The 230,686-nt window shown below is 30.0% G+C and carries 211 protein-coding genes, 2 tRNA genes, 2 rRNA genes, 1 other RNA gene, 1 pseudogene, 1 riboswitch and 1 other annotated feature (1 of these 219 cut by a window edge); of the genes and pseudogenes, 178 read left to right on the forward strand and 39 right to left on the reverse strand.

Features of this window, described 5'->3' with window-relative positions; translation table 11 throughout:
* From KQI18_RS07180 to pepT, 12 genes are all read left to right on the forward strand, one after another.
* A 23S ribosomal RNA gene (locus KQI18_RS07180) occupies positions 1-117 on the forward strand; the annotation flags it as partial.
* A 65-nt stretch (positions 118-182) separates the two neighbouring features.
* Positions 183-299: ribosomal RNA gene (gene rrf / locus KQI18_RS07185) — 5S ribosomal RNA — on the forward strand.
* 931 nt (positions 300-1,230) lie between these two features.
* The gene (locus tag KQI18_RS07190) at positions 1,231-3,201 is read left to right on the forward strand and encodes a hypothetical protein (RefSeq protein WP_216467113.1); all 1,971 of its coding nucleotides are present in this window, start codon (positions 1,231-1,233) and stop codon (positions 3,199-3,201) included.
* Entirely contained in the window at positions 3,194-5,434 is a 2,241-nt protein-coding gene (locus KQI18_RS07195) for an ATP-dependent helicase (protein ID WP_216467114.1), read from the forward strand. Before KQI18_RS07190 ends, KQI18_RS07195 begins: the two co-directional genes overlap by 8 nt.
* Positions 5,435-5,499: 65 nt before the next feature.
* Positions 5,500-6,447, forward strand: a complete 948-nt coding sequence (locus tag KQI18_RS07200; RefSeq protein ID WP_216467115.1) for a PD-(D/E)XK nuclease family protein — start codon at positions 5,500-5,502, stop codon at positions 6,445-6,447.
* Positions 6,437-9,907 (forward strand): helicase-exonuclease AddAB subunit AddB, encoded by a 3,471-nt coding sequence (gene addB / locus KQI18_RS07205; RefSeq protein WP_216467116.1) that lies wholly within the window; start codon positions 6,437-6,439, stop codon positions 9,905-9,907. The genes KQI18_RS07200 and addB overlap by 11 nt, the downstream gene beginning before the upstream one ends.
* Positions 9,904-13,764, forward strand: a complete 3,861-nt coding sequence (gene addA / locus KQI18_RS07210; RefSeq protein WP_216467117.1) for a helicase-exonuclease AddAB subunit AddA — start codon at positions 9,904-9,906, stop codon at positions 13,762-13,764. The genes addB and addA overlap by 4 nt, the downstream gene beginning before the upstream one ends.
* A 21-nt stretch (positions 13,765-13,785) precedes the next feature.
* The gene (locus KQI18_RS07215; RefSeq protein WP_216467118.1) at positions 13,786-14,985 is read left to right on the forward strand and encodes a metallophosphoesterase family protein; all 1,200 of its coding nucleotides are present in this window, start codon (positions 13,786-13,788) and stop codon (positions 14,983-14,985) included.
* Position 14,986: 1 nt separating this feature from the next.
* Positions 14,987-18,514 carry an SbcC/MukB-like Walker B domain-containing protein gene (locus KQI18_RS07220; protein WP_216467119.1) on the forward strand — a complete coding sequence of 1,176 codons (3,528 nt, stop codon included), beginning with the start codon at positions 14,987-14,989 and terminating at the stop codon, positions 18,512-18,514.
* Positions 18,515-18,668: 154 nt separating this feature from the next.
* Positions 18,669-19,919, forward strand: coding sequence for an HlyC/CorC family transporter (locus KQI18_RS07225; protein ID WP_216467120.1), 1,251 nt, complete (start codon positions 18,669-18,671; stop codon positions 19,917-19,919).
* 103 nt (positions 19,920-20,022) lie between these two features.
* Positions 20,023-21,072: a sporulation integral membrane protein YtvI gene (gene ytvI / locus KQI18_RS07230; RefSeq protein ID WP_216467121.1), complete on the forward strand. Its 1,050-nt coding sequence runs from the start codon at positions 20,023-20,025 to the stop codon at positions 21,070-21,072.
* A gap of 107 nt (positions 21,073-21,179) precedes the next feature.
* On the forward strand, positions 21,180-22,403 hold the full coding sequence (pepT, locus tag KQI18_RS07235) for a peptidase T (protein ID WP_216467122.1): 1,224 nt from the start codon (positions 21,180-21,182) through the stop codon (positions 22,401-22,403).
* A gap of 152 nt (positions 22,404-22,555) precedes the next feature.
* Here the strand turns inward: pepT and yfcE are convergent, their stop codons facing one another.
* Together yfcE and KQI18_RS07245 are read right to left on the reverse strand one after the other, a co-directional pair.
* Entirely contained in the window at positions 22,556-23,125 is a 570-nt protein-coding gene (gene yfcE / locus KQI18_RS07240) for a phosphodiesterase (protein ID WP_216467123.1), read from the reverse strand.
* A gap of 28 nt (positions 23,126-23,153) precedes the next feature.
* A complete protein-coding gene (locus KQI18_RS07245; protein ID WP_216467124.1) occupies positions 23,154-23,954 on the reverse strand; it encodes an NAD(+)/NADH kinase in 801 nt (266 codons plus the stop codon).
* Positions 23,955-24,085: 131 nt separating this feature from the next.
* Here KQI18_RS07245 and KQI18_RS07250 point away from each other — a divergent pair, with 131 nt between their 5' ends.
* Together KQI18_RS07250 and KQI18_RS07255 are read left to right on the forward strand one after the other, a co-directional pair.
* Positions 24,086-24,988: an RluA family pseudouridine synthase gene (locus KQI18_RS07250; protein WP_216467322.1), complete on the forward strand. Its 903-nt coding sequence runs from the start codon at positions 24,086-24,088 to the stop codon at positions 24,986-24,988.
* 34 nt (positions 24,989-25,022) lie between these two features.
* The gene (locus KQI18_RS07255) at positions 25,023-26,027 is read left to right on the forward strand and encodes a nucleoid-associated protein (protein ID WP_216467125.1); all 1,005 of its coding nucleotides are present in this window, start codon (positions 25,023-25,025) and stop codon (positions 26,025-26,027) included.
* Positions 26,028-26,106: 79 nt separating this feature from the next.
* On the opposite strand, the gene acpP is transcribed toward KQI18_RS07255, so the two are convergent.
* On the reverse strand, positions 26,107-26,334 hold the full coding sequence (gene acpP / locus KQI18_RS07260; protein ID WP_216467126.1) for an acyl carrier protein: 228 nt from the start codon (positions 26,332-26,334) through the stop codon (positions 26,107-26,109).
* 165 nt (positions 26,335-26,499) lie between these two features.
* On the opposite strand from acpP, the gene KQI18_RS07265 reads away from it, so the two are divergent.
* The 5 genes from KQI18_RS07265 (at position 26,500) to KQI18_RS07285 (ending at position 28,927) form a co-directional block, all read left to right on the forward strand.
* Positions 26,500-26,928 (forward strand): hypothetical protein, encoded by a 429-nt coding sequence (locus tag KQI18_RS07265; RefSeq protein ID WP_216467127.1) that lies wholly within the window; start codon positions 26,500-26,502, stop codon positions 26,926-26,928.
* Positions 26,929-26,971: 43 nt separating this feature from the next.
* Complete coding sequence (locus KQI18_RS07270) at positions 26,972-27,193, forward strand: hypothetical protein (protein WP_216467128.1); 222 nt, start codon at positions 26,972-26,974, stop codon at positions 27,191-27,193.
* Between the two features lie 93 nt (positions 27,194-27,286).
* Positions 27,287-27,460: a hypothetical protein gene (locus KQI18_RS07275; protein ID WP_216467129.1), complete on the forward strand. Its 174-nt coding sequence runs from the start codon at positions 27,287-27,289 to the stop codon at positions 27,458-27,460.
* Positions 27,461-27,505: 45 nt separating this feature from the next.
* Entirely contained in the window at positions 27,506-27,709 is a 204-nt protein-coding gene (locus KQI18_RS07280; protein ID WP_216467130.1) for a hypothetical protein, read from the forward strand.
* Positions 27,710-27,913: 204 nt separating this feature from the next.
* Positions 27,914-28,927 carry a LacI family DNA-binding transcriptional regulator gene (locus KQI18_RS07285; protein ID WP_216467131.1) on the forward strand — a complete coding sequence of 338 codons (1,014 nt, stop codon included), beginning with the start codon at positions 27,914-27,916 and terminating at the stop codon, positions 28,925-28,927.
* A 199-nt stretch (positions 28,928-29,126) separates the two neighbouring features.
* Here the strand turns inward: KQI18_RS07285 and KQI18_RS07290 are convergent, their stop codons facing one another.
* Positions 29,127-29,543, reverse strand: a complete 417-nt coding sequence (locus tag KQI18_RS07290) for a hypothetical protein (RefSeq protein WP_216467132.1) — start codon at positions 29,541-29,543, stop codon at positions 29,127-29,129.
* A gap of 203 nt (positions 29,544-29,746) precedes the next feature.
* Between KQI18_RS07290 and KQI18_RS07295 the strand changes: the two genes are divergently transcribed.
* The 6 genes from KQI18_RS07295 to KQI18_RS07320 all read left to right on the forward strand — a co-directional run bounded on the left by KQI18_RS07295 (position 29,747) and on the right by KQI18_RS07320 (position 34,911).
* Positions 29,747-30,613 carry a hypothetical protein gene (locus KQI18_RS07295; protein WP_216467133.1) on the forward strand — a complete coding sequence of 289 codons (867 nt, stop codon included), beginning with the start codon at positions 29,747-29,749 and terminating at the stop codon, positions 30,611-30,613.
* Between the two features lie 380 nt (positions 30,614-30,993).
* A complete protein-coding gene (locus tag KQI18_RS07300; protein WP_216467134.1) occupies positions 30,994-31,221 on the forward strand; it encodes a heavy-metal-associated domain-containing protein in 228 nt (75 codons plus the stop codon).
* Positions 31,222-31,264: 43 nt separating this feature from the next.
* Positions 31,265-32,230 carry an ABC transporter ATP-binding protein gene (locus tag KQI18_RS07305; protein WP_216467135.1) on the forward strand — a complete coding sequence of 322 codons (966 nt, stop codon included), beginning with the start codon at positions 31,265-31,267 and terminating at the stop codon, positions 32,228-32,230.
* Between the two features lies 1 nt (position 32,231).
* On the forward strand, positions 32,232-33,032 hold the full coding sequence (locus KQI18_RS07310; protein WP_216467136.1) for an ABC transporter permease: 801 nt from the start codon (positions 32,232-32,234) through the stop codon (positions 33,030-33,032).
* A 317-nt stretch (positions 33,033-33,349) separates the two neighbouring features.
* Positions 33,350-33,534, forward strand: a non-coding RNA gene (ssrS, locus tag KQI18_RS07315) — 6S RNA.
* A 183-nt stretch (positions 33,535-33,717) separates the two neighbouring features.
* Positions 33,718-34,911 (forward strand): hypothetical protein, encoded by a 1,194-nt coding sequence (locus KQI18_RS07320; RefSeq protein ID WP_216467137.1) that lies wholly within the window; start codon positions 33,718-33,720, stop codon positions 34,909-34,911.
* Between the two features lie 85 nt (positions 34,912-34,996).
* On the opposite strand, the gene KQI18_RS07325 is transcribed toward KQI18_RS07320, so the two are convergent.
* Both KQI18_RS07325 and KQI18_RS07330 read right to left on the reverse strand, forming a co-directional pair.
* Positions 34,997-36,325, reverse strand: a complete 1,329-nt coding sequence (locus tag KQI18_RS07325; protein WP_216467138.1) for a polysaccharide biosynthesis protein — start codon at positions 36,323-36,325, stop codon at positions 34,997-34,999.
* Between the two features lie 55 nt (positions 36,326-36,380).
* Positions 36,381-37,175 (reverse strand): histidinol-phosphatase HisJ family protein, encoded by a 795-nt coding sequence (locus tag KQI18_RS07330; RefSeq protein ID WP_216467139.1) that lies wholly within the window; start codon positions 37,173-37,175, stop codon positions 36,381-36,383.
* A 342-nt stretch (positions 37,176-37,517) separates the two neighbouring features.
* Here KQI18_RS07330 and KQI18_RS07335 point away from each other — a divergent pair, with 342 nt between their 5' ends.
* From KQI18_RS07335 to KQI18_RS07345, 3 genes are read left to right on the forward strand one after another with little or no spacing between them, the layout of a single operon-like run.
* Entirely contained in the window at positions 37,518-38,912 is a 1,395-nt protein-coding gene (locus KQI18_RS07335; RefSeq protein WP_216467140.1) for a PLP-dependent aminotransferase family protein, read from the forward strand.
* A gap of 17 nt (positions 38,913-38,929) precedes the next feature.
* Complete coding sequence (locus tag KQI18_RS07340; RefSeq protein ID WP_216467141.1) at positions 38,930-39,139, forward strand: DUF896 domain-containing protein; 210 nt, start codon at positions 38,930-38,932, stop codon at positions 39,137-39,139.
* A 53-nt stretch (positions 39,140-39,192) separates the two neighbouring features.
* The gene (locus tag KQI18_RS07345) at positions 39,193-40,590 is read left to right on the forward strand and encodes an aminopeptidase (RefSeq protein WP_216467142.1); all 1,398 of its coding nucleotides are present in this window, start codon (positions 39,193-39,195) and stop codon (positions 40,588-40,590) included.
* A gap of 123 nt (positions 40,591-40,713) precedes the next feature.
* Here KQI18_RS07345 and KQI18_RS07350 read toward each other — a convergent pair whose 3' ends face one another.
* A complete protein-coding gene (locus KQI18_RS07350) occupies positions 40,714-41,619 on the reverse strand; it encodes a selenium metabolism-associated LysR family transcriptional regulator (RefSeq protein ID WP_216467143.1) in 906 nt (301 codons plus the stop codon).
* A gap of 345 nt (positions 41,620-41,964) precedes the next feature.
* Here KQI18_RS07350 and KQI18_RS07355 point away from each other — a divergent pair, with 345 nt between their 5' ends.
* From KQI18_RS07355 to KQI18_RS07370, 4 genes are all read left to right on the forward strand, one after another.
* A complete protein-coding gene (locus tag KQI18_RS07355; RefSeq protein WP_216467144.1) occupies positions 41,965-42,702 on the forward strand; it encodes a hypothetical protein in 738 nt (245 codons plus the stop codon).
* 698 nt (positions 42,703-43,400) lie between these two features.
* A complete protein-coding gene (locus tag KQI18_RS07360; protein ID WP_216467145.1) occupies positions 43,401-45,101 on the forward strand; it encodes an ABC transporter ATP-binding protein in 1,701 nt (566 codons plus the stop codon).
* A gap of 162 nt (positions 45,102-45,263) precedes the next feature.
* The gene (locus KQI18_RS07365; RefSeq protein WP_216467146.1) at positions 45,264-46,250 is read left to right on the forward strand and encodes a hypothetical protein; all 987 of its coding nucleotides are present in this window, start codon (positions 45,264-45,266) and stop codon (positions 46,248-46,250) included.
* A gap of 750 nt (positions 46,251-47,000) precedes the next feature.
* Positions 47,001-47,312, forward strand: a complete 312-nt coding sequence (locus tag KQI18_RS07370) for a hypothetical protein (RefSeq protein ID WP_216467147.1) — start codon at positions 47,001-47,003, stop codon at positions 47,310-47,312.
* Positions 47,313-47,485: 173 nt separating this feature from the next.
* On the opposite strand, the gene KQI18_RS07375 is transcribed toward KQI18_RS07370, so the two are convergent.
* Positions 47,486-47,572, reverse strand: a tRNA-Leu gene (locus tag KQI18_RS07375).
* A 313-nt stretch (positions 47,573-47,885) separates the two neighbouring features.
* Between KQI18_RS07375 and polA the strand changes: the two genes are divergently transcribed.
* From polA to KQI18_RS07520, 28 genes and pseudogenes are all read left to right on the forward strand, one after another.
* A complete protein-coding gene (gene polA, locus KQI18_RS07380; protein WP_216467148.1) occupies positions 47,886-50,525 on the forward strand; it encodes a DNA polymerase I in 2,640 nt (879 codons plus the stop codon).
* 9 nt (positions 50,526-50,534) lie between these two features.
* Complete coding sequence (gene coaE, locus KQI18_RS07385) at positions 50,535-51,137, forward strand: dephospho-CoA kinase (protein ID WP_216467149.1); 603 nt, start codon at positions 50,535-50,537, stop codon at positions 51,135-51,137.
* A complete protein-coding gene (locus KQI18_RS07390; protein ID WP_216467150.1) occupies positions 51,130-51,684 on the forward strand; it encodes a lytic transglycosylase domain-containing protein in 555 nt (184 codons plus the stop codon). Before coaE ends, KQI18_RS07390 begins: the two co-directional genes overlap by 8 nt.
* 15 nt (positions 51,685-51,699) lie before the next feature.
* Positions 51,700-53,478: an ABC transporter substrate-binding protein gene (locus KQI18_RS07395; RefSeq protein WP_216467151.1), complete on the forward strand. Its 1,779-nt coding sequence runs from the start codon at positions 51,700-51,702 to the stop codon at positions 53,476-53,478.
* A gap of 18 nt (positions 53,479-53,496) precedes the next feature.
* A complete protein-coding gene (locus tag KQI18_RS07400; protein ID WP_216467152.1) occupies positions 53,497-53,709 on the forward strand; it encodes a heavy-metal-associated domain-containing protein in 213 nt (70 codons plus the stop codon).
* A gap of 449 nt (positions 53,710-54,158) precedes the next feature.
* A complete protein-coding gene (locus tag KQI18_RS07405; protein WP_216467153.1) occupies positions 54,159-54,761 on the forward strand; it encodes a hypothetical protein in 603 nt (200 codons plus the stop codon).
* Between the two features lie 232 nt (positions 54,762-54,993).
* Positions 54,994-55,362: a VOC family protein gene (locus KQI18_RS07410; protein WP_216467154.1), complete on the forward strand. Its 369-nt coding sequence runs from the start codon at positions 54,994-54,996 to the stop codon at positions 55,360-55,362.
* Between the two features lie 126 nt (positions 55,363-55,488).
* Positions 55,489-56,754, forward strand: a complete 1,266-nt coding sequence (locus KQI18_RS07415) for an SH3 domain-containing protein (RefSeq protein ID WP_216467155.1) — start codon at positions 55,489-55,491, stop codon at positions 56,752-56,754.
* A 152-nt stretch (positions 56,755-56,906) separates the two neighbouring features.
* On the forward strand, positions 56,907-57,851 hold the full coding sequence (locus KQI18_RS07420) for a hypothetical protein (protein ID WP_216467156.1): 945 nt from the start codon (positions 56,907-56,909) through the stop codon (positions 57,849-57,851).
* A 180-nt stretch (positions 57,852-58,031) separates the two neighbouring features.
* Complete coding sequence (gene rsxC, locus KQI18_RS07425; protein ID WP_216467157.1) at positions 58,032-59,366, forward strand: electron transport complex subunit RsxC; 1,335 nt, start codon at positions 58,032-58,034, stop codon at positions 59,364-59,366.
* A gap of 21 nt (positions 59,367-59,387) precedes the next feature.
* Positions 59,388-60,368, forward strand: a complete 981-nt coding sequence (locus tag KQI18_RS07430) for an RnfABCDGE type electron transport complex subunit D (RefSeq protein ID WP_216467158.1) — start codon at positions 59,388-59,390, stop codon at positions 60,366-60,368.
* Complete coding sequence (locus KQI18_RS07435; protein ID WP_216467159.1) at positions 60,368-60,940, forward strand: RnfABCDGE type electron transport complex subunit G; 573 nt, start codon at positions 60,368-60,370, stop codon at positions 60,938-60,940. The genes KQI18_RS07430 and KQI18_RS07435 overlap by 1 nt, the downstream gene beginning before the upstream one ends.
* 14 nt (positions 60,941-60,954) lie before the next feature.
* The gene (locus KQI18_RS07440; protein ID WP_216467160.1) at positions 60,955-61,548 is read left to right on the forward strand and encodes an RnfABCDGE type electron transport complex subunit E; all 594 of its coding nucleotides are present in this window, start codon (positions 60,955-60,957) and stop codon (positions 61,546-61,548) included.
* 14 nt (positions 61,549-61,562) lie between these two features.
* On the forward strand, positions 61,563-62,138 hold the full coding sequence (gene rsxA, locus KQI18_RS07445) for an electron transport complex subunit RsxA (RefSeq protein WP_216467161.1): 576 nt from the start codon (positions 61,563-61,565) through the stop codon (positions 62,136-62,138).
* Between the two features lie 18 nt (positions 62,139-62,156).
* Positions 62,157-63,133, forward strand: a pseudogene (locus tag KQI18_RS07450) (RnfABCDGE type electron transport complex subunit B).
* Positions 63,134-63,309: 176 nt separating this feature from the next.
* On the forward strand, positions 63,310-63,894 hold the full coding sequence (locus tag KQI18_RS07460; RefSeq protein ID WP_216467163.1) for a Maf family protein: 585 nt from the start codon (positions 63,310-63,312) through the stop codon (positions 63,892-63,894).
* 44 nt (positions 63,895-63,938) lie between these two features.
* Positions 63,939-64,598 carry a RadC family protein gene (gene radC / locus KQI18_RS07465; protein WP_216467324.1) on the forward strand — a complete coding sequence of 220 codons (660 nt, stop codon included), beginning with the start codon at positions 63,939-63,941 and terminating at the stop codon, positions 64,596-64,598.
* A gap of 27 nt (positions 64,599-64,625) precedes the next feature.
* Entirely contained in the window at positions 64,626-65,696 is a 1,071-nt protein-coding gene (locus tag KQI18_RS07470; RefSeq protein ID WP_216467164.1) for a rod shape-determining protein, read from the forward strand.
* Positions 65,697-65,702: 6 nt separating this feature from the next.
* Positions 65,703-66,611, forward strand: a complete 909-nt coding sequence (gene mreC, locus KQI18_RS07475; RefSeq protein WP_334299402.1) for a rod shape-determining protein MreC — start codon at positions 65,703-65,705, stop codon at positions 66,609-66,611.
* A gap of 3 nt (positions 66,612-66,614) precedes the next feature.
* On the forward strand, positions 66,615-67,103 hold the full coding sequence (mreD, locus tag KQI18_RS07480; protein ID WP_216467166.1) for a rod shape-determining protein MreD: 489 nt from the start codon (positions 66,615-66,617) through the stop codon (positions 67,101-67,103).
* A gap of 11 nt (positions 67,104-67,114) precedes the next feature.
* Positions 67,115-70,096: a penicillin-binding transpeptidase domain-containing protein gene (locus KQI18_RS07485; RefSeq protein ID WP_216467167.1), complete on the forward strand. Its 2,982-nt coding sequence runs from the start codon at positions 67,115-67,117 to the stop codon at positions 70,094-70,096.
* A gap of 97 nt (positions 70,097-70,193) precedes the next feature.
* On the forward strand, positions 70,194-70,874 hold the full coding sequence (gene minC / locus KQI18_RS07490) for a septum site-determining protein MinC (protein ID WP_216467168.1): 681 nt from the start codon (positions 70,194-70,196) through the stop codon (positions 70,872-70,874).
* Positions 70,875-70,896: 22 nt separating this feature from the next.
* Complete coding sequence (gene minD / locus KQI18_RS07495; protein ID WP_216467169.1) at positions 70,897-71,691, forward strand: septum site-determining protein MinD; 795 nt, start codon at positions 70,897-70,899, stop codon at positions 71,689-71,691.
* Between the two features lie 12 nt (positions 71,692-71,703).
* Entirely contained in the window at positions 71,704-71,994 is a 291-nt protein-coding gene (minE, locus tag KQI18_RS07500; RefSeq protein WP_216467170.1) for a cell division topological specificity factor MinE, read from the forward strand.
* A gap of 71 nt (positions 71,995-72,065) precedes the next feature.
* Positions 72,066-73,190 carry an FtsW/RodA/SpoVE family cell cycle protein gene (locus tag KQI18_RS07505; protein ID WP_216467171.1) on the forward strand — a complete coding sequence of 375 codons (1,125 nt, stop codon included), beginning with the start codon at positions 72,066-72,068 and terminating at the stop codon, positions 73,188-73,190.
* Positions 73,191-73,368: 178 nt separating this feature from the next.
* Positions 73,369-74,493, forward strand: a complete 1,125-nt coding sequence (locus KQI18_RS07510) for an FtsW/RodA/SpoVE family cell cycle protein (RefSeq protein ID WP_216467172.1) — start codon at positions 73,369-73,371, stop codon at positions 74,491-74,493.
* A gap of 20 nt (positions 74,494-74,513) precedes the next feature.
* Entirely contained in the window at positions 74,514-74,912 is a 399-nt protein-coding gene (gene mgsA, locus KQI18_RS07515; protein ID WP_216467173.1) for a methylglyoxal synthase, read from the forward strand.
* Positions 74,913-75,084: 172 nt separating this feature from the next.
* Positions 75,085-75,345: a TfoX/Sxy family protein gene (locus KQI18_RS07520; protein WP_216467174.1), complete on the forward strand. Its 261-nt coding sequence runs from the start codon at positions 75,085-75,087 to the stop codon at positions 75,343-75,345.
* Between the two features lie 145 nt (positions 75,346-75,490).
* Here KQI18_RS07520 and ytaF read toward each other — a convergent pair whose 3' ends face one another.
* Entirely contained in the window at positions 75,491-76,135 is a 645-nt protein-coding gene (gene ytaF / locus KQI18_RS07525; protein ID WP_216467175.1) for a sporulation membrane protein YtaF, read from the reverse strand.
* Positions 76,136-76,267: 132 nt separating this feature from the next.
* On the opposite strand from ytaF, the gene KQI18_RS07530 reads away from it, so the two are divergent.
* Complete coding sequence (locus KQI18_RS07530) at positions 76,268-76,654, forward strand: putative ABC transporter permease (protein WP_216467176.1); 387 nt, start codon at positions 76,268-76,270, stop codon at positions 76,652-76,654.
* 201 nt (positions 76,655-76,855) lie between these two features.
* Positions 76,856-77,020 carry a hypothetical protein gene (locus KQI18_RS07535; RefSeq protein WP_216467177.1) on the forward strand — a complete coding sequence of 55 codons (165 nt, stop codon included), beginning with the start codon at positions 76,856-76,858 and terminating at the stop codon, positions 77,018-77,020.
* Positions 77,021-77,251: 231 nt separating this feature from the next.
* Here the strand turns inward: KQI18_RS07535 and KQI18_RS07540 are convergent, their stop codons facing one another.
* The gene (locus KQI18_RS07540; protein ID WP_216467178.1) at positions 77,252-78,445 is read right to left on the reverse strand and encodes an FprA family A-type flavoprotein; all 1,194 of its coding nucleotides are present in this window, start codon (positions 78,443-78,445) and stop codon (positions 77,252-77,254) included.
* 312 nt (positions 78,446-78,757) lie between these two features.
* On the opposite strand from KQI18_RS07540, the gene KQI18_RS07545 reads away from it, so the two are divergent.
* The 8 genes from KQI18_RS07545 to KQI18_RS07580 all read left to right on the forward strand — a co-directional run bounded on the left by KQI18_RS07545 (position 78,758) and on the right by KQI18_RS07580 (position 85,663).
* The gene (locus KQI18_RS07545; protein ID WP_216467179.1) at positions 78,758-80,602 is read left to right on the forward strand and encodes a TIGR03960 family B12-binding radical SAM protein; all 1,845 of its coding nucleotides are present in this window, start codon (positions 78,758-78,760) and stop codon (positions 80,600-80,602) included.
* Entirely contained in the window at positions 80,603-81,301 is a 699-nt protein-coding gene (locus KQI18_RS07550) for a TIGR03936 family radical SAM-associated protein (RefSeq protein ID WP_216467180.1), read from the forward strand.
* A 36-nt stretch (positions 81,302-81,337) separates the two neighbouring features.
* Complete coding sequence (locus tag KQI18_RS07555; RefSeq protein WP_334299403.1) at positions 81,338-82,756, forward strand: Rne/Rng family ribonuclease; 1,419 nt, start codon at positions 81,338-81,340, stop codon at positions 82,754-82,756.
* Positions 82,757-82,868: 112 nt separating this feature from the next.
* Positions 82,869-83,180 carry a 50S ribosomal protein L21 gene (gene rplU / locus KQI18_RS07560; RefSeq protein ID WP_216467182.1) on the forward strand — a complete coding sequence of 104 codons (312 nt, stop codon included), beginning with the start codon at positions 82,869-82,871 and terminating at the stop codon, positions 83,178-83,180.
* 12 nt (positions 83,181-83,192) lie between these two features.
* Complete coding sequence (locus tag KQI18_RS07565; RefSeq protein WP_216467183.1) at positions 83,193-83,510, forward strand: ribosomal-processing cysteine protease Prp; 318 nt, start codon at positions 83,193-83,195, stop codon at positions 83,508-83,510.
* A 13-nt stretch (positions 83,511-83,523) separates the two neighbouring features.
* On the forward strand, positions 83,524-83,814 hold the full coding sequence (gene rpmA, locus KQI18_RS07570; RefSeq protein WP_216467184.1) for a 50S ribosomal protein L27: 291 nt from the start codon (positions 83,524-83,526) through the stop codon (positions 83,812-83,814).
* Between the two features lie 124 nt (positions 83,815-83,938).
* Positions 83,939-85,219, forward strand: coding sequence for a GTPase ObgE (obgE, locus tag KQI18_RS07575; protein ID WP_216467185.1), 1,281 nt, complete (start codon positions 83,939-83,941; stop codon positions 85,217-85,219).
* A gap of 75 nt (positions 85,220-85,294) precedes the next feature.
* Positions 85,295-85,663 carry a YhbY family RNA-binding protein gene (locus tag KQI18_RS07580; protein WP_216467186.1) on the forward strand — a complete coding sequence of 123 codons (369 nt, stop codon included), beginning with the start codon at positions 85,295-85,297 and terminating at the stop codon, positions 85,661-85,663.
* A 110-nt stretch (positions 85,664-85,773) separates the two neighbouring features.
* On the opposite strand, the gene KQI18_RS07585 is transcribed toward KQI18_RS07580, so the two are convergent.
* Positions 85,774-86,688 (reverse strand): ribonuclease Z, encoded by a 915-nt coding sequence (locus tag KQI18_RS07585; protein WP_216467187.1) that lies wholly within the window; start codon positions 86,686-86,688, stop codon positions 85,774-85,776.
* 234 nt (positions 86,689-86,922) lie between these two features.
* On the opposite strand from KQI18_RS07585, the gene KQI18_RS07590 reads away from it, so the two are divergent.
* Both KQI18_RS07590 and KQI18_RS07595 read left to right on the forward strand, forming a co-directional pair.
* The gene (locus KQI18_RS07590) at positions 86,923-88,443 is read left to right on the forward strand and encodes a type I restriction-modification system subunit M (RefSeq protein ID WP_216467188.1); all 1,521 of its coding nucleotides are present in this window, start codon (positions 86,923-86,925) and stop codon (positions 88,441-88,443) included.
* Positions 88,433-89,563, forward strand: a complete 1,131-nt coding sequence (locus KQI18_RS07595) for a restriction endonuclease subunit S (RefSeq protein ID WP_216467189.1) — start codon at positions 88,433-88,435, stop codon at positions 89,561-89,563. Before KQI18_RS07590 ends, KQI18_RS07595 begins: the two co-directional genes overlap by 11 nt.
* Positions 89,564-89,805: 242 nt before the next feature.
* On the opposite strand, the gene recX is transcribed toward KQI18_RS07595, so the two are convergent.
* On the reverse strand, positions 89,806-90,444 hold the full coding sequence (gene recX, locus KQI18_RS07600) for a recombination regulator RecX (RefSeq protein ID WP_216467190.1): 639 nt from the start codon (positions 90,442-90,444) through the stop codon (positions 89,806-89,808).
* A 265-nt stretch (positions 90,445-90,709) separates the two neighbouring features.
* Here recX and nadD point away from each other — a divergent pair, with 265 nt between their 5' ends.
* The 4 genes from nadD to leuS all read left to right on the forward strand — a co-directional run bounded on the left by nadD (position 90,710) and on the right by leuS (position 95,310).
* Positions 90,710-91,402: a nicotinate-nucleotide adenylyltransferase gene (nadD, locus tag KQI18_RS07605; RefSeq protein WP_216467191.1), complete on the forward strand. Its 693-nt coding sequence runs from the start codon at positions 90,710-90,712 to the stop codon at positions 91,400-91,402.
* Positions 91,399-91,971, forward strand: a complete 573-nt coding sequence (gene yqeK / locus KQI18_RS07610) for a bis(5'-nucleosyl)-tetraphosphatase (symmetrical) YqeK (protein WP_216467192.1) — start codon at positions 91,399-91,401, stop codon at positions 91,969-91,971. Before nadD ends, yqeK begins: the two co-directional genes overlap by 4 nt.
* 109 nt (positions 91,972-92,080) lie before the next feature.
* Positions 92,081-92,428 (forward strand): ribosome silencing factor, encoded by a 348-nt coding sequence (gene rsfS, locus KQI18_RS07615; protein WP_216467325.1) that lies wholly within the window; start codon positions 92,081-92,083, stop codon positions 92,426-92,428.
* Positions 92,429-92,537: 109 nt separating this feature from the next.
* Positions 92,538-92,733 (forward strand) — a binding site (T-box leader).
* A 156-nt stretch (positions 92,734-92,889) separates the two neighbouring features.
* The gene (gene leuS / locus KQI18_RS07620; protein ID WP_216467193.1) at positions 92,890-95,310 is read left to right on the forward strand and encodes a leucine--tRNA ligase; all 2,421 of its coding nucleotides are present in this window, start codon (positions 92,890-92,892) and stop codon (positions 95,308-95,310) included.
* Positions 95,311-95,416: 106 nt separating this feature from the next.
* Here leuS and murJ read toward each other — a convergent pair whose 3' ends face one another.
* The 3 genes from murJ to aspD all read right to left on the reverse strand — a co-directional run bounded on the left by murJ (position 95,417) and on the right by aspD (position 99,932).
* Entirely contained in the window at positions 95,417-96,949 is a 1,533-nt protein-coding gene (gene murJ / locus KQI18_RS07625) for a murein biosynthesis integral membrane protein MurJ (protein WP_216467194.1), read from the reverse strand.
* A 221-nt stretch (positions 96,950-97,170) separates the two neighbouring features.
* On the reverse strand, positions 97,171-98,166 hold the full coding sequence (locus KQI18_RS07630) for an asparaginase (protein WP_216467195.1): 996 nt from the start codon (positions 98,164-98,166) through the stop codon (positions 97,171-97,173).
* A 134-nt stretch (positions 98,167-98,300) separates the two neighbouring features.
* The gene (aspD, locus tag KQI18_RS07635) at positions 98,301-99,932 is read right to left on the reverse strand and encodes an aspartate 4-decarboxylase (RefSeq protein WP_216467196.1); all 1,632 of its coding nucleotides are present in this window, start codon (positions 99,930-99,932) and stop codon (positions 98,301-98,303) included.
* A 311-nt stretch (positions 99,933-100,243) separates the two neighbouring features.
* Between aspD and ilvA the strand changes: the two genes are divergently transcribed.
* The 3 genes from ilvA to KQI18_RS07650 all read left to right on the forward strand — a co-directional run bounded on the left by ilvA (position 100,244) and on the right by KQI18_RS07650 (position 104,970).
* Positions 100,244-101,455 carry a threonine ammonia-lyase gene (ilvA, locus tag KQI18_RS07640; RefSeq protein ID WP_216467197.1) on the forward strand — a complete coding sequence of 404 codons (1,212 nt, stop codon included), beginning with the start codon at positions 100,244-100,246 and terminating at the stop codon, positions 101,453-101,455.
* Positions 101,456-101,618: 163 nt separating this feature from the next.
* Complete coding sequence (locus KQI18_RS07645) at positions 101,619-101,999, forward strand: RidA family protein (RefSeq protein WP_216467198.1); 381 nt, start codon at positions 101,619-101,621, stop codon at positions 101,997-101,999.
* A gap of 307 nt (positions 102,000-102,306) precedes the next feature.
* A complete protein-coding gene (locus KQI18_RS07650; protein ID WP_216467199.1) occupies positions 102,307-104,970 on the forward strand; it encodes a cation-translocating P-type ATPase in 2,664 nt (887 codons plus the stop codon).
* A gap of 130 nt (positions 104,971-105,100) precedes the next feature.
* Here KQI18_RS07650 and KQI18_RS07655 read toward each other — a convergent pair whose 3' ends face one another.
* From KQI18_RS07655 to KQI18_RS07665, 3 genes are all read right to left on the reverse strand, one after another.
* A complete protein-coding gene (locus KQI18_RS07655; RefSeq protein ID WP_216467200.1) occupies positions 105,101-105,343 on the reverse strand; it encodes a hypothetical protein in 243 nt (80 codons plus the stop codon).
* 28 nt (positions 105,344-105,371) lie between these two features.
* The gene (locus KQI18_RS07660; protein WP_216467201.1) at positions 105,372-105,614 is read right to left on the reverse strand and encodes a hypothetical protein; all 243 of its coding nucleotides are present in this window, start codon (positions 105,612-105,614) and stop codon (positions 105,372-105,374) included.
* Positions 105,615-105,695: 81 nt separating this feature from the next.
* Positions 105,696-106,289, reverse strand: coding sequence for a TetR/AcrR family transcriptional regulator (locus KQI18_RS07665; protein ID WP_216467202.1), 594 nt, complete (start codon positions 106,287-106,289; stop codon positions 105,696-105,698).
* A gap of 227 nt (positions 106,290-106,516) precedes the next feature.
* Here KQI18_RS07665 and KQI18_RS07670 point away from each other — a divergent pair, with 227 nt between their 5' ends.
* The 3 genes from KQI18_RS07670 to KQI18_RS07680 all read left to right on the forward strand — a co-directional run bounded on the left by KQI18_RS07670 (position 106,517) and on the right by KQI18_RS07680 (position 109,229).
* A complete protein-coding gene (locus KQI18_RS07670) occupies positions 106,517-107,362 on the forward strand; it encodes a Cof-type HAD-IIB family hydrolase (RefSeq protein ID WP_216467203.1) in 846 nt (281 codons plus the stop codon).
* Positions 107,363-107,384: 22 nt separating this feature from the next.
* Entirely contained in the window at positions 107,385-108,701 is a 1,317-nt protein-coding gene (argH, locus tag KQI18_RS07675; RefSeq protein WP_216467204.1) for an argininosuccinate lyase, read from the forward strand.
* 201 nt (positions 108,702-108,902) lie between these two features.
* The gene (locus KQI18_RS07680) at positions 108,903-109,229 is read left to right on the forward strand and encodes a DUF2325 domain-containing protein (RefSeq protein WP_216467205.1); all 327 of its coding nucleotides are present in this window, start codon (positions 108,903-108,905) and stop codon (positions 109,227-109,229) included.
* A 132-nt stretch (positions 109,230-109,361) separates the two neighbouring features.
* On the opposite strand, the gene KQI18_RS07685 is transcribed toward KQI18_RS07680, so the two are convergent.
* Positions 109,362-110,720, reverse strand: coding sequence for a D-alanyl-D-alanine carboxypeptidase family protein (locus KQI18_RS07685; protein WP_236887688.1), 1,359 nt, complete (start codon positions 110,718-110,720; stop codon positions 109,362-109,364).
* Positions 110,721-110,830: 110 nt separating this feature from the next.
* Here KQI18_RS07685 and KQI18_RS07690 point away from each other — a divergent pair, with 110 nt between their 5' ends.
* The 5 genes from KQI18_RS07690 to KQI18_RS07710 all read left to right on the forward strand — a co-directional run bounded on the left by KQI18_RS07690 (position 110,831) and on the right by KQI18_RS07710 (position 118,984).
* Positions 110,831-111,499: a helix-hairpin-helix domain-containing protein gene (locus KQI18_RS07690; protein ID WP_216467206.1), complete on the forward strand. Its 669-nt coding sequence runs from the start codon at positions 110,831-110,833 to the stop codon at positions 111,497-111,499.
* Between the two features lie 98 nt (positions 111,500-111,597).
* Positions 111,598-112,650 carry a selenide, water dikinase SelD gene (gene selD / locus KQI18_RS07695; protein WP_216467207.1) on the forward strand — a complete coding sequence of 351 codons (1,053 nt, stop codon included), beginning with the start codon at positions 111,598-111,600 and terminating at the stop codon, positions 112,648-112,650.
* Between the two features lie 46 nt (positions 112,651-112,696).
* Positions 112,697-114,076, forward strand: a complete 1,380-nt coding sequence (gene selA, locus KQI18_RS07700; RefSeq protein WP_216467327.1) for an L-seryl-tRNA(Sec) selenium transferase — start codon at positions 112,697-112,699, stop codon at positions 114,074-114,076.
* Positions 114,077-114,085: 9 nt separating this feature from the next.
* Complete coding sequence (selB, locus tag KQI18_RS07705) at positions 114,086-115,969, forward strand: selenocysteine-specific translation elongation factor (protein WP_216467208.1); 1,884 nt, start codon at positions 114,086-114,088, stop codon at positions 115,967-115,969.
* Positions 115,970-116,233: 264 nt separating this feature from the next.
* The gene (locus KQI18_RS07710) at positions 116,234-118,984 is read left to right on the forward strand and encodes an ATP-binding protein (protein ID WP_216467209.1); all 2,751 of its coding nucleotides are present in this window, start codon (positions 116,234-116,236) and stop codon (positions 118,982-118,984) included.
* 64 nt (positions 118,985-119,048) lie between these two features.
* Here KQI18_RS07710 and KQI18_RS07715 read toward each other — a convergent pair whose 3' ends face one another.
* Positions 119,049-120,095 (reverse strand): FAD:protein FMN transferase, encoded by a 1,047-nt coding sequence (locus KQI18_RS07715; protein WP_216467210.1) that lies wholly within the window; start codon positions 120,093-120,095, stop codon positions 119,049-119,051.
* Positions 120,096-120,405: 310 nt separating this feature from the next.
* On the opposite strand from KQI18_RS07715, the gene KQI18_RS07720 reads away from it, so the two are divergent.
* The 5 genes from KQI18_RS07720 to KQI18_RS07740 all read left to right on the forward strand — a co-directional run bounded on the left by KQI18_RS07720 (position 120,406) and on the right by KQI18_RS07740 (position 124,236).
* On the forward strand, positions 120,406-121,080 hold the full coding sequence (locus KQI18_RS07720) for a uracil-DNA glycosylase (RefSeq protein ID WP_216467211.1): 675 nt from the start codon (positions 120,406-120,408) through the stop codon (positions 121,078-121,080).
* Positions 121,081-121,294: 214 nt separating this feature from the next.
* Positions 121,295-122,137: a 3D domain-containing protein gene (locus KQI18_RS07725; protein ID WP_216467212.1), complete on the forward strand. Its 843-nt coding sequence runs from the start codon at positions 121,295-121,297 to the stop codon at positions 122,135-122,137.
* 234 nt (positions 122,138-122,371) lie between these two features.
* Positions 122,372-122,468: transfer RNA gene (locus KQI18_RS07730), tRNA-Sec, on the forward strand.
* A 108-nt stretch (positions 122,469-122,576) separates the two neighbouring features.
* Positions 122,577-122,681, forward strand: a complete 105-nt coding sequence (locus KQI18_RS14550; protein ID WP_216467328.1) for an XkdX family protein — start codon at positions 122,577-122,579, stop codon at positions 122,679-122,681.
* Positions 122,682-123,525: 844 nt separating this feature from the next.
* Entirely contained in the window at positions 123,526-124,236 is a 711-nt protein-coding gene (locus KQI18_RS07740) for a tRNA threonylcarbamoyladenosine dehydratase (RefSeq protein WP_216467213.1), read from the forward strand.
* A 74-nt stretch (positions 124,237-124,310) separates the two neighbouring features.
* On the opposite strand, the gene KQI18_RS07745 is transcribed toward KQI18_RS07740, so the two are convergent.
* Positions 124,311-125,144, reverse strand: coding sequence for a ComEC/Rec2 family competence protein (locus KQI18_RS07745; RefSeq protein ID WP_236887689.1), 834 nt, complete (start codon positions 125,142-125,144; stop codon positions 124,311-124,313).
* 198 nt (positions 125,145-125,342) lie between these two features.
* Between KQI18_RS07745 and KQI18_RS07750 the strand changes: the two genes are divergently transcribed.
* From KQI18_RS07750 to holA, 5 genes are all read left to right on the forward strand, one after another.
* Complete coding sequence (locus KQI18_RS07750; protein WP_216467214.1) at positions 125,343-126,248, forward strand: DUF2156 domain-containing protein; 906 nt, start codon at positions 125,343-125,345, stop codon at positions 126,246-126,248.
* 6 nt (positions 126,249-126,254) lie between these two features.
* A complete protein-coding gene (locus KQI18_RS07755) occupies positions 126,255-127,424 on the forward strand; it encodes a GNAT family N-acetyltransferase (RefSeq protein ID WP_216467215.1) in 1,170 nt (389 codons plus the stop codon).
* Between the two features lie 142 nt (positions 127,425-127,566).
* Positions 127,567-128,082, forward strand: coding sequence for an ECF transporter S component (locus KQI18_RS07760; RefSeq protein WP_216467216.1), 516 nt, complete (start codon positions 127,567-127,569; stop codon positions 128,080-128,082).
* A gap of 165 nt (positions 128,083-128,247) precedes the next feature.
* Positions 128,248-129,510: a ComEC/Rec2 family competence protein gene (locus KQI18_RS07765; RefSeq protein ID WP_236887690.1), complete on the forward strand. Its 1,263-nt coding sequence runs from the start codon at positions 128,248-128,250 to the stop codon at positions 129,508-129,510.
* Complete coding sequence (gene holA / locus KQI18_RS07770; RefSeq protein WP_216467217.1) at positions 129,479-130,507, forward strand: DNA polymerase III subunit delta; 1,029 nt, start codon at positions 129,479-129,481, stop codon at positions 130,505-130,507. Before KQI18_RS07765 ends, holA begins: the two co-directional genes overlap by 32 nt.
* Positions 130,508-130,710: 203 nt before the next feature.
* Here holA and rpsT read toward each other — a convergent pair whose 3' ends face one another.
* Positions 130,711-130,977 (reverse strand): 30S ribosomal protein S20, encoded by a 267-nt coding sequence (gene rpsT / locus KQI18_RS07775; protein ID WP_216467218.1) that lies wholly within the window; start codon positions 130,975-130,977, stop codon positions 130,711-130,713.
* Between the two features lie 615 nt (positions 130,978-131,592).
* Here rpsT and gpr point away from each other — a divergent pair.
* From gpr to lepA, 4 genes are all read left to right on the forward strand, one after another.
* A complete protein-coding gene (gpr, locus tag KQI18_RS07780) occupies positions 131,593-132,549 on the forward strand; it encodes a GPR endopeptidase (protein ID WP_216467219.1) in 957 nt (318 codons plus the stop codon).
* 12 nt (positions 132,550-132,561) lie between these two features.
* Positions 132,562-133,575: a stage II sporulation protein P gene (spoIIP, locus tag KQI18_RS07785; protein WP_216467220.1), complete on the forward strand. Its 1,014-nt coding sequence runs from the start codon at positions 132,562-132,564 to the stop codon at positions 133,573-133,575.
* A 21-nt stretch (positions 133,576-133,596) separates the two neighbouring features.
* The gene (locus KQI18_RS07790; RefSeq protein WP_216467221.1) at positions 133,597-133,809 is read left to right on the forward strand and encodes a hypothetical protein; all 213 of its coding nucleotides are present in this window, start codon (positions 133,597-133,599) and stop codon (positions 133,807-133,809) included.
* A gap of 152 nt (positions 133,810-133,961) precedes the next feature.
* Positions 133,962-135,767, forward strand: coding sequence for a translation elongation factor 4 (gene lepA / locus KQI18_RS07795; protein ID WP_216467222.1), 1,806 nt, complete (start codon positions 133,962-133,964; stop codon positions 135,765-135,767).
* Positions 135,768-135,870: 103 nt separating this feature from the next.
* Here the strand turns inward: lepA and KQI18_RS07800 are convergent, their stop codons facing one another.
* Complete coding sequence (locus tag KQI18_RS07800) at positions 135,871-137,289, reverse strand: PLP-dependent aminotransferase family protein (protein ID WP_216467223.1); 1,419 nt, start codon at positions 137,287-137,289, stop codon at positions 135,871-135,873.
* Between the two features lie 190 nt (positions 137,290-137,479).
* Here KQI18_RS07800 and KQI18_RS07805 point away from each other — a divergent pair, with 190 nt between their 5' ends.
* The 36 genes from KQI18_RS07805 (at position 137,480) to KQI18_RS07980 (ending at position 172,947) form a co-directional block, all read left to right on the forward strand.
* Positions 137,480-137,950 (forward strand): pyridoxamine 5'-phosphate oxidase family protein, encoded by a 471-nt coding sequence (locus KQI18_RS07805; protein ID WP_216467224.1) that lies wholly within the window; start codon positions 137,480-137,482, stop codon positions 137,948-137,950.
* A gap of 616 nt (positions 137,951-138,566) precedes the next feature.
* Positions 138,567-139,886, forward strand: coding sequence for a CCA tRNA nucleotidyltransferase (locus KQI18_RS07810; RefSeq protein ID WP_216467225.1), 1,320 nt, complete (start codon positions 138,567-138,569; stop codon positions 139,884-139,886).
* A gap of 55 nt (positions 139,887-139,941) precedes the next feature.
* A complete protein-coding gene (locus tag KQI18_RS07815; RefSeq protein ID WP_216467226.1) occupies positions 139,942-141,273 on the forward strand; it encodes an ATP-binding protein in 1,332 nt (443 codons plus the stop codon).
* Positions 141,274-141,649: 376 nt separating this feature from the next.
* Positions 141,650-141,799 carry a cyclic lactone autoinducer peptide gene (locus KQI18_RS07820; RefSeq protein WP_216467227.1) on the forward strand — a complete coding sequence of 50 codons (150 nt, stop codon included), beginning with the start codon at positions 141,650-141,652 and terminating at the stop codon, positions 141,797-141,799.
* Between the two features lie 293 nt (positions 141,800-142,092).
* Positions 142,093-143,214, forward strand: coding sequence for a radical SAM family heme chaperone HemW (gene hemW, locus KQI18_RS07825; RefSeq protein ID WP_216467228.1), 1,122 nt, complete (start codon positions 142,093-142,095; stop codon positions 143,212-143,214).
* Between the two features lie 101 nt (positions 143,215-143,315).
* On the forward strand, positions 143,316-144,335 hold the full coding sequence (gene hrcA, locus KQI18_RS07830; protein WP_216467229.1) for a heat-inducible transcriptional repressor HrcA: 1,020 nt from the start codon (positions 143,316-143,318) through the stop codon (positions 144,333-144,335).
* 27 nt (positions 144,336-144,362) lie between these two features.
* A complete protein-coding gene (gene grpE / locus KQI18_RS07835; protein WP_216467230.1) occupies positions 144,363-144,953 on the forward strand; it encodes a nucleotide exchange factor GrpE in 591 nt (196 codons plus the stop codon).
* A 132-nt stretch (positions 144,954-145,085) separates the two neighbouring features.
* A complete protein-coding gene (dnaK, locus tag KQI18_RS07840) occupies positions 145,086-146,939 on the forward strand; it encodes a molecular chaperone DnaK (protein ID WP_216467231.1) in 1,854 nt (617 codons plus the stop codon).
* A 163-nt stretch (positions 146,940-147,102) separates the two neighbouring features.
* Complete coding sequence (gene dnaJ, locus KQI18_RS07845; RefSeq protein WP_216467232.1) at positions 147,103-148,260, forward strand: molecular chaperone DnaJ; 1,158 nt, start codon at positions 147,103-147,105, stop codon at positions 148,258-148,260.
* Between the two features lie 365 nt (positions 148,261-148,625).
* Positions 148,626-149,561, forward strand: coding sequence for an ROK family protein (locus KQI18_RS07850; protein ID WP_216467233.1), 936 nt, complete (start codon positions 148,626-148,628; stop codon positions 149,559-149,561).
* Positions 149,562-149,679: 118 nt separating this feature from the next.
* Positions 149,680-150,627, forward strand: coding sequence for a 50S ribosomal protein L11 methyltransferase (prmA, locus tag KQI18_RS07855; RefSeq protein WP_216467234.1), 948 nt, complete (start codon positions 149,680-149,682; stop codon positions 150,625-150,627).
* A 30-nt stretch (positions 150,628-150,657) separates the two neighbouring features.
* On the forward strand, positions 150,658-151,410 hold the full coding sequence (locus KQI18_RS07860; RefSeq protein ID WP_216467235.1) for a 16S rRNA (uracil(1498)-N(3))-methyltransferase: 753 nt from the start codon (positions 150,658-150,660) through the stop codon (positions 151,408-151,410).
* 1 nt (position 151,411) lies between these two features.
* Entirely contained in the window at positions 151,412-152,710 is a 1,299-nt protein-coding gene (mtaB, locus tag KQI18_RS07865) for a tRNA (N(6)-L-threonylcarbamoyladenosine(37)-C(2))-methylthiotransferase MtaB (protein ID WP_216467236.1), read from the forward strand.
* Between the two features lie 38 nt (positions 152,711-152,748).
* Complete coding sequence (locus KQI18_RS07870) at positions 152,749-153,099, forward strand: histidine triad nucleotide-binding protein (RefSeq protein WP_216467237.1); 351 nt, start codon at positions 152,749-152,751, stop codon at positions 153,097-153,099.
* Between the two features lie 184 nt (positions 153,100-153,283).
* Positions 153,284-153,463 (forward strand): 30S ribosomal protein S21, encoded by a 180-nt coding sequence (rpsU, locus tag KQI18_RS07875; RefSeq protein ID WP_024620438.1) that lies wholly within the window; start codon positions 153,284-153,286, stop codon positions 153,461-153,463.
* A 26-nt stretch (positions 153,464-153,489) separates the two neighbouring features.
* A complete protein-coding gene (locus tag KQI18_RS07880; RefSeq protein WP_216467238.1) occupies positions 153,490-153,933 on the forward strand; it encodes a GatB/YqeY domain-containing protein in 444 nt (147 codons plus the stop codon).
* 109 nt (positions 153,934-154,042) lie between these two features.
* On the forward strand, positions 154,043-154,540 hold the full coding sequence (locus KQI18_RS07885; protein ID WP_216467239.1) for a TspO/MBR family protein: 498 nt from the start codon (positions 154,043-154,045) through the stop codon (positions 154,538-154,540).
* Positions 154,541-154,721: 181 nt separating this feature from the next.
* On the forward strand, positions 154,722-155,282 hold the full coding sequence (gene hpf, locus KQI18_RS07890) for a ribosome hibernation-promoting factor, HPF/YfiA family (protein WP_216467240.1): 561 nt from the start codon (positions 154,722-154,724) through the stop codon (positions 155,280-155,282).
* A 239-nt stretch (positions 155,283-155,521) separates the two neighbouring features.
* Complete coding sequence (locus KQI18_RS07895; RefSeq protein ID WP_216467241.1) at positions 155,522-155,761, forward strand: YabP/YqfC family sporulation protein; 240 nt, start codon at positions 155,522-155,524, stop codon at positions 155,759-155,761.
* An 11-nt stretch (positions 155,762-155,772) separates the two neighbouring features.
* Positions 155,773-157,074 (forward strand): sporulation protein YqfD, encoded by a 1,302-nt coding sequence (yqfD, locus tag KQI18_RS07900; RefSeq protein WP_216467242.1) that lies wholly within the window; start codon positions 155,773-155,775, stop codon positions 157,072-157,074.
* A gap of 108 nt (positions 157,075-157,182) precedes the next feature.
* Positions 157,183-158,196, forward strand: a complete 1,014-nt coding sequence (locus KQI18_RS07905; RefSeq protein ID WP_420330398.1) for a PhoH family protein — start codon at positions 157,183-157,185, stop codon at positions 158,194-158,196.
* Between the two features lie 88 nt (positions 158,197-158,284).
* Positions 158,285-158,743 (forward strand): rRNA maturation RNase YbeY, encoded by a 459-nt coding sequence (ybeY, locus tag KQI18_RS07910; RefSeq protein WP_216467243.1) that lies wholly within the window; start codon positions 158,285-158,287, stop codon positions 158,741-158,743.
* A gap of 6 nt (positions 158,744-158,749) precedes the next feature.
* A complete protein-coding gene (locus KQI18_RS07915) occupies positions 158,750-159,469 on the forward strand; it encodes a diacylglycerol kinase (protein WP_216467244.1) in 720 nt (239 codons plus the stop codon).
* Positions 159,470-159,583: 114 nt separating this feature from the next.
* Entirely contained in the window at positions 159,584-159,982 is a 399-nt protein-coding gene (locus tag KQI18_RS07920) for a cytidine deaminase (protein WP_216467245.1), read from the forward strand.
* Between the two features lie 35 nt (positions 159,983-160,017).
* A complete protein-coding gene (era, locus tag KQI18_RS07925; RefSeq protein ID WP_216467246.1) occupies positions 160,018-160,911 on the forward strand; it encodes a GTPase Era in 894 nt (297 codons plus the stop codon).
* A gap of 11 nt (positions 160,912-160,922) precedes the next feature.
* Positions 160,923-162,308, forward strand: a complete 1,386-nt coding sequence (gene mgtE, locus KQI18_RS07930) for a magnesium transporter (RefSeq protein ID WP_216467247.1) — start codon at positions 160,923-160,925, stop codon at positions 162,306-162,308.
* Positions 162,309-162,376: 68 nt separating this feature from the next.
* Positions 162,377-162,532 carry a YqzL family protein gene (locus tag KQI18_RS07935; protein WP_216467248.1) on the forward strand — a complete coding sequence of 52 codons (156 nt, stop codon included), beginning with the start codon at positions 162,377-162,379 and terminating at the stop codon, positions 162,530-162,532.
* Entirely contained in the window at positions 162,498-163,271 is a 774-nt protein-coding gene (recO, locus tag KQI18_RS07940) for a DNA repair protein RecO (protein ID WP_216467249.1), read from the forward strand. Before KQI18_RS07935 ends, recO begins: the two co-directional genes overlap by 35 nt.
* Positions 163,264-163,857 (forward strand): DUF4342 domain-containing protein, encoded by a 594-nt coding sequence (locus tag KQI18_RS07945; protein WP_236887691.1) that lies wholly within the window; start codon positions 163,264-163,266, stop codon positions 163,855-163,857. The genes recO and KQI18_RS07945 overlap by 8 nt, the downstream gene beginning before the upstream one ends.
* A gap of 151 nt (positions 163,858-164,008) precedes the next feature.
* Positions 164,009-164,887: a glycine--tRNA ligase subunit alpha gene (gene glyQ / locus KQI18_RS07950; RefSeq protein WP_216467250.1), complete on the forward strand. Its 879-nt coding sequence runs from the start codon at positions 164,009-164,011 to the stop codon at positions 164,885-164,887.
* Positions 164,887-166,953 carry a glycine--tRNA ligase subunit beta gene (gene glyS / locus KQI18_RS07955; protein WP_216467251.1) on the forward strand — a complete coding sequence of 689 codons (2,067 nt, stop codon included), beginning with the start codon at positions 164,887-164,889 and terminating at the stop codon, positions 166,951-166,953. The genes glyQ and glyS overlap by 1 nt, the downstream gene beginning before the upstream one ends.
* A gap of 385 nt (positions 166,954-167,338) precedes the next feature.
* Entirely contained in the window at positions 167,339-167,710 is a 372-nt protein-coding gene (locus KQI18_RS07960; protein WP_216467252.1) for a hypothetical protein, read from the forward strand.
* A 553-nt stretch (positions 167,711-168,263) separates the two neighbouring features.
* Positions 168,264-168,902, forward strand: coding sequence for a helix-turn-helix transcriptional regulator (locus tag KQI18_RS07965; protein WP_216467253.1), 639 nt, complete (start codon positions 168,264-168,266; stop codon positions 168,900-168,902).
* Positions 168,903-168,908: 6 nt separating this feature from the next.
* Positions 168,909-169,751 (forward strand): pyruvate, water dikinase regulatory protein, encoded by an 843-nt coding sequence (locus KQI18_RS07970; RefSeq protein WP_216467254.1) that lies wholly within the window; start codon positions 168,909-168,911, stop codon positions 169,749-169,751.
* Between the two features lie 69 nt (positions 169,752-169,820).
* Positions 169,821-172,448, forward strand: a complete 2,628-nt coding sequence (ppdK, locus tag KQI18_RS07975) for a pyruvate, phosphate dikinase (protein WP_216467255.1) — start codon at positions 169,821-169,823, stop codon at positions 172,446-172,448.
* A gap of 253 nt (positions 172,449-172,701) precedes the next feature.
* Positions 172,702-172,947: a zinc ribbon domain-containing protein gene (locus tag KQI18_RS07980; protein ID WP_216467256.1), complete on the forward strand. Its 246-nt coding sequence runs from the start codon at positions 172,702-172,704 to the stop codon at positions 172,945-172,947.
* A gap of 77 nt (positions 172,948-173,024) precedes the next feature.
* Here the strand turns inward: KQI18_RS07980 and KQI18_RS07985 are convergent, their stop codons facing one another.
* Complete coding sequence (locus KQI18_RS07985; RefSeq protein WP_216467257.1) at positions 173,025-175,247, reverse strand: DNA topoisomerase; 2,223 nt, start codon at positions 175,245-175,247, stop codon at positions 173,025-173,027.
* 278 nt (positions 175,248-175,525) lie between these two features.
* On the opposite strand from KQI18_RS07985, the gene dut reads away from it, so the two are divergent.
* On the forward strand, positions 175,526-175,957 hold the full coding sequence (dut, locus tag KQI18_RS07990; RefSeq protein WP_216467258.1) for a dUTP diphosphatase: 432 nt from the start codon (positions 175,526-175,528) through the stop codon (positions 175,955-175,957).
* Positions 175,958-176,051: 94 nt separating this feature from the next.
* Here the strand turns inward: dut and KQI18_RS07995 are convergent, their stop codons facing one another.
* Genes KQI18_RS07995 through KQI18_RS08005 form a run of 3 tightly spaced genes read right to left on the reverse strand, consistent with a single transcriptional unit; the run spans position 176,052 to position 178,348 of the window.
* The gene (locus KQI18_RS07995; protein ID WP_216467259.1) at positions 176,052-176,624 is read right to left on the reverse strand and encodes a manganese catalase family protein; all 573 of its coding nucleotides are present in this window, start codon (positions 176,622-176,624) and stop codon (positions 176,052-176,054) included.
* Between the two features lie 25 nt (positions 176,625-176,649).
* Positions 176,650-176,802: a spore coat protein CotJB gene (locus KQI18_RS14495; RefSeq protein WP_216467260.1), complete on the reverse strand. Its 153-nt coding sequence runs from the start codon at positions 176,800-176,802 to the stop codon at positions 176,650-176,652.
* Positions 176,803-176,818: 16 nt separating this feature from the next.
* A complete protein-coding gene (locus KQI18_RS08005; RefSeq protein WP_216467261.1) occupies positions 176,819-178,348 on the reverse strand; it encodes a recombinase family protein in 1,530 nt (509 codons plus the stop codon).
* Between the two features lie 201 nt (positions 178,349-178,549).
* Between KQI18_RS08005 and KQI18_RS08010 the strand changes: the two genes are divergently transcribed.
* On the forward strand, positions 178,550-178,744 hold the full coding sequence (locus KQI18_RS08010) for a hypothetical protein (protein ID WP_216467262.1): 195 nt from the start codon (positions 178,550-178,552) through the stop codon (positions 178,742-178,744).
* Positions 178,745-179,275: 531 nt separating this feature from the next.
* Here KQI18_RS08010 and KQI18_RS08015 read toward each other — a convergent pair.
* The 5 genes from KQI18_RS08015 to KQI18_RS08035 form a co-directional block, all read right to left on the reverse strand.
* Positions 179,276-179,422 (reverse strand): cyclic lactone autoinducer peptide, encoded by a 147-nt coding sequence (locus tag KQI18_RS08015; protein ID WP_216467263.1) that lies wholly within the window; start codon positions 179,420-179,422, stop codon positions 179,276-179,278.
* Positions 179,419-180,006, reverse strand: coding sequence for an accessory gene regulator ArgB-like protein (locus tag KQI18_RS08020; RefSeq protein WP_216467264.1), 588 nt, complete (start codon positions 180,004-180,006; stop codon positions 179,419-179,421). Before KQI18_RS08020 ends, KQI18_RS08015 begins: the two co-directional genes overlap by 4 nt.
* Positions 180,007-180,044: 38 nt before the next feature.
* Positions 180,045-181,274, reverse strand: a complete 1,230-nt coding sequence (locus tag KQI18_RS08025) for a GHKL domain-containing protein (RefSeq protein WP_216467265.1) — start codon at positions 181,272-181,274, stop codon at positions 180,045-180,047.
* Between the two features lie 226 nt (positions 181,275-181,500).
* The gene (locus tag KQI18_RS08030; RefSeq protein ID WP_216467266.1) at positions 181,501-181,695 is read right to left on the reverse strand and encodes a spore coat protein CotJB; all 195 of its coding nucleotides are present in this window, start codon (positions 181,693-181,695) and stop codon (positions 181,501-181,503) included.
* The gene (locus KQI18_RS08035) at positions 181,692-181,895 is read right to left on the reverse strand and encodes a spore coat associated protein CotJA (RefSeq protein WP_216467333.1); all 204 of its coding nucleotides are present in this window, start codon (positions 181,893-181,895) and stop codon (positions 181,692-181,694) included. The genes KQI18_RS08030 and KQI18_RS08035 overlap by 4 nt, the downstream gene beginning before the upstream one ends.
* Positions 181,896-182,066: 171 nt before the next feature.
* Here KQI18_RS08035 and KQI18_RS08040 point away from each other — a divergent pair, with 171 nt between their 5' ends.
* The 8 genes from KQI18_RS08040 (at position 182,067) to KQI18_RS08075 (ending at position 188,517) form a co-directional block, all read left to right on the forward strand.
* Positions 182,067-182,927 carry a tRNA 2-thiocytidine biosynthesis TtcA family protein gene (locus KQI18_RS08040; protein ID WP_216467267.1) on the forward strand — a complete coding sequence of 287 codons (861 nt, stop codon included), beginning with the start codon at positions 182,067-182,069 and terminating at the stop codon, positions 182,925-182,927.
* A 226-nt stretch (positions 182,928-183,153) separates the two neighbouring features.
* Positions 183,154-183,972 (forward strand): MORN repeat-containing protein, encoded by an 819-nt coding sequence (locus tag KQI18_RS08045; protein ID WP_216467268.1) that lies wholly within the window; start codon positions 183,154-183,156, stop codon positions 183,970-183,972.
* An 86-nt stretch (positions 183,973-184,058) separates the two neighbouring features.
* Complete coding sequence (locus KQI18_RS08050) at positions 184,059-184,568, forward strand: PolC-type DNA polymerase III (protein ID WP_216467269.1); 510 nt, start codon at positions 184,059-184,061, stop codon at positions 184,566-184,568.
* Positions 184,569-184,745: 177 nt separating this feature from the next.
* Complete coding sequence (locus tag KQI18_RS08055; RefSeq protein ID WP_216467270.1) at positions 184,746-185,708, forward strand: biosynthetic peptidoglycan transglycosylase; 963 nt, start codon at positions 184,746-184,748, stop codon at positions 185,706-185,708.
* Positions 185,709-185,964: 256 nt separating this feature from the next.
* The gene (locus KQI18_RS08060; RefSeq protein WP_216467271.1) at positions 185,965-186,162 is read left to right on the forward strand and encodes a hypothetical protein; all 198 of its coding nucleotides are present in this window, start codon (positions 185,965-185,967) and stop codon (positions 186,160-186,162) included.
* Positions 186,163-186,258: 96 nt separating this feature from the next.
* Entirely contained in the window at positions 186,259-186,681 is a 423-nt protein-coding gene (locus tag KQI18_RS08065) for a DUF3785 family protein (RefSeq protein WP_216467272.1), read from the forward strand.
* Positions 186,682-187,080: 399 nt separating this feature from the next.
* Positions 187,081-187,740, forward strand: a complete 660-nt coding sequence (locus tag KQI18_RS08070; protein WP_216467334.1) for a hypothetical protein — start codon at positions 187,081-187,083, stop codon at positions 187,738-187,740.
* Between the two features lie 72 nt (positions 187,741-187,812).
* Positions 187,813-188,517, forward strand: coding sequence for a hypothetical protein (locus tag KQI18_RS08075; RefSeq protein WP_334299407.1), 705 nt, complete (start codon positions 187,813-187,815; stop codon positions 188,515-188,517).
* Between the two features lie 116 nt (positions 188,518-188,633).
* Here KQI18_RS08075 and KQI18_RS08080 read toward each other — a convergent pair whose 3' ends face one another.
* On the reverse strand, positions 188,634-188,939 hold the full coding sequence (locus tag KQI18_RS08080) for a DUF1540 domain-containing protein (protein ID WP_236887692.1): 306 nt from the start codon (positions 188,937-188,939) through the stop codon (positions 188,634-188,636).
* Positions 188,940-189,094: 155 nt separating this feature from the next.
* Here KQI18_RS08080 and KQI18_RS08085 point away from each other — a divergent pair, with 155 nt between their 5' ends.
* The gene (locus KQI18_RS08085; RefSeq protein ID WP_216467273.1) at positions 189,095-190,114 is read left to right on the forward strand and encodes a LacI family DNA-binding transcriptional regulator; all 1,020 of its coding nucleotides are present in this window, start codon (positions 189,095-189,097) and stop codon (positions 190,112-190,114) included.
* A gap of 73 nt (positions 190,115-190,187) precedes the next feature.
* On the opposite strand, the gene KQI18_RS08090 is transcribed toward KQI18_RS08085, so the two are convergent.
* On the reverse strand, positions 190,188-191,642 hold the full coding sequence (locus tag KQI18_RS08090; RefSeq protein ID WP_216467274.1) for a carbon starvation protein A: 1,455 nt from the start codon (positions 191,640-191,642) through the stop codon (positions 190,188-190,190).
* A gap of 282 nt (positions 191,643-191,924) precedes the next feature.
* Here KQI18_RS08090 and saoD point away from each other — a divergent pair, with 282 nt between their 5' ends.
* The 18 genes from saoD (at position 191,925) to grdD (ending at position 208,837) form a co-directional block, all read left to right on the forward strand.
* Positions 191,925-192,257, forward strand: a complete 333-nt coding sequence (gene saoD / locus KQI18_RS08095) for a DsrE-related protein SaoD (protein WP_216467275.1) — start codon at positions 191,925-191,927, stop codon at positions 192,255-192,257.
* Positions 192,258-192,404: 147 nt separating this feature from the next.
* Positions 192,405-192,656, forward strand: coding sequence for a thioredoxin-like (seleno)protein SaoT (gene saoT / locus KQI18_RS14310; RefSeq protein ID WP_257431839.1), 252 nt, complete (start codon positions 192,405-192,407; stop codon positions 192,654-192,656).
* A 104-nt stretch (positions 192,657-192,760) separates the two neighbouring features.
* Positions 192,761-193,843, forward strand: coding sequence for an efflux transporter SaoE (gene saoE, locus KQI18_RS08100; RefSeq protein WP_330654382.1), 1,083 nt, complete (start codon positions 192,761-192,763; stop codon positions 193,841-193,843).
* Positions 193,836-194,297, forward strand: coding sequence for a Cys-Cys-COOH (seleno)protein SaoC (gene saoC / locus KQI18_RS08105; protein ID WP_216467277.1), 462 nt, complete (start codon positions 193,836-193,838; stop codon positions 194,295-194,297). The genes saoE and saoC overlap by 8 nt, the downstream gene beginning before the upstream one ends.
* A gap of 25 nt (positions 194,298-194,322) precedes the next feature.
* Complete coding sequence (gene saoX / locus KQI18_RS08110; protein WP_216467278.1) at positions 194,323-195,420, forward strand: ABC transporter substrate-binding subunit SaoX; 1,098 nt, start codon at positions 194,323-194,325, stop codon at positions 195,418-195,420.
* 7 nt (positions 195,421-195,427) lie between these two features.
* A complete protein-coding gene (saoB, locus tag KQI18_RS08115) occupies positions 195,428-196,234 on the forward strand; it encodes an ABC transporter substrate-binding (seleno)protein SaoB (protein ID WP_420372067.1) in 807 nt (268 codons plus the stop codon).
* Positions 196,201-197,010, forward strand: coding sequence for an ABC transporter permease subunit SaoP (gene saoP / locus KQI18_RS08120; protein ID WP_272876218.1), 810 nt, complete (start codon positions 196,201-196,203; stop codon positions 197,008-197,010). The genes saoB and saoP overlap by 34 nt, the downstream gene beginning before the upstream one ends.
* On the forward strand, positions 197,010-197,762 hold the full coding sequence (gene saoA, locus KQI18_RS08125) for an ABC transporter ATP-binding protein SaoA (RefSeq protein ID WP_216467281.1): 753 nt from the start codon (positions 197,010-197,012) through the stop codon (positions 197,760-197,762). Before saoP ends, saoA begins: the two co-directional genes overlap by 1 nt.
* A gap of 8 nt (positions 197,763-197,770) precedes the next feature.
* Entirely contained in the window at positions 197,771-198,394 is a 624-nt protein-coding gene (saoL, locus tag KQI18_RS08130; protein ID WP_257431846.1) for a MerB-like organometallic lyase SaoL, read from the forward strand.
* 144 nt (positions 198,395-198,538) lie between these two features.
* Positions 198,539-200,233 (forward strand): M3 family oligoendopeptidase, encoded by a 1,695-nt coding sequence (locus tag KQI18_RS08135; RefSeq protein WP_216467283.1) that lies wholly within the window; start codon positions 198,539-198,541, stop codon positions 200,231-200,233.
* Between the two features lie 279 nt (positions 200,234-200,512).
* Positions 200,513-200,628: riboswitch (glycine riboswitch) on the forward strand.
* Between the two features lie 100 nt (positions 200,629-200,728).
* On the forward strand, positions 200,729-201,103 hold the full coding sequence (locus KQI18_RS08140) for a GrdX family protein (protein ID WP_216467284.1): 375 nt from the start codon (positions 200,729-200,731) through the stop codon (positions 201,101-201,103).
* Positions 201,104-201,365: 262 nt separating this feature from the next.
* Positions 201,366-202,313 (forward strand): thioredoxin-disulfide reductase, encoded by a 948-nt coding sequence (gene trxB, locus KQI18_RS08145; protein WP_216467285.1) that lies wholly within the window; start codon positions 201,366-201,368, stop codon positions 202,311-202,313.
* 72 nt (positions 202,314-202,385) lie between these two features.
* Positions 202,386-202,703 (forward strand): thioredoxin TrxA, encoded by a 318-nt coding sequence (gene trxA, locus KQI18_RS08150; RefSeq protein ID WP_216467286.1) that lies wholly within the window; start codon positions 202,386-202,388, stop codon positions 202,701-202,703.
* Positions 202,704-202,810: 107 nt separating this feature from the next.
* A complete protein-coding gene (locus KQI18_RS08155; RefSeq protein ID WP_216467287.1) occupies positions 202,811-204,097 on the forward strand; it encodes a glycine/sarcosine/betaine reductase component B subunit in 1,287 nt (428 codons plus the stop codon).
* Positions 204,098-204,171: 74 nt separating this feature from the next.
* Entirely contained in the window at positions 204,172-204,651 is a 480-nt protein-coding gene (gene grdA, locus KQI18_RS08160) for a glycine/sarcosine/betaine reductase complex selenoprotein A (protein ID WP_216467288.1), read from the forward strand.
* Positions 204,652-204,677: 26 nt separating this feature from the next.
* A complete protein-coding gene (grdB, locus tag KQI18_RS08165) occupies positions 204,678-205,988 on the forward strand; it encodes a glycine reductase complex selenoprotein B (RefSeq protein WP_216467289.1) in 1,311 nt (436 codons plus the stop codon).
* Positions 205,989-206,145: 157 nt separating this feature from the next.
* Positions 206,146-207,681 carry a glycine/sarcosine/betaine reductase complex component C subunit beta gene (grdC, locus tag KQI18_RS08170; RefSeq protein WP_216467290.1) on the forward strand — a complete coding sequence of 512 codons (1,536 nt, stop codon included), beginning with the start codon at positions 206,146-206,148 and terminating at the stop codon, positions 207,679-207,681.
* A 10-nt stretch (positions 207,682-207,691) separates the two neighbouring features.
* Entirely contained in the window at positions 207,692-208,837 is a 1,146-nt protein-coding gene (gene grdD, locus KQI18_RS08175; protein ID WP_216467291.1) for a glycine/sarcosine/betaine reductase complex component C subunit alpha, read from the forward strand.
* Positions 208,838-208,952: 115 nt separating this feature from the next.
* Here grdD and KQI18_RS08180 read toward each other — a convergent pair whose 3' ends face one another.
* Complete coding sequence (locus tag KQI18_RS08180; RefSeq protein ID WP_216467292.1) at positions 208,953-210,110, reverse strand: PucR family transcriptional regulator; 1,158 nt, start codon at positions 210,108-210,110, stop codon at positions 208,953-208,955.
* Positions 210,111-210,318: 208 nt separating this feature from the next.
* Between KQI18_RS08180 and KQI18_RS08185 the strand changes: the two genes are divergently transcribed.
* The 3 genes from KQI18_RS08185 (at position 210,319) to KQI18_RS08195 (ending at position 214,665) form a co-directional block, all read left to right on the forward strand.
* Complete coding sequence (locus KQI18_RS08185) at positions 210,319-211,644, forward strand: glycine/sarcosine/betaine reductase component B subunit (RefSeq protein ID WP_216467293.1); 1,326 nt, start codon at positions 210,319-210,321, stop codon at positions 211,642-211,644.
* A gap of 21 nt (positions 211,645-211,665) precedes the next feature.
* A complete protein-coding gene (grdH, locus tag KQI18_RS08190) occupies positions 211,666-212,976 on the forward strand; it encodes a betaine reductase selenoprotein B (protein WP_216467294.1) in 1,311 nt (436 codons plus the stop codon).
* Between the two features lie 132 nt (positions 212,977-213,108).
* Entirely contained in the window at positions 213,109-214,665 is a 1,557-nt protein-coding gene (locus tag KQI18_RS08195; RefSeq protein WP_216467295.1) for a BCCT family transporter, read from the forward strand.
* A 209-nt stretch (positions 214,666-214,874) separates the two neighbouring features.
* Here the strand turns inward: KQI18_RS08195 and KQI18_RS08200 are convergent, their stop codons facing one another.
* Complete coding sequence (locus KQI18_RS08200) at positions 214,875-216,374, reverse strand: IMP dehydrogenase (protein ID WP_216467296.1); 1,500 nt, start codon at positions 216,372-216,374, stop codon at positions 214,875-214,877.
* 519 nt (positions 216,375-216,893) lie between these two features.
* Here KQI18_RS08200 and KQI18_RS08205 point away from each other — a divergent pair.
* The 4 genes from KQI18_RS08205 to KQI18_RS08220 all read left to right on the forward strand — a co-directional run bounded on the left by KQI18_RS08205 (position 216,894) and on the right by KQI18_RS08220 (position 220,701).
* A complete protein-coding gene (locus tag KQI18_RS08205) occupies positions 216,894-217,466 on the forward strand; it encodes a xanthine phosphoribosyltransferase (protein WP_216467297.1) in 573 nt (190 codons plus the stop codon).
* A 67-nt stretch (positions 217,467-217,533) separates the two neighbouring features.
* Positions 217,534-218,184 carry a fructose-6-phosphate aldolase gene (fsa, locus tag KQI18_RS08210; RefSeq protein ID WP_216467298.1) on the forward strand — a complete coding sequence of 217 codons (651 nt, stop codon included), beginning with the start codon at positions 217,534-217,536 and terminating at the stop codon, positions 218,182-218,184.
* Positions 218,185-218,291: 107 nt separating this feature from the next.
* Positions 218,292-219,794 (forward strand): phosphomannomutase/phosphoglucomutase, encoded by a 1,503-nt coding sequence (locus KQI18_RS08215; RefSeq protein WP_216467299.1) that lies wholly within the window; start codon positions 218,292-218,294, stop codon positions 219,792-219,794.
* 190 nt (positions 219,795-219,984) lie between these two features.
* The gene (locus KQI18_RS08220) at positions 219,985-220,701 is read left to right on the forward strand and encodes a hypothetical protein (protein ID WP_216467300.1); all 717 of its coding nucleotides are present in this window, start codon (positions 219,985-219,987) and stop codon (positions 220,699-220,701) included.
* A 58-nt stretch (positions 220,702-220,759) separates the two neighbouring features.
* On the opposite strand, the gene KQI18_RS08225 is transcribed toward KQI18_RS08220, so the two are convergent.
* Positions 220,760-221,557, reverse strand: coding sequence for a PIG-L family deacetylase (locus KQI18_RS08225; RefSeq protein WP_216467301.1), 798 nt, complete (start codon positions 221,555-221,557; stop codon positions 220,760-220,762).
* A gap of 253 nt (positions 221,558-221,810) precedes the next feature.
* Here KQI18_RS08225 and KQI18_RS08230 point away from each other — a divergent pair, with 253 nt between their 5' ends.
* Complete coding sequence (locus KQI18_RS08230) at positions 221,811-223,925, forward strand: DNA topoisomerase III (protein WP_216467302.1); 2,115 nt, start codon at positions 221,811-221,813, stop codon at positions 223,923-223,925.
* A 74-nt stretch (positions 223,926-223,999) separates the two neighbouring features.
* Here KQI18_RS08230 and ytvI (KQI18_RS08235) read toward each other — a convergent pair whose 3' ends face one another.
* Together ytvI (KQI18_RS08235) and KQI18_RS08240 are read right to left on the reverse strand one after the other, a co-directional pair.
* Positions 224,000-225,055 carry a sporulation integral membrane protein YtvI gene (gene ytvI / locus KQI18_RS08235; RefSeq protein WP_236887694.1) on the reverse strand — a complete coding sequence of 352 codons (1,056 nt, stop codon included), beginning with the start codon at positions 225,053-225,055 and terminating at the stop codon, positions 224,000-224,002.
* 530 nt (positions 225,056-225,585) lie between these two features.
* On the reverse strand, positions 225,586-225,747 hold the full coding sequence (locus KQI18_RS08240) for a hypothetical protein (RefSeq protein WP_216467303.1): 162 nt from the start codon (positions 225,745-225,747) through the stop codon (positions 225,586-225,588).
* A gap of 312 nt (positions 225,748-226,059) precedes the next feature.
* On the opposite strand from KQI18_RS08240, the gene KQI18_RS08245 reads away from it, so the two are divergent.
* The 4 genes from KQI18_RS08245 to KQI18_RS08260 form a co-directional block, all read left to right on the forward strand.
* Positions 226,060-226,800 (forward strand): tyrosine-protein phosphatase, encoded by a 741-nt coding sequence (locus KQI18_RS08245; protein ID WP_216467304.1) that lies wholly within the window; start codon positions 226,060-226,062, stop codon positions 226,798-226,800.
* A gap of 68 nt (positions 226,801-226,868) precedes the next feature.
* Positions 226,869-227,798: an NUMOD1 domain-containing DNA-binding protein gene (locus KQI18_RS14455; RefSeq protein ID WP_216467305.1), complete on the forward strand. Its 930-nt coding sequence runs from the start codon at positions 226,869-226,871 to the stop codon at positions 227,796-227,798.
* Positions 227,799-227,913: 115 nt separating this feature from the next.
* Complete coding sequence (locus KQI18_RS08255; protein WP_216467306.1) at positions 227,914-228,954, forward strand: peptidylprolyl isomerase; 1,041 nt, start codon at positions 227,914-227,916, stop codon at positions 228,952-228,954.
* A gap of 384 nt (positions 228,955-229,338) precedes the next feature.
* A protein-coding gene (locus tag KQI18_RS08260) for an aminopeptidase P family protein (RefSeq protein ID WP_216467307.1) crosses the window boundary here: on the forward strand, positions 229,339-230,686 show its 5' portion. 446 nt of this gene lie beyond the right edge of the window; the window shows 1,348 of its 1,794 coding nt (coding positions 1-1,348); the start codon lies at positions 229,339-229,341; its stop codon lies off the right edge, out of view.

Consider the following 230,686-nt stretch of genomic DNA (forward strand, 5'->3'; position numbering starts at 1 on the left):
TAAGATTTCCCACCGCAAGGTTAAGATCCCAGGAAGACTACCTGGTTGATAGGTCAAAGGTGGAAGTGCAGCAATGTATGGAGCTTATTGATACTAATAGATCGAGGACTTGACCTGATTTTTAGATGACTTACTAAAATATATGTGTAGTTTTTAGAGTACTAACTCTAAATTTAAGATTATGTGGTTACAATAGCAGAGAGGATACACCTGTTCCCATTCCGAACACAGAAGTTAAGCTCTCTTGCGCTGATGGTACTTGGTGGGAAACTGCCTGGGAGAGTAGGACGTAGCCGCGTAATCTTTTTTAGTTTTTGTTTTTATGTGTGGAGGGGTTAATGATTGAATTTAGAACGTATATGATGACGAAATTAGTTCTTGTAGGCTGGCTAAGAAACCGCGCCAGACAACTACAATCACTAACATCGCCCTCATATCCATTCTAAATGCAATCATTAACCCTTCATTAGATTAAGAACTAAAACCTAAAGACTTCTTACGCTAAAGCAATATATAGGAAAGATCAAAACCTTAATTAATATAAAGAGATTAGTTCTTGTAGGTTGGCTAAGAAACCGCGCCAGACAACTACAATCACAAACATCGTCATCATATCCATTCAAAATGCAATCATTAACCCTTCATTAGATTAAGAACTAAAACCTAAAGACTTCTTACACTAAAGCTGTGTTTTGGGGAAAGTGAAAGTCATCAAACGTATATGATGACGAAATTAGTTCATGTAGGCTGGCTAAGAAACCGCGCCAGACAGCTACAATCACTAACATCACCCTCATATCCATTCGAAATGCAAACATTAACCCTTCATTAGATTAAGAACTAAAACCTAAAGACTCTTACACTAAAGCTGTGTTTTGTGGAAAGTGAAAGTCATCAAACGTATATGATGACGAAATTAGTTCATGTAGGTTGGCTATGGAACCGCGCCAGACAGCTAAAATCACTAACATCGCCCTCATATCCTAATGAAGTAATTAGTTCATGTAGGTTGGCTATCGAACCACGCCAGACATCTACAATCACTAACATTGTCCTTATATCCATTCGAAATGCATTCATTAACCCTTTATTTTAATCAAGAACTAAATTCTAAGAATTTCCTAAGCTAAAGTTAATCATTTTCTAATTTTGAATCTTCATTTACTTTGACCTATTTAGACTAGCAACCTCATGTTATAATTAGTAGTATAATAATTAGTGAGGTGAAAAATGAACTACTTACATAATAAAGAAATTAATGGTGAGCAATTACAAAAATATATTGATTTAGTAACTAGGGAGAACTTAAGATCAAGTAAAGTTATGTTTTTAGTTCCTAGATCAGATCTTGTATATAATTATAAAAATCAATTAAATTTTGATTACAGTGAAGAATTAAATATTACTACATATTTAGGATTTATTAAAAAAGAAATTGTTAAATATTGGCCTTTAATACTTGAAAAATGCTCATATATAAAAAAGAAGTGCGTATCTCCCACTTTTATTTCAAATAACCTTAGCGAGTATTTATTGGTATCTAAAGTTGATGAAAAGAGAAATCTAGAAGGTTATTTTTCAGATATCACGGCTACTAGTAGATCGATTGCTAGGAGCATTAAGCTAAACATAGAAAAGGCATCTTATAATCTTATAGATTTAAAGAGTATTGGTGAGAAAGTTTATTCTTCTAAAAAAAATAAAGGTTCCATGGAGAGATTTTCTTTTAGTCAGATGGATGAGATTATAGATTATTATATAACTGTTTTATTATCTAATTCTATACTGGATAATGCTTTGAGTGTATATTTATATAACAATTATCTTTTAAATGACTCTACTTATTTAATTAAATTAAAAGAGATTGCTGATTATTTAGTAGTAGATAGTTTGGAAACGTGTACTAATGCAGAAGTTGATTTTATTGAATTGATTTCAATATATACTAAGGAAATACATATATTTTTTAATAAAAAGAAGGATTATTCAGTTTTTAATAATGTTGATTTAAAATATATTACTGACAAATTGAGATCTAGTAAATTGAATAACGTAAATTCAAACAACATAAATTCAGCGAAATTCGTCAAAAGGATTAGCTTAGATGACATATGTTCCTTAGATCTAGATATGTATATAGATGATACAAGTCAACTTTATAATCAGATGATAGATACTATTGCCAAAAAGATAGAAGTACTTATCAATGAAGGTTATAATACAAAAGATATAGTATTAATTTCACCTATTAACAATACAGTTCTCGATATGAGATTAACTTCAATACTTAATAAAATATCATTAAAAGTTGAAAATACTAAATTAGATAGAAAGATAACTGATTACCCATATGCAAATGCTTTACTCGTAGCTGCTTGTTTACTATATAATAAATACGATTATATAAATGATGAGGAGTATATTAACTTTATTGAGGTTGTTCTAAATGTAAATCCAATCGTTGCTAGAGATATTTTTAATAACCGCTATATGATAGAAAATAGTGATAGACTATATGATAGTGACAGTTTTGATGAAGACAAAGAATACAAAAATTTTAGAGATTATGAAAAAGTTTTTAAATATATAGTAGAAAAAAGAAACGATGATATTGAAATTTATGAGTTTTTAATTAAATTTTATATAGATAATATGTTGCAGCTTAAGTACGGCAAAGAAAATGTAAAAGTGTGTAAGCAGATTGTTCATGAGAGTAAAATATTTACAGATAATATTGATATGTTAGGAATAACAGGTGATAAGAGTAAGGAAGAGATATTTATTGAGGCATTTAAGTTGACAACTTACGATTATTACTCAATAATGGATTTAAATGATATAAAAGATGGAGAAAATATACTTTTGACTACTCCGTATACGTATATTTCTGCTAATATTAATAGACCAGTACAATTATGGATAGATATCGGTAGTAATCTATGGAGTATGAAGATTGAAAAAGAAATAAGTAATTTGGTTGTACTTCGTAAGTCATTTTCAGACAATCAAGTATACACAAAAGAAATGGAAGAAGACTACAAAAAATACTATTTGTACAACACTATTTACAACATACTTAGTTCGGCAAAGAGTGTGTATGCATTTAAAAGTGAGTATTCTGTTAATGGATTTGTACAAGAGAGTAATTTGTATGGCATTTTTATGAAGATACAAAGTGGAAAGGAGGCTAATCTTGAATAATATAAATTATAGAGAAGATCAACTTCCAATAATAAATTATGAGTCTGGTACTATGGCGGTGCCAGCGGTTCCCGGAGCAGGCAAAACTTTTATTGTTACAAATTTGGTGGCTAAACTACTATTAGAAGGTAAGAATGAAGGTAAAAAAATACTTGTACTAACTTATATGAATAGTGCGGTAAATAACTTTAAAGGCCGAATTAAAAAATTACTTGAAGAAGAAAATATAAATGAAATGAATTCTTATGAAGTTATGACTATACATAGTCTTGCAATAAAAATAATCAGAGAAAATCCTGAAGCTATTATGCTGAATGACGATTTTAATATTGCTGACGACTTACAAAAAAATATAATTCTAACGGAGTGTATAAGTAATTTTAGAGCAAATGGTGGAGAAAGTAATTTCAGCTGGTTCATTAAAGACCAAAAAGATCTTGAATGGAGACAAAGAACATTAGATTCCTGGCAGGAAGGTTTTTTTGATATTGTAGTAAATGCAATAAGTCAGTTAAAGTACAGAGAAATAACACCTGAAGTACTTGGTAATTTGGTTTATAGTAGAGAAGTAGAATTTCTAAAGGTTATATATCCAATATACAGGCAATACGATAAAAAACTAAAGCAAAGCGGTTTACTAGACTATGATGATATTCTTATACTTGCAAATAAGGCACTTCTAAATGATGAAGGCTTGAGAGCAAAGTTTGAAAACAGATATAAATATATATTTGAAGATGAATGTCAGGATTCGAACGAAATACAGGGTAAAATAATAAGACAGATATCAGAGAGAAACAATAATTTGGTTAGAGTTGGGGATGTAAATCAGAGTATAACAGGAACATTTTCTTCTTCAGATCCGAAGTTTTTTAAACAATTTATGAAAGAAGCGGATATGTGCTATAAAATGAACATGTCAGGTAGAAGTTCAAAAGATGTTCTTGATTTGGCAAATAGATTAACAGAGTATGTTATAAGTGAGTTTAAACAAGAAGAATGTAGGGACGCACTTGAATATATGGATATAAAAACAGTACCTGAAGGAAAGGGGTATAAATCAAACCCTTCACCAGATAATTACAATATCAACGTTAAGTTTTACAAAACTTGGAAGGAAGAAATTGAAAATACGGTAAGATACGTGAAGGGTATTAACAAGAAATATCCCACTAAAAGTATCGGAGTTTTAGTTCCTTTTAATAGTCAAGTAACACAAATCGGAGAAGTTATGTCCGAAAATAAAATTGAGTTTGAAGAGCTTGGGCCTAATTCTGCTAAGAAGAGAAAAGTGATCAATAAAGTAGCTGCGGTAATTAGTTTTTTACTAAGCAGTAACGATTTAGATAAACTCTTAGATGCAATACAAAAAATTTATCTAGATGCTTACTCTGATGAAACTAAAGAAATGTTAATAAATTACATTAAAAACAAGAATTTCAGTGTAGAAGAACTCCTTTATATCAATGTTTTCGATAAATTATCTACTTTAGATTTAGATGAAAATCTAATGAACTTGCCTGAAGGTAGCAGTATTTTTGATAAATTTAAAGATGGCTTATTAAAATTAAGAAGTATGTTAGAGTACCCTAGAACCAGGCTAGATCTTCTAATAATTTTTATAGGTGATAAGATGGATTTGAGTCTAGAGGATGCTGCTATAGTTGATTACATCTCTTTTTATGCTAAATATTTATCAACTGAAGATATACATTTTGATTTAAATAATTTATACAGTATCTTAGTAGACCCTAAAAACAGAGTTTTTTCGCACATAATAGATGTAGTTTATGAAATCAACGGTTATGAGCCTGAGCCAGGAAGTATAACTATTTGTAATTATCATAAATCGAAAGGTCTAGAGTGGGATTGTGTGTTTTTATTAGGACTTACCGAATTCAATTTTCCAGACAATATAAATCAAAAATTTCAGGGCGAAAAGTGGTATTTAAAAGAAAAATATAAAAATCCTGTAGCAGTTATAAAGTCTGAAGTCGATGAAATATGTGGTAAAAAATATTATGGCGATTATATATATGAAGAAAAAATAAACTTAATAGAAGAGAAAATTAGACTTCTGTACGTTGGAATTACTAGAGCAAAAGAGATGTTAGTTTTGTCTAGTAGCGTTTATAGAAATGAAAGTGATATAGGTAGAAAAAATAGAGAGCAAGCCCCTTGCGATTACTTAAAAGAATTAGGGAAGTATATAATTTCCAAAAGAAAAGAGTAAAAAAAAGTATGTGAATTTTTAGTAGAGATGAATAATATAATATCTAAATTTTAAGGGATGATATAATGAATAAAAGATTAGAAAATTTTAATTACAGTCAAAACTCAATAAATACTTATAAATCATGTCCTGTAAAGTTTAAGTATAAGTATATTGATAAAATAAATTGGATGAAAGATGATATTGAAAGTAGAGGCTATTACGATAGTTTAAAAAAAGGCCTTGACTTTCATTTATTATGTGAGAGGTATTTCAACTCTATACCAGTAGGAATTGATCAAATTAATAATGATGATAAAAATAAATTTACAAAATGGTTAGATAAAATTAAACACGATATTCCTATAGTAGAAAATAAAAAATATTTAACGGAGTATGAGATTAGCCTTAATTTGAACGGAAACCATATAAAGGCAAAATACGATCTTATTGTACTTGGAAATAACTCTATTGAAATTTGGGACTGGAAAACAGAAGCAAGAAAAATTAACTTTAAAAACGTTGAAAGTAGGGTACAAACAATAGTATATTTGTTTTTAGCAAAAGAGGTTATACCAAGGCTTTTCAATATAGAAGTTGATTATGAAAATATTAAAATGATTTATTATCAACCTGAATTTGAAAATACAAAAATAAGTATATCATACAGTGAAGAGAAACATAAATTGTTTAGAACTTTTATTGAACACTATGTAGATATAATTAAAAGAACAGATTTCGACGATGGTAAATTTATAGAAAGTGAAGTATACAAAAATAATTCAATAGATCAAAGTTTAAAGATAAATGCGGAAGTAGTGGAAGATGATAATATACAAAAAACAGAAGAAATAGTGTATAATAATATAGAACATATGTGCTGCAATGATTTATCAATTAATAATGAAGAAATGTTAGACAATATAAAATTAACAAAGAATAAAAAACATTGTAATTACTGTGAATTCAATAAATTGTGCAATAATTTAGATGTGGATTTTGATATTTTGGAGAGTGAGGTTTATGGCACTTAGATTTATTTTAGGACGTGGTGGGGCAGGTAAATCTTCATATATACTTGAGAACATAAAAAATCAAGTAAAGTCTAATGAAAAGACCCCAATTTTAATTATTGTTCCTGAGCAATATACATTTGAAATAGAAAAAAGAGTAAGTGAAATGTATTTAGGAGTGGAAAAGGATAAATATCTTAGAACTAGAGTACTTAGCTTTAATACATTGAGTAAAATTATTTTTTCTCAGGTTGGTGGGCTTGCTGATGTAAATATAAATTCTAGCGGAAAAGCCATGATCACTTACAAGGCAGTTGAAAGTGTATCAGAAGAGTTAAAAGTTTTTTCTAAATCATTTACTCAACCTGGATTTATAACATCTATAACAGACACTATATCTGAACTAAAACAGTATAATTTGTCATATGATAAATTAAATGAGATATCTGATAGATTAGACAATGAGATGTTAAGTATGAAACTTAAGGATATAAGCATGATATACGAATCATTTGATAAAAGCTTACACGAAAAATATGTTGATTCACAAGATATATTAGATTCTTTAACAAAAAAAATTTCTTTATCAAACTATTTAGATGGTGCTGTTGTTTACATAGATGAATTTACTGGGTTTACACCAAAACAATACAATATTATTAAGGAAATTACAAATAAAGCAAGAGAAGTAAATTTGTCTCTTACCATCGATAGTGTAGACGATATTAATTTTAGAAAAATGGATGTATTTTCTAGAACAAAATATACATACAATAAAATAATGAAGATGTGTAAAGATGAAGGTATTAAAGTTCTTAATCCTGTAAATCTAAATGAAGAACAAATCAGGAGATTTAATGGAAATAAAGAATTGATCCATTTAGAGAAAAACTACAGCTTTTATCCATATAAAGTATACAATGACAAAACAAATAATATAGAAATAAGAGAATTTAACAATCTATATCAAGAAATAGAAGAAATTGCTAAAGACATAACCCTGTTAGCTAGAGATAAAGGTGTGAGGTATAAAAATATTACTGTAGCAACAAGAGACTTAAATCGATATAATTTTTTAGTACAATCTATTTTTAGTGAGTATGAGATACCATATTTTATAGATGAAAAAAGAGAAGCTAAGAGCAACCCAATTATTGTACTTATTATCTCAATTTTAGAGATGAAGAGTAAAGGGTATAGATATGATACTATGTTTAGATATTTAAAGAGTGGTCTTTTAGGATTTTGCGATGATGATATAAGTTTAATCGAAAATTACGTACTTGCCAATGGTATTAAAGGTAAAAAGTGGTTTGAAGAAAAGTGGAATTATCGTATTAGTCAGAACTATTCGAATGCTGAGAGCGAGTATGAAATTAATCTAAAATTAAGAATTAATGAAATAAAAGATAGAATCATAAAGCCGATTTCAAAATTTAATAATAAATTAAAAAGGAGAAACAAAGTATCAGAAATATGTAAATATATATATGAGTTTTTATTAGATATAGAACTTCCGGAAACTCTTGAAAACTTAATAACAGAATTTAAGTTATACGGTGATTTAGATAGAGCTAATCAGTATTCTCAGATTTGGGATATCGTAATAGATATGTTAGACCAAATGGTAGAACTTCTTGGAAATGAATATATATCCTTAGATAGATTTACTAAGCTTTTAAATTTGGGTTTTGAAGAAAATGAGCTCGGTCTTGTTCCTCCAAGTATTGATCAGGTACTGGTTAGTAGCGTTGACAGAATGAAAAATCCGGATACAAGATATTTGTATTTAGTTGGTACTACTGATGGAGTATTTCCAATGATAGCTAAAGACGATGGATTGCTAAATGATAAAGATAGATATTTACTTGAAGAAAAGGGAATTGAAGTGGATATAGACAGTAAAACTAAAACTTATGAAGAGCAGTTTTTGATATATAAAGCTATTACATCAAGTAAAGAAAATTTAATAGTAACTTATCCAATATCAGATCATGAGGGTAAGACATTAAGACCATCATCAATAATCTCAAGATTAAAGAAAATATTTCCTAATATAAAATATACAAGCAATTTGGTAAATATACCTGATAACACGGATGAAAGTATTTTGCACAAAATTACAGCTAAAAAACCGACATATAATGATATGATAAATGCCTTTAAATATTACGATGTAAATGATTATAACAAAGAAGAATTAAATAGTATTTGGTTAGATGTATATAGTTATTTTTTAAAAGACAATCAGTATGAAACAATAACTAATAACCTAATAAAAGGTCTTAGGTATACAAATCGTCTAAATAGAATTGAAGAAAAGAAGATAAAAAAGCTTTATCAAAGCAATTTGCTAAGTGTATCTAGGTTGGAAAAGTATTCTGAATGCCCATTTTCGTATTTTATTCAATACGGTCTAAAGGCTAATGAAAGAAGAGAGTACGATTTCACCCCTCCTGATCTTGGAATATTTGTCCACAATATTCTTGAAATATTTTCAAAAGAATTATCCAAAGATAGATTAAGTTGGAGGGAAATTGATGATCGCTATATTCATGAAAAAGTGTCAATTATTGTAGATGAGATGGTGAAAGTAATACCCGGATATATATTAAACAGTTCAGCTAGATATAAATACTTAGCTTTTAGGCTAAAGAAGATGGTAACAAATGCAATAAATATTATAAGTCATCACATTAAAAATGGTTCATTTGAACCATCTGACTACGAAGTACAATTTGGTTTGGATAGCAAATATCCACCTATAAAAATAGTCTTAGAAAATGGTGAAGAAATTAACCTAATAGGTCAAATAGATAGAATAGATGAATTAGAAAAAGGGGATGAAAAGTATATTAGGATAATAGATTATAAGTCTGGGACAAAGTCTATGAGTTTAACAGATGTTTACTACGGGCTTCAGCTCCAACTTATGGTGTATTTAGATGCAATATTAGAGAGCAAAAATTCGAATGATTGTAATTTGAAACCTGCAGCAATAATGTACTTTAAGATAGACGATCCAATAGCTAGTTTTAATGAAAATAAGGATGATGCAGAGATTAAAGATGCTATTCTAAAAGAACTTCGAATGAAGGGCCTTCTTATAAAAGACAGTGATGTAATAAAAGAAATGGATAAAAATTTACAGGGAGAAGGTAGAAAAACATCCCTCATCGTGCCAGTTTCAGTTAATAAGGATGGTAATTTGAGCAAGGGAACTTCATTAATAGGTTATGAAGAATTCGATGTAATTAGGGCATATGTAAAAAACACTATAGTAGAAATTTGTGAAAATCTGATGGGTGGAAATATAGATATATCGCCTTACAAACATAACAATTCTACGTCTTGTGATTTTTGTAAGTTTTCTGCAATCTGTCAATTTGATACTACTCTAAAAGACAATAAATATAAAATAATAAATAAAAAATCTAATGAAGAGATTATTCAAATGATGAAAGGAGATATTGAAAGATGAGTTCTCCTAAATGGACAAATGAGCAACAAGAAGTGATTAATAGTAGAAATTCTGATCTATTGGTTTCAGCTGCAGCTGGATCGGGAAAGACAGCTGTTTTAGTTGAGAGAATAATTCAAATGATAACATCTCAAGCAGATCCTATTGACATTGATAAGTTATTGGTGGTTACATTTACGAATGCAGCGGCTTCAGAGATGAGAGAGAGAATTGGAGATGCAATAACTAAAGAGCTTGATAAAGATCCAGAAAATAAATCTTTACAAAATCAAATACTATTATTAAACAAAGCTAGTATAACTACGATACACTCTTTTTGCTTAGATGTAATAAAATCTAATTTTCATACAATAGAGCTTGATCCAAACTTTAGAATTGGAGATCAGACTGAATGTGCACTTCTTAAGAAAGAAGCAATAGAAGAGGTTTTTGATGAGTTGTATGAAGAAAATAACCAAGGGTTTTTAAATTTGGTGGAGAGTTATGCAGAAAGAGGCGGTGATAAATCTATACAAGATACGCTGCTACAAATACATTCATTTGCAATGACTACACCAGATCCAATAAGGTGGCTTAATGATTCAGCAGAAAGGTTTAATGTAAATGAAAACTTTGATTTTTCTGATTCTATATGGGCTAAATATCTCCTAGAATTTGTTGAGTTAGAGCTTGGAGGAATTGTTGAAGAATTAAGTGAAGCCATCATTAACGTTGAGGGTATAGAAGAATTAGAAACTTTTACAGAAAAATTGAAGATTGAATATAAAAAAATTCAAAAGGTACTAAATAGTTGTAAAGTATCATGGAGTGAAGTTTATAAAGAGCTGTCTTCATTTGAATTTGAAAATTACGTAAAAGGTGTAAAGAAAATACCAAAAGATACTCCAGAGTATATCAAAATATACAAGGATAGATCGAAATCTACAAGAGATAAAGCAAAGAAATCTATAGAAGAAATAGTTAAGTCTTCTTTTAATAAAGATAGCGAATCAATATATTATGAGTTAAATATACTTTATAAACTTATGAAACCAATTTCAGACATGGTACTTATGTTTGATACAAAATATTCTGAGAAAAAGAGAGAGAAGTCTATAATAGATTTTAACGATATTGAACATTTCGCTCTTAAAATTTTAACAGACAGGGATGAAAATGGGAATATAATCCCATCTGATATAGCATTGAAATATCAAGAAACATTTTATGAAATATTTATAGATGAGTATCAAGATAGTAATTTGGTACAAGAAGTTCTACTTAAGTCTGTATCTAAAACTGATTGTCCCAACAGATTTATGGTAGGGGATGTTAAGCAAAGTATTTACAGGTTTAGACAAGCTAGACCGGAATTATTTTTAAATAAATACAATAACTACAGCATTGAAAAGGGAAGTTCTCATAGAAAAATAATGCTTTATAAAAACTTCAGAAGTAGAGAAGAAGTTATAAATTCAATTAACTATATATTTGAAAATATAATGAGCAAAAATATAGGAGAAATAGCTTATACAGAAGAAGAAAGGCTAAATTTAGGGGCCAATTTTAAATTAAATGTCGATGACAAAACTGCTGTAGGTGGTTCGACAGAAGTTCATTTAATAGAAAAAAATAATAATTTAAAAGTAAGTTCTAATAATTATTATAATTCTGATGATGACTATTCTAGTGAGAGTGATGATGATGAATATGAAGAACTAGACAATATTCAAATTGAAGCGAGAATGGTAGGTAAAATTATAAAGAATATAATAAAGCCAAATATTGATTCTAAAGTTCAAAAGGTTTATGACAAAAACTTGGATGATTACAGGCCAGTTGAGTATAAGGATATAGTAATATTATTGCGTGCTACCTCTTCATGGGCTCCAGTATTTGCAGAAGAGCTTATGAATATGGATATACCGACCTTTGCAGATATAGGTGTTGGTTATTTTGACACTATTGAGATAAAAACCGTAATATCTTTACTAAAAGTAATTGATAATCCAATTCAAGATATACCTTTAATTGCAGTGTTAAAATCTCCTATCTTTGGCTTTACACCAGAGGATTTAGTTAATGTAAGAGTTGTTAATAGACAAGGAAGTTTTTATGAAGCACTTAAGAGTGTATCCAAATTTGATATTGAATTTGAGAAAGGATTTCAAAATCATAAGGTAGATATACCATTCGATTTTGAAAAAGAGGAATTTTTAGAGACCGTATATAAGTGTGTAAATTTTTTAAGTAAACTTGAGGAGTACAAAGTAAAATCGACATATATGAGTACATATGAGTTTTTATGGTATGTATATAACGATTCTGGATACTATGCTTATATTGGCGCTATGCCGGGGGGAACTCAAAGACAGGCAAATCTAAGAACTCTGTTTGAAAGAGCAAAACAATTTGAGGAAACAAGTTACAAGGGGATATTCAACTTTATAAATTTTGTAGACAAACTTAAAAAGTCAAGTGGAGATATGGGAAGTGCAAAGACGTTAGGTGAAAATGCAAATGTTGTTAGAATTATGAGTATACATAAAAGTAAAGGTCTTGAGTTTCCTGTTGTCATATGTTCGGCTCTTGGCAAGAATTTCAATATGATGGATTTTAGAAAAAATATACTTTATCATCAAGAATTGGGATATGGGCCTCAATTTGTGGATTTTGATAGAAGAATATCATTCCCTAGTATCGCTAAAGAAACCTTAAAGAAGAAGATGCTAATAGAAAATTTGTCAGAAGAGATGAGGGTACTATATGTTGCACTAACAAGAGCAAAGGAAAAATTGATTCTTACTGGTTCAATAAAGAGTTTAGATAAGAATTTAGATAAATGGGCATCAAATATAAATAGATATGGAAAAGTTTCAGAGTATGAGATATTTAAAGGAAAAAACTATCTAGATTGGATAATGCCTGTTGTAATCAAACATAAGGACTCGTCAGATCTAAGAGAAAATTTAGATATAGATATTTATGTTGACAATGACGAATCAAGCTGGACTACAAGATTATGGAATAGAGAAGATATAAGCATTAATTCTGTAGAGAAAGAAGATAAAAATAGCTTAGAAGAAATATTAGAGAGTATAAATTTAGAAGGATACAATAGTGAGTACGGAAAATGTATTGAAGAATCGTTAAATTGCCGTTATTCTTATATATTATCAACTATTAAACCATCGAGTATTTCTGTTACTGATATAAAAAAAATTCAGGAGAGCTATGATGAGGATTTGTCGGATAATTTATTCAGTCAGAAAAAACATGAAGTCAGTCTAAAAAAACCTCTATTTATACAAAATAATGAGGTAAATAAAAGTATAAGTCCTTCAGAAAGAGGAACTATAGTTCATATGTTTATGCAAGTTGTAGATCTTAATAAAATTGAAACAATAGATAGTATAAAAGTTCAAATAGATAATCTTATAAATAAAAATATCATAACAGAAAATCAGGCATCAGTTATAAATCCATTTAGGGTTTACAAGTTTTTCAAAAGTGATATAGGATCTAGAATGCTTAAATCAGAACTTATAAATAGAGAAAAGGTAATATACTCTAGAGTTAGTATGAAAGATGTATATTTTAAGGATGATGAAATAATAAATGACAATTTGAATATATACGACAATGAGACTCTTATGTTGAGAGGTGTTGTTGATGTTTATTTTGAAGAAGATGGTGAAATTGTTCTAATAGATTATAAAACTGACTTTGTAAATGAAGAAAATGTGGATGAAGTTATTAATAAATACAGAAAACAATTAGAACTTTATGCTATAGCATTAAGTGAACTAACTGGAAAGAAAGTGAAAGAGAAGTGGATATACTTGTTTGGTTTAGAGAAAGGTATTTTATACAAATAGTATTCCTAGGAGGAGTAATAAATGAGATTTATACACACATCAGATTGGCATTTGGGTAAAACTTTAGAAGGCCACTCTCGTATAGAAGAGCAAGAGAAATTTTGTGAGGATTTTATAAAGTTAGTAGAGGAAAAAAACATAGATTTAGTGATAATAGCGGGAGATATTTATGATACTTACAATCCACCAGCTCAAGCGGAAAGACTGTTTTATAAAACAGTATCTAAACTTGCTGACAATGGACGAAGATGTGTATTTATTATATCTGGAAATCACGATAATCCAGAGAGACTATCTGCTGCAATTCCATTAGCGCATGATCAAGGAATAATAATATTAGGAAAGCCGAACAGCTCAACCAATAAAAGAAAATACGAGAAGTTCGAAATAACTGAAGCTAAAGAAGGATGTACAAAATTAAATATATCTGGAGAACAGGTAGTAATAGTATCTCTTCCCTATCCAAGTGAAAAGAGATTAAACGAGGTCATAAAAGATAATGAGAGTGAAGAAAAGAGACAAATTTCCTATTCAAAGAAAGTTGGAGAAATTTTTACAGAGTTAGAACAAAACTTTGGAGATGATACAGTGAATATTGCCGTATCACATATTTTTGTAGTTGGTGGAGAAAGTTCTGACTCTGAAAGGCCAATACAACTTGGGGGTAGTTTACTTGTTGATAAAAGAGATTTGCCTGAGAAGGCAGATTATATAGCACTTGGTCATCTACATAAACCACAAAAAGCTTCTGAGTACTATAATGCATATTACTCAGGTTCACCATTACAATACAGTAAGGATGAGAGAGCATATGCTAAAGGTGCTAATATTGTCGATGTAAAGGCTGGAAAAGAACCAGTTATAGAAAAAGTATATTTTAATAATTATAAACCTATAGAAGTTTTTAAATGCAATGGAATAGATGAAGCAATTAGAATATGTGAAGATAATAGAGATAGAGATATGTGGTCTTTTTTTGAGATAACAACTGATGAAGTTATTGCGCAGTCAGATCTTAAAACAATGAAAGAGTTCTTAAAAGATATAATAGAGATAAAACCAATTATAAATACAATAGTAACCAATGAAGAGATAGACTTAAAAGAAAAATCCATGGGCGAACTTTTTAAAGAATTTTATGTGTTTAGCAAGGGAGTAGAGCCAAAGGGAGAGTTGATGGATTTATTCTTAGACATAATTAATGAAGAAGGTGAAATCTAAGATGAGACCGATTAAACTAGAATTATCAGGTTTAAATAGCTATATGAATAAGCAAGTTGTAGACTTTGAAAAACTAACGGAAAGAGGACTATTTGGGATATTTGGACCTACAGGAAGTGGGAAATCAACAATACTAGACGCTATTACGCTTGCTATGTATGGCAATATTTCTAGGAACACTAAAGAGTTCATAAATAGTTCGTGCAAAGAGACCGTCTTATCTTATGAGTTTGAGATAGGAACAAAAAATAACAAGAGAAGATACCTTGTAGATAGAAACATGATTAGAAGTAAAACTGGGACTAAGACATCTTATGCTCGTTTGGTTGAAATTTTAAATGACGGAAATAAAAATGTAATAGCCGACAAAGTAGGAGAGGTCAATGAGAAAATTACGGATGTAATAGGTCTAACAGCAAATGATTTTACAAGATCTGTAGTATTACCTCAAGGTAGATTTAGTGAATTTCTTCAGCTTACAGGATCGGAGAGAAGGGATATGCTAGAGAGGATTTTTAATCTTGAAAAGTATGGAAGAGGTTTATCTGAAAAAGTAAAAAAGAGAAAAAATTTTAATTTAAGAAACCTTTATGATATTAAATCAAAGCTTACACAGTATGATGAAGTGTCTCAAGATATTTATGAAAGTGTTTTAGAAGAGCTAGATGCGTTAAAACTACTTGAGAAAAATCATAACGAAGAAATAAATCGACTGCAGATAACTTATGATGAAGATAAAATTATTTACGAACAACAAAATAAATTAGGTATTTATAAAATAAGATTAAAAGAATTAGAGTCTGAAAAAGAAGAAATAGATGATAAAAGAGAGACTATAGAAAAGTCTAAAAAAGCTATGATGATCGAGCCTCACATAACATATTATGAAAATTTAGGAAATAGGATTGTTGAAGATTCTAAGAAACTAGATACATATAAGAATGAGAGTATATTTCTTGAAAGAGAACTTGAAGGTATAAAATCTAAATATGATGAAATTTTAAAATCGAAGTTTAATGATATACCAAAAATGAGTCAAGAAAAAATTAAACTAGAATATGCTTTAAAGTTAGAGGATGATTTAAATATTATTGTGGAAGAAATTGACAAGCTAATCACTAGCAGAGATGAACTCAGTGCATTAAAAGAAACTTTATCTAAAAAGAAATCTGATTTAGATGTAGATTTAAATGTTCAACTTAGAAATATAGAAAAAATTGATGCTCAACTTAATAAAATTTCTATTAGTGTAGAGCTAAAACAAAAAATATTTACAGCTAACGACCTAGAAAAAGAGTTTAATAAAGTACAAGAAGATAAAAAGTTAAAGACAATAAAGTTAGAAAATTTGTTTAGAGAGTTAGATGATTTAAAGTCAAAATATAAATTTATACAAAGGGATAAAAAAGATATAATATATAATCTAGAGAGAGAATCAAATAATCTTGAATTTATAGAAAGCAAATGTCCTGGAAGTAGTGATGATATACTTTATAGATCTCAAAAAATATCAGAACTTAAAAATAATGCATCAAATCTCGAAAAAAGCGAAAAAAGAAGAGCTGTATTACAAGACAAAGTAAATGAAATTTTAGAAGAAGCTTATAATTTGGGAAAAGAGATATCGGAGCTTAGTTCTCAACAAGAAAAATTAGATGAAAAGAGATCAGAATTAATAGAAGAAATAGAAAAATACAAAATCTTAAATCAAGCAAATAAGTTTAGAGAAAATTTAAAGGACGGAATTCCTTGTCCAGTATGTGGATCATTAGATCACTATAAAATGGAACAGGTAAATTACGATCCTAAAATAGTTTTTTTTGAAAATAAACTGGATAAAATGAATATACAACATAAAGAAGTAAAAGATAAAATTAATGATCTATCTCTTAGACAGAACTCACTTGAATATGCTCATAAAATAAAATCAGAAGAACTGGATGAAGTCAAATTAAGTATAGGTGAAAAAGTATCTAATAAAGTTTTTCAACATATAGAACAAGAGAAAAAAAGTTTGGATATGTTTAAAGTAAGTTACGAGAATTGGCAAAATGAAAAAGATAAATCAGAAAAAAGAATATTGGACTTAAAAGATAAGAAAAATAGCGTAGATATTGAAGAATCTAAACTTAATGAAGGTATTAATAGTAAAAGTAAAGTTATTGAGGAATTAAAAGAAGAAGTCGAAATAATTGAGGAAAAGTACAGTAATTTAAAAACTAAGTATCTATGTTTAAAGACTTCATTAAGAATAGATAACTTAAGTGCAAAAGTTGTCGAGATAAGAGAAAATGAAAAAGAAATAGAAAAATTAAATATTAGCGTTACTTTATTAAAAAATGACAAAGAGAGAATTGAAAAGAATTTAAACGTAAATGAGAACAGGCTTTATGAAGCTAGTATTGAGCTAAATAAAATAGAAGATATGCTGTTAGAAAAAAAGAGTTATCAATTAATGAAAATCAGGGAACTTAGTGAAATAACTAAGGGTAGAAAAGCTAGTTTGATGATAGAAGAGATTGAAAATTCTATAGAAAAAATTTATGAAAGTGAAGTCAACATAACGAAACAATTAGATAGAAAAAAAGATGAATATGAAAGAATTATATCTAATACAAATATATTAAAGATAAATCTAGAAGAAGCTAAGAAAGAATATATAATAAAAGAAGCAGAATTAAAAGAACTTATAATATCAAATGGATTTAATGATATATATAAAGTGAAAGGCGCTTTAATAGAGCCAGTTGAGTTTTCAAATTTAGAAGTTGAAATAAAAGATTATACAGAAGAAGTAAAGGTTATAAACTTGAGGATCAATGAATTTGATGAAAAGGTTCTTGATAAAAAAGTTCAAGAAGATGACTTAGTAATTATAAAAAATAAAATAGATAACTTGAAAAAGAGCGTATCTTTAGTTTCAAAAAAAATAGGTGCTTTCGAAAACAGAGAAATTAGTTTGAAGGAGTCTCTAGAAAAAGTAAAGATATTAAATAATGAACTTAAGGTAACCCAGCATCAAGTAGATTTATTAGATGATTTAGATAGGACTATACAAGGAAATAAGTTTGTTGAGTACGTATCAACAAACCAGCTGAAGTATATATCTTTAGAGGCATCAGAGAGATTAGATTCAATAACAAGAGGCAGATATGCACTTGAGATTGATGAGAGACTTAATTTCGTGATGAGGGATAATTTTAATGGAGGAGAGAGAAGAAGTGTGGACACATTATCTGGTGGTGAAACATTTTTAACTTCTCTAGCATTAGCCCTAGCACTTTCTTCACAAATTCAACTTAAAGGAAAAGCTCCACTTCAGTTCTTCTTCTTAGATGAAGGGTTTGGATCTCTAGATACTGAGCTTTTAGAAATAGTAATGGAATCTTTAGAAAGATTACATTCAAATGAGTTAAGTGTCGGAATTATAAGTCATGTTGAGGAGTTGAAAAATAGAGTTCCAATAAAACTTGTAGTTAATTCAAGTAAAAGTGATGTTGGATCTAAGACCAAAATTGAATACAGTTAAGGATTAGAAATAGAGTTTAAAAGATCCTTTATATAACTACAAAATGGTTAGTTTATAAATTTCCATAAATTATATAATTATGATATAATAATAGAAATATCGGGTTAAGAGACTGAAATATTATAAAACAAAGTAATTAGGAGTGTGGTAAAGATTGGAATCGCCCAATGATATAGTCCAGATAGTAATACTAGCATTACTGCTTATTACATCTGCGTTTTTCTCAGCATCAGAGACTTCACTGATGTCTTTGAGCAAAATAAGAATTAGATATATGAAAGATGAAGGAATTAAAGGAGCAAAATTAGTAAGCTCTTTAACAGAGGATTCAGGGAAATTGTTAAGTGCAATATTAGTTGGTAACAACCTTGCAAATATAGCTGCAACTTCAATATCTACATCTCTATTAGTAAGTATATTTGGATCACGAGGGGTAGTAATGGCTACAGCTATAATGACAGTTTTAATATTGATATTTGGTGAGATAACACCGAAGACAATAGCAGCAAATGATACTGAACGAGTTGCATTATTTGTATCTAAACCTATAAAACTTGTTATAACAATGCTTACTCCAATAGTTTGGGTTCTTGATAAAATAACAAACATTATATTTAAAATATTTAGAATCCCAAATAAAGGTAATACAAGTTATGTAACTGAAGAAGATCTTAAAACTATGGTAAATGTTAGCCATGAGGAAGGTGTTCTTGAGGTTGAGGAAAGAGAGATAATAAATAATGTCTTTGAATTTGGAGATATGCAGGCAAAAAGTGCAATGGTACAAAGAATAGACATTATAGCTATAGATATAGAAGATAAGTATGAAGAAATTATAACGTTATTTAAAGAAGAAAAATTAAGCAGAATGCCTGTGTATGAGGAGACTGTAGACGATATAATAGGTATTCTTAACTTTAAAGATATTATATTCTTAACTGATGAAGAAGTAGAAGAATTTGATATAAGAGATTATATGAGAACGCCATTTTTCACTTATGAATTCAAAAAGGTTGCAAGACTTTTAGGTGAGATGAAATTAGCAAAAGCACAAATGGCAATTGTTATTGACGAATATGGTGGTACTTCAGGATTACTAACGATTGAGGATTTAATAGAAGAGATCGTTGGTGAGATAGAAGATGAATATGATGAAGATGAAGATGAAATTCAAGTAGTAAAAGAAGATGAATTTATCGTTGATGGTAGTACTAAGATAGGCGATGTAAATGAACTTATAGGCATAAAATTAGAATCTGAAGAGTTTGATTCTATTGGAGGATTTATCATAGGTCACCTTGGTAAATTTCCAGAGGAAGATCAAGTCATTGAGTGTGATGGAATTAGATTCTGTATTGAAAGCATTGACAAGAATAGAATCAAAAAGATTAGAATATTTACGTAGATTAGTGGTTGTCTCGAAATAGAAAGCAATTTCTAGAGTAAAGACAACCTTTTTAATAAGTATATATAAACAAAATAAAATAACTATTAGAAAGGAGTAAGAAATGCAAATTTTAGAGAAAAATTTTATATACAAACTTAAAGGAAATACAATATTTTTAGTTGCTTATTCTTTTATATTCCTGTTTATATACAAAGCTTTTCCGTTTATTGCACCATTTTTTCTCGGGACTTTAATCGCTTTTATGATAAAGCCAATTTCTCAAAAATTGTACAATAAATTCAAAATTAACAAAGGTATATCTACTTTGTTACTTAGCTTTATAGCAGTTGCTTTGGTTATTACACTTACATCTATGGGAGTAGTGAATCTGACTAAACAACTTATGATGTTTATGAACAATGCTTCAAATGGTTCGTATTTATCGGACTTAGCCGCTGATGTTATAAATAAAGCAAACTTACTTATAAGTCAAGCTAACAGCATGGCAAACATTGACCTTCAGGAACTTACAACGAAATTTAGTGGAAATTTAATGAATATTTCTAAGAATATTTTAGCAAGTACAATAAATTTAGCTACATCTATACCATACATACTGATGTTTACTGTTACACTATTTGTTTCTACTTATTTTATAGCGAAAGACTTAGATAAAATGGAAGCAAGCTTTTACAACATGTTTACAATGGAAATTAGAAAAAAGGTACTTAATGTTAGACATGAGATGGGTGCATCTATATTTGGCTACTTAAAAGCTTACGCAATACTCATGAGTATAACTGCCACATCTATTTTTATAAGTTTTCTTATATTTGGACTTCCTTATGGATTTATCGTCGGGATAGTTGGTGCGTTAATGGATTTAATACCGTTTTTGGGTATTATATCTATATATCTCCCAATAATTGTTTATCATTTTATGATAAATAACTATTTTGTTGCAATAGGTATGACTATAGTATTTGTAATTATATCGGTAGTACGTCAGGTACTAGAGCCAAAATTAATTTCGGCGAATATTGGTCTTAGCCCACTTGCAACATTAGCAGCTATATTTATTGGAATACAATTAAAAGGTGTAATAGGGATTTTATTTTGTTTCGGATTTGTGTGTATGCATAATATCCTTAAAAAAGTTGGTATATTGTAAGATTGACACAATTTTGAATAGTAGTATGTTATAATTGTTGTGTGATAAATAACAAATAAATTTATCACGCAACATTTTTTATTATATATAAGAAAGAAGGGTTATTAATGGAGCAAAAAGTAGTAGAAAGATTATTAAAGTATGTATCATTTCATACAACATCAGACTCGAAGAATGAAAATTGCCCATCATCAGAAGGACAGAGAGTTTTTGCTGAGTATTTAGTTGATGAGCTAAAATCTTTAGGGCTAGAAGATGCTTCTTTAGATAAAAATTGCTATGTAATGGCTACATTAAAAGGAAATATTGACGGTGTGGAAACTATAGGATTTATATCACATTTAGATACCAATGAAGATGTAAGTGGAAAAGATATAAAACCAAGACTTATTAAAAATTATGACGGCAAAGATATCGTTTTAAACGAAGAATTAAATATTATTACATATGTGTCTGACTATCCAGAACTCAAAGGCTTAAAAGGGGACGATATAATCGTTACAGATGGCACAACTTTATTAGGGGCAGATGACAAGGCTGGTATAGCAGAAATAATAACTGCAATAGAGTACTTAATTGAGCATCCAGAAATAAAACATGGGGATATAAAAGTAGGATTTACTCCTGATGAAGAGATTGGAAGAGGAGCAGATTTATTTGATGTAGAAAAATTTGGTGCTAAATATGCATATACTTTGGATGGAGCAATTTGCGGAGAACTTCAATATGAAAATTTTAATGCAGCAAACGCTACCATAACAATACATGGTAGAAATGTTCATCCAGGAACTGCCAAAGATAAAATGGTTAATGCACTTCATATTGCTGCAGAAATATCAGAACAATTCCCTGCGTCTGAAAGGCCAGAAACAACCGATGGTTATGAAGGATTTTATCATTTAAACGGATTAAATGGCAATGTAGAAAAGGCTACGATGGAATATATTATAAGAGATCATTCTAGAGATAGATATGAAGATAGAAAAAAATTCTTTAAAAATAGTGTTGATGAGATTAGTAAAAAATATAATGGAAGAGTCGAATATCAACTAGATGACGTGTACTTCAACATGAGAGAAAAAGTTGAACCAATTAAGTTTATAGTAGATATAGCTGAAGAGGCCATGAAAGAATCTAATGTTAAGCCTCTATTAGTTCCAATAAGAGGTGGAACTGATGGAGCAAGACTTTCATTTATGGGATTACCTTGTCCAAATATATTTACTGGTGGTCTAAACTTCCATAGTAAAAACGAATGTGTTTCTGTAAATGCTATGGCTAAAGCTTCTCAAGTTATAGTTAAAATAGCTGAAAAGTTTGCACAAATTTAGATATTGTAATGATATTAAAAATATTTGATGATAGAGAAAATAAATATATATAAAATTTAGTAATAAATAAACGGCAAGACCTATAAATTTTAGGTCTTGCCGCTATGATTTAAATTTATTTTAGTTAATTATTTTCGATTAATAAAAACGACTTATTCATCTAATTTAACTTCATCCATTGTATTTAGATCAATAAATTTAATATTAAGGTTATTTTTATTTTCGCAGTCACCATTTATTATTTCTATTGTAGCCACTGAATTGATCCCGTCTTTCGGAATTGAAGTGCTTCCAGGATTTAGGACCACTATATCTTCATAAAAAGTCAATTCTTTTACATGAGTGTGACCTAGTATTAATACGTCTGCACCCATTTTTTTTGATTTTTCTATTATTTCTTCCTTAGTTTCTGTATATCCATGGTTTAAAATAAATCTTGTTTTATCTATTTGACAAACTGCGTATGGGCTTTGGATTGCATGTTTAAGTACCATTTGATCTACATCCGCTTCACAGTTTCCCTTTACGATTACTATATCTTTAAGGTTGTTTAATTTATCTATCATAGGCTTTGGGTCGTAACCTTCAGGCAGATCATTCCTAGGCCCATGGTATAAAATATCTCCTCCATGAAAGAGTATATCGCAGTCAGAGAGCGCTTCTATTGCTCTATCAAAGTAAGTAAGACTTCCATGTGTGTCGCTCATTACCCCTATTTTCATATCTTGCCTCCATGTTTAACTTAATATATTACAAGAATTTTTCAGAGACTCTTTTCCAAAACTCATAATTAGGCAATCTAAGCAATTTAACTTTCTTTTTTGCTAAGTTAAGTTTGATGGAATCTACCTTGCTAAACCTATGTTCAACGCCGTCAATAACTATAAGCGTAGAGTCTTCAAATGTATTTTCAGGTGAAATTTTAATGACAGATTCACTAGATGAAATTATACTAGATGTAAAACATCTATACGCATTAGTATTGATTGGGTGCAGTGGAGTGACTTGTATAACTTCAAGGCTCGTATCTACAATACTTCCTCTAGCAGAGTAATTGTAAGCAGTCGAACCTGTGGATGTAGACACTATCATTCCATCTCCACTAAAATTTTGAATCATCCTGTCATCAAAACTCAAGTTAAGGTGAATAACTCGTGATTTATCACCTCTCACTACTACTTCATTAACAGCTAATTTTGTAAAACATGAATTTTTTGTTCTAACATCCGCTTCGAGAAGTGAAATACTTTGTATAATAAATTCGTTTTTCAAATAAGTCTCTATAAAGTCATCTATTTTTTCAGGAGATATCTCAGCAAAAAATCCTAAGTGTCCAGTATTAATACCTATTATAGGTACATCAGGAAAATTAAAATCATGAACAGTTTTTAGAAATGATCCATCTCCACCAATTGAAATAATAAGTTCAGTGTTGGGATCCATCTCTGAGTAAACTTCAAAGCCTTTAGAAGCTAACTTTTCTTCAAGGATTATTTTGGTTTCCTGAGATTTTGCCAATTCGTTTGATTTTACAGTAATTATTTTTTTCATATACTCACCTCTCTATGTTCTATCTAGTATTATAACACAACTTGTATAAAATATTATTATCTATTCACTCTATTTTAGTGTAAAATAGATAATGTTATGATGAAATAAATTAAATGAAAGTAGGGGTTATGTTGTTCGAGAAAGAAACGCAGAAGTACAATCTTATGTCTTATACCTGTGAAGAAGAAGGCATATTGAAGAATGTTCTATTAGATAAATTGAATTTTTCTGTGAGGTCACTTTCTAAAATGAAAAGGGAAAGAAGTATTTTAGTAAACGGTGAGTTTAATAAGCTAAATACTAAGATAAAAAAGGGTGACTTAATAGAAGTCAAAATAGATGAAGAGAAGGCAAATTTCGAGCCTCAAGACTTAAATTTAAACATACTATATGATGATTTTGATATTATAATGGTAGATAAGCCTCCATTTATGGTTGTTCATCCGACTAAGAGCCATAATGATATTACTATTGCAAATGGTATAACGCATTTTATAAATGAAAAACACGAAAGTGTAAAGATAAGATTCGTAAATAGGTTAGATATGAATACTTCAGGGCTTGTTATAGTAGCAAAAAATGCATATGCGCATCATGTTCTATCAGATGATATGAAGTATGATAAGGTTGAAAAGAAGTATATAACTGTAGTAAGAGGTATCGTTAAAGATGATGAAGGAGTGATAGATGTCCCTATTTATAGATCAACTGACGATTCAATAAAAAGAGTAGTCGATGAAAGAGGACAACACGCTATTACTCATTATAAAGTATTAGAAAGATTAAAAGATGCAACTGTGTTAGAGGTTGAGTTATTTACTGGTAGAACTCATCAGATTAGAGTTCATATGGACTATATTGGCCATGGAATAATTGGAGATGAGCTATATGGTTACGTGGATGAAACTTTAATAAGTAGACAAGCTCTACATGCTTATAAGCTTAAATTTGATCAGCCTAGGACTAAAGAAGTGTTAAAATTCGAAACAGAGCTTCCGATTGACATGGTGAAGCTAATAGAAAAACTGAAATAAAAGTAATTAAATTATTGAAATTTGGGGTGGTAAAATGATTATTCATAAGTTTATAGTACATGTATTAGATAAAAATAGTGATGTACCTATTTTAAATGATTTTGAAGGTAAAATAAATCAAGAAGTTGATGGATTTTTTCAAAAAGTAATTAAAAGAGTAAGTAAAGATGATGATGTAAGAAAGGCCGTATTTAAAAATTATAATGATAACGTTATAAAAAATTGCTGTGAGCAAATGATATATAATGAAGATACGTTTTTAGATAATTCAAAAGAAATAGCTTCCTATCTATTTGAGATAATGAAAATAAATTCTGAGCTTGAGTCTTGTGATTTAGCAATATGTCTTTATACTATAAAAGACGAAAAAAATATAGCAGTTCTAAAACTAGACTACAAAAAACTATACACTCACTCAATAGAGTTTGTAGATGATAAGTTTAACATCCAAATGGTAGCAAATGAAATTGGAATTACAGAGACTCAAAAACCTAAACAATGTGCATTTATAGGTGTTAGTGGCATAAATGACGAGTATCATCTTAGACTATTAGATAAGGACTCTGAGAAAGAGGGTATAGACACTAAGTTTATATCAGAATTTTTAAATGCTGAGAGAGTTGATGATGATAAATATAAGACTAAAGTATTTAAAAAATCAACAGAAAACTGGATAACAAATGCACTTGGTGAGAACATAAAAGAAGCTGAGGATGTTAGAAGTATTTTAAATTATACGTTAAAAGAAAAACAGAATATAGACCTTGAAGAATTTGTAGAGAATTCAATAAAGGATGACGATAAAAAAGAAAGCTTTAGAGAGCTTATGGAAGAAAAGGGAATAGTAGAAAGCTTTAATATTGATAAAGAGTGGGTCGAGAAAAAACTCAAAAAGAGAAGTATCAAAACTGACAATGGATTTGATATAAAAGGAAACTTAACTGACTTTGAAGATCCTATGAAATACAGTATGAGAAAAAATGAGAATGGAACATTTGATATAGTTATAAAAAATGTAACGTTCTATGAAGAAAAATAAGTTAAAAGAGGTTTGTACGTTAATTTTTGAATATACGTACAAACCTCTTTTTGAATACAATAGTTTTATGATTAAAAATCTAATTGTTATCTTCGATATATTTACAGATATCTCCAATGTTTTTAAAGTTTTCAGCTTCTTCATCAGGAATTTCTATATCATACTCATCTTCTAGTGCCATTATTATTTCAACAGCATCTAATGAATCTGCTTCTAAATCATCAACTAAAGATGTAGTCATAGTTATCTTATCAATATCATCTAGCCCTAATTGGTCTGCAATTATTTCTTTAATTCTTTCAAACATGTTAAGCCTCCTAAAGCAGTTTAATTAATTTTAATAGTAGTTTAATATAATATAGGAAAATTTTCAATATTAAATGATAAAAAGTATAAAGATTTATTTAAAATGTATTAATCTCAAGACTTTTGAATATAGTTTATTGATAATATTTTTGATAAGGAGGAACTTATGAAGAAAAATATTTTGATTTTGGGATCATCGATTTGCGTATTTATAATTATGATGATAAATCTCTATTACAATACAATAAATCTGGACATGCATGTTATGTCTGAGCAAATGGTAGAAACAAATAATATACTAGAGGATTTGATTACTAAGAAAGAAGAGGTTTTAGATAAAAAAGATAGCTATATATCGAGATTATTAGATATAAAAGATGATTTTGAGAATCAGAGAGTATCATTTTTTATGAGTAATTATAAAAACTATAAATTAAAATCAATAGAAAGTTTAATAAATGCAATTTCAAGCGAAAATAGTGAATACATTGATGAAGTATATAAATACAATCGACTTGGTGATAAAGAAATTGACAAGCTTATTAAAAATAATTTAGCCAAAGTAACTTATCTGTCCACAAAATCATATATTTAAACCAAAGGGATTATTAATCTCTTAATATTCAAGGAGGATTATTATGACAAAATTAGAAGAGAATATGTCACGTTTTTTTGGATCTAAATGCGGTTGTGATGACGGCGGATTTTTAGATGGCAAAATGCTAATTATAATAGCTTTGATATTTCTAGTTTTATGCACAGATATTTTAGAAGACATATTGTGCGATGACAGCATTTGGATATGGGTTATCTTAATAGTTTTACTACTGTTTAATTTTGATGATGGATGTTGCTGTTAAAAATTTTAAAAATTTATTATCACAATTTATAGGAGCTGCATAGTATATAGCAGGAGCAAAAAGCTCAACAAAATATCAACAGGAGGTAACTATATGTTAGATAGATTCTTTGGAGAAGATGGCTTTGGCGGAGGTTCTTGGTGGATAATTGTATTATTCTTCTTGTTCCTTGCGTTTGGAGAAGGATGGGGAGACATCGAAATGATGGATTGGATACCTTTCCTAATAATATTATTAATTTTATGTTCTTGTGGGGACTGCTTCTAACTCAAATTTGAAATTTTTACAAATATTATATAGGAGGACTTAATTATGCTTGATAGATTCTTTGGCGGTGGTGATGGTTGTTTCGGTGCAGATTCATGGTGGATAATAATATTGTTTTTCTTATTCCTAGCTTTTCAAGATTGCTGGAGTGATATTGAAATCTGTGATTGGATTCCATTCTTGATATTATTGTTAATAGTTTGTTCATGCTCAGGATTCTTTAATAAAGATGATGGATGTGGCTGCTAAAAAATAGCATTTATCTAAATAAAGGGTTGCCTAAATTGATTTATTTCTTTTTAGGCGACTTTTTTAATGGATAGAATTGTGAAGCAATGGTATAATATTGACATCAAGTGATTTTTATTATCATATTATGGACTTTTTATATTATTCAATAGATTAGTAGATTAATTCTAAATAGATAACCTACAAACAAAGGAGGAAGATTTTATGAAAAAAACAGTTACAATTAAAGATGTAGCAAAACAAGCTGGAGTATCTATTTCGACAGTTTCGAGAGTAATTAATGATTCTAAGCCAGTTACTGATGAGATAAAGCAGAGAGTAGTAGATGTTATTAAGGAGACTGGATATATACCAAATCCATTAGCTAGAAGTCTTGTTACAAAAAAAAGTCAGCTTATTGGAGTAATAGTTCCAGAGGTATCAGATACCTTTGTAAACGAAATACTTAACGGAATAGAAGAGATTGCTAAAATGTATGACTACGACATACTTTTATCCAATACATATTCGGATAAAGAGCAAGAGTTAAAAAGTATAAACTTACTTAAGGCAAAGCAAGTAGAGGGAATAGTTCTAATTTCTTGGGTAATCGGTGAAGATCACGTCAATTTCATACAAAATAGCGGCATACCTGCAACATACATCAGTAAAACAGCAAGAGACTACGATATATACACAGTAAGTACAAGTAATAAAAAAGCTACGTTTGATATGACGGAGCATCTTATAAATAAAGGACATAACAAAATAGCATTTATAATGACTAGTAAAGAAGATACTATACTAGAGATGGAGAGATTATCAGGATATGAGGCTGCATTAGAAAAACACAACATTAAACTGGACAAGTCTCTAATTAAATACGGTGAAACAGATTATGAAAGTGGTTACAATAGTATGAAAGAATTACTTGATGATGGTATAATTCCTCATGCTGCATTTGTAACAGGCGACGAGGCAGCTATAGGAGCTTTAAATGCTATATGTGATGCAGGATATAGAGTTCCAGAAGATATATCGGTAGCAGGATTTAATGATGTGAAGATTGCAAAGATTTATAGACCAAAGTTAACAACGGTTTCTCAACCTCTATATGATATGGGAGCAGTAGCAATGAGAATGGTAATAAAGCTTATAAATAAAGAAGAAATTGAAAATAAAAAAGTGGAATTACCGTATAAAATTGTTGATAGAGAAAGTGTTATAACAAGAAAGTAGTAAAATAATAGCTTAAGAAAGTAATATTTATTATAAACATAACACAATGAAAATTCTAGATAAAATAAAAAGGAGTTATACAAAACACATAAATGTTTGGTATAACTCCTTTTTATATTTAAATATGTTCTTGTTACAATAATGTATTTTATTAAGACATATAAATGAATTAATTAATACAGTTTTTTAATTTATAATACTATTTAGGTGAGTTTTTTTTCATTTTTCCCAATAATCCTTTAGGTCTACTTGTGCTTGATTTTGCAGTAGTGTTTTTTGCAGTAGTGGTAGGTTTTTGTGAAGATGTTTTTTTAGTGCTACTGCTAGTTTTTTTTCTCTCTGGTTTAGATTTTTTAGATTTTGGTTCAGCTTCGGCTTGAGAAATTTTTTGCATTATAGAATCTAATTTATTTTGCTGATCCTCATCTAAAAATGCTTTAAATTTAGAAACAACCTCTTCTTTGCCTTCAAGGCCTTTCCCTACTTTAACCAGTTCACTCATTAATTCATCCTCAGATTTATCCTTATAATTGTTGGCCATTTTTTCTATTTTACCCTTATCAATATTCTTTTCCTTAGCCATTTTTTCTAGAGCGCTTTTATCTAATTTTTTCATAAAAAAACCCCTTTCTATAAATATATGTTGAATTTTTCTCATATTATTTATATATAGAAATAATATTTAGTGATAGACAGTTGATGCTTTTATATAAATAAAATTACCTATAAATAATATATATGCAAGAGTAGAGAAAAAAGGAACATTAAACCGTAAAAATCATAAATTAAAATAAGGGTTATACATAGGGGGGCATTGGTTTGAATAATTTACTGTTTTTGATAGGGATTATTTTTTTGAGTAACGGAAATATATCTCTGCTTGATTATATAGATAAATTCAAAAAAAATATAGGCCTAAAGGCAAATAAAGTAAGTAAAGAGAGGGTCAAGAGAATGCCTAATGATGGAAAGATTAAATTCAAATTTAATGCAAATGATATCAGTAAAGGTTTAAAACTTATGGAATTAAGTGACGAAGATCTAGACATGGGAATGGAGCTTATTACTAGAACAAAAAAATACATGTCACGAGAAGAAAGAAAAATTTTAATTCAAATTGAGAGTATATTAGATCTTGTAAGTGGTATCAAAAAACTAAACAGTATTGAGACTATTGATATGGATACAGAAACAGACTTTTTTAGAAATATGGATGATGAAGATAAGAAAAATATGATGATTAAAGAAATTTTGGAAGTTTTTCCTCAAAAGAAAAAAGGTTCTGTTAAGAAAGCTTTAGATATGAAAAAGAAAATAGATGTATTTGCAGAATTATTTTTGCCTGATGATTTTGGTGAAGGTGGATTCAGCTTAAGCTCACTTGCAGATATAGGAAATTTGGGAAGTATGAATAATCTAATGATGTTGGGCAACTTACTAAGATCTGAGCCGAGCAATAAGAAAGAAAACACAAAAGAAAAAAAATACCATAGAAGTAGCGTAGTTGAAAATGAAGATTTTGATATTTCTGATTATGAAAACGAAAATTATTATTTTGAAGATGATAATTATGATAACAACGTTGAACATGAAAGCGAGATTGATGATGACTTCGAAGATGATGATTTTGATTTTGAAGATGATGATTTCGATTATGAAAGTGATGAATACGATTATGATAGTTAGTTATAGCTTAAATACATACCTTTACTTTCTACTCTTACATAGTAGTAAGTCAAGGTATGTATTATTGTTTAACAAAGCAGTTACTAAAACTAGTAGCTGCTTTATATGTTTTATAGCTAAGCTAGTATGTAATACCCAGAGTTAAAATAGTAAATACAATTTAATGTGTACATATGAAATGAAACCTAAAGGATTGTTATGTATAGATTCCATTAGGCTTGTACAAGATAAAAAGAAATATATACATAATCTTCTAAAATCATTAAAAACTTTAGGGTTAAATTTTTTCTAAAAATAATTTATATTACCATTGATTTTTTATACCCCTAGGGGGTATAATAATGTTAGAAATATAAAAAAATTTTGGGAGGTTTGAATTTATGAGTTTAAGCATAGTTAAGAAAACATATAAGATAACAGGAATGTCATGTACTTTATGTGCAAAGTTAGTTGAAAGTAGTGTCAGTAAGCTTGATGGTATTTTAAATCATAATGTAAATATAGAAACAGAAAAAATAAATATAGAATATGATATGTCAAAAGTAAAGTTTAATAATATAAAACGAGTAATTGAAGAAGCTGGATACGGTATACTTGAAGAAAATTAACTTGAAATATTCGATTACAAAGTAAAAGAAAAGAGGAGAAAAAATGAAAAAAATATTAGAGGTAAAAGATTTAAAGAAGGTTTTCAATAAAAAAGATGGTAGTGAACATATTGCAGTTAATGGAATTAGCTTTCATTTAGTAAAAGGAGAGATTTTTAGTTTTCTTGGTCCCAACGGCGCAGGGAAAAGTACTACTATTAATATGTTAACAACGCAAATGGAACCAACAGGAGGTACCATTACTTTACACAAACAACCAATCAAAGAAGACCCAACATTCGCGAGAGGAAGGATTGGAATTGTAGCACAGCATAACAATTTGGATAGAGGATTAACTGCAAAGGAAAACTTAATCTATCATGGTAAGTATTTTGGAATGACCAATACTCAAGCCGAACAGAAAGCTTCTGAGTTATTAAAAAGTTTTGGGTTAAGTAATTGGCAAAACGAATTTGTAAAAAGCTTTTCTGGTGGAATGGCGCAACGTTTAAAAATTGCACGAGCTATCATGCATGAACCAGAAATTTTATTTTTAGATGAACCGACTACGGGTTTGGATCCTGCTTATCGTGAGATTTTATGGGAACATGTTTTACGTTTGAATAAGGAAAAAGGGACAACAGTCTTTTTAACAACTCACTATATGGAAGAACCTGAGCGTTTTTCTGATCGCGTTGCTGTATACAATCAAGGTGAGATTAAAGCGATGGGTACAGTGGATGAATTACGAAAACTTATGCCATCGAGTGATGTTATTACCATTACTATAGATTCATTAGCTTCTATTAATATTAAAAGTGTAATGGAGATGAAGGGAGTGAAAGATGTTACTTTGAAAGATGAAAAGTCCTTTATTGTCTATACAGAAAACAGTAAAGAAGTCCTGAACAAAATATTGGGTTGGTTAGATGAACAAAATGCCAGAATTGAAAATATCAATTTAAGCTTGGCTACTCTTGAAGATATTTTCATTCATTTAACAAATCAGAAAACTAAGGGAGGAAATTAATATGATGACTGCAAAACAACGAAAAATAAAGAAACAAGTTTTTTGGACAATGGTAAAGCGAGATTTGTTGATACAAGGCAGAAACTGGATGGAGTTTGTTTTCCGAGTAGGGATGTTACCATTCATTTTAATTTTAACATATGGATATGTATTACCAAAAATAGGTATTCTTTCACCTGATTTTCCAAATCAATTATTTCCAGGAATGGTGGGTATGAGTTTATTGGTGACAGGTATACATGGCACAGCTGTTCCTATGGCAATGGATTTCAATAATTCAAGGGAAATTGAAGATCGTCTACAGGCTCCTGTTAACACATTAATGACCGCTTGGGCCAAAATGTTTGTGGGTGTTGTGGAGTCATGGATTGGAGCATTGATTGTACTGCCAATTTCTTTGGTATTTATGGGTGCAAATATTAATATCCATTTAAATATTGAATCAAGTATTCTTCTGATTTTTATTCTTATACTAAGTTCTATTACATCTGCAACATTAGGTCTACTAGTTGGAACGATTGTTAAACCGATGCAAATCGCTGCGATGTTCCCGGGGTTCTTGATGCCATTAATCTTCACTGGGGCAATTTTCTTTAGTTGGTCTGCATTATCGACACTACCAATTTTTAAATGGTTGGTATTAGTCAATCCATTGGTTTATATCAATGAAGCATTGAGATATGCAATGGGTACGTCTATGGAAACAATGCCACTATTGGTTAGTTTAGCAGGTATAGTATTCTTTACTATTTTGATGGGTGTTGTTGGGATAAAACGATTTAAAAAAATGGCTATACATTAATATTTGAAGTTCTAAATTTAGATGAATAAATATAGAAGTAAAGAAAATAATAAAAAGAGAACCAGTTAATACAGATATATTTTACATTTACATCTGATTATAAATGCTAATACTCATTTTAAATTTATGTGAAGTTGCAAAATATTAAAGTTAGTTAACGAAATACTGTTCTGTTATAGTATTATTAATGAAATAAAGTATATATAGATTTAAATTTTTAACTATTCAGATTTTAAATATACAATTTAATTATATCTTAACGGTAGATATGATAAAAGACTTTTATTAAAATTTGTTTTATTATATAATGTTATTAAGATATCCTGAGGCATTCGACAAGGCTCTTTTAAATTCAACCTACAATTTTTATTCGGGAGACAGCGTTTGATAACTTATATAACATGCCTAGTATTACTTGGACGTTAAAACTTTATCAGTATGTCACCCACCTAGATGACTCTAGGGCGTGAATTTAACGGGTCACCGGTGTTTCGGGGAAAAAGATTGTCGCTATATATATTATAGCGACAATCTTTTATTTTATATTAAGTTAATTTTTCAATAATATCTATATAAAAACAAATTTTCAGTGCCTCTGTAACAAATGTTGTTTTAAGTGCATATTATTTATTAGGCTTAAAAAAGCCAAGTCACTTTTTAGAATTCACTTAAGGAGGCACAACAAATGCAAGATACAAAAAAAAATAGAAGAAGGATGGGTAATAATAGTCAAGTAGTTAATGATACAAATATAGAAGAAACTTTTGAAGATTCATTATTTGAAGATGATAATATGGAAAGAGGATTTAAAAATAAGAAACATGACAAATGTGAGCCATGCCATGATCACCACGATAATTGCGACTGTGATAAATGCCATGATCGCGATGATAAATGCCATGATCGCGATGATAAATGCCGTGATCACTGCCACTGCGATTGCCATGATCACTGCCACTGTGATTGCGAGCCATGTGAATTGAAGTCTGATGAATGTTTTAAAAATAATTGTGGGCCAGAGTGCTGTCGTCCAATAAGACCAAAAAACCTTTCACCTCAAAATAGTGTTCCTATAGCTATTGAGACTAATAGAGTTTTTGATACTATGCGCTTTCAAGTTTTTACAGACGCTACAGGACCAAACGGAGAACCTTTAGTTTTTAAAACAGAAGTAGTTGAAGTAAATGGGCGTATACCTCACGGCGGACCAGTTAGTGTAACTATAGAAAAAATATGTGTAAACTTTGATGAAATAATTATAAATCCAGGTATGACGACACTAGAAGATTTTGAGTTAACACCGCTTGACCCAGAACCTGGAAGAAATTGTGAGACTATATTTGAATCTGCTGTTTGTTCAGATCATATCAATCGTGAGTGCTGTGACAGAGGTTTAGGAACTACAGTTGCATTTAAAGAAAGAGGATTAAATGTAGAAGTTCATGATTTGGTATTAGAATTAAGAGGAAAATGTGGATGCACTACATTTACAGCTCTTGCTTTCCCAGCAGTTTGTGAATCTAGATGCTTGAGAAAAGTACCATTTGTTCAGTTTAATTTTAATACATTATCTGCACCAATTTGTTTACCATCAGATGGCACACCTACTCTTTTAAGACAACAATTTAATACTCATTTAACAGTTGATTGTATAGGAAAATCTATATTAAAATTCGAAGAGAAAGACGATTGTGATTGCTTCTTCGATTTAATTATTCCAAATGATATAGATTTAATACTTTGTTTAGAAGAAACTGTAAGCACACTTATTAGTGAACAAATAATAGTTTTAGGATCAAGAAATCCATTAGAGCCTAGACTAGTAGACACATTCGCAAAAGTATGTGACTTCGATCAATGTGGGCCTAGTAATAGATAAATTTATTTAACTTTTAGATAATCAAAGTTGTAAAAAGCCATTGAGTTTAAAGATCTCGATGGCTTTTTGTTTTTCAAATTTAGAGTTACAGAGAGCGTAGCGACTTTATCGATCTCAATAAAACTAAAGAGTGGAGAATGCAAGTCAACATTGACACTGAAGTCATAACATATATTAAAGCGTATATATTTAAACTTGGTATAGGAAGCAATGTGTACAGAGCTATAATCTGTATTACCATTCCCACAATAGTGTTTATACTAGAGGCTAGCTCTTTTCTAATAGCGTTTAAAATACCAGATAATGTTTGATTTAATGACATAAATAAAGGCACTAGAAACATGGATTTTAAATATTTACCAGCGAGTTCGTTTTTAAATACGAATACACAGACCCTCTCACCAAAAAAGTAAAAAAATATAGACGAAAGTATGCCAACTGCTAAAGTTAGAAGAATTGAGTACTTTATCTTTTTAATTACACTGTCTTTTTTATTTAGAGCCATTCCCTGAGATATGCTTGGAATTAAATTTACGATTAGAGCTGATCCTAGTGTAAAAGGTATAAATACAAATGGCATAACCATACCACTTATAACTCCGTACATGCTGAGGGATTTTGTATATGTCATTCCAGAAAGAGCCAATCTAGAAGGAACCATCATAGAACTTATAGACTGTAAAAATATACTGGACATCCTGTTGCATGTGATTGGTATAGACATCTTAATAGTTTCTAATGAAGAATTATAAAAATCTTTAGCACTAACTACATATTTCTTGAATAAAGTAGAATCTCTCCATAGATATACAGTCATAAAAATTATATTGCTTAGCTCACCAATTGAAACTCCTAAAAGAGCTATATAGCAGTTGAAGTTTTTATTACCCATGTACATCACTAGTAAAACAACAAATAAAATTTTGGTAATTTGCTCTATTATTTGCCCAACAGCAGGTATTTTCACCTTTTTTACTCCATAGTAGTATCCCCTAAGTACATTTGAAATTGTAATTGTAACTATAGCAGGTGCTATTGCAAGTATAAATAAGTTTAAGTGTGGATTGTTTAGAAATTTTGCTGAAAAGAACTTACTGTTAAAAGAAACTATAAGGGATATAATCAACGAAACAAAAAATGCTATGTATAGTGTAGATATAAAAAGTACATTTGAAGAATGTTTATCTTTTATAGCCTTTTTATTGGCAATTAAACAACTTAGTGCTGTAGGAATTCCTGTAGTAGTTACGGATAGACATATCATCAAGAAGTTAAATATCATATGGTATATGCCTAGTCCTGTTTCACCCAAAGCTCTAGATAAAAATACTTTATATATAAAGCCGAAGATTCTAACAATAAAATTGGATACAAACAAGATTGCTGTAGACATAACTAGATATGGAATTTTCAAAAAAAACACCTCCTTACGTTAAATATATTCGTAAGGAGGTCAAAAAATTTATAATTTATATCTTTATAAATTCTGGATTCATTTTATCAAATCGAGTTACATACTTAAATCCAAGATCTTTCAGTACTGAGTAAATATAGTTGAATTTATAAGCAACTTGGTCAGGATTATGTGAATCAGATCCAGTTGTTATAATTTCACCGCCTAATTCCTTGTACAACTTTAATATGTATGTAGAAGGCGTTAAATCTGGTAAATTGTATCTATAGCATGATGTATTAAGTTCGATTCCTTTTCCATCTTGAATAGCTTGTTTAAGTGTAGCTTCTATTATATCGAGGAATAATTTGTCATCTAAATATGAATTAAAGGGCGCATATCTTTTGATTAGATCTAGATGACCTAAGACAGAATAGTTTTTATAGTTTTTAACTACATTATAAAGTTCCATATAATAATTTTCATAAATTTCATTTTGTGATCTACCTTCAAAATAAGAACTTAAATATAGATCCATTCTATCTATTGCGTGGATCGAACAAATTATAAAGTCAAAATCGTGTTCGTCGAATCTTTTATTGTAGTAATCACTCAAATCTTTTTGTAAACCAAATTCGATTCCTTTTTTTATAGATATTTTATTTCTATATTTATTTTGAACATAAATTAGTTTTTCAAAATAATCGTCTAAATTAACCATAAATGAATCATCAGTAAAAATACCATAATCAACGTGGTCTGTAAAGCAGATTTCTTTTAAACCTAAGTCTATAGATCTTTCTATCATATCTTCCATACTTGTGTGGCTATCCGTAGAAAAACTCGAATGCATATGATAATCATAAAACATAAATAACTTCACCTCATTTAGCAATTGTTTTCATGTAACTTGTCAATAATATTTAAATACTAAAAATGTAAATGTAACATTTTTTAATATCCTATATGATATTATAACAATATGTAGCTCTTAATAACAGAGTAGTTTATGAGCAAATTTTATCTCGATGTAGTATCAATAATTAAAAATTAATAAAATAAATATAAAAATTAATTATATAAGAAAATCCATGAGAAATATTTATTCATTTGTGCTAGAATTATAGTAAATAAAGGTTTATTTAAGTGAAATACCAGCTTAGTATTAATAATTTATTAATCGCTGAATACATACAGTTAAGTGGTGATAGTTATGGAAAAATTTTTAATTGATATGAATATGTGTAATACAACAAAATATTTGTATGTATATAATCATATTAAAAAAATGATTATTGAAGAAAATTTAAACGTGCATGATAAGTTGCCGCCAATAAGAAAGTTTTCAAAGTTGTTGGGGGTTAACAATGCTACAATAATTAAAGCATATGAACTTTTAGAAATTGAAGGCTATATTTATAAAATTGTAGGTAATGGGACATTTGTATCGAATCTAAAAGGAGAGAATACTAAGCCTAAGGAGAAAAGAGATGGAATAATACATTTTGATAGTGGTAATCCATCTAATGACATGTTTCCAATAGATTCATTTAAATACGCTGTAAATATGGCTCTAGAGAAAGATGGAAACTCTATATTTGATTATGAAGAAGGACTTGGATCGGAGGATCTTAGAAAAAATCTTGTTGAATATCTAAATACTATAAAAATTGATACCAATGTTGATAACATACAGATAATTTCAGGTGCACAGCAAGGGATAGATATAGTTTGCAAGGGAATAATAAATCATTCCGATGTAGTATTTGTTGAAGAGCCAAGCTATGCAGGAGCAATAGATGTATTTAAAAGCAGAGGAGCTAAAATAGTATCAATACCAATGTTAGATGATGGAATAGATATAGGGATTCTAAAAATGAAACTTGAGAAATTTAAACCTAAATTTATTTATACTATGCCAAATTTCCAAAATCCAACTGGGATATCTTATTCAACTTATAAAAAGAAAAAATTAATTGAACTTGCAAAAGAGCACGATTTTACGATATTAGAAGATGATTTCATTAGTGATTTTAAATTTTATTCGGATGACAATAGGCCTCTTAGAAGTTACGACGACGCTGGTAGAGTAATATACATCAAGAGTTTTTCTAAGATACTGATGCCGGGACTAAGAATTGGTCTTGTTGAAGTTCCATCAAAACTTATAAAAAAGATACTAATAGCTAAACATTCATCTGATATCTCTACACCAGGACTTATACAGAAATCTATGTACTATTTTATGAGGAATTTTGAATGGGATGAGTACCTAAAAAATATGGAAAAGGTTTATATGGATAAATACTGCTTAGCTAAAAATCTAATAGAAGACAAATTATCAAAAAATTTTAGAGTTCGCAAATCATGTGGTGGAATAAATTTCTTCTTAGAATTACCAGTAGATTATAACTCTCAAACATTTACTCAATTTTTGGCAAAGAAAGGGGTATATATAACTTCAGGAACGTATTTCTTTGACAAGATAGTAGAAGATAGGTTTTTTAGAATAAATATTGCAAAGCCAAGTACAGTTGAAATAAAAGAAGGTATATCTATAATAAGTGATAGTATAGATGAATTTTTAAATAAATATAAATATAAATAGGTAATTTGGAGGAAAAAATGTTTGAACAAAAGAAGTTAGACAGAATAAATGAACTTGCAAAAAAGCACAAAGAAGAAGGATTGACACACGAAGAGCATCATGAAAGGGAAGGGCTAAGAAAAGAGTACCTAGAACATTTTAGGGCTCATGTAAGATCTAAATTAGATAATATTAAAGTTGTATCACCGGAAGAGTACGAAGAATATATGAAAAACAACAAAAAATAGGAAAATTATTGAAATTAATAATTTAATATATAAATCTAAGGAGAGGATACAATATGGATTTAAAATATGAATTTAAAAACGCTTGGAAAGAAGCACAGAAGGATAATACTATTGGTGAAATAATGGATTATGCCAACGGTTATATGAAGTTTTTAAGTAAGGCTAAGACAGAGAGAGTATCTGTAGAAGAAATCGTAAACTTAGCAAAATCTAATGGATTTGTATCTCTAGATGATGTTATTGCTAATGGAAAGCTTAATGCAGGAGATAAAGTTTATTCAGTAAACAGGGCTAAAGCAATAGCTTTATTCGTAATAGGTGAAAACCCTATAGAACAAGGTATGAGAGTGGTAGGTGGCCATATAGATTCTCCTAGAATGGATCTAAAACCAAATCCACTTTACGAAAGTTCTAACTTAGGATTTTTAAAAACTCATTATTACGGAGGAATAAAAAAATATCAATGGACAACAATTCCTCTTGCAATACATGGTGTAGTTATATTAAATGATGGAAGCAAAGTAACAGTTTGTGTAGGTGAAGATGATAGCGATCCAGTATTTTGTGTAACTGATTTATTAGTACACTTAGCAGGAGACCAGATGGAGAAGAAACTTAAAGATGGAGTAGCTGGAGAAGCTTTAAATGTACTCGTAGGAAACGTTCCATTAGATGGCGAAGAGAAAGATCCCGTAAAAGCAAACATATTAAAATTACTTAATGAAAAGTACAACATTGTTGAGGGGGATTTCTTAACTGCTGAGATCGAAATAGTTCCAGCGGGGAAAGCTCGAGACATGGGATTTGATAGATCTATGATACTAGGATATGGACATGACGATAGGGTTTGTTCTTACGCAGCAGTTAGGGCCATTTTAGACATAGAAAAACCAGATTATACAGCAGTTGCATTATGTGTAGACAAAGAGGAAGTAGGATCTCAAGGAAATACAGGAATGCAATCAAGATTCTTTGAAAATGATGTGGCAGAACTTATAGCAATTCAAGGTGATTACTCAGACATCAAAATAAGAAGGGCTATGAGCAACACAAAAGTACTTTCTGCAGACGTAACAGCTGGACATGATCCTAACTATGCAGAAGCTTACGACAAGAGTAATTCAGCCATTATGGGAAATGGAATAGTTTTAAATAAATATACTGGAGCAAGAGGTAAGGGCGGATGTAATGATGCAAATGCCGAATTTATAGCAGAAATTAGAAAAATATTCAACTCAGAAAATGTTATATGGCAAACAGCAGAGCTTGGAAAAGTAGACCAAGGTGGGGGTGGAACAATCGCCTATATTCTTGCAAATGCAAATGCCGAGGTAATAGACTGTGGAGTAGCTTTACTAAACATGCATGCTCCTTATGAAGTGGCATCGAAAGCTGATATACATGAGATGTACAAAGGTTACAAAGCTTTTTATATGAGTAACTTTAGATAGAATAATAATTTTATAAAGTATATACTACTAAAAAAGAGGAGCATATTCACCAATATGCTCCTCCTTTTATAATTTAAATCTTTCTATTTACTTATTAACATAATCAAATTTTATAATATATAATTATTTCTCTACATTAAAGTTTTCACAAAGTTTATCTAAAAACTTATCTTCTAAAGGTGTAAAGGTTTTCTTTTTAGAATAAATAAAATAGAATTGTCTTGCAAAATCGACACCTTTAATTCTGTAAAGTTTAAGTTTGCTAGAATTAACGTAGCCAATTGCAGACATTTTAGAAATAAATGAAACTCCTAGCCCTATTCTAACCATCTCTTTTATTGCTTCATTAGATTCTACATGAGCTATTATATTTAACTTATCAGCGGCAAAATTATTTTTACTTAAAGTCCTCATAGTAAGCATTCGAGTCCCAGAACCATCTTTTCTCATTATAAAATTTAAATTTTTTAGTTCATCTAATTCAATATATCCGTTATCATTTTTTATATTTAGATTTGCAGGTGCTATTAATACAAGTTCATCATTTATAAGATCAATGTACTTGATTTGAGGATTGTTTATCTTTGTACCGACCAAACCGAAACTTACCCTCTCGTTTAATATCTCTGATATAGCGTACTGGGAATCATAATGGCTTATTGAAAACTTGACATCTGGATAACTCGCGGAAAAATCTTTTATAAATTCAGGTAATATGTAGGTCTCTGGTATAGAGCTACATGCAATATCAATAATTCCTTCAATTTTACCAGAGTATTCTTTTATATCGTACATTGCCCTTTTACAATTGTTTAGTATGTAAATAGCATGATTATATAAAATTTCTCCGGACTTTGTAAGTGTAATAACTTTATTGCTTCTGTTGACTAGTACTGTGTCTAGTTCTCTTTCTAGATTTTGTATATGTGCACTGACTGTTGGCTGTGTGAGAAAGAGTTCTCTAGCAGCTTTAGAAAAGCTCTGATGCTTTACAACGGCGACAAAAACTTCTAGTTGTTTGAAATCCATTACTAAATCCTCCTTAAATCTTCTAGACTTATTATAACATAGTTGCTAAAAACATTGATTAATCAATTTATTATGAAATTAATAAAAAAATATTTTTTATAACATTTGATATGTTTCAGTGAATCTGATATACTACTATAGTATTTTTTTTATATAAAAAAATCATTTTGCAATAAAAACTCTTTTTGTTCGTTTTTTTATTACAATAATATTACAGAGTTTGATAATTTCTTATAATAAGTATAAAAATATTATATAATTAATTTACTTATTATTTAACCTGTATATGTAAAAACGATTATTAGATTTTATTTAATAGATACAATCAATGAGAGGGGGTAGACGATGAATCTAAAAACTTCATTTATATGTTTAGCTATTGTGGGAGTTGCAGTCAGTGGTTGTCAAAAAGAAACAGATAGCTACAATAACTCTGTTGCTGATAGGGTGACACAACAAAAAACAATGACTAAAGTTCAAAATGATGTAAACGAAATTATGAACAAAGACTATAAATATGTTATAAAAAATATGGGAGTCCCTTATATAACTAATTTTTATATAGACAATTCACAGTTACAAAATATTGATAATGCATTAGATTTACCTTATAATGTTGATGCAAAATTGGTATATCCAAAATCAGTTGAAAATGATGATGTTGAAGGTAGTGCAATATATATCAATATAAAATCAAACAAGGTAAGTGAGGTTAAGACGGGAATATTTTCAAAGTATGACAGCAGTTTTATGGACAGAAAGTCTGACATAAGAATTGAACAGACTGACAGAGGTATAGTTGAAAAGAAATTGAGAGAAGTGGAATCAATTGACTTTAAAAGATATATCGGAAGTGATATAAGTAGATTTGATAGTGTAATCAGTAATAACAGTACAAATTTTAGAGTTTACGATAAAGAGGAGAATCTTCAGGCAATTTGTTACCTAATTAAGAAAGACAATAAAAATATTAGCAACAAGATCTTAGTCATATTAGTTTCAGATAATAATATGAAATCAATACAGTTATTAAATCAGAATAAAGTTATGAAAGAAATAGATAGACATATGAATCAATATTAATAGATACTTTAGACAATACCTATATAAGGAAGTCGTTAGTTAAGAAATTACAAAACTAACGACTATTTTATTTAAAATTAATAGCTTAAAACACAATATGTAGTATAATTCATATTAGGTATACTAAAATATAACAATATAGGGGTATGTATATGTATGGATTAGAAAATCCAATAAAATCTACGATAAATGTTGACACATTGATATGCAAAATTTTTGTAGTATGAGTATTGTCAAAGGATAGGTTCGTATTTATTGAAGATACTGAACAACAAAAGTCATTATATGATATTATTAGTTTATATAATAATACTTATTTAATTATTATTGAAGGATTTATGGGTATAGATTTAAGACGATAGAAATTACTAAAAGTACTTTGTATACAAATTTAATATCTGAAATATCGGGTTTAATTGGTATAGTGAGTATGTTAATTATGATATTGATATCGAACAGTTTAAGCTATACTATTATGTTTTAATTGCAAATATGTATATACTGTTTGATACTAAAAACTAGAGTTAATGTGAGAAATTGAAAAAAATAATTTATCAATAAAACTTAATATGTATCATAATTATTCTTATTTCACAAATACCGATTATTATTGTGAGATTTTTTACTGAAATCTTATAAAGATTATACATTACTTGGGAGAATTTATATAAAATTTAAGACAGGAGGAAATAAGAGTTATGATAAAAGATTTTATAAAGTACTATAAACCGTATAAAAAACTTTTTATACTAGATTTAATAGCAGCTTTTCTTTTTTCACTTTGTGATTTAGTTTATCCTATGATAACTAGAAATATTATGGATGATATTGTACCTGATAAAAACTTCAGAATGCTTATTGTCTTCGCAGTAGTTCTTATAGTAATATTTGCACTAAAAGCTGGGCTTAATTATTTTATGCAATATTGGGGACATGTTGTAGGGGTTGAAATGCAAGCGGATATGAGAAATGAAGTATTCACACATTTACAAAGGCTTCCTAATACATTTTTTGACAACAATAAATCTGGCGTTACAATGTCTAGGATAGTGAATGACCTGATGGATGTTACAGAGTTAGCACATCACGGCCCTGAAGATTTATTTATTTCAATAGTTATGTTAATAGGTTCGTTCTTTATACTTATAGATATAAATGTACCGCTTACCTTATTGATTTTCGCAATACTTCCACTAATAGTTTGGTTCGCAGTAATGAAAAAAGATAAAATGAATGATGCCTTTATGGAGAGTAGAGTTACAATTGGTGATGTCAATGCAACTTTAGAAAATAGTATAGCAGGTATGACTGTAACCAAATCATTCTCTAATGAGAAACAAGAATTAAAGAAATTCAACAATAGCAATAATAAATTTAGAAGAGCTAGAGCGAAGTCTTATAAAGCAATGGCAGAATACTATTCAGGTATGAACTTTTATATGGATTTGCTTGAGTGGATTGCCGTTATTGCTGGTGGATATTTCACTTATAGTGGAAAGATTACCCTAGGTGATTTTGCGGCTTATATCCTCTATGTAAAAATGTTTACACAACCTATGAAGAAACTAATAAACTTTACTGAGCAGTATCAAAATGGTATGACAGGGTTTAAGAGATTTAAAGAGATATTAGATGAAGATCAACAAAAAGAAAAGGAAAACCCAATAGAACTAAAAGATGTTGTCGGAAAGATAGAATTTAAGGATATATCTTTTACTTATGATGATAATACTGAAGTTCTAAAAGGGCTAAATCTTACAATAGATGCTGGTAGAACTGTTGCTTTAGTTGGACCATCTGGAGGTGGTAAGACAACAATATGTAATTTATTGCCTCGTTTTTATGAATACGACAGTGGGGAAATAGCTATAGATGGTACAAGTATAAGAGATGTTAGTTTAAAATCTCTAAGAAAAAATGTGGGCGTTGTTCAGCAAGATGTTTTCCTATTTACAGGTACAATAAGGGAGAATATTATGTGCGGTAATCCAAATGCTACAGATGAAGAAATGATAGAAGCAGCTAAAAAAGCAAAAATTCATGACTTTATTTGTAGTCAACCTCAAGACTATGAGACTTATATTGGAGAAAGAGGAGTTAAATTATCTGGAGGTCAAAAACAGAGAATTTCAATCGCAAGGATATTTCTAAAAAATCCACCTATTATAATTCTGGATGAAGCAACTTCAGCGTTAGACAATGTTACTGAAAGAGAGATACAAGAGTCATTGGAGGATTTAAGCAAAGACAGAACAAGTTTAATTGTAGCACATAGACTATCTACAATTAAAAATGCAGACGAGATAATAGTTTTAACTGATAAAGGTATTGAAGAAAGAGGTACACACGAAGAACTGATATCTAAAAAAGGTATTTATTGTAATTTACACAGCAAATAAGTATAAAGATCTCCAAATAATTCGATTTACATTAAAATATTATAGTGGTTCTTGTCCAGTTTTGTAGATATAAGAGCCACTTATGAAAATATGTTGATATAAAATGATCATAGTGATATTTTTAAGATGTGATATTCAAAATGTAAGGAGTGTAAACAATATATGAAAAATACTGATGATAATGAACTATTTTACGAGTCTATTAAATACAAATATCCAAGGTTGTTGGAAGAAACAAGGGTACATATATGTCCTGATGAGAATATAATTATAAATTCAATTGAAACTGAGAAAAAAATGTTAAAAACGATGTATATTGACACCTTAGGTTCTGAATCATTACTTATACTTGCTGAGTGTGATGGAAGCAAAAGTACTTTTGAAATTAAAAAAATCGCTAACGAAAGATATGGCATAAGCGATCAAGAATTTGAAAATAACATAACTTTATTTAATATTTATCAAAATATATTTTTAGAATTTAATGATGAACCAGTTAGTTTTCCGAATGTAGTTGAAATAACTGGAACTACTGAATACTTTATTCCTATATACACAGTACTAGAATTTGATTCGGAAAAAATTGGAAGGATGAATATAACAAGAATAATCGATTCATTAGAAATAATATACGATAAAGGGTGTAGAATTATAGAGATTTTAGGTGAAAATGTACTAACTAATAAAAACTCTAATGAAATATTTAAGTACATACTTTATAATTTTGATCTTGTTATAATAAGAATCGATAATTTTAAACCAGACAGAATTCTTGTAAAAGACTTGGAAAAGTGTAAAGATAAGGTAATTTGTGTTGTAGATAAAGAAAAAGGCAGCGATAATTTGGGATTAAAAAATCAAATTATATGTACAAATCTTTCTAAAAGAGGCAATAGTGTTAGAATATCGAGAAAAGGTACACCGCTTGAACTTGAAGATATGAATATAAAATATGTAAAAGATGAATTTAAAGATAATAGATATAACTATGATAAAATATATATTTTTTCAGATGAAAGAGTAGAAATAAAAAAAATAAACGAAAATGGCTTTGAAATCGGAAATTTAAATGATTTTACTATAGAAGATATACTTTTGAATAGATACATAAAGTCAAATAAAAGCTCACAAATAGTAAAAAATTTTTAATTTTTAAATTATATAATTAGATTTCTTATAAAAACTAATTAAATTTATAACCATATATGTTTGCAAGTTAATAAAATTTGGTTAACTTGTCAATAATGGCAGTTAAGATAAAAAATAATTTCTTAGCTGCCATTTTTATCAGCTGGGAGTTCAGGAGTTGATAAATATTAATAGTGTAAAAAGATCTTATTTTGATTTTATTATACATCCTATACTATATATATCTTTATGGACGGTAAAAAGATTAGTTGAAAAAAGCAACCCAAAATCAGTTTAATAGTATAAATTCATATTTTTTTTATACAAAACTCACACAAAATTCATATAGTGGCAGTATTATGTATATAGAAAGAATAGTTTAAAAACCATAATATAATACCCTATTTTAATGATGACTTTCCCTAACATCCTCAATATAGTCATCATTAAAGCAAGAAACTCCATGGATTTAATTCATGGAGTTTTTGCTATTATTTTTTAAAAATAGGTAAAAAAAGAAGAAGGCGATTAAACCTTCTTTGTGTAAAAAGTTTGAATATGTATCATTTGTATATTCTGATTATATAATATATTTTTTTACAAAATTTGGCAATGTTATTTACAAAACTGGTCGTCTAAAGTGCGAAACTGGGAAAATAGGCAGCAAATTACGAGTTTATTAGTTAAAATATGTATATATAATACAGATATACATAAATTCACTATACTATTGTCCATATCATAATATGAATAATAAGGATGGTGATGTATATGTTTATGAACGAAGAGATAAAGAAAAAGAATAGAAGTTCTTTTAATAACTCATGTTTTTTTAATATGCCAGCTAAACAGTTTTCTCTTCTTTCTTCAATTTTAGGTATTTTGTTGATTGATGATTTAAGTGTAGATCAACAGAATGCTCTTGGAAATTTTCTTGTTAATATGGGTCAGAATATACTTACTGCTGCAGCACAAGGACAAGGTAATAGTAACATTAACAATAAAAATGATGACTTATCGAATCAGATTGATTTACTTAAAAATCATATTTGTATTCTTGAGAATCGGATTAAAAATAGATAATAATAAAATGATTATATAACGATATAATATTTATACGGATGAAATATAGAGTCTTTGTTATGATATAGTCTTTTTAATTAAACAAATACATAATATCGAAGATTATTACAATGTTAGAGGATTTATATTAGTAAATAAAAAAGAGTTATCTAAAAAGATAACTCTTTTTTTACTGGTGCCGCTGGCCGGACTCGAACCGGCACGGTATTGCTACCGGTGGATTTTGAGTCCACTATGTCTGCCAATTCCATCACAGCGGCTCGCTACCTTTAATATTATAACAAAAATAAAATTCGAATGCAATATAATAAAATTAATAAAAAAACTGAAGGTTTTATTTTATAAAATTTATATCTAATTTTCATTAAAAAAATTACTATTAGATTGTAAGCTTTATCTGATTTTATTTCCATTTTATGATATGATTTATATTATGTAAAATAAAATCTCAAGTATTGGATTTAATACAGAAATAATGGAAATATTATATATTAAGTATAAAATATATTTCGTTATCAAAATTTATGAATTTGTACTTAATAGTAGAATTAGACTAAACTAGGAGTGATTTAATTGGATAAAACGTTAGTTATTATAGATGGAAACTCAATAATAAATAGAGCTTTTTATGCTCTACCAGAAATGAACAATAAAGAAGGGCAAAAGACTAATGCAATTTATGGTTTTACAACGATGCTGCTGAAGATTATAGACACGTATAAGCCTACACATATTAGTGTAGCATTTGATAGGAAAGCACCTACATTTAGGCACCTAGAGTTCGATGACTATAAAGCAGGCAGAAAGAAAATGCCTGATGATTTAGGAGAACAGTTTGAACCTTTAAAAGACTTACTTGATAAATTTAATATAAATAGGTTAGAGATAGATGGTTATGAGGCTGATGATATAATAGGTACTGTCTCTAAAAAAGCCGAAGAAGAAGGTTTTAAAGTATACATAGTTACTGGAGATAAAGACGCTATTCAATTAGCTTCAAATAAAACTACTACTTTAATTACAAAAAAAGGAATTGGTGAGGTTGAGGAGTATAACTACGATTCAGTTATTGACAGATATGAGATGACACCAGATCAGTTTATAGATTTAAAAGGACTAATGGGCGATAAATCTGATAACATCCCAGGTGTTCCAGGTATTGGTGAAAAAACAGGAATAAAGCTAATTAAAGAATTTTCTAATATTGAAAATATTATAGAAAATGTTGATAAGTTGAAGGGGAATGTAAAGAAAAAAATTGAAGAAAACAAAGAAACAGCTATTATGAGTAAGAGGCTTGCTACTATTATTAGAGATGTACCAATTGAATTCGATATGGAAAGTATGATATTTGGAGATTACATTCAAGATGAATTAATAGAAAAAATAAGATATTTTGGATTCAATAGTTTGTTAACTAGGATATCTTCACTAAATAGAGAAGAAGCAGAAGAAGAAAATCTTGAAATAAAGAAGCTTGACGATATTACGAGTTTTGTAGAAAAAGCTAAAAATGAGAAAAAGATGATCTTAAAGGCTGTAACCAGGGAAGGGAATATACTAGAGAAAAATATAATATACATGTTTATAAGCATAGATGGAGAAGAGATATATTATGTAGATGAGGCTGATATTGTAAATTTAACAGAGATTTTATCAGATTATGAAATTAAAAAATTTGGATACAATTTAAAAGAAGATTATACAGCTTTAAAGCCGTATGAAATTGAATTAAATAACATTGATTTTGATATATCTATAGCAGAGTACTTGATAGACTCTACATCATCTACATCTTACGATTGTTCAGCTATAGCAATGAAATACCTTACAAAAAATGTAAAATCAAAGGAAGATTTACTTGGAAAAGGAGTTAAAGCTAAGAAATTCCAAGATCTTGACTTTAATGATTTATCAAATTACATCGGTAGTGTTATCAAAACTGTTTTAGAAGTAATTCCTCAAATGGAGAAGACCTTAATAGAAATGGAGATGGACGGACTATTTTATCATGTCGAGATGCCTCTTGTTGAGGTTTTAGGTCATATGGAGTTTGTTGGGATCGAGGTAGATAAAGACAAGCTAAAAGAGCTAGGTATAAAGTTTAAAGAAATAATTGATACTTTGGAAAAAGAGATATACGAGTTAGCAGGAGATAAATTTAATATTAACTCACCAAAACAACTAGGTGTTATTCTTTTTGAAAAGTTGGAGCTTCCAGTTATTAAGAAGACAAAAACAGGCTACTCAACAAATGCAGACGTTCTAGAAAAGCTAAAAGATAAACACCCAATAATAGAAAAAATAACAGAATACAGACAGATAACTAAACTAAACTCTACTTATGTAGAAGGTTTACTTGGAATTATTAATCCGATTAGTCATAGAATACATTCAACATTCAATCAAACGATAACTACTACTGGTAGGATTTCTTCCACTGAACCAAATCTTCAAAATATACCTGTAAGAATGGAGATTGGTAGGGAAATACGTAAAGTATTTATTTCTGCTAGTGGATGTCAACTTGTGGATGCAGACTACTCTCAAGTAGAGCTTAGAGTATTAGCACATATGAGCCAAGATGAAAATATGATAGAAGCGTTTAAGGAACATGAAGATATCCATACAAAGACTGCATCGCAAGTTTTTGGGGTTGATACAAAAGATGTGAATATTGAGCTTAGAAGTGCAGCAAAAGCAGTAAATTTCGGTATTATATACGGAAAAACAGACTTTGGTTTAGCAGATGACTTAAATATACCAGTACCAAAGGCAAGAGAGTATATAGAGAGCTATTTTGCAAAATATAGCAAAATAAAGGAATTCATGGACAATACAATAGAAAAAGCATCTGAAACTGGGTATGCAACAACAATCTTAAATAGAAGAAGGTATATACCTGAAATAAAATCTTCTAATTTCGTAGAAAGAAATAGGGGAAAGAGATTTGCTATGAATGCACCAATACAAGGAAGTGCTGCAGATATAATTAAAATAGCAATGGTGAATGTGCACAAAAAACTTGAAGAAAATTCTCTAAAATCGAAACTTATACTACAAGTTCACGATGAACTTATAGTCGAAACCTATGATGATGAAATAGAAAAAGTTACAAAGATAGTAAAAGAAGAGATGGAAAATGCGGTTCAAATGGATGTACATTTAGATGTAGATTTAAATGTTGGAAATTCTTGGTATGACGTTAAGTAGGTGATATAAATGTTAATACTAGGACTTACTGGAAATATAGGCTGCGGAAAAAGTAGCCTATCAAAAATATTTATTAAAAATGGTATAGATGTAATAGATGCAGATAAAGTTTCAAGGGAAATTATGAATGATCTAGATTTTTTAGAAAGGATCTTTACTGAGTTTGGCTACGGTATAAAAAATGAAGATGGTACCTTAAATAGAAAAAAACTTGGTAAAATAGTATTTAAAGATGATAAGAGATTAGAAAAATTAAACTCTTTAACGCATCCAAAGATACAAGAAGCTATACTTTCTAGATTAGAAGATTTAAGAAAACATGGTAAATCAATAGTTGTAATTGATGCAGCTATATTAATTGAACATGGCTATACTAAAATAGTAGATAAATTATTGTTAATTACGTGCAATAGTGATGAACAGATAAGAAGAGTTCAAAAAAGGGATAATTGCACAAAAGAGGAAGCTTTAAATAGAATTAACTCTCAAATGAGTCAGGATAAAAAAGCAAATTTTGCAGACTATATAATAGATAATTCTGGTAGTTTTAATGAGTTAAATGATAAAGCGTATAAATTTATGAAGTATATGAAGGAGAATTGGTGTGAATAAGAAAAAAATATTAGTTTTGTTTATTTTTATTATCTTATTTGGCTCATTTTTATATGAAAAGAAGGTTGTACATAAATTTATATATCCTCAGAAATATTCTGAATATGTGGAGAAATATTCTAAAGAATTTAATTTGGATAAAAATATAGTATATAGTGTCATAAAGGTCGAGAGCAAATTCGACTGCAATGCTGTATCCAAAAAAGATGCTAAAGGTTTAATGCAAATACGCGATATTACTCGTGATTGGGCAGCTGAAGAATTAGATCTTAAAAATGTGGATATATTTGATCCTGAGACAAATATTAGAATTGGTTGCTGGTATCTAAGTAAACTTTATAAGGAATTTGGACGACTGGATCTTGTGATAGCTGCGTACAACGGTGGTTCTGGAAATGTAAGAAAATGGCTAAATGATGATAAGTACAGTAAAGACGGAGAAAATTTACATTCTATACCTTTTGATCAAACCTCAAATTATGTTAAAAAGGTCAAAAAGAATTATAGAGAATATAAAAATATATACGAGAAAGATGAATCTAAGTAGGAAGGAAATATAAGAATGAAAAAACTAAAGATGATAATTGCAACCCTTGTTACAGTAGTTTTAGTAAGTGGATGTAGTTCAAATAAACTTACAGGAAAAAATAATGAAGAGAACAAGGTCTATAATGATTCGAAGTATATAAATTTAACTATGGTAAAACCAAAGACTATAAATCCTATAATAAATAATGAGGAGTCAGTATCTCATATTATGAATTTAGTTTACGACGGTCTATTTGAGATAGATAAAAACTATAATGTAGAGACTCGTCTGGTAAAAGAGTATACGACATCGTCAGATGGTATGAGTATAGATATTGAGCTTACGGACGCAAAATGGCACGATGGAAAAGAGGTAACGGCTACAGATGTAAGCTATACTATAGATCTTATAAATAAAACTCCTGAGAGTATTTATAAGAGTTTAACAGAAAATATTGCATCAACAACTGTAACTAGTAGCAAAAATTTAACAATAAAATTTAAGACTAGTGAAGCTTTTCCTACCAACAAGTTAGTATTTCCTATAGTGTCTAGCGATTTAGGAACTAAAGGTATAGATGCAAATAAAAAAAATCTTATAGGCAATGGGCAATATAAAGTAGAGAGTTACTCAGAACGTGAAGATATGGTATTAACGGCTAATGATAATTATTACATCGATCAACCTAAAAACATAAAACAGATAAAAGTAAAGATAGTTCCAGATGAAGAAGCAAGAGTATCTATGGTTATGTCGTTAGACAGTGATATAACTGACGTGACTATTAACGATTTGAGTAAATTTCAAGAAGATAAGTTTAATATCACTAAATATCAAGGAAGAGAATTTGAATTTGTATCGTTTAACTACAACAAAAGTTACTTACAAAATAAAGATTTCAGGAAGGCAATAGCACATTCAGTAAATAGAAAAAATTTACTTGAAGAGGGTTATATGGGAGATGCACAAATGGTTAACTTTCCTTTAAATACAAAATCAGAATACTACAACGATAAAATAGGCCAACTTGAGTTTAGCAAGGATAAGGCTCAGAGTTACTTAGACAAAGTAAAGTTTACTGGAGAGGACGATAAAGATTCAAATAAAAAAGTTGATGACAATCAAGTAAATACGCATAAAAATAATGATGAAAAAGAAGTAGCAAATTCAAATAATAAAAGCGGAATACAAAACAGTAAAGCTGATAAGAATCTAGAAGCGGAAGATCAAAATGATAAAGACGCTAAAAATGATTCTAAGAAAGCTAGTGATGGTGAAGTTGACAAAAATATAGTTGATAATAAAAACTCTAAAAAAAGTAATAATCAAAAAATTAAGAGTCTAGATGATATAAATTTAAAGATTGTAGTAAATAAGGATAATATAGAAAGAGTGAAAACTGCTAACCTTATAAGTGCAAATTTAAAAACAGTTGGAATAAATTCGACTGTTGAGCAACTCTCTGCTGAAGATCTTGAAAAAGCTATGAATACAAATAATTATGATTTAGCTGTTACAGGTTGGGTATTATCTAATGTACCGAATGTTAAAGAGATAATTGCCTATAGTGGATACTCAGATGAAAAGTTAACTGAGTATATGAATCAAATAGAGAAAGAAACTTCAAAAGATAAAATAAGAGATCTTTATGGAAAAATGCAAAAAAATATAAATGATAATGTTGGATTTATTAGTTTGGTAGTGAGAAATAACCACATAGTTACTAATAATAGACTTGATGGTAAAATAGAGCCAAATGATTTTGATGTATATGAAGGTATAGCAAACCTTAATATAAAAACTAACAAATAACAAATACGGAGGTTACTTATGAAAAAGAAACTACTTATAGAAGGTATGAGCTGTGGGCACTGTGTAAATCATGTTACAACTGCCCTTACTGAAGATATAGAAGGTGTAAAGGTTTTAGAAGTAAGCTTAGAAGATAAATGTGCTTTCGTTGATATGGATGAAAGTGTTACAGAAGATAAATTAAAAGAAATAATAGAAGATTTAGGTTTTGAACTAAAAGGTATAAAATAGGCTAAAAGTTAATGTAGAGCCCTGGTTTTTTAATCGTTATAATGGCATAGACATATACTGTCTGACACTAAATGTTATAACTAGAAACCGAGGGCTTTATATTTTTTTGATTGAAAAATAATGTAAAAGAAATTATAAAGATGAAATTTTAATTTAAAACTTAATATTAAGTTATATTTTAAAAAAACAAACAGTCTAGTATTTTCTAGATATTTTTTGTTTTTTAAAAATAATTATAAAAAATCTTTTAATTTTTGTATAAATTAATTATATCCGGACATAATAATTAATGTAAAATCAAACATACTCAATCTCCCCCCATTTTATAGACCCTTATTTCCCCCAATAAGGGTCTTTTAATATTTACAATACAATACGTTGTAAGTATATTTTTTTTAACATAACTATTTAATTTGAATATAATATAAATAGTTAGAGGAGGGGATGTCATGGAATCTACAATAAACAAAGATGAACTAAAAAAAATGATACTTGATATGGCCCATAAAGAACTTAAAGGATATACATCACAAAAGGGTTCAGGTAAATACTTTGAAGGAAATCTTGAAAAAATAATAGATAAAAATATATCTAAATTTAAGTCGTTAGAGAATAAAAAGAAGATATATTCAAGAATTTTAAATGAATGCTCAAATCAGAAAAACTCTACTGCTATAATAAAAACTTTGAAAAGGGAAAATCTTTTTAGAACCAAAAAAGAGCTTTTTGAATTCTCAAAGTCAATTGGAGTAGAAGTTCATGGAAAACTATCATATAGTAATTTAATGAGAAGAGTTTCAAATCATATTTTTTCAAACAAAAATTTTTATTCTGATAAGTATATTCTATTAAAACGTGGTGAAGATGAGTACCTATTAGAGCCTAAATTAATAAAAGAAGAATTAATAGAAAGCTACAAGTCAAAAACAAGAGGCGATATGAAGAATATAGCAAAAATGCTAAATATAGATACTGATGAAGAAAGCAGTGCTGAAGACATAAGAAGAAAAATAATAAATAGTATTGTAAGAGATAAAATGTCAAATTGGTAATATAATAGGGCACGGAGAAATTAACAGTTAGATTATAGTGTTTGTAAATAAGGCTGTAAACGTCATCTACATTGTTAATTTTTAACGTGCCCTATTTCTTATACAATAAACTAACTATACTTATTATTCCCTATTATTTTACGGCAAATTAAAATAATATAGATGAATTTAATGTATATATTTGGTATAATGTTACTATTAGGGATTTACTAAAGTTTAGGAGGGGATAGGCATGAATTTTAAATTTAATCATAATAATTACAATGTAACTAATCTAGATAAAAGTTTAGAATTTTATAATAAGGCGTTAAACCTAAAGGAAGTAAGACGAAAAGAGGCACAAGATGGCAGCTTTGTGCTTGTTTATCTTGGAGATGGGGAAACAGGACACAACTTAGAGTTAACTTGGTTGAGAGACTGGGATAGAGAGTATAATCTAGGGGATAATGAATTTCATTTAGCTCTTGAAGTTGATGACTTTGAAGGAGCTAAAAAGTTACATAAAGAAATGAATTGCATATGCTTTGAAAACAAGGCCATGGGTATATACTTTATCGCTGATCCAGATAACTACTGGATAGAGATAGTTCCACAAAAATAAAAAAATAATACTATCTAAACGGGTTTAGAAAATTTAATTAGTTATTTAATTAGAATATGAATATACATAATATTTTAAAAGAACAGAATATATTGCATTTAGATGTGATTAAAGGAGTTGATAAGGTTGAAAAAGGCATTAACCGCATTAGGAATAGGTGCTGTTGCTATAGCAGTAAATACTGTAGATGCTAGTGCACTTCAAAAGGGAGTAGTTACTGCTAGTGCTTTAAACATTAGAAGTAATCCAAGTACTAATTCTAAAAAAATTGGACTAGCATATAAAGGCTCTAGTGTAGAGATAATTGAAAAATCTAATGGATGGTTTAAAGTTAAAGTTTCAAGTACTGTAGGTTGGGCAAGTGCTCAGTATATATCTCTAAATTCAACAGGAGGTTCTAATACAGGTTCAGGATCTTCTAATAATGGAGGATCGTCTACACAGAGTGGAAATGGTAAAGTATCAGTAGGAACTAGACTTAACGTTAGAAGTGGCCCCGGTACAAACTATGGAATTGTAGGAAAAGCAAATAATGGTGAAGTTTTTCAACTTTTAGAATTATCAAATGGTTGGTATAAAGTAAAATTAAGTAATGGTGCAGTAGGATGGGTTACAAGTCAGTACATAGTGAAGACTTCAGAAAATGTTGGATCAGGTTCAAACTCTGGTTCTAATTCTGGAGATAAAGGGAATTCAGGAAGTACAAATGTTGAAGGGACAAAAGGAAAGATAAGATCTGGCATAAGATTAAATGTTAGAAGTGGAGCAGGGACTAGTTATTCAGTCGTTGGAAAGTTAAACGGCGGAGATGTAGTTAAATTGTTAGAACTCAAAAATGGCTGGTATAAAGTTCAAATGTTAAGCGGATCTACAGGATGGGTTAGTGGAGATTATGTTTCTAATACAAATGATGCCTTGTATGAAAGTGGCTCTTCAGGATCTGGAAGTAATAACAATAATGGTAGTAGTAATAATGGTGGATCATCTGGTGGACAAACACCATCATATGGAAATGGAGCTAAAGTAGTAGATTTTGCATATACATTGATAGGTATACCTTATCAATGGGGGGCAAATGGCCCAAATTCATTCGATTGTTCTGGATTTACTAAGTATGTGTATGAAAAATCAGCTGGTATAAGTATTCCGAGAGTATCAAAGTCGCAAGCAGCATATGGCAGTCCTGTTTCGATGGGCAACTATGCTCAGGGTGATTTAGTGTACTTTGATACAGATGGAGATGGAATTACAAATCACGTCGGTATTTACGTTGGAAATAGTAAATTTATACACTGTAGTGGAACACAAACAAATCCAAACAAAGTTAAAGTTGATAGTTTAACTGGATCTTATTGGTCAAAAGCATTGCTTGGAGCAAGAAGAATCATATAAATGGAATTTTAAACTTTATTAATTTACATATAAAATATTTTTAATTAAAAGTTGTGGGTAGAAAAAAATTTTCCCCACAACTTTTTTAGCATAAAGTACAACCTCCTCGAATATTATAAATACAAAGAATATATTATTGGAGGGATTAACTAATGAATAGAAGGAAGATGATGTACAATCGCTATTACAATAGAAGAAGAACCAATATAAGAAAGGTAATAGTAACCTTTTGTTGTCTAGCTATAATATGTTTTTACTCTTATACAAAGTTAAGGGAATCTAGTTTGGTAGACTATATAGCTGATAAAGTTGAGTATTGGAATAAGTCGATAGATACTATATCAAATAAAGATATAACATCTGAAGATATTTCAAAAGAATTGGACGAGTTAAACAAGGGAAAAGATATAGCTAAAGATAATAATAAACAAAATAATGAAAAGAGCGAAATTAATGAAAAAGAAGTATCAAAGATTGCCACTATAGATTCTTGGAATGCTTATACTGTACAAGTTGCATCAGTTGATAATGACGAAAAATTAAAAAAGATACAAGATACACTACTTTCGAGCAAGATTCCATTTTCTGTAATGGAAAAAGATGGAGTTAAAAAAATTCAAACTTATTGCTTCTTTGATAAAGAGGCATCGAAGGAGTCAATTTCTTTAGTAAAAGGTAAATTTCCGGATGCATTTGTATCAACACTTGAGGCTCCAGTAGTATCTCTAAAATATACTAGTAAATACGGAGCAGCAGATGATATATCAAAAGATATAAATACACTCGTTAAGAATTTTGAAGAAGAGTCGAAATATTGGAAAAATAGTGATGATTTAAAAAATGTAAATGTTGACACATATAAGAATATAATTTCAAATAGAAAGACAATTATAGAAAGTATTGAAACTAGTGCAAAACAGCTTAATTACAATGAAATGAAAAAATTTAAAGAAGGGTTGTTAAAATATACACAAAGTATTTCGGATAAAACAGAAATTTCTACTAAAGCTGTAGAGGAGTCGAAATATGACATAAGTATGGGGCTGATGTTATCATCTATTCAGGAATATTGTCAATTTATAACTTCTATAGAATAATAATAAAAAAAAGCTGTTATAAAAACAGCTTTTTTTAGTTAACGATAATTTAATTATATTTTACGTTATTTTAAAATAGTTTGTCTCTTTTTTAACAATTGTTAAGATTTTTATATTTATATAGTATACTATAAACGTACAGAAAAAATATGTTTATTCAATTGATAAGGGGGTAAACCAATGAAACTCTTAACTTTTAAAGGAGGAATACATCCTCAGTATAGAAAAGAGTACTCTAACAGCAAAGCGCTTGAAAAAGCTTTAGACCCAAAGATTGTTTACATTCCTCTACAACAGCATATAGGAGCGCCTGCTAAACCTATAGTTGAAGTTGGAGATGAAGTTAAATTTGGTCAAAAAATAGGCGAGTTACAAGGTTTTGTGTCAGCAAATGTTCATTCATCAGTTTCGGGAAAAGTAATTGCTATTGAACCGCATGAAATTCCAGGCGGCACTGGTCTATGTATCGTAATTGAAAATGATTTCAAAGAAGAAGTACATGAAAGTGTCAAATCAAAGGGTGATCTTGAAAATCTAACAAAAGAAGAAATAATTGAGATCATTAAGGAAGCTGGTATTGTTGGTATGGGTGGTGCAACATTCCCAACACATGTCAAAGTATCTCCTCCACCAGACAGCAAGGCAGAAGTTGTTATATTGAACGGAGCCGAATGTGAGCCATATCTTACAGCAGATCATAGGTTAATGGTTGAAAAACCAGAAGACGTCGTTTACGGTTTAAGAGTTTTAATGAAAGCTCTAAACGTAAGTAAAGGTTTCATAGGAATTGAAGCAAATAAACCAGATGCAATCGAAGCGATTTCAAAGGTTGCAAAAGGCTATAGTAACATTGAAGTTGTCAGTTTAGAAGTTAAATATCCACAAGGTGCTGAGAAGCAGCTTATATTTGCGTGTACAGGAAAAGAAGTTCCGTCAGGAGGCCTTCCGATAGCAGTTGGTGCTGTCGTTGACAACGTTGGAACAGCTGCACAAATAGCAAAGTCAGTTAAGACAGGAATGCCATTAGTTGAAAGAATTACAACAGTTACAGGTAGCGGTATAAATGAACCTAAAAACTTAATAACTAAAGTCGGTACTTTGGTATCTGAAATCATCGAACAGTGTGGTGGTCTAAAAGATAACAAAATAGGTAAATTTATAATGGGTGGCCCGATGATGGGTATAGCTCAATATACAACTGATATAGTAACAAACAAAGGGTCTTCAGGGATTTTATTGTTAAACGAAAAAGAAGCACATATTCCAGAGTCTAAAAATTGCATAAGATGTGGTAGATGTGCAGAGGTATGTCCTGCGTTTTTACAACCTTTATATATTAGTGCATATGCTCTTAAAAATGACTTTGAAAGTGCAGAGAAATTTAGAGCTATGGACTGTATAGAATGTGGATCTTGTTCATTCATATGTCCAGCAACGAGACCATTACTTCAATCTATCAGATTGGCGAAAAACGAGATTGGCGCTAAAAGAAGAAAACAATCAGCTAAGAAATAGAGAAAGTTAGGGGGAAAAATAATGGAAAATAAATTGATAGTATCATCTTCACCTCATATTAGAAGTAATGAAGATACGTCATATATAATGAAACAAGTTACAATAGCACTTCTTCCAGCTGCAGTCGCAGGAATTTATTTCTTTAGACTGAGTGCGCTGAGTGCAATGTTTTTTTGTATATTAGGTACAGTTGGTTCAGAATTTTTATATCAAAAACTTATGAAAAAAGAGAGTACTATTGGTGATTACTCAGCAGTAGTAACAGGATTATTATTAGCATTTAACGTTCCAGCATCACTTCCATGGTGGATGTGTTTACTTGGTGGGGCGTTTGCAATCATAGTAGTTAAAATGGTATTTGGTGGAATAGGGAATAACTTCTTAAACCCTGCACTAGCAGCGAGAGCATTTTTATTAGCTTCTTTCCCAGTGGCTATGACAGCTTGGACAGCACCAAAAGCTACAAATTGGATAGGAAGTAATATTGATGCAGTTTCTACTGCAACACCGCTTAGTTTTCTTAAGCAAGGTGCTGATGGAGTATCAGCTATTACACAAAGTGGAGTTAGCCTAACTGATTTGATCATAGGTAACATTGGAGGATGTATAGGTGAAACTTCAGCTATACTATTAATCCTAGGTGGAATTTACCTAATGTACAAAGGAATTATAAACTATGTAATACCAGTTGTATACATAGTTACAGTTTTTATATTAACATTTTTATTTAGCGGATTTAATATAACGTTTGCAGTATATCAATTATTCGCTGGTGGACTTATGTTAGGTGCTTTTTTCATGCTTACAGATTATACGACATCTCCAATGACGAAAAAAGCTCAAATAATTTATGCAGTAGTAGCAGGTGTACTTACTACTGTTATAAGAATGTACGGAGGATATCCAGAAGGTGTATCTTATTCGATACTACTAGTGAACGTTTTAACACCACTATTAGATAAGTTTGTGAAGAACAGAGTATTTGGGGAGGTGGCTAAATAATGAAAAGTATGATCAAACTAGGCCTTACCCTGTTAGCAATATGTGTAGTAGCATCATTCGCTCTAGGAGTTACAAACGAAGTTACAGCTCCAGTTATAGAACAAAGAAATATACAAGCTAACAACGAACTTAGACAAGCGGTATTACCAGATGCAAAAGATTTTAAACAGGTAAAAGAATCGGTATATAAAGGAATTGGTGACGGTATAGTTGCTGAAATAAATGAAGGTCTTGATGGTTCAGGTGAAGTTGTTGGATATACTGTAAAAACTTTGCCTAGTGGTTATGGTGGAGCGATAGAACTTATGGTTGGTCTATCTAAAGATGGAAAAATTACAGGGGTAAAGACAGGAACTATGTCTGAGACACCTGGTTTAGGATCAAAAGCAGCTGATCCAACTTTTATAGATCAATATAAAGACAAACCAACATCAGCCCTAGAAGTTGTCAAAGGAAGTGCTTCAGGAGATAATCAAATACAAGCAATATCGGGAGCTACTATTACATCTACTGCTGTTACAAATGGAGTTAACGCTGCAATAGAAGTTTATAATAGTGCTTTAAATAAATAATAGGAGGGTTATATATGAGTTTAGCTAAGATATTTAAAAACGGGCTAATTGATGAAAACCCAACGTTTGTTCAGGTAATCGGGATGTGTCCTACACTAGCTGTAACAACTTCAGCAATTAATGGACTTGGTATGGGACTTTCGACAGCTCTAGTTCTACTATGTGCGAATGTTTTTATATCAATAATGAGAAATATTATTCCTGATAAAATTAGAATACCTGCATTTATCGTTGTAATAGCAACATTTACTACAATAGTCGGAATGTTACTTAAGGCTTACGTGCCTGCTCTAGATGCAGCTTTAGGTCTTTATATACCTCTAATAGTTGTTAACTGTATACTACTAGCTCGTGCTGAGAGTTTCGCGTCAAAAAATGGAGCTATAGCTTCTGCAGTTGATGGAATTAGTATGGGGCTAGGATTCAGTGTGGCACTAACAATACTAGGGGCAGTGAGAGAAATACTTGGAAATGGTAGTATATTTGGATGGGCACCATTTGGGGCTTCATTCCAACCGATATTAATATTTGTATTGCCTCCAGGTGCGTTTTTAACACTAGGATTTTTATTCGCTGGATTTAATAAATTAATGGGCAAGAAAGCATAGTGGAGGTGCGATAAATGAATTTAATACTTTTATTTTTAAGTGTTGTTCTTGTTAATAACGTTATAACTTCTCAGTTCTTGGGTATATGTCCATTCCTTGGTGTATCTAAGAAGACTGACACTGCATTAGGAATGGGAGTTGCAGTTACTTTCGTTTTGACATTAGCATCATTTATTACTTATTTTGTTCAAGTGTTATTAGTAAAAACTAATACAGAATTTTTACAAACAATAGCATTTATACTTGTTATAGCTTCTATAGTACAGTTTGTTGAGATGGTAATACAAAAAATGAGTCCATCGCTTTACCAAGCGCTTGGAGTTTTCTTACCACTTATAACTACAAACTGTGCGGTACTTGGTATAGCACTTGTTAACGTACAAAATGGATACAACCTTATTGAAACTATTATAAATGGGTTCGGAGCAGGAGCTGGTTTCACGCTAGCAATAGTATTATTTGCAGGAATAAGAGAGAGATTAGAGCTTGCAGATATACCAGATGGATTTAAAGGATTTCCAATAACTTTAATCTCTGCTGGACTTATGTCAATAGCTTTCTTAGGTTTCACAGGGCTTATAAAGTTATAGAATTGGAGGTAAATGTATATGAATACAATAATAATTTCAGTACTAGTTTTAGGAATCATGGGATTGATCTTTGGAGTAGTACTTGCATTTGCTTCTCAGAAGTTTGCTGTTGAAACTGATGAAAGAGTAGATGCAATACTTGAAGTTCTTCCCGGAGCAAACTGCGGTGGTTGTGGATTCCCTGGTTGTGGAGGTCTTGCAAGCGCAGTTGTAGAAGGTAAAGCACCAGTTAATGGTTGTCCTGTTGGTGGGGCTGCTGTCGCTGCAAAAGTAGGAGAAATAATGGGAATAACTGCAGATGATGGCGAGAGAAAAGTTGCAAAAGTAATATGTAAAGGTGACTGTTCAAGTGCTAAGAATAAATACGAATACGAAGGTATAACTGATTGTAGAACTGCTAATGTTTTAAATTCAGGAGCTAAATCATGTAAATTCGGTTGCCTTGGGCTTGGCACATGTAAAGATGCATGTAATTTTGGTGCTATTACTGTAATAGATGGTGTAGCTGTTATTGATGAAGATAAATGCGTTGACTGTGGTAAATGTATGGAAGTTTGCCCTAAAGGAATAATCAAAGAAAAGCCAGTTAGTAAAGAAGTAGTTGTTGAATGTAACAGCAAAGAATTCGGAAAAGATGTAAAAGAGAAGTGTATAGTAGGATGTATAGGTTGTGGAATATGTGTGAAAGCATGTAAATTTGACGCTATTATATTCGAGGATAAGCTAGCAAGAATAGATTATGATAAGTGCGTAGGATGTATGGAATGTGTTAAAAAATGTCCTACTAAAGTTATAAAAGGAAATTTACCTAAGAATGCTTAAGTAAGAATAGAGATGAGCAACTTTGCATTGGGTGTACAGCATGTAAAAAACAATGTAGATTCGATGCAATTGATGGTGAATTAAAACAAACTTACAAAGTGGATCCAGAAAAATGTGTTGGATGCCATTTATGTCTTCAAAAATGTCCAAAGAAAGCTATTAAAACAATTTGATTTGGATAGAATAAGGGTATGGGAAAAATTCCATACCCTTTTTTAGTGGAAACATTTGTTATTACTGAGAAAGATAACGATAATGTAATAAAAAAGGTTCGACATTTCTGTTGATATTTTTACAATATAATGATAGACTTAATAGGTACAAATTTACGTACAGATGAGGTGAACTAATGAATATAATCTTAGCATCAGCTTCTCCAAGAAGAAAAGAAATTCTGGAGAACTACAATGTAAACTTTAATATAATTAAGAGTGAAATAGACGAAGTTATATTAGATCATGAGTTGCCTATTCAGGTGGTTATGAGATTGGCATTGGAAAAGGGGATGGATGTTGCATGCAAGAATCAAGGAGAACTGGTTATTGCTGCTGACACGATTGTTGTACTCGATGATATGATCCTTGGTAAACCTAAAGATGAATCTGATGCGTATAATACACTAAATAGTTTGTCTGGAAGAGAACACCAAGTTGTAACTGGAATTAGTTTAATAAATTTAGCTGATAACAAAAAAGTTGTAGACTATGTTGTTAGCAAAGTCAAATTTAAGAATTTGTCTGAAAAGCTTATTTTAGATTATTTGAAGACAGGTGAATTTCAGGATAAAGCAGGTGCTTATGGCATACAAGGGTATGGTGCATTGTTGGTTGATGAAATTAAAGGTGACTATTTTAATATAGTTGGACTTCCGATTTCTAAACTCAATGATTTATTAATCAAGTATTTTGATATAAATCTTTTTTATGGAGCGTGATTTTACTGAAACAGTCATTTAGTTCTAATATTACTTTGAAAAAAATGACGTTGGAGGAAAGACCGAGAGAAAAGATGCTTATTAATGGTGCAAAGGGTTTATCAAATTCTGAGCTACTGGCAATAATACTTAGAACTGGTACAAAGAATATAAATGCGATAGATCTTGCAAATCAGATTATAAACACAGATGAACAAGGGATTAGAAATCTTGAACATATGACTATTGAAGAGTTATGTGAAATTGAAGGCATTGGATTATCCAAAGCAGCACAGATTAAAGCTGCACTTGAATTAGGAGTTAGGATAGCATCTTATAAGCCTTTAAAACATAAAATAAACGATCCCTGGGATGTATATAATAGCTATGTAGATAGTTTAAGGTTTTTAGACAAAGAAGTATTCAAAACTATTCTTTTAAATACAAAAAATGAAGTCATTTCTGATGTTGAGATATCAGTAGGAACATTAAACTCATCGTTGGTTCATCCTAGAGAGGTTTTTAAAGAAGCGATCAAAAGAAGTACTAATAAAATAATCTTAATACATAATCATCCATCTGGATATGTAGAACCTTCTAGTGAAGATAAAAAAATCACTAATAGGTTAGTCAAATGTGGAGAAATTTTGGGAATTGGAATTTTAGATCACATAATAATTGGAGATGGAATTTATTTTAGTTTTAAAGAAAACATGTTAATTTGATTTATATATGAGGAAGGAGCATTTAATATGGCTAAAGAGAAAAAGGAAAAAAAAGAGAAAAGATCATGGTTTGGTGGATTTAAAAAAGTAACAAAGGATATGGGGATAGACTTAGGTACTGCTAATACGTTAGTTTACATAAAAGGTCAAAATATAGTTGTTAGAGAACCTTCTGTTGTTGCTATTAGAGATGACAGTAAAGAGGTTTTAGCTGTTGGAGAAGAAGCTAAAAAAATGATAGGTAGAACACCAGGAAATATAGTTGCTATAAGACCTATGAAAGATGGAGTTATAGCTGACTTCGATATTACACAATCAATGCTTAGCTACTTTATTCAAAAGGCTGCAGATAAAAAAGGTGTTGTAAATCCAAGAATAGCGATATGTGTTCCTTTCGGAGTTACTGAAGTAGAAAAAAGAGCAATTGAAGAAGCTGCTAGAAATGCTGGAGCCAGAGATGCATACTTAATAGAAGAGCCAATGGCTGCTGCAATAGGTGCTAATTTAAAGGTTGAAGAGCCAGAAGGAAATATGGTTGTAGATATCGGTGGGGGTACTACAGAAATCGCTGTAATATCTTTAGGTGGTATAGTTACGGCTAAATCTATCAGAATAGGTGGAGACGAGTTTGACGAATCTATTGTAAGTTATGTTAAAAAAGAGTACAACCTTATGATAGGTGAGAGAACTGCTGAAAATGTAAAGATTACAATAGGATCTACTTATAAAGAGGATCAAGAAACAAATATGCAAATAAGAGGTAGAGATTTAATTTCAGGACTACCTAAAACTATAGAAATCTGTTCAACAGAAGTTAGAGAAGCTTTAAAAGAGCCAATAAGCTCTATAGTTGATGCAATAAGATCAACATTAGAGAAAACTCCGCCAGAACTTGCATCAGATATAATGGAAAACGGAATAATGTTAACAGGTGGAGGAGCACTTCTTAGAGGATTAGACAAGTTAATAAATCAAGAAACTGGTATGTACGTACAAATAGCAGAAGCTCCACTTGACTGTGTAGCACTTGGAACAGGAAAATCTGTAGAAGATCAAGAGATATTTGAAAAAGTATTGATGATGAATGCAAACAAGTAAAGGTTGGTGTTAACCTTGAAATTTCAAAAACCCAAAAAAGGTAAAAAAAAGATTAATGTTAAAGTGATAGCGACAGGCGTAGTTGCTATCACTTTAATTGGAATTGTAGGTATATCAGTTTTTAAGTTTTCTGGAACAAATCCTATATCAACTAGACCTGTGAGTGATTCAGTTACAAGCGTAGGAAGTGGTGTAAATAAGGGATTTTCATTTATATCAAACAATCTAGGTGGTATTTTCAAATTTAAGGCAAATGCCGATAAAGCTAAAAAGTTAGAAAAAGAAAATGAAAAACTAAAGGATGACGTTATAAAATTAAATGCAAAGCTTGATAAAGTTGAAGCATTAGAGGAATTAAAAAAATCACTTAATTTTGTAGAGGAAGAATATAAGGCCAATAGTATTGCTACAACAGTTGTAGAAAAAAATGATGGCAACTGGTACAATAGTATGGTTTTAGCAGCAGGTAAGAAGTCGGGCGTAAAAAAAGAGAGCATTATAATGAATGGAAGAGGCTTAGTAGGTCTTGTTTATGAAGTATCAGACAACTACAGCAAAGCCATCTCTCTTTTAGACTCTAAGGCTTCTGTAAGCTTTAAATTATCAAAAAATGATAATTCTAAGGGGATCATTACACAAAACACTAATATTGAAGATAAAGAAAAATACAATAGCAAAGGCTATTTACAAGGATATATGTTTGACTCATCATATGACGTTGTTCAGGGAGACGTAGTTGTTACTTCAGGACTTGGTATTTTTCCAGAGGGAATTCCAATTGGAGAGGTTGAGAAAGTAATAGATGATAAAAATAATTCTCTTAAATACGTCGTTGTTAAACCCTACGTAAACTTTAAAAATATTGATGATGTCGTAATTGTTGAACCTAGAAATATAGAGCAAAGGGGAAATTAAACTATGAAAAAAGTTTTACTTTGCTTACTAGGATTATTACTTGTAATAGTTGAAAATAGTATTTTAAATTATATAAATATACTTGGAGTAAGTATTAATTTGATTCTTATATATATAATCTTTATATCTCTTTATTCAGATAGCCTTGAAGGTGGAATTATTGCAGCTATTGTAGGATTGTTAAAGGATATAACTGTAGGAGGAGTATTTGGAATTAATGCTTTAATACTTTTTGTAGTAGCCTACGTAATAGGATATATGAGAGAAAAATTATACAAAGATAGCTATAGCACAATATTTATATTGGTAGTTTTAGCTACAATGTTAGACTCTATTTTAAATATAGCTATGTCCAGTATAATTTATCACAGTTATGGACTACTCACATTAGTTTTAAAAGGACTACTTATTGCTCCTCTTACTAATGGAATTGTAAGTCTTTTACTGTATCGATTATCTAGAAAACTAGTGCTAAAACTAAAAGAAGATTAGTTGGTGATATGATGGATGAAAATAAACATATAGATAGGCTTAGTACTATAAAGAAAATTATAATAATTGCGTTTATTATAATTTTTGCAAAGATTCTGTATATGACAACCTTTAAACATGCCCATTACTCCGAATTAGCTGAGAATAAAACGTACAAAAAACTGCTTATTGAGGCACCAAGAGGGGAAATTAGAGATAGATACGGAAGATTACTCGCAGGAAATAAAAATTCGTTTACAGTTCAAATTTCTGGAAATGATTTAAATAAAAACGGTGCAGAAAAAGCAAATGAGATTTCTCTAAAGCTTATTGAATTGTTGGAAAAAAACAGTGAGGAGTATGTAGATGAATTTCCTATATACGTTGAAAATGGTAAATACTTTTACACATTTGATAGAAATATAAACGAATACAAAAAAGAAAATAATATACCTCTAGAATATAATGCTAAAAAGAGTTTTTACTTCTTGGTTGATAAAGCTATCAAAGATGGAGTTTTGACTAATGAAGATAAAGATCTGGATCCAGTTAAGTTACAGCAAAAATTAAATGAAAATGGATATTACCCACCGATTTTAGTTAAGACTTGGACTTTTACAGATCAGAGAGACAAAAAGGATTGGCTAGAGAGTTATAAAATTAAAGATAGAATTCCTAGTGCTAGAGAAGCATTTTTAGAAATAAGAAACAGTGAATCACTTGAAATAGACAAGAACTTAAGTGACGAAGACGCTAGAAAAATTTTAGTTGTCAGAGATTTAGTTAAATCACAGGGATATTCTCAGTACAATCCGGTAACAATTGCAAAAGACATAGATGAAACTGTTATATCGCAGATTGAAGAAAATGCGATGGATTTAGTTGGAGTTTCTGTAGCAATTGAGCCTGTTAGATACTATCCAAACAACAATTTAGCATCACATACACTTGGATATGTTGGTAAAATGCCAGCGACTCAAAAAGAAGAGTATGAAGAAAAAGGATACTCTGATAAAGACATGGTAGGTCTAGCGGGTATTGAGAAGAGTTATGAAGATCAATTAAAAGGTAAAGATGGATATAAAATGGTTCAAGTAGATGCACTTGGAAGAATTAGTCAAGAAATAGAATCAAAAGAGCCTGAATCGGGAGATACAGTATATTTAAGTATTGATAAAGATCTTCAAGAAATTGCTGAGAGTTCTCTAAAACAAGTAGTTGAGGTTACTACTAAAGGTGGAACTTTTAAAAGTAAATTTGGAAATAAATCCATATCTACTTATGCTGGTAAAGCTAAATCAGGAGCGTTAATTGCAATAGATGTTAAAACTGGTGAGGTACTTGCTTCAGCTAGTTACCCAGATTATGATCCTAATAAATTTGCAACAGGTATAAGTTCAAAGGACTATAAAGAATTGCAACCGCAAAATCAAAATGATTTACTTGCTGCGAGTCCATTGTTAAATTTAGTTTCACAGGGGGCATTCCAGCCAGGATCGACATTTAAGATAATAACAGGTATGGCTGGTCTAGAAAATGGTCTTGACCCAAATTATACAATAGCTGATACAGGGGTAATAAGACTTGGAGGTCAAACTTTTGGAGACTTTATCTGGAACCATGGTGGAGGTAATCACGGACTTACAAACTTGTACAAAGCAATACAAGAATCTTGTAATATTTACTTTTATACTATAGCTACAGGTAAAAACTGGATAGGTGGAAGTGACCCTGGTATAAATATGGGTGCTGATAAGGTACTTGAGGTAGCAAAGATGTTTGGTCTTGATGAAAGTACTGGACTTGGAAGACAGATTGAAGAAAGATTCGGTAGGGTACCTAACCCTGAAGATAAGTTGAAATCAACACAAGCAATGTTAAAATCTGACTTGATGAAAAAGATGGCAAATGACTTTTCAGATATAACTAAAGCTAAGGATCCAAAAGAATTTGAAAAGAGAATAGATGAAATTGTGAGTTGGGCAGCAGAAGATAAGACTCCAGGTAGAGTAGAGGCTATGAATAGACTTAAAAAGCTTAAGGTAAAAGAAGATAGAATTGAGCCTGACGCGGATTTAATAGTTTTCAGTCACTTAAATTTTGCAAAATGGAGTACAGCGGATACATTTAACTTAGCGATCGGTCAGGGGGAAAATGCATATACGCCAGCTCAAATGGTTAGAGCTATTGCAGCTGTTGCAAATGGTGGAAATTTGGTGGATATGACCGTTGTAGAAAAATCAGTTGCTAGCGACTATTCTTCTTCTAAAGAAGTAGAGAAGAAATCTACTAAGATACCATTTAAATACCCTGAAAATCTAAAAGAACTTACAAAAGGAATGAAGTTAGTTTCTAAACAAGGTTCTGCTAAAGGCGTATATGCTAATTTCCCTGTTGAAGTAGCTTCCAAAACAGGAACAGCAGAGAAGAGTGGTAAGATTCCAACTGAAAATGAGTACGAGTATCTTAAGAGCCACATAAAGTCGTATGGAGTAGATTTAAAAGAAGCTGAGGAACTTGCAGACAAGTTCAAGAAAGAAAGAGAGAAAGAATTATCTAAAGATAAAGAAAAAGAAATAAAACAAAAATTAAAAGATAAAGATTTAGATGAAAAAGAAAGAGAAAAATTAGAAGAACAGTTAAAAGATGGTGTAAAAGAAAAACTAGAGAACACAGATAAAATAAATGCTGCTTATTTAAGAAAAGCAATAAAAGAATTGAATCCAGATATAACCGATGATGATATCGATAAATTTAAAGATACTTATGGTTCATTCTCATGGAGTGTGTCATTTGCACCTGCAGATGATCCAGAAATAGCAGTTGTATGTGTTATCCCTCAGGGAGATTCAAGTTCATTCTCACTTTTACCATCGAGAGAAGTTATTGGCGCTTATATGGGTCTTCTTGACGATAAAGATAAAAAAACTGAAAAAAACTCTAAAAATCAAGACACAGATAAAAAAGAACAATCTTCTAATAGTATGAATTTTTCGTCACAAATTAATAGATAATTCAAAAGTAATTTAAACTTTTGCATTTATTACAAATTTAAAAGGAATTTGCGATTAATTTGAAGAATATTAAATGTATATCATTCTGGAGGTTGTTATGTCTTTGAAAGAATTTATAAATCAGGAGCCCATAGAGTTTAAGGGTAATAAAGAGGGCATAATAGTAAATATAAAAAGAAAGTTACCCTTCGAAGAAATTAAAGAAAATTTAATTAATAAATTAGAGTCGTATGTTGGGTTTTTCAATGGGGCGAAAATCAGTAAAATTAATAGTGATTTTCTGAATGATATTGAAATTTTACAGCTAAAAGATAGCATTGTATCGAAATTTGATGTAGAATTTATTGAAGAACAACTTATTGAAGAACTTGCTAAATTTGATACTAAATATGTAAAATCATTAAGATCAGGGGAGTATATTGAATACGACGGAGATGTTGTTGTACTGAGCGATATGAAACCAGGTTCTGAGGTTGTATCAACATTTAATACAGTAGTTATGGGTGACGTCCAATCTGGCGCTAAAGTGATTGCTGGAGGAAACGTAACTGTAATGGGAAGTATTTCAGGTTTTGTACATGCAGGTTCAAATGGTAATCAATCTGCATATGTTGTATCTATAAATCTAAGGCCTAAAGTTCTTAAAATCGCTGAGGTTATAGCAGAGGCACCAGACGATGAAGATTATGGGGAAGAAAAAGACTCAAGTCCAGAAATAGCATATGTAAGTAATGATAGAATAGTAATAGAAAGTTATTTATCTATCGCGGGTAAATAACGAATAATTAGGGGGTAGAAATATGAGCGAAGTTATAGTTATAACATCTGGGAAAGGTGGAGTTGGAAAGACTACCACTTCAGCTAACCTTGGAACTGCGCTAAGCTTGGAAAATAAAAAGACGGTAATAGTGGATGCCGATATCGGACTTAGAAACCTTGATGTGGTAATGGGTCTAGAAAATAGAATAGTTTACGACATAGTAGATGTTGTTGAAGGAACTTGTAGACTTAAGCAAGCCCTTATAAAAGACAAGAGATTCGATAATCTATACCTACTTCCTGCAGCTCAAACCAGAGATAAAAATGCAATTAAGGCAGAACAAATGAAAGAGCTTTGCGATAAACTAAAAGAATCGTTTGATTATATCTTAATAGACTGCCCAGCAGGTATAGAGCAAGGATTTAAAAATGCTGTATCAGGGGCTGATAGAGCTATAGTTGTAACAAATCCAGAAATATCAGCAGTAAGAGATGCAGACAGAATAATAGGCTTATTAGAAGCAAATGAAATAAAAGACATAAGACTTATAATCAATAGAATAAAACAGGATATGGTAAATCGAGGAGATATGATGGATAAACAAGATATCCTTGAGATTCTAGCCGTCGATTTATTAGGACTAGTTCCTGACGATGAAAGCATAATTATATCAACTAACAAAGGGGAACCAGCTATACTTGATTCTAAATCTCAGGCTGGACAAGCATATAAAAATATTGCCAAAAGAATATTAGGTCAAGATGTACCTTTACTAGAGTTTGCTACTGAAGGTGGTTTTTTCAGTAAGTTAAAAAGGCTAGTTATGGCAAAATAACAGGAGGGGAATATGGCTGTTTTTGATTTGTTTAAGGCTTTTTCTAACGACAGTAGAAAAAGTAAGTCAGTAGCTAAAGAAAGATTAAAACTGGTTTTAGTAAATGATAGAGTTGATTGTTCGCCTCAACTACTGGATATGATAAAATCGGATATGTTAAAGGTAATTGCAAATTATGCAGAGATAGAAGAATCAGGACTTGAGATAAAAATGTCAAAATGTAGAAGTGAAAAGGATGACTCTGCAATTTCAGCACTAGTTGCTAATATACCATTAAAGAGTATTAAAGAAAGAAATATGTAGATATATAGGGGGGATATAACCTCCCTTTTATTGTTTTATAGTGTTTTGGTTAGTGAAGAGTAGGTGAAAATATGTTTAAGATTGACTATAAGATGATGTTTAAGTTAGTAAAACAACTTGATTGGAAATTGATAGTTATTGTTTTATCGATTCTTGGATTTGGCCTCGTAATGATAACTAGTGCAACACATCTAAATTCGGGTGGAAGTTTTGCAAAGATTTCTAAACAATTATTAGCATTTGTACTAGGAGTAGGACTGGTTATTTTTATATTATTCTTTGATTATAATACTATAGGTAAATACTATAAATTACTTTACCTTATAAGCTTAATATTACTAGTTGCAGTTCTTTTACCTGTTATTGGGCTTGAAAGCAGAGGGGCTAGGAGATGGATTAAGTTAGGACCTATAACACTTCAAACTTCAGAAATTGTTAAATTTACATTTATTATGTCATATGCAAAAATATTAGAAACTCACAAAGGTAAGTTAAACAATTTAAAGGAAATTTTTCCAGTTGTTATGTATGCAGTACCATTTATAGGGTTAATAATAGCTCAACCTGATTTAGGCTCAGCACTTGTATTTATTTGTATTGTTGCAGCAATGTTATTTGTTTGTGGTTTAGACTCAAAGATAATTAAGAGAAGCATAATTCTCATTGTTCTTATTTCTCCGATTCTATACTTGATGATGGCAGACCATCAAAAAGTGAGAATTGAGGCATTTCTTAACCCTGAAGATATTACATTAAAAGGAAATTATCAGGTTATGCAATCTTTGATAGCTGTTGGATCAGGTGGAATTAGTGGAAAAGGTCTTTTCAATGGGACACAAAACCAAGAGAATTTTCTACCTATAAATGATAGTGATTTTATCTTTGCAGTAGTAGGAGAAGAGCTTGGAGCAATTGGTATGTTTGTGTTAATTGTTCTGTATATAATGTTGTTGTTTAGGTTGATATACATATCGGGGGAGGCTAAGGACTTTTATGGCACCCTTATAGTAATAGGAGTTTTTGGAATGCTCTTTTACCAGATAGTTCAAAATATTAGTATGACAATAGCTCTGCTCCCTGTTACAGGTATAACACTTCCATTTGTCAGTGCTGGAGCTAGCTCTATACTAACATCACTGGCAAACATTGGATTAGCATTAAATGTTTATATGAGAAGAAAAAAGATAAATTTCTAAAACTTATAAAAAGTGTATATTATTAATGTCGTATTTTATGATATTATAATATATATGAATTTTATTAATTAAATTATAGGATTTTTAGAATAAGAAATCTTAAAGGGGGATATCCTAAGGGACGATTCTCCTTTATTTAGTAAAATCGTCTTATATAAAGTTGGAGAGTGGTGGTTATTTGTTCAATATAAATTATAAATTGACATTAAAATTAATCAAACAGTTAGACTGGAAGTTGATAACAATAGTTTTGGTGATATTTGGTTTTGGATTAATCATACTGAGTAGTGCAACACATGCTAACTCTACAGGAGGATTTAAACAAATCTATAAACAGATATTAGCTTTTATTCTAGGAGCAGGAGCTTTAGTTTTTATACTATTGTTTGATTATAATCTATTAGGAAAATATTATAAAGAAATATATTTGATAAGTTTAATTCTCCTTGCTGTTGTGCTAATTCCTGGAATTGGTGCAGTAAGAGGGGGAGCTAGATCTTGGCTACATATTGGTCCTTTAGATTTTCAAACGTCGGAGCTAGTTAAGCTTACCTTTATAATAAGTTACGCTAAGATCGTAGAGAGCAAAAAAGGAAAATTAAATACAATAAAAGAAATAATACCGGTGTTGTTATACGCAGCACCATTTATTGGGTTGTTACTTGCTCAACCAGATCTAGGAGGAGCCATAGTTTTTATTTGTATTATTGCTGCGATGCTTTTTTTATCAGGTCTTAGTACAAAGTTAATTAAGAGAGCTATAATTATTGTTGTTTTAATTTCTCCGCTTCTTTATCTAGTGATGGCAGATCACCAGAAGGTTAGAATAGAGGCCTTTTTAAACCCAGAAGATGTGACATTAAAAGGGAATTATCAAGTTATGCAATCATTGATAGCTATTGGATCTGGAGGCATTACAGGTAAAGGTCTATACAATGGAAGTCAAAATCAAGAGAACTTCTTGCCAGTACAAGACAGTGATTTTGTTTTCGCAGTTATTGGAGAGGAACTTGGAGTATTTGGGATGCTCTTTGTAATTTTTATGTTTACTCTATTTATAATACGGTTGTTATATATTGCCCAAGAAGCGAAGGACTTTTACGGTTCCTTAATTGTAATAGGGGTAATGGGGATGTTTGCATATCAAATAATACAAAATATTGGCATGACAGTTGCCTTAATACCCGTAACTGGAGTAACACTGCCTTTTATAAGTGCAGGAGCAAGTTCGGTTCTTACATCTCTTGCTAACTTGGGACTTGTTTTAAATGTGTACATGAGAAGAAAAAAAATAAATTTTTAACTATGTTAGGTGGAAGTTTTATGAATATAGCATTAATTGCTCATGATCAAATGAAAGAGACTATGGTAGCATTTTGTATAGGGTACGAAGCAATACTAAAAAAATACGGTTTATACGCAACAGGAACTACAGGTAAGAGAATTATGGAAGGAACTGAACTGAATATCAATAGACTGGCTTCAGGACCTTTAGGAGGCGACCAGCAAATAGGATCCTTAGTAGTTAATCAAGAAATTGATTTAGTAATTTTTTTAAGGGACCCATTAACATCGCAACCACATGAGACAGACATACAGGCTCTTATCAGATTATGCGATGTATATTACGTACCTATAGCTACAAATCTAGCTTCGGCTGAAATATTTATTAAGGCTTTGGATAGAGGCGAACTATCGTGGAGAGAAGTTCGTAAAAGATAGAAATAGAACAAAATAACCGGCTAGTAATATTTGAATTAATTCAAATATTACTAGCCGGTTATTTTTGCTATATTTGAGTTAAAAAATATACTGTACATTAGCTAAGTGTTATGTTATTATTTATTTCAAGTAATGAGTAATTCTTAAAAAATTTATAGATTGAGGTGATATAATGGGCGAATTAGCAAAACTGCCTAATATAGGAAAAGAAGTCGAAGCTCAATTGAATAGAGTCGGTATAAGCACACTTAATCAACTTTCTGAGTTAGGTAGTAAACAAGCCTGGTTGTATATTAAAGAGATAGATGATTCAGCTTGTATACATAGATTATATGCTTTGGAAGGTGCAATCAGAGGTGTAAAGAAATGCGAATTACCTAGTATTATTAAAAATGATTTAAAAGAATTTTACTATAATGCTAATAATAAGTAGAGAGCAAAAAATAATAAATATAATATAAAAAAGTAGCTATAAAAGATCCTATAAAGTGTTTTTTTAGCTACTTTTTTAATAATATTAGGATTATTTTAATTTTCACTAGGTAAAAAGTTATACATAAAATAAAAAATTTATATATTTAAAGTTTTAGAAAAGCTAAGATAATAAGTAAGACTCCACTTATCCATGAAATATCCATATTAATTTTATCGGATACTTTGCCACCAAAATTACATGCTATAATCATTAACGTAGTATTAACAACTAAAAAAGAAAATAAAATTAATGTGTAGCTAAAATTAGTAATACCAGCACCAAAACCAGCAGCGAGCGCATCCATTGAAAGAGCTAAAGCCAAAACGGCAGATTCTTTTACTGATAAAGATTTCGAGAGATCTTTGTCTGCGCTTTCTGGATCTACGTATATTTGAAGTATAAAGCTCATATTAAACATAGAAAAATTTATTTCTTTATTAATATTGTTATTCTTTCTCTTAATAAAAGATTTAGATGTACTATCAAATAATTTAATTAAACCTATTAAAAATAATATAGAAAAACAAAATATTTTAGTTAAACTGACGGGAATATAAGATCCAATCGTTGAACCTAAAAATAATGAAATGCCTAAAATTAAAGTACAGATAATATTTATAACTGCTATTGATGATAAAGGTAACTTTATTTTATTAGCACCATAAGCAAAACTTGCGACAAAAGAATCTATAGAAAGTGCTACGACAAGCAACATTATCTCTAATAAATAAAACACATTAAAACTCATAAATGACACCGCCTTTCATAGTCTATTTTATATTTATTCATTCTCCAAAATTTTGTTACGAGAATCAGAATTCTAGAATTATAAATTTTAAAAATTAAGAATATACATAGGAATTTTACAGATACTAATAACATGATTATTAGATTTCTGATTTATGGAGCATTGGGTTGGTGTATGGAAATTTTATGGACTGGTTTTCATTCACTAAAAGACAAAGATTATAAGATGACAGCGACAACATCTATTTGGATGTTTTTTATATATGGCATGGTAGTTTTTTTTGAACCTGTTTGCGATTTGTTAGCAGGGCTTCCAATTATAATAAGAGGTGGTGTATATGTTTTATGTATATTTGGTATCGAGTACTTAACAGGAGGCTTTTTAAGAAGACTAGGGACATGTCCATGGGATTATACTGGAAGTAGGTTTAGCATCAATGGTCTTATAAGGTTAGATTATGCACCTGCATGGTTTTTAGCTGGAATAATATTTGAAACAGTATATAGGCAATTGATTTAGTAAGTTTCAAAAGAATACATCGATTTATTGGGTTAAGTATTCAAGTATTAATTATATTTGACCCAATAAATCGACGCTTTCTACTGATTATTTGAGTATCAAAAAAATAAGAGGCGTTAAATGCGTTAAATAAAATTAAATATAAATGTTTTAATCTCTAATTAGACAAAATTGAACTAAAGACAAAAAGGAGTGAGGTTAATGGCTATAAAGAACAATACGAATAAGAAAAATAAACAATTTGAAAAAATTGAAACTGAAAACAAAAATATGTTTAACAGTATAACAAACTCTGTTTCTGTAGAAAACCAAAATCAACATCACAATGTTAAAAAAGCATCTCTTGGACCAAACACTAAAAGATGAGGTAAGGATATATTGCAGGAGCAATTAGAAAAAAATAAGATCAAATAAATAGTTTTAAATCAAAAGGACTGTAGCAAATAAATGTGTACAGTCCTTTTGAATATAAATATGTAAATCACAGTTCATCTATTAAAGTGTAAAACTTAAACTTTAAAATTAAATAAGGATAGTCTTAAAACTGAATGTTATCCAGTTTCAATACTATCCTTATTTATGAATAAACTTTTATAATTATTTTATTAATTGTGCAAATTCTTTACCGAAGTTTATACAATCTTCAAAAGTATCATCACTTGGTGAGAATTTTTTCTTAAGAGGCTCTACTGGAGACTTAAATACCATTGATTTAATTAAATTTTGGGCTATTGTTATTCCTTCACCGCTCCATCCAAATGATCCAAATACACCAGCTATCTTACCTTGGTTAATAACAGGATCTACAACTGAGAATAAATCCCACATAGGTTTTACCATAGTTTTGTTTATTGTAGGTGAACCTAGTAGTACAACTTTCGAAGACAAGAAAGCATCATGAACTTCTGATAATTTCATATTTTCTAAATCGTAAAGCTCAGCTTCTACACCTTCAGCTTTTAAACCTTCAATAATTTTTTCGGCCATTCTTAAAGTATTGTTATATGCTGATAAGTAGAATACAGCTGCCTTATTTTGGTTTATAAATCCTACATCTTCTGTAGCCCATTTTACATATTTTTCAACTATTGCATTAGGATCTTTGCTAAGCATTGGTCCATGAGAAGTAAGTATTGTATCAAATTCTACATTTAATTTTCCCAATTTCTCAACCGCACTTAAAACATGTTTGGCAAAAGGTTTTACTATACAATCATAGTAGAATCTTAATGAATCTTCATAGTTTTCTGTACCAACTATATCAGGATTAGTGTCAGCGTAGTGGCAACCAAATGCATCACATGTAAATAATAATTTATCTTCTTCTACATAACTAAACATTGTATCTACCCAATGTAAAAATGGCGCAGTTATAAATTTGACAGTTCTTTTACCAATATTAAGTGTTTCACCATCTTTTATCACATGACAATTAAATGGTTTATTTATTTGACCATCTAAATAAGTTTTAGCAGCTTTTGTACAATAAACTACAATATCTGGGTTTATGTCAAGAAGATACTTTAAACTACCAGAATGATCTGGCTCTGTGTGATGAACTACAACATAATCAATATCAGATATAGAAGTTACGTCATTTAAATTTTCAAAAAATTGATCCTTGAAGTTCTCTTTAACTGTGTCAAATAGAATAGTTTTCTCATCTTTTATTAAGTATGAGTTGTATGTAGTACCATAGTAAGTTTCCATTATAATGTCAAAGACTTTTAAGTCTTTGTCAGTAACACCCGTATAATAAACATCTTTTTTAATTTCAAAAACATTGCTCATTTTATATTCCTCCTCTAAAAAATTTTCATTTTTATCCATAAATTAAATTATACCCATATATAGGAATAAATAAAACACTATATTTAATTTCTATAAAAATGTTCAAATTCACATATTTATATATTAACATAATTTATAAAAGATACAATAATCTTTAATTAAAAATCAAAAAATGCAAATATTCTGTATCATTATGTATAATATTTGTCTACTACTTTATAACATTAAATTTTGATAGTAAAACTTATATCGTGTATAATAAGAATGATTAATTTAAATTGAATATATAACTAATTGGAGGTTTACTAATAGATGAAGAAAGTTGATTTAAAGAGGATACTAAAAAAAGTGGAAAAGCCATCTAGATATTTAGGTAATGAGATCAACTCTATACACAAAGATACAAATAAAGAGAGTTTAATAAGATATGCACATTGTTTTCCTGACATATATGAAGTTGGTATGAGTCACTTAGGGAGTCACATACTTTACGATGTAATAAATAAAGATGAAGATGTTTTTTGTGAAAGAGTATATTCTCCTGGTGTAGATATGGAGAATATACTGAGGGAAAAAAATATACCTATATTCGGTTTAGAATCAAGAGAACCTATTACAGATTTTGATTTTGTAACATTTACACTACAATATGAATTATCTTATACAAATATATTAAATATTCTAGATTTAGCGGGAATTCCTATATTAAAAGAAGAGAGAAATTTAAATGATCCTTTTGTAATGGTAGGGGGGCCTTGTGCTTATAACTCTGAGCCACTTGCAGATTTTGTTGATATTGTAATCTTAGGTGAAGGCGAAGAAGTTAATTTAGAGGTAGTAAATGTATACAAAGAGTGGAAAAAAAATAAGACCAGTAGAGAGGATTTTCTGTACAAAATATCTAATATAGAAGGTGTTTATATTCCAAGTTTTTACGATGTAAACTACAATGATGATGGTACAGTAAAAAATGTCTTTGCACTAAAAGAAGGAATACCAACAAATCCAAGTAAGAGAATTATTAAAGATGTGGAGAGCGTTGATTATCCAGAAAAATTTATTGTACCTTATATAGATACTGTACATGATAGAATTGTACTTGAGCTTTTTAGAGGTTGTACTAGAGGATGTAGATTTTGCCAAGCTGGCATGATTTACAGACCTATAAGAGAAAAGTCTGTAGATAGGCTAAAAGAGATATTAGAAAAATTAGTTAAGAGTACAGGATTTGATGAAATATCACTATCATCTCTAAGTACAAGTGATTATAGCCAATTGTCGGAACTAACTGATTATCTAGTGGATGAATATGCTTCTAGCAATATTGGAATATCACTACCGTCACTAAGACTTGATAACTTCTCTATGGAGATAGCAGATAAAATACAACAAGTAAGAAAATCAGGTCTAACTTTTGCTCCAGAAGCAGGAACTCAGAGAATGAGAGATGTAATAAATAAAGGAGTAACAGAAGAAGATTTAGAAAATGCAACACGTAAGGCTTTTGAAATGGGATGGAACAGTGTAAAATTATATTTTATGATTGGACTACCAACAGAGACATATGAAGATCTTGATGGGATTGCTAAATTAGCTTATGAGGTTATTGACATATACAGAGATGTTCACAGTGGAAAACTTAAAAAGAACTTTGGTGTAACAGTTAGTACATCTACTTTTGTACCAAAGCCGTTTACACCATTCCAGTGGCATGCTCAAGATACAACAGAAGAAGTTGTAGAAAAACAGAGACATTTAGTTAAAAAGCTTAGAAATAAAAATATTAAATACAACTATCATGATTCAAGTACTAGTTTAATGGAAGCAGTAATAGCTAGAGGTGATCGAAAGATAAGTAAAGTAATTTACGATGCATTTAAATTAGGATCTAAATTTGATGGATGGTCAGAGCATTTCAAACTTGATATATGGAAGGAAGCCATGGAAAAGAATAATTTATCAATTGAGTTTTATGCTAATAGAGATAGAGGTTATAATGAGGTCTTCCCATGGGATCATATAGATGTAGGAGTACACAAAGACTTCCTACTCAAAGAAAATGAAAAAGCCAAAGCAGATGAAATAACGCCTGATTGTAGAAATGGATGCAATGTATGTGGTATAAATACGCATGATATAGGAAGGGGACTATGCTAGATGAGCAAGATTATTAGAGTTAAATTTAAAAAGGAAGGGGATATGATTTACATCTCTCACCTCGATTTACAAAGACTACTTCATAGAGCATTTAGAAGAGCTGAGATAAATTTATCCCACTCACAAGGTTACAACCCTCATCCGAAAATGAGCTATGGAAATGCATTAGCACTTGGAACGGAGAGCCAAGGTGAATACGTAGATATAGAAATAGAAGACAATCTAACAATTGAAGAATTTTTGGAAAGAATTTCTAAGGAGCTACCTGAAGGAATAGAGTTTTTAAAAGCAATGGAAATCGATGCTCAAACTCCATCTCTTTCTTCGATTATTGACTATGGTGAATATATATTTAGCATTGATCTTGAAAGAACACTTAGTAAGGAATACGTCAAAAGCAAGATTGTCGAGTTTATGAACAAAGAAGAAGTTGTAATAACTAAAAAGAACAAAAAAGGAAAGATGGTGGAAGTTGACATTAGGCCTTTAATAAAAAGTTTTGATCTTATAGACTTAACTGAAGAAAAAATAACTCTAAACGCAATGATAGCTACTGGATCTAAACAAAACTTAAATACAAATATATTCATACCAAAGGTTTTAGAACTTTTTGGTATAGATATAGATCCACTAGATGTCGACATACTTAGACGTGATCTTTATATTCAAATGGATGGGCACCTTGAAACACCAATGTAAGTGGTGAATTATCTTAAGAATAGTTAAATCGTAGAGGTGATCGGTTTGAAAAATATAATAATAGAAACGCTAATTACATCACAAAAAACAGCTGTAATCGAGGATAATAAATTAATTGATTTTTTTATTGATGATTATTCCTCTAAGAAAAAAGTATCAAACATATATAGAGGAGTTGTAAAAAAAGTATTAAGTGGAATCGATGCATGTTTTGTTGATATAGGATTGGAAAAATTGGCTTATTTGCAACTAGATAGTGAATATGAAATTAAATCTGGCAGTGACGTACTTGTTCAGGTAAATAAGGATGAAGTTGGAACAAAAGGAGCAAAATTAAGCTTGGAAATTAGTATAGCAGGAAGATATTTGGTGTATATACCTACAAATACTAGAGTAACCATGTCAAGTAAAATAAGAGATGAGAAAGAAATTGTTAGACTGAAAAAGTTAGTCAAAGAAACCAATGTTGAGAATTTAGGTCTTATTATAAGGACAGAAGCACAGGGATGCACACAAGCAGATATTCTAAATGATATAAGCGAATTAAAACGCTTATACAATGATATTCTAAACGAATTTAATCTTGGAATGGGACCTAAACTATTGTATAAATCTGAGAGCTCAGCAGTAAAGTATATAAATGATTATATAAGTGAAGATATAGATAAAATAGTTACAGATAATGTTGAAACTAATGAAGAGATCAAAACTAAATTAAAATCAATTGATGAGAGGTTTATCGAAATTTTATCTTTGGAAGAAAATGACAATATATTTGAGATTTACAGAGTAGATGAAAAGGTAAATAAGATCTTTGATAAGAAAGTATGGCTGAAAAGCGGTGGATATATTGTAATAGATAAAACCGAAGCTATGACAGTCATAGACGTTAATACAGGCAAGTTTATAAAAAGTGCTCAGCTTTCAGATACGATTGTTAAAACGAATATTGAAGCAGCTTTAGAGATTTCACAACAACTGAAAATTAGAGATATAAGTGGAATTATTGTTATTGATTTTATAGATATGAAAACAGACAAAGATAAAAACAAAATCATAAGGATATTAGAAGAATGTCTCAAAAATGATAGAAGAAAATCTGAGGTTTTTGGTATGACTAGATTAGGATTAGTTGAAATAGCCCGTAGAAGAGAAAAAAGCTCGGTAGACTCTTATTATTTAATGGATTGTACTGTTTGTAAATCTGGTAATAGTCAAAAGTCGATAAAGTATATAATTGATAATATAGAAAGAGAGATAAGAAGAACGAAAAAGCATACAGTATATAGAGATGTATCTATAGAGCTTAATGATGCCGTTTTTTATTTAGTTAATAACCAATATTTAAGTGTTATTAATGAAATAAGTGAAAAATATGGCATAAAAATTACTCTATTACAAAATAATAAAATTATGCATGAGAATATACACGTGGTTTTCAATAAAAATAGTTGACAAAGCATTGGAATTATCATATAATTAATAACTGTAATGCCGCTCAGTAAAGGTCTAAATCTCTGTTAGGAGTACCTTGTATTGGCGAGTTTGTGACCGAGGAGGTGTATATATGTACGCTATAGTTAAGACTGGTGGAAAACAGTATAAAGTTTCTGAAGGTGATGTATTATTTGTTGAGAAGTTAGAAGCTAACACAGGTGATACTGTTACTTTAGATGAAGTATTAGCATGCTCAAAAGATGGAGAACTTAAATTAGGTGCTCCTGCAGTTGAAGGTGCTTCTGTACAAGCTAAAGTAGTTGAGCAAGGAAAAGCTAAAAAAGTTATAGTTTATAAGTATAAAGCTAAAAAAGACTATAGAAGAAAGCAAGGACATCGTCAAGCATATACTAAGTTAGTTGTTGAAAAAATAAACGCTTAGTGAGTATTTATTATGATAAAAGTAAAATATTATTATAATGATGATTTCCAAATAATAGGGTTTTGTTTAAGTGGACATGCTGGATTTGCAGATGCAGGACAAGATATAGTTTGTTCGGCAGTTACATCCAATGCAATTGCTGTCATAAATTCACTAGACAAACTACAAAAAGTTGAATTTGAAAAGATAGTTGCTGACGAAGGTCATATAGAGTGTATAGTAGATACGCCCTATATAGAAAAATCGAAATTGTTGCTAGAACATTTTCAACTTGCAGTTGAAGAGATAAAACGAGAATATCCGAAGTATATAAAAATTTTGAAAAAGTAGGGGGTGACTCCATATGTTAAAAATGAATTTACAATTACTAGCATCTAAAAAAGGAGTAGGTTCTTCTAAAAACGGTAGAGATTCTATATCAAAGAGATTAGGTGTTAAGAGATTCGATGGACAACTAGTAACAGCTGGAAGTATAATAGTTAGACAAAGAGGAACTAAAATACATCCAGGAACTAATGTAGGAAAAGGTAGCGATGATACTTTATTCGCATTAGTTGACGGTACTGTTAAGTTTGAAAGAAAAGATAAGAAGAGAAAAAAAGTTAGTATATATCCAGTAGCAATTGCTGAGTAATATACATGGAAGGAGTGTGGATACACTCCTTTTTATTTTAGTAAAAATATGATCGGACTTTATCTGGAATTTATTAATTAATTCGGGGTAAAATAGTAAAAAGATTAATCAAGTAGGTGATATTGTGTTTATAGATAAGGCGAAAATATTCGTCAAGGCCGGAAATGGTGGAAACGGAGGAGTATCTTTTAGGAGAGAAAAGTACGTTCCAGCAGGGGGTCCTGACGGAGGAGACGGCGGACGTGGTGGAAGTATAGTATTTGAAGTTGACTTAGGGATAAGAACTCTCTTAGACTTTAAATATCAAAGAAAATACTTAGCTCCGGCGGGTGGAAATGGAACAAAGAAAAATAGAGCAGGAAAAAATGGAGAAGATATTATTCTAAAAGTACCTGCAGGTACTATAATTAGAGATGAAGCAACTGGATTAGTTTTAGCAGACCTAAAAGACGAAAATGATAGACTAGTAGTTGCGAGAGGTGGTTATGGAGGAAAGGGTAATCAAAACTTTGCTACTGCTACAAGACAAGCTCCTAACTTTGCAAAACCTGGTACAGATGGAGAAGAGAGATGGGTCGTACTAGAACTAAAAATGCTGGCAGATGTCGGTCTTTTAGGTTTCCCAAATGTTGGAAAATCTACTTTCTTATCTCTTGTTACAAAAGCGAAACCAAAGATTGCAAACTATCACTTTACAACTATTACGCCAAATTTAGGAGTTGTACAAACTAAATATTCTGATAGTTTTGTTCTTGCAGATATTCCTGGGATAATTGAAGGTGCATCTGAAGGTATAGGGCTAGGTCATGAGTTTTTAAGGCATGTTGAAAGAACAAAAGTGCTTATTCATATCGTTGATATATCTGGGATAGAAGGTAGAGACCCAATTGAAGATTTTGACAAGATAAACGAAGAACTTAAGTTATATAATGAAAAACTTGCAAAAAGACCTCAAATAGTCGTTGCTAATAAAATAGATATACTAGAAGATGAGACAGTATTCGAAGAATTTAAAAATAATATAGAAGAACGTGGATACAAAGTATTTAAAATGTCTGCAGCAACAAGAGAAGGTGTTGACGATGTAATAAATTATGTATCTAATCTACTAAAAGAAGTAGAAGAAGTTGAACTGATCTCAGAAAATGATATGTATAAACCAGAAGCTGAGATAATCAATGATGAAGAGCTAGAAATAGTAATAGATGATGATGGAGTATATGAAGTAACAGGTAAGGCTCTTAGAAGAATCATGTATTCTATTAACTTTGATGATATGGAATCTCTTCAATTCTTCCAAAAAGCTATGGAGAGTAGAGGCGTATTTGATAGACTTAGAGAGATGGGAATAGAAGACGGTGATGTCGTTAGAATTTATGAATTAGAATTTGAATTCTACAACTAAAATAAAATTAACTATATTATAATAGAAATAGATTTTAAGATAATCAAAATATACAAAAGGAAAAGTGGTGAAGTAATGTTAAAAGGAAAGCAAAGATCATATTTAAAATCTCTAGCCAACAATCTTAAACCTACGACACAAATTGGTAAAGAGGGAGTTACAGAGGCCTTTTTAGAGCAGTTAGATAATATGCTAAGATCGAGAGAATTAGTAAAAGTAACAATATTAGAAAATGCTGGTCTGGATACTAAAGAAACTGCAAATCAAGTTTGTGAGGCATTAAGAGCGGAGTTTGTACAAGCTATCGGTTTTAAATTTACAGTATACAAAAAAAATATTGAAAGTCCTAAGATAGAGTTCCCTGGATACAGCCAGGCTAAAGCTAAGGTTAGAGATAACAAAGTTACAAAAAAAGGAAATCTTACGAAGAGCAATTTTAGATAGTATATCATTTTATTGAGATTTAAAAACACCCAAGTAATACTTGGGTGTTTTTTATAGTTAAATTAAAAAAGAAAACTTAAATATTTACCTTTGTTTATATTTAGGTATCATTACTTATATTTTAAGCTTAACTTAAGTCCATCTATTCCAATAATAGTGTTTTCGAAGACTTCTTTGGCATTATCTAAAAAGATTTCAGGTTTCATTACAGATGGACTGAAGTGAGTCAATAATAGCTGAGACACATTTCCGAGTCTAGCTAGATTTGCGCTCTCTCTAAAGGTCATGTGTTTATTTTTAACAGCTTTATCAATATCTAAATCATCTCCATACATTGCCTCACATACTAAAAGGTCGCTACCTTCGATAAATTCTGGAATATCAATTAATGGCCTAGTATCAGTAATAAAACTCAATTTAATACCCTTTCTCTCACTTCCTAAAACCATCTCTGGAGTATAGATTTTATTATTTATTGTCAAGGTTTCTCCATTTTGGAGTTTTTTCCATAAAAATCTTGGGACATCGTTATAAAAAGCTTTGTCCATATCAAATTTTCTAATTCGCTTGAATTTAAAACTATATCCGAGGCATTCGATAGAATGTTCTAATTCTATAGTTGATATTTCAAGGTTTTTAAAATGAGGATTGGAAAGATTAAAATTTACACCAGGATTTTCAACAACCTCTAGATTGTATGGAAGGGGACCAATTAAGGATTTTATTGATTTTATAGCATCTATTATTCCTGAAGGACCAAGTATCGTTAAATCATCAGTTTTACCGCTATTTCCAATTGTCGATAAAATACCAAGTAAACCAAAAATATGATCTCCATGTAAATGTGTAATGCATACTAAATCTATATCTTTGAATCCACATTTATTTATTTTCAATGATACTTGGGTTCCCTCTCCACAATCTATTAATATTTTTCGCCCATTGTAGTTTACAAATAAAGATGATAAGTATCTATTAGGTACAGGTACATTTCCACCACATCCGAGCAAAGTTAAGTCTATCATGTTATTTAAAGGCTCCTTTCGAATAGTCTTATCGAACTGTATATAATTATTTTACCATTATTTATATTTTAAATATTATTTTTCCTCAAATTTAATTAAATATCCATTTAAAGATTTTATTTATAATAATTATTTCCAATTATTACCAATATTTTTCACTAAATTGTATAAAAAAGTACTTAAAACTGGTAAAATGGAGTTAACTAAAGGGTAAAAATGGAGGATTTAATTATTATGTCAGTATCAGAATTAAAAGTAGAAGAAAGTATGTGGTTATTGGCAGATAGATTGAGGGGTAGTATGGATCCATCAGAGTATAAAAATATTGTTTTAGGCTTAATCTTTTTAAAATATATATCAGAGACTTTTGAAGCAAGATACGAAGAATTAAAAAAAGATAATAAATCTAATGAAGAAGATAAGATTGAATATATATCTAAGAATATTTTCTGGGTGCCACAAAAGGCTCGTTGGGACTATATAACTGAAAAAGCTGATAGCAAAGATTTGGGTAATATAATTAATGATGCAATGGTAATGATTGAAAAAGAGAATCCATCTCTTAAAGATGTATTGCCTAAAGACTTTGCTAGACCTCAGTTAAATGCGTCTAAATTAAGAGATGTAATAGATCTATTGAAATTTAAAGTAAGTAACACAGATAGCCAATCTAAAGATATACTTGGAAGAATTTATGAGTATTTCTTAAGTAAATTTGCAAGTGCAGAAGGCAAAGCAGGTGGAGAATTTTATACACCGAGATCTGTTGTTAAATTACTTGTAGAAATGTTAAAACCATGTAAGGGTAACGTTTATGATCCGTGTTGTGGATCTGGGGGATTGTTTGTTCAGTCTGAGAGATTTATTGAAGATCATAAAGGGAAACCTGGAGATATACACATATATGGGCAGGAGTCTAATCCAACAACTTGGAGAATGTGCAAGATGAACTTAGCTCTTAGAGGAATTGATGGAGATATTGGAAAGAGTAATGCGGATACTTTTCACAATGACTTACATCCAAACCTAAAAGCAGATTTTGTACTGGCAAACCCACCATTCAATATAAGTGATTGGGGTGGAGAAAAGCTAGAAGACGATGAAAGATGGGTGTATGGTATTCCGCCTCAAGGTAATGCAAACTATGCTTGGATTCAGCACATCGTATCCAAGCTTTCAGATAAGGGAAAAGCCGGATTTGTAATGGCTAATGGTAGCTTGTCAACAAAAAATATTCTAAGCGAATATGAGATAAGAAAAAAACTAATAGAAAATGACTTAGTTGATTGTATTGTTTTACTTCCGGCACAGATGTTTTACTCAACTCAAATACCAGCGTGTTTATGGTTTTTGACTAAAGATAAAAAAGAAAAGAAGAAATCCCGAGAAGGTGAAATATTATTTATCGATGTAGGCCAAAAAGGTTTTATGGCTGATCGGATTCATAAAGAATTTACAGATGATGAAATTCGTGAAATCTCAAGAATATACCATTCTTGGAAGGGGAGTAACGATCAAGAATATAAAGATATACCAGGATATTGTAAAGTTGAAAAAATAGAGAGTGTAATAAAAAATGATTTTGTATTAACTCCTAGTAGATATGTAGGTATAGAGATTGAAGAAGAAGATACAGAGCTATATGATGATAAAATGAAAAGATTAACTAAAACTCTAAAAGAACAATTTAAGGAGTCTCGTAAGCTTGAAGAAGATATTAAGAGAGTACTTGGAGGAATTGGATATGAGTTATAGGGAAGTTAGAATAGAAGATTTATTTGTCGTTCGTTATGGTAAATCACTCCCAAAGTTAAAAAGGAAAGAAGGAAAAGTAAAAGTCTATGGTTCAGGCGGAGTAATAGGTTATCACGATACGGCCTTAGTAAAGGGGCCAGCAATAATAATGGGGAGAAAGGGTAATGTAGGTAAGGTATTTTATGAAGAAGAAGATTTTTTCCCTATTGATACAACGTACTATATCCAAGAGGACAGTTCATATGATTTAAAATTTATATATTATTTATTGCAGACACAAAATCTAGATAAATTAAATACTCACAGCGCAGTACCAGGTATTAGCAGAGAAAACTTATACAGACTAAATGTGAGTATACCAGATAAAAAAACACAGATAGCTATAGGAAATACTTTAACACTATTTGATAGAAAAATTAAGATTAACAATAATATAGTGGACACGATTGAAGAAATAATCTCAGCGATATTTAGAAGATGGTTTAAAGACTTTGAATTCCCAATTAAAGATAATAAAACATATAGATCTAACGGTGGAGAATTTGTAGGAAGTGAGTTAGGCGAAATACCAGTTGGCTGGGAAGTTTCAAAGTTATCTAAAATAATAAAAATAAAGTCAGGAAAAAGACCTGAAAATACAAGAGAAAAGTACAATAGTGAATACTGCATTCCAGTTGTAGGAGCAAGTAAAATTATAGGGTACACAAATGAGCCACTTATAGAGGGCTCGCTGATAACTACTGGAAGAGTTGGGACTCATGGATGTTTAAGTAGATTTGATCAGCCAGTATGGGTATCAGATAATGCTTTCTATATTAAAAGTGAGTACGAAGAATATATTTATCAGATCATGAAATACATAGACTATTATTCTCTTAATAGAGGATCTACACAGCCGTTAATTAGCCAAAGTGATTTAAAAAAATATCCAATGTTGTTACCGCCTATTGAAATACTTAAAAAATATGAGGAAAGAGTATCTCTTTTATCAAGAGATATTGATACATATAAAAAAGAAAATTTAACTCTTAATTATATTAAGAAAGCTATAATGCCAAAACTTATTTCCGGAGAAATAGAACTACCATTTGAAGAAGAGGAAAAAGCACTTAGTTACTAGACTTTATTATTGATTGAAAAAAAGGCCAATTGATTATAGATATATGTAAATAGTTTTAAATATTTACAATATCTATAATCAATTGGCCTATGTATTTTAATAATATTACTTCATACTCTCTTCTTTGTATAATCTATAAACATTATATAAACCTAACATAAAGCTCAGGGCTCCAATAAGAATCTTAGTCATAACAAACCTCCGATTAAGTTGATTATTATCAATTATTATACCACATATATCTACATATCATATTCATCGTAGTTTAAAAGTTTACTTATTACCCTTTTTACTGTGTTGTAGTCAAAACCCTTATAAGTAAGGTGTTGGTATAGTTTTTGATAAGCTTTCATTTTATCTAATTTCTTTACTTGTTCATATTTTTTCTTAGCAAGATACATTGCATTTTCAAACTCTACATCCTCATCTATTTCGGAAATAGCATCATTTATATCTTCTCTTTTTATACCTTTTGTATAAAGATTTTGCTTAATTTTATTTTTTCCCCATTTATTTAAATGCACATTTTTATTTGTTAACTTATGAGCTAGCGAATTATCATCTATTAATCTGTATCCTTCCAAAAATTGTATAACTTGGTCTACAATATGTTCATCATAGTCTTCTGAAAGCTTGTCTCTCATATTTTTTTCTGATTTGTCAGCCCGAGTAAGAACATTTAGCGCTTTATTTTTTGCCTTAATAAACATTTCCTTATCCAACATTTCTTTTAAGCTTTCTTCGTCTATAGTATCTCCTTTTTTTAAATTAAAAGAGTAGATTAATTCTTTAAATACTGCAACAAAATATTTTTCATCCACATATATATTTACTCTATCTTCATTTTTCTTTTGAATCTCTAATTTTGTAATTATCGCCATAAATTTTTCCCCTTCTAATAGAAATTTATATTTATTTCACGAAGTTTGTATTGTTAAATATACATAACTATTATACTACAACTAAAAATATATTAAAAAAATAATTTGTTCCCAATATAAATCTAAATTTTAGATAAACTATATATAAGTTGATAAAATAGTTTTACTAAATATACAAAATTAAATCGTTAAAAAACATTTATATACTTTAAGAAATCTGAAAAAATGATACAATATATAGTATAACACTAAAAGGAGACTTAATATGAAAATAGATAATCTAGTTAAGACCGCTGAGAAAAAAAATGCTGAAAAACTAGAGAGATTTAAAAACAGTTCAAAAAAAATACGACTAGGTATTCTAGGAGGAACTTTTGATCCAATTCACTACGCTCATTTGGCAACTGCAGAATTCATTAGGGATAAATATAAATTGGATAAGATAATATTTATTCCATCTGGAAACCCTCCACATAAAACTAGTATTGTAACTGATAAAATAGATAGATATAATATGGTACTTCTAGCGACTGAAAGCAACAAAGATTTTTTTGTTTCAGATATAGAAATCAAAAAAGAACAGAGGTCCTATACCGTTGATACATTAGAAATGTTAAGACAGTGCTATAAAGAAGCAGAGTTATATTTTATAACTGGGGCAGATGCCATATGTAGTATTGAAGAGTGGAAAGATGTAAAGCGAAACTTTGAACTCGCTACATTTATAGCAGCTACAAGGCCAGGTATAAGCCTTCTTAGAGCACAAGAAACAATTGAAAAGCTAATCAAAAAATACGATGCTGATATTATTAGCGTATATGTCCCTTCTCTGGACATATCTTCAACCTATATTAGAGATCAACTCGAAGATGGTAAATCTGTTAGGTACTTAATGCCGGATAGCGTAGAAAAGTATTTATATGATAAAAAAATATACAGTATGGAGATGAGTAGATGAACATAGAGGAGATTAATCAAAAACTTTGTAAATTATTACCTAAAGGTAGAATTAATCATTCTTACAGAGTTGCCGATTGCGCCGTTAAACTATCAAAAATTTACAATTGCGATGAAGAAAAAGCGTATATAGCTGGCATAGTACACGATGCTGCTAAATGCCTAAAAGACGATCAAGTTAAGGATTATGTAGATAAGTATGAAATATATTTGGATCCGATAGAAGAAAACAACTTAGCTTTATCTCATAGCGTAATAGGATCATATATAGCAGAATATGAATTCAACATAGACGATAAGGATATTATAAATGCCGTAAGATATCATACTACTGGAAGAGAAAATATGGCACTTATAGAGAAAATTATATACATAGCTGATCTAATAGAAGATGGGAGGACGCTACCTCATGTACAAACGTTACGAGAATTGGCATTTAAAGGAAAATTAGATGAAGCTTTACTAATTTCATTTAATAACACTTTAAATTTTGTAATAAAAAATAATAATTTAATACACCCCCGTACAGTGAGTGCAAGAAATTACATGATTAAGGAAATGATATTATAACTGAAATGTTATTATAATTTAAGTTTTATGGTATAATAACTAATAGATTGTTTACAAGAGAAGAGATTTGAATTACGAAAGAGAGGATTATTATATGGCATTTGAACAAATGACAGTAGACCAAATGACTAAAGTTATATATGACGCTATTGAAGATAAACTTGGTAAAGATACAGTTGTAATAAATGTTGGAGCAGTTTCGAGTCTATGTGATTATTTTATTATTACAACAGCTTCTTCACAGAGACAAGTTAAAGCTATTGCAGATTCAGTAGAAGAAGAGATGACAAAAAATGGTATGGAGCCAAGAGGAAAAGAGGGATACGATAGTAAAAACTGGATACTATTAGATTATGTCGATATTATGGTGCATGTTTTTGATGAAGATAACAGAACTTTTTATAACTTAGAAAAGTTGTGGAAAGATGCTCCATATGTGGATGTAGATAGTATATAATAAATATTTTTAAAAAATATTGACAATATAAAATATTTATGATATTATCTTAAATACTTAACAAAATTGTTGATATATTTTGTATAATTTGAATATTATAAAATTAGAATTAAATACAATAGACTAGAGTAGTAGGACATTATATTTTTTTAGAGAGTTAGTGGTTGGTGTGAACTAATATAATATATATCTGAACTTGCTAGACACAATCTATTGACCTTAGCAGGTTTAAAAGCTTATGAGAGAGTTCAGTTTAAATATTGAACTAATTAGGGTGGTACCGCGATGATATCCTCGTCCCTAAACGTAAAGTTTAGAGACGGGGATTTTTTTATTTCCAAAAATATAAAAAAATCATCAATAAATATGGAAGTTAAACCTTAAAAAGTATGTATTTACTTTATAATAACTAAAGCAATAATAAGTCTTCAATATATAAAATTTAACCTAGGAGGTATTATATGAGCGTTTATAATTTTAAAGAAATAGAAAACAAGTGGAAAAAAATATGGGAAGAAACTGGTCAGTATAAAGTGGACACAAGAGAAACTGGCAAACCAAACTACTATACTTTGGAGATGTTCCCATACCCATCAGGACAAATTCATATGGGTCATGTTAGAAACTACTCTATAGGTGACGTAGTAGCTAGATTTAAGAAGATGGAAGGATACAATGTACTTCATCCAATGGGATGGGACTCATTCGGTCTTCCAGCTGAAAATGCTGCTATAAAAAATGGAATTCACCCACATATATGGACAATGAAAAATATAGAGGAAATGAAGGATAAGCTTAATTTATTGGGTGGAAGTTACGACTGGGATAAAGAGATAGCTACATCAACTCCTGAGTACTATAAATTTACTCAAGAAATATTCCTGAAATTTTTAGAAAATGGTCTAGCCTATAAGAAAAAATCTTTTGTTAACTGGTGTACATCTTGTGAAACTGTTTTAGCAAATGAGCAAGTTGTTCAAGGTGGATGTGAGAGATGCGGATCTTCTGTTATAAAGAAAGATCTTAATCAATGGTATTTCAAAATCACTGATTTTGCTGAAGAGTTATTAGACGATTTAGATACACTTGATGGATGGCCTGAAAAAGTAAAATTAATGCAAAAAAACTGGATAGGTAAGAGTGAAGGGGCTGACATAGATTTTAAGATCGCAGATACAGACAAAACTATGACAGTATTTACAACTAGACCAGATACAATATATGGAGTTACATGCATGGTGTTAGCTCCAGAGTTGGATCTAGTTAAAGAGTTAGTCGCTGGTACAGAGTATGAAAAGAACGTAGAAAATTTTGTAACGGAGATGTACAAATTTAGTGAGATAGAGAGAACTGCGGCTGATGCAGATAAACAAGGTATGTTTATAGGTAAATATGCTGTAAACCCAATAAACGGAAAAGAAGTTCCTATATGGATAGCAAATTATGTTATGCCTGACTATGGTACAGGTGTTGTTATGTCAGTTCCAGCTCATGATGATAGAGATAAAGAGTTTGCTCAAAAATACAATATAGATATAATAGATGTAATAGATGAAGATGGTAAGATGATAAACTCTGAAGAGTTTAATGGAATGGATAGTAAAGATGCATTCTCAAAAATATTAGATAAAATAGAATCCTCTAAATTAGGAAAGAGAACTGTAAATTATAGACTTAGAGATTGGTTACTTTCTAGACAGAGATATTGGGGATGCCCTATACCAGTTGTTTACTGTGACAATTGTGGAATAGTCCCAGAAAAGAAAGAAAACCTTCCAGTACTACTTCCAACAGATGTTGAGTTTACAGGAAAAGGGGAATCACCACTTACAACTTCAAAAGATTTTATGATTGCAACTTGTCCAAAATGCGGAAAACCAGCTACAAGAGAAGTTGACACTATGGATACATTTGTAGACTCTTCTTGGTACTTCTTAAGATATGTAGATAACAAAAATAAAGAAGAAGCATTTGATAGCGAATTAGCAAACAGATGGCTTCCAGTAGACCAATATATCGGTGGAGTAGAGCATGCTATTCTTCACTTACTTTATGCAAGATGGTTTGTAAAAGCATTTTATAAAATGGGAATGGTAAACTTTAGAGAACCATTTAAAAATTTACTTACACAAGGAATGGTTTTAAAAGACGGAGCCAAGATGAGTAAATCAAAAGGAAATACAGTATCGCCAGTAGAAATAATAGAAGAATACGGAGCAGATACTGCTAGACTATTTGTACTATTTGCCGCACCACCAGAAAGAGATCTTGAGTGGTCAGAGCAAGGTGTTGATGGATGTTTTAGATTCCTAAATAGAGTATACAGATTAGTTGATGAGCTAAAAGACGTTGTCAAAGAAGAATCTATATTTGGCGCGTTAACTAAAGAAGATAAGCATATGAGATATACAATTAACTCAACTCTTAAAAAAGTGACAGAAGATTTAAGTGAAAAATTTGGGTTTAATACAGCTATATCAGCACTAATGGAGTTAATAAATGAAGCTTACAAATATAAAGAATTAGAAACTAGAAATAATGCAGTACTTAAAGAATGTGTTGAAACAGTAATAGTTATACTAGCACCATTTGCTCCACATTTAGGTGATGAACTTTGGTCTATGATTGGTAAAGATGGAAGCGTATTTAGTATATCTTGGCCAAAATACGATGACTCTGCACTTGTTCAAGATGAAGTAGAAGTAGTTGTTCAAGTGAATGGTAAAGTAAGAGATAAAATGAATATACCAGCAAATACAAGTAAGGAAGATATGGAAAAGTTAGCCATAGAAAATACTAAAATAAAGGATTTTGTTGAAGGAAAGACTGTAGTAAAAATTGTTGGTGTACCTAATAAATTAGTAAATATAGTTGTAAAATAAGATTTTTTAAATTGATCAAAAATTTGATTTTAAATATTAACAACAATATAAAAACGAGCTGACAATTATGTTAGCTCGTTTTTATATTATATAAACTTAAATAATGCTATCTTTCTTTTTTATAAAATCTTGACTTTACAACATCTAAAATGTAGTCAGTTGCATCTATTTTCAATTGAATAATAATTATTACGTATACTATTGCGCCAATAGAAGTCGAAATTAAAAGTGCAATAATTTCATTTGTTTGGGATATTTTATCAAATGTAAACAACACGACAGTTGCCATAATCCCTGATGCAAATAAAGTCTTGAAAAAAGTTATTATCATATTTTTAGCATGTAGTCTTCCTATTTTTTTTCTTAAATTGTACATCAAGAATGTAACGGCAAAAATGGCAGATAGACTAGATCCCAATGCAAGTCCTGGTGCTTTTAAAAAGCGAACTAGAATTAAATTAAAAATTATATTTAAAAAAACACATAGTAAACTGTTTTTCATAGGAGTTTTAGTATCTTGCAAAGAGTAAAATACTCTTATAACTACATCGATAATTCCACTTGCTAACATACCTATTGCATAAAAAGATAATACTCTTGATGTCACTAAAGTAGCGCTACTATCAAATTGTCCTCTTTCAAATAAAGTTCTTATTATTGGTTCCGATAACACAAATGCTCCAATAGATATAGGCATGGTTATTAAAGTAACTGCATTTATTGATATGGAAAGAGTATCTTTTAATTTTTTTATATTTTTACTAGCTCCTAATTTCGAAAATAAAGGATAGAGAACTGAAGTTATTGAAGCAACAAATAGCCCCGTTACGAAGATGTTTAGTTTGTATCCGTAATTTAACGCTGATAACGATCCTTCAGCTAATGTAGAGGCTAAGTTTTTATCTACAAGGTTGTTTATTTGGTTTGCAGAAGCTCCTATTAAGATTGGAACAATTGCCAATGCCATGTGTTTAACATTTTCATCTTCCAAACTAAATTTTGGTTTGTATTTAAAGCCCTTTTTATAACAAAATGGAATAAGAAAAACCATTTGAGCTAAAAATGCAAAAACAGTACCATATCCTAACATACTAATTCCAAATTTTTTGCTGAGTAATATAGATATAATTATAGATAGATTATAGGGTAAGGACATAAGCCCTGTTATCAAAAAGTAATCGTATATTTCTAAATATGCTTTTAGGATATAAGTTACTGAAACCAAACCGACTGAAAATAAAACAATTCTGGTTAATTGTACGGTAAGTTCTAAAACTTCTCCCTTAAATCCCATAGCAAATAATTTTACTAATGGCTCTGTAAAAATCCATCCTAAAACAACTATTAATATCGAGATTATCATAATAATATTAATTATATTGCCTGTAAACTCTAAAGCTTTAGAATGTCCACCTTTATTTTCAGCGTCGGTATATATAGGCATAAAAGTGCTTTGAATAGCTACACAGAATAGGCCAATAAATGCCACTGAAATAATATTTAAAGCCATTAAATATGCATCTGAAACAACTCCAGCACCATATATATACGCGATAACAACATCTCTGAAAAATCCGAGTCCTTTTGCAATCATTGTTGCAACAAATAAAATAATTGCTGATTTAACCGTTTTGGACATAAGTTTACCTCTTTTCTTTTCGTAACAAACTACATTCTGATTAACTTAAAATATTATATAGATTATATGTAAAAGTATACAATTTATCAAGTTTTAAATCTGAATTAATTGAGAGCTATAAAAAGTTATCTAAAAAAAGATTTAGGATTCGTTAATACTATTAACTGAATCCTAAATCCTTTTACTTTTATAATTATTGAATTGATCTATTATAGAAAAGTCTAACAGTATATACCTTTTTCAAAAATATCTTTTATTTCACCTAAATCATCAGTTTTGCCAAGAGCAAGAATTAATTTGATTCTTGCCTTTTGACCTGGAAGGTCCCCACCAAAAATACATCCGAGATTTCTAAGGTCTCTTCCAGAGCCATAATAACCATAACTATCTAATACTCTACCAGAGTGGCATCTTGATACGACTACTACAGCGATGTCCTTTTCTCTTGCGTATTTTATACCAGAGAACATACTAGGAGGAATGTTTCCTCTTCCCATACACTCGACTATAATACCTTTATAACCTTGATCGACTGCATATCTTATAAAGAGATCATCTTCACCAGTACAAGCTTTAAAAATAGCAACCTTTGGCTCGATTTTATCGGTTTTAATTATAGATCTATTGACTATATCTCTATTTAATACAAGTTCGTTGCAGTCAATAACACCAAGCGGACCACTTGTAAGTGATTGAAAAGTATTCAAAGAAAGAGTGTTTGTCTTAGTTGCTTCCGATGCAAGTAGTACCTCATTGTTTAGAACTACCAAAACACCTTTGCCCAAAGCATCTTTTGATATTGCTGTACAAACAGATGCAGATAGGTTGCTTGATCCATCATAACCCAGCTCAGAGCTACTTCTCATTGCTCCAGTAACAATTACTGGTTTTATACTATCTATTGTTAGGTCTAGAAAATACGCAGTTTCTTCTAAGCTGTCCGTTCCATGTGTCACTACAACTCCAGTAATATCTTCTCTAGCTAGTAATTCATTTATATAGTCTCTAAGTTCCATCATTATTTCAGGTGTAATATGCGGTCCTGGTATTTCAGCAAAATTTAGTACTTCAATATCAGCCACTTTATCAATATTGGTTACCATTGAAAGTATTTGCTCTCCAGATAGAGTCGGTATAGCAGCTCCTACAGTATCATCTACTGTCATTGAAATGGTACCACCTGTAAAAACAATTGCGACTTTTTTCTTTAAACTCATAGTATCTTCCCTCTTTTTCAAATAATATATTATCCGAATGAAATTATATCAGAAAAACATATCTTGGTCTATTACAATATCATTTCGAAACTTATAAATTATGACTTTTACATAAATGTTTTTTTGAATTTAAATTATATTTTTTTAGTTTTATACCATTCATTTTCATATTCTGTAAAAATATTTTTAATTGCATTACCTATATCTGTATACGCATCATCATTTAAATTTGCAAGCGATACACGTAATGACCATTTTGGTCCTGCAAACCCATCGCCACTTAGTAGCACAGTAGAGTAATCATTTGCAAGTTTGTACAGTACATCAACCAATGAATACTTTTTATTGATAAATTCAAAAAATTCCTCTCCATGATATGTTTTAGCCCATTTTTCGATATTAAGTACTGTATAGTAAGATGCATTATTTTGAGCAAGTTTCAACGGTAAACCAAGTGCATTGTAGAGAAGTTTTATACGTCTATGACAAATGCTCATGCTAAGTTTTTTGTATGCATCTACTTTATCAATAAGCGCAAATGCAGAGAAGAATGCCATCTGTACTTGTTGTGGAGTAGATAGACCAGCGGTATGGTTAAGAGCAACCATTCTACTATCAGCGACAACTCTCTCCATAAATGTAAGATTTGATGGATCTATACTCATATCACTATATCTCTTGTTTACTGTAGCTTTTAATTCATTAGATAAAGACTTAATCTTTTTGTCAAATACATTAGATTTGTGTAATGCAAATGTTCCAAGTCTCCATCCAGTTACTCCAAAATATTTAGAGTAAGAGTATACTCCAATTGTATTAAATGGGAGTCTAGACATTAGTGAATGAAAATTGTTAACAAAGGTTCCGTAAACATCATCAGATATAATCATTAGATCTTTGTTATAATTTTGTACAACATCAATTAGATTATTATAAGAAGTCTCATCTAGCGCTACTGAAGCGGGGTTGTTAGGATTTACAACAAAAAGAGCTTTAATAGATTTATCTTCAAGTTTTTTTAACTCATCCCTAGAGTATTGCCAAGTATTATTTCCGTCTTTATCTATTGTGTCAGCGTTAACATGAACAATTTCAAAATTATATCTTGGAAGATGTGGTATTTCTAAATAAGGTGTAAATATCGGAGTCATTAGAGCAATTTTATCTCCTCTTTTAAGAAGTTCATTAGCCATTAATGAATCAAATATATAACACATTGCGGCAGTAGCACCTTCTACTGCAAAAATCTCAACATCACCGTATTTTCCGTTAATGTCGTATTTCATTTCTTTTACTAAGTAATCATGTACTATTTTTTCTATATGTGGAAGCATTCTATCTGGTAGAGGATAGTTGTCACCAATAATACCATCGGCTAACTCGTATATAAATTCATCCTTGTCAAATCCTAATTCATCAATCCCATACTCAATGATCTCTTTAGCAAGATGTGCACCTGGCATGTCTATATTTTTGTTAATGTAATCGTAAAATCTTTTCGAAATACCTACTTTTTTTGGCATTCCAGATAAGTTACCGAGATCCCAGTTTCGTCTAGATTCTGAGACTGAGAAGTTCCCAAATGTAAAAAAAGCCTCTCTGGCAGTTGAATTTGTCCAGTTTGGATTTCCGCGCCCAGCATCTAACAGTTGACGACTGTTTTCTTTTGCTGTTACTTTGGCTATATTTAAAAGTTTATCTTTAAATTCGAATGGACTTAATTTTCCATACATATTTTTAATTTCTTGGTAGTTATAACATTTCATTTAAACTCCTCCTTTTAGAATAGATTAAACAATTTTTTATAAGTTAAGTCATACAATTTTATACTAAAGAGATCTATACTTTAATTATATATGGTTATATAAAAAAGTAAAGCTGAATAATAAACTTTTTGAAAAATATTGCTTTAATTAATAAGTAGTTTTTCTTTAAAAAGATTATTTATATATTTAATCAAAAATTATTTAATAATCGATAAAGTTAATTTTAAAAACTCAAGATGTTGATTTTTTTTACAAAAAAATATAGAATCTAAGTGTAAGATATAAAATATGTTCTACAGGAGTGAATAAAAATGAATAAAGTTACATTAGAAGATGTTAAGAGTGCAAGAGAAACCATCAAGGATATTGTTAAAAAAACTGACTTGTTGGAAAGCGTTAAGCTTAGTGAAAAAACTGGTTCTAGAGTTTTTTACAAATGTGAGAATTTACAAAAAACAGGTTCTTTCAAACTAAGAGGAGCATGTAATAAAATTGCAAATTTAACAGAAGAAGAAAAAGCATGTGGCGTTATTGCTTCTAGTGCTGGTAACCATGCACAAGGGGTTGCTTATGGTGCAAAAATGACTGGCATAAAATCAACAATAGTTATGCCTGCTACAGCGCCTATAGCTAAAGTAAGTGCTACTAAAGGATATGGAGCAGAGGTAATACTTAATGGTACAGTTTACGATGATGCTTATGCAAAAGCTGTTGAAGTTCAGAAAGAAACAGGTGCTACATTCCTACATCCATTTAATGACAAATTTGTTATTGCTGGACAAGGAACGATAGCTTTAGAGGTATTTGAGCAATTAAACAATAATGTTGACACTATACTTTGCCCAATCGGTGGTGGTGGCATAATATCTGGGATAGCGGTTGCAGCAAAAGCTTTAAACCCAAATATAAAAATAGTAGGTGTTCAAACTGAGAACATTCCATCTATGAAAGAGTCAATGGCAAATGGAAAAATAACTACTGCATTTAAAGATACTACAATAGCTGATGGTATAGCAGTTAAAACTCCTGGGGATTTAACTTTTGAAATAATACATGAGCTAGTTGATGAAGTGGTAGTAGTTACTGAAGAAGAAATAGCAGATGCTATACTATTTATGATGGAAAGTCAAAAAATAGTTTCTGAAGGTGCAGGTGCAGTTTGTACAGCAGCTCTATTAAGCGGAAAATATGTTCCTGAAAAAGATCAAAATGTTGTATGTATAATATCTGGAGGAAACGTAGATGTTAATACACTTTATAGAATTATAGGTGTTGCATTAGCTTCAGAAGGAAGAAGATTCTCTTTTACTGTAGTAATGGACGACAAACCAGGGAACTTTGCTAAACTTACAACTTTAATCAGTGAAAATGGTGGAAACATATTAACAGCTAACCAAGGAAAAATATCAGCTGGAGAGTCTCTAGGTAAACAAAGCGCAGAATTTACATTAGAAACTTATGGATTTGATCATATAAATAAATTAACTGAAGTAATAAGAGATAACGGTTTTTCAATAATATAATGATTCAACCTGTGGATTATAGTAGATGTTCGTAACAAATATATAAATATATGACAAAAAAACTTTTCCATAAAATAGAAAAGAGTTATAATAGTAACGTGTTTAAGATGATTAATACACTAGTATACAAAAGTAAATAATCAAATTTTAGGAGGAATTAATTATGAAGCATAATGTAATACATACAGACAATGCTCCTGCAGCATTAGGACCATATTCTCAAGCTATAAAATCTGGAAACATGTTATTTGTATCAGGACAAATACCACTAGTTCCAGCTACTATGGAAATTGTAGAGGGAGATGTGAAAGCTCAAACAGCTCAATCATTAGATAATCTTAAAGCTGTTTTAAAAGAATCTGGAGCAGATTTCTCAAATGTAGTAAAAACTACAGTATTTATAAAAGATATGGATCAATTTGGTGATATAAATTCAGTTTATGCTGAATACTTTGGCGACAATAAGCCAGCTAGAGCTTGTGTTGAAGTTGCTAGATTACCAAAAGATGTACTAGTTGAAGTAGAAGCTATAGCAATGTTATAAGATTGTTAAAATTAAAAAAACTATATACTAAAAATTAGTTTTAGTGTATAATGCTAGTATAAATTAATAAATAACTACTTCGAAGGGGAGTAGCAAACACGAAAGTGATGGTTGATCGTCAAGACAGTAGAGATACTCGGTCAATCTACAAGTAAACCTTGATAGCAAGACCTTCGAAACAGATACAATGTATTTGTTTTGAAGGTTTTTTTGTTATCAAGGTTTTTTATTTATTAATTAGGTCATCATAGTATATATATTACTATAGAGACATAAAATAACTTTATTATAATAGGAGGAATGTGAGATGTCTTACAAAAGTGATTATGAAGAAGTAATTGAATCTTTGGGCTCTAGGTTAGATGGGCTAAGTAAACAAGAGGCAGCTGAGCTTTTGAAAAAATACGGACCAAATGAATTAAAGGAAACTGATAAGGTTCCTACATACAAACTATTTTTGGAGAGTTTTAAAGATCCTTTAGTAGTGATTTTAATAATTGCAGGTATAGTTCAGATGGTACTCGGAGAAAGAATAGAATCGTTGATTATATTTGCAGTAATAGTTTTAAACTCAATACTTGGTGTAGTTCAGACAAAAAAAGCGGAGAGCTCGCTGGATAGTCTAAAAGTACTTTCGGCACCTAATGCTAAAGTTATAAGAGATGGAGAAAAAAATACAGTACCAGCTAGAGAGTTAGTAGTTGGAGATATTGTATTTTTAGAAGCAGGGGATTATATTCCAGCAGATGGAAGAATTATAGAGTCTCAAACTTTAAAAATCGAAGAGGGAATGCTTACAGGAGAGTCAGAAGCGGTATTGAAGAATTCAAATAAAATTGAGGAAGATGTTGCATTAGGAGATCAAATAAACATGGTTTTCAGTGGATCTATGGTTGTTTACGGAAGAGGTAAATTTGTAGTTACAAAGACTGCTATGAATACAGAAATGGGTAAAATTGCATCAATGATAGAGAGTGCAGAGAAAAAAGCAACTCCTTTACAGAAAAAAATAGATGAATTTAGTAAAAAATTAGGTATTGGAATAGTTATTCTTGCTTTACTTATTTTTGGTATACAAGTAGCAAGAGGATATCTGACTGGTGGATCAGGAGAAATGTTTAGTATAGTTGTGGATTCGTTTATGTTTGCAATTGCGCTTGCTGTTGCAGCAATACCAGAAGCATTATCTTCTATAGTTACAATTGTACTTGCAGTTGGAACTAATAATATGGCTAAAAACCATGCAATTATTAGAAAACTTCCCGCAGTTGAAACTTTAGGATCAACAAGCGTAATATGTACTGATAAAACAGGTACGCTGACTCAAAATAAAATGACAGTTGTTGATGGATACTTATATGGAGTTGAAGAGTTTGAAGTAGATAATAAAAAAATAAATACTTCATATCATGCTAAGCTTCTAGCTCTAGTATCTGCACTTTGTAATGATTCACAAATAACTAATACAGGAAAAGAAATAGGGGATCCTACTGAAGTTGCTCTTATAAACTATTCAAATAAAAATGATTTAGATTACGATAAACTTAGAAATAAGTACACTAGACTTGATGAAATTCCTTTCGATTCTGACAGAAAATTGATGTCTACAGTAAACAGTATCTATGGAGATGCAATACTTCTTACAAAAGGAGCTCCAGATATAGTATTTAGTAGATGCAAATACGTGCTAAACAATGGTGAAACGGAAGAATTAACAGAAGAGATACTTTCTGAATACAAAAAGAAAAATGAAGAGTTTTCAAATAGAGCGTTAAGAGTTTTAGCTTTTGCAATAAAAGATGTACCAGACACTGGATTTGAACCTACAGTTAACGATGAGAATGATATGACATTAGTCGGTCTCCTATCGATGATAGACCCGCCAAGAGTAGAGGTAATAGACGCTATTAGAAATGCTAAAAGCGCTGGAATTAAAACGGTCATGATTACAGGGGACCATAAAACTACTGCTAAAGCTATTGCCAAAGAAATAGGAATAGTTGAAGAGGGTGACATGGCACTTACAGGTAAGGAGTTAGATGAACTCACTGATACAGAATTAGATACGGATCTAGAAAGAATTAGCGTATATGCTAGAGTCTCGCCAGAAAATAAGATAAGAATAGTAAAAGCATGGCAAAAGAAAAATAAAATCACAGCTATGACTGGTGATGGTGTAAATGACTCACCAGCATTGAAACAAGCTGATATAGGAATAGGTATGGGAAGCGGTACTGATGTTGCAAAAGACGCTTCAGCTATGATACTTGTCGATGATAATTTTGCAAGTATTGTAAAGGCTGTTGAAGTTGGTAGAACAGTTTACAGCAACATCAAAAAATCGATAACTTATCTATTTGCAGGTAACTTAGGAGCGATAATAGCGATACTTTTTGCAGTATTTGCAGGATGGTCCAATCCGTTTACAGCACTTCAGTTACTGTTTATAAACTTAGTAAATGATTCTCTTCCAGCTATAGCGCTTGGTTTTGAAAAAGCAGAAAAAAATGTTATGAAGAAAAAGCCTAGAGATCCAGATGAAGGTATACTTGCTGGTGGAACACTTCAAATTGTATTATTTAGAGGGATATTAATAGGTATTGCAACGATAATAGCTCAAAGAATAGGTATGATTGTATCACCTGAGATGGGAGTTGCGATGGCTTTCTCAACTTTAATACTTTCTAGAATTATTCAGACATTGCCAGCACGTTCAAATGAACAGACATGTTTTGGAGTAGGATTTTTATCAAATAAATATGTAATTGCTGCAATGGCAGTATGTTTTGTACTTTACTCAATAACATTGGTACCAGCATTAAGAGGAATTTTCTCAATTCCTATAACATTTGGATTTAGAGAGCTCGGTATTTCTTTCGGTTTAGCTTTATTTGCATCAATAATTATGGAGTTGAAAAAGCTTATATTTAGAAAGAGAAAAATTTCTATAGAATCAATGAATATAGAGTAACAATTATTAAAAATAATTATATGGTTTAAGTTTAAGATATAATATTAAGAAATGATATAAAAATAAGCCTAGAGATTAAAAGTTATTCTTTAAATCTCTAGGCTTTAAGATTTTAATGTAATAAAAAAATTTACTTTTTTTTAGTTATGAAAATTGAACATGCAATTGCGAGAGTACCAAGTACAACAGACCATTTACTTGAAGATATTACACCATATGCGAATAGACAAGCACCAAGGGTTCCATTAGTAATAGTACTAATCTGATAATCTCTTTTACTAGGTTCAGGTATTTTAGGGATTTTAATTTGAACATTGGCCAACTTTGAAGCTGATTCAATAGTAGTGCTTAAGTTTTCAACTATTTTTTTCATTTATTTTTTCTCCTTTAAGACTATTAATCTAACTATAATGTGACAACATAAATGCAAAAATCGAGTTTATAATTGCGCTTGCTGCACTTAATATAGATATTATAAAACATATAATAGACCCAATTCTTTTGATTTTGCTAAATTCCTTATTATTGATTGATATGTAGTAACTAAAAAACATCATGACTATGGCAAAAACTATATTTACGGTAATAAGTATGGGAGTAAATCTTAAAATAAAGTCTATTACATTTGAAATTAATTCTACCATTAATTTTTACCTCCGTTTATTTTTTATAATTCTCAAATTTAAATAAATTAGTAGATTACGAGTAGTATATATTTAAATTTACTATTCAAATATATCATCAACGATTCTATTTATTATAAATAAAAATGCACCGTGGTAATCACCACATTTCGATAAATCATCTTTAGAAGCTATTGTCGAGAATAATAGTGAGAATACTGAGAAGGCTAGATTCTCATCAATCTTAAGTTTTAAGTCTGCTTTTTGTATAGATTTTCGGAAAAGCTCAACATTGTAAGCTTCGAGTGTTTTAATTTGTTCTAGTGTAAGTTTATTATATAGCAATAAAAAATCAGGAGTCTTAGTATTGTATAAAAAAGGCTTATTGTTGTATTCGAAGTATAATTCATTTACTGCATGTAAGAAACCTTGCTTAGTTGAGTTCTGCGATATTGCGTCCATGAATTTTTGATTTATTGAAATCTGCACTTCACAAAGAGTCTCGAAAAATAAACTTTCTTTAGAAGAGTATAGATTATAAAAAGCTCCTGTAGAAATCCCCACCCTAGAAGATAGCTCTTTTATACTTGTTTCCTTATATCCTTGTGATATCCAAAGCTCTTTACAAATATCTATTAGATTACTTTTAATTCTGTTTTTGTCTTCGGCTGTAAACACCTTCAATCCCCTTGCCATAATTTACCTCCTAAAGTTATGAATAATTCATATGAATATTCTTAAAGCATATTCATATAGTATATTTATTACACTTGATTGTCAAGTGAATATATAAAAAATGAAATAACTATTGGCATTTAAATAATAAAAGTTATTACAATTGATATAGCGAAAATTATGTTATAATTTAAAGAGGGTAAACAAATTTTTTTATACAATATAGTAAAAGGTTGTGAAATAAAATTATGCAATACAAACTAATAGTGACGGATATGGATGGAACTTTATTAAATAGAGAACAGGAATTGACTAAAAAGAATAGGGAAGCTATAGACTTTGCTATAGAAAATGGTGTAAAGGTAGCTTTGGCCTCAGGTAGAATGTATGATTCAGCCAGACAACATATAGAGTATTTAAATATGGAGATACCTATAATAGCTTGCAATGGATCCCTTATAAAATCATCTGACGGCAAACTTATATATTCAAAAAAAATAGACACTGATTTATGTTTAAAGGCGGCAGCGGTATTAGAGAGGTACGGTGTATACTATCAATGTCAACATGAAGATCTTTTATTCTGCAAAGATACAGATAAAATAGATAGTGTATATTACAGAATAAATGAATTTATGAAAACTCAAACTAAAGTAGTTATAGAAAAAGATCTAAAGAAATCTATACAAAATAATGATATTTTGAAGTTTACTATTATTGAAGAAGATGATGCATCTATTCTACCTATTATTAGAAAAGAGCTTGAAACTATTAAAGGGTTGAAAATTACTTCCTCATGGGAAAATAATATAGAGATAATGAGCAAAGGAGTAGATAAAGGAGAAGCTATAAAGATGTTATGTAAACATTTAAATATTGATAGAAGTGAAATAATTGCTTTTGGCGATAATTACAATGATATTGAGATGATAGAATATGCGGGTCTTGGTGTCGCAATGGGAAATTCAAATGACGACATTAAAAAAATTGCAGATTATGTTACAGATACAAATGAAGAAAGTGGATTTGCAAATGCGATTTTTAAATTTATGGATACTGATGAAGTTGGAGATTTAGCTACAAATATAAAATAACTATTAATATGAGGTGACGAGAGTGAAATTATGGGGTGGACGTTTTAGAAAAGAAGAAAATAAACTTATGGAGGAATTCAATAAATCATTTGGATACGACTGTGTACTATACAAAAAAGATATAGAAGGAAGTTTAGCTCATGTACATATGCAACAGCAATGTGGTTTGTTAACTCAGGGGGAAGCAATACAAATATCTAATGGTTTAAGCAGTATATTAAGTGATATTGAAGATGGAAAGTTACTTCTTGAAGGTAACTATGAAGATATACACAGTTTTGTTGAGATAAATTTAATAGAGAGAATAGGCGAAGTTGGTAAAAAGCTACATACGGGAAGAAGTAGAAATGACCAAGTTGCTGTGGATATGAGATTGTTTGCAAAAGAAAAAACTATAGGTCTTATAAAGTTAGTTTCAAATTTAAAAGGAACAGTTAAACAAGTAGCTGAAAACAATTCAGTAATTATGCCAGGATATACTCATCTACAAAGAGCACAGGTTGTAACTTTTAAACATCATCTACTAGCGTATTTCAGCATGCTTGATAGAGATGAAAAGAGACTAAAAAATGCACTTGATATACTTGATGAGTCACCATTAGGATGTGGTGCTCTAGCAGGGACGACTCACGATATAGATAGAAATATTACAAGTGAGAAGTTAGGTTTTAAAAAACCTGTAGACAACTTTATGGATGGTGTAAGTGACAGAGACTATTTATTAGAATTAATGAGTGATTTTTCTATAATAATGATGCACTTAAGTAGACTTAGTGAAGAACTAATCCTTTGGAGTTCACAAGAGTTTAAGTATGTTGAATTAGACGATCTATATTCTACTGGAAGTAGTATTATGCCTCAAAAGAAAAATCCTGATGGAGCTGAGCTAATAAGAGGTAAAGCAGGTAGAGTTTATGGGAATTTATTTAGTCTCTTAACTGTGATGAAAGGACTTCCTCTTACTTATAACAAAGATATGCAGGAAGATAAAGAAGGATTTTTTGACAGTGTTCATACTCTTGAGATGTGTCTACAAATAATGGAGAGAATGATTGCTACATTAAGAATAAATAAGGAAAATATGAAGATAGCAGTAAAAAATGGATTTTTAAATGCTACAGAAGTTGCAGACTATTTAGTTAAAAATAAAGTTGCATTTAGAGACGCTCATGGAATAGTTGGTAATATTGTGATATATTGCGAGGATAACAATAAAGCTATAGAAGAATTAACTTTGGATGAACTTAGAAAATTCTCAGATTCGTTTGACGAAGATATATATGATTTTATAGATTATGAGAGTATTTTGAATAAAGGTATAAAGAAAAATTTAAGATAATAAAGTTTTAAAGAATAACTAATAAAACCAATTGAGAAGAACCTGTTGATTATAAGTGAAAAAGCTTAGATCATATGGGTTCTTTAATTTTGTAAAAAAATTTAGAGGGAGTTGACAAAAATGTAATTTAGGTATATCATATTATCTAATGATAATGAATATCAATATTGAGTAATAATTAATATAAATGGAGGAGATAATATGAATTTATTAGTAATCGGTGGACACGAAAGAATGGAAAGAGACTATATGCAATTAGGTAAAAAGAATGGATTTAAAACAAAAGTTTATACAACTGCATCGTCTAAATTAAGTAAATCTATCGGAAACCCGGACGCAGTAGTTATATTGACCTCAACAGTTTCACATAAGATGTGTAGAATTGTAGAAAGTAAAGCAAAGAAACAGGATATTCCAATAGTAAGACATAAAAACAGCAGTAAGGTTGCTTTTACAGAATGTCTAAACATGGTAAATGAATGTCTTGGAAATTGTGATAACTGTATTTACAATATTGATATTGAATAATCGTTCGGATTAGTATATTTAGCTTGATTCATCTTAGAATATAGTTTTTAAAAAAATAATACATAAAAATATAAAAGGTCTACAGAATTTATGGTGATTTTTCGTTTTCTGTAGACCTTTTTATGTTTTATATTATTTATTACGTTTTTTCTTTATTTTAAATCCAATTTTTACTACTATTAAAATTACTGCAAGTCCTAATACACCTTTAAATATATTAAAGTATAATGCGTTTTCTGTTATAAATGCAAATATACTATTTAAATTGTTTTGAGCGATTAAGTCTATAGATTTCTCTTTTTCACTACCGCTGTATACATCTAAAGTACCAACTTTATCACCTTTATTAACAGGAAGATTTATCTCATCTAAGTTCGATTTTATTGTGTAATCTTTCATTTGTTCACCGTTTTTAAGTGTTAGTTTATAACTATATTTAGGTTTATAAATTAACTCCTTCTGTTTAGTGAACATGACTTTTTTAGTCTTTACATAATCTTCTCTGTCAAGTACAGTAGCTGTGTAGTAATTATCGAATCCGTAGTCTAAAAGCTCTCTTGAGTCTAAATAAATACCATCATTAGTAGAATTAAATACTGCTGCGATTACTCTTCTATCATCCTTTACTGCGCTAGAAAGTAAGCACTTACCAGCCGCATCTGTAAATCCAGTTTTTATACCATCTACTATATCGTATTTTATATTTACCTCTTTACCCTTATAGGACATTTTTCCGCTAGAAGTTAAAAGTTGATTAGTATTAGAAAAATGTCTTTCAAATGGATACGCCTCTGTAGCGTCATATTTTATATATGTTGTTTTAACGATTTCTCTAAATACAGTATTGCTCATTGCTTTTCTTGACATTACAGCCATATCATGGGCTGTAGTATAGTGGTTTGGATCCGGAAGACCATGTGGATTTGTAAAATGAGTATCTACAGCACCGATTGCCTTAGCTTCCGTATTCATCATTTCTACAAATTTATTTACGTCTCCTTTTCCTACATATCTAGCCAATACAAATGCTGAGTCGTTTGAAGAATGAACAAGTAAAGCATCTAAAAGTTGTTTTACAGTAAAGGACTCTCCGTCTTTTAGGTACATACTTGAACCTTCAATAGTTGGCAAGTCTTCTATTTTTATTATTTCGTTTAGGTCAGATACATTTTTTAAAACATTATATGCCGTCCACATTTTTGTAGTAGAAGCAGGGTAAAGCTTTTGATTTCCGTTTTTACTATATAAAGTTTTTCCTGTTTCGTAATCAAGAAGTACTGCATATTTTGCTTGCAATGGCAGTGAATCTTTATTACTGACCTCTTGAGTTGTCTTGTTTTCGGTATCCCCTTTAATTGGATTAACAGTTTCATTTGTTGTCTGAGTGGTATTATTTTCTTCATTATTGATAGCGTAAGAAATATTAGTCATACCTATGGCAGGAGCTATTGTAACAAAGCCGACTAATAAAAGTGACAATATCCTTTTCATATTAACCTCCAAGTTATAAATTCATATTTTAGTATAGCATAAACATGGCAATAATTAAAAGAAGGGAGTGGTATATATGAAAAAAAAGAAGAAAATTATGGTAATTTTTTTTGTTGATTTTAGTTTTTAGTCTTATCGTATTAATAAAACAAGGTATAGGTACTGGTAATGTATATGTTGTAAGTGACAGTAAAATAGACACCAGCAATAAAAGTAATATAAAGAAAGAGGCAGGGGAGAATAAATCAAAGAATGGGATAAAAAAATTGGATGGTAATAAAAACGAAGTGAACCTAGACAAAATTACAGTGTATATAAGTGGTGCTATTCAAAAGCCAGGTATAGTTACTATTGAATCTAATAAAAGATTGTTTGATGCAATTAAGATGTTAGGGGGTACGTCCGAAGATGCAGATCTTAACAGAGTTAATATGGCTATAAAGTTGGAAGATGAAAAACATTACATTGTACCGCGAATAGGTGAAGTTATCTCAGTTGAAGATGAGGAGATAAATCAAGTAAGTAATAGTGGACAGACTAATACATCTAACAGTAATGCTAACAAACCGGATCAGAACAAATCTTCGAAAGTTAATATAAATACAGCAGATGTTAAAGAATTAGATACACTTCCCGGTATTGGGGAGGCAACAGCAAACAAAATTATTCAACACAGAGAGGATAATGGAAAATTTAAATCAATAGGAGATATAAAAAATGTAAACGGTATAGGAGAGAAAAAGTTTGATAATATAAAAGACTTAATAAGTGTTAATTAAAGGCCAAAATAATTAACATAACATAATAATAAGTATTTTTTATAGATTTGTAGTATGTTATTATTAATATGTAGAAGTATGGGACAGGAGGAAGAATCATGGGAAAAGAATTTAAAAAACTTACTGATATGACAAAAGCGGGAGGTTGAGCCGCAAAAATTGGTCCAGAAGTTCTGGCATCAGTGTTATCTCAGCTTCCAAAAAATGAGAATACAGAAAATTTAATAGTTGGATTAGAAACAGCAGATGATGCTGCAGTATATAAATTAAATGATGAAACGGCTTTAATTCAAACACTTGACTTTTTCACACCAATGGTGGATGATCCTTATATATTTGGACAAATATCCGCATCGAATTCACTTTCTGATGTTTATGCTATGGGAGGAAAACCTTTGGTAGCTATGAATATAGTCTGCTTTCCGTCTTGTCATGATATGGACGTGCTAGCTGAAATTCTTAAAGGCGGTTTTGATAAAGTTAAAGAAAGTGGTGCTCTTTTAGTAGGAGGGCATACAGTTGATGATCAAGAACCTAAGTACGGGCTTTCTGTTTCAGGTACAGTTCATCCGGATAAAGTACTTGCTAATTCTGGAGCAAAACCTGGGGATAAACTAATTCTAACAAAACCAGTAGGAGTTGGTATCTTAAATACTGCTATGAAAGAAGGAATGGTATCCCAAGAGATTTTTGATGAAGTTATAAGAGTTATGATTCATTTAAACAAATACGCGGCTATGAGTTTTGAAGATTATGAAGTGAATTCTGTAACCGATATTACAGGGTTTGGCTTAATTGGTCATACACTAGAGATGGCTAAAGCATCTGAAGTAGTTATAGAAATAGATTCAAAAAAAGTGCCAATATTAGATGGTGCTGTGGATATGGCAGAAATGGGAATTATACCAGAAGGAATGTATAAAAATATGTATCACGCATCAAAAGATGTTGAAGTTGTTGGAGATATAAATGAAGCTGTCAAGGATGTATTTTACGATCCTCAAACAGCTGGAGGCCTGTTAGTATCTGTTAGAGCTGATTTAGCAGAAGAGTTAGCTGAAGACATGAAGGATAACGGATCTATTGAAGCTAAGATAATCGGTCAGGTTATTGAGAAAAAAGAAGAAGATAAATATATTAAAATAATATAAACTTTATAGGGAGAGGATAGTTTTGGACAAAAGAAATCTATTTGCAATGTTGCCATCGGTTGATGAAGTAATAAGTGATAAAAGAATTGTTGAAGTTTTAGAGTCTTATCCAAGAATGTTGATTCTTGAGTCGATAAGAGAAAGTATTGAGTATAATAGACAGAAGATTGTTAAACTTGAAGATGAAGAAGTTGATTCTTACAAGGTTGATTTTGATAAAATTGTAGAAATCTCTTTAGAAAATGTTATTAACAAATACTCTTTATCGCTTAAAAAGGTAATAAATGCTACAGGCACAGTTCTTCATACAAATCTAGGAAGATCTTTACTTAGTGATAAAATAAAGGATGAATTGTGGACAGCTGCGTCAAGGTATTCAAATCTTGAGTACAATCTTGACAAAGGAGAGAGAGGGTCTAGGTATGTACATCTTACAGACACAATAAAGAGACTTACAGGGGCTGAAGATGTACTAGTAGTTAATAACAATGCAGCAGCAGTTTTATTAGTCTTAAGTACAATGGCGAAAGGTGGAGAGGCAATAGTTTCTAGAGGAGAACTTGTAGAAGTCGGAGGATCTTTTAGAATACCAAGTATTATGACTTTAAGTGGAGCTGATTTAATAGAGGTAGGTTCTACTAATAAAACACATTTAAATGATTATGAAGACGCTATAACAGAAAATACAAAAGTACTTATGAAGGTTCATACTAGTAACTACAGAGTCTTAGGATTTACAGAAAACATTGGTGTAGATGTACTTTCAGATCTAGGTAAAAAATATAAACTCCCAGTAATAGAAGATCTTGGAAGCGGAGTTTTTATAGATCTCTCTAAATTTGGAATGACTTATGAACCAACAGTAATGGACTCACTAAAAAATGGTGCTGATATAGTTACATTTAGTGGTGATAAGATGTTAGGTGGACCACAAGCAGGTATTATAGTTGGAAAAAAAGAGTATATAGAGAAGATGAAGAAAAATCAACTTACTAGGGCTCTAAGGGTTGATAAATTGACTATTTGTTCTCTAGAAGCAACTCTAAGAATGTATTTGGATGAAGATATAGCTTTAGAAAATGTTCCAACGCTTAAAATGCTACTTTATACTTATGATGAATTAACTCAGAGAGCAGAAAACTTGTTCAATAAAATTGATAATTTAAACTTAGATGCAAATATTTCGATGGAAGATGGTCTATCACAAGTTGGTGGAGGTTCAATGCCTCTAGAAACTATGAAGAGTAGAGTAATAGCGATAAGTCCAAAGAGTATAAGTATTTCTGAACTAGAAAAAAGACTAAGACTTAGCAATTCACATATTATTGCAAGAGTTTATGATGATAAATATATATTAGATGTTAGAACTATATTTGATGATGAATTCGATGTAGTTGCAAAAGAATTAGAAAAGGCTTTTAAATAGGAGGAAAAAATGAAGAATGTCATTATAGGAACAGCAGGACACATTGATCACGGTAAAACTACTCTTATAAAAGCACTAACAGGTAGAGAAACTGATACTCTTGATGAAGAAAAAAAGAGAGGAATTTCAATAAACATAGGATTTACTTATTTTGACTTACCTAGTAATAAAAGAGTTGGTATAGTCGATGTTCCTGGCCATGAGAAGTTTATTAAGAATATGCTTGCAGGAGCTTCGGGTCTTGATATGGTACTTTTGGTGGTTTCGGCTGAAGAAGGTGTAATGCCTCAGACTGTAGAGCATCTTGATATACTATCATACCTAAACGTAAAAAAGGGTATAGTTGTACTTACTAAATGCGATGCTGTTGATCCTGAATTTGTTAGTTTAGTAAAAGAGGATGTTTCTGAAAAAATAAAGGATACATTTTTGGCAGGCTCAGAGATAATTGAAGTAGACTCAATTTCTAGAAGAGGTATTGATAAACTTATTCATAAAATAGATGAGTTAAGTGACGATATAGAAGATAAAAATGTGTATTCTCCGGCTAGATTAAATATAGATAGAGTTTTCTCTGTAAAGGGATTTGGAACTGTGATAACAGGTACATTATTTGAAGGTAAAATTAATATTGATGATGACTTAATAATATACCCTAAAAATCTAAAAACTAAGATAAGAAGTATACAGGTTCACGGGGAGGATGTTAAAACAGCATACGCTGGACAGAGAACGGCGATAAATATTTCCAATGTGAAAGTAGAAGATATAGAGAGGGGAAATGTTTTAGCATCTCCAAATTCTCTTGAAGAATCCATGATGTTAGATGTTAAATTGTCAGCTGTAAAACATACAGAAAAATCTATAAAGCACTGGGATAGATTAAGGCTTTATCACGGTACTAGAGAAATTTTATGTAGAGCAGTACCGTTAAATATTGAAAAGATCGAACCTGGAGAGAGTGCTTTTGTTCAGCTTAGATTAGAAGAAAGTATAGTATCTAAAAAAGGAGATAAATTTGTACTTAGATTATATTCTCCTATGGAAACAATAGGTGGTGGAGTTATAATAGATCCATCTCCTAAAAAACATAAGAGATTTGATGATAAAGTAATTGATGCTTTAATTGTTAAAGAAAAAGGTGACTTAAAAGATATTATCGAAGAATTTATTAAATCTAGTGAAGAGTATTTATCCATAAAAGAAATTATGAGTTATAGTGGGGCTCACGAGGCTGATGTAACTAAATCATTAGATAAACTCATAGAAGAAGGTAAATTACTAAATATAAACAATATTTATATGCACATAAATAAGTATAATATGCTCAGAGATAAAGCAGTCGATTTATTAGATAATTACCATAAAAAATTCAGACTTAGAAAAGGTATGTTAAAGGAAGAATTGAGATCAAAGGTAGCGAGTAAGTTTAAAACTAGAGAGATGGATTTACTGCTTGATAGATTTAGCAATGAAGGTATCATAAAAGTTGTTGGAAATATAGTTTCATTAAAAGAATTCGAAGTTAAATTAAATGAAGCTCAGAAATCTATTTTTACAAATATCAAGAAAAAATTAAAAGCCTGTGGAATGTCATCAATTTTAACTATTGAAGAAGTTTGCGAAAATAATAACTACAATGAAGTTTTAGAATCTATGATAGGTGAAGATATTGAAAAACTAGATGATATGTATATTATGGATAAGGAAATTTATGAAAGAGCTAAAAAAATACTTATAGATTATATAGAAAAAAATGGAGAGATTACTTTAGGTGAGTATAGAGACCTAGTTGACTCAAGTAGAAAGAACTGTATGATTATACTTGAGAACTTTGATAGAAACAAAATAACTAAAAGAATAGATAATAAAAGGGTGTTTTTTAACTCTTAAACAATTTTAATAAACACTAAAGGTGCATTACAAATTAATTTGAATGCACTTTTAATTTGTATATAAAAACGAATAGATTTATTTAACGAAAATTTAAAATATTAGAACTATATTATGTCGAGTGTTTATATTTAAATAAATTTTGTACGATATAATGAAGTTGAAAAAAATAAAAAAATATATTTATTTGTATTTGAAAATGAAAGAAGGAATTAATGTGTCGAGTATCGTATAGTTATTTATATTAAAATATTGTTAAGGAGTATGAGCGATTTGAAAACAGGTTTAGCCGAAGCTGTAAATATAAATGGAATAAAATTTAATGAAGTTAGAGATGTGACGATTTTAATTTTGATATCGGTAACGGTTATGTTTTTAATAAATGATATTGTAAGATTTGAAATTATGATTCATTGTTTATATGCCACATTTTTAATTGCAATGGGAATGATTATATTAAACACAAGTCGTTATAAAATGGAAACTTTACAGACATTTTTAGGTATTGTTGCAATAATAATAGGTGGTGTAGAATGTATATTCTTAATTAAGTATTTAAATTTTAGAGTCTTACCAGAAATGATGTTTGATATTAACATAATAACACTTGCAATTACTGATTTATCTCCTGCTGTAGCAATATACTTAGGTATTAGACATGTAAAGAATAAAAAAACTGTTACTAGGAGTGTAGTTGAGTTTGTAATTTTTTTAGTAATTATAGTATCAGTAGTATTGTTTTTTAAATTTATAGATAGCAATAGAAATGGAACGATTCCGTACTATGAGGTTAGGGTTTTTATTAGTTTGACTATGTTATTTTTCTCAATATTAGTGCTTAGAAAAATTAAATCGGATAGTATTAGTATATTAGGGGAAGAAAAAATTTGTTATAAGAGAATTGTACAATTATTGTTAATTTCCACAGTGCCTTCTTTGCTTTACCCTATTATAAATAATTTATATGTAATTGATGTAATAAGTCAAATTACAATCAATCTAACTATGTATTATATTTATAGATATATGACTTATATAACAGTAAAAAAGACATATGATCAATTAAATTACACAAATGATCAACTTAAAGAAAAGAATGAAATATTGCAAGAAAAAAATAAAATGCTGATTTTAGAAAACCAAAAAATAGCTGATTTAAAAAAAGAGCTTCAACAAAAAGAAATAAAACTTCAAACTACATTAGATCTTTCCTGTAATGGGATTATTGTATTAAATTTACATAAACAAATATCTTTTGCAAATTCAATTTTTGAAGAGATATTTATTTCCGGAAAACCTAAAGATAGTTTACATGAGTACATAATAAACTACAATGACTTGATGGAGAGTTTTAATTATGTATGTAAAGAAAAATTAGACGCAATAAAACATATAGAAACAGTAGATAAAATGACTTTTGAAGTGAAGTTATCACCTTTGATAGTTGGATCAAATATACAGGGAGTCTTATGTGTATTTAAAGATAAAACTAAAAAGTTAGAAGCTGAGGAAAAAATATATCAAGCAAATGAGAGATATGAAAGATTTTTAGAAAGCGTTGGCGATGGTATTGTTGTTGTTCACGACGACAAAATTATTTATACAAATAGAGCTTGTAAAAAGATGTTTAAGGAAAAAATAGATGAAATAGATTTTTTAGCTTGTTGTAAACGTGGACAGCTTGAAAGAATGTATAGGGTTGGAAAGAATATTATCTATGTAGAGTTTGACTATGCTAAATATGCAAAAGATGATAAAGATACCTATATAATAGTTGTTAGAGATGTAACTGATCGTAAAATATCTAAAATAAAACTCGAAGATAGCCAAGATTCATATGCTGACTTTATAGATGTACTTCCAGATGGTATTTGTCTTGTAAACAGAAATATGAAGATTGCATATGTAAATAAATCTATGTTAAATATATTGGATATGGAAACTTCATCTGAGATAGTAGGCAAAAATCTTAAAGAATTTGTAGACAATTCTTTAAAATACGAAGATATAGAGAAATTAGTGAAGAATGTAAAAAATGATAGCAGTAGTGAAAACCTTATATCTCACGAATTTATTTCACTGAGTGGTGAACGTAAAAATGTTGAACTAAGTATTCTTCCTTTTACGATGAAAAAAAGTAAGTTAATTATGATTATTGTCAAGGATTTAATACATAAGAGAAATTATGAGCTAGCAGAAGCTGAATTGCTTGAAAGGTTTAAGGCAGATAAAATTAAGACTGAGTTCTTTGCAAATATGTCTCATGAATTAAAAACTCCACTAAATGTAATTTCTAGCTCTAACCAACTAGTAGACTCTTTTTACAGAAGTGGAAAAGTTATAGATTACCATAACAATATTAGAGGACATGTAGAGTTAGTAAGACAGAGTTCATATAGACTTCAGAGGCTAATAAACAATATTATAGACTTAACTAAAATGGAATCTGGTTTTTACAGATTGAAGTTAGCTAGTTATAATGTTGTAGAAGTAGTTGAAGATTTATTCATGAAAATAGAGCCATACTCATCAAGGAAAGGATTGAGTATAGTATTCGATACTGAGGAAGAAGAGATAAATACATACATTGATAAATTAGAGTTTGAAAGAATTATGCTTAACCTACTCTCAAATTGTATAAAGTTTACAGATTACGGAGGGACAATTTCTATAAACATATACGTAGTAGAATCTGAGGATGTTGTGGTTAGTGTGAAAGATACAGGGGTTGGGATACCAAATGACAAGCTAGAGATAATATTTGAAGAGTTTTCACAAGTAGATAAAACACTTTCTAGAAATACTGAGGGAAGTGGAATAGGCCTTTCAATAGCGAAAAATCTTATAGAACTACATGGTGGAGATATTAAAGTATTGAGTAACGAGAATGAAGGAACTGAATTCAGGCTAAAAGTACCAATTAAGCCAGTAATTTACGATATAGTTAATGAAGATAAAAGAATATATAACTTAGAAGAAAGAATAAAAATTGAGTTTTCTGATATATACTATTAAATCAAAAAAACACCGTATAATTAATATACGGTGTTTTTTTGATTTAATAGTATATATTTAAGAATTACTCAATGACTGTATATTCTTTACTGATTAAATTGAATTTACCTTTAGCGCTGTTAGACAAGTAGATTTTTTTATCTTTAGTTATAAATATTGCGTCTACATCGTCAAGACTATTAACCAATTTAAGTCCTTCATCTACTCCAAGTCCAAATACTGAAGTAGAAAGTGCATCGCAGTTAATTGATTTTGAAGAGATAATACTTACTCCGCTAAGTTCATTATCATAAGGATAGCCATCGAATGGACTTAATATATGATGATAAAGTTTTCCGTCCTTCTTTATGAATCTTTCATAAATACCAGAAGTTACTACAGATGTATCATGAGCTTTTATATTACCTATAGCTTTTCCATCTTCTTTATTTGGGTCTTGAATACCGATACTGAATTCCGAACCATCGTTTTTAGTACCAATTACATATATATTTCCGCCTAAATTTACTATAGCTTTTTCTACATCTTCAGACCTTAGATATTTCGCAATTTCATCAGCTGCATATCCTTTAGCAATTCCGCCTAAGTCTAATTTCATACCAGTTTTATTTAGTTTTACTGATTTATTGTTGTCATCTAAAAGTATATTTTTATAAGAAACTAACGGAAGTAGTTTATCGATTTCATCTTTAGTGGGGACTTTTGCTTCATTTGTTCCTATGTCCCAGAGGCTAGATAGAGGACCGATTGTTGGATCGAAATTTCCGTCAGAAATCTTTGCATACTTAACTGCTTCTTTAATTACAAAATAAGTCTTATCAGAGACTTTTACATATGACTCTCCAGAAGCATTGTTTATCTTATTTACCTCACTTGAAGATATTTTTGTACTCATTTTGTTTTCTATGTCTCTTAATATTTTCTCGCATTCGTCTAGGATTACTTCGCTTTTAGATTTTTTTACATTATAAATTTTTACCTCATTGACTGTACCAAGAGCAAAATAGTTTTTTGAGTACTCAGTAGGCTTATTATAAGCTCTATAAAAAGAAAATAATATAAGTCCTAAAGTCAATAGTATTATAGGGTAGGTGACTTTTTTATTATTCATGATAGTTCTTCCTCCTATGAATTTGTATATTGTTTATTATATCATAGTTATTTGTAGAATTTTATTTGTTGTAATAGAATGCTGAGTTAAATTAAAAAATGAGGATTTATTTGTTATATTTTAAATCAAAATTTTGAGTTTTTTAGTCATAAATGATATTATAAAATAGTGAAAAAATAGTATTAAAATATTTTAAAAAGACAAAACCTTACAAAAAATAATTAAAATACATTAATAAATTTTCATTGGTATTTTGTATAATTACATATACAATTTTATCAAATAAATAATATATTGGAGGACTGTTAATATGGTGAATATAGGAAATGATTGGGATGATTTACTAGCTGCAGAGTTCGAGAAAGAATATTACAAAAACTTGAGAAAGTTTTTAATTAAAGAGTATAGCACCCGCGAGATATTCCCAGATATGCATTTTATATTCGAAGCACTAAAGCATACGTCATATAAAGATACAAAAGTTTTAATACTAGGACAGGATCCTTATCATGGAGATAATCAAGCCCACGGCTTGTCATTTTCAGTGCAGCCAAATGTAAAGACTCCACCATCACTTCTTAATATGTATAAAGAACTTCAGGATGATTTAGGTTGTTACATGCCAAATAACGGGTACTTAGTGCCTTGGACGGATCAAGGGGTGTTGCTACTTAATACAGCTCTGACAGTAAGAGCACATGAAGCAAATTCTCATAACAATAAAGGATGGGAAATTTTCACTGATAAAATAATATCTCTTTTAAGTAATCGTGAAGATCCAGTCATATTTGTACTTTGGGGAGGCAATGCAAGAAGTAAAGTAAAACTAATAGATAAAAGTAAACATTACATATTAGAGGGGCCTCATCCAAGTCCATTATCAGCATATAGAGGATTTTTTGGATGCAAACATTTCTCAAAAATAAACAATATTCTAACCGAACTTGGTAAAGATCCTATAAATTGGCAGATAGAAAATCTGTAGCAAATTTTGTAAAAACTACAAAAGTAACAGTGTTGTAACAAGTCGAAAATGTACTCAAATGCTTGCAATAGCTTGGTGGGTACATTTTTTTTCTTTGAATTTGACAAAATAAAATTTAAAGGTTACAATATGGTTACAGTAAATTACGAAAGAAAAATATGGAAATTGAGATTAAATATAAATTATATGGGTTTATCAATGGAGGAAATTTTTTATGAGTTTTAAGAAAATGAGCAATTTGAAAGTCTCTGCTTTAGCAGTTGTACTGTCAGTTGGAATTCTATCAGGATACTCGATGATTAATAAGGAGATAACCTTAGTAGTAAATGGTGAAGAGACGAAGGTGTCAACATTAAAATCGGATGTAAAAAGTATTCTAGAAGATCAAAAAGTTAAATATGATGATAATGATATAGTAAGCACAGGATTTAATAAAAAGCTAGCAAGTGGAGACAGAATAGAAGTTATAAACGTTGAAGAAAAAACAGTTAAAGAAAAGAAAGAGATTCCTTTTTTAACAGAAGTTATTAAAAATGCAAATTCTACATCTGGAAAGACTGAAGTAAAAGAAGAAGGTAAAGCAGGGGAAAATGAAGTAGTATATAAACTAACTTACCATAATGGTGATCTAGTAAACAAAGAATATGTTAAGGAAATTGTAAAGACTAAACCAGTAAACAAAGTTGTTAAAGAAGTTGCTGATGTAGATATGCAAGTTGCTACATCAAGAGGGACTAGTTCAAGAAATTTAGCAACATCTTCATCTAAAACTAGCACTAGTCAAAATGGACAGAGTATGAAAGTTGTTGCTACTGCATATTCAGGGCATAGCATAACAGCTACAGGAACAAAACCAAAGTGGGGGACTATAGCGGTAGATCCAAAAGTTATACCTTACGGTACTAAGGTGTATATACCTCAATTTGATATGGTATTTACTGCAGAAGATTGTGGTAGTGCAATAAAAGGTAACAAGATAGATATATTTATGAACGATTCTAGTACAGTTTATAACTGGGGTAGAAAAACTATAGATATACGTATACTTGGTAAATAAATTTAAATATATAAAAATTAAAGTTTTGTAATTAGATATAACTATAATAAATAAAATACCTCAAAAAAGTAAGAATAAATATTACTTTTTTGGGGTATTTTATTTATTATAGAGTTAAACTATAAAATATATAGAATTGTATTTATAATTTCTATAAAGATTATTGCAAATAATTCAAATTTGTGATATTATTAACTTCGTTGGTAAGAGTTTTATCGAAAAATATCTAAATATGGGGGTGGATGGGTGCCGGTGTGCCCTCTAGTCTTCAAAACTAGTATGAGGGGTTAGGAGCCTCTTAGGTGGGTTCGACTCCCACGCATTCCCGCCAGTAAAACCTCTAAGCGTTAGAAATTCTAATGTTTAGAGGTTTTTTATTTATCATTGATACATTTTCGATACCATAAAGTCTAATCTATGAATATGACGATACTTTTAAATCAATTACTTCTATAACAATAAGTTATGGACGATAGATCAAGTTCAACTAGCAGTAGAATTAAACAAGATAAACACCCTGGTTATATTGTTATTCGACTCTTAACCAGCGGTGTTTTTGTATTTAAAATTAATAATGCACGATATATGGATAACCAAAACTGTTTCACTCCTATTATTAGGTATTATAAATTATTATAAACTGATACGCATCATCTTAAAAGGCACCTATTATAGAGGCATAATATTAAGGATGATTAAATATATTATAATGACATTATATTTATTAAAAAAATTAAAAAAGTTATTCTGCAACACCAAAAAACATCTTTACAAATAAAGATGTTTTTTGTATTAAAATAAAAATAAATGTATATAATATAAACGGCTTGAGGTAATTCTCATTTTAATTGCGTTTCTCACAATATTTATAATTATTACTAAAAGACATCTACAATTGTAGGTGCTTTTTTATTGTAAATTTTGAGGTAGATTAGTCATAAAATCAAAAATTCTATTATCGGTGAAGAAATAACTATGTAAATTAAAGAAGGAATTGCAATTGCTTTATTTATCGGTTTTTTATCTACTAAATTCCTCCAAAGCAGAAATAGCAAATCTTACATTTGGGTTTGTAGTGGATCCGCTACCAATAACTCCAATCTCATTGCGTCAAGCTTCAATTATCTGTTGTTTGTATATCATAGAAAGATTTAAAGATTTATTAGTTTATAAATAGGAAATTGTAGGCGTAGTTACTGAAGGGTAACTAATTTTATGCTTAAAATGACCCCTGAATGAATATATTAAATTCATAGGTTATATAATAATATCAGATATGTTTCTACGTTGATGTTTTTATATATAGATACTCTTTTTTTATTTTATTATTTTGTTATAATATAATAAGGATTTTTTATAGATATACAGCTAATAGGAGAGTGGAATGATTGGATAACAACTTTACAACAAGAACAAGCTTTTTGCTTGGTGACGAAGGTTTAGAAAAATTAAAAACTGCAAATATAATAATATTTGGAGTTGGAGGCGTAGGAAGTTTTGTTGCAGAGGCAACTGCTAGAGCGGGTATAGGCAACATTACTATTGTAGATTTCGATGATGTAGATATAACTAACATAAATAGACAGATACCAGCTCTTCACTCTACTGTTGGAAGAGATAAGGTAGATGTAATGGAAGAAAGGATTTTGGATATAAATCCAGAAATAAATATAAGAAAGTTTAAGGAAAAGTATAATGAAGATACTAGCGACAAATTCTTTGACCAAGAATACGATTATGTGATAGATGCAATTGATATGGTTTCATCAAAGATACATCTGATAGAAACTTGTAAAAGAAAAGGTATAAAGATAATTAGTAGTATGGGCATGGGCAACAAAGTAGATCCAACAAAGATAGTGGTAACAGATGTATACAATACATCGACAGATCCTCTTGCGAAGGTTATGCGTAAAGAGCTTAGAGACAGAAAAATTAAAGATTTAAAGGTGGTATACTCTACTGAAATTCCAGTAGAGCTTAAAAAGAGAGTAGTAAATGGAAGAAAGTTAACTCCTGGAAGTATTTCGTTTGTTCCTTCTGTTGGGGGACTTACAATTGCTTCTGTTGTGGTAAATGAAATAGTTGGTGAACAATAAGAGTAAAATTTATTGAAAAAAGTATGGTGAGTCTATATTTAGTCTCATCATACTTTACATACTATTTATGTATTTTAATCGTGATCATAATTTTTCTTTGTAAAAATTTTGCTACCATCACTATAAAAAATCATATCTCCTACTTTATCGGTTCTTAAGACAAGAGATCCATTGTTGTGAAGAGTGTTTAAAGTTTCTTTATGTGGATGTCCATATTGGTTTTTGTAGCCACAAGAAATAACAGATATATTAGGACTAACTTCAGATATAAACTCTGAAGAACTAGATGAGCTACTTCCGTGGTGTGATACTTTTAAAAAGTCGATATCGTCAAAATCGTATGAATTCAGAATTTCAATTTCATTTTCTTTTTCTGAATCTCCTGTAAATAAGAACTCATTATCTTTATATTTCATATAAAAGACAATAGAGGAAAGATTGCTTTCATCATAAAGCCTGGATGGAGATAAAACTTGCACATCAATGTCTTTATCAAAATCTAGTTGGTCGTCTTTGGCCAAGAACTTAATATCTAAATTTTTCTTTTTACAGGAATTTATCAAATTTATATATGATTCACTGTCAGAAGTTTTTTCAGTCATGTATATAGAATTTACTTCAAACACATCAATAATATTATCGAGGCCACCAATATGATCGCTGTCAGGGTGTGTTGCTATTACCTTATCGATGGTTTTAATTCTCTTTCTTCTGAGATAGCTTTTAACTATATTGCCGCTATCTTCGTCACCTCCATCTATTAAAATATTTTTTTTAGATGGCGTTTGAATAAGGATAGAATCACCTTGTCCGACATCGATAATATGAACTGATAGTAGAGGAGTTTTGTCACAAGCACTTAAAAGTGTTATTATAATAAGTAATATTGTAATAAGACATCTTTTCAATTGATAAACCACTCCATTCTTTGGATGTTTATATGTAAAAAGTATGGGTAATATATAATAGAAGTAAATTACCTCATTTGTATTTTTGACATTTGAAGGTATCTTAATACAATATATTAGCTATAAATCTAAATTAAATTATTCGATTTAGATAAATAGGTGTTTTAAACAATGCACGTTAAAATGTAGGAGGATTTTATGTTATTTAAAGAAATAAATCTAGATGCAAAACGGGATTTGGATCCGTATTTTGATCTAGTGGATTATGAAGCATGTGAATACTGTTTTAGTACGCTTTATATGTGGCAACATGTATACAAAACAGGTTACTATATAGGAGATGATTTTGCAGTATTAGTTGGAGAGTACGAAGGAGATAGTTTCTCTATACTTCCTTTAGCAAAAAAAGATAAGCTGCCAGAAGTAGTTGACTTTGTACTTAACTTCTTTGAAAAGCACAATAAAAAAATATTTTTAAGAGGTATAACGGATGAGGTAGTAGACTTCTTAAAAGAAAAGTATGTTGGAAAATTTGAATATATAGAAGAAAGAGATCTATTTGACTATGTTTATGATGCAGATGCTCTTAGAACATTAAAAGGAAGAAAAAATCAAAAGAAAAGAAATCATATTAACTATTTCCTAAAAGAGTACGATGGAAGATATGAATACAGACTTCTAGGAAAAAAAGATTTTGATGCCTGTCTTAAACTTCTAAATGATTGGGAAGCAAACAAAGAAGAGAGCGATGACTTTGATGAGAGCATGGATGATGAATATGTAGGAATCAAAAAAATATTTGATGATTATGATGTACTAAGTGATAGAGTAAAAGTATTTGGAGTTTCTATAGATGGAAAACTAGAGGCATTTTCTATAGGAGAATACTTAAATCCAAATATGGCTTTAATTCATGTAGAGAAAGCTAATCCAGATATTAGAGGTTTATATCCTTTTATAAATCAACAGTTTTTAGTGAGTGAATTCCCAGATGCTGAGTTTGTAAATAGAGAAGAAGATATGGGAATAGAAGGACTTAGAAAAGCAAAACTTTCTTACCATCCGATAAGATTTGTGGAAAAATACAGCGTCAAGGAGGCGTAATATTGTATGTTAAATGTTAGGTATGCTATAGATAAAGACATAGATGACGTAAAAGAGATATGGAGTTACTGTTTTGGAGATACAGAAAAATTCATGGATTATTATTTTTCAAAAAGGTATTTTAAAGAACACAATGTTGTAGTTGAGCAAGATGGGAACATTATTTCATCTTTACAACTTGGTCAATATAAAATTAATTTAAACTCTAAAAATTACGATACATCATATGTTGTAGGTGTTTCAACTCTACCTGAAGCTAGAGGAAAGGGATTTATGAAATCAATGATGAACTTCACTCTTGAAGAGCTGTATAAAAGAGGAGAGAAAGTATCTATACTAATGCCTATTGACTACAGAATATATAGAAGATATGGCTATGAGCATTGCTATGACCAAATACAATACAATATTGACGTTGATGATTTGAGAAGCTTTAGGATAAAAGGAAATTTTCATAAATCTAATAAGGATCATATGGAAGCTCTTATAGATATGGCTGATAGCTTTCAGAATGGATTAAATGGATATACTATTAGGGACAATAAGTATTTCAAAAATTTATTTGAAGAAATACAGAGCGAAGATGGTAATTTTTATATTTATGAAAATGATGGTTATAAAGGATATTTGATTTACTCTTTTAACGGAAATACTATGTTTGTAAGAGAATTATTTTATAAAGATATAGACTCGCTGAAATCAATGATGGGATTTATATATAATCACAATACTCAGTGTAAAAAAGTATCTATATCAGCTCCTATAGATGATAAACTTAAACTTATATTAGATAATCCTAAAGATGTCGATCTTAAACTTATACCGTTTATGATGGGGCGAGTAATTAATGTAATTAAATATTTTGAAAGTATTGATACAAATAAAGATTATGAAGGAAGTTTAAATATAAAAATTGTAGATGATCAAATTAAAGAAAACAATCATGTATTTAAAATGAATATAAAAGATGGAAGTGCAACAGTTAAAACTACAGAAGAAAAAGAAGATTTGGAATTAAGTATAAATGCATTGACTCAAATTGCTTTTTCGTATTTAAATATTGAAGAAACATTATTTCTTTATGAGGTGGATGTAGCTGATAAAAGAAATATAATTATAGAATTTTTTAATAATCTAATCTGTAAAAAAGTTAATTTTATAAACGACTATATTTAATAAATATAGTCGTTTTTGATTTTATAGTATAAATTTTATTTCCATATTAATCTAAAAAGAAATTGTACCGATACAATTTCCATTGTAGCTATAATTATATTCAGATATAATTAAGCTATAAAAAATATGAGGAGGGTAGTAGATGAATAACACAAAGAATTTAGTTTTAAACGGACTTATGATAGCTTTTGTATGTGTTGCCACAATGGTTATTCAGATACCAATACCAGGAACAAGTGGTTATGTAAATGTTGGAGATAGTATTATATTTATTTCTTCAGTTGTATTAGGTCCAATACCGGGGATGCTAGCAGGGGGAATTGGATCGGCCTTTGCAGATATTCTTAGTGGATACACGCATTGGGCACCGTTTACATTAGTAATAAAAGGTTTAGAGGGTTTAGTAGTAGGTTTGATATACAGATCTATAAAAACAAAAGGTTCTATGGCTGTTGCCATGATAGTTGGTACTATTGTCATGGTAGGTGGATATTTAATTGGAGGATATGTTCTAAAAGGTAGTTGGATAATCGCATTTGGATCTGTTCCAGCAAATTCGATACAAGGTATAATTAGCACAGTTATCGCACTTCCGTTTTCATACTATGTCGGTAAAGCTTATAATAAAAATTTCTTACACAAACAAGGAAATATATAAATCTATATATATGAGCATTTACAAGTATTTAAGTATACTTGTAAATGCTTTTTTGTTAAAATAGGTTATTTATATTATACGAATCTCTATTTTTTTATTTTTATTTGTTTTAAAATATCTTATATATGAAATAATCTAGATAAAACTTTGTGGAGTGGATAATGTTTGAGAAGGCCTATGATTATTGTTTTTCTAATTGTTTTGTGTACAGATATTTTATTTACTAGTTTTAAAAAATATGACTACAGTTTTAATGATCGTTTAGTAGTTATTGAGGGTATAGTAAAAAATAAAGTTGAGAAGAAAAAATACAATCAATATAAAGTAGGTTCTTATTTGGTAAATGATTATTCTAAAAATTTTAATCTAATGATTGGACAAAATGTTGTTGTAAAGGGTAAATTTAAGAGCTTAGACAATATGAAATTTAATAACTTTGATTACGGAAGATATGTAAAAAGTACAGGTTGTAAGGGAATTATCTATATTAAATCATATAATATATCAGGCGTTAATTTACTTTATAAATATATAGGCAAGTTTAAGTTGCGTATAAGAAATATAACTAGATATTTGTACAAAGAATATTCTAATTTCGTAAATTCTATTTTGCTAGGAGAATCAAGTGACCTAGAAGAAGAAGAGAAGATTATGTTTAAGAGAACGGGTACAAGCCATATTATAGCTATTTCAGGACTTCATACAGGTATATTGTGTTTAATTATCACTTTTCTAATTAGAGGTGTAAATAATCTTTACAAACTATTTATTTTAATGGTATTTATGTTTATATTTAGCGTAATGGTGGGATCTTCTCCTTCAGTATTAAGAGCTATATTTTTCTCATTAGTGCTTTATTTTTCTGTTTTTGTCGATAGAAAAAGAGATGGTATATCAACACTAGCTTTTATAGGTGTTTTATTAATATTTAGCAACCCTTTTATTGTGTATAATGTAAGTTTTCAATTGTCTTTTTTATCTACATTGTCTATAATATACTTCGGACCCTTTTTTTATAGGGTTATAAAATTTAGGCTGATTTCAATCACAATATCTTCAAATATTTTGACATTGCCGATAATATACTATACATTTGGAGGGATTCCTCTTCTTTCTATATTAGGAAATATTATTGTAGTACCATTTATAGCGGTGATAATGTACTTGAGTATTATTAGTATACTTTTATATAAAATTTTATTGATAAGTAAAATTGTTGCGTTTATTAATCTATCAATTATTAAGAATGTATACTGTTTACTTGACAAAGTCGGCAATTTAAGTTTTGCATATTTGGATATTAATAACCCTAAGTTTTATATTGTGTTGGTTTATTATATAGTTGTATTTACATATATGGTTTATTGGGAGATAAAGGAGATGAGGGAGCAGGATAATGGATTACAAGGATATTATAAAGAGTATTAACGGCGACAAAATGGAAAATCTATATCTTTTTTATGGTAAGGAATTCTTCCTTATAGACAATGCTATAAAGGCTTTTAAGGGAAAATTAAATGAAAGCATGATAGATTTTAATTTAGATATTATAGATGGAAGGGAAACAGAACTTAGTAACCTAATAAGTTCTATTGAAACACTTCCGTTTATGGATGAAAGAAAGATAATAATAATAAAAGACTTTGAGCTATTAAAGGGAAAGAAAAAAAATTTCTCAGACAGCGATGAAAAATATTTACTTGATTATATTGATAATATGCCAGATACAACTACAGTTGTATTTTTAGTGTATGGTGAAATTGATAAGAGAAAATCATTTGTTAAAAAAATAAATAAAAATGGTAAATTAGTTAATTGTGATAAATTATCTGATATGGATTTGTTTAAGTGGACTAAAAAGACATTTGAAAACAATGGAGTTATAATAGAAAATCCACAAATCATGCACTTTATAGAGCAAATCGGATACAGAGATAAAAGCAGCGAAAAGACCTTAGCAGATCTTGGAAACGATATAAATAAGATTAGTTCATTTATTGGAAAAGGAAATGCTGTTGATAGAGAGGCAATAGATAAATTAACTGAAAAGAAAATTGAAAATGACATATTTAAACTTATTGATAATATAGGTGCAAAGAACTCATCTAGTGCTATGAAGATACTTAATGATATGATTGAAGAAGGTGAATCTGTTCTTGGAATATTTGCGATGATATCAAGACAGTTTAAATTAATAATACAGGCTAGAGGTCTTCAGTCTGAAAGGCTATCATCAAAAGCGATAGCTGAGAGATTGAGAATACATCCTTTCGTTGCGGGTAAAGCAATGAAGCAAACATCAAACTTTTCAGATGCTGAGATAACTGAAATTATTAATTATCTGCTTGACAGTGATTATAAGATAAAAAACGGGCTTATTAGGGATACTTTAGCAGTTGAAATTTTTATAGGTAAGTACTGCTAAATAAGATATGATTAAAAAAGGAAGTATCTTAACTAATGATTATATTAGTTTTAGGTACTTCCTTTTTTATATGATTTTGATTTTTGATTTAAGTTTTATATTAAGCAGTTAAATTTGTGATATTTCCTACTATAATAAAAAAAGCCACAAGATAGTTAATATCTTTGGCTTTTATATTTTATCAATAAGAATATTAAACAGAATTATGCGTTCATACTGTTTAGCTTGTTAGCAAGCTTAGCTACTTTTCTAGCTGCAGCATTCTTATGTATAGTTCCTTTAGAAGCTACTTGATGAATTCTCTTCTGAGCTGATTGGAACTTAACAACAGCGTCTTCTTTGTTTCCTGCAGCAACAGCATCTTCAAATTTTCTTATTGCAGTTTTTATTTGAGATTTTCTTACTTTATTTAAAGCAGTTTTCTTTTCGATAACGCGTATTCTTTTCTTAGCTGATTTAATATTTGCCAAACCATTCACCTCCTCATTTATTATTGTCTGTACATTGTCAACATATTAGATTTTAGCAGAAATAAAACTAAAAATCAAGGATAAATATTTACATATAAAATATAAGTTCAATAATTTTTCCTTTTAGATTATATAACATAGAATAGGATTTTACAACACATAAATTAGATCTAAAGTCTTTATTATAATATATAATTTGACATCTATATTCTAGTACAAGGACGTAAAATTTATACCACTAATTATAAAAAAAGTAAATACTATTTATTATTAAAATTAAATAAATTCTTCTTTAATATTATCGATCTACTTAGAAATAAAATTTAATACCTAAAAATAAAAGAACCAAATAAAAATAAGTTTGTGCATAAAAAATTTAAAATACCTTTTAGACTAAAAAAGATTAAATTCATAATTTTTTTCCTCCTATAATTCATATTTTACGACTTATAGTCTTTATAATATACAACGAAATAAATACAAAAAATTGGATACTTTTAATAACAAATAAATTGTTTAATCCACAGAAAGTAAATAAATTTACTAATTTTTGTTATAAAATAATAAATTTTGTTAACAATTATAGATATCATTTAGTTAAAGATGGAGGTTAATATGATTCAAATTAGGACAGATTTAGCTGTAGAAGCTAAAGAAGTGTACGAAGAAGCTCAAGCAGGAAGTAGTATCCCAGGCGTAGAAGTAGAAAACAAAGAACTTGAAAATTGCAAAGTAACAAAAGTTGAGATAAAGAATGAAGAAGGTTCAAAAATTATGAACAAGGAGATAGGTAAGTATATAACATTAGAGAGCAATCTTATGAAGTTTGATGATGACGAGTCAAGAGAAGAAATGATTGAATACTTAAAAGATGAGCTTAAAGAGGTTTTAGGTGATGACAAAACTAAGAAAACTCTGGTGATAGGACTTGGTAACTGGAATATTACATCAGATGCATTAGGTCCAAAATCAGTATCTAAGACACTGGTTACACGACACATATTCAAAAATTACAATAAAGATTACGACGATGATTTTTCTGAAGTTTCGGGATTAAGTCCAGGTGTAATGGGAATAACAGGTATAGAAACTAGTGAAATTGTCAAATCTCTAGTAGACAAGATAAAACCAGATAGGGTAATAGCTATAGATGCATTAGCTTCTAGAAAAATGGAGAGAGTAAATTCTACAATTCAAATAGCTACTTCTGGGATAGCTCCAGGAGGAGGAATAGGAAATAAGAGAAGATCTTTAAATAAAGAGTACTTAGGTGTCGATGTTATTGCAATTGGTGTACCTACAGTTGTAGACGCTGCCACGCTTACAATCGATGTACTAGACTTAGCTATTGATAATTTAATTACACAATCAGAAGGTAATGAAAATTTTTACAATATGCTAAAAAATTTAAAAGAAGATGAAAAGTATCATCTTATTAGAGAATCTTTAGACCCTTATGATAAAAATCTAATTGTAACACCAAAAGATATAGATGAGACAATAGAAAATTTATCAATAATAATAAGTGAAGGGCTAAACAGATCTCTCCACCCTGGTAGGGTGGCTAAATAAGGAGGGAAACGTATGTTAAAAAAATGCTTCAGATCATTGATAGTATCTTGTTTATTAGTAGGCATTTTTACAAATACAACATTTGCAGTAAGCCAAGATGAGTTCTTAAAGTTTTTAATAAATTCAACTTATCCAGAAGCAACAGTTAAAGAAAAGAATAATAAAGAAGTTAAAGATAAAAAAGAAGAACAAAAAGATACAAATGAACAAAAAAAATCTAATGACAATGAAAATAAAAAGGAAGATGAATCTCAGGATGCAAAAGTAAATAAAGAATATGTAAAAGTATTTGTAGGAGAAGAAAATATTCCTAAAGAAGATGCGGAAGAGGAAAATAGTAAAGCAGTATCAAGTTTAAATTATAAAAACGATATGAGAGTTACAAAAGACAACCCTAAAATACTTATATACCATACACATGGATGTGAGACTTATTCAAATTCACCAAAAGGGAACTATCATTCTACAGATAAAGTAAATTCTGTAATGGAGGTAGGAAGTGTATTAACTAGTGAGTTAGCTAACAAAGGATGGGGAGTAGTCCATACAACAAAATACCATGACTATCCATCATATAATAACTCTTATTCAAGTAGTTTAAAAACAGTAAAGGAATTGTTGCCTAAGTATCCTTCTGTTGATATAGCAATCGATTTGCATAGAGACGCAAGAGATATAAAAGATAAGGCGACAAAGGAAAAAGATCATAAAAAGTATACAACTGAGATAGACGGAAAAAGAGTTGCTAAATTCTTCTTCGTCATCGGTGGTAAAAATGACAATAGTAAAGAGTTAAGAGCTCTTGCAGAGGATATAAATAAAGTTGCTCAGAAAAAATATCCGGGTCTTGTATCTCCAATTATAGAGAAAGATTATGCAAGGTTTAATCAATTTGCAGCGAAAAAACATCTATTGATAGAAATAGGTAGCAATGCTACGACAATAGAAGAAGCGAAAGAAACATCAAAATATGTGGCAGAAATTTTAGATGAGTATTTTAGACAAAATGGAGAAGCAAATATATAGTTTTAATTAGGAGCATGCTGTATGAGTCGTTTAGAAAGGACAATAGAGCGTAAACAAAAGAACAATAAATATAAACTTGTTTTAAGAGTTATATTTATATTAGTAATGATAGTTATAACTGCATACTGTATATTTGAAATAGATAGCAGTGCAAAAGATATGTTAGGAGAAAATGTCAGTAAATTTCCTTCTATAAATACACATATATCAAATATTTTAAAAAATTTCAAATAAAATTCAGAAAATTGGGGTTGCCGAAAATAATCGATAAATTTATGGCAACCCCAATTCTTACTATTTCTGTGAAAATAGAGGTAAATCAAGTGACAGTTTAGGTTAAATGCTATATAATATTTATTGACGAATAAAGAAGGAGGAATTTGTAGGTGGACAATAAGCAAAGTAGAACTAGAAACTTTAGTATAATTGCACATATAGATCATGGTAAGTCTACCTTAGCCGATAGATTAATACAACAAACTGGCCTTGTTAGCGCAAGAGAAATGAAGGATCAGCTACTAGATAACATGGATCTAGAGAGAGAAAGAGGAATTACAATCAAACTTCAGAATATAAGATTGGTGTATAAAGCTAAGGACGGAAATGAATATTATTTAAATCTTATAGACACTCCAGGTCATGTTGACTTTAATTATGAAGTATCAAGAAGCTTGGTAGCATGTGAAGGGGCATTATTAGTTGTAGATGCAGCCCAAGGAGTAGAGGCTCAAACACTTGCCAACGTATATCTAGCTATAGAGCAAGATTTAGAAATACTTCCAGTAATCAATAAAATCGATCTACCGAGTGCTAGACCAGATGAGATAAAAGAAGAGATAGAAGAGTTAGTGGGGTTAGATGCAAGTGAAGCACCTCTTATTTCTGCTAAAAACGGAATAAACATAGAAGATGTATTAGAAGATATAGTAAAAAATGTGCCGGCGCCAACTGGAGACAAAGATGCGCCACTTAAAGCACTGATATTTGATTCTTACTATGATGCATATAAAGGTGTAGTTGCCTATGTAAGAGTATTCGAAGGAACTGTAAGAAAAGGTACAATTATAGAGATGATGAATACAAAAAAAGACTTTGAGGTAACAGAGGTAGGAGTAATGTCTCCAGGACAGACAGAACTCGATAATTTAAGTGCTGGAGATGTTGGATATATAGCAGCAAGTATAAAAGATATTAGGAGCTGTCAAGTTGGTGATACAATTACGGATGCAAATAATAAAACTACTGAGATATTACCAGGATACAAAAAAGCAACTCCAATGGTTTATTGTGGAATTTATCCAGGTGAAGGCGAGAAATACGAAAACGTTAGAGATGCATTAGAGAAACTTCAAGTTAATGACGCAGCCTTAGAGTATGAGGCTGAGACATCAGCTGCCTTGGGATTTGGTTTTAGATGTGGATTTTTGGGGCTTCTTCATATGGAAATTATTCAAGAGAGACTAGAGAGAGAATTCAATCTAGACATTATAACAACTGCACCATCAGTTATATATAGAGTGACTAAAAATGACGGTGAAGTAGTAATGATACAAAATCCAGCAAACTTACCAGAGCCAGCTGAGATAAATATGATAGAAGAACCAATAGTTAAAGGTGACATAATTGTTCCGAAAGACTATGTTGGTGTTGTTATGGAGTTATGCCAAGAGAGACGAGGAACAATGAATAATATGGAGTATATAGATGAAAGAAGAGTAATGCTTCATTATGATTTGCCACTTAATGAGGTTGTTTATGATTTCTTTGACGCTCTAAAGTCTAGAACTAGAGGATATGGTTCTCTTGATTATGAAATAAAAGGATATGTACCATCTAAACTAGTAAAACTTGATATACTAATAAACAAAGAGCAAGTAGATGCACTTAGTTTTATAGTTCATGAAACTAGAGCCTATGCAAGGGGAAAAGCTATGTGTGAAAAACTTAAAGGTGAAATACCTAGACATCAATTTGCTATACCGATTCAGGCAGCAGTTGGAAATAAGGTAGTCGCAAGAGAGACTATAAGTGCTCTTAGAAAAGACGTTCTTGCAAAATGTTATGGTGGAGATATATCTCGTAAGAAAAAACTTCTTGAAAAACAAAAAGAAGGTAAGAAACGTATGCGTCAGATTGGGTCTGTTGAAGTACCACAAAAGGCGTTTATGTCTGTTCTTAAACTTGATGAATAAACAAAGAAAAAGAGTATTTGATTTTATATTATTACAATTATAATAAACATAAATTTGCCTACGATTTGCCGATATTGGTTTTAAGTCGTAGGCAATCTTTATATCATTCTGTAAACCAAGCCTTTTTTAACCTAGAAATACAATCTGGTATATCAAATATATCAATCTGACTAAAAGCAATAAATAAAGTATTTTTTGGGCAATGTTCTTTATTCTGCCAAAATTGTATTGTTGGATAAACTTGTATCTGTTCATCACGAGCTTTTCTTATAAGCCACTTCTGATTATACTTTTCTGGAAACTCTAATATAAAATATAAACCTGTTCCATTTTGATGTATTTTAATATCATCATTCATATTTGTTAATTCCTTAATAAATAAGTCATATCTCTTTTTAAATTTTAGACGAAACTTACGAACATGTCGTTCATAAAAACCACTTTCGATAAATTTACTTAAAATATATTGATCGATCCAAGATACACTATTATTATATCTTCCATAAGTTTGATTATAAGTATTTAGTAGTTGTTTTGGTATAACAAAATAAGCTATACGAATTGATGGTGAGAGTGTCTTTGAAAAAGTTCCCAAATAGATAACTCTATTGTCTTTATCAATAGATTGTAATGATGGTATGGGATTTGTATGATATCCAAATTCACTATCATAATCATCTTCTAGTATGTATGTATTATTTTTTCTAGACCAGTTAAGTATTTCATAACGTCTATTAATTGGCATTGTAGCTCCTGTTGGAAATTGATGTGAAGGTGTAATATATATAGCGTTTAAGTATGAATTCTCATACTTAATTAATTTAGATACTTCTAGACCTTTATCATCAACATCTATTGCTTCAATGTTTAAATTATTGTTTTCAAATACAACTTTTGCACCATCATAACCAGGTTCTTCAAAGCCAATAGTCCCACCGATGGGGGGACATACAAGTTTACAAATAATGTCTAAAGAATGTTGCAAACCTGAAGTTATTACAATCTGATCTTCAGTACAACAAACTCCTCTTGATTTACCCAAGTAACTTACTAGTTGTTTTCTTAAATGTATATCTCCTTTACCATCAATGCATTTATTTACATTAGATATATTTTTTTCTGATAATGCTTCTGACATGTATTTCTTCCACTGAATAGCCGGAAATAAATCAACTGTAAAATCTCCATAGGATAAATTATATATTATATTTTCCTCACTGAATTTTTCTGATTCGTATTTTAAATTAGGTAAACTTTCAGTATTTGAAGTACTAAAATTTACTTTATTTATCTTCTGAACAACAAATCCTACCCCTAATTTAGATTCAATATAACCCTCTGCAGCAAGTTGAGCATAGGCATTATCTACAGTGTTTCTTCCAACACCAATTTCTTTCGATAACATACGACTTCCTTTAAGTATATCCCCTGATTTAAGTTTTCTATTTAATATATCTGATTGAAGTTGATAATATATTTGCAAATAATATGGAGTTTTGCTTTTTTTATCTATATAAATCAATTTTAATCTCCTTTATGTGGCTCCTATAGTTTTTGATTTAGTGGCTCTTGTTATAGAACCAGTGTAAGTATATACTAATACTCAGCATAAAACAAGTATTTAGATTTAAATTTATATAATATTTTTTCTTATTTTTCACTATTACTTTTTATTATATAGGTTAAAAATAAAACATAAAGGAGATATCATTATGCAACATAGAATGAAAGAACACCAATTAGATAAGTCACAAATTGAAACAATGTTAAATTGCATACAAACAGGTACAATTGCTACAATAAATTTAGATTCAACACCTTATGTGGTACCTGTCCATTTTGTATATTTAAATGATAAAATATATTTTCATGGACTTCCTAAAGGTAAAAAAATAGAAAATATTAAATTCAATCACAATGTATGTTTTAACATTTATGAAATGTATGGAATAGTTTTAGATCAAGATAAAAAAATATGTGATACAAACACAAAGTATCAAAGTGTTGTTATTTTAGGAACTGCTAAAATAATAGAGGATTTAAAAGTAAAGGAAGAGGTTTTAAATAAAATAATAGTTAAATACACACCTGATATTACAAACTATGAAATACCTCAAAATATGATTAAAGGAACTGCTATTATTGAAATAAATATAGATCAAATAACTGGTAAATACTATTAGGATTAGACGGATTAAAATAAAAAGAGCTAGAGTAATAAATTACTAGAATTTATTTTTATACTTAGTTTTCAATCATACTTAAAAAGGCGTTAGTTTTATTAACTAACGCCTTTTATTTATAGAAATCATGATCTTATATTCTAATTATATATCAACATTAGATCATTAGCTATACACTTATAAATGAGTTTGAAAAGTTGTTGATACAATAAAATTAGTTCCTCCCCCTGTACGTACGCCAGCGGATAGGCAAGAGTTCTCTACTACTGTAGTAATGAGGGATTGAAGATAAGAGTTATATGGATTAATAATATTTATAACAATTGGCTAAGGATAAATATGTTTTTTAAATATTAATATGAATAATAAATTTTTTATGTGTAAACAATATTTAAAAAAGAATGGGCTTAATCGTGATTTGGTTTTTGAAAATAAATCAATTTATATTTATAGCCTTTTTTAGTTAAATAATCAACAAAAATATAATATAATTTTAAAAAAAATTAAATAATATACTATTAATTGGTTTGAATAAAGTTACCAAAATGTGTATAATTATAGTGATAAGAATAATGTTGAAAAAGAAGGGTTTTAAGATTGGATAAAGGTGATATTAATGGTATATATTAAAATGCCAGAAGACGTTAGAAATATAATTGATAGATTAAATCTACACGGATTTGAAGCATTTATTGTAGGGGGATGTGTGAGGGATTCGCTATTAAAAAGGGATCCGAATGATTGGGATATAACCACAAATGCAAAACCAGAGGATATCATAAGAATATTTGAAAAAACGATACCAACAGGAATAAAGCACGGAACAGTTACTGTGTTACTAGAAACTAATAGCTACGAGGTTACAACATATAGAATAGATGGAAAATATACAGATAAAAGACGTCCTGACTCTATAGAATTTAGCAGTAATATAAATGAAGATTTAAAAAGAAGAGATTTTACAATAAATGCTATAGCGTACAATGGGGATCAAGGACTTATAGATCCATTTAATGGATATGACGATATAAAAAATAAATGCATAAAATGTGTAGGAGAAGCAGATGAAAGGTTTGAAGAGGATGCACTGAGGATGCTTAGAGCAGTAAGATTTTCCTCTCAATTAAACTTTAAAATAGAAGGTACTACTTATAAAAGTATAAAAACAAAAGCAAATCTTATAAAAGAAGTTTCAAATGAAAGAATACAGATAGAATTAAATAAAATTATGATTTCAGATTCATCTAAGATAAAATTGCTAAAAGATATAGGTTTACTTGAGCTTATTATGCCAGAGATTTGTATATTAGAGGAAGTTGAACAAAACACACCTTATCATAGATATAACGTATTAGAGCATACGCTTTTTGCAGTAGATGCTATTGAAAATAAATTGATTTTAAAGCTGGCTATGTTACTACATGATACAGGTAAGGCCACATCAAAGACAACTGATAGAAAAGGAATTGACCATTTTTATGGACATGCTAAGTCGTCTGTAAATATATCAAGGGATATTCTTAATAGATTGAAGTACAACAATAATACAAAAAGAAAAATTATCACTCTTGTTATGTACCACGACTGCAAACTATTGCCTAACAGAAGAAGTATAAAGGCTCTTTTAAATAAATTAGGAAGTGTCGAGCTTTTTAGAGATTTATTAAAAGTAAAGTGGGCTGATACTCTTGCTAAGAATCCGAAATATATTAAATGCAGGATCTTGGAGTTAATTGAAATAGAAAATATACTTGAAGATATTTTGCTGAACAAAGAATGCTTTACTATTAAGGATCTTGCTATTAATGGAAGTGATTTGATAGAGTTGGGATATAAAGGCAAGGATGTTGGTATTGTTTTGAATAGACTGTTAGGGATGGTGATTAATGATCCTGAGTTGAACGAAAGAAAATTATTAAAAAAAATTTCTTTATAACAATTAAGATATGGAAAATTTATATACAATTGTAAAAACTAAATAGGAGATTGTAATGTTAAATAATTCAGTGTTTTGGGGAGTATTTGATTCATCAATAATATTGATTGAATTTTCAGTACTTTATTATATTTTAAATATATTTTCTGATAAAAAGACGAGTGATAAATATAGGAATATAAGCTTTACAGTTATGGTAAGTCTTTTAATAATAATGTTAATATTGAATATCCTACCTGACATTAGAGCGTTAGTTGCAATAGGAGCTAGTTTTATTTTTTATAAAAAGAATTATGAAGTAGAAATAAAAAAATGTTTCATGATTGTATTAATATTTTGGACTTTATCGATGAGTTTAGAAAGTCTTAGCATGGTGGCTATTATGCATTTAAATTCATTGAATGATTTGAAATTAGTTGTATATAGAGGTGTATTCAGGCTTGAACTTATAATATTATCGAAAACTCTACTAGTAATAACAGCTTCATTTTGTAGTTACTTTAGATTTTATGGCAAAATTGCAATAAAAGATTTTCTCTATATAGCTATTCCAATAGTTACCAATATATTTAGTTTATTTATTATCTTTGGTAGTGGTATTGGCGATTTTGAAAATAGAAAAGTAAGCAATTTAATAATATTTTTTATAGCAATATTATTATTAATATCGAATATTTCATTAATATTTATCACACAGAAGATTATTAAGGATAACAAACTTATTTTGGAACACACATTAAGAAATAAACGAAAAGATATGGAATACAATTACTATATTAATATAGAGGAAAATAATATAAAAGTAAGAAAATTATATCATGATATGAAAAATCATTTAATGTGTATTGCAAATTTATGTGATAATAATGAATCAAAGGATTATGTAAATAGTTTGAATTTAGAATTAAATAAGTTAGATAATTCATTTAATACAGGAAACAAAGTCCTTGATATTATATTAAGTGAAAAGAAATCTATTTGCATTGAAAATGATATTGAACTTACTTCATATATAGATTTCTCAAAATCTGATTTTATGGAAATGGATGATGTCTGTACTATATTTGCTAATTCTTTAGATAATGCCATAGAAGCTTGTGATAAAATAAATAATAAAGATATAAAAAAGAAGATTGATATTAAGGTAAAATATGTTAATGGTTTTTGCTTAGTAAAAATATCAAACACAAAGACAAATAAAATAATAAGTAGAAATAAAAAAATACTCACAGATAAAAAGGATGGATTTTTCCATGGAATTGGACTAATTAACATAAAAGATGTGGTTAAAAAATATAACGGTGAAGTATCCGTAGATTTTACAGATCATGAATTTATATTAACCATATTAATACCAATTAAAGTGAAAATGAATTATAGTTATTAATTAAGATCTTTTATGATTGAATATAGATCCTTATTTTTAATATCTAAAAGATAAGAAAATAATATTAGAAAATTAAATAAAATATAAAAAAAGTTTATGGAGTACGATTATTATGTTAGAATAAAGGAAATGTATTATTTTTGCAAACCTATTGGATAATGCTAATAAAGTGTTTAAAGTAGTAGTTTATAAATATAATGGAGAGATTTATATAGACTATACTGAAGCTAAATTTGAAATATCAATTTTAATCCCTATTTTAGGATAAAATTAATATACAAATATCAATTTATTTATAATGATATTTTACTTTGTGGATGTTTGAATATTTATAGTATATTCCTTATAAAAACTAAATTTTAGAGGAGGAATTATTATGAAATTGAGAAGTTTAAAATTATTTAAGAAGTTAATTGCTTTAGCACCTGTTGTTGCACTGATGTCAGCGCAAGTTACTTGCGTATGGATGGCGCACCAAAGTGAGATACCTGAGGAAGTTAAAAATATGAAAAAATCCTTAAAGTAATATTAATTTTTATTTAAGAATTATTTTATATTCAAAATGTTTAAATTATAAAGGTTATGTATAAAATGTTATATAGCATAATCTGTTATTTTTATTATGAAATATATTAAAAAAATCGAAAGATTTTAATTAATAATAATACTTAGAGTCTTTAAGCAAGAAAGCTTTAAGGACTCTTTTTTATATGTAAGCAAAATTAATAATTAGGACCTTTAAAGCACTTTAAAGGTCCTAATTATTAATTTTTAATCAATTATATAATATAATAAACAGAAAAAGAAAGAAGGAAAACCATGTTAATGTTATACATACACATACCATTTTGCATAAAAAAGTGTAACTACTGCGACTTTAACTCATACAACTTAGACCTTAGCCAAAAGAAGAGATACTTAGAAGACCTAAAAAAAGAAATGAAAATGTACAAAACTAAAGATAAAATATCAAGCGTATTTATAGGAGGAGGAACACCGAGCATACTAACAGAAGAAGAATTAGAAGAATTATTTAATAATATAAAAGAAAATTACAATATAAAGAAAGATGCAGAAATAACAATAGAGTGTAATCCAGGGACACTTACACTGGATAAGCTTAAAAAAATGAAACAACTTGGTGTAAATAGATTAAGCATTGGTTTACAAGCAATTCAAGAGAAGCATCTTAAATATATTGGAAGAATTCACACATACGAAGATTTCCTTAAAAATTATAACGATGCAATAAACGTAGGACTTGATAATATAAACATAGACTTAATGTACAACTTGCCAAACCAAACAATGAGCGATTGGATAGAAACATTGGAAACAGTTATAAAGCTAAATCCAAAACATATATCAGCTTACTCCCTAATATTAGAAGAAGGTACAAAACTTTATACGATGTATGAACACAGTGAATTTGAATTAAATGATGAAGATACAGATATAGGCATGTACAGATATGCAATAAAATACTTAAGTTTAAAAGGCTATCATCAATATGAGATTTCGAACTACTCAAAAGATAGCTATGAATGTGAACACAATAAAGGTTATTGGAGATGTGATCATTATATAGGGGTAGGTGCTGGAGCATCTGGATATCTTGATAAAAAAAGGTATAATAATGTAGAATCTTTAGATGAATACCATGATATGGTAACAGACGGAAAAAAACCAATAGTCTATAACGATGAATTATCTACAAAAGATAGTATAGAAGAAAAAATATTTATGGGGCTAAGAATGAATGAAGGCATTAAATATGAAGACTTTAAAAAACAATTTAATATAGATTTTTCGAACGTATATTCTAAACAAATAAAAGAATTATCAAATAGAAATTTAATTAATGAATGCGAAACTGGTATAATGTTGACACAAAAAGGGCGTGAAATATCGAATAGCGTATTTATAGAATTCTTAAATTAATTAAAAAGTGTTGACAAAAAATTCTAGAAGTGATATATAATATATATAATCTTTTTAGCACTCGTAGCTAGTGAGTGCTAACAGCTAGGGAGGTAACAAAGATGGATTTAAACGAAAGAAAACTTAATATCCTCAAAGCTATTGTTAAAGATTATATAGAAACAGCAGAGGCTGTAGGTTCTAGAAGTCTATCAAAGAGATATGATTTAGGAATCAGTGCTGCGACTATTAGAAACGAAATGGCTGATCTTGAGGAACAAGGATATCTTATTCAACCTCATACTTCTGCTGGGAGGGTGCCTTCCGAGAAGGCCTATAAATTGTATGTAAACTCACTTATGAGCAAGAGTGAGCTAAATAATAATGACAAAATACTGATTAAGCAGTGCATGGAGCATAATGTAAATCACATAAAAGAGTTGATACATGATACATCTAAGTTATTATCTACTCTTACTAATTATACAACGATAGCTGTTACAAGCAGCGCACCAAAGCATAGTGTTATTAGACATATTCAGTTAGTATCAATGGATGATAACAATATTTTGCTTATAGTAGTTACAGATAGAGGTGAGATTAAAAAATCTAATCTGACTACTAAGATGTATTTAGATCAATCTAAATTGAACTTGATTTCCGATAATCTTACAAGAAAACTTGGAGGTAAGGGTATCAAGGATTTAGATGAATCACTTATAAACTACATAAAATATGAGATAAGTGATTACTCAGCTCTTATTGATAAATTACTGCATGTTTTAAACTCCAACATGACAGATGAGGACTTTTCATTATCGTTGAATGGAGCCACTAATATATTTAACTATCCAGAGTTTAACGATATATTAAAAGCTAAATCATTCCTTAATATGATAGAGGAAAAAGATAATTTAGCTAGTATGATAAAATCGTCAGGGATTAAAAAGGATAATCTTAATATTGTAATTGGTAGCGACAATGATTTTGAAATGGCGAAGGATTGTAGTATTATTACAGCAACTTATAATGTTGATAATGATTTAGTAGGTAAAATTAGTTTTATTGGACCTACTAGAATGGATTACGCAAAAATTTACTCTATAATAAACTATATGAGTATTTTAATTGATAAAAGGTAAAAAAAATGAAGTTGAGAGGTGTATATCTTGGATAACAAAAAACAGCAACAAGATGAGGAAGTATTAGAAAAAGACGACTTAGTAGACAATAAGTCGGTAGATTCATCAACTGATAATGACACTGCCCAAAGTGAAGATACAGTAGAGGGTGATAATGTTACTGATATAAATTCAAAAATTGATGAAAAGAAGTTAAAAGATGAATTAGATGAACTAACAGATAATTATCAACGTCTTCAAGCTGAATATGCAAACTATAGAAGAAGAACTCAACAAGAAAAAGATTCTCTTTCATTGTTTGCAAATGAAAAGATTATGACTGAGTTAATTCCGGTTATAGACAGTATGGAAAGAGCATTAGATGCTTGTGAGGACAAAGATGATAGTATGTATAAAGGCATAGATTTGGTTCACAAACAGTTAATTGATACATTATCTAAACTAGGACTTGAACATATAGAAGCTTTAGATCAAGAGTTTGATCCAAATTATCATTTAGCAGTAATGCAAGAAAATGTTGAAGGTATAGAACCAAATAAGGTTGTAATGGAACTTCAAAAAGGATACAAACTAGGAGAGAAAGTAATAAGAGCTTCAATGGTAAAAGTGTCTTGCTAAATGCATTGTAGGTAAAATTATAATAAATAGTATACAAACTAAAGTATAAAATGTTAGTAAATCTATAAAAATACAATTATTAAAAGAAAATTCGATTAAAAAATATACAAGTATTTAAGGAGGATTTTAATCATGGCAAAAATAATAGGTATAGACTTAGGAACAACGAACTCTTGTGTAGCAGTATTAGAGGGTGGAGAAGCACAAATTATAGAAAATAGTGAAGGTATGAGAACTACGCCATCTGTAGTTGCATTCACTAAAGACGGTGAAAGAATTGTAGGTGAGCCTGCTAAGAGACAAGCAGTAACTAATGCAGATAAAACAATAACATCAATCAAAACTCATATGGGTACTGATTACAAAGTTGATATAGACGGAAAAAACTATACACCACAAGAAATATCAGCAATAATACTTCAAAAATTAAAGGCAGATGCGGAGAGTTACTTAGGAGATAAAGTTACTGAAGCAGTTATAACTGTACCAGCTTACTTTACAGATGCTCAAAGACAAGCTACTAAAGATGCTGGTAGAATAGCAGGATTAGAAGTTAAAAGAATTATAAACGAGCCAACTGCTGCAGCACTTGCTTATGGAATGGATAAATTAGATCAAGAGAAAAAAATATTAGTATTTGACTTAGGTGGAGGTACATTTGACATTTCTATACTTGAAATAGGAGACGGTACTTTCGAGGTATTGGCAACAGCTGGTAATAACAGACTTGGTGGAGATGATTTCGACCAAATAGTTATAGATTACTTAGCTGACGAATTCAAAAAAACAGAAGGTGTTGACTTAAGAAGCGATAAAATGGCTCTTCAAAGATTAAAAGAAGCAGCAGAAAAAGCTAAAAAAGAATTATCTTCAACTATGAGTACTAACATAAACTTACCATTTATAACAGCTACAGCTGAAGGACCAAAACACTTAAACTTAGACTTAACTAGAGCTAAATTTGAAGAATTAACAGCAGGATTAGTTGAAAAAACTATGGAACCAACTAAAACAGCTTTAAAAGACGCAGGTCTTTCTACAAGTGAAATAGATGATGTATTATTAGTTGGTGGTTCTACAAGAATACCAGCAGTACAAGACGCAGTTAAAAAATTCATAGGAAAAGACCCTCATAAAGGTATAAACCCAGATGAGTGTGTAGCAGCAGGTGCTTCTATACAAGCAGGTGTTTTAGCTGGAGATGTTAAAGATTTATTATTACTAGATGTTACTCCATTATCACTAGGTATCGAAACTATGGGTAATGTAATGACTAAAATAATAGAAAGAAATACTACAATACCAACTAAAAAATCACAAGTATTCTCAACTGCAGCGGATAACCAAACGGCTGTTGATATACACGTTCTTCAAGGTGAAAGAAGTATGTCTTACGATAATACAACTTTAGGAAGATTCCAATTAACTGATATACCACCAGCTCAAAGAGGTATACCTCAAATAGAAGTTACATTTGATATAGATGCTAACGGTATAGTTAATGTTAATGCTAAAGATTTAGGTACTGGAAAAGAGCAAAAAATAACTATAACTTCAAATACTAATTTATCAGAAGAAGAAATAGAGAAAAAAGTAAAAGAAGCTGAAATGAATGCTGAAGCTGATAAACTTAAAAAAGACAAAATAGAAGCAGTAAACCAAGCTGATTCTACAATTTATCAAACTGAAAAAACTTTAAAAGAAGTAGAAGACAAAATTAATGCTAATGACAAAGCTGATATAGAAAAAGCACTTGAAGATCTAAAAGCTGTAAAAGATAAAGAAGATGCTACAGCAGAACAAATAAAATCTGCTCTAGACGAAGTAATGAACAAATTCCAAAAAGTATCTCAAGAAATATACCAACAAGCAGCTCAGGAACAACAAGCTCAAGGTGGAGCTGATGAAGCTTCTGATGCTAATGAAGGTCCAAAAGATGACAATGTAGTAGATGCAGACTTCAAAGAAGTTGACGAAGATAAATAATAAAAATTATAATATAAATCTATAATCAATATAGATAGACAAGACATAAAGTAGATAATATAATATATCTATAAGTGAAATGTCAATATATTAAAAAGAATTACAATAGCTTGTAGCAACTTCTCTACAAGCTATTGTTTTGTAGACTAAGGTGGTGTGAAATTTGAGTACTAAAAGAGACTATTATGATGTATTGGGGGTTAGCAAAAGTGCTGATGCTCAAGAAATTAAAAAAGCATACAGAAAATTAGCTATGAAATACCATCCAGATAGAAATCCGGATGATAAAGATGCTGAAGAAAAATTTAAAGAGATAAATGAAGCTTATGAAGTTCTTTCTGATGAATCAAAGAGAAGCACTTATGACCAATTTGGACACGATGGATTAAATGGTCAAGGTGGATTCGGTGGTGGAGGCTTTGGCGGAGGTCAAGGCTTCGGAGGATTCGAAGATATATTTGGAGATATGTTTGGCGATATATTTGGCGGAGGAGGCTTTGGTGGAAGTGGACGCCAAAGAAGAGGACCTCAAAGAGGCGCTGATATAAGACAGGGTGTAACGATATCGTTTGAAGAGGCAGCATTCGGTAAAAAAACTTCAATTAAAATAAATAGAAGTGAAGGGTGTGACGCCTGTGGTGGAAGTGGTGCAAAACCAGGCACTTCTAAAAAGACATGTCCAACTTGTAACGGGGCCGGTCAAGTTAGAAGTGTTCAAAGGACTCCATTTGGAAATATAGCAAGTACTAGAACATGTAGTACTTGTGATGGTTCTGGTGAAGTTATTGATTCTCCATGTACAAAGTGTCATGGAAAAGGTAGTGTAAGAAAAACTAAGACTATAGAAGTAGATATACCAGCAGGTATAGACGATGGACAAATGATAAAACTTAGTGGTCAAGGTGAAGTAGGCGAAAAAGGAGCTCCAAGAGGAGATCTTTATATACTTGTTTCAGTAAAACCACATGATCTGTTTACAAGAGAAGGGAATGATATATACTTTGAGATGCCTATAACATTTGTTCAGGCAGCATTGGGAGATGAAATTGAAGTTCCTACTCTTGATGGTAAAGTTAAATATACTATTCCGGAGGGAACTCAAACAGGAACAGTATTCAGACTAAAAGAAAAAGGTATACCAAAAATTAGAGGGAACTCTAGAGGCGACCAGTATGTTAAAGTTGTCGTTGAAGTTCCTAAGAAATTAAACGAGACTCAAAAAGACCTTCTAAAACAATTCGCAGTAGAGTGCGGAAGCAATGTTCATGAGAAGAAGAGGAGTTTCGGGCAAAAGATAGAGGATATGTTTAAAAAAAAGTAAAAAAGCTGTTTTTTGGAAAAAATGGTTATCTCAGAAGTGATTTTTAATCTCTTCTGAGATTTTTTGTATTCTATTAATTTTTTTTATAGGAGATATTATAATTTAATCATTTTTAATAATATTATTATTTGTATGGACAAAACTATTAGCTAAATTAAAATAATTGTGGAATACAGTACAATATTATTTAATTGATTGTCACAATAATTTTATTTATGGTAAAATAAATACGTAAGATTTATAAAAAAAATTACAACAATCACACTCTTTAAAAGAAAAATTCGAAAAAATTTTAATATTTGTTTGATGAAAGTCCCATGTAATTATGGGACTTTTTTATATAATGTATTGACTGAGGAGGTTTTATGTATAATTTAGGAATTGATATCGGTGGTACTAATTTAAGGGCTGGTATAGTTGATACAAATGGTAAAATATTAGCTCGCTCTAGCAAAAAACTTGATGAAAATAAAAGTGTAGAAAAAATGATTTATGATATTGAAATTTTGTTAAGTGTTTTATTAAAAAATCTAAATATATCTAACTGTAACCTAAATTCAATAGGTGTAGGTATTCCAGGTATTGTAAAGAAGAATGGTTTAGTTAAGTGTATTAACTTAGGATGGAATGATAGTGACTTCATTGGAAAACTAAAAGAAAAAATGCCACTGCACAATTTTAAAGTTGAAAATGATGCTACTGCAGCAGCTTTAGGAGAAGCAAAATTTGGAAGTATGGCAAATAAATCTGTAGCAGTAATGTATACTATAGGAACAGGGGTAGGTGGTGGAATTATAGTAGATCAAAAGATATGCTCCGGAAGTCATAATATAGGTTCTGAAATAGGACATATAGTAGTTGGAGATAATTTTTATAATTGTAACTGCGGTAATAATGGATGCCTTGAAACATTTTGTTCAGCTACGGCAATAACAAATTATGTAAAAAATTGTATAAAAGATGGATATAATACCTCTATATATGATATTGTAGATGGTGATTTGAGTAAGATAAATGCAGAGATAGTTTTCACTGCGTACAGAATAAACGATGAATTGGCAGTAAATGCAGTAAAAAGATTTATAAAATATCTAAGTATCGGAATTGCTGGAATTGTAAATATACTTGATCCAGATGTAGTTTCGATTGGTGGAGGAGTTTCAAAGTCGAGTGATATATTTCTTCCTTTTTTGAAAGAAGAAGTTAGAAAGTATATTATATACAAGGATGAAGAGTTCTGCGATATTGTATGTGCAGCTTTAGGATCGGATGCAGGTATTATAGGTGCAGCATCTTTATGATTACTTTACTACATATTGGCATATAAAATACAAATTTACGAATACTAATATTAAAAAATATCTGGTTGTTTGTGTTATAATTAAGAATGGTAGAAAAATATTAAAGGACGGGAATTTTATGAAAAATTGGATTGAAATTGATATAAAAACATCTACAGAGGCTGTAGAAGCTGTTACAAATATACTATATGAAACTGGGGCAAATGGATCTATAATAGAAGATCCAAAGGACTTCTTATTTCAGGAGCATGATCCGCTAGATTGGGATTATGTTGATGAAGAGCTTATGACAAAAGGACATCAAGAGGATGTGGTTATAAAAACATATATATCAGAAGAAAAAAATATAACTGAGTTTGTAGAGATTATAAAGAATAGAATTTTATCATTGAGAGATTTTGGAATAGATATTGGAAAGGGAAGTATTGATTTAGGAAATGTAAATGAGGAAGACTGGGCTAATAATTGGAAGGCTTACTATAAACCTACAAAAGTTGGGGAAAAAGTAGTAGTTAAACCAACTTGGGAAGAGTATTCGCCAAACGAGGGAGATTTAATTATTGAACTTGATCCAGGTATGGCCTTTGGTACAGGAACTCATGAGACAACGAGTATGTGTATACAAGAGTTAGAAAAATATGTATCAAAAGATTCAACTGTATTTGATATTGGATGTGGAAGTGGAATACTTGCAATCGCTGCAGCAAAGTTAGGTGCGAGAGAAGTAGTTGCTGTTGATTTAGACGAGGTTGCAGTTACAGTATCGAAAGAAAATGTAGACAAAAATGAAGTAAAGGACAGTGTAAGAGTGCTTCATGGTAATCTAACAGAAGTAGTTGAGGGTAAAGCTGATATAGTTGTAGCAAATATAATTGCAGATATAATAGAAATACTAGCAAAAGATGTTGCAAATTTTATGAAAGACGATGCAGTGTTTATATCATCAGGGATAATACTTGCCAAGGTTGATGAAGTTAAAGAGTGTCTTATTGAAAATGGCTTTGATGTAATAACTGTTAATAGACAGGGTGAGTGGGCTGCAATTGTCTGTAAAAAGAATAACTAAGCGTTTATTATGTGTAATTAGGAGAATGATATGGATAGATTCTTTGTGGATAAAGAGTATATAAATTTAGAAGAGAAGACTTGTATAATGACTGGTGATGACGTAAAACATATTTCTAAGGTTTTAAGGGCTAGAATTGGTGATAAAGTTGAGATATGCGATAAAGAAAAAAGCGAGTATATATGCGAGATAGACGATATATCTAAAGATGAAATTACTCTTAATATTATAGAAAAGCTAGATGTAAACAGAGAGCCAAATGTCAAAGTTAGGCTTTATCAAGGACTACCGAAAGGAACTAAGATGGAGATGATACTTCAGAAATTGACAGAGGTAGGAGTAGATGAAATAGTACTAGTACAAAACAAAAGAAGTGTAGTAAAATTTGATAACAAAAAAGAAGAAAAAAAACTTGAGCGTTGGGAACGTATCATATATGAAGCTGCAAAACAGAGCAAAAGAGGAAAAATCCCTAAACTCAGAGGAGTTTTAAGTTTTAAAGAAGCTCTTAAAGATATGAAAGATAATAACATGAATATATGTCCTTATGAGAACGAAAAAACAGTGTCTATAAAGGATTCTATTAAAGGTAAAGATATAAATACTATCGGAATATTTGTAGGGCCTGAGGGCGGATTTGATGAAGAGGAAATAGAAAAGATACAGTCTATAGAAACAAAAGTAGTATCTTTGGGACCTAGAATTTTAAGAACAGAAACAGCATCTGTTGTAGCGACATCAATAGTTCTTTATGAGCTTAGTGATTTGGGAGGAGCAGTGTAAATTGAAAAAAGTAGCATTTTATACTTTAGGTTGTAAAGTAAATCAGTACGAAACAGAGGCAATGATCGAAATGTTCGAAAAAGATGGATACAAACACGTAAATAGCGAAGATTACGCCGATGTTTATGTTATAAATACATGCACAGTTACTCATATGAGTGATCGTAAATCTCGTCAATATATAAGAAGGGTTAAGAAGGTTAATCCAGATGCACTTATAGCTGTTGTGGGATGTTATTCTCAAGTATCGCCAGAAGAGATTTTAGATATTGACGAAGTTAACTTAGTAATGGGAACTAATGATAGAAGAAATATAGTAGAAGAGATCAAAAAACTAGATTTATCGAAAAAGATAAGTACAGTGGACGATATTATGAAAATAAAAGAGTTTGAAGAAATAGAGATAAGTCAAACTAATGATAAGACAAGAGCATTTATGAAAATACAAGATGGGTGTGATAGATACTGTTCTTACTGTATTATTCCCTATGCTAGAGGTAGAGTAAGAAGTAGAGATATAAAAAATATAGTTGAAGAGGCAGAAAATTTAGTTGATAGTGGTTATAAAGAGATAGTCTTAACTGGTATTCACGTTGCCTCATATGGTAAAGATTTGATTGATGATCAGTTAACTCTTTTAGATGTAATTAAAAAACTTAGCCAGATAGATGGTCTTGATAGAATAAGACTAAGTTCAGTTGAACCTATTTTATTTACAGATGAATTTGTAAATGAGATATCGACAAATAAAAAGCTTTGTCCTCACTATCATTTATCACTTCAAAGTGGTTGTGATGGGACTTTAAAGAGAATGAACAGAAGATATACAACAAGGGAGTATAAAGAGATTGTTGATAGGCTTAGAGAGAGAATACCAAATGTAGCTATTACTACAGATATAATAGTCGGATTCCCAGGAGAGACAGCGGAAGAATTTGAAATTACCTACAATTTTCTTAAGGAACTTGAACTCACACAAATGCACGTATTTAAATACTCTATTAGAAAAGGCACTCCGGCTGCAAATATGGAAGATCAAGTTGATCCTCAAATCAAACATGATAGAAGTGAAAAGCTTATTAATATGAGCAATGAGAACTTTAGAAAATATGCATCAAGATTTATAGGCAATGAACTTGAAGTTCTATTCGAAAAAAATTTAAGAGATAATATATATGAGGGTTTGACTACTAATTACATCAGAGTTTACGCTAAAAGTGACACGGATTTACAAGGGTTAATAAAAAAAGTGAAAATAATTGACGTAAATGATGATTTTGTTGAAGGAAATTTGATATAATATGTAGAATTACATTATTTACTAAAGGAGGTGTTTAGATGAGTTGTCTATTTTGTAAAATAGTCGAGGGAGAAATTCCATCAAATAAAGTATATGAAGATGATAAGGTACTAGCTTTTAATGATATAAACCCAGTTGCACCATACCATATACTTGTTATTCCTAAGGTTCATTACAATAGCATAACAGATATTTCTCAAAAAGATATGGAAATAGTTGCACATATTCATGTTGTGATAAATAAAATAGCTAGTGAATTAGGTTTTGATAAAAAAGGATTCAGAATAATAAACAATTGTGGGGACGATGGTGGTCAAGAAGTAAAACACCTACATTATCACGTTTTAGCAGGAAAGAAACTGCCACTTTATGAAGCTGAAGCTAAGTAATAAGAGAAGGTAAGAGAGAGCAAAAGAATTATTTGAGAATTTAAGTTTCTTCTTGATAAAAATACTTGATAAAAGTAAAATTTTAGTTTATAATAAACAAGGTGTTAGGTTGTAATGCAGATTATGCAAAATAACATGAGTTACAGTCCCAGCATAATTGCGCTATTGGAGGGAGGGAAAAAGAATGTCAGAAGTAAGAGTTAGAGAGAATGAATCACTTGACAGTGCTCTAAGAAGATTTAAGCGTCAGTGTGCAATGTCTGGCATAATGTCAGAGGTTAGAAAAAGAGAACATTACGATAAACCTAGTGTTAAGCGTAAAAAGAAAGCTGAAGCTGCTAGAAGAAAAAATACCAAAAAATAGTAAATTATAACAAAGAGGTGAGGGGAATGTCCCTTAAACAAAAGTTACAAGAAGATCTAAAATCTTCGATGAAAAACAAAGATACAGTGAGAAAATCTGTTGTGACTCTAATAAGAGCTTCAATTAAGCAATATGAAGTCGACAATCGTGTAGAACTTGATGACAATGGTATTATTGACATAGTTGCTAAGCAAATGAAACAACGTCGAGACTCGCTAGTTGAATTCAAAAAAGCTGAAAGAGAAGATTTGGTAGAGGAAACAGAAGCTGAAATCGAAGTTTTAAAAGAGTACCTACCTCAGCAATTAAGCGAAGAAGAAATAGAAGATATCGTTAAGACTACTATATCTGAAGTTGGAGCTACTTCAATTAAGGATATGGGAAAAGTAATGTCATCTATTCAACCTAAAGTAAAAGGAAGAGCAGATGGTAAACTAGTAAACGAATTGGTTAAGAAAAACCTACAATAGATTATTACAGCCTAGAGAGAAATCTCTAGGCTTTTTAGATTTTTAGAATAATAAATACTTTACTGTGCATATCTATAATCAAAGAAAAATTTGAAAGAAGGGGAAAAATTTGATTATATCAGTAAAGGAAATTAGAAATTTTTTAATAAACGTAGCAATAGCATTATTAGTAGGATATCTGAGCAGTGTACTAGTAAAGATAATAAGTGGATCAGATATGCAGATGCTTTATAGTGCTCTTACTAAACCTAGTTTTGCGCCACCTGGAATTATATTTCCTATAGTTTGGACAATTCTATACATTTTTATGGGTACATCATCTTATCTGATTTTAAGAAAAGGTAGTAATGTGCCTAGGGTTGTAGATGCTATGTTTTATTATGGACTTCAGCTAGGTCTAAACTTTACATGGAGTATACTTTTCTTTGGGTTTGGACTTAGATTTACGGCTATGATTTGTCTAGTACTTTTAATTGCAGTGGTTGTGATTATGATAATGAAGTTTTCAAGAATAAATAAAAAGGCTGGATATCTTAACTTAGTTCAGTTGATTTGGCTTGTTTATGCAGGATTTTTAAACTATTTTATATGGCTAATAAATAGCTAGATCGTGTACATATTTCGAAATTATCCCTTCAACTTTATAATATCATATTGATAAAAAAATAAACAGACTATTTAATGAATGTTTTATGAAGTATAATTATATTAATTTAGAAGGAGGTATGAATTGTTTATCTATCTAAATTAAGAATAAAATGTTGCAAGGCTTGAAGGGAGAGGTTTTTATGCAAATAACAGTATCTGCATTACAAATGAAAATGACGGATGGAATAAAAGGATACATAGAAGAAAAATTGAGTAAGTTGGAAAAATACCTTAGTCCTGAATCAGAAGTAAAAGTTAAAGTTAGTGCAAAAAAAGATAGACAAAAAGTTGAAGTAACAATAAACTCAGTTGGAGGTCAAATCATAAGAGCTGAAGACGTGGAAGAAGATTTGTACGCAGCGATAGATATTGTTTGTGATAAGTTAAATAGACAAATAGTAAAATTTAAAAATAAAGTTAAAGATAAAAAATATAATGGAGATAGTATTAGATTTGATAACTTAGACTTCTTAAATGAAGGAGAAGTTGACTACGAAGATGATTATGAAGATCAATATAGTAACTTGATTATTGAGAGAAGAAAGAAATTTGATATGAAACCTATGAGCCCAGAAGAAGCGATACTTCAAATGGAGTTGGTAGGACATAATTTTTATATATTTACTAATCAAGAGACATTTGAGATAAACGTAGTATATAAGAGAAAATCTAATGGATATGGCTTGATAGAGCAAGAGTAAATTTTAAAGTTAAAATTATTAATTATGTAAATCGAATAGAATAAAAAGCTGTACATTTAGCTATTTAGCTAAGTGTACAGCTTTTTATTTTGGTCATTTTATTAAAAAATTAATTTATTATATAAGAAAATTATTATTTATTATTTATCGTGAATAGATGTTCAATTTTTTTTATTTAAAGTTTAAAATCATCATAATTAAAGCGTTAAATCATAAAATGTATTAAGGAGGTAATGCCAATGTTAGATATTTCAGCAGATTTACAGGTAAATCAGCCAATAGTTACCATTACAGGTAGTACATTTATAAGTGTTGAAAACTATCTGTCTATAATAGAGTTTGAACAAAATACAATAAAGATTAAGACAAAGATAAAAACAGTGAAAATTACAGGGGATAAGCTTTCATTAAAATTTATAACTGACACAGAAATTGGCATTAAAGGTCTGATTTTTGGTGTTGAGCTGATCGATGATTAGGAGGGATAAAGATGCTGAGCTACATAAGAGGTTATTACACAATTATTGTAGAAGGAATAGGAATTGAGCAATTTTTAAATCACCTTAAAAGAAATGGAATTTGTGTATACGATGTAAAGAGGATAAAGAGTACAAGTCTTGAATTTAAAGTAGATAGGAGAGACTTGAAAAATGTTAAAGAGCTCTATAGAGGCAGCAATTTTGAAATAAAAGTTAAGCGAAAAACCGGCATTCCTTTTTTTGTAAAGAGAATTTATAAATATAAAGCGATGTGGATTTGTGCAATTATTTCATTGATAATATTAATGGGAACTTCTCAGTTTGTAACAGACGTATATATACAAACTCCAGAAGGAATTAAAAAAGAAGAGCTTAGAAAAGAGTTTAATAAAGCTGGGGTTAGACCGGGTGTGTATAAAAAGAGCATAGATAGAAAAGAAGTTAGAGATTATATAATGTCTAAATTCGATGATGTGGCGTATGTATCAATAAATGTAAAGGGAACAAACATATTTGTAACTGTAACCAAAAAAGCTGAGTCACTGAAATCAACAGATGATTCAAATTATTGTAATATAATTGCATTAAAAAATGGTATAATAGAGAAAGTAATACCAAGAAGTGGTAAGCAGGTTGTACAAAAAGGTGACATTGTGCAAAAGGGAGATGTACTACTCAATGGTTCAAATAATAGATCAATACCTGAAGTTTGGGCGAGCACTTTTTATGAATCTAAAAAAAGTGCTAATTACATAGATGTGAAAAAAACTAAGACAGGTGAAAAAAAGAAAGTTCGTACTTATATTTTTTACGACAAACAGATAACATTTAGGAAGAAAATAAATTTTAAAAATTATGTAGTTGAAAACTCAGAAAAGAAATTATCAATAGGAAATTATACATTTCCATTAAAAATAAAAACTAGCGTATTTTATGAGACTAAAGATGTAAAGGTCAAAAAAAATCAAAAGGAACTTAAAAACGAACTGTCAAAAAAAGCTTTAAAAGAACTAGAATATATGCTACCAGTGTCTGCAAGAATAGTAGATGTAAAACACAGTTATAAAATAAATAAGAGTGTTTTGGAATATGTTATTACAGTTCAGACAAGCGAAAATATAGCAAAAGTTTATCCACTTAGTAAGGCAGAGGCCGAAAAACTTATAAAAGAACAAACCAAACCAAAAGAAGGTGAAGAATTGCAGGAAGAAATTCCTTCCAATCCAGAAAAAAGACCTATTAATGACATAAGAAATGAGTTTGAAGAGCAAGATAATGAAAAGGATGATAATAATGATAATGCAGAAAATTAATTAATCCTTTAAAAGCTAAAAAACTATTATGGATATATTTAAGAAATATAGATCTTACACTAAATATTAAATTATAAATAAATTAACTACTTAAGGAGGAATTACTAGGTGATAATGCAGAAAAGTTTTGTAATTACAGACGCAAGATTTGAAAGAGAACTATTTGGCGATTTTGATGAAAATGTTAAGTTAATTGAGAAAACTTTAAATATAGATGTGATACTCAGAGAAGGTAATCTAACTTTAATTGGAGAAGAAAAAAATGTAGATTCAGCAATTAAGCTTATGAATGAGCTGCATAAAACAGTTTCTAATGGAAAAAAATTAGATAAACAAAGTGTGACTTATTCTCTTTCGTTGCTTCTAGAGGGAAGTGAAGGGAAATTAAAAGATCTTGAAGATACAATAGTCATCACTCAAAATGGAAAATCTGTTCAGCCTAAAACACTTGGTCAAAAAGAGTATATAAAGCTTATAGAGAATAATGACATTACATTTGGTGTTGGTCCAGCTGGAACAGGAAAAACATATTTAGCTGTTTCTATGGCTGTAAGAGCGTTTAAACGTGACGAAGTAAAGAGAATCATCCTAACAAGACCAGCAGTTGAAGCAGGAGAGAGTTTAGGCTTTTTACCAGGGGATTTAAAAGATAAAGTTGATCCATACTTAAGACCACTTTACGATGCATTATTTGAAATGTTAGGTGCTGAAAAATTTGCTAAATATCAAGAGAGAGGTACTATTGAAGTTGCTCCTCTGGCATATATGAGAGGTAGAACTTTAGATAATTCATTTATAATTCTTGATGAGGCACAAAATACTACACCAGAGCAAATGAAAATGTTTTTAACAAGACTAGGTTTTGGGTCTAAGGCTGTAGTAACAGGGGATATAACTCAAATTGACTTGCCAAATAAAAAGAAGAGTGGCTTACTTCAAGCTACTGATATTCTTAAAGATGTCAATGGGGTTGGTTCAATAATACTTTCAGAAAGAGATGTTGTAAGACATGAATTGGTTCAAAGAATTGTAAGAGCTTACGACAAATATGATAAAAAAGAAGAAGCAAAACTAGAACTTAAAAGACAAAGAGACAAAGAAAAATTTACTAGAAAAAAATAGATATTATAGTTTCTAAATATCGGCAAGATGGCAAGATAAAGTAATAAAAACTTAAAAACAATAGATTAACTAAAAAGCAGGTGTTGTAATGGAAATAATCTTAGAGAATAGACAAGATAAGATAAACTTAGATGATGAACTTATAGAAAAATTAAATGATACAATAATTGAATGTTTACATTATGAAGGATATGATGATGATTATGATGTGAGTTTATCGTTTGTAGACAATAAAGAAATAAGAGAATTAAACAATCAATTTAGAGGTATTGATAAGGAAACTGACGTGCTTTCATTTCCCTTATTAGATAATGATTTTGATGTAGAACTTGGTGAAGTATCATTGGGTGATATAGTTATATCATTAGAAAAAGCATTAGAACAAAGTATAGAGTATAACCACAGTATAGAGAGAGAAGTATGCTTTTTAGTATGCCATAGTATGTTTCACTTACTTGGATACGATCACGATACAGAAGAAAATACAAAAGAGATGAGACAAAAGGAAAAGGACATTCTTGGCAAATTAAATATAACGAGGGATTAATAAATTATGAAACCTGAAAAAAAGAGAAGAGGTTTAATAAAAGCATTTAACGATGCAATTGAGGGAATACTGTATACTTTTAAATTTGAAAGAAATATGAAAATTCACTATCTAGGCTCTGCTTTAGTACTTGTAGTGAGTTTATTTTTAAATCTTTCTAGAATTGAAATGATAATGCTATTACTTTCTATTAGTTTAGTAGTAGTAGCAGAGATGTTTAATACTGCTGTAGAAAAAACGATAGACTTAGTTACTGATGAATACCATGTTCTTGCAAAAATAGCTAAAGATGTAGCAGCTGGTGGAGTTTTAGTTGCAGCATTAAATTCTGTAGTCGTTGGATATATTCTATTTTTTGATAAATTAACTGAGTTATCTGGGTTATTTATATTAAAGTTAAGAGAATCTGAGCTTCACATAACTTTAATATGCATATTGCTCGTCCTTTTAGCAGTTGTTGTTGTGAAGGCTCTTACTTCATCAGGAACTCCTTTGAAAGGCGGAATGCCTAGTGGACATGCAGCTTTAGCTTTTGCTATAGCAACTGCTATAACACTTATGACTGAAAGAGTGGTGGCGTCTACTCTTGCGTATATTATGGCTGTTTTAGTTGCGCAGAGCAGAATTGAAGGTAAGATACATAGCTTTTGGGAGACATTTGCTGGGGCGCTTTTAGGTGCGTTAATTGCAGTTTTAGTTTTCCAATTTGGTGTGTTTTATAACTAAAGGCTAGTTAATTGTTAGTTAAAACAGAGTGACATACTTATTTTTTATGCACTATTATGGTATAATATTTAGGATTAAATAATTTACTAGTTATTTGGATAGGAGGGTAATATAGTGGAAAATAGAGATCTACTTAAACTCGCAGAAAATGCAAGAAAGTACTCATACTCCCCTTATTCAAAATTTAGAGTTGGAGCTGCTCTTCTAACAAAATCAGGGAAAGTATATACTGGATGTAATATAGAATGTGCATCATTTGGTGGTACAAATTGCGCTGAGAGGACAGCTTTATTTAAATCTATATCGGAAGGAGATATGGATGTAGTGAAAATCGCTATTGCTAGTAATAATTCAGAAAAAAATCTACCTACATATCCATGTGGTATATGTAGACAAGTTATACTCGAGTTCGGTGCAGATATTGATATAATCACTGGATATTCAGAAGGCGATATATTTGAAGAAAAAATTGGAGATTTGCTTCCAAGTTATTTTTCCAAAGAAGAATTTTAGTATAACTTAATTTAAAATTAGTTAGGAGATATTTGATGTTTAAATCAGGATTTGTCAGTATAGTAGGAAGAGCAAATGTCGGTAAATCTACTTTGATGAATAACATAGTCGGTGAGAAGATTGCTATAATGAGCGATAAGCCTCAAACAACAAGAAATACAATTCAAGCAGTTTACACTGATGAGGAAACTCAGGTAGTATTTTTAGATACTCCAGGAATACACAAACCAAAAAATAAATTGGGCGAAGTTATGGTTAAGGCTGCTTCAGATGCTTTAAAAAATGTTGATGTAATATTATTTGTAGTAGATGATTCTAAAAGCATCGGTCCAGGTGATAGAAAGATAATCGAGGAGTTGAGAGGTTCTAAAACTCCTATTATTTTGATTATAAATAAAATTGATAAATTGGCTCAAAAAGATGAACTTTTTGATTTAATTGAAATGTACAACAAAGAAGGAATTTTTAAAGAGATTGTACCGATATCAGCACTTAAAGGAAAAAATATAGATTCACTTATAAAGGCTATAAAAATTTACCTTGAGGAAGGCCCTCAGTACTTCCCAGATGATATGATCACTGATCAGCCCGAAAGAGTTCTTATATCTGAACTGATTAGAGAAAAAGTACTTCACTATATAAGTGATGAGGTTCCTCATGGTGTTGCAGTTGAAGTTGAGAGAATAAAAGGAAGAAAAGACAAAGATTTAGTAGATATATCTGCTGTCATTTACTGTGAAAGAGATTCTCACAAAGGTATAATCATAGGAAAAAATGGTAGAAAACTTAAGGGGATTGGAAAAGCTGCAAGAGAAGATATAGAATTCCTTTTAGGCTCAAAAGTAAACCTTCAGTTATGGGTAAAAGTTAAAGAAAACTGGAGAAACTTACAAAACTATATTAATAATTTTGGGTATAATGAAAAATAAAGGTGGGTTATATGGATAGGAAACAGGAAAACTCCGGAGATTTGTTATCTGAGGTAATTAGTTTGATAGACGCCAATAAGCTTTTGGAACTTCGAGAATTAATAGAAGAATATCATATAATGGATATTTTAGATATTATCGAAGATCTAGATGAAGCTATGCAAATAAAAATGTTTGAGGTACTTCCTCTAGACATGGCAGCAGCTATACTTGAAGAAAGCGATTCAGATTTTTTTGTTAGTGTACTCTCAAAAATTGATGTTGAGCACACAAAAAATATATTAGAGCTTATGTCACTTGGTGATATGGCAGGTATATTAAATAAACTCGATGAAAATGAATGTGAAAAGATACTAAATCTTTTAAGTGAGGAAGACGCTAAAGATGTAAAAGAATTATTGTTTTACGACGAGGATACTGCTGGTGGGACAATGACCACTGGATATATTGCAGTAAATAAAGATATGACAGCACTTCAAGCTATAGAGCACATGCGTGAAGAAGCAGAAGAGGCTGAGACAATTTATTATATTTACGTTGTCGATGATAAGGAAAAGTTGGTTGGTGTACTTTCTCTTAGAGAACTTATCATAGCTAGAGATAAAAGTATTATTAATGATTTGATGAGTGAAAATCTAGTATCAGTATACGTAGATGAAGATAGAGAGGAAGCTGTTAGATTAGTTTCGAAGTATAATCTAGTTACTATTCCAGTAATTGATAGACAAGGTCTACTTAAGGGTATAATAACTGTAGATGATATTATAGATGTTATGGAAGAAGAAGCTACTGAGGATATGTACAAGATTGCAGGAAGCTCTGAACACGAAAGAGGACTTTCAGAAAATGAACATGTAACGATAAAAGAACAAGTAATGTCATCAATTAGAGGAAGAACTCCTTGGTTGATTATATCGTTGATCGGTGGATTTATTTCAACAATGATACTTTACAATATAGGAGATGTCTTAAATCCTACATATGCGCCACTTGTGTTTTTTATACCGCTTGTAATAGGAATGGGTGGAAATACTGGTACACAATCGGCATCTGTAACAGTTATTAATATATCGTCCAATAAAGACTTGGACTATGGAAATGTTTTAAGGGAATTTTTAGTCGGTCTTATGACTGGATTAATTTGTAGTATAATAACAGGAGTAGTAATATTTATGTTTACGAAAACTTTTGATATAACTTTTGTAGTTTCAATAGCGGTATTTATAAATATGGCACTTGGTTCAACTTTAGGAGCATTACTTCCTGTAATTCTAAATAAAATAGATGCAGATCCAACTACTATTTCAGCACCAATAATATCTACAGTACTTGATATTACTGGATTAATAGTGTACTTTACAATAGCAACGATATTATTGTCAAAAATTGCTTTATAAATTTATGTATGAATTATCCTCTTCTTACTAAAAATAGAGATATAAAAGTAAGAAGGGGGTTTTTAAAAATGGACGATCTTTGTTGGGAAGTTTTTAAAATGACAGGAAGTATCGACGCATATTTATATATTAATGAGTATAATAATGTATATGGAAATAAAGAAGATATGAGGGAGACAAGTAAAGACGATGATAATTTTGAATACCCAGGGGATAGTACTTAGAGCAGTAAAATATAAAGAAAATGACCTTATACTTACGTTATTTACACGTAAATTAGGGAAGGTTTCTGCTATCGCAAAAGGGGCAAGAAGAAACCAAAGTTCTCTTCTTTCGTCTTGTCAATTGTTTTCATACAGTGACTTCATATTAAAAAAGCAGGGTAATATGTACAGAGTTACGCAGAGTGACATTATTAAGAATTTTTACAATATATCCTACGATTTCGAAGCATTTTCGTTCGCAGCGTATATTATAAAGTTGGTGGAAAGTTCAATATATGAAAATCAGACCAACAATAGACTATTTACATTGTTAGCTCAGACTCTTTACCTATATACACAAGAAAATGCAGATAATCAGTATGTAACTTCTGCATTTGAATTAAAATTTTTAGATTATGCTGGAGTAAAACCGGTTGTCGATAAGTGTATATATTGCTCAAAAAAAAAATCCGAAAGTTTTGTTTTTAATATTGAAGAAGGAGGTATTTTGTGCAATAATTGTAGTAATCATTTTACACATAATACCAAATTAGATTTAACAACTGTTAAGCTTATGGAATATGTATTAAGTAACGATATTTTAAAGTGTAGTAGAGCAAAAGTTTCTAAATATATACTTATTGAGCTTGATAATATATTAAAAAAATATTTGCAAACTCATATAGGTAACATTAACATGAAGTCATTGCACTTACTAAAAAGTGTACAAAATGATAAAGGAGTGGATAATAATGGATAATATAACTATTGAAAAAGTAGATGCTGTATTTGAAAGAATTCCAAGTGCTACTTACGCTGATGCAAAAGATGCGCTGATAAAATGTAATGGAGATGTAGTTGAAGCTGTAGTTTACCTTGAAAATCAAAAGAAGAACAAAGGTAAAAAAGCTAAAGAAACAATAGAAGAAGTATTTGGAAAAGACGGAGAAGATGTAAAAAATCAACTAAAAGAACTTTTAAAGAGAAGTAGCGTAGTTAGAGTTATTGTTGAAAAGGACAATAAAGTTATGATAAACATTCCTTTAACTGTTGGAGTAGTTGGGGCAGCTTTTCTACCAATTGCAACTTTACTAGGTTTGTCTGCAGCAGTCATGACTAAATATCGTATTAAAGTTCAAAATCAAGATGATGGTGAAGTTGTTGATTTAGGTGAATTAAACGAAGAAAAACTTCGTGTGCTTAAAAATATGATAGTAAATACCGCAAAAGATGTTAAAGATGTAGTAGTAGATAATAAAAATACAGACAAAGACGATAAAGACATTACAGATGACCTTATGAAAGAGTTCGAAAACAGTAAGAATGAAGACAAAGACAACAAATAAAAATATTTTTAAAAACTAAAATTATTTCTCTATCAATATTGACAAAATTTGTGTCATTTGATAATCTAAAAATTAGAGAAAGTTAGTTTTAGAAACTATTAGGGGGCCTTTCGTGAAGACGAGAGGCTTTATTATTATAGGAGGAGTTTTTATGAATTTTCAAGATATGATACTAGCGTTGCAAAGATACTGGGCAAAGCAAGGATGTATCATGATGCAACCATATGATGTTGAAAAAGGCGCAGGAACAATGAACCCGAATACATTCTTAAGATCATTAGGACCTGAACCATGGAAGGTTTGTTATGTTGAGCCTTCAAGAAGGCCAGCGGATGGTAGATACGGTGAAAATCCAAATAGACTATATCAACATCACCAATTCCAAGTAATACTTAAACCATCTCCAGATAATATACAAGAATTGTATTTGGAGAGTTTAAAAGAAATTGGTATAGACCCTAACGAACATGATATAAGATTTGTAGAAGACAACTGGGAAGCTGCAACTATGGGTGCTTGGGGACTTGGATGGGAAGTATGGTTAGATGGTATGGAAATCACTCAGTTTACGTATTTCCAACAAGTCGGAAATGTAGAATGTGAGCTTGAAACGGGTGAGATTACTTATGGTCTTGAAAGATTAGCTATGTACATCCAAGAAGTTGATAGTGTATACGACATAAAATGGAACGACGAAATTGCTTATGGAGAAGTATTTAAGAAAGCTGAATTTGAAAACTCTGTATACGCTTTTGAAAAATGTGATATAGATATGTTGTTTAACCTATTCGATACATATGAAAAAGAAGCACTTAGACTTATGGATGAGGGACTTGTAATACCTTCTTATGACTATGTACTTAAGTGTTCACATGCATTCAATACTCTAGATGCAAGAGGAGCTATAGGGGTCAGTCAGAGAGCGTCATTTATAGGTAGAGTAAGAAATATGGCAAAGGTAATTGCTGTAACTTATGTAAATCAAAGAGAAGAAATGGGATTCCCTCTTTTAAAGGAAGGTGACAAATAATGAAAAATTACCTTTTATTTGAAATTGGTGTTGAAGAAATGCCAGCAAGATTTGTAGGAAATACATTATTTCAATTAGAGAGCAATCTTTCTAAACTTTTGAAAGATAACAGGATAGCATTTGATGAAATTAAATCTTATGGTACACCTAGAAGATTAGTTTTAATAGTAGATGGTATTCAAGACAAGCAAAGTGATTTAGAAGAAGAAATTAAAGGACCGGCTAAAAAAATAGCAGTTGATGCAGATAATAATTTCACAAAACCTGCAATAGGTTTTATGAAAAGTAAAAATTTAAATCCAGAAGATATATACTTTAAAGTAGTTGGAAAAGATGAGTATATGTTTGCGACTATCAAACAAAAAGGTGAGTTAAGCGAGGATATAATAAAAGAAATACTTCCTCAAACAATTAAATCAGTTGTATTCCCTAAATCTATGCGTTGGGGAGGAAAAAATTTAAGATTCGTTAGACCAATTAGATGGTTAGTTACTTTATTAAATGATAATGTAGTTGATTTTGATCTTGAAGGTATTATATCTTCAAACGTTACAAAAGGACATAGATTCCTTGGTAAAAGTGAAATAACAGTAAATTCATTAGAAGATTATTTAAAGAAATTAAAAGAAAACTATGTTATATTAGACCAAAAACAGAGAAAAGAAATTATAAAAGATCAATGTACAAAAGTTGCAGAGGCTTTAAGCGGAACAGTTGAACTTGACGAAGAATTACTTGAAGAAGTAACTCATTTAGTTGAATATCCAACAGCATTCTATGGAGAGTTTGATAAAGATTATACAAAACTACCTAAAGAAGTAGTCATTACGCCTATGAAACAACATCAAAGATATTTCCCTGTTACTAAAGGTGGAAAATTACTACCTAATTTCATAGCTGTAAGAAATGGTAGTGATTATAGAATAGAAAATGTAAAAGTAGGTAATGAAAAAGTTCTAGAAGCTAGATTAGCGGATGCATTATTCTTTTATAATGAAGATATAAAAAATAATTTAGAAAGTTATATTGGAAAATTAAAAGATGTTGTGTTCCAAGCTCAACTTGGATCTATATATGAAAAAACTCTAAGAATGGATAAATTAAGTTTAGATATATTAGATGAGCTTGATATGCAAGAAGAAAAAGTACATGCATCTAGAGCAGCCAAACTTTCTAAAGCTGATTTAATAACAGGAATGGTTGGAGAATTTGATGAACTTCAAGGTTTTATGGGTAAAGAATATGCAAAAGTATCTGGAGAAGACGAAGCAGTTTGTGAAGCTATATTTGAACACTATCTACCAAGATTCTCAGGGGATACACTACCTCAGACTAATGTAGGGGTTGCTCTTTCTATAGCAGACAAACTTGATTCAATAGCAGGTTTCTTTGCAATAGGAATTCAGCCAACGGGATCACAAGATCCATATGCACTAAGACGTCAAGCTTTAGGAATACTGAGTATACTTATGGACAAAAAGATAGATGTAGATTTAAAAACACTTATTGAGCATGCACTAGATAATTACATTGAAATAGATTTTGATAAATCAGCTGTATGTGCGAATATCATGAATTTTTTCAATGAAAGAGTCAGAATACAATTTAAAGATATGGGCATTAGATACGATGTTGTAGATGCTGTTATCAGTTCAGATGTAAATGATGTATACGATATGTACTGTAGAGCTTTAGCTCTTAATAACTGGCTTGATAGAGATGAACTAGTTGAGATGCTTACAGCCTTTAACAGAGTTTCTACCTTAGCACAAAAGGCTGAGAGTGACAAAGTGGATGAATCTTTACTTAAAGAAGATGCAGAAAGAAAATTATACAGTGAATTTGTAGATGTAAAAGAAAAAGTTGAGGCGTTAATATCTGATAAGAAATACAGTGTTGCACTTGAGACTTTTGCGTCATTAAGACCTGTAATTGACTCTCTGTTTGATTCAGTTATGGTTATGGATAACGATGAAGTAATTAAAAATAACAGATTAGGTTTACTTAAGCAAATATATGATACTATGCTTAAGATTTGTGACTTATCTAAGATAGTATATAAGTAATTATTAAATATGAAAAATTACTTTCAATTGTGTAGAAAAGACAACTAAAAATAAAATTATTTAAGTAAAAAAAGACAAGTTCTCTATGGACTTGTCTTTTTAATGTTTAGAATTATATTTATCATTTCAAAAATGATAAATATTTAACAAAATAATTAGAAAATTAATTCACGCAATTGATTAAAACAACATATGAGCAATTTGACATTAATCACATAAGTTCAGCAGCATTCTTTTTTAACGCATAAATTTATTGTTATGATAATCTATAATTTTAAATTAATAGATTAGTTACTAGATATGTTATATAATTTATTATAGTTCTTAGAAATTTATATATTAATTAAATAATTAAGTTGAAAACTATAATGAGAGAGGTAATACAATGTTGGTCATAAGAAAAAAAATTATAAATGATATGATAACCAAACATGGTGAACTTAATATGTTTGGTGCTTTTGCTGAAGCCAGGGATTTTTCAATAATAGATGGACAAACAATACTTATGTTAAATGATGATAAAATTGTCTCAGTTACAATTAGCAAATTATATAATGAAGTAAAAAAAGTAGAAGTATTTAATAAAAATGATCTGAGATCAATAAAAGTGATAAAATCTATTATGAGTACAAAACTTTATATTGAAACAGATACTTTCAAGGGTATATTTATTATTAAAAATAAGATATCTACATTGGGCGATATGCAAAAAGAATTTTTAGAGAAGTTAAATTTATTTATTAATGCGTATCAATAATATATATTAGAATATAACATACAATATTTAGTTATATATCTTATAGACTTTATAGTAAGAATTTTGATGGTTAGATAATGATATATAATAAAATTTTTTATTATATATGTTACACTATATAAAAAAATAATTTTATAATTTAAAAAAATATAAAATTATAGTAGATTATAGGAGATTATAAACAATATAGATTTTATTTGATATGAAAAATATGCAGTCTAAAAATTAAAGACTGCATATTTTCTTTATTAATTAATAAAGAATTTTTTACTGAATATTTTTTTATTTGAATTCTTTATATTCAAGTATTTACAATATCTAAGGGTCTAAAGAATATTTATAGAGAAATAATAATTAATTCATTTTGTATTGATAAAATAATATCTATTAAAACTATTTTTATATAAAATTATAATTATTAATAAAAATTTTGCATAAATTTGACAAGAAAAATTAATTATTAATAAAATTACTATTTACAGAACAATATATTGAGTTATATAATATACTATATCAGAGTTAAAAGTTATAAAGTATAGCACAATGAAAGAAGGTGAATCCTATTCAACTTAATGAGAGGCAACAAAAAATTATTGAAATTGTCAAAGAAAATGAGCCTATAACGAGTGAGAACATTGCCGCGAGTCTAAATGTAACAAGAGCTACACTTAGATCAGACTTGGCTATACTTACAATGACAGGCATATTAGACGCTAGACCTAAAGTAGGATACTTTTATACAGGTGTAAGCAAGATAAATTTACTTAGTAGTAATATAAAGGACAAAAAAGTAGAAGACATAATGAGTATGCCTTCTCTAGCTAAAAAAGATGAGAGTATTTACGATGTTATAGTTACAATGTTTTTATCTGATGTTGGTAGTATCGTCATTATTGACGAAGAAGATAAGGTATGTGGAATAGTTTCTAGAAAAGACCTACTAAAAGCTACTATAGGTGGAGGAGATATCAATAAGATGCCAGTCGGTATGATAATGACCAGAACCCCTAATGTAGTCACTACAAATAGAGATGACAGTATTCTAACTGCAACTAAAAAAATAATACAACATGAAATTGATTCTATACCAGTAGTAGAAAGATGTGGAAAAGATGGTCAAGATATGAAGGCTATTGGTAGAATATCAAAGACGAGTATTACAAGATTGTTTTTAGAAATGATCGATAATTAGGGAGGAATGCCAGTGGAACACTTAATTATATATGTGCTTTCTGACTCAGTTGGAGAGACTGCACAACAAGTAGCTAAAGCAGCTATGTCACAGTTTTACGTGGATGAAACTTATGAAATCAGAAGATTTCCATATATATCTGATGAAAAAATATTAATAGAAGCTTTACATAGTGCAAAAGATGAAAACGCACTTATAGTATACACTTTAGTAGATGAAGGAATGTGTAAAACTGTTGAAGAATTCTGTAATTCTGAAGGTCTAAGTTGCACAGATCTTATGAGTGGGCTTTTAAATTCAATAAGTGATATAACAAAAAGAAAGCCTAAAAGAGAGGCAGGAATAATAAGAAAATTAGATGAGTCTTACTTTAAAAGAGTTGAGGCGATTGAATTTGCAGTTAAATACGACGATGGTAAGGATCCGAGAGGCATACTTAAGGCTGATTTAGTTTTAGTTGGAATATCTAGAACTTCTAAAACTCCATTAAGTATGTATTTAGCTAATAAGAATATTAAAGTAGCTAATGTACCTTTAGTTCCAGAAATTCCAATTCCAAAGGAAGTATTTGAAATAGATACTAAAAAAATAATTGGTCTTACTAATTCTCCAGACAAATTAAACACTATTAGAACTGCAAGACTTAAGGCGATGGGATTATCAAGTAGGGCAAATTACGCTAACTTAGCAAGAATACTAGAAGAGTTAGATTATTCTGAAGAAATAATGAAGAAAATAGGATGTCCAGTTATAAATGTTTCTAACAAAGCAATCGAGGAGACAGCTGGAATTATCTTAGACATTATGAAAGAAAATGGTTTGAAGATATACAAGGAAATAGAAGTTTAAAAAAATTATCAATATCTAAAGTAGATAATCAGTCATAAAACATTAATAAAAAATAATGGAGGCTTAAAAATGGAAACGAAGTTTGTTTATGATTTTAATGAAGGTAGTAAAGAAATGAAGTATTTACTAGGGGGAAAAGGGTCTAACCTAGCAGAAATGACTAAAATAGGTTTACCAGTACCTCCAGGATTCACTATAACAACAGAGGCTTGTAATGACTACTATGCAAATGGAGAAAAAATAAAAGAAGCCGTAATAAAAGAGATAGAAAATCACTTAGAAACATTAGAGAAAAATTTAGATAAAAAACTAGGTAGCGATAAAAATCCACTATTAGTTTCAGTACGTTCTGGAGCAGTTTTCTCAATGCCAGGAATGATGGATACTATACTTAACCTAGGTCTTAACGATACTAGTGTTATTGGTTTAGCTGAAGCTACTAAAAATGAGAGATTTGCTTATGATAGCTACAGAAGATTTATACAAATGTTCTCTGACGTTGCTATGGAAGTGCCTAAATATAAATTTGAGAATGTTTTAGACAGAGTAAAAGAGGAAAAAGGATACGCACAAGATACAGATCTTACTACTGAAGACTTAAAAGCTATAGTAGAAGAGTTCAAAGAAATATACAAAAAAGAAATCAAATCTGATTTCCCACAAAAACCACAAGAACAATTGATGCTTGCTATCGAAGCAGTATTTAAATCTTGGAACAATAACCGTGCTATAGTTTACCGTAGACTTCACGATATAGCTCATGATTTAGGAACTGCAGTTAATATACAATCAATGGTATTTGGTAACATGGGAGAAGCTAGTGGTACAGGAGTAGCTTTTACGAGAAACCCTGCAACAGGTGAAAATAAATTATTTGGTGAGTATTTAATAAACGCACAAGGTGAAGACGTTGTTGCTGGTATCAGAACTCCTCAAAATATATCTACATTAGAAGATGTTATGCCAGAAGTATACAATAGATTTGTAGAGATAACTCAAATACTTGAAAGTCACTACAAAGATATGCAGGATATAGAGTTTACAATAGAAAATGAAAGACTATTTATACTACAAACTAGAAATGGTAAGAGAACTGCTGAAGCGGCTATAAATATAGTAGCCGACTTAGTTGATGCAGGTATAATAGATGATAAAGAAGCAATACTTAGAATTGAGCCTAACCAATTAGATCAACTTCTACACCCTAAATTTGAAGATGCAGCTTTAAATGAGGCTAAATCTTTAGCTAAAGGATTACCAGCTTCTCCAGGTGCTGCAAGTGGTAGAGTATACTTTAATGCTGATGATGCTGTTGAAGCAGCAGATAGAGGAGAAAAAGTAATATTAGTTAGACTTGAGACATCTCCGGAAGATATAGAAGGTATGATAAAAGCAGAAGGTATACTTACTGCTAGAGGTGGAATGACTTCTCATGCGGCGGTTGTTGCAAGAGGAATGGGTAAATGCTGTGTTGCTGGATGTGGAGAACTAAAAGTTGACGAAGCAAATAAAGAAGTTTCAGCTTCAGGGGTTACACTTAAAGAAGGAGATTATATCTCGATTGATGGATCGACTGGTCATGTATATGCAGGCGACATCAAGAAGACTGAAGTAGCTTTAACTGGAAACTTTGAGAGATTAATGAACTGGGTAGATCAATACAAGCAAATGTCTGTTAGAACTAATGCTGATAATCCGAGAGATGCTCGTTCAGCTATAGAGTTTGGTGCAGAAGGTATAGGTCTTTGTAGAACTGAGCATATGTTCTTCGATGATGCTAGACTTCCAGCTGTTAGAGAAATGATACTTTCTGATTCAGTTGAGCAAAGAGAAAAAGCTCTTGCAAAAATACTACCAATGCAAAGAGAAGATTTCGTAGAATTATTCAAAGTTATGGATGGAAAACCTGTAAATATAAGATTACTGGATCCACCACTACATGAGTTCTTACCTCATGATGATGAAACAATAAACGAGCTTGCTGAGTCTATGGGAATAAGAGCAAGTGACATCAAGAAAAAGGTAGTTGACCTTGAAGAGTTCAACCCAATGCTTGGACATAGAGGTTGTAGACTTGCAATAACTTATCCAGAAATATGTGTAATGCAAGCTAAAGCTATAATACAAGGAGCTATAGAAGCTACTAAAGATGGATGCAAAGTAAGCCCTGAGATAATGGTTCCTTTAGTTGGAGAGGTAAACGAATTAAAAATACTAAGAGAATTAATAGTTGAGACTGTAGAAGCTGTTTTAAAAGAAGAAAACTCAGATGTTAAATATACAGTTGGTACAATGATTGAGATACCAAGAGCTTGTTTAACAGCAGACGAAATAGCAGAAGTAGCTGATTTCTACAGTTTCGGAACTAATGATTTAACTCAAATGGCATTTGGATATTCTAGAGATGATGCTGGTAAATTCTTAGGTGAGTATGTTGACAAAGGAATACTAGAAAAAGATCCATTCCAAGTACTAGACCAAAATGGTGTTGGAAAGTTAGTAGATATGGGATGTAAATTAGGAAGAAGCGTTAAGCCTAACCTAAAACTAGGTATATGTGGAGAGCATGGTGGAGAGCCATCATCAGTTCAATTCTGCTACGATGTAGGTCTTGACTATGTATCTTGTTCACCATTTAGAGTACCAATAGCTAGACTTGCGTCAGCTCAAGCATCAATCAAAAATCCTAGAAAATAATATTTGTTAATTAGTTTATATTTTTAATATTATGTTAAGATAGATAGAACGGTTATAAAGAAGCGACCGCACTCTAAAGAGTGTGGTCGTTTTTTATTATATATCAAGGAATTTTATTTTATATTACTAATATATATTTTACAAAATATATTATAAAAACCACTTTAGAAACTTATTTAAGTACAAAGCATAGACTATTATAATAGAAGTGATTTTATAGGATAACAGATAGTTTCAACTGGGGGTGCATAAAATGATCAAATGTTCAAGATGTGGTAAGGAAGTTTCATCGCGTCCTGGGTCTATTTGTCCGAAATGTGGATATAAAGTGGCAGAAGACGCATATAAAATAAGATGTCCTGAAGCTAGCTGTAGAGCTTTGGTATCAAAGAAATATGATTATTGTCCTAATTGCGGCTGCAAGCTTAAAGGATACAAATTAGGCGAGATTTTTGATATGGTAAGATATAAGATTGATGAAACATTGGATAAGAAATAATCTAACCATTTAAAAATAGATTATAAGTATTTAATAATAGGGTGCCTATATATAAATTAGGCACCCTATAGTTTTATCTATTTAGATAAAGGTTCTATTTTCCATGAATATATATTATTACTTGGGTTTTTCTCATATTTTAAAACTGCATCAAACTTTTGTCCATTTTTATTAGTAAGCGACTTAACATTTGCTTCACCTTTTTTTAGTAAGTTTTTAACCATGGTTTTATTAGGTTTTTTCTTATAGAAAGCCAAGTACTTATCATTTTTCCAAACACCGTATTTACATTCCTTGTAGTTTTCGCAGAAAAATCCCTTTTCAAATTCAAAAACATCATGTTTGCAAACAGGACATTTTCCTAGAGGCACTTTTGACTTGTCAGAATCGTTATTACGAGTACTGAGAGAGTCTTTGTCTTTTGAAGATGATTTTGATTCTCTAACAGCCCCTGTAAACTTAGAAGATTTTTTTGTGAACTTTTTAGTCTTAGGATTAAACACATAACTATCTGTGTTTATATTTTTAGATGAATCCCTTTTTATTAGTTCAACATTTTGAAGTGTAAAGTTCATTATATTAGTTAAATATTCTTTTTTTGTATATTGACCCTTCTGTATATCGCTAAGGCTTTTTTCTAGTTTACCAGTATAGTCAACGTCAAAAAGATCTTTAACAGGAAAAATCTCTACTAAGTTTTTGCCGAGTTCAGTTATTGAATAAGCTTTACCTTTTTTCTTAACATAACCAACCTGACCGATTTTTTTTAAGACATCAGCTCTTGTAGCAGATGTACCTATTGAGTAACCAGAAAGAACGGTAGTATCATCGTCAGGTACATTTTTACCACAATTTTTCATGGCTTTAAGTAGAGTGTCTTCAGTATAAGGTTTGGGAGGAGTGGTTTGTTTTTCTTGAGGAGTAATACCTAAGACATCAACAATCTCTCCTTTGTTTACCATTGGGAGTAAGTTGTCTTTTTCCTCTTTATTGTATACTTCCAAATAACCTTTACTTTTTAATACCTTTCCCTTTGTTACAAAAATATTTGAATCTACATCGGTTTTGATCTCTGTATTCTCATATTCAGCTGGGAGCATAAAGTTAGCGATAAATCTATCTTTAATAGCGTGATATACTATTGCCTCATCTGGAGTAAGACTATTTGGAACTATATATGTAGGAATTATAGCACTGTGAGAATCTACCTTCGAAGAATCAAATACTCTTTTAGTTTTGCTAAATTTTATCTTATTTTCATAGCTAAGTCCAGATTTTAATTTACTAAGTGTCTGTTCAACTTTTGAAACCAAACTATCTTCTAAATACATTGAATCAGTTCTAGGGTATGTTATATATCCACCTTTACCTTTACCTTCATACAGGCTCTGACATACATTTAAAACCTTATCAGATGTGAAGCTCCCGTATTTAGATGTAATATAACCTTGAAGAGATGTCAAACTGAAAAGCTTAGGAGCATATTCTTTGCTTATTGTAACTTTTTTTTCTGTTATAGTACCCTTGTCAGAAGTTATTGTATTTATAACTTTATTCACATCATCTAAAGTGTCAAATTTAGATTCCTTTTTTATTGTAAGTTTCCCTTTATATTCACCATCATTACTCTTGAAATGACCTTCTATTTCATAGTAAATTTTAGGTACAAAGTTTTGTATTTCCATATCTCTATCGTAAACTAATTTTACAGTAGGTAGAATAACTCTACCTATATTTAATAGTTTACCATTACCATATTTTAATGTAGCAGCTGATGTGAAGTTAATTCCTATAAGCCAGTCAGTAATAAGCCTAGTATAACCTGCTGCTTGAAGATTTATCATCTCACTATTGTCTTTTAGATTATCGAGACCACGAGTTATATCTTCTGGCGTCCATTCATTTACTAGAATTCTTTTGATTGGTTTTTTATTTTTAGCAAGTAAAAATATTAAAAAGGATATTAATTCACCCTCCCTATCATTATCGGTAGCATTTATTACATATTCAATATCATCTCGTTTCAAGAGTTCCTTAACGGTATTAAACTGTTTTTTTTTGCTACTATCTACTTTAAATTTAAATTTATCTGGGAAGAATGGAAAGTTGTTCATCTTCCATGAGCCAGAGTATTTATCTTTGTCATAGTCCTTCATATCGTAGAGAGATACAAGGTGACCTACTGCATATGTAACAATATAGTTATTTCCCTGAAAATATCCATCACTTCTAGTTTTAGCTCCTAGGAAAGAAGCAATAGTCTTAGCAACTGATGGTTTTTCGGCTAAAACAAGTTTCATGACGACCTCCTTTGTAATATATAGAAAAATTCTATATTACAAAAAATAAATGACTGTTGTACAGTCATAACATTATACAGTATATTATACCAAAATGGGACAGAAATCTAAAGAGATCTACTAAAGTAATTGAAAATACAAGGAATTTTGGTAAAATTGATTTAAATAAAATAAAAAATAATTTATCTGTATAGTTGTATGTAAAAAACAATTAATTTGATATAATTTAAGATATATGAATTATAATAAAAGAATTTATTACAAGAAAGAGGTAGACTATGTACACACTAAAAGTAAAAAAATTAAATCCAGAAGCAAAACTACCAAACTTTGCACATAAAGGTGATGCAGGTATGGATGTGTATTCTATAGAGGAAGCAATAATAAAAAGTGGTGAGACTAAACTAATAAAAACTGGTATAGCAATCGAATTGCCAGAAATGACAGAAGCTCAAATGAGACCTAGAAGCGGCCTTGCTTTAAAAAACTCTATAACACTTCTTAATAGTCCCGGGACAATAGATGAAGGTTATAGAGGTGAAATTAGTATTATAATGATAAATCATGGAAAAGATGATTTCAAAGTAGAAAAGCATATGAAGTTAGCTCAGATGGTTGTAAAACCAATATATGATATTGATATATTGGAAGTAGAAGAACTGAGTGATACAGCAAGAGGAGAAGGTGGATTTGGCTCTACTGGATTGTAGGAAACACAAATAATAAATTAATATGGATACCATTAATATTAAAATGGTATCCATATTTTTATAATTAATAAATTTATATAAAAAATTAAATAGTTTAAAATGTTTTCTGGCTTTCTTCATATTCATAAACATCCATCAAAGCTTCCCCAAATCTCTGATAGTGTATTATCTCTCTTTGACCTAAGAATCCTAAAGCTTCTTTTACGTCTGGATCGTCTGTTAAATTTATTAGTTGATAGTAAGTTGATAGTGCTTTTTGTTCTGCTGCCATATCTTCATGAAGGTCAGTTATAGGATTACCCATAACAGCTATATAAGCTGTAGTAAATGGTACTCCATTAGCATCACTTGGGAATATTCCATATCCATTTTGTGCATAATTAGTACCTAAACCAGCAGCTTTTAGCTCATCTGGCGTAGCTTCTGATGTAAGTTGGTTAACCATTGCTGCAATCATCTCAACGTGAGCTAATTCTTCTGTTCCTATATCTGTAAGAAGTCCTTTAGTCTTCCCAGTAGGCATAGAATATCTTTGACTTAAATATCTGATTGATGCAGCTAATTCGCCATTAGGTCCTCCAAATTGAGTAATCAAGTATTTAGCCATTTTTATGTCATTGTTCTTTAGATTAACAGGGTGCTGTAAAGTTTTCTGATATATCCACATTTATAATAATCCTCCATATTAATTTTTAGTCGTTAAATTCTTTTTCCCAAGGCCAAGGATCCTCTGTCCATTGCCATGGGGCTCTGCTTGGAGCATACCCGAAATTAGTTAAAGGCCCATATTGATTTTCATATGCATATCCTAAGTGCCTCACATATGAGCAAGTATTTGCAAGCACCTTAGGGTATGATTAATTAGTTATTTAGTTTTAATTTTATATAAGCATCAAATTGATCAGTTTCGTAACAATCCTCTTTATAATATTCAATTTCATCAACTATACTTTTTAAGAGTTTGTTTTTCTCTTTTGCATTTGTTGAATGTGGATAAACTTCTAATACATTTTTTATTCCTTTTATGATTTCAGCATCACTTTTTTTATTTTTAGGTATCTTAGAATTAAGATCAATAATGGTTTGTTTTGTTGTCTCGATTCTATCTTTTATAATATTAGAGCGTTCTATAAATGTATCATCATCGTAAATTTTACGTTCAAAAAAATCATAAAGATTACTTCTTTGTATTTCTAAATCCTTCAATTCTGATTCTAGCTTTGAAATAATTTGCTTAGTAGTTTTTGCTGAATCAGAAGAGACTTTTTTATTTTTTATTATATTTTTATCAATTTTAATTTTATAAGCTTCAAGTATATCATTTAAAGAAATTAAAATTTTATCTTCTACAAATTCTAATTGTGTTGACCTATTACCGCACTCATTTCTACATTTTAAATATATTTTACCACCTCTATTAACATTTCTTTTTAATATGGATCCACATTTTTTACATTTCATTATACCCGCGAAAGGATTTTGAATGGAGTATTTACCACCAGGATTAGTAATTTTAGATTTACTAGACATTAAGCTTTGTGCTTTACAATATACTTCTTCAGAAATAATAGCTTGATGCTTTCCTTTTGCAAATTCTATATTTTCTTTAGCATTTCTTTTATGTATAAAGTTACCACTTTCATTTATTTTTCTAGTTTGTATAGTTTTCCCATAACTTAGAAAACCGCAATATGTTTTGTTTGATAAAATTTTTATGATTGACACTGGCGACCATTTATTAGATTTTTCAGGTTTTATATTTAAACTATCCAGATACTTAGCAATATATCCTGAACCAAATTCTTCATTAATATATAAATTATATATTAATTTTACAATTTCGGCTTTTTCGTTTGGCACTATCGTACGCTCACCATTTTTATTATATACAGCATCATATCCATAAGGTGGGGTAGAGTATATAAATTTGCCATCTTCAAAACTCTTTTTACGCCCTCTCAACATACGTTTTTTTATGGTTTTAAGCTCTTGTCTAGCGATGAAAGTCTGAAATTCTGTCATTTGTTCATCAATTTCATTCTCTAAATCGTATGTTTTTTGTGGAGTTATTATTTTTGTATTATTATATTTAAACGTTTCTAAAATAACACCTTGTTCTTTCATGTTACCACGTCCTAGGCGGTCGATATCCATTACAAGAACTGCTCCATATTTTTTATTCTCTACCTCTTGTAACAATTCAATCATTTTAGGTCGTGTAATTATAGATTCGCCTGATACTATTTCTTCTTTTATTTCAACTATATTTAAATTGTTTTTCTTAGCATAATGAATTAAGATTCCTCTATGACGTGATAGTGTTTCAAATTCGCCATTCTTTTCTGCTTCTAAATCTGCTCTAGATTTTCGTAAGTAAATAGCTACATTCATATGTTAACCCCCTTAAAGCTCATCTATAGTAATTATATTGATATAAATATTTTAATATCACTTTTGGTTGATATTATCACAAAACAGAATATACGTACTATAGTTCCTCATTTAATTAGCAAATGTCTATGATTAATTAAGAGGTTGTTTTGACATAGGACAAATTTTTATATGCATACCTATGTAAAAAGGGGTGATTGCATGGTGAAATTAATGGCTGAAAATGTTGAACAGGATGGAGAAGTATATGATAGGTTGTACCATGTTGATAAATGCAGGTTCTTTGTAGATTTTGCACGCAATACTGATGAAGAGCAAGAGCAAGTATTAGATAATATACGAGATGTTATTACAGAAATAATGCAAAACTTAGCTAATGAAGGTATTTATATATAAGTGCTTCGGCACTTCTTTGAAGGAAAATGGACAAGCTAGGAGATTAAAAATAACAACTAGCTAATTGTGTTCCTCCTTTGATATACGATTTCACTACTTTTAATTTAAATTCATATTTAGTCAAAAAGATGAACCTACATTGCCTTTCCTTTTTTATTTCATAGCAATTTATAGTTAGAGAAAAGCTATTAATTCAATAATTTAAAAATATATAAGAAAACAATTATATTAAGTAATATTAATACGAGAGATATACGTTAATTCCATGATTATCACAATTACCCTCTAATTAAATCTAAAAACATTTTCAATATTAGACGTAAGATTTCGTTGGAAAGTTTTTATCGTAAATTTTTAATATAAGAGAACTGCCATAATGCATAATGATACATGAAGGTATACGCCAAGCGAAGTAGGCTCACTTAGACAGCCAGTTTTACGTAAGATAAGAAATGATAAACAAACATTTGAATGTAGATATTAAATTAGAAGGGCTGTTATGAAACAGCCCTTCTAATTTAACGCTTAACATTATTTCTTTTTAAATTTTTGTACATCTTTAGGAAGTTTAGGTTGGTGGGATATAAATCCAGATGTCGAGTTCGCTGATAATTTTAATGTACTAATTGCTAATGATCCTACTTTCTCTAGTAATACTGAGCTTTTGCTTTTTTTCATAATTTACTTACCCCTTTCTTTATTATTCCTAATATTAACATTATAAAAATACATACAATCACAGATGATGCATACATCGCATATTCATATGTAACTGTATAATTAATGCCCATAAATGATAAAAATAAAAGAAAACTGCTTATATGTATAACTATTTTTTTGTATTTTTTTCTTTCTTCGTTGCTTAAAGGGTTATTTCTATGCTCTTGAGGTGATAAATAAATTATCCCAATATAACTTATTATTGTTATTACTATCATAAGTACAGTTTTATTATTATGTATAATTTTATATAAAAAGTATGTGTTATACAAATATAGAGTTATAAAAACCAATAAACATCTTCTATAGTTCTCCGCATGAAACCCGCCAGAAAACTGTCTTATTGGACAATAGAAGCATAAAAAAATAAGTGTTTCAATGAATCTATCTAACATATATCCCACAGTTAATATAGCTACTATATTAACTATAAAAGCTATTAATGTTTCAAATCCATACGAATAAATTTCAAATTCTTCATCTTTAATTGTTTCTCTTTTAATTAAATATGAAGTTATCTTGTCAGCATATGCTTTGACCATATTTAACGCCCCCGAATTTTTAATGTAGGTACATTTTCTTAATCTTGTACTTTTATATTAGCTAAAGGTAAAAGTATAGTCATGCTATAATTTTCATTAGAGGTTTCTATTACCAGTTCTCCACTATATTTATCAACAGATTTTTTTATACTGTTAATTTTTAAATCATTTAGCAACTCTTCACTTTCTAAAACATTTGATTCTTTAGTTGAATTTTTATCTATTACTTCAAGCATTTTTGAGCATTCGCATTTTATTACATAAAAATTATTAATGTCTTTTCCAGATAGTTTGATTCTTTTAGGTATATTCTTACCTTTCATATCTTCGCATTTTTCAATTAAATAATCAATCATATTAGAGAATACACTACATATATCTGATAGTTCAAAAAAATCACATTTTGTAAAATCAAGGTTTACTAATAACTTTATATCATTTACATAACATATAGATTTTTTTTCAGTTAATATTATATCTAGGAAATTATTTTGTGTTTCAAACTCTGTTTGTAAATTATAAAAGTAAGATTTTTTTAGTAAATTTTGATAATGTTTTGATTGCATTCCAACTTTTTCATTAATTAATCTATTTTTGAAATTTATATGATTTAAGTTTATAACTCTAGTAATAATGAATATTAATGATACATTAGATAGTAAAAATAAAATGGAGACTATAGAGATTAATAAGAACTTTGTATTATCCGATGGTGTTCCTTCAAAAGTATATCTAATACAAACTAAAATTGAAGCAATATTGGCAATCATAGGGATAATTAAATAAATATATTCTCTTTTTGTTATTTCTCTTTTTAATTTTGTACTTTTTATTATAGGTATCAGTAATATTAATATTGATTTAGCTATAATGATTACTTGCAATCTAAACATATTCTCATCTAATAGTGGATCTAAATTCGAAATTTGATTAAGCGAGACAACAATACTAGAACTTATTACATCAATAAAAACTATTAACGCCCAATAAGACAAACTAATAAATATTGCTTTTAATACTGTTGTTTGATAATTAAACTTAGCTATTATAAATGTTAATAACATGCAAATAAATAATTTGAAAAATATATTAAGGTCAACTACTATCATCAACGTAACTATTATAATAGGCACTATAAAACTTAAATGTGAAATTAGTTTACTTGTTTTAAGTTTACTTGATTCTTTTAGTATTAACTTTAGTACTGACCACTCAATTACTGCTGGTATTATTGTTAGAATTAACCAATAAAAATCTGCTTGTAACATTTAATACCTCCTCACATGAAAAATTGACTATAATTTTAAAATTCGACACTTAATATATAATATTCGATAAAAAGAATTAAAATCCTTCTAATTTTTTAAAATTTAACGAAAAAGGTTATATATTTTGTAAATTCGATATAAATTTTAAACTAATTCAGAAGCATGAGAATATAAGTAAAGCTAATATGTAATATATAGCCTTTATAAATAAATAATCAAGATAGAATTAAAATAGTAGGCACTTAGAGTATGGGTATTCATAAGCATATCTAGCTTGAGCAAATTGATTACACAAAGTATTGTAAGTATTTATTGCGTTTTTATCGTCAGGGTTATTATCTAGATATAGGTTCATATCTACACAAGCAAAACAAGTCTCCTGAACTTTTCTCATTAGTTCACTTCTTGATGACTGTCTCATTTTCTCTTACCTCCCATTTTCTTTTTAGGTCTAATATACTGTTCTTTATTGTACATTTCTGACTCAAATAGGTCTAATTCTGGAAAAATTGTACCTCTTGATAGAGCTGTACTTAAATCGTATATTTTTGAATAAACTTGATTGTTTATATATGGTCTGGCTAGAGAATCGCCACATATTTTTTCCATATCTCTATTCATTTTTTTCAATGTCAATACCTCCTGTTAGTAATTGATAGAAGAGACTATCTAGTAATATATTATTCTTATAACATAAAATAGTGACTTTAAAAGCAATTAAGATGAATTTGTGATAAAAGAATTTTAAAATATATGTTATTATAGACTAAGTACAATATATGAGGTGATTTTATGAATGAATTGTCAGGAAAAGGGTGCGAAATTATAGTGCCTTTTGAAGAAAGACTTTCTTTAGAAGAAATAGAGAGAAATCTTATTAAAAAAAATAGAAAAAATTTATGGTCTAAATTTATAAAAGCAATAAAAGACTTTAAACTTGTAGAAGAAGGAGACAAAATAGCTGTTGCAGTATCTGGTGGTAAAGACAGTCTACTTATGTCTAAAATGTTTCAAGAGCTTAAAAGGCATGGACAAGTTGATTTTGAACTTGAATTTATAGCTATGGATCCAGGTTATCATGAAAGCATAAGACAACTTTTAATTGATAATTGTGAGTATTTAAATATACCTATACATTTATATGAATCTAGGATATTTGAGGTAGCAGATAAAATAGCTAAAGACTATCCTTGCTATATGTGTGCAAAAATGAGAAGAGGATCTCTATATGCAAAAGCTACAGAGCTTGGTTGCAATAAGCTTGCACTTGGACATCACTATGATGATGTTATAGAGACGACTATGATGAATCTGCTGTGTTCAGGGAATTTTAAGACTATGCTTCCAAAGCTAAACTCAACTAATTTTGAGGGAATGCAAATAATAAGACCTCTATACTATATTAGAGAGGAACATATTATCAATTTTATACAGAGATCTGGTATTTGGCCATTGAATTGTGCTTGTATGGTTGCAGCTAAAAAGACAGGAAATAAGAGATACGAAATAAAAGATTTGATAAAAAGCCTTGAACCTAATTTTGTTAATGTTGAAAAATCAATATTTAGGGCAGCCCAAAATGTTAATGTAGATTCAATTTTAGGATGGCAACAAGATGGGGTTAAGCACTCATTTCTTGAGAGATTTGAGTAGATATAAATATATATACTAATAAAAATTGCTAGTGCGTAAATATTATATATCTTTACTTTGTAATATAAAATACTGATATATAATTACGAAACTAGCAATTTTTTTATTAAAAATATTACTTATATAAATAATGTTTGCTTATGTTTCTGTATATTTCCCGTCATATAAAAATAGAATTTATTAGATAGGCTAGAATAATAAAATAAAAATATAAGGAAGTGAATATATGCTATTTTCTAATTACTTTATGACTATTATTTATGTATTTATATGTCTTTCATCTATTTTTGTATTTTTTGAAATTATAAAACTAACAATAATTAAAAAAAGAAAGAAGAATAAATCTAAATCAAATAATTTCTTAATCCACAAAAATAACATTATAGAAATTAATCATGAGCTCGATAGTAGAGCGATAACCAGAGTAGAAAATAAAACTAGTAGAAAAGAGTATCCAGAAATAAAATGTTCAAATATACTAAACTTGGATACTGAAATAACAAGTGAAAAATTAGAATTAATTAGATTAAATGAAGTGGAGACTAATTTTGAAAATCAAATAAAAACAATAAAAACTAATGATCGTGGTAAAGGTATAAAACAGACAAAGAAAATTCCTGGCAATAATATTGATACGATAAACTATGAAAATGGTAATATTTACAAGGGAGAAATTGTAAATGGCAAAAGAAGTGGATTTGGAGAACTGATTTGTAATGAAAATGAAAAATACGAAGGTCTATGGAAAGAGGATTTTATGCATGGAATTGGAAAGTATATTTACAGTGATGGAACAGTATATACTGGTGAGTTTAAATTTGGTAAGAAAAACGGATTAGGGAAGTTTGTTTATCCAAATAATGAGATTTTTAAGGGATATTTTTTAGAAGATAAAAAAAATGGTAAGGGTATAGTCTATACACAAGAAGGTACAAAAGAAGTAGGAGTTTGGAATAAAGGTGAAAAAATACATGATATTGATATAGATGAATTTGACAAAAATCGAAATAATTATAAAATATATAATAACAATAATAATTTTTAGACTAAATTTGATAAAATTCACCTATAAGGTATTAGATTACTTTATAATATAATTACAGAAGACTAATGAAATTAAGGAGATTAGATATGGGAGAGTATGTAGTTGTAGATTTAGAGACTACAGGTCTTGATCCGCGTCAAGGTTGCGAAATAATTGAAATTGGTGTTACAGAAATTTCAAATAATAAAATAGTAAGGAACTACTCTAGATTTGTTAAACCAAATGGTATAATCCCTACATTTATAACTAATTTAACCAAAATAACAAATGAGATGGTAGAAAATGAACAGGGATTAGAAGAAGTACTACCTAGATTTAGAAAATATATAGGAGATAGAACTATAATAGCCCATAACGCGAAATTTGACCTGAACTTTCTAAATTATTATTTAAAAAAAATGAGTTTAGACCCTATAAAAAAACATTTATGTACTTTGGAAATGTTGAAAAAAACGAAATCATATAAAGGAAAAAACAAAAAGCTAGAAACAGCTTGTGAGTACTACAATATAGAAAATAAAAATGCACATAGAGCAGATAGTGATACTCTAGCTACTGCAAAATTATTTTTAATTATAAAAGATGAAGTGCTATAACTAATGGAAGATTGGCGAATCAATAAGCTAAAAAATTAGAATTAGATTGATATTTGAGACATAATTAGATTAACTTATTTTGTCTCCCGGCATTCAGTAGAAATCTTACAAATTTGTTCTTTGATTTATTATGTAGAACATTGTATAATTTGTTTTATATAGAGAAGGGAGAGGAAGATGAGCTCTTATAATAATGAAGAAAACAAGATCAGGCGTAAAAAAGTTGGAAGTCCTAGACCTACTTCTGATAGTAGAACTAAAAGCTCAAGATCTGCTTCTGCAAACTATGATAATGTTTATGATATAAAAGATGCTGAGAGATATAGAAATAAGCAGAGCATAAAAAGAAATAAAAAGACTCCATCTAATCAAAAGAGTAGTAGTGCTAGTTTGGAAAGCGTAAGAAATACTAAGCGTGCAAAAAAAACACAAAGAAGAAATAAAATTATTAAGTCTATATTAGCCGTTGTATTGACGCTTACATTGATTGGGTCATTATTTGGTGTAGGATTTACCCTATATGCGATTCAAGGAGCTCCAAAGGTGACAAAAGAGCTTATAGAATCAAATTATATTAGTAGCCAAGTCGCTAGCTCAAAAGAAATACCAGATAATTTAAAAAAAGCAATAGTTTCTATAGAAGATGAGAGATTTTATACTCATAATGGTATTGATAAAATATCCTTAGTAAGGTCCTTAGTCAATAATATTAGAACTGATACAACTCAGGGAGCGAGCACTATTGATATGCAGGTTTCGAAAAACTTGCTTACTAACAATGAAAAAACAATGAAAAGAAAAATAAGAGATATGTACAATGCAATTCAAATGAATAAAGTAATGACGAAAGATGAGATACTCGTAACATATCTAAACAATATGTATCTTGGTAAATCTACTTATGGTGTTGCTAAAGGTGCAAATGTTTACTTTGCTAAAAATGTTGAGGATCTAAATTTAGCTGAGTGTGCTATGATAGCAGGGATTACTAATAATCCGGCGAGGTATGAAATTTACGGGGAAGCTAAAAAAAGACAAGAGAGAGTTCTGTTTAAAATGAACGAGCTTGGATATATAAATGAGTCAGAGTACAAAAAAGCACTTAGAGAAGATGTTCATTTTAAGTCGGAAATAGATTAAAAGTATAATATACCACTAGCGAATGCTAGTGGTATATTTGTTATATAGAAAAATTAAAGTTTTTATAACATATAATAATGATTAAATTGATTTAAATAAATATAAAATAATTGTGTTCTATAAATTATAAACAAAAAATAAAAGGATTTTGCATTTATAAGTATAATACAAAAGATAAGAAATAATATTATCTTAATAAGAATATCGCACAAACTTACTAATTTATTTGTATTTTTAAAGGGGGAGTCTCAGTAAAATGGAAAACAGTGTACTTTTGTTAATTGTATCTTTAGAAGTGTTCTTTTTAGGATTTTTTGCTGGTAAATGGAAGGACTATATGGATAGAAATAAATTTAATAAAAATTATGATAATATGATATATAAGATTAAAATATTAGAAAGAGATAATAAATATTTAAAAAATAAGCTTTTGTTAAAAGATAGGACGTTGTAAAAAATAAAGCAATTTTATTAAGAGCCCTTTTATAAGGGCTTTTTTGTTATACTATATTAATAAAGTGAAAATTATAAGTATAAAAAGGAGAAAAATATGAGTTCTTATAAATTTAACTACAATGAAATGGAATATATATTATCTGAAGAAAATTGTATAGAAGTTGTAAATGATGAAGAAAAGCCTGTTAACAAATTTGATCTAAAAGAAGTGTTAGAGCTACTGAATAAAACTGAAAAAGGAGTAGATTTTGATACAGAATACTATCAAGAAGCATGTACAGTTTGTTTAGATGGAGTAAAGGAGAAGCAAAAGTTCTTTGCATTTTTAGAGTATCATTTTTATATCTTCACAAAGAAAGGAGATTATAAAATAAGTGATTTATCTATAGATTATTCAGGAAAATCTTTCAATAAGCTTTCGAAAGCAAATGAAGTTGATTATAGCTATATAGTAAGTGTTATTGTTTGTAAAAGCTGTGGTAAATTTGTTGTTCAAATTGAAAACTGCATAGTATAATTTGTTAAAATAATATATATAATTATACAGAAATTCAATAATATATTAACAATGTTATGAATTTTCATAATATCACAAATATTTTTTACCAGCTATGAAAAAAGTAAAATACTTTACATATTTAATTTATGTATTTAGTTAAAGTAGATTTCTCATATTTAGAGATATCTACTTTTTTTAAAAAATTTTTAAATAATATTTTGAATAATATAAGAGTTTTTGAAATTATTCAATTATAAATTTAAAATATATAAAATAATATGTAAATACTAAAATAATTAGTGAATTAAAAGTGAATTAAAAAATATTTCACTTTAATGTATTTTAATTCATGATTATTTGTTATTATTATTAGGGGAGTGATAAACAGTGAAAAATAGCTTGGGTATTATAGTTAGAATGTTTTTTGGATTTTTTATAGTTGCTGTTGCCTCTGTACTAATGATCAATGCAAATATTGGCCTAATGGCTTGGGATGTACTTCATCAAGGCTTGTCAAATCTAATCGGTATAACTATAGGTCAAGCGTCAATTACTGTTGGCGTTTCTATTGTTATTATAGATGTTTTGTTGGGCGAAAATATCGGTTGGGGAACAGTTCTCAATATGATATTTATAGGAGCATTTATGGATTTAGTAATATATCTAGACTTCATACCACAGTCGCACAATATTTATATGGGACTATTTATGAACTTTATAGGATTAATTCTTACTTCTATCGGATCTTTTTTATATTTGGGTGCTCATTTAGGAAGTGGACCTAGAGATGGTCTTATGATTGCACTTCATAAAAAAACTAAGATGTCAGTACGTATGGTAAGAACTATGCTAGAAGTAGGAGCTCTTATTGTAGGATGGACTTTAGGTGGTACAGTTGGTGTGGGAACTTTCTTATGTGCAATAGCGCTAGGATATGTTATGCAGCTTGTATTTAAAGTATTTAAGCTTGACACATCTACTATAGTTCATAGATCAATAACAGCAGATATTGTGTTTTTAAAATCAAAGCTTAATTATAAGCAAAAAGAACATGAAGAAAAAGATTTAACAGCTTAAAAAATTTAATTAACTACGAGTAGTGCAAAGTTAGGCCTACTCGTATTTTAATATAAAAAAGGAGTGGTTGGCATAAATAAAGTTACAGTTACCGGTATATTTAGGATGTTCTTGGGATTTTTTATTTTTGCGATTTCTTCAGTGCTTATGATTAATGGAAATATAGGTCTTATGGCATGGGATGTATTTCATCAAGGCGTATCACAAACTTTAGGAATTACTATAGGGCAGGCCGCTATATCTGTAGGATTAATGATAATTATTATCGATGTGTTTTTAGGTGAAAATATAGGTTGGGGAACTGTATGCAACATGATTTTTATCGGATTATTTATGGATTTGATTATATACGTCGATATAATTCCAAAAGCTGAGAATATTTATATAGGAATAATAATGAATTTGATTTCAATAGTTCTAGCCGCGTTTGCATCGTTCTTATATCTTGGAGCTTATTTAGGAAGTGGTCCAAGAGATGGTTTGATGCTTGGAATTCATAAAAAAACTAAAATATCAGTTAGAATGATTAGAACACTAATAGAAGTTGGAGCTTTAGTTATAGGTTGGCTCTTAGGAGGAACAGTAGGAGTAGGTACATTTTTAAGCGCTTTTACTTTGGGATATGTATTACAGTTAATATTTAAAATTTTTAAGTTTGATACACAGTCTATAGAGCATAGACCTATAGCTACTGATGTGAGATATTTAAAAAATAAATTTGGCAATAAAGTTGATTATAAGTCCGAAGAAGAAAGTAAAAAAGAAGTAGAAGTTTAAGAAATGAAAAGATATAAATAGATAATTTGTAAATTTACCTATGCGAAAGTTCATAAACTTATGCAAATCAAAAGGTGGCCGTATTGACCACCTTTTGGTTTTCTTAAAATTAGAACTTATTTTGAAACAAACGTTTCACAACTAGCATCGTTAGCATTTATGTGTACGCTTTCTGCTTTGCAAAGTTCACTTTCGTTATATTTACATTTAGTTGCTTCGCAATGTATATCGTTTGGATTTACTTGTTTAGAAGAGTCGGCGCTATTAGTCATTCCTGATTTTTCTCTATCTTCAAAAGAAGCACAATAAGTACCATCTGTAGACATTGCTTGTCTACCGTCTACTTTAATATTACCAGCGTAGCATAATTGGCTAGAGTTATAGACACAATTAGTAGCTGCACAATCTAAATTTTCATGCATAATTTTACCTCCTAAAATTTTAGTCGATTTTAGTATGTGTAAAAATGTACTGTTTATTCATAAAATTGCGTAATCGTTTTAAAATAGTATTGACATTAATTTGAATATTAATTATTATTTTAAAGGAATAAAATAAAATATAAAGGATGAGGTATATGATAACTATAAAAGATATAGCTAAGAACTTAGGTGTCAGTTACTCAACTGTATCTAGGTGTTTAAACTCTTGTCCTAATGTATCAGAAGAAACCAAACGAAGAGTAGAGGAAGAAGCAGATAGATTAGGCTTTCATTTTAATGTAAACGCTAGAAATTTAGTAAAAAAGAGTACAAATACAATTGGTGTAGTTTTTTCAAATAATTTCAATGACAGTGATATGAGAAGATTTTTTAGTGATGCAATGGAAAGTTCTATAAGATCGATCGAATCGAATAAATATGATTTTATTATTCAGCCAAATAATAATATTTCTGGTGAAAGTAATATATATAAACTTGTAAACGGTCAAATGGTAGATGCGTTATTGATAGTATCAGAGGATATAAAAGAGAAAGAATATGAATTTCTTAATAAGAATAATTTTCCGCATGCATATGTATTTTTTAAACCGAAATATTATATAGAAGAAAGAAATAACTATTTTTGGGATGATAATGAGTATGGTGGGTACATATCCACAAAACATCTTATAAATAAAGGACATAATAAAATACTTACTATAACATCTAAAGATAAAAATAGTGATATGTATATGGATAGAACCGCTGGTTATCTTAATGCTATGAAAGAATCAAATTTAGAACCGCACATTATGGAGACTAACATGGATTTTGAATCTCAGGTTGAATTTGTAAATCAAAATATAGAAGAGTTAAAAAAATACACTGCAATTTTTATACAACAAGATATTCCTGCAATTTCGATAAATCAGGAACTTAAGCTAACTCATAATATTAATGTCCCAGATGAAATATCTATAATTACATATAATAATATAGAGTTAATAGATTATTTCAAATCTGAACTAACTACAATAGATGACAAAAGGGAAGCAGTTGTAAAAAATGCTACAGATTATTTAGCAGAAACTGTAAATAAAAAATCTGGTGAAGGTATTAAAAGGGTTCAGTACCCATCAATTATAGAAAGAGGCAGCGTAAAATCAATAAATTAAAATAAATAAAAAAGAGGATAATTTATCCTCTTTTTTATTTATTTATATTATTTTTATAAAATTTACTAACTAACTAACTAACTAACTCAAGATTTTTCTCTTTTAGCTTCTTTCCGTATTTAATAGTTAAGAATGCATATAAAAGTGTTAATGGTGCAGAAATAATATAAGATATATTTAAACTTAAGTTAAAACCTATTTTCGCATTAAGTATATAACTGAATATTACGTATGCGTAGAACATACCTGGTATTAATGACATCAGATAGTTTTTATTTCTAACAATCAAATACACTGTAATCATTGCAAATGCGAACACTGCAATTGTTTGATTACTCCAAGAGAAATAACGCCACAGAATATTAAATCCTTTTTCGCTAGATTTCGCAAATACAAGTATTGCAATTACGGGAATAAATATACCTATAGTAAGAACAATTCTATTCCTTTTAATTTTTTGATCAAATTTAAAATGCTCTGCAAGTATTAATCTTAATGATCTAAGAGCAGTATCACCTGAAGTTATTGGAAGTACAATAACGCCTATTATTGCTATAACTCCTCCAACAGAACCAAGTAGATCTCTTGCTACAAGTCCTATTACAGAAGCTGTACCTACAAATGAGCTATCAATTCCTTTAGAATAGATCCCCATTGCAGCAGCAGCCCATATCATAGCTATTAAACCTTCTAATATCATAGTATTGTAGAATGTGCCTCTTCCTTCTCTTTCGTTTGATACAGATCTTGCTATAAGAGTAGCTTGAGTAGAGTGGAATCCAGATACAATACCACAAGCAATTGTTACGAAGAAAGTTGGTATTAAAGGAATTCCATCAGGATGAATACCAAGCCAGTTTGCAGTACTAAGTTCGCTAAGCTGATAACCATTTGTAAATATTCCAACTCCGACACCTACAGCTGATAACAGTAATATAGCACCAAAAATAGGGTAAATACGACCGATAATTTTATCGATTGGGAATAGTGTAGCACATAGATAATATAAAAATATAAGTCCGTATACAATCCATACAACTGGGTTACCCATTACTGGTTTTTGTCCAAGTAGCTGAGACACAACTAAATCTCCTGGTGTATATATAAATACTGTACCTACTAGTAACATAAGTAGACATAAGAAAATCTGATAGACTCCGTAAACTCTTTTACCTAAAAATTTGTTTACTAAAGCGGGCATTTGAGCACCTTTTTCTCTAATAGATATCATTCCACACATATAATCATGTAGAGCTCCACCAAAAACACAACCAATTGGAATTAATATAAAGGCGATAGGTCCAAATAATATCCCTTGTATTGGCCCTAATATAGGTCCAGTACCGGCTATATTTAATAATTCGATAAGACTATTTTTCCATTTTTTCATTGGAACGTAGTCAACGCCATCCCCTTCTGTAATTGCAGGTGTTTTTCTGTCATCTGGCCCAAATACTTTTTCACAGTATTTTCCGTATAGGAAGCCACCAACTAATAGTAATGCAATACCTACTAAAAATGTTAACATAAAATATCACCTCTCCATAGAAATATTAAATTTTGGTTAACTTTTTAACCAAAAGTTAACTCAGTATTTAGTATAAGTTATAATCACGAATAAATCAAGAAAGATTAGTTGAAATTTTCTGACAATAGGGGTTAATAAATTATCTTATTACCGAAATAATAGATAAATACTATATTGCAATTCGTTGATATAGTTAAATGCAATTGTACTTTGCATCTTATATAATTGTATAATTATGTAAGAAAAGAATATCAAAAAATGTATAATTTTGGGGGTATTAAAGTGAAGGTTGCTTATATTTTTAGTAGTACAAACGCACATAAAATATTGGACAAGATGATAATTCCTCAACTTGAACAAGGAAATCATGGTGCAGAGGTTCTAGGAATGTTTTTCTTTATGGATAATACGTTATTTCTAACTAAAGGTAATCCGGTAGGTGAAAGACTTAGTAAGCTACATGATAAATCTGGAATGATTATTATGGGTTGTGATCAATGTACAATTGAAAGAGGAATTGATAACAATTTAGTAGATGGGGCTACTATTGGTTGTTTTCCAAATCTATATACGTGCTTAGGTAATGCTGGTATAGATCAAGTAATTACATTATAAAGTATATTTTTATAAAGTAGATTATAAATCACCCATAGAGAGCGATATCTGTGGGTGATTGTTACGTAAAAAAACGTTATATATTTATAAAATTTAAAATTTATTTTGTGGGATAGAGATTTTTATTTTTTAATTGGAGTGTGAATTATGTCAAAAGTTTTAGTTGAGTTTATAAGCACTTGACCATCTTGTGATGAGCATGGAGGGCTTATTAAAGAGCTTGGCGATAAATACAGCGATAAATTAGAAGTAAAGCTGTATACTGCCGGAAAGGATTTTTCGTATGTAAAAAAATACGGGCTTATAACAAAAGGGACGATGATTATAGGTCAAAAGAAAAAATACGACAGATTAAATAGAAAAAGTATTGAAAAAGCAATATTAGAAGCGATTAAATAGAATTTATTTTTATGATATTGAGTTTTCAGTTAAAATTTTCGCTATTAAAATCTATTAATTTTTATATTTAATCAAAAATTTATATTTTTAGGAGATTAATGAATATGTTAGAGACGATCTTTACTGCTGTAAAAGATACTATTATTACAGCATTTATTATGTTAAATGGATCATCTGGTTGGCTAATGATAAGTTTTGTATTAGCTGGTGTTCTTCATAATGTCGTTACTCCAGAGAGATTTCAAGAACATCTGGGTAATAAAAAAGTATCATCTTTATTAAAGAGCACTATATCAGGAATGTTTTTACCAATTTGCAGTTGTGGAGTTATTCCTATAGGAATAAGTATGTATTATTCTGGAGCATATTTAGGACCAATGTTGGCATTTATGACATCAACACCTATTATAAACCCGATAGCTGTAATACTTTGTTTTGGCCTATTAGGTCCTCAGATAACTATAATATACATTATTGCAGGGTTTACGCTGCCGATGTTAGTTGGTTTTTTAGGGAATACATTCGCTAAAGACGAACTTTATGTTGTTAGTAGTGGTGATGATTCTGAAAAAATAGATTTAGAAGAAGAAAGAAAAGGTTTTTTTGAAAATTTAATAGACGGAATGAAATGGTCATTTAGTGAACTTGCCCTTACTATAAGTAAATATGTAGTAGTAGGGATGATCATGGCAGGGTTTATTACTACAATTCTTCCAAGCTCGATCATACAGAAGTATTTAGGGAATCCAGGTATGATATCAATGGCAAGTATAACCATTTTGGCATGTATCATGTATGTCTGTGCAGTTGGCCACATACCATTTATTGCTGCACTAGTAGCAAGTGGAGCGTCTCCTGGAGTAGCGATAACATTCTTAATTGCTGGAGCAGCTACTAATTTACCCGAGCTTATTAGTATGTATAATGTTATTGGAAAAAGATGTGTAATTATATACACAGCAACTCTTACTATAGGATCCATAATTATAGGTTATATAACCAATCTACTTTTAAGTGGCAATTCAAATATTGTAAATAGTCAAGCCGATGGACCATCGGTACAACTTGCAAATAGTTTATTCTTAAATATCCCAGAATCTATCACATATATATGTTCAATAGCAATAATAATTTTCTGTATAATTGCAATCTTTCCTAAAATGAAAGAGTCAATTAATAATGCGTAAAAAAATAATTGTAGCTGGCATTGTGATAGTATGCTTGATATTGGGTTCAAAAATATTGGAAGAAAACTTAAAAGAAGATGATGGATTACCAAATGTAAATAAACAAACACTTAAATACTTTAAATCAAATTGCGAATACAAAGATATCATAACTTATGCTGAAGAAGATGTTAATGGTGATAATAAAAAGGACCTTGTAGTTATTTATAAAAATATAGAAGGTCATAATAGATTAATTGTCGTTGCAAGCAAAGGTGATGATTATTACATGACAGATCCAATAACAGCACCAGTAGAAGATCAAGCTATAACATTTAAAGATATTGATTCAAAAGGTGTTATGGAGATTATGATTTCTGGTTCTAAAAATAAAAAGTTTGGTTACGCAATTTACAGATTGGAAGGCAATAAGCTAGAAGATTTATTTGGTGAAAATATGGAGAGTTGTTGTTAATTTAATTTAATTTGGAGGGAAAAAAATGAGTAAATCAAAAAAGGTTAAGGCATTATTGTTAGTTACTGTACTTGGGACTTCGGTACTGACAGGATGTAGCTCTAAAAAAGAAGCAGCTAAAAATGATGATGATTACGCAATAACAGTTGGATATTATAATTGTGATCACATGACTGCTGCACCAGTTGGAGTTAAAGCTGGAATTTATGAAGATTTGGGTTTGAAAGTTAAAACTTTAGGAAATGGAAAAGTTCCTGAAGCAATGGCTGCTGGGCAGATGGATGCTGGATATATAGGTACTGGAGGTTTAGCTGGAGCAATTCCAAAGGGATCACCAATAGTGGTTGCGGCAAATAATCATAGTGGAGGTTCTGAGTATTTGATTGTCTCAAATGATATAAAAGACCCTAAAGATTTAATCGGGCAAAAGATTGCTGGGGATCCTGATAATGATACTTTGTGGCAAACTGACTATGGGCCTGAAGCAGGGATACCTGCAAAATCAAGTGAGTACGATTGTGTAGATATGGAGTCAGACAAAGATGCGTATTTAGCATTTAAAACTGGTAAAATTAAAGCTTTTACATCTTGTGATCCATGGGGATCAGTAGCAGAATTTGAAGGTACAGGTAAAATAATTGCTTCTACACAGTATAAAGAAGAATCAACAGGGAAGCAGTATAATTGTTGTTCGTTTTCACTAAATAAAAACTTTATTAAAGAGCATCCAGAACTAGCTAAAAAATTAGTTTTAGCTCATACAAAATCAATTGAATACATATACACTAACCCGGTTAAAGCAGCAAAAATATTTGCTGAAGACTATAATGTAGAAGAAGAAGTAGCACTTATGACGATTTATAAGAAAACAGTTGGGGAAGGTAGAACTTTAACTTGGAAAATTACTGGTGATGAGTATAAAAACAATTTAGAGATGTATAAAGAGTACAAAAAAATGGATAAAGTTCCTAATTATGACGAAGTAGTAGATAAAAGTTTATTAGATTCATGTGGAGCTGATGATTTCGATACATTTATTAAAGAAAAAGTAGATCCAGTATTTCCTAAAGGCATGAGCTATGAAGAATGGAAAGCTAAAGCTATGGAAATGGATGAAAAATAGATAGGCTATGAAGTTAATGAGTAGATTAAGAAATATTGTAATTTCGGTAACAATAATTTTAATATGTTTGGTTTTGTTATTTTTAAATTTTAATACGAAAGATCATATAAAAGGCAAAATGAAAATAGGGGTATCTGATGATACCTCTGGTTTCGTAATAAACTACATGACAGAAAAAAATATATTTGAAGGATTAGAAATCAATGATGTTTTAGATATGTATTCTGTATCTGACTGCTGATCAAGTACTACACAGTGGGCTCTGAGTTCAGAGGAAATGGATATGGCAATAATCTGCAAAGATGCAGCTAAAGAATATGTAAAAAATGATGCAAACTTTGAGATAGTTGGACCTCTAATTAAAAATTCGGATATATTTTTGTTAGGGCCTAAAATACCAAAATCTATTGGAGTAACTCAAAAAAGAGATTACCAATACGATTTGGTTAAAAAGTATTATAAAGATGCAGAGATAGTTCCACTTATAGGAACAGCTTTGGGCTATGGACTTGAAAGCAATTTAGTCGATGCAATAGTTATTGATGCTATTAAATCTCTTACTATAAAAGGTGATAAAAGGTCAACTGCAACAGAAGGTGAGTACGAAAGCTATGTACTAGTTGTAAATAAAGATTTCAAAGATACAGATTCATACGCAAAATTTATAAGGTTTTACAATGAAGCTGTTAAAGATCTAGAGAATGGGAAAGTCTTTAAAAAAGCTATCGAAAATTATAAGGGAATTGATATTTCAAATAAAGAGATGGAGGAAATAATAAATTGGAAAGTAAAATTTCTACAGATAGAAGAATAGCTATTAGAAAAAAGAAAAATACAATAAGTTTTTTAGAAACACTATATAGAGTTTTACTTGTGTTGACTATAGTAACAGTATGGCATTTTGCTGCGATTGAGATAGGAAGCTCATTACTACTTCCTATGCCATTAGATGTTTTTAAAGGATTTATAACATGTATTACTGATCCTGAAATAGTAAAAAATCTAATGATAACTCTTCAAAGAGTATTAAAAGGTTTTTTATGTGCACTTGGGATAGGTCTTCCAATAGGGTTAATTATGGGATTTTCAATAACTAGCGAAAAAGTATTATCACCTATGATTGACTCGGTGAGACAAGTACCAATAATGGCATGGGTCCCACTTACAATAGTTTGGTTTGGTATAGGCGATGGGCCTACAATATTTTTAATAGCATTTGCAGGTGTATTTCCTATTATCCTAAATACTATACAAGGGGTTAGAGCAATATCAAAAGATTACTACAATGCTGCAAGAAGTATGGGTGCATCTCCGATATCGATTTTCTTTAATGTTATTATTCCAGCTGCTCTACCGGATATACTCACAGGTTCAAGGCTTGCAATAAGTACTGGTTGGATGTCTGTAATCTGAGCAGAGTTTATAGCTACGAGTGCCGGTCTTGGTTACTCTATGGTACAAGCTCAGACAATGATGAGAACTGAGCTATTGGTTGCCCTTATGTGTATGGCAGCTATTATAGGATTTTTAATAGATTTAATATTAAAATTTGTAAACAAAACTCTTTGTAAATGGAGGTTTGCAAGCTAATGAAGTTGGACGTAAAAAATATAAGCAAATCGTTTATAAACAATAAAAAACATGTAGAAGTACTCAAAAATATTAATTTAGAAGTAGATCAGGGCGAGTTTATATGCCTACTTGGTCCTTCTGGATGTGGTAAGACTACTTTGCTTACTATAATAGGTGGATTTCAAAAACCTGATAGTGGAGAAATTTGGGTAAATGAAAACAAAGTTACTAAACCTGGAATTGATAGAGCATTTATATTTCAAAATTATGCTTTATTTCCTTGGAAGAGCGTAAGAGACAATGTACTATACCCTATGAAACAGCAAAAGATATCAAGAGAAGAACGTGAAAAAAAGTTAGCAGAACTTATAGAAATGGCTGATTTAAAAGGAAAAGAGAGTATGTATCCGCACCAGCTTTCTGGAGGGATGAAACAGAGAGTTGCAGTAATAAGAGCTTTAGCATGCAATCCAGAAGTACTCCTTATGGACGAACCTTTGGGAGCTGTCGATCTTAAGATGAGACAAAATCTACAAGAAGAGTTAGAAAAAATATGGTCATCTAATAAAATTACTGCTGTTATGGTAACTCATGATGTGGATGAAGCAGTATATATGAGTGATAGAGTAATAATTATGTCACGTAACAAAGGTGAGATTATAGGAAATATAAAGGTTGAAATTCCTAGACCTCGAAATAGAGAATGCAAGGAATATGAAGAATACAAATCTCATGTATCTGAAATACTATCAACTTGTTATGATGCTTAGGGGGAAATATGAGCGAAGTAGAAAAGTATAAAAATTTAGATGAAACTGAAAGACATATAAGACTATCAATAATGAATATGATAATTGATGAAAAACGTAGTGTTTCAGTTGATGAAGTTGTAGAAAAACTAAGTGCAGAATTAAATTTGGATGAATATCGTTTAGTAAAGACGTTAGAGCATTTTAAAAATGAAAATGTACTTGTAACCGATGAAGAAAATATTAATTTTATATATCCAGTGTCTGCATTAGCAACAAATCACAATGTTACTCTTGATGATGGTAGAAGTTTTTATGCAATGTGTGCAATTGATGCAATTGGAACATCATGTACTTTTCATCAAAATGTAACAATTAATTCGATGTGTTGTGTAAGAGGTACAGAGATTAATATTAGAGTTAAGGATGAGCAGATTGAGTATGTAAACAATCAAGACCTTAGAGTTCTACATGTTAATTTAGACAAGCACTCAGAATGGGCGGCAAGTTGTTGAAACATTATGAATTTCTTCTGGACGAAGGATGAATATTCAAACTGGGTGAAACTAAATGAAATGGAAAATAATGAAGATATATATTGCTTGGATATTCAAGAAGCATTAGATGTAGCATATAAAATATTTAAACTATAATTCATACGGTACTTTTTATAAGATAAATTATTATTTTGTAGGAAGTAGCGTATTTTTTATTATTTTTTTTACTATGTTATAATTATATGTAATAAATTAATATCAAAAATATTTATAAACTAGTGAAATGAAGGAGATGATATTGTGAAATTTTCAGAATTTAAATATATAAGACCGGATTATTTGTATCTAAAATCTAATTTTATAGATATTGTGAGTAAAATTGAGAAAGCAAAATCTTATAATGATCAAAAGTCACATATCGAAGAGATAAACAAACTTAGAAATGACATAGAATCTATGAAGACTATAGTTTCTATAAGATACGGATTAAACACGAAAGATAAATTTTATTTAGATGAAAAGCAGTATTGGGATGACTACGGTCCAATATACGATGAATTAAATTCTATGTTTTATAAAAGTATAGTGAACTCTAAATATAAAGATGAGATTGAAAAAGATTTTGGAAGGCAATTTTTAAAAATATGCGAGTATTCTATTAAAGCTTTTTCATCTGATATAATATCTGAACTACAGGAAGAGAATAGACTATGTTCAAAATATACAAAGCTATTAGCATCAGCGGAGATAGAGTATGATGGAAAATTGAATAATTTATCAGGTGTAAATGCTTATTTGTACAAACAAGATAGAAAAAGTAGAGAGGAAGCTTCCAAAAAATATTATCAATACTTTGAAGAACATCAATTTGAATTCGACAATTTATTTGATGAGCTTGTAAAGATAAGGGATTGTATGTCTAAAAAACTTGGTTTTGAAGATTTTGTAGAATTAGGTTACTTAAGAATGATGAGGACAGACTACAATGAAGAGATGGTAAAAATCTTTAGAAATCAAATTTTAAGTGATATAGTTCCTTTAGCAAACGATCTATACGACATGCAAGCTAGACGTTTAAATTTAAAAAGCTTAGATTACATAGATGAGAACATAGAGTTTTCAAATGGAAATGCAAGTCCAAAGGGTGATTCTGAATTTATTTTTAATTGTGCAAAGAAAATGTATTCAGAACTTTCTAATGAAACGAAAGAATTTTTTAAATACATAATGGATAACGAACTTATAGATTATGAAAATAGATCGAACAAAGGTGCTGGTGGATACTGCACGTATATACCAAATCAAAAAGCACCTTTTATATTTGCCAATTTCAATTCAACGCTTGATGATATTGATGTACTTACTCACGAAGCTGGTCATGCTTTTCAACTTTATATGTCTAGATGGATAGATTGCCCAGATATAAATTTTCCAACTTTAGATAGTTGTGAGATACATTCAATGAGTATGGAATTTATAACGTGGCCTTGGATGTATTTATTTTTTAAAGAAGACACTGAAAAGTATAAGTTTTCACACCTATCTACAGCTATTAAATTTATCCCGTATGGTGCTTTAGTTGATGAATTTCAACACGAAATATATAGGAATCCAAATATAACAAATACTGAAAGAAAAAATATTTGGAGAAATTTAGAAAGAAAATATCTCCCTCATAGAAACTACATTGGATGTGATTTTTTAGAAAATGGTGGTTGGTGGTATAAACAAGGACACATATTTAAAAACCCATTTTATTATTTAGACTACGCACTGGCACAAGTATGCGCTTTGGAAATATGGAAAAAAAGTAGAAATAAAAAAACAAATTATTTTGAAGATTATAAAAATATGTGTAAAGCAGGAGGTAGTAAGTCTTTTGTAGAAATGATAGAAATAGGAAATTTAAATTCTCCTTTTGAAAAAAATACAATAAGAGAAGTCATAGATGCTGTAGAATTATATATTGAAAATATCAATGAGGATATATTTTAAAATAATGGGCACTAATTAAAAATTTTATAAAAAATTCATTATATTTAATCATTTTTTTGAAGTATATTTCATATAACATAGTAAGAAAAGTTTGTGATTTCAGTGAATTTTCGGTATAAAATGAAAAAACTTACTTTTTTTGTAAAAAATATGTTGCAATTTGGATTGAATATTTATATACTATTAATTAAAGAGATAGTAAAAAACTATTAGACAAAATAGTTAAAAACTTATCCAAATGTATTTTTGCATATTTATATACTAAAACTAAACATACGGTTGAAGCGTATAGGAGACGGCCACATACTATGATGGCGACCGAAGGGACAAATCTAATCTTAGAATCCAAAAGGTTTAGATGAAATTCTCAGGTAACAGAAGACTATACGTGGACGTGGCTCTGAAGAATATTTTAACAGGGAATGCAAATTGGATATTTGTATTTTCTGTTTTTTATTTTAAGTAAATTACAAATTCGAAAGAGAGAGTGTATAAATGATCATTATAACAAACAACTCAAAAGTAAAAGAAGAAACAAATGATGATTTAAATGTTCTATATAAAGAAGTTGGTTATATAGATATACTGAAAATTTGTAGAGATTTAATTCATGAGGGTTTTAAACTTCTTTCACATCCACTATATGGAAGTGTGAAGCCAAATGAAACACCATATAGAACCATAATTTTGAAAAAAGGCAGCGAACTTGATGTACAATCGTTAAGTTTAATCGAAGATTCAATAATTACCGCGACAAAATTCCAAAATGACAAAAAAACTCCAAATTGGACTGAATCAGTAAAAGATGATTTTAGAGTAATTGATTTTGATATATTTTACAACACAGTTCAAAGGATACATTATGTATAGACAATAGAGGGGAATAAAATAATTCTTTTAATAAACAAGTAATATGAAATAAAACCTTGACAAAGTGGAATTTTCTGAAAAAAGGGAATTTTTAAAAAAGTAACTGAGGTTTATTTGTTATACCTAAAAACGTTAAAAATCAAATAAATGTGTTTAGTTTAAGTAGATTGTTAAAAAATAGGCGAAAATGTTAAAAAATAATCATGATTTTAATTAGTTAATTATTACCAATTATTATAAAACAAAACAGGAGGAATATAAAATGGAAAACGTTTATGACTTAGTAATAATAGGCGCTGGTCCGGCAGGTTTGTCAGCTGGTTTATATGGATCTAGAGCAAAACTTAATACTTTGATCATCGAAAAAGACAAAACTGGTGGGCAAATAGTTATTACTCACGAGGTTGCAAACTATCCTGGATCTGTTAGAGAAGCTACTGGACCATCATTAGTTGCAAGAATGGTTGAACAGTGTGAAGAATTTGGAGCAAAAAGAGTAAAAGATACAATAGAATCAGTAGAGCTAGATGGTGATATAAAAGTTTTAAAAGGTCAAAAAGACGAGTACAGAGCTAAGGCTGTAATTATTGCAACTGGAGCATCTCCAAGAAAAATAGGCTGCCCAGGAGAGAAAGAACTTACAGGAAAAGGAGTTTCTTACTGTGCAACATGTGATGCAGATTTCTTTGAAGATTTCGAAGTATTTGTTGTTGGTGGTGGAGATAGTGCACTAGAAGAGGCTATGTATCTAACAAAATTTGCTAGAAAAGTAACTGTCGTACACAGAAGACAAGGATTTAGATGTGCTAAGAGTGTGTTAGAAAAATCTCAGGCAAATCCAAAAATAGAGTTTTTACTAGATACAGTAGTTGAAGAAATAAAAGGTGATGGTTTACTAGAGTCAATAGTTTTCAAAAACAAAGTAACTGGTGAGACTCATGAGTACTTTGCTGATGAAGAAGATGGAACAATGGGATTATTCGTTTTCGTTGGTTTAGTTTCTCAAACAGAGCTATTTAAAGACAAAGTAGATATGAATGAACAAGGTTATATTATTACAGACCAAGATATGAAAACCAACATACCAGGGGTATTTGCAGCGGGAGATGTCAGAGAAAAATCATTAAGACAAGTTGTTACAGCATCTGGAGATGGTGCAATAGCTGCAGTAATTGCAGAAAAATACATTGATGAAAAATTCCCAGAATAGTATCCGATTGAATATTATTTAAGGGAGTTTAAATAATAAAATAAAAAATAATTAATATAAGGGGGAAACAATATGTTATCACTAGATAAAGAAACATTTGAAGCTGAAGTATTAAATTCTGATGAGGTAGTATTTGTTGATTTTTGGAGTGAAGGTTGTGAGCCTTGCAAAGCTTTACTACCAGACATTGAAAAGTTATCTGAAACATATGGAGATAAAATAAAATTCTGTAAGATGGACACTACAAAAGCAAGAAGATTAGCTATAAAACAAAAAGTATTAGGACTTCCAACTCTAGCAATATACAAAAATGGTGAAAAAATAGACGAGGTTACTAAAGATGATGCAACAGTACCTAATATAGAAGAAATGATCAAAAAACACTTATAAAATACGTTGAAAACATTCGCAATCAATAGAAAAAAGAAGTAGACTAACAAAGGTATAAATTTGACACTGGTCAGATATATATAAATCTAAATATTAGGAGGTGCAGTATGCGTCTTGAATTAGGTAAGATCAATATTAAAGATGTTCAATTTGGTGATGAGACAAAAGTAGTAGATGGTATTTTATTCATTAACAAAGATGAGATGCTACAAGAAATTGGTGGGGATGAGCACATTAAATCAATTGATATAGACATAGCTCGTCCAGGTGAAAGTGTTAGAATTACGCCAGTAAAAGATGTAATTGAGCCTAGAGTAAAGGTTGAAGGAAATGGTGGAATATTCCCAGGAATTATATCAAAGGTTGACACTGTTGGAGAAGGTAGAACTCATGCACTTAAAGGTGTTGCAGTTGTTACTACTGGTAAAATAGTTGGTTTCCAAGAAGGTATAATAGACATGACTGGGGAAGGTGCAAAATACACTCCATTCTCTAAATTAAACAACGTTGTTGTAATAGCTGAGCCAGTTGATGGATTAAAACAACATAATCATGAGTACGCAGTTAGAATGATAGGATTTAAAGCTGCAACATATTTAGGAAAAGTTGCTAAGGAACTTACTCCTGACGAAGTGTCAACTTATGAGACTAAGCCACTACTTGAGCAAATAAATGAATATCCTGAACTACCAAAAGTGGGGTATGTTTATATGCTTCAAACTCAAGGACTACTTCATGATACTTATGTATACGGAGTTGATGCAAAACAAATAGTTCCAACTTTATTATATCCAACTGAAATAATGGACGGTGCTGTTGTAAGTGGTAACTGTGTTTCTGCTTGTGATAAAAACCCAAGCTATGTTCACATAAACAATGGAGTTATAGAAGAACTTTATGCTCAACATGGTAAAGAAATAAACTTCGTTGGTGTAATAATTACCAATGAAAACGTATACCTAGCTGACAAAGAAAGATCTTCAAACTGGACTTCTAAGTTGTGTAAATACCTAGGTTTAGATGCGGCTATAGTATCACAAGAAGGTTTTGGAAACCCTGATACTGACCTTATAATGAACTGCAAGAAGATAGAGAACCAAGGAGTTAAAACAGTAATAGTTACTGACGAGTACGCTGGTAGAGATGGTGCATCCCAGTCATTAGCAGATGCTGATCCAAAAGCAGACGCTGTTGTAACTGGAGGAAATGCTAATCAAGTAGTAGTATTACCAAAGCTTGATAAAATTATAGGCCATTTAGATGTAGTTGAAGTAATAGCAGGAGGGGCTGACGGTAGTTTGAAAGAAGATGGAACTATCGAGGTTGAGATACAAGCTATAACTGGTGCTACGAATGAAACAGGATTTGGTCATTTAACATCAAAAGGATTTTAATTAAATTTAAATTGTAATTGATATTTAAGAATAAATATATAAATTAGATTTTAAAATAAACGAGGAGGAATATTATGAGCTTATTGACTAATAAGAAGGTCCTTATAATAGGTGACCGTGACGGAATACCTGGACCTGCGATAGATGAGTGTGTAAAAACTGTAGAAGGGGCAGAGATAATATTTTCATCAACTGAATGTTTTGTCTGAACGGCTGCCGGGGCTATGGACTTAGAAAACCAAAAAAGAGTTAAAGATGCTTCTGATAAATACGGAGCTGAGAACTTAGTGGTTTTACTAGGTGCTGCTGAAGCCGAAGCTGCAGGTCTTGCAGCTGAGACAGTTACTGCCGGAGATCCAACATTCGCTGGACCGCTTGCTGGAGTTGATTTAGGATTAAGCGTTTACCATGTTGTTGAATCAGAGATGAAAGAGTTATTTGATGATGAAGTTTACGAAGATCAAGTAGGAATGATGGAGATGGTTTTAGAGGTTGACGAGATAGCAGATGAAATGAAAGAAATAAGAGATGAATTCTGCAAGTTCAATAACTAAAATAAAATCTAAAGGGGTGAAATCGTATGGAAAAGCTTAGAGTAGTTCATTATGTAAATCAGTTCTTCGCTGGTATTGGTGGAGAAGAAAAGGCTGATACAAAGCCTCACGTAGCTGAGACTTTGCCACCAATAAGTGTACAACTTAATAAAAATTTGGGCGATGAATTAGAAATAGTTGGAACGGTTGTTTGCGGAGATAGCTATTTCAACGAAAACATTGACGACGCTAGTGAAGAAGTTCTAGGTATGATAAAAGAATTCAAACCTGATCTTTTTATAGCAGGTCCTGCATTTAACGCTGGTAGATACGGGGTTGCTGCTGGAACAATAACAAAAGTTGTTCAAGAAGCATTAAATATACCATGTGTTACAGGAATGTATATAGAAAATCCAGGTGCAGATATGTTCAAGAAGGATGTTTACGTTATAGAAACTTCTGACTCTGCAGCGGGAATGAGGAAAGCGCTTCCTAAGTTAGCTAAATTTGCAATTAAACTTACTAAAGGAGAAGAAATCGGAGCTCCTAAAGAAGAAGGATATATGCCAAGAGGAATAAGAGTTAACTACTTCCACGAAGATAGAGGATCTAAGAGAGCAGTAGATATGCTTATCAAAAAGATCAAAGGAGACCCATTTGAGACTGAATACCCAATGCCTGATTTCGACAGAGTTGATCCAAATCCAGCAGTAAAAGATATTACAAAAGCTACAGTAGCTCTAGTAACATCTGGTGGTATTGTTCCAAAAGGAAACCCGGATAGAATAGAGTCTTCGTCAGCTTCTAAGTACGGTTCTTACTCAATAGCTGGAGTAGAAAACCTTACTGAAGAAACTTATGAAACAGCACATGGTGGTTTCGACCCTGTTTACTGTAATATAGATTCAGATAGAGTTCTACCTGTTGACGTTCTAAGAGACTTAGAAAAAGAAGGAGCTATAGGTAAACTATATGAGACTTTCTTCTCAACAGTTGGTAACGGTACTGCCGTTGCAAGTGCTAAGAAATATGCATCTGAAATAGGTGCTAAATTAAAGGCTGACGGCGTAGATGCAGTAATCTTAACTTCTACGTGAGGCACTTGTACTCGTTGCGGTGCAACGATGGTAAAAGAAATTGAAAGAGCAGGAATACCTGTTGTACACATGTGTACAGTTGTTCCAATCTCACTTACAGTAGGAGCAAACAGAATAATTCCAACTATTGCAATACCTCATCCACTTGGAAATCCAGCTCTAGAGCCGGAAGAAGAAAAGGCTTTAAGAAGAGGATTAGTGGAAAAAGCACTAAAAGCATTAACAACAGAAGTTGATGGTCAAACAGTGTTTGAAGACTAGTAAATAAAAGAAACAACATCAAATTATAATGTCACATCATATAAATACTTAACTATATACTATCCAATCTATGGATTTCGCGGGCGTCCTGCCCGTGAAATCCACAATAAAATTAAGAACATAATTGAGAACAAAAAATCTTTGGGGGTGCAAATTAATGACTTTTCCAGTATTAAAAGGTGCAGGCTACATACTTGCTCATACTCCGGATATGATAATTCAAAATGGGACTACATGTTCTGTTGAGAGACAAACACATCCAGATTCGGAATTTTTAAAAGAAATAGGTAAACACATCAGAACTTTTGATGAAGTAGTAAACTACATGCCAAATCAAGTTTATATAGGAAACAATAGGCCAGAAGATTTAAAAGATTTAGAAATGCCTTGGTGTAACCAAAAAGTTGAAGGAAATAGAAATGGTAAATTTGGGGAAATAATGCCTCAAGATGAATTTTTAGCATTTATGCAAATTAGTGATGCTTTCGATTTAGTTAAATTATCTGAAAGCTTTGTAAATGAAGTAAAACCTAAAATTGAAAATAACTACCCTGAGATCGCGCCATTCTTTGGTAAATTAAAGGGAGACGATATAGAAGACGCAAGAGCTCTTATTGATGAGCATATAGCTGAAGGTTTATTCCACAACGGTGAACTAGTAGGATATGTAAAAAGAGCTCATGACGTAGATATTAACCTAAATGCACATACTATGTTTGAAAACTTAGTAGTTAAGGCTTCAGGAATAATATCTGCAATACACATGTTAAGACATAGCGAAATAGATCCAAATGCTATTGATTATGTAATAGAGTGTTCAGAAGAAGCTTGTGGAGATATGAATCAGAGAGGTGGAGGAAACTTCGCTAAGTCTATAGCTGAAATCGTTGGTTTAACTAATGCAACAGGTTCCGATACAAGAGGATTCTGTGCAGCTCCAACACATGCACTTATTCAAGCAGCAGCTTTAGTAAAAGCAGGAATTCATAAAAATGTAATGGTAGTAGCAGGTGGTGCAAGTGCTAAATTAGGAATGAACTCAAAAGATCATATTAAAAAAGGTCTTCCTGTTCTAGAAGATGTAGTTGGGGGATTTGCAGTTTTAGTTTCTGAAAACGATGGTGTAAATCCAATTATAAGAACAGACTTAACAGGAAAACATACTGTTGGAACTGGGTCTTCTCCTCAAGCAGTTATGACCTCTTTAATCACTTCAGGGCTTGATAGAGCAGATTTAAAAATAACAGACGTTGATGTATACTCAGTTGAAATGCAAAATCCTGATATAACGAAACCTGCGGGAGCTGGTGATGTTCCAGAAGCAAACTACAAAATGATAGGTGCACTTGCAGTTAAACGTGGAGATATGGAGAAAAAAGATCTAAAAGCTTTCGTATCTAAGAGTGGTTTGCCAGGTTGGGCTCCGACACAAGGTCATATACCATCAGGGGTACCATATGCTGGTTTCGCTATAGATGATATGACTACAGGTAATAAAAATAGAGCTATGATAGTTGGTAAAGGAAGCTTGTTCTTAGGAAGAATGACTAATTTATTTGATGGAGTTTCTTTGATTATAGAGAGAAATACAGGAGTTACAGAAGATGCATCTAATGGTGTATCTAAGGATGAAATTAAGAAAATAATTGCTGAATCCATGAAAAAATTAGCATTAGATATGATGGAAGAATAGGGGTGATTATATGTCTAAGAAAGTAATTGCAGATGTATTCTTAGAAGTAGCTAATGCAATAGAAAGTGGAGAATTCGGAAAAAAATTCAAAATAGGACTTACTACTCTTGGAAGTGAACATGGAGTTAAAAACCTTGTTGATGGTGCTGAACTTGCGAATTCTGGACTATTTGACATTGTTTTAATCGGACCAAAGTATGATACAGATTTAGAAGTTGTAGAAGTAAATGATGAAGCTGATATGCACTGTAAGATGGAAGAACTACTTGATTCGGGATATATTGACGCTTGTGTTACAATGCACTACAATTTCCCAATAGGAGTTTCAACTGTTGGTAGAGTTATAACTCCAGCTAAAGGCAAGGAAATGATACTTGCAACAACTACAGGGACTAGTGCGACTAATAGAATAGAAGCTATGATTAGGAATGCTATATACGGAGTTTCTACAGCTAAATCAATAGGAATTAAAAAACCTACAGTTGGTATACTAAATGTTGATGGAGCAAGACAAGTAGAAAAGGGTCTTAAGGAGTTAAAAGATGGCGGATACGATATAGAATTTGCAGAATCTATAAGAGCTGATGGCGGATGTGTAATGAGAGGTAATGACCTTCTTGTTGGAGCCCCTGATGTTATGGTAACAGACACTCTATCAGGAAATATATTTATGAAGGTATTCTCCTCTTTTAATACCGGTGGAGATTATGAAGCACAAGGATATGGTTATGGACCTGGTGTTGGTGAAAACTATGATAGAAGAGTTTTAATACTATCTAGAGCTTCTGGTTCTCCAGTTGTAGCCAATGCTTTGAAATACGCTTATGATGTTGTAAAAGGTTCAATTAATACTATAGCAAAAGAGGAATTTTCAAAAGCAAAAAAAGCTAAATTCGACGATATAATATCTTCTTTAACTAAAAAAGAGGTTAAATCTGAGAAAGTCGAAGTAAAGATGCCTGATAAAGAGGTAGTTACTTACCAAATAAATGGTATTGACATAATGGATCTAGAAGATGCTGTTGCCGAACTGTGGAAAAATGGAATATATGCAGAAAGTGGAATGGGATGTACTGGACCAATTGTACTTGTAAATGAAGACAAGGGCGGTGTATCAATAGACACCCTTATCAAAGCAGGGTACACTGCCAATTAAGCCTACTAAAAAATTTATAATATAGAATTAAAAGCTATAAAATCCAAACTATTAAAAAGAAACAGACTCTTATTTTTACTTAGAGTCTGTTTCTTTTTTGTGTGGTTTAGTTGTATTAAAAACTAGTATTCATTTGTTTATATATTTTATGTAGTTTGACACCTAAAGATATTCGCTCATAAAACTCTATTGTTGAATCCTCAAGGCCTAAAATAGATTTAACTTTAAGAACTCTATATCTAACTGTATTTTCATGTTGATAGATAAGTTGGGCAGTCTTCTTATAATCTCCGCAACATTCAACAAAAGTGATAAGTGTGTGGAGCAGGTCTTTATTGTGATTTTTATCATATTGTATTATTGGTACAATTGTATTATTGTATATAGATTTTATAACAGGAGTATCTTTAAAGGATAGTAATAACGAGAATGATCCTAATTTACCATAGTATACAATAGAATCATTGTGCAGCACTCTTGAAGTACAGCTTATAACAGCCTGTGAAATAGACTCTTGAATGTCCATTAAATGTAATAAGTTATTACTAACACCGACTATATAATCATTGACGTTTGTCTTTATAAGTTCCAGGTAGTAATTTATATGCGAAATAATTTTACTGTTAGGCATATTATTGTAAGTCAATATTATTAGGAGACCATTTTTATAAGGTATGCAGAAATTTTGTTTAGATTCATTTATAGCATTAATAAAATGGTTAGAAAATTTATAGTCAGAGTCGTTTGAATAACAGTATAGAGTTGTTACATATCCTAAAAAATGGGGATTTATTTCGTTGATAATTTTGTTAGTTTTAAGGGGATCTTTGGTTTTTATTAAATTCATTAACTGCATTTCTAAAATAATGTTTTTTTGATCTTCAACCATGAGAAGATATACGCTTTTCATAATATCACCATAAGATACTGAATAATCTATCGTTAGGATAGGAAAATTTATATTGTTGCAATGTTCAGCCATATCTTTAGTAAAGTATTCAAGGTATTCACTAGTTATGCAAAGACAACTACATTTTCTGGAATTTAAAAAATCAATAGCGAAAATAGCTTCTTTATAATCGTCTTTCCAAAAATAAAAGTTGGATACAAAAAAATCCCCTTCTTTTAAAACTATCAAATCCCTTTCAATTTGAATTGGGCAATCAAATACCGATACTCTTTTCACAATACGATCAAGGCCATTTTTACCAGCTAAAACTGTTGTATTTTTGAACAAGTCTAGTTGTAATACATCCTTTACAGTAATTGACATAATTAAGCCTCCGAATATATTTAATTATAATCTAACATCATATAATTATATTCTATCAAATAAAAAAGTAGAATGATATATCTTTGTAATAATTACCAAAAAAACATATATTAATTAAAAAAATAACAAATAAATAAAAATAGTTATGTAATAAACTTATATTAAGGGGTAGAACTATAGTAAATATCTATGATAGAGGAGGGTTATTATGAAATTAGAAATTGGACAATTTTATGTTAAAAAAATCACTTTTGGCAAGAAAACGTTTTTTCAAAATGGTGTTTTAACGCTTAATAAAAAAGAACTTCTAGATTTTGTAAAGATGGATAAGAGGATAACTGAAGCCGATATACACATAGTAAAACCGGGAGATATGGTTAGAATTTGTCCTGTAAAGGAAGCAATTGAACCGAGGGTAAAATTAGATGGTTCGCCTCTGTTTCCAGGATACACTGGAGATGTAGTTCCTTGTGGAGACTCGAAGACACATGCGATGAAAGATTGCAGTGTATTAGTTGTAGGTAAACATTGGGGTGGTTTCCAAGATGGTTTAATTGATATGGGTGGAGAAGGTGCTAAATATACTTATTTTTCAAAGCTGAATAATATTGTATTGGTAGCAGATACAGATGAGGATTTTGAAAAACGTGAACAACAGAAAAAAAACGATGCACTTAGAAAGGCTGGACATAAATTAGCTGAGTATATAGCAAATTGTGTAAAGGATCTAACTCCAGATGAAACTGAAGTTTATGAATTACCATCAGTTACAAAGAGAGATAGAGATGTGAGTAAACTACCTAGTGTTGTATTAGTTATGCAAGGTCAATCTCAAATGGAAGAATCCGGTTACAACGATTTAGTTTATGGATGGGATATGAACCACTTTGTACCTACATTTATGCATCCAAATGAGATCTTAGATGGTGCTCTTATTTCTGGAAGTTTTATGCCTTGTTCTTCTAAATGGTCTACTTATGATATACAAAATACACCAGTATTAAAAAGTTTATATAAGGAACACGGAAAAACTATAAATTTTTTAGGCGTTATTTTATCAAACCTGAATGTGTCACTTGAGCAGAAAGAAAGATCAGCAATATTTGTAGCACAGATTGCGAAATCATTAGGCGCAGATGGTGCTATTGTTACTGAAGAAGGATATGGAAATCCTGATGCTGACTTTGTTGGTTGTATTGTAGCACTTGAAGATGCAGGGGTAAAAGTAGTAGGACTTTCTAATGAATGTACGGGTAGAGATGGGAATTCACAACCATTTGTTACGTTAGATAAAAAACTTGATGCAATAGTATCTTGTGGTAATGTTTCAGAAATTATAGAACTTCCAGCAATGGAAATTGTACTTGGAGAGCTAGAGTCTCTAGGGAGAGATGGATTAGCAGGTGGATGGGCTAATGATGAAGTACTAGGGCCTTCAGTTAGAGAAGATGGATCAATAATAATGGAAAATAACTCAATGTTCTGTGGTGACCAAGTTTTAGGTTGGTCTACTAAGACAATGAAAGAATTCTAGTAGAATAGGGGGGGGAAATTTATGAAAAAAGCAATTTTGTATTTAAATCAGTTTTTCGGTCAAATCGGTGGTGAAGATAAGGCTGACTATGAACCAGAAATTAGAGACGGTTTAGTAGGTCCAGCTTTACAATTAGATAAATTGTTAGAAAATACTCAGATTACACATACAGTTATTTGTGGAGATAATTTTATAGGATCAAACACTGAAGAAGCCATTAATAAAATACTTGGTTTTTTAGAAGATAAGGAGTTTGATATATTCTTTGCAGGCCCAGCCTTCCAAGCAGGAAGATATGGAGTTGCATGTGGACATATATGTAAAGCAGTAAAAAATAAATTTGGTGTAGAAGTAGTCACATCGATGCATGAAGAAAATCCTGGTGTAGATATGTTTAAAAAAGATATGTATATTCTTAAAGGCGGAAATAGTGCAGGAAAAATGAGAAAAGATTTATCTAGTTTAGCTAAACTGGGAAATAAAATACTAAATAATCAAAGAGTTTTAGACGCAGAAACAGAGGGAATTTTTGAAAGAGGAAAGAGACATCAAGTTTGGAGAGACGATAATGTAATGGCAGCAGATAGAGCAGTAGATATGATTATTAAAAAACTTACTGGACAAGATTTTATATCTGAGTTAGAGATACCTTTAATTGAGAAAGTCCCAATAGCTCCTGCTGTAAAAAATATTAAAAATGCAAACGTTGCACTTGTTACAACTGGTGGAATAGTTCCTGTCAATAATCCTGATAGAATTCAATCTGCATCAGCTACTAGATGGGGAAGATACGATATATCTAATATGGGGGATTTAAAAGCTGGTGAATTTAAAACTATACATGCCGGATTTGATCCTGCTGTGGCAAACGGAGATCCTGATGTAATAACGCCTATAGATGCTCTTAAAGAACATGAGAAAAAAGGGAATATTGGAAAACTTCACGAATACTTTTATTCTACCGTAGGAACTGGCACAACACAAGGTGAAGCTATAAAGATGGCAAATGAAATGATTCCTTATCTTAAGGATGCAAACGTTGACGCTATTATTTTAGTTTCCACATGAGGTACTTGTACTCGTTGCGGTGCAACGATGGTAAGAGAGTTTGAAAAGGCTGGATATCCTATAGTACAAATGTGCAACCTAGTTCCAGTTGCTAAAACTGTTGGAGCAAATAGAATAGTAACTACGGTATCAATACCGTATCCGATGGGTGATCCAAAGATATCTAAAGAAGAACAGTATAAACTTAGATTCGATATGGTTAAAACAGCTTTAGATGCACTTACAACTGAAATTGATGAGCAAACTGTATTTAAATACAATTAGTTATAAATAATTAACACCGGTTTTACAAATATGGACTATAACTTATATAGAAAGACATATTTAATAAATACGATATAAGAACCAATGAACTTACTATATAAAGTATAGTCCTTAAAGTAGGAGGAGTTAAGTATGGCAAAGAGCAATGAAAAGAGTTTAAAAGTCGACAATAGGGTTTTTTATACTTCATTGATTGTACTAATACCAATATGTTTATGGGCTATCTTATCAAGTAAAAGTTTTACTAATTCCGTTAATACTGCATTTAACTTTTTCACGAGCAGGTTTTCTTGGTTGTATTTACTTTCAATGTTAGTTTTTGTTGGGTTTGCTTTATGGCTTGCATTTAGTAAATACGGCAATATAAAACTTGGAGCAGATGATTCAAAACCAGACTACAAGACAAGTTCTTGGTTTGCTTTGCTGTTTGGGTCAGGTATGGGGATAGGATTAGTATTCTGGGGTGCTGCAGAGCCTATATCACACTTTGTATCTCCTAAACCAGGTATAGATCCAACAAGTGCAGAAGCTGCTGCATTTGCTATGAAATCATCTTTTCTACATTGGGGAATTCATCCTTGGGCTGCATACAGTATAATCGGATTATCTCTAGCTTATTTTCAATTTAGAAAGGGTAAATCTGGATTAATCAGTAACCTTTTTGAACCACTACTTGGAGATAAGGTTCACGGTGCCACAGGAGTAGTTATAGATACTTTGGCAGTATTTGCAACTGTAGCTGGTATAGCAACATCATTAGGTCTTGGCACGCTACAAATTAACAGTGGGCTTAGCTATATTTTCAATATAGAAAATACTATTAGATCTCAAGTAATTATAATTGTAATAACAACAGTTATATTTATCTGGACAGCAGTTTCTGGTATTGATAAAGGAATGAAAATTCTATCAGATATTAATTTAGCAACAGCAGCATTGGTTACTGTAGTAGTATTGTTAATCGGTCCGACTATTCAAATCATTAACGGTTTTGTAGGAGGGTTAGGAAATTATCTACAGAATATTTTTGCAGATAGTATGAATATAAGTGCTTATGGAGATAACACATGGGCAGGTAAATGGACAATATTTTACTGGGCATGGTGGATTGCTTGGGCACCATTTGTAGGAACCTTTATAGCGAGAATATCAAAGGGAAGAACAATAAGAGAGTTTGTATTTGGAGTAATGATAGCTCCAGCTCTAGCTTCTTTTACATTCTTTGCAGTATTTGGAACGTTAGGAATAGATTTATTTATGAAAGGAACTGTAACAGGACCACAATTAGCAGATATGACTAAGGATGTATCAATAACACTTTTCTCTGTACTGTCACATTACAATTTAGGTACTGTTATATCATTAGTTGCAATATTTTTGCTTTTAACGTTCTTCGTTACTTCTGCAAATTCAGCTACATTTGTTCTTGGAATGTTTACATCTAATGGAGACCTAAATCCATCAAACAAAAGAAAAATAATATTAGGAATAACGCAGTCGCTATTAGCTGTAAGTTTACTTTTAACCGGTGGACTTGAAGCTCTGCAGACGGCATCTTTGCTAGCTGCATTTCCATTTATATTTATAATGTTTTTTGCTTGTGTGTCTTTATTTAAATCACTCAAAGATGAAGACTTAAATGCAGTTAATGAACAGAGGTTAAAAGAAAAGACTTTAAATAATAAATAAGATATATACAAGAAAATCTATATATAAAACAATAGAAGAGAATTTTGTATTAGATTTTTAACATATTTTTATTATAAACAAAATAGTTAGATGTAAAAGAGTGGTATATAAGTTTCTTAACAAAGACTATCTAAATGTAAGACAGTCTTTATTAATACAAAAAAAGTGAGCATTTTGATAAATGCTCACTTTTGAAAATTTTATACCTACTAAAGGTTTCTATTGTCTTTTAACATAACGTCATGTGCTCCACCTTCAACGATACTAGTAGATGACACAAGAGTTAACTTAGCATTTTTTTGCAATTCTGGTATTGTTAGAGCGCCGCAGTTACACATTGTGGACCTAACTTTGCTAAGAGTCATTACCACATTGTCTTTTAGTGGACCAGCATAAGGAACGTAAGAATCAACACCTTCTTCAAATGATAGTTTTTTGTCTCCACCAAGGTCGTATCTCTGCCAGTTTCTAGCACGTGCAGAACCTTCTCCCCAGTATTCTTTCATGTAGTTTCCGTTTATATTAACTTTATTAGTTGGACTCTCGTCAAATCTAGAGAAGTATCTACCAAGCATAACAAAATCTGCACCCATAGCAAGAGCTAAAGTTATATGGTGATCATAAACGATACCCCCATCTGAACATATAGGTATATATATACCAGTTTTTTCAAAATATTCATCCCTAGCTTCTGCAACTTCTATAATTGAACTAGCTTGTCCTCTACCGATCCCTTTTTGTTCACGAGTAATACATATAGAACCCCCGCCGATTCCTACTTTTATGAAGTCTGCTCCAGCTTCAGCAAGATACAAGAAAGCTTCTCTGTCTACTACATTTCCGGCACCCACTTTTACAGTATCTCCATATTTTTCACGTATAAAGTCTATAGTTATTTTTTGCCATTCACTAAATCCTTCAGATGAATCTATACAAAGTACATCTGCTCCAGCTTCTACAAGAGCAGGTATACGTTCTTCGTAATCTCTCGTATTAATACCAGCACCAACTACATATCTTTTAGATGAATCTAAAAGCTCAAGAGGATTTTCTTTATTTGTTTCATAGTCTTTTCTAAATACGATATATATTAGTCTTCCATCATCATCTACTACTGGTAGAGAGTTAAGTTTGTTATCCCATATTATGTTATTAGCTTCTTTTAAAGTTACATCTTTATTTGCATATATTAAAGAAGAAAGTGGAGTCATAAATTCAGATACTTTTATATCTGTACTCATACGGCTTACTCTGTAGTCGCGGCCTGTTACAATACCAACAAGCTTTCCGTTTGAAGTGCCATCGTCAGTTACAGGCATTGTAGAATGACCACTTAATTTTTTTAACTCCAGAACATCTGCTAATGTGCTATCAGGAGTTAGGTTTGTATCACTTACGACAAATCCGGCTTTATGAGATTTAACTCTAGAAACCATAGCTGTTTGATTTTCTATTGATTGTGAACCGTATATAAAAGAAATTCCGCCTTCTTTTGCTAGAGCTATTGCCATCTTGTCATCAGATACAGATTGCATAACCGCAGAAGTAAGAGGAATATTCATATTAAGCGAAGGTTCTTCACCTTTTTTAAATTTAACTATTGGTGTTTTTAAACTTACATTAGTTGGTATACATTTAGTTGAAGAGTAACCAGGTACAAGTAAATACTCACTAAAAGTATGTGATGGTGTAGAAAAATAAAATGCCATTTTTAATATCATCTCCTTATATTTTATATAAATAATTTCTAATTATATCTTGATTATAATTGTTAGTATTTATTATAACTTATTATGATAAAATTTAATATGCTTCAACAAGGTTTTTTTAAATGAAATTCGTTATTTTGCATATTATTTTGAAAAAAAGAGCAAAATAGTATATTTTTTATAAAGTCATTATGTATATTAACAGACATTTTATAAAAAAAACCATAATTCGTTAGTTATTTATCATTGTATATATGAATATTGTTAACTGGATATATTTAAATTATATCCTATAATATGATAAATATTATTTATTTAAGTATCTGACTAATAATATTGATATCTAATTAAAATACCCATATATTAATAGATTAAAATTTTTACTATTATAAAACTACAAATAATAACAGATATAAACAAATTTAATTGATTTATAAAGCATGTTATAATAATATGTATATATGGAATTTTTGAATTAATAGTAGTATTAATTGATAGAAAGTTTATTAGGAGGAAAGTATGAAGGCCTTAGAGGAAAAAATTTTAAATGAGGGTAGTGTGTCAGGTGAGGACATACTAAAAGTAGATCGATTTTTAAATCATCAAATAGATGTAGCATTTTTAAATGAAATAGGAAAAGAATTTAAAGAAAGATTTAAAAATGTTAAGGTGGATAAAATATTTACAATAGAAGCGTCCGGGATAGCAATCGCATCTATTGTTGCACAGTATTTCGATAATATTCCTGTAGTTTTTGCAAAGAAAGTCGAATCTAAAAACTTAGATAAAGATGTTTACGAAACTCAAGTATACTCTTTCACAAAAGCAAAAAATTACTCTGTAAAAACATCTAAAAAGTATCTAAATGAAGGTGAAAATATATTGATTCTTGATGATTTTCTTGCAAATGGGAGAGCTGCCCTAGGTCTTATGGATATAGTAAATCAAGCAAAGGCAAACCTTGCCGGTATTGGGATAGTTATTGAAAAAGGATTCCAAGAAGGTGGACAGATACTTAGAGAAAGAGGAGTTAGATTAGAATCATTAGTTATAGTTGACTCTATTGCTGAGGGTAAAGTAAACTTTAGATAGTATAGTATAAATAGAATTAAGATATTAAAGCTACTTTAAATTAAACTAAATAATTTGGAGGGATACAATGAGATTTTTTATTGACACGGCAAATGTTGACGAAATTAGAGAAGCTAATAGCTTAGGTGTTGTGTGTGGAGTAACTACAAATCCATCGTTAATAGCAAAAGAAGGTAGAGATTTTGTAGAAGTAGTAAAAGAAATTGCTGAAATAGTGGATGGACCAATTAGTGCAGAAGTAATAAGCTTAAATCATGAGGGTATGATTGCTGAAGCAGATAAACTAGCAAAAATACACAAAAACATAGTTATTAAATTACCTATGACTGCGGATGGTTTAAAAGCTACAAAAGCTTTATCTGAAAAGAATATAAAAACAAATGTTACTCTTATTTTTTCAGCTGCTCAAGCATTACTTGCTGCAAGAGCTGGCGCTACTTACGTAAGTCCATTTGTAGGTAGATTAGATGATATAGGACAAAATGGTATGGGATTAATAGAAGAGATTGTAGAAATATTTGAAGTTAATGCTATAGAAACAGAGATTATAGTAGCAAGCGTTAGACATCCTATTCACGTAGTTGAAGCGGCTAGACTTGGAGCAGATATTGCAACAGTACCATATAAAGTTATAAATCAAATGTTAAAGCATCCTCTAACAGATAAAGGTATAGAAAATTTTATTAAAGATTGGGAAGGCGCTTCATTAAAATTATAATATTAATAAGACACTAAAACTTGAGCATAGCTATTTTTGTTTTAGTGTCTTTTATTTAATAAATAAAAAATAAGATCGAAAAATAAGTAATTTTTAAGGAGATAATTATGCATAAGTTACAAAATGGATCAGATATTAGAGGTATTGCATACCCAAACGATGAGAAGGAAGTTAATTTATCTGATGAAGTGGTAGAAAAAATATTTATATCGTTTTATATTTGGTTAAAAGAAAGAACAGGTAAAAATAAATTGAGTATTGCTATTGGGACAGATTCTAGAGTTACTGGTGAAAAATTTAGGAAAATTGCAGTCGATACACTTAAAACTAGAGGGTGTGATGTTTTTGATTGTAAAATGGCTACTACACCGGCAATGTTTATGTCTACAATTATGGGGGGCTATGATTGTGATGGAGCGGTTATGATTACAGCTAGTCATCTTCCTTATTACCATAATGGATTTAAGTTTTTTACCAAAGATGGAGGCCTTGAAAAAAATAACATTAAAGAAATTTTAGATTTAGCTTCTAATCTTAATAAAAATATAGAATACGATATAGATAAAAATTTTCAAAATGGAAAAGTAGTTTATCCAGATCTAATCAGCGACTATTCAACACTAATTCTAAATATTATTAGAGAAGGAGTCAACTCATCAGAGTGCTTCGACAAACCACTTGAGGGTATTAAAATATTAGTAGATGCTGGAAATGGCGCTGGAGGTTTTTTTGCAAATAAAATATTAACAAGCTTAGGTGCAGATACAACTGGAAGTCAATATTTAGAACCAGATGGAATGTTCCCTAATCATATACCGAATCCAGAAAATAAAGAAGCTATGGAAAGTATATGTGATGCAGTAATAGAAAATAATAGTGATCTTGGTATTATTTTTGATACAGATGTAGATAGAGCTGCTATAGTAGGAAAAGGCGGTAAACCTATTAACAAAAATGCACTAATAGCTCTTATCTCAAAAATTATTTTAAATGATCATCCAAAAACAACGATTGTTACAGATTCTATAACTTCAAATGGACTTACTAAATTTATAGAAGTTAATGGAGGGATACATCATAGGTTTAAGAGAGGTTACAAAAACGTAATTAACGAAGCCATAAGATTAAACAATGAAGGGCAAGAGTGTCATATAGCTATAGAAACTTCTGGTCATGCTGCGCTTAAAGAAAACTATTTTTTGGATGATGGTTCTTATCTAATTGCCAAAATACTTGTAGAAGTAGCTAAATTACGCTCTAATGGAACTACTGTTACTGATTTACTTAGTAATCTAGAGGAAGCTAAAGAAGAAAAGGAATTTAGAATTAGTATAGATGTAGAAGATTTTAGACCTTATGCAGAAACAATTATTGAAGATTTAGAAGCTTACATTTCAAAATTAGATGGTTTAAGTATTGTTCCAAAAAACTATGAAGGTATTAGAGTTAATTGCAATGAAGATAGTGGTGATGGGTGGTTTTTACTTCGAATTTCACTACATGAGCCACTTTTAGTGTTAAATATAGAATCAAATAAAATAGGTGGAGTTGAAGAAATCTACTCAAAACTTAGAAAATTTTTATCTAATTACAAACTAAAAAACTTTTAAAAATTTAGTGGATTATTAAAATAACTTAATTAAAATAATATTATTACATCCCTGTTACCTTAGATTACAATTTTGTAAACTCAAGTAACAGGGATGTAACTGTAAATAGAGATTCACTGTGGTATTATATGGGTATAAGATAAATAAGCAATTATAACTTTAATAAATATCGAAAAAGGGAGTGAATCTTATGAAAAAATTAGTTACAGTAGTATCAGTATTATGCACAGGATTATTAGTTGTTAGTCCATTAAAGAATGTTAGTTATGGGGCAGAGGTAGCTAATAATACAACTCCTATCGTTGTAAATTCTAACAATGGTGAAATGAAAAATTCAAATAAAGTATCAGACAAAAATTCATACATAGATAACAGCAAAAATAATATTGCTAGCAAAACAAAAGAGAGTGCATTAAAATTAAATGAAGTACTTGCAAATAAAAATAAAAAAGTAAATTCTGAAAATAATGTAAAACATACAGAAAACGAGAAAGTAGTAATAAATAACAAACCTAATGTTGAAGAAAAGGAACAAGATAAAAAAGATGTTGTAGTAAACAACAATTCAAAAGAAGGTAAAGATAAACAAGATGTTATAAATAATGAAAACAAAAATGAGAGTAAAGAAGATGAGAATATGAATTCAAAAAAAGATGAAGATAGCACAGTAAAACCTGTTGAGTATATAAGCAAAGAGCAGTCTTTAAACTTACTTAAAAAACACTTACCTGATGTGAATTTCTACTACGAAGGTGACGAAAGTACATTTGATTATATAAAAGATAAAGGTTTAAGTGGTTATGTTTTCTTACCAGAAGTAGATGGAGATTTAGCATATTTCGTAGATAAAACTACTGCAAATATTTATTTCTTCCATCCAAGTGGATATTTAGAATTAATTGGATAGTCATAAAAAATATGTAGCTACTTAAGAATTATAAAAATTCTTAAGTAGCTTTTTTATACTACAAATAAGGTGTGTGGAGGTAAGAAGGCGCTGACTTATTTTTTAAAAGTTCATCGAAAGACTTATGATCAGATTTATATCCTATACCTTCTCGAAAACTGTGTGAATCTACAAACTTATATTGTTCGCATGCATTTTTTATCTTATTGTAGTCTCTTTCAGATTTTACAGTGTAGATAATTTTATTATTTCTTGTAATTTTATCTTCGTATTTTGGTTTTACAAAGTACTTAGCATCTTTTATTTTCCCTGCATTGTACAATCCTTGAATAACAGATCCATTTTTAATATGTTGAAGGTGGTCATCTAATTTATAAGTATGAGCTACATGAGTAACACTATTAAATTTATTTTCAAATTTTATCGCAATGTTTTCCATTGATTCAAAATAAGATTCATCCTGAGGACTAATCTTAGGAAGAATAATAGTGTTTTTAGGTATTACACCCAGATTTTTAGTAGATGCCAAGAACTCCCTATTTCTGTATTCTATTTTGTCTTCGGAATTTAAATTTTCAAATTTTTTGTACCTATCAAATACAGCTATTCCAGATCCGTTTGAAACTAAAACGACATATACATTATCTTTACCTACCTCATTAATTGCATTAATTATAGCACTTCCCGCCCATAAAACTTCATCGTCTTGATGTTGACAGTAAAATACTACATGATCTTTAAATTTTTCATTATTTTGTTGGCTGTATATATCGTAAGTAGTAAAAACAAAAAAAGTGGATAAAATAGCAGATAAAACTATATATTTAATTGATAAGTATTTTTTGAAAAAATTCATAGAATCATCTCCTAATAAATTTTATCCTGTTTATATTATCGTTCAAAACCATTTAAAATATCGCAAGAATATCTCGTTAATTATTTACATTATAGTAAATAAAATTTAAATTTTTTAGATATTTTTTATACCATCCTTTTTTGTATATAATAAAACAAAGTTTTAATATGATATAATAATATTTTAGGTAGAAATACATATAAAAATAATTAGCAAATTTAATAAATATAAATGACTTGAAAGGAATTTAAATATGGGGAAAATTTTAGTATTAGCGGAAAAGCCATCCGTTGGTAGAGATATAGCAAAAGTATTAGGATGCAAAAATGATAAGCATGGATTTATAGAGGGCCCTAAATATGTTGTAACTTGGGCATTAGGTCATTTGGTTACACTTGCAGATCCAGAAATTTATGACCAAAAGTATAAATTCTGGAATATGGAAGATCTTCCGATGCTTCCTAAATATCTAAAAACTATTGTAATAAAAAAAAGCGGTAAGCAGTTTAACACAGTAAAGAGTCAAATTAACCGAAATGATATAGATGAGATAATTATTGCTACTGATGCAGGTAGAGAAGGAGAACTTGTTGCTAGATGGATAATAGAAAAATCTAAGTCTAATAAACCAATAAAAAGGCTTTGGATTTCGTCTAGTACTGATAAAGCAATAAAAGAAGGATTTAACAATTTAAAAGATGGTCACAAGTACGACAACTTATATTATTCAGCAATAGCTAGAGCTGAAGCAGATTGGATAGTTGGTATAAACGCAACTAGAGCTTTAACTACTAAATACAATGCACAATTATCATGCGGTAGAGTTCAAACTCCAACAGTTTCTATTATTAAAAACAGAGAAGATGAAATTCAAAATTTTAAATCAAAAGATTATTTTGGAATAAATGTAAATGCAATTAAAGGAAGCTCTGAATTTAGACTTACATGGAATGATAAAAATAATTCTACATCTACTTTTAATAAAAATAAAGTAGAAGAAATAATAACTAAAATTAAAGGAAAAGATTTAGATGTAATAAACGTTAATAAGACGTATAAAAAGAAGCAATCTCCAGCGTTATACGATTTAACTGAGCTTCAAAGAGATGCTAACAAGATATTTGGGTTTTCAGCAAAAGAAACATTATCAATCATGCAAAAACTTTATGAGCATCATAAAGTATTAACTTATCCAAGAACAGACTCTAGATATTTAACAGATGATTTAGTCGATACACTAAAAGATAGAATAAAGGCTGTTAATTTCAGTGAATATTCAAAAGTATGCAACAAGCTGCTTAAGAATAAAATAGTTAAAAATAAAAATTTTGTAGATAATTCTAAGGTTACTGATCATCATGCCATAATTCCTACTGAAGAGCGTGTATTTATAAGTGATTTAAGCGATAAAGAGAGAAAAATTTTTGATTTAGTAGTAAAAAGATTTTTATCAGTTTTATCTGAACCTTATGAGTACGAACAGACTAAAGTAATAGGAAAAATAGACGATGAAACATTTACAGCATCTGGAAATAAAGTTGTTAAATTAGGTTGGAAAGATAACTATAGAGAACAAGATGATGAAGGTTTAAAGACAATGCCTAATATTAATGAAGGTGATATTCTTAATATAGTGAGTATTACTATGAGTGAGGGCAAAACAAATCCTCCATCGTACTTAAATGAAGGTACTTTGCTTACACAGATGGAGAAAAATGGTCTAGGTACAGTTGCAACCAGGGCTGATATTATAGAAAAATTATTTAACTCATTTTTGATTGAAAAAAAGGACAGAGATATACATATAACTTCTAAAGGTAAACAGCTTTTGGATCTTGTTCCAGAAGATTTGAAATCAGCTCAGATGACTTCTTCATGGGAAAAAAGGCTACAGGATATATCTAATGGTAAATTAAATAAAAATGTATTTATAAACGATATGAAAAATTATACTAAATCTATTATTAAAGAAATAAAAAATAGCGAAAGTAAATTTAAACATGATAATTTAACTAAAAATAAGTGTCCTGAATGCGGAAAATATATGTTAGAGGTTAACGGAAAAAAAGGAAAAATGTTGGTTTGTGAAGATAGAGAATGTAATACAAGAAAGCTAATTTCGCAGACAACTAACTCTAGATGCCCAAATTGCCATAAAAAACTTGAATTAAGAGGCGAAGGGGAAGGAAAGATATTTATATGCTTATGTGGGTATAGAGAAAAACTAACTTCATTTAATAAGAGAAAAAATGAAGAAAAATCTAAGGCTAGCAAGAATGATGTAAATAAATACCTTAAAAATCAAAATAAAGATCAAGAGATATTTAATAATCCATTTGCTGAAGCCTTAGCTAAGTTAAAAAAATAAATAAAAAAAATAATCGATTTGTTTACTCATAATAATTATTTAAATTATCGTTTTGAGTAAAGAATTGATTATTTTTATTTAATAAACTTTATCGCTCCTGTGTCGTGTAAATTCTTGATTATAGTGGCTGCTATAGGAAATCCAAAAAGACCTAAGATTCCGAAGAGTTGCGCGCCAATAAACATACACATTAGAGTAATTAATGGATAAAGGCCTATCTGATTTCCTACAACTTTAGGCTCTAATACTTGTCTCACAATCGTTATTAATATATAGATTATAAATAAACCGATAGCCATACTACTGTTTCCGTTAATAAGCGAGATTATTGCCCATGGAATAATTATACTTCCTGTTCCTAGTATAGGGAGTATATCTACTAAAGCTATTAAAACTGCGATAGGAAAAGCTGCATCTACACGAAGAATAGTGAGACCTATCCAAAGCTCTATAAAAGTTACCGACAACAAAATTGCATATGCTTTTAACAATTTTAGTACAGCTGTAATACTACTATTTTTTACATTTAGAATAAATTCACGATTTTTCTCTGAAAACTGATTCAATACAAAATTGATGATTTTTTTATAGTCAAAAGTAAAAAAGAAAGAAGCTATTATTGTAATTATTAGTTTTAACATAAGCCCCGGTGCTCTCGTTGCAGCGCTAGTTATAAAGTTTAACGCATTAGATGAAAATGAAGCAACTAAAGACATTATAGATTGCGATAGATTGTCCCAACCAATTAGGTCGATATTCGGAGCTAATAACTCTATTTTTGAAAAGAAAGTATCTAAGTATGGTTCTATAGAATACTTGTATAAATCAGGAAGAGTAAATACCATTTCACTAATTTTCTCAAATATTTTAGCACCAAAACCTGTAAGTGCAGCTATCATAACAGCGTAAAATAAAAGAAGAACAACCGTTGATGTTAAAGCAGGATTGATTTTTATTTTTTTTGTTAGGAAATTTATTGCTGGTCTCAATATAAAAGCAATAAAAAATCCGATTATAAATGGCATAAAAAGTGGCAGGATAAATTTAAAGCTTGCAAATATAAGAGCTGCTATCAATATAAAGTATGTAAATTTTATAATAAAAGCTCTTTGTTTTTCTAGACTGATCATAAAAAACCTCCATAGTCATTGTTGTTTGATTGTATTATGTAATTATTGACTAAAATTAACTAATCTATAACGTTGATAACATATATATTATATTTGGAATAGAAGGGCTAGTTTTTATATAGTGAATATATACTATTTTAAAATTCTACATATTGTTGATTTAGTTAATTTTAGCATTATTCTCATTTAAGTACCAGTTAAATTCTGATTAAATTGTCTGAAGGAATTAAATTTATATTTAAAAAAAATAGGATATCAATATGATTTAAGATTAGCGATTGAATTGTAATTATATATAAAAGACAAGAATTTTATTATGAAAATATGGATTTAATAGAATATTTTTATAAAGTTATACAAACATATTATATATTTTACATCATCAACATATATATACATTATGAGTGTTTTATAACAGTTTGTTTTATTGACTAAGACTTATTATATAGGGTATACTTTAATTAAGGAAAAAGAGATTACATGCTATGGGCTTAGGGTGTATCTCCATAGAATATAAAATATTTAATATTTTAATCTGAAGCATCCGAATTGCCGTTCGGGTGTTTTAATTTTTTGATGTCTTTTTTTAACTTTATATATGTATTGATAAGTTTAGATAGTCTATTTAATATTAAAGTTATAGCAGCAAGTGTACTGCCGATAAAAAATAATATACTCAAAAAATCTCCCATATATTATCACCTCCAATCATAAGGAAGGGATAATTTTTTATATGGATTTACACCCGATAGTATGTAATCTCACTATTATTATAACATATATGTACTGTATTAAATTCATTGGATTGTAGCCAATTATTTTGATATTGTGACTTATTTAGAACTATTATTTAATAAAGAAAGCAAAACTAAATTTCAATATGATTTGACAAAAAATCTTATACTATTGTGTTTTGAAAACAAGATTGGTAAAATTAAGATATTATATGTAAACTAGTAAAAATTCTGACAATATTGTTTAGGTTAATTTAATGGGGTGAAAATATGAAAAATTTTAGAGATTTGGGAGGAATAAAATCTCAGGATGGAAGAGTAGTAAAAAAGGGATATTTCTATAGGTCAGCAAATTTAGGAAATCTTTCAGAAGAAGATATAGAATCATTAAAAAGAATAAATATAAAATGTATATTTGATTATAGAAGTGATAATGAAGCTAAAAATCATCCATCGACAGAAATCAAAGGCATAAAAAATATTAGAATTCCAGCTATGAGCTTAAAAAAGTTCAGTGGTGCAAAGTTTGGATCAATAGAAGATATGATAGAAAGTATGTTTGAAAAGTCTGGAGCATTCAATATGCTAAAAGAGAGCTATCACAAACTTCCTATTAACAACCCTTCTTACAAAAAGCTTGTGGAGCTAGTTAGAGACCAAAGTATGCTACCTTTAATCAATCACTGTACGGCAGGAAAAGACAGAACAGGGGTAGGGAGTGCTATTATTTTAATGATCCTTGGGGTATCTAGAGAACATATTATTGAGGATTACTTAAAGAGCAATGATTTTGCAGAAGAAGAAATTAATAAGCTAATAGAACAGAAGCCTGAGTTTAAAAATGTAGATAGGGAAAAATTAAACCATATTTTTGGAGTTAATTTAGATTACATCAGCGCTACTTTCAACAGGATAGACGAAGTGTATAAAACAACTGAAGACTATTTGTATGGGGAGTTTGGTCTAGACTTGAATGAAATAAATACTTTGAGAAATATGTATTTAGAATAAAGTATTTAAAAGTAACAGCTTAAGATTTAAGTATAACTATGTTATAAAAAATTTTAGGAGGATATTGAGTGTTAAAAAAATGGTTTAACATTATAAAAAATAAACAATTTGAAGGGATTGATAATGACGAGAAGGTTTTAGGTAATGAAAAATTAGAAAGCAATTTAGAAGAAATAAAAAATAAAGAAGATAGACAAGAAAAAAGGAAATTATATGAGACTGAGTGCAATGGAACTGGGTTAGTAGAAACAAAAGAAATCAGAAAAAAAACTAATTTAGATTTATGTGAAGTAGATTTAAGATTAGAAGAAAATATTGATTCTAATAAAAGTGATTTAGAAAAAAAAGATGACAATAATAGAAGACTAGAAGAAGCTGATGCAGAATTTATAAAAGAAGTGAAGTTAAGACGAGCTAAATCTATAGTAGCTACAAATATTTATACTAATGAAAAGATGGAGTTTAAAACTCACTCTGAGTGTAGTAGAAAGCTAAAGATTCCTTTACTTTACATAAAAGAAAATATCATATATGGATATACTGAATATTTCGGAGATGCTATTAATTATATTGGAGAGCAACTTGGATTATCTGAATTTTCATATAGAAGTGATAAATATTTTGAAAATGGAAAAAATCCATTCGAAATTTATAAGCAATTAAATGATAAAATTTTTTCAGCAAAACTTTCCGAAGAAAAAAGAAGTTCAATACTTATAAGCTCTAAAATAGAGCCGGTAAGTATGACATATTCATTTGAATGTCTTGACTTTGAATATGATGATTATTTTTTAAAGTATAAAGATATTATAAGGAGAACTGGTAAAAAGAAAATTGAACTTGTCAAGAAAAATGGTGAGGTCTTAGAAGTATTTAAATCTATAGAAGAGTGTGCAAATTACCTAAATATAGAAAAATCTAAAGTACAAGATATGCTACGATGTGGAGATACAAAAGTGGATAGAAATTACATAAGATATAGTTTCAGAAAAATATGATTCACTAAAAATTCATATTAGTTTCGGCTTTTATTCACACAACACAAATTATTATGATGTAAAATAATATACAATAAGATTTGTGTAATAATTCGGAAGGAGCCTGATAGATCAAGTGAATGCTTCAAAGATTGAATTTAAAAAATCCCATGATCTATTAAGAATTAAGCAAATATCGATTATAACTTTAATAGGATTACTATTTTTAGGTATATATATGTCAGGCAGATTCTCATTTAAAAAGCTTCTATATTCACAGAAAACTTATAGCAAAGATAAGATAATTGCTACTATGAGTGGATTTAGCATCACTGAAGAAGATTTAAAATTAAAAATGGATCAAATATTGTGTTTTACGGACAAATCACCTATGGGTAACGATGAAGTTAAGAGATATGAGTACAATTTAATAGACCATATGACAAAGACTGAAATATTGTATCAAGAGGGAATATCGAGAGGAATAAAAGTTTCAGGTGACGAAATAGATAAGCAGTATTTAACAATTATAGATGGACTTAAAGAAAAGTATTCTCTGGACGAAGAAGGAATATTGAAAAAGTTGAATGTTAATAAAGTTGACTTTAAAAATGAACAAGATAAAGAACTTATAGCCAAAAAATTTATAGCATCTACCTGTAGCGTAACAGATAAAGAAGCGCAAGAGTACTATATAAATAATAAAGGTGATTTTTTGGAGATAAGGGCGTCGCATATTTTAATAAAAGATATAGATTCAAGAGGAAATGATTTAAATAGAAAGCAAAAAGATGAAGCTAAAGTTAAAGCAGAAGAAATTCTAAAAAAAGCATTAAAAGGAGATAATTTTGCGGATTTAGCTAAAAAATATTCTGATGATCCGAGTTCCAAGTACGGTGGAGATCTTGGGTACTTTGGTAGAGGAGAAATGGTAGAATCCTTTGAAAATGCAGCTTTTTCATTAGGCGACAATCAAATTTATGATAAGATAGTAAAGAGTGATTACGGCTATCATATAATTAAAAGAACATCACAAAAATACAAAGATTTTAGTAATGTAAAAAATGAAATAATAAACATTATATCTTATGAGAAACAAAGCAAATTAATTAAGCAACTAAAAGTTAAGTATAATTTAAATATTGTGGATGAGTACAATTATAAAAAAATATATTAAAACTTTAATAAAAGTTTGCTGTTGACACAAGCCTATAATTTATAGGCTTTTTATATGTTAAAATAAATAACTAGTAATTTGGATTATAAAAAACAATTCAGATAATTCTTTATATAGAAAGGTGATATGCTTTACTAACATATTATTTTTAACAGAAAAAAGAATGTAAAAAAAAGTAATAAATTGTTGAGTAATAAATAAATTGATGATATCATTTACTTAAGAGATTATATTGTAAACGATTTCATTTGGTAAAAATAGACAAATAAAATCTAAATAGTACATAAATATTCGAAGTAAGAAGGTATAATTACCTACTTGTTGAATATATAATTTCAAATATATTTATATTTGGTCAGAAATATTTTGAGGAGGTTTTTTATAATGAATGTAAAAGACAGAGTACTTAAATTAAGAGAGCTTATGGAAGAGAAAAATATAGATGCTTATATTATTCCATCTTCTGATAGTCATCAAAGTGAATACGTAGGTGATTATTTTAAATCAAGAGAGTTTATATCAGGATTTAATGGTTCAGCTGGTACAGTAATCGTTACTAAAGAAAAAGCAGGTCTTTGGACAGATGGTAGATACTTTATACAAGCTGAGAATCAATTAGAAGGAAGCACAATTGATTTATACAGAATGGGTCAAGAAGGTGTTCCATCAATTGAAGAATTCCTATTTGAAAATATAAAAGATGGTGGAACATTAGGATTTGATGGTAGAGTAGTTTCAGCTAAAGAAGGTAGTTCTTATGCTGGTATGTTATCTAATAAGGGTGTAAAAGTAGAGTACCAATATGATTTAATCGATGGTGTTTGGGAAGATAGACCGGCTCTATCTGACAGTAAAGCATTTTTATTAGATGTAAAATTTACAGGTGAAAGCTTTAGCTCTAAACTATCTAGACTTAGAGATAAAATGAAAGAAGAAAACACAACATATCATGTAATCACTACACTTGATGATATAGCTTGGTTATTTAATATAAGAGGTGGAGACGTAAAATATAATCCAGTTGTACTATCGTATGCTGTCATAACACTAAATGAAGTGCATTTATTTGTTGATGAAAACAAATTAAATGATGAAATAAAAGCTGAGTTAGCAAAAGAGAATGTACAAATAAAACCATACAATGATGTTTATGATTTCGTTAAACATGTAGGAAATAACGAAAGAGTATTAGTAGATGGAACTAAAATAAACTACGCAATACTTAACAATATTCCAGCTGGGGTTGAAAAGGTAGATCAATTTAACCCAGTTATGTTCTTTAAAGCTCAAAAGAATGAAGTAGAAATTGAAAATATCAGAAGATCACATATAAAAGATGGGGTAGCATTTACTAAGTTTATGTATTGGTTAAAGAATAATGTTGGTAAAATGGAAATAACTGAAATGAGCGCTAGCCAAAAACTAGAAGATTTCAGAAGAGAGCAAGAAGGATTCTTCGAACCAAGTTTTGATACAATAGCTGGTTACAAAGAGCACGCTGCTATGATGCATTATAGTGCAACTCCTGAAACTGATTATAAATTACAACCAGAGCATTTATTCTTAATTGATTCAGGTGGACAATATTATGATGGTACTACTGATATAACTAGAACTATGGCGCTTGGACCGATAAATGATGAATTAAGACTTCACTTTACATCAGTACTTAGAGGAATGATAGGCCTATCAAGAGCGAAATTCTTACATGGATGTAGAGGATATAACTTAG

The sequence above is a fragment of the Metaclostridioides mangenotii genome, from assembly GCF_018917235.1.
Taxonomy (GTDB): domain Bacteria; phylum Bacillota; class Clostridia; order Peptostreptococcales; family Peptostreptococcaceae; genus Metaclostridioides.

Coding starts and splice junctions, on each gene's coding strand:
- KQI18_RS07860 (WP_216467235.1), top strand. CDS start 150,658: ATGGATAGATTCTTTGTGGATAAAGAGTATATAAATTTAGAAGAGAAG.
- acpP (WP_216467126.1), bottom strand. CDS start 26,334: ATGTTTGAAAGAATTAAAGAAATAATTGCAGACCAATTAGGGCTAGAT.
- KQI18_RS08245 (WP_216467304.1), top strand. CDS start 226,060: ATGAAAAATTTTAGAGATTTGGGAGGAATAAAATCTCAGGATGGAAGA.
- KQI18_RS07430 (WP_216467158.1), top strand. CDS start 59,388: ATGGAAAATAAATTGATAGTATCATCTTCACCTCATATTAGAAGTAAT.
- KQI18_RS07820 (WP_216467227.1), top strand. CDS start 141,650: ATGAAATTGAGAAGTTTAAAATTATTTAAGAAGTTAATTGCTTTAGCA.
- KQI18_RS07530 (WP_216467176.1), top strand. CDS start 76,268: ATGATTATTAGATTTCTGATTTATGGAGCATTGGGTTGGTGTATGGAA.
- KQI18_RS08070 (WP_216467334.1), top strand. CDS start 187,081: ATGTTTTTTGGATTTTTTATAGTTGCTGTTGCCTCTGTACTAATGATC.
- ytvI (WP_216467121.1), top strand. CDS start 20,023: ATGCAAATTTTAGAGAAAAATTTTATATACAAACTTAAAGGAAATACA.
- KQI18_RS07760 (WP_216467216.1), top strand. CDS start 127,567: ATGAATAACACAAAGAATTTAGTTTTAAACGGACTTATGATAGCTTTT.
- KQI18_RS07290 (WP_216467132.1), bottom strand. CDS start 29,543: ATGAAAAAATTAGATAAAAGCGCTCTAGAAAAAATGGCTAAGGAAAAG.
- KQI18_RS07815 (WP_216467226.1), top strand. CDS start 139,942: ATGTTAAATAATTCAGTGTTTTGGGGAGTATTTGATTCATCAATAATA.
- KQI18_RS07245 (WP_216467124.1), bottom strand. CDS start 23,954: ATGAAAAAAATAATTACTGTAAAATCAAACGAATTGGCAAAATCTCAG.
- rpsU (WP_024620438.1), top strand. CDS start 153,284: ATGTCAGAAGTAAGAGTTAGAGAGAATGAATCACTTGACAGTGCTCTA.
- KQI18_RS07485 (WP_216467167.1), top strand. CDS start 67,115: ATGGATGAAAATAAACATATAGATAGGCTTAGTACTATAAAGAAAATT.
- KQI18_RS07300 (WP_216467134.1), top strand. CDS start 30,994: ATGAGTTTAAGCATAGTTAAGAAAACATATAAGATAACAGGAATGTCA.
- KQI18_RS08030 (WP_216467266.1), bottom strand. CDS start 181,695: ATGAGACAGTCATCAAGAAGTGAACTAATGAGAAAAGTTCAGGAGACT.
- KQI18_RS08240 (WP_216467303.1), bottom strand. CDS start 225,747: ATGGGAGATTTTTTGAGTATATTATTTTTTATCGGCAGTACACTTGCT.
- KQI18_RS07680 (WP_216467205.1), top strand. CDS start 108,903: ATGAATTTATTAGTAATCGGTGGACACGAAAGAATGGAAAGAGACTAT.
- KQI18_RS08090 (WP_216467274.1), bottom strand. CDS start 191,642: ATGTTAACATTTTTAGTAGGTATTGCATTACTATTAGTTGGTGGCTTC.
- KQI18_RS07395 (WP_216467151.1), top strand. CDS start 51,700: ATGAAAAAACTAAAGATGATAATTGCAACCCTTGTTACAGTAGTTTTA.
- KQI18_RS07995 (WP_216467259.1), bottom strand. CDS start 176,624: ATGTGGATATATCAGAAAACTTTACAGCACCCTGTTAATCTAAAGAAC.
- ytaF (WP_216467175.1), bottom strand. CDS start 76,135: ATGAGTTTTAATGTGTTTTATTTATTAGAGATAATGTTGCTTGTCGTA.
- murJ (WP_216467194.1), bottom strand. CDS start 96,949: ATGTCCAAAACGGTTAAATCAGCAATTATTTTATTTGTTGCAACAATG.
- KQI18_RS07330 (WP_216467139.1), bottom strand. CDS start 37,175: ATGTTTTATGATTATCATATGCATTCGAGTTTTTCTACGGATAGCCAC.
- KQI18_RS07985 (WP_216467257.1), bottom strand. CDS start 175,247: ATGAAACTTGTTTTAGCCGAAAAACCATCAGTTGCTAAGACTATTGCT.
- KQI18_RS08015 (WP_216467263.1), bottom strand. CDS start 179,422: ATGAAAAAAAGCAAAAGCTCAGTATTACTAGAGAAAGTAGGATCATTA.
- dut (WP_216467258.1), top strand. CDS start 175,526: ATGTACACACTAAAAGTAAAAAAATTAAATCCAGAAGCAAAACTACCA.
- KQI18_RS07810 (WP_216467225.1), top strand. CDS start 138,567: ATGGTATATATTAAAATGCCAGAAGACGTTAGAAATATAATTGATAGA.
- KQI18_RS07650 (WP_216467199.1), top strand. CDS start 102,307: ATGTCTTACAAAAGTGATTATGAAGAAGTAATTGAATCTTTGGGCTCT.
- holA (WP_216467217.1), top strand. CDS start 129,479: ATGGATTACAAGGATATTATAAAGAGTATTAACGGCGACAAAATGGAA.
- mgtE (WP_216467247.1), top strand. CDS start 160,923: ATGGATAGGAAACAGGAAAACTCCGGAGATTTGTTATCTGAGGTAATT.
- KQI18_RS08020 (WP_216467264.1), bottom strand. CDS start 180,006: ATGGTCAAAGCATATGCTGACAAGATAACTTCATATTTAATTAAAAGA.
- KQI18_RS07535 (WP_216467177.1), top strand. CDS start 76,856: ATGGCTATAAAGAACAATACGAATAAGAAAAATAAACAATTTGAAAAA.
- rsxC (WP_216467157.1), top strand. CDS start 58,032: ATGAAACTCTTAACTTTTAAAGGAGGAATACATCCTCAGTATAGAAAA.
- KQI18_RS07670 (WP_216467203.1), top strand. CDS start 106,517: ATGCAATACAAACTAATAGTGACGGATATGGATGGAACTTTATTAAAT.
- KQI18_RS08055 (WP_216467270.1), top strand. CDS start 184,746: ATGAGCTCTTATAATAATGAAGAAAACAAGATCAGGCGTAAAAAAGTT.
- KQI18_RS08080 (WP_236887692.1), bottom strand. CDS start 188,939: ATGCATGAAAATTTAGATTGTGCAGCTACTAATTGTGTCTATAACTCT.
- KQI18_RS08010 (WP_216467262.1), top strand. CDS start 178,550: ATGGTGAAATTAATGGCTGAAAATGTTGAACAGGATGGAGAAGTATAT.
- saoX (WP_216467278.1), top strand. CDS start 194,323: ATGAGTAAATCAAAAAAGGTTAAGGCATTATTGTTAGTTACTGTACTT.
- recO (WP_216467249.1), top strand. CDS start 162,498: ATGATAATTTTGAATACCCAGGGGATAGTACTTAGAGCAGTAAAATAT.
- KQI18_RS07340 (WP_216467141.1), top strand. CDS start 38,930: ATGTTTGAACAAAAGAAGTTAGACAGAATAAATGAACTTGCAAAAAAG.
- KQI18_RS07980 (WP_216467256.1), top strand. CDS start 172,702: ATGATCAAATGTTCAAGATGTGGTAAGGAAGTTTCATCGCGTCCTGGG.
- leuS (WP_216467193.1), top strand. CDS start 92,890: ATGAGCGTTTATAATTTTAAAGAAATAGAAAACAAGTGGAAAAAAATA.
- KQI18_RS07710 (WP_216467209.1), top strand. CDS start 116,234: ATGAGCGATTTGAAAACAGGTTTAGCCGAAGCTGTAAATATAAATGGA.
- KQI18_RS07805 (WP_216467224.1), top strand. CDS start 137,480: ATGCAACATAGAATGAAAGAACACCAATTAGATAAGTCACAAATTGAA.
- minE (WP_216467170.1), top strand. CDS start 71,704: ATGGCTGTTTTTGATTTGTTTAAGGCTTTTTCTAACGACAGTAGAAAA.
- KQI18_RS08045 (WP_216467268.1), top strand. CDS start 183,154: ATGCTATTTTCTAATTACTTTATGACTATTATTTATGTATTTATATGT.
- grdD (WP_216467291.1), top strand. CDS start 207,692: ATGTCTAAGAAAGTAATTGCAGATGTATTCTTAGAAGTAGCTAATGCA.
- ilvA (WP_216467197.1), top strand. CDS start 100,244: ATGAATAAAGTTACATTAGAAGATGTTAAGAGTGCAAGAGAAACCATC.
- KQI18_RS07400 (WP_216467152.1), top strand. CDS start 53,497: ATGAAAAAGAAACTACTTATAGAAGGTATGAGCTGTGGGCACTGTGTA.
- yqeK (WP_216467192.1), top strand. CDS start 91,399: ATGAACATAGAGGAGATTAATCAAAAACTTTGTAAATTATTACCTAAA.
- KQI18_RS07850 (WP_216467233.1), top strand. CDS start 148,626: ATGTATAATTTAGGAATTGATATCGGTGGTACTAATTTAAGGGCTGGT.
- KQI18_RS07310 (WP_216467136.1), top strand. CDS start 32,232: ATGATGACTGCAAAACAACGAAAAATAAAGAAACAAGTTTTTTGGACA.
- KQI18_RS07645 (WP_216467198.1), top strand. CDS start 101,619: ATGAAGCATAATGTAATACATACAGACAATGCTCCTGCAGCATTAGGA.
- rplU (WP_216467182.1), top strand. CDS start 82,869: ATGTACGCTATAGTTAAGACTGGTGGAAAACAGTATAAAGTTTCTGAA.
- KQI18_RS07215 (WP_216467118.1), top strand. CDS start 13,786: ATGAGATTTATACACACATCAGATTGGCATTTGGGTAAAACTTTAGAA.
- KQI18_RS07720 (WP_216467211.1), top strand. CDS start 120,406: ATGGTGAATATAGGAAATGATTGGGATGATTTACTAGCTGCAGAGTTC.
- KQI18_RS07935 (WP_216467248.1), top strand. CDS start 162,377: ATGGACGATCTTTGTTGGGAAGTTTTTAAAATGACAGGAAGTATCGAC.
- KQI18_RS08005 (WP_216467261.1), bottom strand. CDS start 178,348: ATGAATGTAGCTATTTACTTACGAAAATCTAGAGCAGATTTAGAAGCA.
- KQI18_RS08180 (WP_216467292.1), bottom strand. CDS start 210,110: ATGTCAATTACTGTAAAGGATGTATTACAACTAGACTTGTTCAAAAAT.
- coaE (WP_216467149.1), top strand. CDS start 50,535: ATGTTAATACTAGGACTTACTGGAAATATAGGCTGCGGAAAAAGTAGC.
- KQI18_RS07220 (WP_216467119.1), top strand. CDS start 14,987: ATGAGACCGATTAAACTAGAATTATCAGGTTTAAATAGCTATATGAAT.
- KQI18_RS07190 (WP_216467113.1), top strand. CDS start 1,231: ATGAACTACTTACATAATAAAGAAATTAATGGTGAGCAATTACAAAAA.
- KQI18_RS07335 (WP_216467140.1), top strand. CDS start 37,518: ATGGAAAAATTTTTAATTGATATGAATATGTGTAATACAACAAAATAT.
- KQI18_RS08205 (WP_216467297.1), top strand. CDS start 216,894: ATGAAGGCCTTAGAGGAAAAAATTTTAAATGAGGGTAGTGTGTCAGGT.
- ybeY (WP_216467243.1), top strand. CDS start 158,285: ATGGAAATAATCTTAGAGAATAGACAAGATAAGATAAACTTAGATGAT.
- KQI18_RS07405 (WP_216467153.1), top strand. CDS start 54,159: ATGGAATCTACAATAAACAAAGATGAACTAAAAAAAATGATACTTGAT.
- KQI18_RS07790 (WP_216467221.1), top strand. CDS start 133,597: ATGAGTCGTTTAGAAAGGACAATAGAGCGTAAACAAAAGAACAATAAA.
- saoE (WP_330654382.1), top strand. CDS start 192,761: ATGTTAGAGACGATCTTTACTGCTGTAAAAGATACTATTATTACAGCA.
- ppdK (WP_216467255.1), top strand. CDS start 169,821: ATGGAAACGAAGTTTGTTTATGATTTTAATGAAGGTAGTAAAGAAATG.
- rsxA (WP_216467161.1), top strand. CDS start 61,563: ATGAATTTAATACTTTTATTTTTAAGTGTTGTTCTTGTTAATAACGTT.
- KQI18_RS07365 (WP_216467146.1), top strand. CDS start 45,264: ATGAAAAATACTGATGATAATGAACTATTTTACGAGTCTATTAAATAC.
- KQI18_RS07755 (WP_216467215.1), top strand. CDS start 126,255: ATGTTAAATGTTAGGTATGCTATAGATAAAGACATAGATGACGTAAAA.
- KQI18_RS07265 (WP_216467127.1), top strand. CDS start 26,500: ATGAAGAAAAATATTTTGATTTTGGGATCATCGATTTGCGTATTTATA.
- trxB (WP_216467285.1), top strand. CDS start 201,366: ATGGAAAACGTTTATGACTTAGTAATAATAGGCGCTGGTCCGGCAGGT.
- KQI18_RS07655 (WP_216467200.1), bottom strand. CDS start 105,343: ATGAAAAAAATAGTTGAAAACTTAAGCACTACTATTGAATCAGCTTCA.
- gpr (WP_216467219.1), top strand. CDS start 131,593: ATGATTCAAATTAGGACAGATTTAGCTGTAGAAGCTAAAGAAGTGTAC.
- aspD (WP_216467196.1), bottom strand. CDS start 99,932: ATGAAATGTTATAACTACCAAGAAATTAAAAATATGTATGGAAAATTA.
- hrcA (WP_216467229.1), top strand. CDS start 143,316: ATGGATTTAAACGAAAGAAAACTTAATATCCTCAAAGCTATTGTTAAA.
- KQI18_RS07585 (WP_216467187.1), bottom strand. CDS start 86,688: ATGATAGACTTAACTTTGCTCGGATGTGGTGGAAATGTACCTGTACCT.
- KQI18_RS07630 (WP_216467195.1), bottom strand. CDS start 98,166: ATGAGTTTAAAGAAAAAAGTCGCAATTGTTTTTACAGGTGGTACCATT.
- era (WP_216467246.1), top strand. CDS start 160,018: ATGTTTAAATCAGGATTTGTCAGTATAGTAGGAAGAGCAAATGTCGGT.
- KQI18_RS07580 (WP_216467186.1), top strand. CDS start 85,295: ATGTTAAAAGGAAAGCAAAGATCATATTTAAAATCTCTAGCCAACAAT.
- KQI18_RS07435 (WP_216467159.1), top strand. CDS start 60,368: ATGAAAAGTATGATCAAACTAGGCCTTACCCTGTTAGCAATATGTGTA.
- KQI18_RS07440 (WP_216467160.1), top strand. CDS start 60,955: ATGAGTTTAGCTAAGATATTTAAAAACGGGCTAATTGATGAAAACCCA.
- selA (WP_216467327.1), top strand. CDS start 112,697: ATGTTGCCATCGGTTGATGAAGTAATAAGTGATAAAAGAATTGTTGAA.
- yqfD (WP_216467242.1), top strand. CDS start 155,773: ATGCTGAGCTACATAAGAGGTTATTACACAATTATTGTAGAAGGAATA.
- KQI18_RS07355 (WP_216467144.1), top strand. CDS start 41,965: ATGAATCTAAAAACTTCATTTATATGTTTAGCTATTGTGGGAGTTGCA.
- KQI18_RS07870 (WP_216467237.1), top strand. CDS start 152,749: ATGAGTTGTCTATTTTGTAAAATAGTCGAGGGAGAAATTCCATCAAAT.
- KQI18_RS07255 (WP_216467125.1), top strand. CDS start 25,023: ATGATTATTCATAAGTTTATAGTACATGTATTAGATAAAAATAGTGAT.
- KQI18_RS08140 (WP_216467284.1), top strand. CDS start 200,729: ATGATCATTATAACAAACAACTCAAAAGTAAAAGAAGAAACAAATGAT.
- KQI18_RS07945 (WP_236887691.1), top strand. CDS start 163,264: ATGGATAATATAACTATTGAAAAAGTAGATGCTGTATTTGAAAGAATT.
- KQI18_RS07915 (WP_216467244.1), top strand. CDS start 158,750: ATGAAACCTGAAAAAAAGAGAAGAGGTTTAATAAAAGCATTTAACGAT.
- KQI18_RS07750 (WP_216467214.1), top strand. CDS start 125,343: ATGTTATTTAAAGAAATAAATCTAGATGCAAAACGGGATTTGGATCCG.
- KQI18_RS08060 (WP_216467271.1), top strand. CDS start 185,965: ATGGAAAACAGTGTACTTTTGTTAATTGTATCTTTAGAAGTGTTCTTT.
- KQI18_RS08225 (WP_216467301.1), bottom strand. CDS start 221,557: ATGAATTTTTTCAAAAAATACTTATCAATTAAATATATAGTTTTATCT.
- mgsA (WP_216467173.1), top strand. CDS start 74,514: ATGAATATAGCATTAATTGCTCATGATCAAATGAAAGAGACTATGGTA.
- hemW (WP_216467228.1), top strand. CDS start 142,093: ATGTTAATGTTATACATACACATACCATTTTGCATAAAAAAGTGTAAC.
- KQI18_RS07275 (WP_216467129.1), top strand. CDS start 27,287: ATGTTAGATAGATTCTTTGGAGAAGATGGCTTTGGCGGAGGTTCTTGG.
- KQI18_RS07505 (WP_216467171.1), top strand. CDS start 72,066: ATGTTTAAGATTGACTATAAGATGATGTTTAAGTTAGTAAAACAACTT.
- KQI18_RS07550 (WP_216467180.1), top strand. CDS start 80,603: ATGAGCAAGATTATTAGAGTTAAATTTAAAAAGGAAGGGGATATGATT.
- KQI18_RS07595 (WP_216467189.1), top strand. CDS start 88,433: ATGAGTTATAGGGAAGTTAGAATAGAAGATTTATTTGTCGTTCGTTAT.
- rsfS (WP_216467325.1), top strand. CDS start 92,081: ATGACAGTAGACCAAATGACTAAAGTTATATATGACGCTATTGAAGAT.
- KQI18_RS08220 (WP_216467300.1), top strand. CDS start 219,985: ATGAAAAAATTAGTTACAGTAGTATCAGTATTATGCACAGGATTATTA.
- pepT (WP_216467122.1), top strand. CDS start 21,180: ATGGAGCAAAAAGTAGTAGAAAGATTATTAAAGTATGTATCATTTCAT.
- KQI18_RS07960 (WP_216467252.1), top strand. CDS start 167,339: ATGTTGGTCATAAGAAAAAAAATTATAAATGATATGATAACCAAACAT.
- KQI18_RS08195 (WP_216467295.1), top strand. CDS start 213,109: ATGGCAAAGAGCAATGAAAAGAGTTTAAAAGTCGACAATAGGGTTTTT.
- addB (WP_216467116.1), top strand. CDS start 6,437: ATGGCACTTAGATTTATTTTAGGACGTGGTGGGGCAGGTAAATCTTCA.
- ytvI (WP_236887694.1), bottom strand. CDS start 225,055: ATGATCAGTCTAGAAAAACAAAGAGCTTTTATTATAAAATTTACATAC.
- KQI18_RS07305 (WP_216467135.1), top strand. CDS start 31,265: ATGAAAAAAATATTAGAGGTAAAAGATTTAAAGAAGGTTTTCAATAAA.
- saoC (WP_216467277.1), top strand. CDS start 193,836: ATGCGTAAAAAAATAATTGTAGCTGGCATTGTGATAGTATGCTTGATA.
- KQI18_RS07880 (WP_216467238.1), top strand. CDS start 153,490: ATGTCCCTTAAACAAAAGTTACAAGAAGATCTAAAATCTTCGATGAAA.
- minD (WP_216467169.1), top strand. CDS start 70,897: ATGAGCGAAGTTATAGTTATAACATCTGGGAAAGGTGGAGTTGGAAAG.
- KQI18_RS08155 (WP_216467287.1), top strand. CDS start 202,811: ATGCGTCTTGAATTAGGTAAGATCAATATTAAAGATGTTCAATTTGGT.
- KQI18_RS07725 (WP_216467212.1), top strand. CDS start 121,295: ATGAGTTTTAAGAAAATGAGCAATTTGAAAGTCTCTGCTTTAGCAGTT.
- mreD (WP_216467166.1), top strand. CDS start 66,615: ATGAAAAAAGTTTTACTTTGCTTACTAGGATTATTACTTGTAATAGTT.
- prmA (WP_216467234.1), top strand. CDS start 149,680: ATGAAAAATTGGATTGAAATTGATATAAAAACATCTACAGAGGCTGTA.
- trxA (WP_216467286.1), top strand. CDS start 202,386: ATGTTATCACTAGATAAAGAAACATTTGAAGCTGAAGTATTAAATTCT.
- KQI18_RS08200 (WP_216467296.1), bottom strand. CDS start 216,374: ATGGCATTTTATTTTTCTACACCATCACATACTTTTAGTGAGTATTTA.
- KQI18_RS07970 (WP_216467254.1), top strand. CDS start 168,909: ATGCCAGTGGAACACTTAATTATATATGTGCTTTCTGACTCAGTTGGA.
- hpf (WP_216467240.1), top strand. CDS start 154,722: ATGCAAATAACAGTATCTGCATTACAAATGAAAATGACGGATGGAATA.
- fsa (WP_216467298.1), top strand. CDS start 217,534: ATGAGATTTTTTATTGACACGGCAAATGTTGACGAAATTAGAGAAGCT.
- KQI18_RS08065 (WP_216467272.1), top strand. CDS start 186,259: ATGAGTTCTTATAAATTTAACTACAATGAAATGGAATATATATTATCT.
- KQI18_RS07895 (WP_216467241.1), top strand. CDS start 155,522: ATGTTAGATATTTCAGCAGATTTACAGGTAAATCAGCCAATAGTTACC.
- KQI18_RS07200 (WP_216467115.1), top strand. CDS start 5,500: ATGAATAAAAGATTAGAAAATTTTAATTACAGTCAAAACTCAATAAAT.
- KQI18_RS08025 (WP_216467265.1), bottom strand. CDS start 181,274: ATGTTACAAGCAGATTTTTATTGGTTAATTCTAACAATAATACCAGCA.
- KQI18_RS07470 (WP_216467164.1), top strand. CDS start 64,626: ATGGCTAAAGAGAAAAAGGAAAAAAAAGAGAAAAGATCATGGTTTGGT.
- rpmA (WP_216467184.1), top strand. CDS start 83,524: ATGTTAAAAATGAATTTACAATTACTAGCATCTAAAAAAGGAGTAGGT.
- KQI18_RS07420 (WP_216467156.1), top strand. CDS start 56,907: ATGAATAGAAGGAAGATGATGTACAATCGCTATTACAATAGAAGAAGA.
- glyQ (WP_216467250.1), top strand. CDS start 164,009: ATGAATTTTCAAGATATGATACTAGCGTTGCAAAGATACTGGGCAAAG.
- addA (WP_216467117.1), top strand. CDS start 9,904: ATGAGTTCTCCTAAATGGACAAATGAGCAACAAGAAGTGATTAATAGT.
- spoIIP (WP_216467220.1), top strand. CDS start 132,562: ATGTTAAAAAAATGCTTCAGATCATTGATAGTATCTTGTTTATTAGTA.
- grdC (WP_216467290.1), top strand. CDS start 206,146: ATGACTTTTCCAGTATTAAAAGGTGCAGGCTACATACTTGCTCATACT.
- KQI18_RS07665 (WP_216467202.1), bottom strand. CDS start 106,289: ATGGCAAGGGGATTGAAGGTGTTTACAGCCGAAGACAAAAACAGAATT.
- KQI18_RS07660 (WP_216467201.1), bottom strand. CDS start 105,614: ATGGTAGAATTAATTTCAAATGTAATAGACTTTATTTTAAGATTTACT.
- KQI18_RS07350 (WP_216467143.1), bottom strand. CDS start 41,619: ATGGATTTCAAACAACTAGAAGTTTTTGTCGCCGTTGTAAAGCATCAG.
- recX (WP_216467190.1), bottom strand. CDS start 90,444: ATGGCGATAATTACAAAATTAGAGATTCAAAAGAAAAATGAAGATAGA.
- radC (WP_216467324.1), top strand. CDS start 63,939: ATGACGTTGGAGGAAAGACCGAGAGAAAAGATGCTTATTAATGGTGCA.
- minC (WP_216467168.1), top strand. CDS start 70,194: ATGTCTTTGAAAGAATTTATAAATCAGGAGCCCATAGAGTTTAAGGGT.
- KQI18_RS08085 (WP_216467273.1), top strand. CDS start 189,095: ATGATAACTATAAAAGATATAGCTAAGAACTTAGGTGTCAGTTACTCA.
- KQI18_RS07360 (WP_216467145.1), top strand. CDS start 43,401: ATGATAAAAGATTTTATAAAGTACTATAAACCGTATAAAAAACTTTTT.
- nadD (WP_216467191.1), top strand. CDS start 90,710: ATGAAAATAGATAATCTAGTTAAGACCGCTGAGAAAAAAAATGCTGAA.
- KQI18_RS07280 (WP_216467130.1), top strand. CDS start 27,506: ATGCTTGATAGATTCTTTGGCGGTGGTGATGGTTGTTTCGGTGCAGAT.
- KQI18_RS07285 (WP_216467131.1), top strand. CDS start 27,914: ATGAAAAAAACAGTTACAATTAAAGATGTAGCAAAACAAGCTGGAGTA.
- KQI18_RS07410 (WP_216467154.1), top strand. CDS start 54,994: ATGAATTTTAAATTTAATCATAATAATTACAATGTAACTAATCTAGAT.
- KQI18_RS07590 (WP_216467188.1), top strand. CDS start 86,923: ATGTCAGTATCAGAATTAAAAGTAGAAGAAAGTATGTGGTTATTGGCA.
- KQI18_RS07345 (WP_216467142.1), top strand. CDS start 39,193: ATGGATTTAAAATATGAATTTAAAAACGCTTGGAAAGAAGCACAGAAG.
- KQI18_RS07270 (WP_216467128.1), top strand. CDS start 26,972: ATGACAAAATTAGAAGAGAATATGTCACGTTTTTTTGGATCTAAATGC.
- KQI18_RS07545 (WP_216467179.1), top strand. CDS start 78,758: ATGAAGAAAGTTGATTTAAAGAGGATACTAAAAAAAGTGGAAAAGCCA.
- dnaK (WP_216467231.1), top strand. CDS start 145,086: ATGGCAAAAATAATAGGTATAGACTTAGGAACAACGAACTCTTGTGTA.
- KQI18_RS07520 (WP_216467174.1), top strand. CDS start 75,085: ATGGGCGAATTAGCAAAACTGCCTAATATAGGAAAAGAAGTCGAAGCT.
- KQI18_RS07715 (WP_216467210.1), bottom strand. CDS start 120,095: ATGAATAATAAAAAAGTCACCTACCCTATAATACTATTGACTTTAGGA.
- KQI18_RS08035 (WP_216467333.1), bottom strand. CDS start 181,895: ATGAATAGAGATATGGAAAAAATATGTGGCGATTCTCTAGCCAGACCA.
- KQI18_RS07370 (WP_216467147.1), top strand. CDS start 47,001: ATGTTTATGAACGAAGAGATAAAGAAAAAGAATAGAAGTTCTTTTAAT.
- KQI18_RS07565 (WP_216467183.1), top strand. CDS start 83,193: ATGATAAAAGTAAAATATTATTATAATGATGATTTCCAAATAATAGGG.
- glyS (WP_216467251.1), top strand. CDS start 164,887: ATGAAAAATTACCTTTTATTTGAAATTGGTGTTGAAGAAATGCCAGCA.
- KQI18_RS08230 (WP_216467302.1), top strand. CDS start 221,811: ATGGGGAAAATTTTAGTATTAGCGGAAAAGCCATCCGTTGGTAGAGAT.
- KQI18_RS07540 (WP_216467178.1), bottom strand. CDS start 78,445: ATGAGCAATGTTTTTGAAATTAAAAAAGATGTTTATTATACGGGTGTT.
- KQI18_RS07685 (WP_236887688.1), bottom strand. CDS start 110,720: ATGAAAAGGATATTGTCACTTTTATTAGTCGGCTTTGTTACAATAGCT.
- selB (WP_216467208.1), top strand. CDS start 114,086: ATGAAGAATGTCATTATAGGAACAGCAGGACACATTGATCACGGTAAA.
- saoA (WP_216467281.1), top strand. CDS start 197,010: ATGAAGTTGGACGTAAAAAATATAAGCAAATCGTTTATAAACAATAAA.
- yfcE (WP_216467123.1), bottom strand. CDS start 23,125: ATGAAAATAGGGGTAATGAGCGACACACATGGAAGTCTTACTTACTTT.
- KQI18_RS08050 (WP_216467269.1), top strand. CDS start 184,059: ATGGGAGAGTATGTAGTTGTAGATTTAGAGACTACAGGTCTTGATCCG.
- KQI18_RS07460 (WP_216467163.1), top strand. CDS start 63,310: ATGAATATAATCTTAGCATCAGCTTCTCCAAGAAGAAAAGAAATTCTG.
- KQI18_RS07320 (WP_216467137.1), top strand. CDS start 33,718: ATGCAAGATACAAAAAAAAATAGAAGAAGGATGGGTAATAATAGTCAA.
- KQI18_RS08185 (WP_216467293.1), top strand. CDS start 210,319: ATGAAATTAGAAATTGGACAATTTTATGTTAAAAAAATCACTTTTGGC.
- KQI18_RS08040 (WP_216467267.1), top strand. CDS start 182,067: ATGAATGAATTGTCAGGAAAAGGGTGCGAAATTATAGTGCCTTTTGAA.
- KQI18_RS08215 (WP_216467299.1), top strand. CDS start 218,292: ATGCATAAGTTACAAAATGGATCAGATATTAGAGGTATTGCATACCCA.